Source organism: Vibrio sp. Y10_XG_PY6, from assembly GCF_024181795.1.
In the GTDB taxonomy this organism is placed as follows: Bacteria; Pseudomonadota; Gammaproteobacteria; order Enterobacterales; family Vibrionaceae; genus Vibrio; species Vibrio diabolicus.
The window spans coordinates 429,100-659,785 of record NZ_JAMZAQ010000001.1; the positions used below are offsets into that span (position 1 = coordinate 429,100).

212 protein-coding genes and 2 pseudogenes (1 of these 214 cut by a window edge) are annotated in these 230,686 nt (G+C 44.9%); 108 read left to right on the forward strand and 106 right to left on the reverse strand.

Annotated features, from left to right (window positions below):
* From NL644_RS01910 to NL644_RS01930, 5 genes are all read right to left on the reverse strand, one after another.
* Positions 1–1,461, reverse strand: a 1,461-nt coding sequence (locus NL644_RS01910; protein ID WP_253657911.1) for a VWA domain-containing protein, incomplete at its 3' end; no start/stop codon positions are given.
* Positions 1,454–2,458, reverse strand: a complete 1,005-nt coding sequence (locus NL644_RS01915; protein WP_253657912.1) for a VWA domain-containing protein — start codon at positions 2,456–2,458, stop codon at positions 1,454–1,456. The genes NL644_RS01910 and NL644_RS01915, both read right to left, overlap by 8 nt.
* Positions 2,451–2,927 carry a DUF4381 domain-containing protein gene (locus NL644_RS01920; protein WP_047008481.1) on the reverse strand — a complete coding sequence of 159 codons (477 nt, stop codon included), beginning with the start codon at positions 2,925–2,927 and terminating at the stop codon, positions 2,451–2,453. Before NL644_RS01920 ends, NL644_RS01915 begins: the two co-directional genes overlap by 8 nt.
* A gap of 38 nt (positions 2,928–2,965) precedes the next feature.
* Positions 2,966–3,892, reverse strand: a complete 927-nt coding sequence (locus NL644_RS01925; protein ID WP_053808320.1) for a DUF58 domain-containing protein — start codon at positions 3,890–3,892, stop codon at positions 2,966–2,968.
* Positions 3,893–3,906: 14 nt separating this feature from the next.
* Entirely contained in the window at positions 3,907–4,863 is a 957-nt protein-coding gene (locus NL644_RS01930) for a MoxR family ATPase (RefSeq protein ID WP_005392397.1), read from the reverse strand.
* Positions 4,864–5,173: 310 nt separating this feature from the next.
* Here NL644_RS01930 and NL644_RS01935 point away from each other — a divergent pair, with 310 nt between their 5' ends.
* From NL644_RS01935 to NL644_RS01970, 8 genes are all read left to right on the forward strand, one after another.
* The gene (locus NL644_RS01935; RefSeq protein ID WP_114322806.1) at positions 5,174–7,090 is read left to right on the forward strand and encodes a methyl-accepting chemotaxis protein; all 1,917 of its coding nucleotides are present in this window, start codon (positions 5,174–5,176) and stop codon (positions 7,088–7,090) included.
* Positions 7,091–7,146: 56 nt separating this feature from the next.
* The gene (locus tag NL644_RS01940) at positions 7,147–7,347 is read left to right on the forward strand and encodes a restriction endonuclease subunit S (RefSeq protein WP_005392406.1); all 201 of its coding nucleotides are present in this window, start codon (positions 7,147–7,149) and stop codon (positions 7,345–7,347) included.
* A 248-nt stretch (positions 7,348–7,595) separates the two neighbouring features.
* On the forward strand, positions 7,596–8,264 hold the full coding sequence (locus NL644_RS01945; protein WP_048625358.1) for a LuxR C-terminal-related transcriptional regulator: 669 nt from the start codon (positions 7,596–7,598) through the stop codon (positions 8,262–8,264).
* A gap of 228 nt (positions 8,265–8,492) precedes the next feature.
* The gene (locus NL644_RS01950; protein WP_080619247.1) at positions 8,493–9,149 is read left to right on the forward strand and encodes a LuxR C-terminal-related transcriptional regulator; all 657 of its coding nucleotides are present in this window, start codon (positions 8,493–8,495) and stop codon (positions 9,147–9,149) included.
* Between the two features lie 207 nt (positions 9,150–9,356).
* The gene (locus tag NL644_RS01955; protein ID WP_005392412.1) at positions 9,357–9,947 is read left to right on the forward strand and encodes a calcium-binding protein; all 591 of its coding nucleotides are present in this window, start codon (positions 9,357–9,359) and stop codon (positions 9,945–9,947) included.
* Positions 9,948–10,100: 153 nt separating this feature from the next.
* Positions 10,101–11,819 (forward strand): type I secretion system permease/ATPase, encoded by a 1,719-nt coding sequence (locus NL644_RS01960; protein WP_114322807.1) that lies wholly within the window; start codon positions 10,101–10,103, stop codon positions 11,817–11,819.
* Positions 11,794–13,134, forward strand: coding sequence for an HlyD family type I secretion periplasmic adaptor subunit (locus tag NL644_RS01965; protein ID WP_047008476.1), 1,341 nt, complete (start codon positions 11,794–11,796; stop codon positions 13,132–13,134). Before NL644_RS01960 ends, NL644_RS01965 begins: the two co-directional genes overlap by 26 nt.
* A 96-nt stretch (positions 13,135–13,230) precedes the next feature.
* Positions 13,231–14,079: a mechanosensitive ion channel family protein gene (locus NL644_RS01970; RefSeq protein ID WP_005392418.1), complete on the forward strand. Its 849-nt coding sequence runs from the start codon at positions 13,231–13,233 to the stop codon at positions 14,077–14,079.
* A gap of 99 nt (positions 14,080–14,178) precedes the next feature.
* Here the strand turns inward: NL644_RS01970 and fhuB are convergent, their stop codons facing one another.
* The 4 genes from fhuB to NL644_RS01990 are packed head-to-tail and all read right to left on the reverse strand — an operon-like array spanning position 14,179 to position 20,006.
* Complete coding sequence (fhuB, locus tag NL644_RS01975; protein ID WP_253657913.1) at positions 14,179–16,146, reverse strand: Fe(3+)-hydroxamate ABC transporter permease FhuB; 1,968 nt, start codon at positions 16,144–16,146, stop codon at positions 14,179–14,181.
* Positions 16,143–17,072 (reverse strand): iron-siderophore ABC transporter substrate-binding protein, encoded by a 930-nt coding sequence (locus NL644_RS01980; RefSeq protein ID WP_203343508.1) that lies wholly within the window; start codon positions 17,070–17,072, stop codon positions 16,143–16,145. Before NL644_RS01980 ends, fhuB begins: the two co-directional genes overlap by 4 nt.
* Positions 17,063–17,848, reverse strand: a complete 786-nt coding sequence (locus tag NL644_RS01985) for an ABC transporter ATP-binding protein (RefSeq protein ID WP_048625354.1) — start codon at positions 17,846–17,848, stop codon at positions 17,063–17,065. The genes NL644_RS01980 and NL644_RS01985 overlap by 10 nt, the downstream gene beginning before the upstream one ends.
* Positions 17,849–17,900: 52 nt before the next feature.
* On the reverse strand, positions 17,901–20,006 hold the full coding sequence (locus tag NL644_RS01990) for a TonB-dependent siderophore receptor (RefSeq protein ID WP_114322810.1): 2,106 nt from the start codon (positions 20,004–20,006) through the stop codon (positions 17,901–17,903).
* Between the two features lie 145 nt (positions 20,007–20,151).
* Here NL644_RS01990 and NL644_RS01995 point away from each other — a divergent pair, with 145 nt between their 5' ends.
* From NL644_RS01995 to NL644_RS02020, 6 genes are all read left to right on the forward strand, one after another.
* Positions 20,152–22,005 carry an ABC transporter ATP-binding protein gene (locus tag NL644_RS01995; protein ID WP_253657914.1) on the forward strand — a complete coding sequence of 618 codons (1,854 nt, stop codon included), beginning with the start codon at positions 20,152–20,154 and terminating at the stop codon, positions 22,003–22,005.
* Positions 22,006–22,242: 237 nt separating this feature from the next.
* On the forward strand, positions 22,243–23,277 hold the full coding sequence (locus NL644_RS02000; RefSeq protein WP_253658295.1) for an ATP-binding protein: 1,035 nt from the start codon (positions 22,243–22,245) through the stop codon (positions 23,275–23,277).
* Positions 23,274–23,972, forward strand: coding sequence for a response regulator transcription factor (locus tag NL644_RS02005; protein WP_062906723.1), 699 nt, complete (start codon positions 23,274–23,276; stop codon positions 23,970–23,972). The genes NL644_RS02000 and NL644_RS02005 overlap by 4 nt, the downstream gene beginning before the upstream one ends.
* Before the next feature lie 151 nt (positions 23,973–24,123).
* On the forward strand, positions 24,124–24,777 hold the full coding sequence (locus tag NL644_RS02010; RefSeq protein WP_005375180.1) for a TrkA family potassium uptake protein: 654 nt from the start codon (positions 24,124–24,126) through the stop codon (positions 24,775–24,777).
* A 1-nt stretch (position 24,778) separates the two neighbouring features.
* Positions 24,779–26,143 (forward strand): TrkH family potassium uptake protein, encoded by a 1,365-nt coding sequence (locus NL644_RS02015; RefSeq protein ID WP_253657915.1) that lies wholly within the window; start codon positions 24,779–24,781, stop codon positions 26,141–26,143.
* 248 nt (positions 26,144–26,391) lie between these two features.
* On the forward strand, positions 26,392–27,318 hold the full coding sequence (locus NL644_RS02020; RefSeq protein ID WP_005392445.1) for a LysR substrate-binding domain-containing protein: 927 nt from the start codon (positions 26,392–26,394) through the stop codon (positions 27,316–27,318).
* 92 nt (positions 27,319–27,410) lie between these two features.
* Here the strand turns inward: NL644_RS02020 and NL644_RS02025 are convergent, their stop codons facing one another.
* Positions 27,411–29,147 carry a BCCT family transporter gene (locus tag NL644_RS02025; protein WP_044129598.1) on the reverse strand — a complete coding sequence of 579 codons (1,737 nt, stop codon included), beginning with the start codon at positions 29,145–29,147 and terminating at the stop codon, positions 27,411–27,413.
* A 319-nt stretch (positions 29,148–29,466) separates the two neighbouring features.
* Between NL644_RS02025 and NL644_RS02030 the strand changes: the two genes are divergently transcribed.
* From NL644_RS02030 to NL644_RS02060, 7 genes and pseudogenes are all read left to right on the forward strand, one after another.
* Positions 29,467–30,654 (forward strand): aromatic ring-hydroxylating dioxygenase subunit alpha, encoded by a 1,188-nt coding sequence (locus NL644_RS02030; RefSeq protein WP_167427702.1) that lies wholly within the window; start codon positions 29,467–29,469, stop codon positions 30,652–30,654.
* 1 nt (position 30,655) lies between these two features.
* The gene (locus NL644_RS02035) at positions 30,656–32,092 is read left to right on the forward strand and encodes an aldehyde dehydrogenase family protein (RefSeq protein WP_253657916.1); all 1,437 of its coding nucleotides are present in this window, start codon (positions 30,656–30,658) and stop codon (positions 32,090–32,092) included.
* Between the two features lie 142 nt (positions 32,093–32,234).
* Positions 32,235–32,396, forward strand: a pseudogene (locus NL644_RS02040) (rubredoxin); the annotation flags it as partial.
* Positions 32,385–33,668: an NAD(P)/FAD-dependent oxidoreductase gene (locus NL644_RS02045; RefSeq protein ID WP_253658296.1), complete on the forward strand. Its 1,284-nt coding sequence runs from the start codon at positions 32,385–32,387 to the stop codon at positions 33,666–33,668. The pseudogene NL644_RS02040 and the gene NL644_RS02045, both read left to right, overlap by 12 nt.
* A gap of 12 nt (positions 33,669–33,680) precedes the next feature.
* Positions 33,681–34,997 carry an FAD-binding oxidoreductase gene (locus NL644_RS02050; RefSeq protein WP_005392452.1) on the forward strand — a complete coding sequence of 439 codons (1,317 nt, stop codon included), beginning with the start codon at positions 33,681–33,683 and terminating at the stop codon, positions 34,995–34,997.
* Complete coding sequence (locus tag NL644_RS02055; RefSeq protein ID WP_005392453.1) at positions 34,994–35,344, forward strand: ethanolamine utilization protein; 351 nt, start codon at positions 34,994–34,996, stop codon at positions 35,342–35,344. Before NL644_RS02050 ends, NL644_RS02055 begins: the two co-directional genes overlap by 4 nt.
* 402 nt (positions 35,345–35,746) lie before the next feature.
* Positions 35,747–37,792, forward strand: coding sequence for an EAL domain-containing protein (locus NL644_RS02060; RefSeq protein ID WP_253657917.1), 2,046 nt, complete (start codon positions 35,747–35,749; stop codon positions 37,790–37,792).
* Positions 37,793–37,859: 67 nt separating this feature from the next.
* Here the strand turns inward: NL644_RS02060 and azu are convergent, their stop codons facing one another.
* The 3 genes from azu to norR form a co-directional block, all read right to left on the reverse strand.
* Complete coding sequence (gene azu, locus NL644_RS02065) at positions 37,860–38,312, reverse strand: azurin (protein WP_005392455.1); 453 nt, start codon at positions 38,310–38,312, stop codon at positions 37,860–37,862.
* 362 nt (positions 38,313–38,674) lie between these two features.
* Positions 38,675–39,325, reverse strand: coding sequence for an HAD family phosphatase (locus NL644_RS02070; RefSeq protein WP_114322818.1), 651 nt, complete (start codon positions 39,323–39,325; stop codon positions 38,675–38,677).
* A gap of 89 nt (positions 39,326–39,414) precedes the next feature.
* The gene (gene norR, locus NL644_RS02075; RefSeq protein ID WP_114322819.1) at positions 39,415–40,947 is read right to left on the reverse strand and encodes a nitric oxide reductase transcriptional regulator NorR; all 1,533 of its coding nucleotides are present in this window, start codon (positions 40,945–40,947) and stop codon (positions 39,415–39,417) included.
* Positions 40,948–41,137: 190 nt separating this feature from the next.
* Between norR and norV the strand changes: the two genes are divergently transcribed.
* The 3 genes from norV to NL644_RS02090 are packed head-to-tail and all read left to right on the forward strand — an operon-like array spanning position 41,138 to position 44,181.
* Positions 41,138–42,640, forward strand: a complete 1,503-nt coding sequence (gene norV / locus NL644_RS02080) for an anaerobic nitric oxide reductase flavorubredoxin (protein ID WP_253657918.1) — start codon at positions 41,138–41,140, stop codon at positions 42,638–42,640.
* A gap of 9 nt (positions 42,641–42,649) precedes the next feature.
* On the forward strand, positions 42,650–43,798 hold the full coding sequence (gene norW, locus NL644_RS02085; protein ID WP_114322821.1) for an NADH:flavorubredoxin reductase NorW: 1,149 nt from the start codon (positions 42,650–42,652) through the stop codon (positions 43,796–43,798).
* 44 nt (positions 43,799–43,842) lie between these two features.
* Positions 43,843–44,181: a DUF1971 domain-containing protein gene (locus NL644_RS02090; protein ID WP_114322822.1), complete on the forward strand. Its 339-nt coding sequence runs from the start codon at positions 43,843–43,845 to the stop codon at positions 44,179–44,181.
* Between the two features lie 129 nt (positions 44,182–44,310).
* On the opposite strand, the gene manA is transcribed toward NL644_RS02090, so the two are convergent.
* Both manA and NL644_RS02100 read right to left on the reverse strand, forming a co-directional pair.
* Positions 44,311–45,543, reverse strand: coding sequence for a mannose-6-phosphate isomerase, class I (gene manA / locus NL644_RS02095; RefSeq protein WP_114322823.1), 1,233 nt, complete (start codon positions 45,541–45,543; stop codon positions 44,311–44,313).
* A gap of 74 nt (positions 45,544–45,617) precedes the next feature.
* Positions 45,618–47,525, reverse strand: a complete 1,908-nt coding sequence (locus NL644_RS02100) for a fructose-specific PTS transporter subunit EIIC (protein ID WP_114322824.1) — start codon at positions 47,523–47,525, stop codon at positions 45,618–45,620.
* A 385-nt stretch (positions 47,526–47,910) separates the two neighbouring features.
* Between NL644_RS02100 and NL644_RS02105 the strand changes: the two genes are divergently transcribed.
* Positions 47,911–48,753: a helix-turn-helix transcriptional regulator gene (locus tag NL644_RS02105; protein ID WP_005499698.1), complete on the forward strand. Its 843-nt coding sequence runs from the start codon at positions 47,911–47,913 to the stop codon at positions 48,751–48,753.
* 34 nt (positions 48,754–48,787) lie between these two features.
* Here the strand turns inward: NL644_RS02105 and NL644_RS02110 are convergent, their stop codons facing one another.
* Positions 48,788–49,564: a PTS sugar transporter subunit IIA gene (locus NL644_RS02110; protein WP_005392466.1), complete on the reverse strand. Its 777-nt coding sequence runs from the start codon at positions 49,562–49,564 to the stop codon at positions 48,788–48,790.
* Positions 49,565–49,572: 8 nt separating this feature from the next.
* Complete coding sequence (locus NL644_RS02115) at positions 49,573–49,875, reverse strand: PTS fructose transporter subunit IIB (RefSeq protein WP_005463048.1); 303 nt, start codon at positions 49,873–49,875, stop codon at positions 49,573–49,575.
* A gap of 267 nt (positions 49,876–50,142) precedes the next feature.
* Between NL644_RS02115 and NL644_RS02120 the strand changes: the two genes are divergently transcribed.
* Positions 50,143–52,014 carry a fructose-specific PTS transporter subunit EIIC gene (locus tag NL644_RS02120; RefSeq protein WP_253657919.1) on the forward strand — a complete coding sequence of 624 codons (1,872 nt, stop codon included), beginning with the start codon at positions 50,143–50,145 and terminating at the stop codon, positions 52,012–52,014.
* Positions 52,015–52,194: 180 nt separating this feature from the next.
* The gene (locus NL644_RS02125) at positions 52,195–53,073 is read left to right on the forward strand and encodes an NAD(P)-dependent oxidoreductase (RefSeq protein WP_085344112.1); all 879 of its coding nucleotides are present in this window, start codon (positions 52,195–52,197) and stop codon (positions 53,071–53,073) included.
* A 166-nt stretch (positions 53,074–53,239) separates the two neighbouring features.
* Here NL644_RS02125 and NL644_RS02130 read toward each other — a convergent pair whose 3' ends face one another.
* The 17 genes from NL644_RS02130 to malK all read right to left on the reverse strand — a co-directional run bounded on the left by NL644_RS02130 (position 53,240) and on the right by malK (position 71,376).
* Complete coding sequence (locus tag NL644_RS02130; RefSeq protein WP_253657920.1) at positions 53,240–54,679, reverse strand: catalase; 1,440 nt, start codon at positions 54,677–54,679, stop codon at positions 53,240–53,242.
* Positions 54,680–54,968: 289 nt separating this feature from the next.
* The gene (locus NL644_RS02135) at positions 54,969–55,586 is read right to left on the reverse strand and encodes a glutathione S-transferase family protein (protein ID WP_006742223.1); all 618 of its coding nucleotides are present in this window, start codon (positions 55,584–55,586) and stop codon (positions 54,969–54,971) included.
* Between the two features lie 15 nt (positions 55,587–55,601).
* Positions 55,602–56,636, reverse strand: coding sequence for an NADP-dependent oxidoreductase (locus NL644_RS02140; protein ID WP_006742222.1), 1,035 nt, complete (start codon positions 56,634–56,636; stop codon positions 55,602–55,604).
* A 149-nt stretch (positions 56,637–56,785) separates the two neighbouring features.
* Positions 56,786–57,385: a TetR/AcrR family transcriptional regulator gene (locus NL644_RS02145; RefSeq protein WP_006742221.1), complete on the reverse strand. Its 600-nt coding sequence runs from the start codon at positions 57,383–57,385 to the stop codon at positions 56,786–56,788.
* 50 nt (positions 57,386–57,435) lie between these two features.
* On the reverse strand, positions 57,436–57,756 hold the full coding sequence (yqfB, locus tag NL644_RS02150; protein WP_005392475.1) for a N(4)-acetylcytidine aminohydrolase: 321 nt from the start codon (positions 57,754–57,756) through the stop codon (positions 57,436–57,438).
* Positions 57,757–57,820: 64 nt separating this feature from the next.
* Positions 57,821–58,219 carry a VanZ family protein gene (locus NL644_RS02155; RefSeq protein WP_114322827.1) on the reverse strand — a complete coding sequence of 133 codons (399 nt, stop codon included), beginning with the start codon at positions 58,217–58,219 and terminating at the stop codon, positions 57,821–57,823.
* Positions 58,220–58,221: 2 nt separating this feature from the next.
* Positions 58,222–59,529 carry an oligosaccharide flippase family protein gene (locus NL644_RS02160; RefSeq protein ID WP_114322828.1) on the reverse strand — a complete coding sequence of 436 codons (1,308 nt, stop codon included), beginning with the start codon at positions 59,527–59,529 and terminating at the stop codon, positions 58,222–58,224.
* An 8-nt stretch (positions 59,530–59,537) separates the two neighbouring features.
* Positions 59,538–60,569, reverse strand: a complete 1,032-nt coding sequence (locus NL644_RS02165) for a glycosyltransferase family 4 protein (RefSeq protein WP_114322829.1) — start codon at positions 60,567–60,569, stop codon at positions 59,538–59,540.
* Entirely contained in the window at positions 60,566–61,399 is an 834-nt protein-coding gene (locus NL644_RS02170; RefSeq protein ID WP_114322830.1) for a putative capsular polysaccharide synthesis family protein, read from the reverse strand. Before NL644_RS02170 ends, NL644_RS02165 begins: the two co-directional genes overlap by 4 nt.
* 15 nt (positions 61,400–61,414) lie before the next feature.
* Positions 61,415–62,668 carry an O-antigen ligase gene (locus tag NL644_RS02175; protein WP_114322831.1) on the reverse strand — a complete coding sequence of 418 codons (1,254 nt, stop codon included), beginning with the start codon at positions 62,666–62,668 and terminating at the stop codon, positions 61,415–61,417.
* Positions 62,634–63,686: a glycosyltransferase gene (locus NL644_RS02180; RefSeq protein WP_168187731.1), complete on the reverse strand. Its 1,053-nt coding sequence runs from the start codon at positions 63,684–63,686 to the stop codon at positions 62,634–62,636. Before NL644_RS02180 ends, NL644_RS02175 begins: the two co-directional genes overlap by 35 nt.
* 2 nt (positions 63,687–63,688) lie before the next feature.
* Positions 63,689–64,498: a putative capsular polysaccharide synthesis family protein gene (locus tag NL644_RS02185; protein WP_253657921.1), complete on the reverse strand. Its 810-nt coding sequence runs from the start codon at positions 64,496–64,498 to the stop codon at positions 63,689–63,691.
* Complete coding sequence (locus tag NL644_RS02190; RefSeq protein WP_253657922.1) at positions 64,476–66,656, reverse strand: polysaccharide biosynthesis tyrosine autokinase; 2,181 nt, start codon at positions 66,654–66,656, stop codon at positions 64,476–64,478. The genes NL644_RS02185 and NL644_RS02190 overlap by 23 nt, the downstream gene beginning before the upstream one ends.
* A gap of 15 nt (positions 66,657–66,671) precedes the next feature.
* A complete protein-coding gene (locus NL644_RS02195; RefSeq protein WP_031780257.1) occupies positions 66,672–67,184 on the reverse strand; it encodes a polysaccharide biosynthesis/export family protein in 513 nt (170 codons plus the stop codon).
* 33 nt (positions 67,185–67,217) lie between these two features.
* Positions 67,218–68,423, reverse strand: a complete 1,206-nt coding sequence (locus tag NL644_RS02200; RefSeq protein ID WP_253657923.1) for an outer membrane beta-barrel protein — start codon at positions 68,421–68,423, stop codon at positions 67,218–67,220.
* Positions 68,424–68,433: 10 nt separating this feature from the next.
* On the reverse strand, positions 68,434–69,834 hold the full coding sequence (locus tag NL644_RS02205) for an undecaprenyl-phosphate glucose phosphotransferase (RefSeq protein ID WP_048625323.1): 1,401 nt from the start codon (positions 69,832–69,834) through the stop codon (positions 68,434–68,436).
* A gap of 423 nt (positions 69,835–70,257) precedes the next feature.
* Positions 70,258–71,376, reverse strand: a complete 1,119-nt coding sequence (malK, locus tag NL644_RS02210; RefSeq protein ID WP_005375271.1) for a maltose/maltodextrin ABC transporter ATP-binding protein MalK — start codon at positions 71,374–71,376, stop codon at positions 70,258–70,260.
* 672 nt (positions 71,377–72,048) lie between these two features.
* Here malK and malE point away from each other — a divergent pair.
* From malE to malG, 3 genes are all read left to right on the forward strand, one after another.
* Positions 72,049–73,227, forward strand: a complete 1,179-nt coding sequence (malE, locus tag NL644_RS02215) for a maltose/maltodextrin ABC transporter substrate-binding protein MalE (RefSeq protein WP_005375272.1) — start codon at positions 72,049–72,051, stop codon at positions 73,225–73,227.
* 79 nt (positions 73,228–73,306) lie between these two features.
* Complete coding sequence (malF, locus tag NL644_RS02220; RefSeq protein ID WP_031780258.1) at positions 73,307–74,881, forward strand: maltose ABC transporter permease MalF; 1,575 nt, start codon at positions 73,307–73,309, stop codon at positions 74,879–74,881.
* 12 nt (positions 74,882–74,893) lie between these two features.
* The gene (gene malG / locus NL644_RS02225; protein WP_005375275.1) at positions 74,894–75,784 is read left to right on the forward strand and encodes a maltose ABC transporter permease MalG; all 891 of its coding nucleotides are present in this window, start codon (positions 74,894–74,896) and stop codon (positions 75,782–75,784) included.
* Positions 75,785–76,146: 362 nt separating this feature from the next.
* Here malG and NL644_RS02230 read toward each other — a convergent pair whose 3' ends face one another.
* From NL644_RS02230 to NL644_RS02240, 3 genes are all read right to left on the reverse strand, one after another.
* The gene (locus NL644_RS02230) at positions 76,147–76,392 is read right to left on the reverse strand and encodes a hypothetical protein (RefSeq protein ID WP_005375277.1); all 246 of its coding nucleotides are present in this window, start codon (positions 76,390–76,392) and stop codon (positions 76,147–76,149) included.
* Between the two features lie 171 nt (positions 76,393–76,563).
* Positions 76,564–77,049, reverse strand: a complete 486-nt coding sequence (locus NL644_RS02235) for an acyl-CoA thioesterase (RefSeq protein ID WP_005392490.1) — start codon at positions 77,047–77,049, stop codon at positions 76,564–76,566.
* A 145-nt stretch (positions 77,050–77,194) separates the two neighbouring features.
* Positions 77,195–78,100: a DMT family transporter gene (locus NL644_RS02240; protein ID WP_005392491.1), complete on the reverse strand. Its 906-nt coding sequence runs from the start codon at positions 78,098–78,100 to the stop codon at positions 77,195–77,197.
* A gap of 98 nt (positions 78,101–78,198) precedes the next feature.
* On the opposite strand from NL644_RS02240, the gene NL644_RS02245 reads away from it, so the two are divergent.
* A complete protein-coding gene (locus NL644_RS02245; RefSeq protein ID WP_048625321.1) occupies positions 78,199–78,987 on the forward strand; it encodes a helix-turn-helix domain-containing protein in 789 nt (262 codons plus the stop codon).
* Here the strand turns inward: NL644_RS02245 and NL644_RS02250 are convergent.
* Entirely contained in the window at positions 78,982–79,899 is a 918-nt protein-coding gene (locus tag NL644_RS02250; RefSeq protein ID WP_253657924.1) for a M14 family metallocarboxypeptidase, read from the reverse strand. The two genes, NL644_RS02245 and NL644_RS02250, sit on opposite strands and share 6 nt — an antisense overlap.
* A gap of 172 nt (positions 79,900–80,071) precedes the next feature.
* Here NL644_RS02250 and NL644_RS02255 point away from each other — a divergent pair, with 172 nt between their 5' ends.
* Positions 80,072–80,977, forward strand: coding sequence for a DUF808 domain-containing protein (locus NL644_RS02255; protein ID WP_114322835.1), 906 nt, complete (start codon positions 80,072–80,074; stop codon positions 80,975–80,977).
* Between the two features lie 98 nt (positions 80,978–81,075).
* Here NL644_RS02255 and pyrC read toward each other — a convergent pair whose 3' ends face one another.
* Both pyrC and NL644_RS02265 read right to left on the reverse strand, forming a co-directional pair.
* Positions 81,076–82,104: a dihydroorotase gene (pyrC, locus tag NL644_RS02260; RefSeq protein WP_114322836.1), complete on the reverse strand. Its 1,029-nt coding sequence runs from the start codon at positions 82,102–82,104 to the stop codon at positions 81,076–81,078.
* Between the two features lie 155 nt (positions 82,105–82,259).
* Positions 82,260–82,424: a YqaE/Pmp3 family membrane protein gene (locus tag NL644_RS02265; RefSeq protein ID WP_005375297.1), complete on the reverse strand. Its 165-nt coding sequence runs from the start codon at positions 82,422–82,424 to the stop codon at positions 82,260–82,262.
* A 267-nt stretch (positions 82,425–82,691) separates the two neighbouring features.
* On the opposite strand from NL644_RS02265, the gene NL644_RS02270 reads away from it, so the two are divergent.
* A complete protein-coding gene (locus NL644_RS02270) occupies positions 82,692–84,509 on the forward strand; it encodes a hybrid-cluster NAD(P)-dependent oxidoreductase (protein WP_253657925.1) in 1,818 nt (605 codons plus the stop codon).
* An 82-nt stretch (positions 84,510–84,591) separates the two neighbouring features.
* Here the strand turns inward: NL644_RS02270 and nadE are convergent, their stop codons facing one another.
* Positions 84,592–85,422: an ammonia-dependent NAD(+) synthetase gene (gene nadE, locus NL644_RS02275; protein WP_006742205.1), complete on the reverse strand. Its 831-nt coding sequence runs from the start codon at positions 85,420–85,422 to the stop codon at positions 84,592–84,594.
* A gap of 177 nt (positions 85,423–85,599) precedes the next feature.
* Between nadE and NL644_RS02280 the strand changes: the two genes are divergently transcribed.
* The gene (locus NL644_RS02280; protein ID WP_048625315.1) at positions 85,600–86,133 is read left to right on the forward strand and encodes a nicotinate-nicotinamide nucleotide adenylyltransferase; all 534 of its coding nucleotides are present in this window, start codon (positions 85,600–85,602) and stop codon (positions 86,131–86,133) included.
* A gap of 14 nt (positions 86,134–86,147) precedes the next feature.
* Positions 86,148–86,630, forward strand: coding sequence for a hypothetical protein (locus NL644_RS02285; RefSeq protein WP_006742203.1), 483 nt, complete (start codon positions 86,148–86,150; stop codon positions 86,628–86,630).
* Between the two features lie 121 nt (positions 86,631–86,751).
* On the opposite strand, the gene NL644_RS02290 is transcribed toward NL644_RS02285, so the two are convergent.
* The gene (locus NL644_RS02290) at positions 86,752–87,360 is read right to left on the reverse strand and encodes an AraC family transcriptional regulator (RefSeq protein ID WP_114322838.1); all 609 of its coding nucleotides are present in this window, start codon (positions 87,358–87,360) and stop codon (positions 86,752–86,754) included.
* A 191-nt stretch (positions 87,361–87,551) separates the two neighbouring features.
* Here NL644_RS02290 and NL644_RS02295 point away from each other — a divergent pair, with 191 nt between their 5' ends.
* On the forward strand, positions 87,552–88,661 hold the full coding sequence (locus NL644_RS02295) for a 1-acyl-sn-glycerol-3-phosphate acyltransferase (protein ID WP_006742201.1): 1,110 nt from the start codon (positions 87,552–87,554) through the stop codon (positions 88,659–88,661).
* Positions 88,662–88,733: 72 nt separating this feature from the next.
* On the opposite strand, the gene NL644_RS02300 is transcribed toward NL644_RS02295, so the two are convergent.
* On the reverse strand, positions 88,734–89,333 hold the full coding sequence (locus NL644_RS02300) for a hypothetical protein (protein WP_031780261.1): 600 nt from the start codon (positions 89,331–89,333) through the stop codon (positions 88,734–88,736).
* 317 nt (positions 89,334–89,650) lie between these two features.
* Between NL644_RS02300 and NL644_RS02305 the strand changes: the two genes are divergently transcribed.
* Positions 89,651–89,923 (forward strand): YnjH family protein, encoded by a 273-nt coding sequence (locus NL644_RS02305; RefSeq protein ID WP_182032997.1) that lies wholly within the window; start codon positions 89,651–89,653, stop codon positions 89,921–89,923.
* Between the two features lie 74 nt (positions 89,924–89,997).
* Here NL644_RS02305 and NL644_RS02310 read toward each other — a convergent pair whose 3' ends face one another.
* A complete protein-coding gene (locus NL644_RS02310) occupies positions 89,998–90,297 on the reverse strand; it encodes a YfcZ/YiiS family protein (protein WP_005375307.1) in 300 nt (99 codons plus the stop codon).
* Positions 90,298–90,904: 607 nt separating this feature from the next.
* On the opposite strand from NL644_RS02310, the gene NL644_RS02315 reads away from it, so the two are divergent.
* The gene (locus NL644_RS02315; RefSeq protein ID WP_005392508.1) at positions 90,905–91,366 is read left to right on the forward strand and encodes a TetR/AcrR family transcriptional regulator; all 462 of its coding nucleotides are present in this window, start codon (positions 90,905–90,907) and stop codon (positions 91,364–91,366) included.
* Between the two features lie 191 nt (positions 91,367–91,557).
* Here NL644_RS02315 and NL644_RS02320 read toward each other — a convergent pair whose 3' ends face one another.
* The 6 genes from NL644_RS02320 to NL644_RS02345 are packed head-to-tail and all read right to left on the reverse strand — an operon-like array spanning position 91,558 to position 96,142.
* Positions 91,558–92,340 (reverse strand): heme ABC transporter ATP-binding protein, encoded by a 783-nt coding sequence (locus NL644_RS02320; protein ID WP_006742198.1) that lies wholly within the window; start codon positions 92,338–92,340, stop codon positions 91,558–91,560.
* Positions 92,340–93,377, reverse strand: coding sequence for an iron ABC transporter permease (locus tag NL644_RS02325; RefSeq protein WP_012842435.1), 1,038 nt, complete (start codon positions 93,375–93,377; stop codon positions 92,340–92,342). The genes NL644_RS02320 and NL644_RS02325 overlap by 1 nt, the downstream gene beginning before the upstream one ends.
* A 9-nt stretch (positions 93,378–93,386) precedes the next feature.
* Positions 93,387–94,256 carry a hemin ABC transporter substrate-binding protein gene (locus NL644_RS02330; RefSeq protein ID WP_012842436.1) on the reverse strand — a complete coding sequence of 290 codons (870 nt, stop codon included), beginning with the start codon at positions 94,254–94,256 and terminating at the stop codon, positions 93,387–93,389.
* A 28-nt stretch (positions 94,257–94,284) separates the two neighbouring features.
* Positions 94,285–94,698: a biopolymer transporter ExbD gene (locus tag NL644_RS02335; RefSeq protein ID WP_243327580.1), complete on the reverse strand. Its 414-nt coding sequence runs from the start codon at positions 94,696–94,698 to the stop codon at positions 94,285–94,287.
* Complete coding sequence (locus NL644_RS02340; protein WP_005392513.1) at positions 94,695–95,393, reverse strand: MotA/TolQ/ExbB proton channel family protein; 699 nt, start codon at positions 95,391–95,393, stop codon at positions 94,695–94,697. The genes NL644_RS02335 and NL644_RS02340 overlap by 4 nt, the downstream gene beginning before the upstream one ends.
* Positions 95,393–96,142, reverse strand: a complete 750-nt coding sequence (locus NL644_RS02345; RefSeq protein ID WP_253657926.1) for an energy transducer TonB — start codon at positions 96,140–96,142, stop codon at positions 95,393–95,395. The genes NL644_RS02340 and NL644_RS02345 overlap by 1 nt, the downstream gene beginning before the upstream one ends.
* A 160-nt stretch (positions 96,143–96,302) precedes the next feature.
* On the opposite strand from NL644_RS02345, the gene hutW reads away from it, so the two are divergent.
* From hutW to NL644_RS02365, 4 genes are all read left to right on the forward strand, one after another.
* Positions 96,303–97,673, forward strand: coding sequence for a heme anaerobic degradation radical SAM methyltransferase ChuW/HutW (gene hutW / locus NL644_RS02350; protein WP_253657927.1), 1,371 nt, complete (start codon positions 96,303–96,305; stop codon positions 97,671–97,673).
* Between the two features lie 29 nt (positions 97,674–97,702).
* On the forward strand, positions 97,703–98,206 hold the full coding sequence (gene hutX, locus NL644_RS02355) for a heme utilization cystosolic carrier protein HutX (RefSeq protein ID WP_164665812.1): 504 nt from the start codon (positions 97,703–97,705) through the stop codon (positions 98,204–98,206).
* A gap of 56 nt (positions 98,207–98,262) precedes the next feature.
* The gene (gene hutZ / locus NL644_RS02360; RefSeq protein WP_006742192.1) at positions 98,263–98,793 is read left to right on the forward strand and encodes a heme utilization protein HutZ; all 531 of its coding nucleotides are present in this window, start codon (positions 98,263–98,265) and stop codon (positions 98,791–98,793) included.
* A gap of 97 nt (positions 98,794–98,890) precedes the next feature.
* Positions 98,891–99,427 (forward strand): ATP:cob(I)alamin adenosyltransferase, encoded by a 537-nt coding sequence (locus NL644_RS02365; RefSeq protein WP_253657928.1) that lies wholly within the window; start codon positions 98,891–98,893, stop codon positions 99,425–99,427.
* 100 nt (positions 99,428–99,527) lie between these two features.
* On the opposite strand, the gene NL644_RS02370 is transcribed toward NL644_RS02365, so the two are convergent.
* Positions 99,528–100,442 carry a chemotaxis protein gene (locus NL644_RS02370; protein WP_005392519.1) on the reverse strand — a complete coding sequence of 305 codons (915 nt, stop codon included), beginning with the start codon at positions 100,440–100,442 and terminating at the stop codon, positions 99,528–99,530.
* A 214-nt stretch (positions 100,443–100,656) separates the two neighbouring features.
* Between NL644_RS02370 and ppiC the strand changes: the two genes are divergently transcribed.
* Positions 100,657–100,998 (forward strand): peptidylprolyl isomerase PpiC, encoded by a 342-nt coding sequence (gene ppiC, locus NL644_RS02375; protein WP_074189873.1) that lies wholly within the window; start codon positions 100,657–100,659, stop codon positions 100,996–100,998.
* A 124-nt stretch (positions 100,999–101,122) separates the two neighbouring features.
* Here ppiC and NL644_RS02380 read toward each other — a convergent pair whose 3' ends face one another.
* From NL644_RS02380 to rcnR, 3 genes are all read right to left on the reverse strand, one after another.
* On the reverse strand, positions 101,123–101,551 hold the full coding sequence (locus NL644_RS02380; protein WP_253657929.1) for a hypothetical protein: 429 nt from the start codon (positions 101,549–101,551) through the stop codon (positions 101,123–101,125).
* A complete protein-coding gene (locus NL644_RS02385; protein WP_253657930.1) occupies positions 101,548–102,474 on the reverse strand; it encodes a zinc dependent phospholipase C family protein in 927 nt (308 codons plus the stop codon). The genes NL644_RS02380 and NL644_RS02385 overlap by 4 nt, the downstream gene beginning before the upstream one ends.
* A gap of 195 nt (positions 102,475–102,669) precedes the next feature.
* Positions 102,670–102,942 carry a Ni(II)/Co(II)-binding transcriptional repressor RcnR gene (gene rcnR / locus NL644_RS02390; RefSeq protein ID WP_031780262.1) on the reverse strand — a complete coding sequence of 91 codons (273 nt, stop codon included), beginning with the start codon at positions 102,940–102,942 and terminating at the stop codon, positions 102,670–102,672.
* Positions 102,943–103,077: 135 nt separating this feature from the next.
* Between rcnR and NL644_RS02395 the strand changes: the two genes are divergently transcribed.
* The 3 genes from NL644_RS02395 (at position 103,078) to NL644_RS02405 (ending at position 106,461) form a co-directional block, all read left to right on the forward strand.
* The gene (locus NL644_RS02395) at positions 103,078–104,154 is read left to right on the forward strand and encodes a nickel/cobalt efflux protein RcnA (RefSeq protein WP_253657931.1); all 1,077 of its coding nucleotides are present in this window, start codon (positions 103,078–103,080) and stop codon (positions 104,152–104,154) included.
* A gap of 51 nt (positions 104,155–104,205) precedes the next feature.
* Positions 104,206–104,556 (forward strand): DUF3147 family protein, encoded by a 351-nt coding sequence (locus NL644_RS02400; protein ID WP_005392525.1) that lies wholly within the window; start codon positions 104,206–104,208, stop codon positions 104,554–104,556.
* A 345-nt stretch (positions 104,557–104,901) separates the two neighbouring features.
* Complete coding sequence (locus tag NL644_RS02405) at positions 104,902–106,461, forward strand: methyl-accepting chemotaxis protein (RefSeq protein WP_046873752.1); 1,560 nt, start codon at positions 104,902–104,904, stop codon at positions 106,459–106,461.
* Positions 106,462–106,600: 139 nt separating this feature from the next.
* On the opposite strand, the gene NL644_RS02410 is transcribed toward NL644_RS02405, so the two are convergent.
* On the reverse strand, positions 106,601–107,500 hold the full coding sequence (locus NL644_RS02410; RefSeq protein WP_253657932.1) for a LysR family transcriptional regulator: 900 nt from the start codon (positions 107,498–107,500) through the stop codon (positions 106,601–106,603).
* Between the two features lie 142 nt (positions 107,501–107,642).
* Here NL644_RS02410 and accD point away from each other — a divergent pair, with 142 nt between their 5' ends.
* Positions 107,643–108,506: an acetyl-CoA carboxylase, carboxyltransferase subunit beta gene (accD, locus tag NL644_RS02415; RefSeq protein WP_048625303.1), complete on the forward strand. Its 864-nt coding sequence runs from the start codon at positions 107,643–107,645 to the stop codon at positions 108,504–108,506.
* Between the two features lie 31 nt (positions 108,507–108,537).
* On the opposite strand, the gene NL644_RS02420 is transcribed toward accD, so the two are convergent.
* Positions 108,538–109,515: a hypothetical protein gene (locus tag NL644_RS02420; protein WP_253657933.1), complete on the reverse strand. Its 978-nt coding sequence runs from the start codon at positions 109,513–109,515 to the stop codon at positions 108,538–108,540.
* Positions 109,516–109,963: 448 nt separating this feature from the next.
* Here NL644_RS02420 and NL644_RS02425 point away from each other — a divergent pair, with 448 nt between their 5' ends.
* Positions 109,964–112,390 (forward strand): M9 family metallopeptidase, encoded by a 2,427-nt coding sequence (locus NL644_RS02425; protein WP_253657934.1) that lies wholly within the window; start codon positions 109,964–109,966, stop codon positions 112,388–112,390.
* 285 nt (positions 112,391–112,675) lie between these two features.
* Entirely contained in the window at positions 112,676–112,906 is a 231-nt protein-coding gene (locus NL644_RS02430) for a PAS factor family protein (protein ID WP_005375384.1), read from the forward strand.
* Positions 112,907–112,983: 77 nt separating this feature from the next.
* Here the strand turns inward: NL644_RS02430 and NL644_RS02435 are convergent, their stop codons facing one another.
* The gene (locus NL644_RS02435) at positions 112,984–113,361 is read right to left on the reverse strand and encodes a carboxymuconolactone decarboxylase family protein (RefSeq protein WP_053809605.1); all 378 of its coding nucleotides are present in this window, start codon (positions 113,359–113,361) and stop codon (positions 112,984–112,986) included.
* A gap of 58 nt (positions 113,362–113,419) precedes the next feature.
* A complete protein-coding gene (locus NL644_RS02440; RefSeq protein WP_253657935.1) occupies positions 113,420–113,776 on the reverse strand; it encodes a MerR family transcriptional regulator in 357 nt (118 codons plus the stop codon).
* A gap of 518 nt (positions 113,777–114,294) precedes the next feature.
* Here NL644_RS02440 and NL644_RS02445 point away from each other — a divergent pair.
* Positions 114,295–115,644, forward strand: a complete 1,350-nt coding sequence (locus tag NL644_RS02445; RefSeq protein WP_182018292.1) for an alpha-amylase family protein — start codon at positions 114,295–114,297, stop codon at positions 115,642–115,644.
* 108 nt (positions 115,645–115,752) lie between these two features.
* Here the strand turns inward: NL644_RS02445 and NL644_RS02450 are convergent, their stop codons facing one another.
* A complete protein-coding gene (locus NL644_RS02450) occupies positions 115,753–116,046 on the reverse strand; it encodes a helix-turn-helix transcriptional regulator (RefSeq protein ID WP_253657936.1) in 294 nt (97 codons plus the stop codon).
* Between the two features lie 245 nt (positions 116,047–116,291).
* Here NL644_RS02450 and NL644_RS02455 point away from each other — a divergent pair, with 245 nt between their 5' ends.
* On the forward strand, positions 116,292–116,585 hold the full coding sequence (locus tag NL644_RS02455) for a hypothetical protein (RefSeq protein ID WP_253657937.1): 294 nt from the start codon (positions 116,292–116,294) through the stop codon (positions 116,583–116,585).
* A gap of 99 nt (positions 116,586–116,684) precedes the next feature.
* Here the strand turns inward: NL644_RS02455 and NL644_RS02460 are convergent.
* From NL644_RS02460 to NL644_RS02470, 3 genes and pseudogenes are all read right to left on the reverse strand, one after another.
* Positions 116,685–118,633 (reverse strand): annotated as a pseudogene (locus tag NL644_RS02460) (cation:proton antiporter).
* The gene (locus tag NL644_RS02465; protein WP_005392538.1) at positions 118,630–119,247 is read right to left on the reverse strand and encodes an NAD(P)H-dependent oxidoreductase; all 618 of its coding nucleotides are present in this window, start codon (positions 119,245–119,247) and stop codon (positions 118,630–118,632) included. Before NL644_RS02465 ends, NL644_RS02460 begins: the two are co-directional and overlap by 4 nt.
* 167 nt (positions 119,248–119,414) lie before the next feature.
* Positions 119,415–119,840, reverse strand: a complete 426-nt coding sequence (locus NL644_RS02470) for a universal stress protein (protein ID WP_005392539.1) — start codon at positions 119,838–119,840, stop codon at positions 119,415–119,417.
* Positions 119,841–120,231: 391 nt separating this feature from the next.
* Here NL644_RS02470 and NL644_RS02475 point away from each other — a divergent pair, with 391 nt between their 5' ends.
* The 7 genes from NL644_RS02475 to NL644_RS02505 all read left to right on the forward strand — a co-directional run bounded on the left by NL644_RS02475 (position 120,232) and on the right by NL644_RS02505 (position 132,074).
* Positions 120,232–121,803: an ATP-binding cassette domain-containing protein gene (locus NL644_RS02475; protein WP_253657938.1), complete on the forward strand. Its 1,572-nt coding sequence runs from the start codon at positions 120,232–120,234 to the stop codon at positions 121,801–121,803.
* Between the two features lie 206 nt (positions 121,804–122,009).
* Entirely contained in the window at positions 122,010–124,169 is a 2,160-nt protein-coding gene (locus tag NL644_RS02480; protein WP_253657939.1) for a prolyl oligopeptidase family protein, read from the forward strand.
* Positions 124,170–124,698: 529 nt separating this feature from the next.
* Positions 124,699–125,490, forward strand: coding sequence for a hypothetical protein (locus NL644_RS02485; protein ID WP_005479226.1), 792 nt, complete (start codon positions 124,699–124,701; stop codon positions 125,488–125,490).
* 90 nt (positions 125,491–125,580) lie between these two features.
* A complete protein-coding gene (vmeP, locus tag NL644_RS02490) occupies positions 125,581–126,723 on the forward strand; it encodes an efflux RND transporter periplasmic adaptor subunit VmeP (RefSeq protein WP_005391278.1) in 1,143 nt (380 codons plus the stop codon).
* Between the two features lie 10 nt (positions 126,724–126,733).
* A complete protein-coding gene (vmeQ, locus tag NL644_RS02495) occupies positions 126,734–129,880 on the forward strand; it encodes an efflux RND transporter permease subunit VmeQ (RefSeq protein WP_253657940.1) in 3,147 nt (1,048 codons plus the stop codon).
* A gap of 114 nt (positions 129,881–129,994) precedes the next feature.
* Entirely contained in the window at positions 129,995–131,101 is a 1,107-nt protein-coding gene (locus NL644_RS02500) for an OmpP1/FadL family transporter (RefSeq protein ID WP_253657941.1), read from the forward strand.
* A 175-nt stretch (positions 131,102–131,276) separates the two neighbouring features.
* Positions 131,277–132,074: a hypothetical protein gene (locus tag NL644_RS02505; RefSeq protein WP_104970180.1), complete on the forward strand. Its 798-nt coding sequence runs from the start codon at positions 131,277–131,279 to the stop codon at positions 132,072–132,074.
* 48 nt (positions 132,075–132,122) lie between these two features.
* Here the strand turns inward: NL644_RS02505 and speG are convergent, their stop codons facing one another.
* Complete coding sequence (gene speG, locus NL644_RS02510; protein ID WP_253658297.1) at positions 132,123–132,662, reverse strand: spermidine N1-acetyltransferase; 540 nt, start codon at positions 132,660–132,662, stop codon at positions 132,123–132,125.
* A gap of 245 nt (positions 132,663–132,907) precedes the next feature.
* On the opposite strand from speG, the gene NL644_RS02515 reads away from it, so the two are divergent.
* The gene (locus NL644_RS02515) at positions 132,908–133,060 is read left to right on the forward strand and encodes a hypothetical protein (protein WP_005375418.1); all 153 of its coding nucleotides are present in this window, start codon (positions 132,908–132,910) and stop codon (positions 133,058–133,060) included.
* A 118-nt stretch (positions 133,061–133,178) separates the two neighbouring features.
* Here NL644_RS02515 and NL644_RS02520 read toward each other — a convergent pair whose 3' ends face one another.
* Both NL644_RS02520 and blaCARB read right to left on the reverse strand, forming a co-directional pair.
* A complete protein-coding gene (locus tag NL644_RS02520; protein WP_048625291.1) occupies positions 133,179–134,228 on the reverse strand; it encodes a sensor domain-containing diguanylate cyclase in 1,050 nt (349 codons plus the stop codon).
* A 291-nt stretch (positions 134,229–134,519) separates the two neighbouring features.
* Positions 134,520–135,371 carry a CARB family carbenicillin-hydrolyzing class A beta-lactamase gene (gene blaCARB, locus NL644_RS02525; RefSeq protein WP_114322860.1) on the reverse strand — a complete coding sequence of 284 codons (852 nt, stop codon included), beginning with the start codon at positions 135,369–135,371 and terminating at the stop codon, positions 134,520–134,522.
* Between the two features lie 239 nt (positions 135,372–135,610).
* Here blaCARB and NL644_RS02530 point away from each other — a divergent pair, with 239 nt between their 5' ends.
* Positions 135,611–136,960 (forward strand): ferric reductase-like transmembrane domain-containing protein, encoded by a 1,350-nt coding sequence (locus tag NL644_RS02530; RefSeq protein ID WP_253657942.1) that lies wholly within the window; start codon positions 135,611–135,613, stop codon positions 136,958–136,960.
* A 98-nt stretch (positions 136,961–137,058) separates the two neighbouring features.
* Here the strand turns inward: NL644_RS02530 and NL644_RS02535 are convergent, their stop codons facing one another.
* From NL644_RS02535 to NL644_RS02555, 5 genes are all read right to left on the reverse strand, one after another.
* The gene (locus NL644_RS02535) at positions 137,059–137,640 is read right to left on the reverse strand and encodes a cupredoxin family protein (protein ID WP_253657943.1); all 582 of its coding nucleotides are present in this window, start codon (positions 137,638–137,640) and stop codon (positions 137,059–137,061) included.
* 63 nt (positions 137,641–137,703) lie between these two features.
* Positions 137,704–140,844 (reverse strand): efflux RND transporter permease subunit, encoded by a 3,141-nt coding sequence (locus tag NL644_RS02540; protein ID WP_006742108.1) that lies wholly within the window; start codon positions 140,842–140,844, stop codon positions 137,704–137,706.
* 2 nt (positions 140,845–140,846) lie between these two features.
* The gene (locus NL644_RS02545; RefSeq protein ID WP_253657944.1) at positions 140,847–142,562 is read right to left on the reverse strand and encodes an efflux RND transporter periplasmic adaptor subunit; all 1,716 of its coding nucleotides are present in this window, start codon (positions 142,560–142,562) and stop codon (positions 140,847–140,849) included.
* A 103-nt stretch (positions 142,563–142,665) separates the two neighbouring features.
* On the reverse strand, positions 142,666–144,087 hold the full coding sequence (locus NL644_RS02550; protein ID WP_168187777.1) for a TolC family protein: 1,422 nt from the start codon (positions 144,085–144,087) through the stop codon (positions 142,666–142,668).
* 218 nt (positions 144,088–144,305) lie between these two features.
* Positions 144,306–144,725, reverse strand: coding sequence for a hypothetical protein (locus NL644_RS02555; RefSeq protein WP_114322863.1), 420 nt, complete (start codon positions 144,723–144,725; stop codon positions 144,306–144,308).
* Between the two features lie 244 nt (positions 144,726–144,969).
* Between NL644_RS02555 and fdhF the strand changes: the two genes are divergently transcribed.
* The 3 genes from fdhF to NL644_RS02570 all read left to right on the forward strand — a co-directional run bounded on the left by fdhF (position 144,970) and on the right by NL644_RS02570 (position 150,806).
* Complete coding sequence (gene fdhF, locus NL644_RS02560; protein ID WP_114322864.1) at positions 144,970–149,238, forward strand: formate dehydrogenase subunit alpha; 4,269 nt, start codon at positions 144,970–144,972, stop codon at positions 149,236–149,238.
* 78 nt (positions 149,239–149,316) lie between these two features.
* The gene (locus NL644_RS02565) at positions 149,317–150,258 is read left to right on the forward strand and encodes an endonuclease/exonuclease/phosphatase family protein (protein WP_181869476.1); all 942 of its coding nucleotides are present in this window, start codon (positions 149,317–149,319) and stop codon (positions 150,256–150,258) included.
* A gap of 176 nt (positions 150,259–150,434) precedes the next feature.
* Complete coding sequence (locus NL644_RS02570) at positions 150,435–150,806, forward strand: hypothetical protein (protein ID WP_005487881.1); 372 nt, start codon at positions 150,435–150,437, stop codon at positions 150,804–150,806.
* A 110-nt stretch (positions 150,807–150,916) separates the two neighbouring features.
* Here the strand turns inward: NL644_RS02570 and NL644_RS02575 are convergent, their stop codons facing one another.
* Genes NL644_RS02575 through NL644_RS02585 form a run of 3 tightly spaced genes read right to left on the reverse strand, consistent with a single transcriptional unit; the run spans position 150,917 to position 153,892 of the window.
* Positions 150,917–152,014 carry an ABC transporter permease gene (locus tag NL644_RS02575; protein ID WP_005498311.1) on the reverse strand — a complete coding sequence of 366 codons (1,098 nt, stop codon included), beginning with the start codon at positions 152,012–152,014 and terminating at the stop codon, positions 150,917–150,919.
* On the reverse strand, positions 152,014–152,940 hold the full coding sequence (locus NL644_RS02580) for an ABC transporter ATP-binding protein (RefSeq protein WP_047725664.1): 927 nt from the start codon (positions 152,938–152,940) through the stop codon (positions 152,014–152,016). Before NL644_RS02580 ends, NL644_RS02575 begins: the two co-directional genes overlap by 1 nt.
* Before the next feature lie 4 nt (positions 152,941–152,944).
* The gene (locus NL644_RS02585) at positions 152,945–153,892 is read right to left on the reverse strand and encodes an HlyD family secretion protein (protein WP_025442935.1); all 948 of its coding nucleotides are present in this window, start codon (positions 153,890–153,892) and stop codon (positions 152,945–152,947) included.
* A 406-nt stretch (positions 153,893–154,298) separates the two neighbouring features.
* Between NL644_RS02585 and NL644_RS02590 the strand changes: the two genes are divergently transcribed.
* Complete coding sequence (locus tag NL644_RS02590) at positions 154,299–155,333, forward strand: lactonase family protein (protein WP_114322866.1); 1,035 nt, start codon at positions 154,299–154,301, stop codon at positions 155,331–155,333.
* A gap of 85 nt (positions 155,334–155,418) precedes the next feature.
* Here the strand turns inward: NL644_RS02590 and NL644_RS02595 are convergent, their stop codons facing one another.
* Positions 155,419–156,210: a PhzF family phenazine biosynthesis protein gene (locus NL644_RS02595; protein WP_114322867.1), complete on the reverse strand. Its 792-nt coding sequence runs from the start codon at positions 156,208–156,210 to the stop codon at positions 155,419–155,421.
* Positions 156,211–156,398: 188 nt separating this feature from the next.
* Here NL644_RS02595 and NL644_RS02600 point away from each other — a divergent pair, with 188 nt between their 5' ends.
* Together NL644_RS02600 and NL644_RS02605 are read left to right on the forward strand one after the other, a co-directional pair.
* On the forward strand, positions 156,399–156,932 hold the full coding sequence (locus NL644_RS02600) for a YbhB/YbcL family Raf kinase inhibitor-like protein (protein WP_025557905.1): 534 nt from the start codon (positions 156,399–156,401) through the stop codon (positions 156,930–156,932).
* Between the two features lie 21 nt (positions 156,933–156,953).
* A complete protein-coding gene (locus NL644_RS02605) occupies positions 156,954–157,733 on the forward strand; it encodes a helix-turn-helix transcriptional regulator (RefSeq protein WP_114322868.1) in 780 nt (259 codons plus the stop codon).
* A gap of 42 nt (positions 157,734–157,775) precedes the next feature.
* Here the strand turns inward: NL644_RS02605 and arsB are convergent, their stop codons facing one another.
* Both arsB and NL644_RS02615 read right to left on the reverse strand, forming a co-directional pair.
* On the reverse strand, positions 157,776–158,831 hold the full coding sequence (arsB, locus tag NL644_RS02610; RefSeq protein WP_114322869.1) for an ACR3 family arsenite efflux transporter: 1,056 nt from the start codon (positions 158,829–158,831) through the stop codon (positions 157,776–157,778).
* A gap of 84 nt (positions 158,832–158,915) precedes the next feature.
* Positions 158,916–159,257, reverse strand: coding sequence for a helix-turn-helix transcriptional regulator (locus tag NL644_RS02615; protein WP_005391232.1), 342 nt, complete (start codon positions 159,255–159,257; stop codon positions 158,916–158,918).
* A gap of 394 nt (positions 159,258–159,651) precedes the next feature.
* Here NL644_RS02615 and NL644_RS02620 point away from each other — a divergent pair, with 394 nt between their 5' ends.
* The 7 genes from NL644_RS02620 to NL644_RS02650 all read left to right on the forward strand — a co-directional run bounded on the left by NL644_RS02620 (position 159,652) and on the right by NL644_RS02650 (position 167,134).
* Entirely contained in the window at positions 159,652–161,409 is a 1,758-nt protein-coding gene (locus NL644_RS02620; RefSeq protein WP_114322870.1) for an SgrR family transcriptional regulator, read from the forward strand.
* 431 nt (positions 161,410–161,840) lie between these two features.
* Positions 161,841–162,284, forward strand: coding sequence for a PTS sugar transporter subunit IIA (locus NL644_RS02625; protein ID WP_005391226.1), 444 nt, complete (start codon positions 161,841–161,843; stop codon positions 162,282–162,284).
* A 12-nt stretch (positions 162,285–162,296) separates the two neighbouring features.
* The gene (locus tag NL644_RS02630; protein WP_114322871.1) at positions 162,297–163,721 is read left to right on the forward strand and encodes a PTS mannitol transporter subunit IICB; all 1,425 of its coding nucleotides are present in this window, start codon (positions 162,297–162,299) and stop codon (positions 163,719–163,721) included.
* A gap of 47 nt (positions 163,722–163,768) precedes the next feature.
* A complete protein-coding gene (locus tag NL644_RS02635) occupies positions 163,769–165,040 on the forward strand; it encodes a zinc-binding dehydrogenase (RefSeq protein WP_053316257.1) in 1,272 nt (423 codons plus the stop codon).
* 59 nt (positions 165,041–165,099) lie between these two features.
* Positions 165,100–165,618 carry an MltR family transcriptional regulator gene (locus NL644_RS02640; protein ID WP_031780192.1) on the forward strand — a complete coding sequence of 173 codons (519 nt, stop codon included), beginning with the start codon at positions 165,100–165,102 and terminating at the stop codon, positions 165,616–165,618.
* Between the two features lie 9 nt (positions 165,619–165,627).
* Entirely contained in the window at positions 165,628–166,362 is a 735-nt protein-coding gene (locus tag NL644_RS02645) for a nucleoside/nucleotide kinase family protein (RefSeq protein ID WP_114322872.1), read from the forward strand.
* Between the two features lie 25 nt (positions 166,363–166,387).
* Complete coding sequence (locus NL644_RS02650) at positions 166,388–167,134, forward strand: phosphatase (protein WP_114322873.1); 747 nt, start codon at positions 166,388–166,390, stop codon at positions 167,132–167,134.
* 215 nt (positions 167,135–167,349) lie between these two features.
* On the opposite strand, the gene NL644_RS02655 is transcribed toward NL644_RS02650, so the two are convergent.
* Positions 167,350–167,685: a helix-turn-helix domain-containing protein gene (locus tag NL644_RS02655; protein ID WP_005391220.1), complete on the reverse strand. Its 336-nt coding sequence runs from the start codon at positions 167,683–167,685 to the stop codon at positions 167,350–167,352.
* Between the two features lie 141 nt (positions 167,686–167,826).
* Here NL644_RS02655 and NL644_RS02660 point away from each other — a divergent pair, with 141 nt between their 5' ends.
* The 3 genes from NL644_RS02660 (at position 167,827) to NL644_RS02670 (ending at position 170,577) form a co-directional block, all read left to right on the forward strand.
* Positions 167,827–168,138: a hypothetical protein gene (locus NL644_RS02660; RefSeq protein ID WP_006742087.1), complete on the forward strand. Its 312-nt coding sequence runs from the start codon at positions 167,827–167,829 to the stop codon at positions 168,136–168,138.
* A 696-nt stretch (positions 168,139–168,834) separates the two neighbouring features.
* Positions 168,835–169,992: an amino acid permease gene (locus tag NL644_RS02665; protein WP_005391218.1), complete on the forward strand. Its 1,158-nt coding sequence runs from the start codon at positions 168,835–168,837 to the stop codon at positions 169,990–169,992.
* A gap of 237 nt (positions 169,993–170,229) precedes the next feature.
* Positions 170,230–170,577 (forward strand): hypothetical protein, encoded by a 348-nt coding sequence (locus tag NL644_RS02670; RefSeq protein ID WP_074189907.1) that lies wholly within the window; start codon positions 170,230–170,232, stop codon positions 170,575–170,577.
* 153 nt (positions 170,578–170,730) lie between these two features.
* On the opposite strand, the gene NL644_RS02675 is transcribed toward NL644_RS02670, so the two are convergent.
* The 4 genes from NL644_RS02675 to NL644_RS02690 form a co-directional block, all read right to left on the reverse strand.
* Positions 170,731–172,602, reverse strand: a complete 1,872-nt coding sequence (locus tag NL644_RS02675) for a methyl-accepting chemotaxis protein (protein WP_046873719.1) — start codon at positions 172,600–172,602, stop codon at positions 170,731–170,733.
* 447 nt (positions 172,603–173,049) lie between these two features.
* Positions 173,050–174,414: a YjiH family protein gene (locus NL644_RS02680; RefSeq protein WP_031780191.1), complete on the reverse strand. Its 1,365-nt coding sequence runs from the start codon at positions 174,412–174,414 to the stop codon at positions 173,050–173,052.
* A gap of 455 nt (positions 174,415–174,869) precedes the next feature.
* Positions 174,870–175,541 (reverse strand): YoaK family protein, encoded by a 672-nt coding sequence (locus NL644_RS02685; protein WP_005391213.1) that lies wholly within the window; start codon positions 175,539–175,541, stop codon positions 174,870–174,872.
* A gap of 152 nt (positions 175,542–175,693) precedes the next feature.
* On the reverse strand, positions 175,694–176,095 hold the full coding sequence (locus NL644_RS02690; protein ID WP_012842460.1) for a GFA family protein: 402 nt from the start codon (positions 176,093–176,095) through the stop codon (positions 175,694–175,696).
* Between the two features lie 203 nt (positions 176,096–176,298).
* Here NL644_RS02690 and NL644_RS02695 point away from each other — a divergent pair, with 203 nt between their 5' ends.
* Together NL644_RS02695 and NL644_RS02700 are read left to right on the forward strand one after the other, a co-directional pair.
* Positions 176,299–176,928 (forward strand): hypothetical protein, encoded by a 630-nt coding sequence (locus tag NL644_RS02695; protein ID WP_253657945.1) that lies wholly within the window; start codon positions 176,299–176,301, stop codon positions 176,926–176,928.
* A gap of 124 nt (positions 176,929–177,052) precedes the next feature.
* Entirely contained in the window at positions 177,053–178,336 is a 1,284-nt protein-coding gene (locus NL644_RS02700) for a peptidoglycan DD-metalloendopeptidase family protein (protein WP_338328546.1), read from the forward strand.
* Between the two features lie 106 nt (positions 178,337–178,442).
* Here the strand turns inward: NL644_RS02700 and NL644_RS02705 are convergent, their stop codons facing one another.
* Positions 178,443–180,263: a bifunctional diguanylate cyclase/phosphodiesterase gene (locus NL644_RS02705; protein WP_253657946.1), complete on the reverse strand. Its 1,821-nt coding sequence runs from the start codon at positions 180,261–180,263 to the stop codon at positions 178,443–178,445.
* A gap of 182 nt (positions 180,264–180,445) precedes the next feature.
* Positions 180,446–181,333, reverse strand: a complete 888-nt coding sequence (locus NL644_RS02710; RefSeq protein WP_005391202.1) for a LysR family transcriptional regulator — start codon at positions 181,331–181,333, stop codon at positions 180,446–180,448.
* Positions 181,334–181,438: 105 nt separating this feature from the next.
* Between NL644_RS02710 and NL644_RS02715 the strand changes: the two genes are divergently transcribed.
* The 3 genes from NL644_RS02715 (at position 181,439) to NL644_RS23040 (ending at position 183,426) form a co-directional block, all read left to right on the forward strand.
* Positions 181,439–182,632 carry a multidrug effflux MFS transporter gene (locus NL644_RS02715; RefSeq protein WP_182035775.1) on the forward strand — a complete coding sequence of 398 codons (1,194 nt, stop codon included), beginning with the start codon at positions 181,439–181,441 and terminating at the stop codon, positions 182,630–182,632.
* Between the two features lie 178 nt (positions 182,633–182,810).
* Positions 182,811–183,158 carry a hypothetical protein gene (locus NL644_RS02720; protein ID WP_005391198.1) on the forward strand — a complete coding sequence of 116 codons (348 nt, stop codon included), beginning with the start codon at positions 182,811–182,813 and terminating at the stop codon, positions 183,156–183,158.
* Between the two features lie 133 nt (positions 183,159–183,291).
* Positions 183,292–183,426 (forward strand): hypothetical protein, encoded by a 135-nt coding sequence (locus NL644_RS23040; protein WP_005391196.1) that lies wholly within the window; start codon positions 183,292–183,294, stop codon positions 183,424–183,426.
* Between the two features lie 126 nt (positions 183,427–183,552).
* Here NL644_RS23040 and NL644_RS02725 read toward each other — a convergent pair whose 3' ends face one another.
* From NL644_RS02725 to NL644_RS02735, 3 genes are all read right to left on the reverse strand, one after another.
* Positions 183,553–184,167 carry a glutaredoxin gene (locus tag NL644_RS02725; protein ID WP_253657947.1) on the reverse strand — a complete coding sequence of 205 codons (615 nt, stop codon included), beginning with the start codon at positions 184,165–184,167 and terminating at the stop codon, positions 183,553–183,555.
* Between the two features lie 44 nt (positions 184,168–184,211).
* Positions 184,212–185,069: a DMT family transporter gene (locus NL644_RS02730; protein ID WP_005391192.1), complete on the reverse strand. Its 858-nt coding sequence runs from the start codon at positions 185,067–185,069 to the stop codon at positions 184,212–184,214.
* A 465-nt stretch (positions 185,070–185,534) separates the two neighbouring features.
* The gene (locus tag NL644_RS02735; protein ID WP_253657948.1) at positions 185,535–186,506 is read right to left on the reverse strand and encodes a porin; all 972 of its coding nucleotides are present in this window, start codon (positions 186,504–186,506) and stop codon (positions 185,535–185,537) included.
* A 615-nt stretch (positions 186,507–187,121) separates the two neighbouring features.
* Between NL644_RS02735 and NL644_RS02740 the strand changes: the two genes are divergently transcribed.
* Both NL644_RS02740 and NL644_RS02745 read left to right on the forward strand, forming a co-directional pair.
* Complete coding sequence (locus NL644_RS02740) at positions 187,122–188,180, forward strand: porin (RefSeq protein ID WP_253657949.1); 1,059 nt, start codon at positions 187,122–187,124, stop codon at positions 188,178–188,180.
* 221 nt (positions 188,181–188,401) lie between these two features.
* Entirely contained in the window at positions 188,402–189,016 is a 615-nt protein-coding gene (locus NL644_RS02745) for a fumarylacetoacetate hydrolase family protein (protein ID WP_005391187.1), read from the forward strand.
* On the opposite strand, the gene NL644_RS02750 is transcribed toward NL644_RS02745, so the two are convergent.
* The 3 genes from NL644_RS02750 to NL644_RS02760 form a co-directional block, all read right to left on the reverse strand.
* The gene (locus tag NL644_RS02750) at positions 189,013–189,324 is read right to left on the reverse strand and encodes an AzlD domain-containing protein (RefSeq protein ID WP_253657950.1); all 312 of its coding nucleotides are present in this window, start codon (positions 189,322–189,324) and stop codon (positions 189,013–189,015) included. The two genes, NL644_RS02745 and NL644_RS02750, sit on opposite strands and share 4 nt — an antisense overlap.
* On the reverse strand, positions 189,324–190,034 hold the full coding sequence (locus tag NL644_RS02755) for an AzlC family ABC transporter permease (RefSeq protein WP_253657951.1): 711 nt from the start codon (positions 190,032–190,034) through the stop codon (positions 189,324–189,326). The genes NL644_RS02750 and NL644_RS02755 overlap by 1 nt, the downstream gene beginning before the upstream one ends.
* 79 nt (positions 190,035–190,113) lie before the next feature.
* The gene (locus NL644_RS02760; protein WP_253657952.1) at positions 190,114–190,941 is read right to left on the reverse strand and encodes an AraC family transcriptional regulator; all 828 of its coding nucleotides are present in this window, start codon (positions 190,939–190,941) and stop codon (positions 190,114–190,116) included.
* A gap of 230 nt (positions 190,942–191,171) precedes the next feature.
* Here NL644_RS02760 and NL644_RS02765 point away from each other — a divergent pair, with 230 nt between their 5' ends.
* The gene (locus tag NL644_RS02765) at positions 191,172–191,804 is read left to right on the forward strand and encodes a LysE family translocator (protein ID WP_253657953.1); all 633 of its coding nucleotides are present in this window, start codon (positions 191,172–191,174) and stop codon (positions 191,802–191,804) included.
* 79 nt (positions 191,805–191,883) lie between these two features.
* Positions 191,884–192,306, forward strand: a complete 423-nt coding sequence (locus tag NL644_RS02770) for a GNAT family N-acetyltransferase (protein WP_253657954.1) — start codon at positions 191,884–191,886, stop codon at positions 192,304–192,306.
* A gap of 100 nt (positions 192,307–192,406) precedes the next feature.
* Here NL644_RS02770 and NL644_RS02775 read toward each other — a convergent pair whose 3' ends face one another.
* Complete coding sequence (locus NL644_RS02775) at positions 192,407–194,101, reverse strand: phospho-sugar mutase (RefSeq protein WP_253657955.1); 1,695 nt, start codon at positions 194,099–194,101, stop codon at positions 192,407–192,409.
* 330 nt (positions 194,102–194,431) lie between these two features.
* Here NL644_RS02775 and coxB point away from each other — a divergent pair, with 330 nt between their 5' ends.
* The 4 genes from coxB to NL644_RS02795 are packed head-to-tail and all read left to right on the forward strand — an operon-like array spanning position 194,432 to position 198,719.
* Complete coding sequence (gene coxB / locus NL644_RS02780) at positions 194,432–195,595, forward strand: cytochrome c oxidase subunit II (protein WP_006742066.1); 1,164 nt, start codon at positions 194,432–194,434, stop codon at positions 195,593–195,595.
* Positions 195,592–197,223 carry a cytochrome c oxidase subunit I gene (gene ctaD / locus NL644_RS02785; protein WP_253657956.1) on the forward strand — a complete coding sequence of 544 codons (1,632 nt, stop codon included), beginning with the start codon at positions 195,592–195,594 and terminating at the stop codon, positions 197,221–197,223. Before coxB ends, ctaD begins: the two co-directional genes overlap by 4 nt.
* A gap of 20 nt (positions 197,224–197,243) precedes the next feature.
* Positions 197,244–197,783 (forward strand): cytochrome c oxidase assembly protein, encoded by a 540-nt coding sequence (locus NL644_RS02790; RefSeq protein WP_005391173.1) that lies wholly within the window; start codon positions 197,244–197,246, stop codon positions 197,781–197,783.
* A 51-nt stretch (positions 197,784–197,834) separates the two neighbouring features.
* Positions 197,835–198,719 (forward strand): cytochrome c oxidase subunit 3, encoded by an 885-nt coding sequence (locus NL644_RS02795; protein ID WP_005391171.1) that lies wholly within the window; start codon positions 197,835–197,837, stop codon positions 198,717–198,719.
* Positions 198,720–198,732: 13 nt separating this feature from the next.
* On the opposite strand, the gene NL644_RS02800 is transcribed toward NL644_RS02795, so the two are convergent.
* Positions 198,733–198,969, reverse strand: a complete 237-nt coding sequence (locus tag NL644_RS02800) for a DUF2909 family protein (protein WP_253657957.1) — start codon at positions 198,967–198,969, stop codon at positions 198,733–198,735.
* On the opposite strand from NL644_RS02800, the gene NL644_RS02805 reads away from it, so the two are divergent.
* From NL644_RS02805 to cyoE, 4 genes are read left to right on the forward strand one after another with little or no spacing between them, the layout of a single operon-like run.
* On the forward strand, positions 198,917–199,759 hold the full coding sequence (locus tag NL644_RS02805) for an SURF1 family protein (RefSeq protein WP_181869477.1): 843 nt from the start codon (positions 198,917–198,919) through the stop codon (positions 199,757–199,759). The two genes, NL644_RS02800 and NL644_RS02805, sit on opposite strands and share 53 nt — an antisense overlap.
* Positions 199,749–200,285 (forward strand): cytochrome oxidase biogenesis cluster protein, encoded by a 537-nt coding sequence (locus tag NL644_RS02810; RefSeq protein WP_114322887.1) that lies wholly within the window; start codon positions 199,749–199,751, stop codon positions 200,283–200,285. Before NL644_RS02805 ends, NL644_RS02810 begins: the two co-directional genes overlap by 11 nt.
* A gap of 12 nt (positions 200,286–200,297) precedes the next feature.
* The gene (locus NL644_RS02815) at positions 200,298–201,317 is read left to right on the forward strand and encodes a heme A synthase (RefSeq protein WP_253657958.1); all 1,020 of its coding nucleotides are present in this window, start codon (positions 200,298–200,300) and stop codon (positions 201,315–201,317) included.
* A complete protein-coding gene (gene cyoE, locus NL644_RS02820) occupies positions 201,310–202,209 on the forward strand; it encodes a heme o synthase (RefSeq protein ID WP_006742059.1) in 900 nt (299 codons plus the stop codon). The genes NL644_RS02815 and cyoE overlap by 8 nt, the downstream gene beginning before the upstream one ends.
* A gap of 81 nt (positions 202,210–202,290) precedes the next feature.
* Here the strand turns inward: cyoE and NL644_RS02825 are convergent, their stop codons facing one another.
* Together NL644_RS02825 and NL644_RS02830 are read right to left on the reverse strand one after the other, a co-directional pair.
* Positions 202,291–202,764: an FKBP-type peptidyl-prolyl cis-trans isomerase gene (locus tag NL644_RS02825; RefSeq protein ID WP_005391162.1), complete on the reverse strand. Its 474-nt coding sequence runs from the start codon at positions 202,762–202,764 to the stop codon at positions 202,291–202,293.
* A 13-nt stretch (positions 202,765–202,777) separates the two neighbouring features.
* Positions 202,778–203,410, reverse strand: a complete 633-nt coding sequence (locus NL644_RS02830) for a thiol:disulfide interchange protein DsbA/DsbL (RefSeq protein WP_253657959.1) — start codon at positions 203,408–203,410, stop codon at positions 202,778–202,780.
* A 278-nt stretch (positions 203,411–203,688) separates the two neighbouring features.
* On the opposite strand from NL644_RS02830, the gene NL644_RS02835 reads away from it, so the two are divergent.
* Complete coding sequence (locus NL644_RS02835) at positions 203,689–204,315, forward strand: OmpA family protein (protein WP_048625248.1); 627 nt, start codon at positions 203,689–203,691, stop codon at positions 204,313–204,315.
* Between the two features lie 192 nt (positions 204,316–204,507).
* On the opposite strand, the gene NL644_RS02840 is transcribed toward NL644_RS02835, so the two are convergent.
* From NL644_RS02840 to NL644_RS02855, 4 genes are all read right to left on the reverse strand, one after another.
* The gene (locus NL644_RS02840; RefSeq protein WP_046873702.1) at positions 204,508–204,867 is read right to left on the reverse strand and encodes a glutaredoxin; all 360 of its coding nucleotides are present in this window, start codon (positions 204,865–204,867) and stop codon (positions 204,508–204,510) included.
* A gap of 111 nt (positions 204,868–204,978) precedes the next feature.
* Positions 204,979–205,521: a hypothetical protein gene (locus NL644_RS02845; RefSeq protein ID WP_053809554.1), complete on the reverse strand. Its 543-nt coding sequence runs from the start codon at positions 205,519–205,521 to the stop codon at positions 204,979–204,981.
* Positions 205,508–206,053: a YaeQ family protein gene (locus tag NL644_RS02850; protein WP_182035756.1), complete on the reverse strand. Its 546-nt coding sequence runs from the start codon at positions 206,051–206,053 to the stop codon at positions 205,508–205,510. The genes NL644_RS02845 and NL644_RS02850 overlap by 14 nt, the downstream gene beginning before the upstream one ends.
* Before the next feature lie 91 nt (positions 206,054–206,144).
* Positions 206,145–206,354 (reverse strand): cold-shock protein, encoded by a 210-nt coding sequence (locus tag NL644_RS02855; RefSeq protein WP_005375625.1) that lies wholly within the window; start codon positions 206,352–206,354, stop codon positions 206,145–206,147.
* 365 nt (positions 206,355–206,719) lie between these two features.
* Between NL644_RS02855 and NL644_RS02860 the strand changes: the two genes are divergently transcribed.
* From NL644_RS02860 to NL644_RS02900, 9 genes are all read left to right on the forward strand, one after another.
* The gene (locus NL644_RS02860) at positions 206,720–207,061 is read left to right on the forward strand and encodes an alternative ribosome-rescue factor A (protein ID WP_114322892.1); all 342 of its coding nucleotides are present in this window, start codon (positions 206,720–206,722) and stop codon (positions 207,059–207,061) included.
* Positions 207,062–207,203: 142 nt separating this feature from the next.
* Positions 207,204–208,646 (forward strand): diguanylate cyclase, encoded by a 1,443-nt coding sequence (locus NL644_RS02865; protein ID WP_104972779.1) that lies wholly within the window; start codon positions 207,204–207,206, stop codon positions 208,644–208,646.
* Between the two features lie 117 nt (positions 208,647–208,763).
* Positions 208,764–209,510 (forward strand): outer membrane lipoprotein-sorting protein, encoded by a 747-nt coding sequence (locus NL644_RS02870; protein WP_046873698.1) that lies wholly within the window; start codon positions 208,764–208,766, stop codon positions 209,508–209,510.
* Positions 209,511–209,545: 35 nt separating this feature from the next.
* Positions 209,546–210,775 (forward strand): FtsX-like permease family protein, encoded by a 1,230-nt coding sequence (locus NL644_RS02875; protein ID WP_005391149.1) that lies wholly within the window; start codon positions 209,546–209,548, stop codon positions 210,773–210,775.
* Positions 210,765–212,000 carry an FtsX-like permease family protein gene (locus tag NL644_RS02880; protein WP_253657960.1) on the forward strand — a complete coding sequence of 412 codons (1,236 nt, stop codon included), beginning with the start codon at positions 210,765–210,767 and terminating at the stop codon, positions 211,998–212,000. The genes NL644_RS02875 and NL644_RS02880 overlap by 11 nt, the downstream gene beginning before the upstream one ends.
* Positions 212,000–212,716, forward strand: coding sequence for an ABC transporter ATP-binding protein (locus NL644_RS02885; protein ID WP_005391145.1), 717 nt, complete (start codon positions 212,000–212,002; stop codon positions 212,714–212,716). Before NL644_RS02880 ends, NL644_RS02885 begins: the two co-directional genes overlap by 1 nt.
* Positions 212,706–213,914 carry a hypothetical protein gene (locus NL644_RS02890; RefSeq protein WP_248380096.1) on the forward strand — a complete coding sequence of 403 codons (1,209 nt, stop codon included), beginning with the start codon at positions 212,706–212,708 and terminating at the stop codon, positions 213,912–213,914. The genes NL644_RS02885 and NL644_RS02890 overlap by 11 nt, the downstream gene beginning before the upstream one ends.
* A 144-nt stretch (positions 213,915–214,058) precedes the next feature.
* A complete protein-coding gene (locus NL644_RS02895) occupies positions 214,059–216,059 on the forward strand; it encodes a methyl-accepting chemotaxis protein (RefSeq protein WP_253657961.1) in 2,001 nt (666 codons plus the stop codon).
* A gap of 300 nt (positions 216,060–216,359) precedes the next feature.
* Positions 216,360–216,839 carry a Dps family protein gene (locus tag NL644_RS02900; protein WP_006742047.1) on the forward strand — a complete coding sequence of 160 codons (480 nt, stop codon included), beginning with the start codon at positions 216,360–216,362 and terminating at the stop codon, positions 216,837–216,839.
* 99 nt (positions 216,840–216,938) lie between these two features.
* Here the strand turns inward: NL644_RS02900 and NL644_RS02905 are convergent, their stop codons facing one another.
* From NL644_RS02905 to NL644_RS02925, 5 genes are all read right to left on the reverse strand, one after another.
* A complete protein-coding gene (locus NL644_RS02905) occupies positions 216,939–217,559 on the reverse strand; it encodes an HAD family hydrolase (protein ID WP_253657962.1) in 621 nt (206 codons plus the stop codon).
* Between the two features lie 142 nt (positions 217,560–217,701).
* Positions 217,702–218,778 (reverse strand): PQQ-dependent sugar dehydrogenase, encoded by a 1,077-nt coding sequence (locus NL644_RS02910; RefSeq protein WP_253657963.1) that lies wholly within the window; start codon positions 218,776–218,778, stop codon positions 217,702–217,704.
* A gap of 138 nt (positions 218,779–218,916) precedes the next feature.
* Positions 218,917–220,065, reverse strand: a complete 1,149-nt coding sequence (gene yiaY, locus NL644_RS02915; protein WP_253657964.1) for an L-threonine dehydrogenase — start codon at positions 220,063–220,065, stop codon at positions 218,917–218,919.
* Positions 220,066–220,397: 332 nt separating this feature from the next.
* A complete protein-coding gene (gene elbB, locus NL644_RS02920) occupies positions 220,398–221,048 on the reverse strand; it encodes an isoprenoid biosynthesis glyoxalase ElbB (protein ID WP_104972772.1) in 651 nt (216 codons plus the stop codon).
* Between the two features lie 12 nt (positions 221,049–221,060).
* Complete coding sequence (locus NL644_RS02925; RefSeq protein ID WP_006742043.1) at positions 221,061–221,210, reverse strand: hypothetical protein; 150 nt, start codon at positions 221,208–221,210, stop codon at positions 221,061–221,063.
* A gap of 120 nt (positions 221,211–221,330) precedes the next feature.
* On the opposite strand from NL644_RS02925, the gene yddG reads away from it, so the two are divergent.
* Positions 221,331–222,233, forward strand: coding sequence for an aromatic amino acid DMT transporter YddG (gene yddG / locus NL644_RS02930; RefSeq protein WP_253657965.1), 903 nt, complete (start codon positions 221,331–221,333; stop codon positions 222,231–222,233).
* Between the two features lie 89 nt (positions 222,234–222,322).
* Here the strand turns inward: yddG and NL644_RS02935 are convergent, their stop codons facing one another.
* Complete coding sequence (locus tag NL644_RS02935; protein WP_005391129.1) at positions 222,323–223,219, reverse strand: cation diffusion facilitator family transporter; 897 nt, start codon at positions 223,217–223,219, stop codon at positions 222,323–222,325.
* Between the two features lie 176 nt (positions 223,220–223,395).
* Positions 223,396–224,274: a LysR family transcriptional regulator gene (locus tag NL644_RS02940; RefSeq protein WP_054867567.1), complete on the reverse strand. Its 879-nt coding sequence runs from the start codon at positions 224,272–224,274 to the stop codon at positions 223,396–223,398.
* Positions 224,275–224,445: 171 nt separating this feature from the next.
* Here NL644_RS02940 and NL644_RS02945 point away from each other — a divergent pair, with 171 nt between their 5' ends.
* On the forward strand, positions 224,446–225,021 hold the full coding sequence (locus NL644_RS02945) for a class I SAM-dependent methyltransferase (protein WP_006742039.1): 576 nt from the start codon (positions 224,446–224,448) through the stop codon (positions 225,019–225,021).
* A gap of 155 nt (positions 225,022–225,176) precedes the next feature.
* Here the strand turns inward: NL644_RS02945 and NL644_RS02950 are convergent, their stop codons facing one another.
* On the reverse strand, positions 225,177–227,150 hold the full coding sequence (locus NL644_RS02950; RefSeq protein WP_114322901.1) for an acetoacetate--CoA ligase: 1,974 nt from the start codon (positions 227,148–227,150) through the stop codon (positions 225,177–225,179).
* Between the two features lie 222 nt (positions 227,151–227,372).
* On the opposite strand from NL644_RS02950, the gene phhA reads away from it, so the two are divergent.
* Positions 227,373–228,167, forward strand: coding sequence for a phenylalanine 4-monooxygenase (phhA, locus tag NL644_RS02955; protein WP_005391119.1), 795 nt, complete (start codon positions 227,373–227,375; stop codon positions 228,165–228,167).
* Positions 228,157–228,495: a 4a-hydroxytetrahydrobiopterin dehydratase gene (locus tag NL644_RS02960; protein ID WP_114322902.1), complete on the forward strand. Its 339-nt coding sequence runs from the start codon at positions 228,157–228,159 to the stop codon at positions 228,493–228,495. Before phhA ends, NL644_RS02960 begins: the two co-directional genes overlap by 11 nt.
* 70 nt (positions 228,496–228,565) lie before the next feature.
* On the opposite strand, the gene NL644_RS02965 is transcribed toward NL644_RS02960, so the two are convergent.
* A complete protein-coding gene (locus tag NL644_RS02965; RefSeq protein WP_114322903.1) occupies positions 228,566–230,335 on the reverse strand; it encodes a choice-of-anchor I family protein in 1,770 nt (589 codons plus the stop codon).
* A 199-nt stretch (positions 230,336–230,534) separates the two neighbouring features.
* Here NL644_RS02965 and NL644_RS02970 point away from each other — a divergent pair, with 199 nt between their 5' ends.
* Positions 230,535–230,686: the 5' portion of a HopJ type III effector protein gene (locus NL644_RS02970; protein ID WP_065646937.1), read on the forward strand. Its footprint extends 193 nt past the window's final position; the window shows 152 of its 345 coding nt (coding positions 1–152); the start codon lies at positions 230,535–230,537; the stop codon falls past the right edge of the window.

The following is a 230,686-nucleotide window of genomic DNA, read 5'->3' on the forward strand; positions in this document are numbered from 1 at the left end:
TTGCTGTTGCTGTTGCTGTTGCTGTTGCTGTTGCTGTTGCTGTTGCTGTTGCTGTTGCTGTTGCTGTTGCTGTTGCTGTTGCTGTTGCTGTTGCTGTTGCTGTTGCTGTTGCTGTTGCTGTTGCTGTTTCAGCTTCTGTTCCACAACCGACAAGTTTTTCTTTGCAGCTTCAAAGTTGGGCTTTTCTTCAAGCAGTTTTTTATAAAGCTCTGCCGCTTCTTCTAATTGACCATTTTGCGCCAGAGAGTTGGCAAGGTTATAGCGGCCGTTAGGAGAGGAGTCATGAGAAAATGCTTCGATAGCGGCTTCGTAGTCACCTTTTTGGTAACTGGCGGCTCCTTTCCAGCTTGGGTTTGTAAATAGGTTTTGCGCCTGTTCATACTCACCTTGCTTGTAGAGTTCCGCTCCTCGTTGGTCGGCATTTAAGAACGGATTTGCTTCGGCGTGTTGTGTCCAAGTCATCGGTATTATTGTTGCCACAAACACCCAAATCAGGCCGCGTCGGAACAGTAAAGCTGCAGGCAGAAGTAACAGCGGCAGCAACCAAAAGCCACCGTTTAAGCGAGAGTCAGTGCTCACTTCTTCACTCTGCTTGGCCGAAAGTTGACTGCCAACGTTGTTCGTAAAGGCTGAAATGTTCTCAACATCGCGATTGGTGTGCTGAATAGGAACAAAAATTCCACCTGTTTTCTTTGCTAGTATTTGTAAATTCTTCAGATTTGTTTTCGCTACGACTGTTGTGCCTTGTGCAGTTTTTAAAAGAGAACCATCGGGTAGGGCGATGGGAGCGCCATTAGCGGTTCCTACTGCGAGAACTGAGATGCGAATGTTTTTACCTTCGACCAAATTCAACGTCCGAGACAGTTCTGACTCATCAAGGTCATCAGCTAACACGATGATGTCGCCTTGTTGCACACCTGCTTGAGAGAACTGGTTGAGCGCTAATTCAATTGCGGAAGGCAGGTTTGCCCCTTGAAAAGGCATTAGCTCTGGTGACAAATTCTCGATAATGATGGCAAGCGTACTGGAATCAGTCGTCAGTGGACTTAAGTTATAGGCATCGCCAGCGTAAGCAATAAGACCCGTAGCCCCTTCTTTCCATTTAGGAAGTAAGTCCAGCGCCTTATAACGTGTTTGCGCGAGTCGATTAGGCTTGATGTCCGTAGCGAACATCGAGCGAGACATATCAAGCACTAAAATGCGGTTTTGGTTTAACTCAAAGCTTGGGCGAGCGTTGGATTGCCAGCTTGGTCCCGCTAGCGCAATACAGGCAATCGCCCAAGCTACGCCCCAGAGAATAAAATAGTGTTTGGACTGCGTGTTTTGTCCGAGCACTTTAGCTAGGTGAGGGGCAATCAGTGTCGATTTTTTTGCTCTAAATTTGTGATTGAGCAAGAGCGCAATAGGGATTGCGATAAGCCCCAAAAGCCAATAAGGGTTAAGGAAAATAAACTCAGCCATGTTTTCTCCTCAGTAGGAATAACAATACCGACAGTACGAATGCAGCGCTTAATGGGTATGGGAACCATTCTGACTGCGGACGCCAAGTTTGCGTGTCGCTTGACACGGGCTCGAGCTGGTTGATCGTGTCGTAGATCTTTTCGAGCTGTTCAGTATCTCGCGCCCGAAAATATTGTCCACCAGTCATCTCTGCCACTTTAGTTAGTGTTTGCTCATCCAAGTCGGCTGCGGTGTTAACCTTGCGAGTCATGAAAAACTCTTTCACCATCATTTCACCAGCACCTACGCCTACGGTGTAAATGGTCGCATTGTATTTTTTTGCTATTTCCGCTGCTTCGAGCGGTTCGAGCACACCGGCAGTGTTGCTGCCGTCACTAAGCAAAATCATGACTCGTTGCGGAGCATCACTGTCTACAAAAGTTTTCGTGCCTAGACCAATACCATCACCAATGGCGGTTCGTTGACCAACCAAGCCGATGACTGTTTGATTAATCTGCTGCATGACGGTTTTACGGTCTGCAGTGAGTGGCGTTTGCAAATACGCGTGATCGCCAAACAAAACAACCCCGAGACGGTCACCTTTTCTTTTTGCCACGAAATCCGATAGAACTTTTTTGACAGCGGTGAGGCGGTCAATGTATTCGCCGTTGAGCTCCATGTCTTCTTGCTGCATCGAGCCAGATAGGTCGACGACTAACATCAAGTCCCGGTATTTGGGTTGGAACTCAACTGGATCACCAAACCAAACTGGACGCGCACAAGCAATGATAAGAAGAACCCAGATCGCCACTGATAGTGATTTTTGCAGGGCTTGCTTAGGCTTGCTGCCATTCTCATTAGCTGGTAAGTACGCCAATTTGATCTCGGCTTGTTGAGATTCTTGTGGCAGGAACTTGTATACCAGCCAGGGGACAGGCAGCAAAAATAGTGCCCACCACCAGACAAATTCAATGTTTAGCCATTGGGCAAGATCGGTTATGAGTGTTTGCTCAGTCACGGTTATTTGCCTTTTTCTTTGGTGGCAAAGCGTGAGTTATCCAAAAGACACAATCATCGACCAAGCTTTGATGATTTTCTTGAGAGGATTTCTGATACAGCGCTTCTTGCCACTGATGTTGTTTGTCTACGAATCGAGTTTCTTTGGTATGGCTATCGAGAAATTCATACCAAGCGATTCCAGTTAATGGCGCGATTTCTTCACGCGGAAAGTAACTCAATGCCGCCTGACGCAATATTTCTAGAGCAGAGGAAGGGGTATGAGGTGTGACAGATTGAGTTAAAAGTTTTAAGGCTGCCTTTTGCGCGCGTAGGCGTTTTTTACGCCATTTCGTATAAAGATAAATGCTGAAAACGAAAAGTACGGTGGCCGCAAGCACTGCCCACCATCCCCAAGCGAGCGGAAACCAATCCGGAGCGTTTGGTAAAATCAGAGGTTCAAGGTCTAGGCTTTGGTTGTTTGTTGTCATTATTATTACTGCTTAATAAATGCTGCTTGTACAGTTTGTTAGCTTAATTGTGAAATCAAGGGCCAACCACTTGATAGCGTGTTAAATGGAATCGCCATCGAATGGCATTGCTGTTTAATGGTTTCTTGGTGTTGAGTAAAGTGTGTTTCGAGTTCCTTTCTTTGGCCCTTGGAGCCAAAGTTGAACCATTGACTACGTTGTCCATCCGAGGCTTTTACTTGACCTCTAAAGTTTGTTTCACCTCTTTCTAAAGGATCATAAAACTGAATAGCCCTCACACTGTTGTGCTGTTTTAGTCGACGTAACTGCGTCAACTCTGCTGCGCTTATGTGGGCAAAGTCGCTGAGCATAATCAGTTCGCTGCCCTTAGGTGTCAGTGTATGAAGTGTTTCTAACACCTGAGTATACGGCAGTGTACGAGCCTCGTTGTTGGCAGTACGAGCCACCTGCGCGTTATGTGTATCGACGATAGCATTAAGAATCCGCAGCCCCTGTTTTTGTAGAGAGGAAGGGCGAAACTCAAAACATTGATGTCCATCGTCAATCACCGCACCGATGCGATCCTTTTTAGCCAAAGTGAGCCAAATCAACACGCTGGCAAAGTGAGCCAATTGAACCGACTTAAGCATATACTTAGACCCAAAATGCAGGCTAGAACTCAGGTCAAGGTAAAGAATCACAGCTTGCTCTTTGTCTTCTGCAAATAACTTTGTGTGCGCTTTCCCTGTACGAGCAGTTACCCGCCAATCAATACTGCGGATATCATCGCCAGGTTGGTATTGGCGTACTTCCATAAAATCCATGCCTCGCCCTTTTTGGCGGCTGGTATGGTTACCGCTCATTTGCGACCAGATACTTTGTGCTGGTGGCAACCAACGTACAGATTGAGTGCGGTATTGCAGCAGCTCTTCAAGGGTTAATGTCACCCCATTCGCATGAGGTGGCAATGGATGCGTTGTGGACATATCACTCCCTCGTCCTATGCACTGCCAACGAGGTTTAGCAGCTTATCAATGACTTGGTTTGCCGTAATGCCTTCCGCTTGAGCGTGGTAACTCAGTAATAAACGGTGGCGCAAAACCGGATAAGCCATGGTTTGAACATCTTCTGGGGACACAAAATCACGACCTGCAAGCCAAGCGTGCGCACGGGCACAACGATCCAGAGCGATGGTGGCACGTGGACTAACGCCCATTGACAACCACTTATCCAGCTCAGTGTCATATTCGCTGGCTCGACGTGTTGCCATAACTAAACGGACGATGTACTGCTCTATCGTTTCGGCCATATGAATATCCAACACTTCTTTACGCGCAGTGAATATATCTTGTTGGCTTAACATTGGGCGCTCGACGGTAGTTTCGCCTTTTGCTTCACCGCGGTTAATACGCAAGATAGATAGCTCATGCTCCGCATCTGGGTATTCCACTTCTAAATGTAATAAAAAGCGATCTAGCTGTGCTTCAGGTAGTGGATAAGTCCCTTCTTGTTCAATCGGGTTTTGAGTCGCCATGACCAAAAACAACTCTGGCAACGGGTAAGTATGGCGACCTGCTGTGACTTGTTTCTCTGCCATTGCTTCAAGCATCGCCGCTTGTACTTTGGCCGGTGCACGGTTTATCTCATCCGCAAGGATAAGAGAATTGAAGATAGGACCAGATTGGAAAGTGAACTCTCCGGTTTCGGGGCGGAAGATATCGGTGCCGGTTAAATCGGCTGGCAGCAAGTCAGGGGTAAACTGAATTCGGTGGAAGTCGCCTTCAACACAATCTGAGAGTGATTTTACTGCACGGGTTTTTGCCAGCCCAGGAGGGCCCTCAACCAAAATATGTCCATCTGCCAAAAGGGCAACAAGCAGTTGTTTGACTAGATCTTGCTGACCAATGATCTGCGACTCTAGGTATTGCTGAAGAGTTTCGAAGTTAGATTTATGCATGCTTTGGACTCTCGATATCCATTTGATTTTTGTGTTGAGTATTGGTCATTTTCCAGATGGAAAAAGTTCCAATGCGCTTTCGCAATTTATCTTTTCAATATTGGGACGCTGCAGAGAATTGCAAGTACTTGCTATCACTGAAAGTTCTTATCTGACAGAGCGTTACATTTATTTTTCATAATATAGTGAGAAATGCCTCTAGTTTTGTATATGTGAGCCGATAAAGTTTCTGTGATGTGCGTGTCATGAGATATGCACCAGATTCCCCTTATGGGGCCAATAACAAGTGATTCTTTTAAAAGGTCCGAATATGTTGAAACTTCATTCCTTGAGCATCAAACAGAAGGTTGTACTTGGTATTACGTTTGCTGTTTTAGCATCAACAATTATCGTTGGTGTTATGGCTCAGCGTCATGCAAGAGATGTGTTGAGCCACCGTCTTATTGATATCGAACTACCTGCGATGCTGCAGCAAATCAATACAGAAATTGACCGCGAAGTTGTAGAGATGCAACAAGCCGCAAAACAGCTCGCAACAAACGAGTTTATTGTCGAAGCTCTATCTAATACAGACCGCGATCCGTCGGTAGAAGTTCAGTTAGTTCAGCAGCTCAATAACGTTAAATCCCAGTACGGACTTAATGATGCGTCGGTAGCCAATCGTCAAACGGCATATTACTGGAATCAAAACGGGTTCTTGCGTCAGCTTAATCGAACTCAAGATGCTTGGTTCTTTGGCTTTACGTCTTCTGGTCAAGAAACGTCAGTGAGCGTTTTCCAAGAGGCAAACGGCGAAGTAAAAATGTTTGCCAACTACCAAGACTTAAATGGTACATCAATGTCAGGTCTTTCAAAGTCGATGGACGACATGGTTGCGCTGCTCAATGGGTTTAAAATTGAAGATACGGGTTATGTGTTCCTCACTAACGAACAGGGTGAGATTCAAATACATCGTCAACAAGGTAAAAACCAAACTTCTATCACTAAGCTATTTGGTAGTGATGCGAGTGCACTGCTGAATAAAAACAGCTTCAATTTGATTAATGTGGACTTTGAAGGGCAGGACTCGTTTGTTTCCAGTTTGTATGTTCCTTCAATGAACTGGTTTGTCATTGGTGTAGTTCCTGTCGATGAAGTCTTCGCTGACCTAAATGCTACTGCGCAAAAAATGCTGTTTACGACCATCATTGTCGCCGTTGTATTCATTCTGATGGGCGTATGGTTGGCAAATAGTATTACTAAACCAATTCGACTGATTGCCGATCGTTTTACTGACCTTGGGCAAGGTGAAGGCGACTTGGCGCAGCGCATTGAAATTAAGGGTAATGATGAAATTGCTCAGCTTTCAAAAGGCTTCAACGGATTTATTGAGAAGATCCACGCCACAATGAAAGAAGTTGCTTTAACTAGCGGCTCATTAAGTCAAGCGGCAGAAAGTGTTTCGACGAAAGCAACATCCACACATGACAACAGCCAAGAGCAACGTGATCAAACCATTCAAGTTGTTGCGGCGATTAACCAGATGGGTGCGACCATCAGCGAAATTGCATCGAACGCGGCTACTGCTGCCGATACGGCAAATCAGGCTTCTGATAATACTCAAACGGGTCGTGAAGTGGTTATGAAAGCCAAAGAGGTGATTAGCCGCCTAGCTGATGACGTAGAAACGACCAATATTGTCGTCACGCAGCTGGCATCGACAACTAAAGATATTGGCTCGATTCTGGGCGTAATACGTGACATATCAGAACAAACCAACTTGCTTGCGTTGAACGCCGCGATTGAGGCTGCACGTGCTGGAGAGCAAGGTCGTGGTTTTGCGGTGGTTGCTGACGAGGTCAGAAACCTAGCGTCACGCACAGCTGACTCAACAGAAGAGATCCAACGGATGATCAACCAACTTCAAAGTGACGCACAAGACGCAGTAAGTGCGATGGAAGCGGGTAAAGCGGTCACTATTGAAGGGGTTGCTTCAACCGATGAAGCCGTGGAAGTGTTAGTCAATATTTCTGAGCGAATTACAGACATCTCTGATCGTAATACGCAAGTTGCGACGGCGACGGAAGAGCAATCCACTGTGGTGCATACCATTAACCAAAACATTGAAGAAATCAACGCGATCAATGAAATGACAACGGCAACGGCAGAAGAGCTGGCGGATGCAAGTCGTGATCTTCAAGCGCTCTCTTCACGTCTGGACAAGATGGTTGGTAGCTTCAAGCTATAGAGTTGGATAGAATAGCCGAAGTTTAAAAGTTCACTAACTAAATTTAGGTAAGTACTATGAATGACTTCGAAAAAGAACTAGAGCAGATTTCTCAGGAAGCCGCTCAGGAGCCAGAAGTAAAACTGCCGTCGCTAGAAGAGCAAAAAGCGATCGTCGCTGAGCTAAAAAAGCTGGAAGCAGAAGGTAAGTTGACGCCAGAAGTGTTAGAGCAACACTTTGGTAAATTTAACCAAAAAAACTCTGTTCCAGTTCACTAAGCTAGGGTGAGGTTTCGGCTCTAACGGGCGCGACAAAATCACCAACTCAAATACAAAAAAGGGAGTGTATGCTCCCTTTTTTAATGCCTGAAAAATGCTAATACCTCTTACAGACTTGCCACTTAAAAATTATTGACACTTCAATGAGTTATTAATTAGTACTAGTTATTTTCATACTTGACAATACTACTGCTCTATCTAAATCTATTGCGTATTTCAATAAAAGCGACCAAGGGAATGCGATCAGGATGGAGCAACAAAAAACAAGAAATGTCATTTTAATCACGGAGGGCAGTCTGCAGTCATCTCTGCTGAAAGATGTATTGGAGACCAAACTCGGTATTAGTGTTGCTCTAATCACACCAGATTCTCTTATTCAAGGAGCGTTAGATTCGCCTTTAGCGTCAGCCATTATTGTTGATTGCAGCGTGATCACTGATGAAATCTTTCGGCGTTATTCGGAATTTAAAGAGTCGCAACAGAAAGATACGCTCGAAATCTTAATTAATTGTGATCAATCCATTTCGACTGAAGATCTTTTTGCTTGGCGTACTCTAGCAGGTATTTTCTATACCTCTGATGATATAAAAACGCTGCAAGTTGGGATTGGTAAGGTGCTTCAGGGGGATATGTGGTTCAGCCGTAAGTTTTCTCAGCAATACATTACTCACCTTCGTCGCCACTGCAAACCGATAAATAAGAATGTTCCCGCTATTTTGACCAAACGAGAGCAACAAATAATTACCTTTCTCTCTATGGGGGCTTCCAATCAACAAATTGCTGAACAACTATTTGTGAGCGAGAATACGGTAAAGACTCATTTACACAATATTTTCAAGAAGATTGAAGTAAAAAATAGAGTCCAAGCACTTATTTGGGCGAAAGAAAATATTTCGGATAACACGTTAACAGTGTAATCTCCTTGAAATATTACGTTATTTAATTTAGTGAATTCTTAATCATTACTGTGACCTAAATGTGTTAAAAGTGTTTCTTTTATGAGAAACACTTTTTTTGATTCTCTTTTTAATAACTTTGGAATTTAAAAAAGTAGCAAATAACTTTACTCTGTGGACTAGCACTTACATATCACACTAAGTGCGGACGATTAACGACGAATTTAAGAATGTTAAGTCACTGAAAGTATGAGAAACATTATGGAACAGTATATGGAAAAGCCTGAAGTCCTAATGCTCACTCAACAAAGTTTACAGAGTGAAAACTTTAAGGAAATGCTTTCTAAAAATATAGAAACTAAAATAACGATCATAGATACTAAAAACCCTAGTTATCACGAACTCATTCCGGAACGCTACTTTTTGCTTGTTGATTTTTCAGTTGAGATTCCATCCGAAACTTTAGTTTATTTAAAAGATAGTAATAAAGTACTAGGAACCATAATGCTTAATTTAGGTTATGACTTAGACACAGAAGAACTCGCCTCATGGCCGCATGTAAAGGGTATATTCGGTCCGGGAGACTCTATGGACAAGGTGTGTCAGGGGTTAAAAGCAATAATAAAAGGAGATAATTGGCTGTCTCGAAGATTACTGGATCAGCTGGTTAATTATTATCGAGGAAAAGAAGCGAATAGCATTATTGAGCCTGCTATCGAGGTAGAGCTTACTCGGCGTGAAATTCAAGTTTTAAAAATGTTGAAAGAAGGAGGCTCAAATATGGAAATTGCTGATTCTTTATTTATCAGTGAGCATACTATTAAATCACATCTATACAATATTTTTAGAAAGTTAGAAGTAAAGAACCGTACGCAAGCAACAAGTTGGGCTAGGCGAAATCTGTAGTACTAGTATTAACTTACTGTAATAAAAAGAAAATACTCTATAAAGTACTAAGTTTTATATTTATTATTAAAATGTCAGTCTGAAATATCATCCCATATTCAAACTTATTCCTATTCGGTTGACTATTAGACTTCTCATGTCTGTTACAAATCTACTCAGACATAGAATAAAAGGTCTATTCAATTATTAAGACAAGAGGGAATAAAAATGAGCACAAGTGACAATGACACGTATCTAGGCGATGCAGGTGTAAATAACCAATTTGCTGATTTCGATGGCGGCGATGACTTGTTTATTGGTTTTGGTGGTAATGATTCGTTTGTTGGCGGTGGCGGTAACGATTATGTGATCGGCGGCGACGGTGATGATCGCCTAACTGGTGGTGCTGGTGATGACATCTTAAGGGCTGGTACAGGAAACGATTACCTCGGCGGTGGTACAGGTAATGATTTGCTTTTGGGTTTGTTGGGTGACAACAAACTAAATGGCGGCGTCGGTGAAGATATTCTTGTAGCTGGTTCTGGTGATAATGTTCTAGTTGGCGGCAGCAATGGCGATAAGTTTGTGTTCACGGATAAGTTTGGTGGCCATGGCGAAGCAAAAGTTGTGGATTTCACCATTGGTGAAGATTCTTTGCACATTATTAGCGACTCGGTCACAGACTTCGGTGATTTAAGCTTTAGCTATGATGCTGTAGGTAATGCCGTGTTTACCGATGGTGCTGATCTAACCGTGAAACTCATTGGCGTTACCGAAACTGACATCAATACTTACGGTGCGGATTTATTTGCAATCTAAATGACTTAAATCACTCAGAATGGGATTTAGTTTGTGTGGCTCTGTCACGCTGAGGTGAACTAACTCGGTCATTCTAGAGTGTATTTGAGGCTGTCTTAAGTTAGGTGCTAGCTTTTGCTGGCGCCTACATTTTCAATTTAAACGGAAATAGTCGTGCAAAAAACGGTTTTCAAAGAAGTGAGACAAAAACTATGCACGCTTGCGGGCTTGCTAATCGCTTTTAGCCTTTTTATCAACATACTAGTCCTCTCGATTCCCTTGTACATGCTTCAAGTGTACAACCGAGTGATATCCTCCTATTCAACCGATACTCTACTTTTGCTCACTATTATCGTGATTGTCGCGTTACTAACCATGTCGATTATTGATATCGCTCGCGCGCAAATGAGTAAATCATTTGGTTATTGGATGGACACCAAACTGTCCACTTTTATGCTTAAGCGCAGCATTCAATACCAATCGCACACAGGGAAGAGTTACACCTCGCAAACGCTGCGAGACATTCAGAACATCAAAAGCTTTTTGAGCAGCCAAGCACCCTATCCACTATTGGATGCGCCTTGGACACCGCTGTTTATTTTGTTCGTATATTTATTGCACCCAGTATTGGGTCACATCGCGTTACTCGGGTCTATCGTATTGTTTAGTCTCGGGCTACTCAATGAGCTAATGACGCGTAAAACCATGCAAGAAAGTGAAGTTAGGGCGATCTCTCATATCAACAACGCCGAGCTAGCCACGCAAAATGCCAATTCAATTCTTGCTATGGGGATGATGAACGCGTTTTTAGAGAAATGGCAGTCGCGCGTGAATGAAGTCAATATGCTCGAAGAGCGAGTGGCAGGTAAGTCCATTTACATGGCTAACTTTTCTAAGTTTGTACGTGGTTCACTACAGATCTTTTTGTTGGGAGGCGGAGCATGGTTAGTGATCCAACATGAGATTACTGCGGGAGCGATGATCGCGAGTTCCATTTTAATGAGTCGGGCACTCTCGCCGATGGAGCAGGCGATTGGAACATGGCGAAGTGCTATGTCTGCTAAAGGCGCGTATAAACGACTAAAAGAAATCGACGCAATCGTACGCCAAGATGAATCGAATATGCCACTGCCAAAGCCAAAAGGACACTATGAACTTACTGGACTTGCTTATCGCCATCCTGGCACAGCAGAGCCTGTACTCTCATCGATCAACTTATCTATTCCTCCCGGAGTCGCTGTCGGAGTTATTGGCCCTTCTGGTACTGGTAAATCGACGTTTGCTCGGTTGTTATTAGGTACGATCAAGCCATTAGCAGGTAAGGTTACGCTTGATGGTATGGAAGTGTCTACTTGGGCATCGGAAGACCGCGGCGCCCATTTTGGTTATCTCGCTCAAGAAGTAGAGTTGTTTCCTGGCACAATTCGGGAGAACATCGCGCGCTTCAAAGAGGAAGACCCCGCTAAAGTCATCAAGGCGGCGCAACTAGCAGGATGTCATGAATTAATACTCAAGAAAAACAAAGGCTATGATTTCGTTATTGGCGAAAATGGCCGTGGTTTATCAGGAGGAGAAAGGCAGAGAATCGCACTTGCAAGAGCCGTTTATGGCGATCCATCTATTGTGATTTTCGATGAAGCTAATGCCAACCTTGATGGTGAAGGAGAGGCTGCATATCAACGTTTGATTGCCCATTTAAAGGCGCAAGGATCAACGATTATCGTCATTGCCCATAATCCGAGTACATTACGACAAATGGATAGATTGCTGTATTTAGCTGAAGGTAGAGTCAAATTATACGGTGATAAAGATGAAGTATTAAAACGCTTGATGGGCGAAGAAAGAACAGATATTCCAAGGGTAAGAAATGAGCAATCAACTGCCAGCCGTTAATCAGCATCCGTCTGAAACCGTTTATCGTTTTAGTCCGCAAGCGAAACTAAGCTTTCGAAAGCCAATTTTACTTGGTGTGGTGACGCTAAGTGTTTTTCTTGGCGGTCTAGGCTACTGGGCTGCGACAGCGAAATTAGAGAGTGCTGCGATTGCTTATGGCGATTTGTCTGTTCTCACTAAGCGCCAAGAAATTCAACATCTAGAAGGCGGCATTATTGAAAAGCTGTACGTGCAGGAGGGGGACTTGGTTGAAAAAGGTCAATTATTAATTCAACTCTCTAAGCGACAAGCTATGGCGAAGTTGGACTCATTAAGTGGTCAGTTTATTCATACTCTAGCGAAGGAAAACCGTCTAAGTGCTGAGCTAGATGAATTGCCAACGATCGTATGGTCTGATGATCTTGAAAGTATTCCTCGCGTCGATATCGTCCAAGAAGCTCAACTGGTTCAAAACAAGATCTTTGAAGCGAGAAAGCGATTCTTTGATAGTAAGCTGAGCATCATTGAGCAGAGTATTTCTGGGGCAAATTTGGAGCTGGAAAACCTCCAGCAAACCAAAGTAATTGAGAGAGAAAGACTCAATTTTATCGCCGAAGAAATAGACAGTAACCAAGCTCTAGTTCAAAAAGGCTTTTCGGGTAAATCCACCTTACTTCAACTCAAACGTCTTGCGGCGGAAGTGCGGAGTACCTTAAGTCAGTTAGACAGACAATCACTCACAGTAAGCAAAAGGTTGGATGAAAACCAAGCGCAAATTGAAGAGTTGAAGCTTGAAAGACTGAATGAGATTGTCGAGGAGCTACGAAACACCAAAAAGGAAATCGTCGCCATTCGTGAAGAGTATCGCTCAGCACAAGATATTGTAGCGAGAACAACCATCAATGCACCTATTGCTGGCCGTGTGGTCAACATGCAGGTGTTTACCGAAAAAGGTGTGATTGGTTCGGGTGAAACGCTATTAGAGTTGGTTCCTCAAGACGATAAGTTGTTAGTCGAGGCTCGCGTGAATCCTCAGGATATCGATTTAGTTAACCCAGGTCAGCAGGCGCATGTTCGTCTGACCGCTCTGAATGCTAGAACGTTGGCACCATTAGACGGCACGGTGTTAACGATTTCTGCGGATAAGCTTTCACAAGAAAACCAAGAGGATTTTTACCTCGCTAGAATTGCAATTTCGCAAGAAGATGTAGCCAAACACCGCTTAACTTCAGGAATGAACGCGGAAGTGCTTATTTTATCTGAACCGCGAACGCCTTTAAGTTATTTAATAAAGCCAATCACTGAAAGCATGAATCGCGCCTTTAGAGAGGAGTAATCTCAAAAGTACTTGAGTGAACACGGACAACTGACAAAATAATTTGTTATGGTTACCCGTTACTAGGCCGTATTTTAATTCTAAGGGAGCCGTGGAATGGAGAAAGTGCAGTTAGTCGTCGATTTTCTTCTCACTCATAAACTGATTTTTACCGCACTGATCTTTGTGATTATGTGGTTAATTCGTCGTACCATTTTATCGATGATTCGTGGTGACCATGCCTTTCTTTCTGAAGATCAGCGCAGCTGGATGTCCAGAACTAAGAACGGCACCTTTGCCGTTACATTACTGATTTTATTTATTTTATGGCAATCAGAAATAAACGAGTTTGCTCTAAGTGTCACGGCGATAGCGGTTGCCATTGTTGTGGCATCCAAAGAGATAATTTTGTGTTTTACAGGCTCGATTCAAAGAGCAAGCTCACGTTCTTTTCGTGTCGGTGACTGGATTGAGGTCGGTAAACTGTGCGGCGAAGTGATCGAGCACAATATGATGGCGACGGTGATTCAAGAGATCGACCTGCACCATGGTCAATATCACTACACCGGAAAAACCGCGACCTTACCCAATAGTATGTTTTTTACTTACCCAGTAAAGAACCTCAATTTTATGAAGCGCTACGTCTACCACAATTTCTCTATCGTGGTGAAAGACTTCGTTAATTTGTATCCTCTGTTACCAATCTTGACCGACAAGATTGAAGAGCATTGTAGCTACTTCAGTGATGTTGCACATCGCTACAATGCGATGATTGAAAAACACGCTGGGGTCGATCTTCCCGGTGCAGAGCCACATATGCATATTTCTAGCAATATCAATGGTGAGCAGATTTTGCATGTTATGATTTTCTGCCCGACCGATAAAGCTAACCACTTGGAGCATTTGATTCGTAAAGACTTTATGGAACTTTATGAGCAGCGCTTTCCTGTGGTGAGTGAAAAATAGAGAAGTGTCGTACGCCAGTTAGAACAAACCCCGCTATCAAACATAGCGGGGTTTGTTTTTCTAACGGTATTTCCAGCTCTAACTATATTCCCTGAATACTTAGCTGAATTTACTTTTCAGCATTAAAAACAGAAAGTAAGTACTGCCTAAAATAGCGACCAATGTGCCAGCTGCGACCTGACTTGGATAAATAGCGATTTGTCCCAGCCAATCTGCCCACAACATTAGGGTTGCACCAATTAAGGCTCCGACACTTAGTTGCTCTTTCACTTTTCTTGCTCCTAACATCATCGCCATATGGGGAGCGACCAAGCCAACAAAAGATATCGGACCAACTGTAGCGGTAGAAAAGGCGCATAATAAAGCAACGATGGTGAGCATTAGCGTATTGGCTACGGTGGGGTTAAGTCCTCGTGCATTTGAGAATTGTCGTCCGATGGAAATTAATGTTAGCCAGCGAGAAATCGCGAATACAGCGGTAAGCAGAACTATTATGGCCAAACATAGCATCAGTGCGGTGTCGGCTGTGACTCGATAAATTGAACCAGTTAGCCACAATAAAATTTTGTAACTGTCACCAGAACCTTGAGCTAGCGAAAATTGAACGAGGGCTTCTAATAGTGCCGTTAGTGCGATGCCGGACAACACGAAGTTAGATGGATTAAAATGGCTTCGTTTACCGATAATCAGCAATAACATCAAGACGGACATACTTCCGAAAAAAGCGATGCCCCAGTTGAATGCGGAGAGAAGTGACCCAGCGATGACTCCGGTCGTAATAATGGCAAACGTGGCTCCGGAAGACACACCGAGAATATCTGGGCTGGCCAGAGGGTTGTAAACAATGCGTTGCAAAATGATTCCGGCAACGGATAGAGCAATACCGACAGAAAGTGCGGTTAACATTCGCGGCCAGCGCAATTGCCATTGGAACTCACCTGGCACAGACCATTGAATTCCGTTTATACCATGGGTAACGAATGAGTAAGCTAGAATCCCAACCAAACTGAATAGCGCAATGCTGCATACCACGCGTTTAGAAAGCGCCGTTTTTCCTTGGCTCATTGAAAGGTTAAGTTGATCGGTTGCCGTCAGCTTTTTACGAGTAAACCAAATTAAAGCGGGAGCGCCAATAGCTGCAGCCGCTACGCCGCTAGGAATGGTTTCCTCTAACCATAAGCTTAGCGAGATAGCGGCAGAGTCTGTGATGATTAATAGCATTGCGCCCAAAAGCATGCTGCTGATCAATTCGTCGCGCGGTGTTCTTGCCCCCATCGCTCTGGCGATATTGGGGGTCAGTAATCCGATGAAGCTGATAATGCCAACTGCGGTGATTGAGGCAGATACCAGCCAAATACCCATCACCATTAACGTACCAAAAGCAGGTAATACTGCTAACCCACGCGCTGCTGCGCCTTCTTGCCCTAGTTTCATTAGAGTCAGAATGCGTGGTGCGACGATCAAAATGACGATTGCAATAGCAGCGCGTGGCAGCAACCATTCAAACCAATCCCAGCTGTATTGTGAGAGGTCGCCTGCTCCCCACATAAAAATATTTTGCGCAAACTGAGCATTTAAAATAATGATGGCTGTGGCGATAGAACCGAGCAGGATATTAATCACCATCCCCGAAACGACCAGCGGCAAACCTGTCATATTACGCACACCAGCAATTGATACGATCAGGCCAAACGCCACTAAAGCCCCCGCCATTGCGGCTAATGCAGAGTAATCGGCTACCCAATCGACGAACCAAATGTTTACCACGACTAATGCAAGCCAAGCACCAGAAGAGGTGCCAAGAGTTAACGGCGAGGTGAGGTTATTCTGCGTTAATTGCTGCATTAAGCTGCCGGTGAGACCAAGCATGGCACCAACAAGCAGGGTCATACTTAACCTAGGAAGCTGAGCTTGCGTAAAAAATACGTCACGAAATTCGCTCGCTACCTCTGGTTTTGTTAATAATTGCCATTGTTCGAAGAGTGATAAATTAGTGTCAATTTGTAGACTAAAGACGCTAAGTAACGTAATCAGCGCCAGATAACCAATATAATGTTTCGTTCTCATTGCTTTGGTGCCAACTCTATTAGACTGTCGGTAATCGCTTCAGCGGTGTATTGCAAAGACATAGCACCGCCATACGCCCACACTGCTCTGACTGAATTTACCCGCTGCTTCTTTACAAACGGCATCGCTTGCCAAAGTGGCGAATCTTTCAGTTTGCGTTCTTCTGGGAAAGGTTGTACGTAGAGAACGTAGCTGTTTTGAAGGTTTTGAAGTCGATTAATCCGATCTTGCTTTACGCCCCACGCGCGTGGAGCCTCTTTAATTGGAGCGTGTAATCCCAGCTTTCTGGCCACGTAGTCTGTGGTGGAATTTTCGGTTGCAAGAAACACCGTATTCGGCGTTGAAAAACGCATCACCAGAACACTGAGTGGCTCAGAGTAATAGTGGCGAATTCGCTGGCGCATCTGCGCAAATGAAGCATCTAATTCTGCCAGTTTCTGTTCAGCAAGTGCCTCTTTATTGAATAGCTTGCCGAGCGTACGAAAGTGACGAATAGCAGTCTCGGCCGCAGCCTCATTTTCAGAAAAATTAGGTAAATATATAACCGGAGCAATTTGTTTGAGTAACGGAATCAAGTCTTGCTGTGGAGACGCAGCAAGGATGACATCTGGCTTCAAGCTGGCGATTTTTTCTAAGTTGGGCTCTGCTCGGGTTCCAATATCTTCAATTGACTCTGGTGCAGTTGGATTGACGACCCATTGGCGGTAGCCTGGTAAATTTGGGGCTGCGATTGGTTCTACGTTTAGCGCCAAAACTTGTTCTAAGATGTCCCAGTTTAAGGCAACAACGCGTTGTGGCGCTTGCTCAAAACTATGCTCACCATATTCATCGGTAACGGTGATGACTGCATTTGCATTAGTCATAAAAAATGCCAACAGAAAAGCAGATTGTGTAACCACAGTAAGTAAACGAGCTATTATGCGCATACAACAGCCACCTTTTGGCTCGCCAATGTGTTGGCTGGAGTTGGATGATCAATGAGCTTAATCGGTGACTCATACAACTCAGAAAGGCGCTCCTCATCTAGCAACATGTCGGCGTTGCCTTCGAACGCAATTTGACCTTTCTTGAGCGCAACAATGTGGGTTGCATAGCGCAGTGCTAAGTTCAAATCGTGCAGGATCACGATAATGCCTACGTTCTCGGTTCTATTTAGCTCTGCAAGTAGCGCCATCAGTTGAAATTGATGGTGAACATCGAGCGCGGAGGTCGGTTCATCTAGGATCAAAATTGGTGATTGTTGAGCCAACAGCATAGACACCCAAGCGCGTTGGCGCTCGCCGCCCGATAAGTCATCCGCCAAAGCTTGAGCAAAAGGTGTAACTCCTGTTCGTTCCATAGCCTGCGTGATGATCTGTTTGTCTTCAGGTTTCCAACGACCAAGTGCGCCACGCCACGGAAAGCGGCCCAAGCGCACTAGCTCTTCTACCGTTAAACCAGCCGAGGAGGGCAGCTTTTGTGGCAAATAGGCGATCTGCTTTGCCAGCTCTTTGGTTTTGAGTGACGAAAGGGAAGTGTCGTTTAGTGTTACCGTGCCTTTATCTGGTGACATTTGACCAGAAAGCAAGTTCACCAGTGTCGATTTGCCTGAACCGTTATGGCCCAAAACGACAGTTAGTTCATTCGTTGGGATGTTAAGTTGGTCGATGCCGAGGATCTGACGTCCACCTCGAACGATCTCAATATTAGACAGTTGAAACATGGATGACTCTTAGGAGAAAACTCCCCTCAAGAGAGGGGAGTAGAAAGTTCAATTACCAGCGGTAGTTTGCGTTTAGCATGACAGAGCGAGACTGGCCGTAGTAACACCAGTAATCGCAACCTGAAACAAACTCTTTATCCAGAATGTTGTTCACGTTTAGCTGTGCTTGCCACTGTGAAGTGATGTCGTAAGTGACTGACGCATCCCAAAGAGTGACTGAAGGAACAGTTAGGTTCGAGCTCTTAGGGTTATCTTTTGACTCACCTACGTAGCGCACACCAGTACCGATATTGAGGCCTGGAATCAGGCTGTAGGCGCTGTAGTCTACCCATGCTGAAGCTTGGTGTTCAGGAATAAGTGCGGCTTGTTTTTTACCTTGGCCAAAGCTCTCATCTGTTTTCGCTTTAGTGTATGTGTAGCTTGCCATTAGTTTTAGATCGTCGGTTAGCTGCGCCGTGCTTTCAAGCTCAATACCTTGAGATGTCACTTCACCTGTTTGTGTCGCAATCCATGTTGATGGGTTAGTGACCAACGCGTTCTTTTGTGTGATGTCGAACCATGCAAGGTTGATAAAGCCATCCATAAAGCTTGGCTCATACTTCACACCCACTTCTACTTGCTCGCCTTCCAGCGGTTTGTAAAGTTCATTGGTTGCCGCATCAATAGTGCTGATCACTTCAAACGACTGAGAGTAGTTTGCGTAAGGTGACAGGCCATTGTTTGCAAGGTACATCACACCCGCACTTAGAGAGAGCTGACCATCATCACGAGATTCGTTTTGATCAACGCCTGCGCCTTTGCCAGAGTTTTCTGTTTTCACCCAGTCGTAACGAGCACCGATGTTACCAATCCACTGTTCATGCAGTTTCAATTGGTATTGTGAATAGAGACTTGCTTGAGATTTCTCAATCTCACGTTTCACGTTGTTGGCAGGATCAAGCGGGGTGAAGTTGCCGTAAACTGGGTTCCACGGATTGATGGTGCCAAATGCGTAGTTGTCTTGCTCGTCGCCATCGGTTTTGTGGAATTGCAGATCCATACCGATAAGCACTGTGTGCTCTGCGTTGTCTGTCATCCAGTTGCCGACAGCATTGTTATCGAACGTGATGCTCTGGTTTTTTCCGTCACGGAATACGATGCCTTGCGTTAACTCTTCTTTCGCTGGATCGTTGTTTGAGAACGCGTAAGAGCTGCGCAAGTACAACTCATTGGAGCCGTAGTTGAGGTTTTGCGAGAATGACCACGTGTCATTGATGTCGTGCTCTAGTAAGTAACCTAGAGAAAACTGCGTGCGTTCGTATTTATCGTAGTTTAGCTGACCAAGGTTAGTCGAAGGATCGATTTTGCCAAAGTTAGAACCAATCAGAGTACCTGCTGCCGGGAAGAATGGGTTAGTTGGTACACCGTCATCATGAAGGTAAGTAGCCAAAACGGTCAGCATTGTACGGTCAGAAATGTCGAACTCGACACTTGGCGCTAGGTAGAAACGCTCGTTATTTGTGCCGTCCAGTTCACCGTCTTGGCTTGTCATCAAGCCAACCAAACGATAGCGCACGGTGCCTGCGTCGTTTGCTTCGTCAGCAATGTCAAAACCTACGGATTGGTGTTGGTTGTTGCCAACTTCGACTTTTACTTCGCCTTGAGGCGTAAACGTTGGTTTTTTCTGCACCGCATTCACGATACCGCCTGGTGCCGATTCACCAAACAGAATAGCTGATGGGCCTTTAACGATTTCTACACTTTCTAGGCCGTAAGGTTCGACTAACCATGTGTAGTAACCATCGCGGAATAGGCGGTTGCCGTTTAGGTAAGTCGCTGCATCAAATCCACGAACTTTGAACCAATCAGTGTCGTTGTCTGCGCCATAAGGTTGAGCGGTTACACCAGACGTGTAGCGTAATGCTTCGTCCAATTTTTGCGGTGCACGAACACGAAGTTCATCTTCAGAAATGATAGATACGCTGCGCGGCGTTTCTGCCGCAGGGGTTTCTACTTTAAGTGCTTGTGCGGTGACCGTAATGGTCTCCATTGCAATAATGTCATCTTGTACAACGTCTTCTTGAGCTTGTGCTGTGAATGCAACCACTGCTGCTGTTGGTGCCAAAGCACAGACCAATGCGTTACGGATCGCGATGGTCAGTAAGTTATTCTTTGTCATAAATATATTCCCGACAATTATGATTAACGCTAAGCTTAATTGTAATTATTATCATTTGAACTTTTGTTTCGGTATTTTACTGACTTTTGTATCAAAAGATAGTAAAACGTTCGCAAATTCATTCGCGGTACTTAAAGTCGTTGTTATGTTCAATTGGTTTGAAAAACTGACCCAACCCTTTCCCCAGATGGAAACCGAAAAGCCACCGAAGACACTTTTTGGCTTCTGTCGCTTTTACACTCGTGGCTTTGAAGCCCCTTTACTTGTCATGGCTGTGTTCAGTGCGCTTATTGCCATTACTGAGGTGACGCTGTTGCGTTATATGGGTGAGCTCGTCGATATTCTCTCTAATCAGGATCGCGCAACATTCTGGCAAGATCAGGGTGATCGCATGCTAATGATGCTGTTCTTAGTGGCGGTTGTGATGCCAGTTCTCGGTTTTGTCCACTCAATGGTGATGCACCAAACGTTATTGGGTAACTACCCGATGTCTATCCGTTGGTTGATTCACCGTTACTTGCTAAAACAAGCGGTTGGATTTTTCCAACGTGACTTTGCAGGCCGAGTTGCGACCAAAGTGATGCAAAGTGCGTTAGCGGTACGAGAAACGGTCATGAAGTTGGTGGATGTACTGGTTTATATCAGCGTTTATTTTCTTTCGATGCTTTGGATGATGGGCGAGGCCGATGGTTTGCTGATGTTGCCTATTGTGATTTGGATAGGAATGTACGCGGTTATCCAGTTCTACTTTATCCCTAAAATGAAACAAGTAGCGACAGATCAAGCGGACGCTCGCTCGGTCATGACCGGGCGCATTGTCGATTCTTACACCAACATTTCTACCGTAAAACTATTCGCTCATTCACAGCGAGAGTTGGAATACGCAGAAAGCAGCATGAAGCAATTTTTGGTGACGGTTTACCGCCAAATGCGCATGGTGACTTGTTTGCTGTTTAGTGTTGATGCCATCAACTATTTACTGCTGATGTCTATTAGTGCCATTTCGGTTTATCTATGGCTAGATCACGCTGTAACAATTGGTGCTATTGCGATTGCCATTAGTATTGCGTTGCGCGTACAAGGAATGTCGAAGTGGATCATGTGGGAAGTTAGCGCATTGTTTGAAAACATCGGTACGGTAGTGGACGGTATTAATACGATTTCAAACGATGTTGAAGTGAAAGACGTACCAAATGCTAAGCCTTTGCAAATCTCTCAAGGTGAGATCTGCTTTGATCACGTAGGTTTTAACTACAGTGATGAGAAGGCAGTATTTGAGAACTTGAATCTGACTATCAAACCGGGCGAAAAAGTCGGCATTGTCGGTCGCTCTGGGGCAGGTAAATCCACGTTGGTCAACTTGTTGCTGCGCTTTTACGACGTAAATAGCGGTAAGATTTGTATTGATGGACAGGACATTTCGCAAGTCGAACAAGAGTCGCTTCGCCAACACATCGGTATGATCACGCAAGACACCTCTTTGCTGCATCGTTCAATTAAAGAGAACATTCTTTACGGTGATCCAGATGCTTCAATGGATGCCGTTATCGCAGCTGCTGAGAAAGCACATGCCCATGATTTCATTCAATCTCTACGAGACGAGCAAGGTAACGTTGGCTATGACGTTGAAGTGGGTGAACGCGGTGTGAAGCTGTCTGGTGGTCAGCGTCAACGTGTGGCGATTGCTCGCGTGCTGCTGAAAAACGCGCCAATTTTGATCATGGATGAAGCAACGTCTGCACTTGATTCAGAAGTAGAATCGGCAATTCAAGAAAACCTTGAAGTTCTGATGGAAGGAAAAACTGTGATTGCGATTGCTCACCGTTTATCAACGATTGCCGCGATGGATCGTTTGATTGTAATGGATGACGGCAAAATCATTGAGCAAGGCTCGCACCACGAACTGCTGCAACTGGGTGGCGTTTACGCTCAGTTGTGGAAGCATCAAACTGGCGGCTTTTTGTCTGAGCAAGGTGATGCTCAACGGCAAGTCATCTAATATGGCGCTACACGAAAGGGGAGCAAATGCTCCTCTTTTTTGTGTCTGCCGTTTATACCGAGTGAGTAGGCGTAAATGGGCAACGTTAACTTGTGATTATTCATTGAGTTAGGCCAACTTAATGATGATTATGTTTATAACTCACTGTCGTTATTGAATTTTTTACGCTTTTTTTACGCGAACTCCGAATGGGCTTTTGCTAAAGTTTTCTACATCGAATTTTGGTTGATGTACTTTATGTTTGCTCATTGGCGAGATAACACATTTCTCTTTTCTGCCATCGTGATTGTTGGCGCGGTTGTGGCCTCATGGCTGTTAGACCAACTGTTTGGCTCTACGGCTGCCGTCCTGCTGATTTTGCAGTTAGCAGTCGTGGTGGTGGCGTTTCAATGCAACTCGCGATTCGCTTATGCGGCGGCGGTGATCGAAGCGTTGAGCTTCAACTTCTTTTTCACGACGCCTCGTTACTCTTTGCAGATGCTTCGTCCGGAAGACATTTTTAATCTAGTCGTGTTTATGGTGGTGGCATTTATCACCAGCACTTTTGCAGATCTTTATCGTCGCCAGCAGGGCGAGTTAAAACAAACCAAGCTGCAAAACAGCATCCTGCTATCGGTGTCCCATGACCTACGCACGCCGCTGGCAACCATTATTGGAACATTGACCACACTCAACGAGTACATGCCCAAGCTCAATGACTTAGAGCGTAAAGAATTGCTCGACAGTGCGACTTCAGAAAGCCACCGCTTGCATCAATATATCGAGAACCTCTTACAGGCGACTAAGCTCCAGCACGGTACATTAAAAATTACCAAAAAAGACGAGTCGATTGCAGATATTGTTCGGGATGCGGTTTCTCGTTTGCCGAATTACACCGAGAAAGTGTCCATGAATATGGATGATGCCGTTGGTTATTTATCAGTAAGTCGTTCGCTCATCGAACAAGCGTTTTTTAATGTGTTGGATAATGCCATGCGATTTTCACCAGAGAATGAACCTGTTGAGGTTTCTCTTTCTAAGCAGGGTTCGTCGTGCGTGATTGATGTTCGGGACATGGGGATTGGCATCAAAGCTGAAGATGCGGAAAAAATATTCAGCCTTTTCTATTCCGGCGCGAACAACAAATCGGCCGATTCAGGCACCGGAATGGGACTCGCGGTTGCCAAAGGCATCATCACCGCACACCAAGGAGAGATTCAATCTATGCCAGTATCAGAAGGGACGCTGATCCGCATTCGACTTCCACTCAATCAAGGAGCAGAACAGGCGTGAGTTGCAAAGTTTTAGTCGTGGACGATGAGCCTCGCATTCATACCTTTATTCGTATTTCGCTGTCTGCTGAAGGGTTTGATTACATTGGCGCGAGTACCATTGCAGAAGCCAAAGCGTGTTTCGAAGCGCATTCGCCGCATGTCATTCTGCTTGATTTAGGCTTGCCCGACGGCGATGGGACGGAGTTTCTCACTACACTTCGTCAGACGTATAAAACGCCAGTGCTAGTGCTGACAGCTCGCGATCAAGAAGAGGAAAAAATCCGCCTTTTAGAAGCGGGCGCGAATGATTACTTGAGCAAGCCTTTTGGCGTAAAAGAGCTCATCGCGCGCATCAAAGTGCTGGTTCGAGATTTGGTGGATGAGCAATCCGTCGCTGATGAGCTGGTGGCTGGCCGAGTCAAAATCATCAAAAGCACCCACCAATTTTGGTTGGATCAGAGGGAAATTCCACTCACCAAGAAAGAATTTTCTTTCATTGAACAGTTGATTCTCAAGCCGGGAAAACTCATTGAGCAAACTCATTTGCTAGCGGTGATTTGGGGGAAAAGTCATGTCGAAGATACTCATTACTTACGCGTGTTAGTGAGTCAACTACGCAAAAAACTGAACGATAGTGCTGACGAACAGCGGCTATTAAAAACCGAGCCGGGGCTGGGTTACCGTTTAGTGCTTGAGACGTCCAAGCACCACTAAATTCCAAATTTAATCAACGTTAATGCCAAGGTTTAGTGCTGGTTATCAGCACTCGAACAGGATTCGTGTTGCCTATTTTCCGCGACGGAAAATCAGTCTAGCCCTTAACGCATTAGCATTTTCTATACATAAAACACAGTTAGGTATTGATATGGCTCACTTTACAGTAATTGGTTTAGGGCGATTTGGCGTTGCCGCCAGCTTAGAACTTATTCATCTAGGACACACCGTAACGGGGGTGGATAGCGACCCGAAAATCGTCGAGAAATACGTCGAAGAGTTAACGCAAGCGGTCATATGTGACGCGACAGACGAAGGTGCACTCAGAGAATTAGCGCTAGCGAACAGTGATGTGGTGTTGGTGGCGATTGGCGAAGACATGCAAGCCAGTTTGTTGTGTACTCTGGCGCTGAAAAATCTGGGTGTGAAATCCATTTGGGTCAAAGCGAGCACCAAAGCGCACCACACCATCGTGTCTAAGCTTGGTGTACAACGCATTATTCATCCGGAAGAGGAGATGGGCGTAAGAGTCGCGCAGGCACTCAACTATCCGATGGTGAACAACTATTTGGAAATGGGGCATGGCTTGTATGTGGTGGAAATCCACGTTAAATCCAATCTGCACGATACGCCGCTTTCTAAGTTGATCAGCCGAGGCAGTTACAACATTCAGCCTATCTTGGTGAAGCGCGAAGAAGCCGTCTACACCAATATCAATGATGAGTTTGTGCTTAATGAGTTCGACACGCTGTTGCTTTGTGGTAGTCGCGCTGAGCTGAAATACGTCGCTCCAAGGTTGGTGTAACATGGTTTTGTGGCATCCCTCTATTATCCCAATCGAGCGAAAACCTAAAGCGGGTAAAAAATTGTTGGGCGCACCGCCATTGATACTTAGCCTCAGTTTTGCGTGCTTGATCATGCTCGGCACAGTTTTACTCAAACTGCCGATTGCCACCACAGAGCCCATCACTTGGATTCAAAGCCTGTTTACTGCGACATCGGCCATTACGGTGACGGGATTAGTTGTGGTAGACACGGGCACGGCGTTTACGCCTTTTGGGCAAGTGGTTATTGCTTTCCTGATTCAATGTGGTGGCCTAGGTTTAATGACGTTTGCCATCGTGACTTTGCTGGCTCTGGGCGGAAAAATAGGCTTTTTGGAGCGAGCCGTCGCGAGAGAGGCGTTCAACCAAACTGACTCGTCGACACTCATTGCCACCGCTAAATCTGTATTGATGTTCGCTCTGCTCGTTGAACTTATTGGTTTTACTATTTTGAGCGTTTATTGGAGTGAAGAGCTGGGCTGGAAAACCAGTTTGTTCCATGGTTTCTTCTACACCATCAGTGCGTTTAACAATGCAGGTTTTGCGTTGAGTGCCGATAGCTTAATGCCTTACGTGGACGACCCGGTCGTTAACTTCACCATTACCAGTTTGTTCATTATTGGTGGTTTAGGCTTCTCGGTTTGGATTGACTTAAAACGCAATCGCCGTTGGCACCGACTTACCGTTTACAGTCGAATGATGATCTTAGGCACGGTGATCATTAACGTGGTGGCACTTATCGCCATTTACCTGATTGAATATGATAACCCCAACACGCTTGCTCCTTTGAGCGAAGCAGGGAAATGGTGGGCATCGTGGTTTCAAGCGGTGACGCCAAGAACGGCGGGGTTCAATACTTTAGCTATCGATCAGTTGGAAGATGCCACAACGGCGATCATTCTAGTGTTGATGTTTATTGGCGGTGGATCATTGAGCACGGCAAGTGGCATTAAAGTTGTGACATTTATGGTGTTAGTCTTGGCAACTTACAGCTATTTGCGTCGCGATGAAGCAACCTATGCGTTTCAACGCGAGATTCCCAAAGAGACCATCAGAAAGGCATTGGCGCTGACTCTGATCTCGGTGGGTGTGACTTGGTTTGCCATATTCACGCTGTTACTGACAGAGAAAGCGTCTATGTTAGACATTATGTTCGAAGCGGTCTCGGCACTGGGTACGGTTGGTTTGTCGCGAGGCTTAACGGGCAGTTTGTCCGAACCGGGTGAGTTAGTGATCATCTTCATGATGTTTATGGGACGATTAGGGCCTCTTACTTTAGCGTACTTCTTAGCCAGCCCAAGAAAGAAAAAAGCGCGTTACGCGAGCACTAAACTGGCAATAGGGTAAATGGGCTAACTCGGAGAAAATGACCAAAAGGCTAGGCATAAGAGGAGTAACTGCTCCTCTTTTTTGTGCTCTTTGTAGCCACGAAACTGTATACGGTTGCCTCTCTCACAACAATTTATGATTCATCTCTATTTTTTATCATTTATAAATTGTCGTTTTTGAGGTGTTGTCCAGAATGGCATTATCCACGTGCAACATAAGATTGCCGGGAATAAAAATAATTACAATACTGCCTTACTGGAAGATACATGAAAATCAAACCCCTCCCACCTTTAAATAGCCTCGTTGCGTTTGAAGCGTCGGCGCGGCACTTGAGTTTTACGTTAGCCGCTGACGAGCTAAACGTGACCCAAGGTGCTATCAGTCGCCAAATTAGACAATTAGAAGAATACTTAGGCAAGGCTATGTTCACGAGAGCCAATCGAAGCATTAACTTAACGCCTACAGGTCTTCAATATTATCAAGCCGTCAGCCAATCTTTGCTCGATATTGCTCAAATCACGGGTGAAGTGAAGAAGTGGCAGGGCGAACAAAAGATCACGGTTGCGACGACAAACGCAATGGCCGCTTTGTGGTTGTTGCCTAAGGTCGCTCAATTTCAAAATGAACATGATGACATCGATATAAGGATATTGGCCTCAGATAATGTGTTGGACTTACGCCGATTAGATTGCGATATCGCCTTGTTTTATTGTCGCACTCCACCTGCGGAAATGGATGTGACAACGCTATTTTCAGAAGAAGTATTCCCTGTGTGTAGCCCGCTTTATTTAGAGAAAATAGGCCAGCCTAGTGAGCCAGAAGAAATCTTCAATAAAACGTTACTCTATCTGGAAGAGTCTCAAAGAGATTGGGTGAATTGGGAGCAGTGGTTTGCGAGTGTTGGATTGCCAAATATTTCGCCTCGTAATCGCATGAACATCAACAACTATCCAATGCTGTTACAAGCGGCAATTAATGGTCAGGGCATCGCGTTAGCTTGGGGCTCATTAGTGGACGACTATTTACAAAGCGGCGCTTTGGTTAGGCCAGTCGAACACGTGCTTTCAACACCTTCCAATTTTTCTATGCTTGAACCTAAAAATAGAGGTTTAATCCCAGCCAGCGTCAAACGTTTTAGAGAATGGCTTTTGCATCAGTTGCCAGATGAGGTGGGTGATCGAGGCTTAGCCTAAATCAATAAGCAGAGAAAAGAACAGAGTTTGGTAATGTTAAAAAAGCGGGAATATCAGTTCCCGCTTTTTTAATTGATTGATGAAACGACGCACTAACTTAGTACTGGTCCCTGATTAAGTGTGGAATCATCTTTTAGTGAGGATGTTGAAGCGATAGGCTCGGAAACCACTGTTTTGCTTTCAACAAGCGGTTCAACAGGACCATCAAGTTTCTCTTGCTCTGGGTGAACATGCTCAGGCAGCATTGCCCATGGCTTAGGTTCGCGTCGAATACTATGGAACAGCGTTAAGCTCATCACCGCGATAAAAATGGCGATAGGGAAACCGGCAATAATGGAGGCCGTTTGCATTGCTTTTAAGCCTCCTGCGTATAGAAGCACTCCCGCAATGGCGGCGATCATGATCCCCCACAATACGCGTATAGACGTAGGAGGCTCACTGTGTCCAGCGGCATCGAGGGTACATAGAACCAAGGTACCCGAGTCTGCGGAGGTAATGAAATAAGTACCGAGTAATAAACACGCAAGCACGCTAAGGAGTTTACCAAACATACCTGTATCTAGGTTGTCGAATAGCGTAAACAAAGCGCGTGTCGTATCGGCTTTAGTCGCTTCAAGAATCGGGCCGCCAGAAAAATCTGCAGGTGGTGTTTGTTTTGCTTCTTGTGCCGCAGTGACTTGCTCTTGATGAGCAACACGAGCGTCTTGCTCTACCTTCAACGCTGCGCCACCAAATACTGAAATCCATAAAAAAGTGATTAGCGTAGGTACAATTAATGCACCACCGATAAGTTCACGTATTGTGCGCCCTTTAGAGATACGAGCTACAAACATGCCAACGAAAGGTGCCCAAGTCATCCACCAAGGCCAGTAATAAGCCGTCCACCAGTTTTGCCAGCCAGAGTCATTCTGTGCATCGCTCCATAAGCTCATACCGACAATGTTTTGTGCATAAAGCCCCGTGCTTTCAAGTAGCGTATTTAAGATATAGCGAGTTGGGCCAATATAAAGTACGACCAGCACGAGTGCGAGTGAAAGCAGCATGTTCCATTCTGATAAACGGCGAATACCTTTCCCTACACCAGATAGCACCGACGCAACCGCACAAGTACAAAGGGAAACGATAATAAAGAGTTGAATCCCCAAACTAATGTCTAGACCAAAGGCTTGATTCAAACCAGAGTTTATTTGGATAACTCCCATCCCCAAGGTTTGAGAGATACCGAAAGCAGTCACCGCGACTGTTAGGATATCAACCGTGTGCCCGATAGGCCCATAAATACGATCGCCAATCAAAGGGTACAAGATAGAGCGTAGGGTAAAAGGCAGATCTTTACGGTAGGAAAAGTAGGCTAATGCGAGTGCAACAATGATAAAGACAGACCAAGGATGTAGACCCCAGTGAAAGAATGTCAGTTTCATTGATGTTGTTGCGGCTTCATTGGTCAGGCCTTGAGTAAATGGGTTGTCAGCGTAATGCCACATCGGTTCGGCGACCGACCAGAAAATTAAGCCTATCCCCATGCCTCCGGAAAAAAGCATGGATACCCAAGACAAATAACTAAACTCTGGTTTTTCGTCATCTTTACTCAAACGAATATGTCCATATCGACTAACCATAAGATAAAGAAGAAAACCGACAACGAGTGAAACAAGTCCGATGTAAAACCACTTCATATTCTGCAGCAAAATGCCGGAAATCGTTTCGAAGTATTGGCCCGCTTGGTTGGCGAGAATGGCGCAGAAAAGTACAAAACCGATAACGACGATCTTTGATGCGATAGTCACAGTCGGATTGAGTCCTTTCAATATCCCAGATGTTGCTCTCATAGGCATCCCTCACAGTGCTTTTGTTTTAGCGTTATTGTTTGTTGCGTTATTGTTAATTTTTGAAAGAGAGTAGAGAGAGGGCTTTTGTGTTTCAACTGATTAATACTCATCGGTTAATGAGTATTAATCATGACAAGAAGAACCTTGTTAATTAAAAGGTTATTTTGTTGTTCGAGATCAATGCATGAATGACAAAAACTCATCCAAACCCGGCGAAAAAGTCGTTTGTTTGTTGCTGGGTTGTTAATCAAAATCATCTCCACTAACACAACACGATGTTGTACGCACTGGATGCAACTCGACTCTCGGAGATAAGAATATGAGCAATGTCAACCAAACCATTATTCCTGTTGAACTTGTTGATAATGTACTGAACCCAATCAGTGAAGCAACAGGAATGCCGAATCAGGCCTACACCAGCGAAGAGTATTTTACTTTTGAGCGTGATCAGGTGTTTGGTAACACTTGGGTATGCATTGGTTTTGCATCAGACCTGCTTAAAAATGGCTATGTGATGCCACTTGATTTCATGAATCTTCCACTACTCATGATGAGAAATCGTCAAGGTGAAGTCCAAGTCTTCCACAACGTATGTAGTCATCGTGGTATGAAGCTGGTGCATGAGGCAGGCGAAGTTCAAGGCATGATTCGCTGTCCTTACCATTCATGGACGTACGATCTTGACGGCAATCTAAAAGGCACACCACACATCGGTGGTATCGCAAAACACAAAGATGATCGATTTAAGTGTGAAAAACACGGCCTTAAGCCACTTCGTTCAGCCGTTTGGATGGACATGGTATTCGTTAACTTATCGGGCAATGCAGAAAGCTTTGAAGATCATATCGCGCCACTAGAGCAACGTTGGCAGCAATTCTTAGGTGAAGATGGGTTAGGGCTTCTTCGCCGCGTGAACATGGGTGGCAACTTAGAGATCGAAGTGAAAAGTAACTGGAAGCTTGCCGTAGAAAACTACTGCGAGGCTTACCACTTACCTTGGGTGCATCCGAGTTTGAACAGTTATTCTCGCCTAGAGGATCACTACAACATCATGTTTGCAGAGCGCTTTGCTGGTCAAGGCAGTCTCGCGTACAACCTTTCTGATACAGCAGGAACACACTTACCTAAATTTCCAAGCTGGCCAGAAGATAAACTGCGTCATGCAGAATACGTTGCACTCTTTCCAAACGTGTTGCTTGGTATTCAAGCCGATCATGCCTTTGCAATGATGATTGAACCAATCACTGCGAATAAGAGTGTTGAGCACCTACGTGTTTTCTATGTGGGTGATGAAGCAACGAAAGATGAGTTTGCTGCGTGTCGTACTGCTACCGTTGAGTCGTGGCGAGTCGTGTTCGGCGAAGATATTGGAGCGGTCGAAGGTATGCAGGAAGGTCGTTACTCACCTGGCTTTAGTGGTGGCGTGTTCTCACCAGAAATGGATGTTCCGACGCATTTCTTCCAAACCTGGTTGGCAAAGCAAGTGAAAGCGGCACAGGAGCAGTAAGATGATGCATTACCTTAATTATATTGATGGTGAGTGGTGCGATTCAGAGCAAGCGCTGACCGTCATGAATCCTGGCACAGCCGAAGCGTATGCGACGATTGCAGAAGCCACTATCACCGATGCCGATCGCGCAATGGCAGCGGCACGCCGAGTGGTCAATCAAGGCCTTCTTTCGGACGTTCGTCCCGCCGTCAGAACCGAGTGGATGTTAAAAGCCGCCGCAGCTATTCGTGAAATGGTTGATGAAGGTGGGTTAGTTGCCTGTCGTGAAAATGGGAAATCTTTGCAAGATGCCAAAGATGAGTTTTTAGAGTCGGCACGTTACTTTGAATACTACGCAGGCATGGCCGACAAGCTGGAAGGCACGTCAATTCCGTTGGGTAAAGACTATGTCGACTTCACTCAATATGTGCCGTTTGGCGTGTCGGTGCAGATTGTGCCGTGGAATTTCCCTGTCTCTATTTGTGCACGCTCATTGGCACCTGCATTAGCCGCAGGTAACGCAGTAGTGATCAAATCGCCAGAGATTTCCCCACTTGCCATGACGCTGTTGATTCAAGCGATTGAAAAAGCGGGCTTCCCGAAAGGTACGATTAACCTTCTATGCGGTAAAGGCTCAGTCGTTGGCAGTCATTTGGTGCAGCACCAAGAGGTCGATCAAATTGTCTTTACGGGTTCCGTTCCAACCGGCCAAAGCATCCTGCAAGATTCAGCGCAACGCGCTACTCCATCGGTGATGGAGCTGGGTGGTAAATCGGCTGCTATCGCGCTGAAAGATGCGAACCTCGAAACACTTTTGAAAAGCGTTCAGGTCGGTATTTTCTTTAACGCTGGTCAAGTGTGTTCGGCAATGTCTCGTTTGCTGATTCAAAAAGAGCGTTATGAAGAAGTAAAAGCGGTGGTAGTGGAAATGGCAAAAAGCCTAACTATTGGTCAAGGCGAAAGCCAGCCGGACATCACACCGTTGGTATCGGCTGATCAACAAGCACGCGTGCTTAAAATGATAGAGCAAGCAAAAGCCGACGGCGCGAATATCCTAACCGGTGGCTACGCACCTGATTTATCGGGCTATTTTGTCGCTCCAACAGTGATTGAAGCCACGCCAGATATGCGCATTGCACAAGAAGAAGTGTTTGGTCCTGTGTTGGTGATTACACCGTTTGAAACTGAGCAAGAAGCAATCGAAATCGCGAATGGCACCGATTTTGGCCTGGTCGCTGGTGTCTTTGGTGAAAGCCTAAACCAAACATTGCGTGTGGCGCAGCAACTGCGTGGTGGGCAAGTGTTCATCAATGAATGGTTTGCTGGTGGTATCGAAACACCATTTGGTGGCGTGGGCTTGTCCGGTTTTGGGCGAGAAAAAGGACAAGAAGCGATTTATAGCTATGTCCAGACACGCAATATTGCCATTCGTTTGCAGCAAGACAGCAACGTATAGCTACCGTGTAACTTGATTTTCATCACCTCGCACCGGCTTGGATTTCAGACCACAAGCTAGGGCGAGGTTGATGGAATCGCTACAAATCTGACAGTGGTTTGTAAACACGGAAATTCTGAACAAGGTAGTTGGAGTAAAAGTGATGAGAAAGTGGCTCTGTATTATTTGCGGCTTAATCTATGATGAAGCACAAGGTTGGCCATCCGATGGCATTGCACCAGGAACAGCATGGGAAGATGTGCCGGATGATTGGTTATGCCCCGACTGTTTAGTGGGTAAGGCCGATTTTGAAATGATCGAAATCACCGACGATGAGCCAGTAGAAGAGGTCGCGGCAGTGTCTTCGGTATCGGTAGGATCGTCTGTTCAGCCAAATTCGGCTCAGCCACTTCCATCTGAAGTCACTCAACCTATATTTTCAGCTGACCCTATCGTTATCATCGGTAGTGGCCACAGTGGTTACCAGTTGGCAGCGGCACTTAGAGCGCAATCTGAAACGGTTCCGATCACTGTCTTTACCGCTGATGATGGCGCACTGTACAGCAAGCCTGCCTTGTCTAATGCACTGGCCATGAAGAAAGATGGCGACGCGCTACAAAGTGAGAGCGCGTTGGAGTGGGAAAGCCGTCTCAATGTCCGCGTTTACCCGCATACCCGCGTTGAAAAGATCGAGCGTGCCAATTCAACGCTACACACCTCTATCGGTAAATACGCCTACAGCCGTTTGGTACTGGCAACAGGTGCATCACCGATTGAAATCCCAATTGAGGGCGATCGCTCTTGTGTTATGAGTGTGAACGACTTAGTTGATTACCGCCGTTTCAGAACCCAGCTACAGAACAAAAAGCGCATCGCAATCCTCGGCGATGGCTTAATTGGCTGTGAGTTCGCGAATGACCTGATCGAAGGCGGCTATGAAGTGACAGTTATCGGGTTAGGTCAATGGCCAATGGAGCGTTTGATCCCGCAACAGTTGGGTGAATCATTACAAAGCGCACTTGCAGATCGAGGCGTGCAATGGGCTCTACAAGACAGTATCGCCAGAATCGAGCCAAGGTCCGAATCCAGTGCGGTTTTACATCTGAACAGTGGCAAGCAGATTGAAGCAGACCTAGTGCTAAGCGCGGTTGGACTCAAGCCAAATGTATCGCTGGCTGAGCAAGCAGGGCTAGAAGTAGGCCGCGGCATTAAAGTAAATCAATTTGGCCAGACGAGTGATGAGAATATTTACTCGCTAGGCGACTGTGTTGAAACGGAGCAAGGTTGGCAGCCGTATATTGCGCCGATTAATCAAATGATTCCTTCCGTAGCGAAAAGCTTGCTAGGCGATGTCGCGTCAATCTCGTTAACGCCAACTCCTGTGATTGTGAAAACGCCGATTCTTCCACTCACTATTTTCCCGGTAGCCGCTGAAGAGCAGGGACAATGGTACATCGAGAACCAAGCAAATGAATTGACCGCTGCGTTTTATTCTCCTGAGGGAACGATGCTTGGCTTTGCGTTGCTAGGAAGAAAAGTACAGTCATTACGTAGTCCTTGGCTAGATCAATTGTCATTGAAACTTTCAGCAGCGTAACGGAGAAAGAAGATGATTCATTTACCCAATGATGATGCAACATGTGGTTGGTACCATGCGTTGCCAAGTATTCCAGAAAAACCAGCGTTAAAAGGTAAACAAACTGCTGACTATGCCGTGCTAGGTGCCGGTTTCGCTGGACTAGCTATGGCAAGACGTTTAGCTGAGCTTCAGCCTAACGCACGAATTATACTGATTGATGCGCAACGTATCGGCCAAGGGGCGTCAGGGAGAAATTCGGGCTTTGTGATCGATTTGCCTCATAAGTTTTCACTTGAGCATCCCGATCCTGAGCACAAACAAAAGTTATTATCGCTCAACCGTTCTGCGATTGCTCAGCTAGACACTTTAGTGTCGAAGCACAGTATTTCTTGTCAGTGGTCAGCAAAGGGCAAATATCAAGGAGCCGTAGGGGCGCGCGGTGAAGCGTATCTCGATCACTTTGAGCACCTAATGAAAGACCTTGGCGAACCATACTTCCATGTTAATGGCAGTGAGCTGGCGAAAGTCTTAGGGACAAATTACTACAGCCGCGCAATTTACACGCCAGGTGGTTATTTAATGCAACCTGCTGCTCTGGTGCGTGGGCTAGGGGAAAGCCTTCCAGAGAACGTCGAGGTATTAGAAAACTCGCCAATCCGCAAACTCAGTAAAGAAAACGGTTACTGGGTATTACATGGAGATAGCGGTTCTGTTGAAACCACTGAACTGTTACTTGGCACCAGCATTTTTACTCGTGAGTTTGGTTACCTTAAAAACAGATTACTGCCAGTGATGACGTTTGCAAGCTGGACGCGTCCATTGACTGACGCAGAAATGCAGCGATACGGAGGAGAGCTGAATTGGGGCCTAACCCCAGCTGATCATGCGGGAACGACGTTACGTATGACCGCCGATCGACGTATTTTGATCCGCAATACTTACAAACACGTGCCGAAGTATGGCTCAAGCATGAACGATAAAGTCAGAGAGCAAATCCGAGACGATCATCGTCAAGTCTTTTTGGCGCGTTACCCCGAGCTGGCCGACGTACCATTTACTCACACATGGGGTGGGGTATATGCCATCTCTCGTAACTTTACTAACTTTTTTGGTCAATTAGATGAAGGTGTTTATGCCAGCGCTTGTGACAATGGTGTTGGTGCTGCGTGGGGAACCATTTCTGGAACGCTGTTAGCTGACTATGTCGTAGGTGCGACATCTAAATCATTGGATGACATACAGCAAGTGACAGGAATGCCTTGTTTGAATCCGCCAGAGCCTTTTTTAGGCATGGGAGTAAAAACGCGTATCCAATTAGCAAAATGGCAAAGCCGGAGTGAATTATGAAGCAAGTCAAACTCGTTGATAGTAAAAACCTAGATTTTAATGTTCGTGGTGATACGCCGGGAATGGCGTACGTAGCCCGAGCGTTAAGCCCAGAAATCTCACCAAACATTGGCGTAGGCTTTGCTAAATGGGAAGGCGCTCAAGTGGCTTGGACGGTGCTTTATGATGAGGTTATTTTTGTGATTGAAGGCTGTTTCGAGTTGACCGCAAACGGTGAAACACATCTTGTTCACCCAGGTCAAATGCTGTGGATCCCGGAAGGAACCGAGCTAGTTTATGGTGGGCATGCTCTATTCGGCTACGTGGTTCATCCAGGAAACTGGAAAGAGCTACACGGGATTGAATGATTTGTTTTACAGACGAGACAACGACTTGAAGTTCTACTAGTGCTAAATCAAAAATCGTTCACAGTGTATGTGAGCCAAATCAACTCGCTCGTCAAGGGCGTGTCACCGAAGCCTCCTTCTTGAAGTCATTAGGGTATATACATCAGTTTTAACGATAGCCATATCGAGATGCTTGGTATGGCTTTTATCGTTAAGGATAATAATCTCATTGGATCAAGGGGTATATAATCGTTAAATTGCACTTGCGACATCTTTGCGCTGTGACTGGCAATTCAAACTATTGTTTTAGCCAATAGAAACACTAAAAATTATCCACCAAATAATACGTTACTGAGTCTGGCCGTTGCATTTACGGCTGCCTATTTCGCAGCCGATGATTATTACTTAATATAAGAACTCACCATGCACACTCGTCGTGAACGCGTATTTGATCCCTTTCATCGTCCAACGGTATTTACAGATAAATGGCGACTTGGATCTAAATCTTATCTTACTGATCTCGCATCTATTGCCTTATTGCTGTTACCGCTGACGCTATCTAACGCACTTGCCATCTTTCTTGGTCACGCTTCTAGAATCCTAGGGGTGTCAGAGGTTTCTCAGTTATTGTTCCATCTTTCTGATATTTTAATCAACTTATATCCCACAGCGTTTTGCATTGTGGCTGGTTACTATTTATCGCATAAAGTGAACGTGTCGAGCGCGATTATCATCATTTATTCGTTGGTCATGTTCTATTTAATTTCAATAGAGAATGACAGCCTTTCTAGTAATTACATGTTGCCGAATAACCCGTTATTAGCACTCTTTAGTGCAACGGTGTCATACGTTTATTGTAAAAGTTTCCGAATTGAGTTGCTTGATCCTCAAGCAATGGACTTCTCTTCTCGTCTTTTTAAAGATGTCTTACATTTTTTCGTATTCGTTTTATTTGCGGTTAGCTTATCTCATGTCACCGCGGCGGTGATGGATGCTTTTACTACAACAGTGGCTGGACTTAACTTTGATCCGCTGACGTTCACAGGAGGATTATTTTATCAATCCATCTTGAGCTTATTAGGAGCGGCGGGCATTAATGGTCACAACATGTTGTTTGCTATCAAGCAGCAAATATACGCTGCGACCGAAGCCAACATGGCTGCTTGGCAAACAGGCGAAGCGTCGCTTAACGTCATTAGCCAAGGTTTTTACGACGCATTTTTATCCATGGGCGGGTCAGGGAATAGCATTAGTTTACTCCTGTGTCTGTTATTGTTCGCTAAAGAGCGCAATCATATTTTACTGGCGTTAGCGGCAGCACCATTGGTGATGTTCAACATCAATGAAGTGCTGCTATTTGGGTTGCCTATCATCTTTAATCCTATTCTGGTCGTCCCATTTGTATTAGTGCCGCTGGTAAGTTTTATCATCACCTACTGCGCAATTGCTTCCGGCTTAATTGCGCCTGTTGAAAATATTGTGAACTGGATGACACCGCCTCTGTTGAGTGGTTATGTTGCAATGGGGCATCAGGTCCAGGGGGCGATACTTCAACTGGTGGTGATTGCGATTGGTGTACTAATTTATCGACCTTTTTATCTAGCCTATGCAGGCAAATATGTGGGGCAGCTTGGTGTAAGTAATACTTACAATGGTTTAGAACAATCCCTATTTAAATCACTACTCAGTAGTGTGAAAGATGCGAACACATCGAGTATCAGCAAGTCATCCGCGCAGAAACGTTTAACTTCCATTCTTCGTGAAGGCGAGTTGGTGATGTTTTATCAAAAGCAGCACTCAACAAAGGATGCGGAACAGTATTCTTACGAAGCGCTTATTCGATATAAAGATGAAGATGGAAACTTACTTTCACCAACGTTTATTGAAGATTTTCATCGGTTAGATGCCATGCCACTGCTCGATAAACTAGTACTCGAAAAGGTGTTGTCGGATATGAAGGAAATGGGATTATCTGAGCAGCGAAGAGTGGCCATTAATGTTTCTGTTGCTACCATTCAACAAGTGGATTTTGTTCAGCATTTACAAGGCAGGTTGGTCTATTTTGGAATCCCGGCTGAATGGCTTGAAATTGAAATTACTGAAGAAGCCGTATTAGACAATGAAGTTTCTTTAACTAGCACCATGAAAGCTCTACAGAGTATGGGAGTTCGTATCACAATGGATGATTTTGGTACGGGCTACGCATCGTTTCCTCATTTGTTCAAGTATCCATTTAACAAGATTAAGCTAGACAGATCGCTGCTATTGGACGCTAACGATCATCGTGGACGGCAGCTGTATCGATTGGTTGCTAAGTTAGGACATATTGCAAATTGCGAGGTCGTAGCGGAAGGGGTGGAAACGCAGTCTGACTATGACTTTGTGCGCTCAAGTGGGGTTGATAAAGTTCAAGGGTTTTACTTAGCAAGGCCTGTACCTTTGGATGAGATTATCCATCGACGTGCTTAACTAACGTGCAATAAAAAGGGAAGCGATGGCTTCCCTATAGTGAGTCTTGTTTTGACTTAGTTAGCTCTTATTTGAACTCAAATTTACCCTGCATGATCGCCCAGTGACCAGGGAACGAGCAGAAGAATGAGTAGTCGCCGCCAGCTTTCATTTTTTCAGTGCTGAAAGTAATGCTGGTGCTTTCACCGCCGCCAATCACTTTTGTGTGAGCGTATACACGGTCGTCATTTGGCTTCACGTAATTGTTTTCTGCACCTGCTGCCATGCCGTCCGTACCTACTGCTTGTAGATTAGCCGTATCTGCGATAACGACGTTGTGACCCATTGATTGTGCAGGCATTTTACCTGTGTGGTTTAGCGTCAGTTTTACTTCTTTACAAGTGGCTGGAACGCTCAGTGTTTTAGTAGAAAACTGCATCATATCGTTAGCATCTAGGGACACTTCACACTCGGCACTGGCTTGGGCACCAAAGCTCATTCCTACTAATGCGAAGGTTGCTGCTAATAAACGTAAAGACATATAACACTCTCCATTTTATATTTTGGGCTGACTTGGATTAATCTCATCCAATAGTTCTCATTATCAGCCAATTTTCACTCGAAAAACGTGCTTCAAGCGGTATATTGACGTTTTGTTGCAAAGTTGTACTGGTTAGTTCCACTATTTGATCACTCATAGGCCCTATTTCATGCGATGGCGTGAGGTAAATCAAAAAAGAAAGGAATACGCCCCGTACAGAGATAAGGTCTATCTTATTAAGCCTTTGGAGCAGTATCTTGGCATTCATTAGAAGTAGATTAGAGAAGGTGAGAGGAGAGGCTCAAGTATAAAAAAGCTCAGCCAAATTGCTGAGCTTTAACAGTTAGAGCGGCAGTTGACGTTTAGCGATTTTGCTTCAACGCATCTAACGCTTCATGTAATGACGGCACGATGGAATGACCAAATTGTTTTACCTCTTCGCAAGGATCAACTAAATCCGGAATCTGATAAGTAACCATATTCGCTGCCACGGCTGCGCGAACACCGTTATTGGAATCTTCAAAGGCCAAACATTGGCTTGGTTCTACATCCAGACGATTCGCTGCCAGCAAATAGATTTCTGGATCGGGTTTACCGTGGTTTACCTCGCAGCCTGTGGTGAGGTTGTCGAAGTACTTACTCAAACCCGCTAATTCCAGTTTGATTTTCGCCACCTCCTTTGCCGTAGAAGTTGCTACTGCGATTGGTAAGCCTTGTGCTTTCAGCCATTCTAGCAGCTCAACAACACCATTTTTCACTGGGATGGCTTGGTGTTTGACGACAGCATTGTAACGAGTACGCCATTCATGATGCAGGCGGTCTAGGTTCTCACCGTAGGCTTTGCGGAAAATTGCTTCAATACCTGCCGCATTGCGACCAATGATCGACAGATAAACATCTTCATAAAACGGAAGGTTTTGGACTTCACATGCTTCTTGGAAAATACGCATACAGACGCGCTCAGTATCAAGGAGCAAACCATCCATATCAAAAATAGCAGCTTGGTAGTTCATTACATTACAGACTTTTCGATTGTGATGGTGCATTTTGACATAAGCGAGATAGATTTTCTTGCGGAATTCAAACCGTCCGCATCCTTTTTTTACTTTATACCTAACCGTTTGGCTAAGCGGTGTAAATTACCATTATCGAGTTCTAACTGACGTGCTGTTGCAGCCCAGTTTCCTTGATTCTGCTCTAGTGCTTTTAGAATCATGGCTTTTTGGAAGGTGTCAGTAGCTTGCTTTAAACCAGCGTCTGACAGTTCAAATGAAGAGCTAGGTATACCTGGCTCTTCAGTTATGGGCTGATTGTTCGACGCTTTGATATCGAAATCTTGTTCCACCAATTCGATATCCAGCGATTGAGTTCTAGCTTTGGCAAGCACGCCCGCTCGTTTGATGACGTGTTCCAGTTCACGCACGTTGCCCGGCCAAGAGTAATCTTTAAGTGCTTGAACTAGAGTGGGAGAGAGTCGAACACTGTTCAGCCCCAACTTGCTGCGTAGTTGCTCTGCAAAGAAACCAGCCAGTAGCACGATATCGTCTTCACGTTCACGAAGTGGGGGAACATGAAGAGGGAATACACTCAAACGGTGGTACAAATCTGCTCTGAAACGGCCAGCTTTTACTTCTTCATGCAGAACACGGTTCGTTGCCGCCACAATGCGTGTGTTGACTCGAATATGGCGGTCATCACCCACACGTTGGATGTCGCCGTATTGGAGAGCTCGAAGTAACTTAGCTTGCAGTTCTAACGACAGTTCGCCGACTTCATCCAAAAACAGTGTGCCGCCGTCGGCTTGCTCGAACTTACCCTTGCGATTACTGATAGCACCAGTAAAAGCGCCTTTGATATGACCAAAAAGCTCACTCTCTGCGACAGACTCCGGTAACGCGGCACAGTTTAAGTACACCAAGGTATTATTGGCTCGGTGAGAGCGATGATGAATTGCGTTTGCGACGAGCTCTTTACCAACCCCTGTTTCACCCATTATCAACACAGATAGCTCGGTATCTGCCACCGCATCGATTTGCTCTTGAAGTGCTTTCATCCCAGCCGATTTGCCAATGATTTCGTTGCTCAAGGTGCGTTTCTCAGTGTAAGAATCACGTGGCAAGCTTGCTTGTGTTTCTAACTGCTCCAGTAGTAGAGCAGTGTGCAAGCCCCCCGCGGCTAACGCACTGACAAAGCGTAGTTCTTGATTGAGTAAACCATCGAACTGATTCGGGTCGAAGGCATCAATAGTGATCGCGCCAATCAATTGATCGTCGATCAGCAAAGGGAGACCAATACATGAATGGACGTGCAGATTGTCGTCGTGGTTCGGAATTAATCCGTCATAGGGATCGGGTAAGTTGCTATTCGATGGAAACCGTACGATATCGCCAGCGCGTGCAATGGCTTCCAATCTCGGGTGTTGGTTTATAGAAAAACGGCGTCCCAATACTTCCTTTGCTAAGCCATTGATAGCCAGCGGCTTAAAGTGCTGATCTTCATACAAAAGAAGAGCAGAAGCATCACATTTTAATATCTCGCGAATCGTTGTTAATAAGGTATCAAATCGAGCTTGCCGAGTGAGCGCTGAATTTAGGTCTTGCGTGATGTGAAGCCATTGCGCGATTAAAGAAGTCATAGCCAATACCAATTGTGTCAATATGACCATTGTAGTGTCTTAATGACAATTTTCAACTGTGTCTAAATGACAGTTTTTAAAGTTTTATTTTAATTAAATTATTGAAATATATGGCAATTAAAAGTTGGCATGCCCAGTGCAGTACAAGAAGAAATTATTTTTGTTTATCCCGTCATTCAAGGTAGTAATTATGACAATTCACGTAAAAAACAACATCCACTGGGTAGGTCAACGCGATTGGGAAGTTCAAGATTTCCATGGTACAGAATACAAAATGACAAAAGGCACCAGTTACAACAGTTATCTAATTCGTGAAGAGAAAACCATACTGATCGATACGGTCGATCATCGATTCAGCCAGCAATTTATCCAGAACCTAGAAATGGAAATCGATCTTAAGACGATCGATTTTATCGTCGTGAACCATGCAGAGGAAGATCACTCGGGCGCATTGTCTGCATTGATGGAGAAGATTCCGAACACGCCAATTTACTGTACGGAAGCGGCGATTGATTCGATTGTTGGCCATCACCATCATCCCGAATGGAACTTTAAAACGGTAAAAACGGGTGACAGCATCGATATTGGTAACGGTAAGCAATTGGTGTTTGTGGAAGCGCCAATGCTGCATTGGCCAGACAGCATGATGACATACCTAACTGGCGATGCAGTGTTATTCAGTAACGACGCATTTGGTCAGCACTACTGCGATGAACGCTTATTCAATGATGAAGTGGATCAAAATGAGCTGATGGAACAGTGTTTGCGTTACTACTCAAACATTCTAACGCCGTTCAGCAGCTTGGTAACAGCCAAAATCAAAGAAGTACTGAGCTTCAACTTGCCTGTCGACATGATTGCAACTTCACACGGTATTGTGTGGCGCGATAACCCAGTCCAAATCATCGAACAGTATCTAGAGTGGGCGGATAACTACCAAGAAGATCGTATTACCATCTTCTACGATTCTATGTCGAACAATACCCGAATGATGGCGGACGCGATTGCACAGGGCATTCACGATGTCGACCCGGGTGTCGCGGTTAAAGTCTTCAATGTGTCTAAGCACGATAAGAATGAAATTCTCGCCAATGTGTTCCGCTCAAAAGGCATCTTGGTTGGTTCGTCTACCATGAATAACGTCATGATGCCGAAGATTGCTGGCATGCTGGAGGAGATCACAGGTCTTCGTTTTAAAGCCAAGAAAGCCGCTGCCTTTGGTAGTTATGGCTGGAATGGTGGTGCGGTAGACCGTATCCACGCACGGTTGACCGACGCGGGTTTTGAAACGGCAGTCAGCCTGAAAACTAAATGGCGACCAGATGGTAAAGCGATGCGTGAGTGTCGTGAACATGGTAAGAGCATCGCGAAACTGTGGGCGAAACATCCACTAACAAGTCCTGTTACGGCTCAGATGATGGCTGCGTCTGCACCGCAAGTTCAATCACAGCCCGTTGTACAAGTAGAAACGCAAGCAGTGGTCGAAAGGGAGCTTATTAATCCAAGCTCAGAGGCACATCCATCAGATTGCCAATGCATGATTTGCACCGTTTGTAACTGGGTGTATGACCCTGCTCAGGGTGAGCCTAACCAAGGAATTGAACCGGGTACCACGTGGTCAGACGTTCCGGATTACTTCCTTTGCCCTGAGTGTCACTTGGGTAAAGATGTATTTGTTGAGTTCAAGGGGTAAGGAGCTGTGATGCAAGCACCAATTGTAATCATAGGCAGTGGCTTTGCTGCCTATCAACTGGTTAAAACTGTGCGTCGAATGGATGCACAGGTGTCAATTCAAGTATTCACCGCTGATGACGGTGCGGAGTATAACAAGCCCGATTTGAGCCATGTGTTCAGTAGAAAACAGACCGCGAGGGATCTGGTAGTAAAAACGGGAGAAGCGTTTGCCCAAGAGCACCATATCGAGTTATTAACCCACACTAAAATTGAGAGTGTGGATACGCAAGCCCAACAAGTGGTAGCAGATGGACAAGTTTATGCGTACTCCAAACTGGTTTTTGCAACGGGTGCGAAAGCTTTTGTTCCTCCAATGCGAGGTGATGCTTCTGGCGATATCCTAACGCTCAATTCGTTACAAGAGTATCAGCTCGCAGAAGAGCGAATCAGTCAAGCAAAGCGCGTAATGGTTATCGGTGGTGGTTTGATTGGCGTTGAGATTGCAATGGATATTGCGAGCAGCGGTAAAGCCGTTACGGTGGTTGAATCAAACCAACGCTTGCTTGCCAATCTTATTCCTGAGTTTGTGGCGTTGCCTCTGGAAAGCCAACTTAAGCAGCAAGGCATTCAACTGGCGTTGGGAAATGGGGTTGTTGAGGTGAATCGTACCGCCGATTCGTTGGTTGCGACTTTGAACAGCGGTGAAGTGATCGAGACTGATGTAGTGATTTCTGCCGCTGGCTTACGTTCAAACACTCAATTAGCGAATGCTTGTGGATTAGAGGTTGGGAAAGGCATTGCTGTCGACGCTAAGCTGCAGACTTCTGCGAACAATGTATTCGCTCTGGGCGATTGCGCCGAGATACAAGGGCGTATGCTTCCATACCTTCAGCCAATCGTGTTGAGCGCTAATGTTTTAGGTAAGCAGTTGCTTGGGCAGGAAGCGCAATTGAAGTTGCCGCCAATGATAGTAAAAGTCAAAACGCCGAGTTACCCAATTCAGCTTGCCGGGGACTTCAGTGCTGTCGCTAATTGGAATGTGCAGATTTCTCAATCTGGCATCGTGGCAAAAGCTGAAAATGAACAAAGCATATTGACAGGGTTTGTTGTGACGGGCGAGCAAGTGGCTCAGGCTTTTCCGTTACTGCGTGAACTGTCTCAAGTCGCGCAATCGTAACTCGCTTCAAGCAGCACAATTTTATATTCAAAGAGGGTATAACCATGTCACATCTTCGTATTCCGAAAGACTGGACGGTTCAACGTTCGACGCCATTTTTTACCAAAGGCAGTGTGCCTCCAGCTCTTCTAACTCATCACAACACAGCCGAAGGCGTGTTTGGGCAGTTATGCGTAATGGAGGGGCAAGTCACCTACTATGGTTTTGCTGATGAATTCACGACAGAGCCTGAAATGGTCGTCGTGATCAACGCAGGTCAGTTCGCGACAAGCCCGCCACAGTATTGGCATCGTATTGAAATGAGCGATGATGCACAGTTCAATATTAACTTTTGGTCGAATAAAGATAAAAGTGGACAAGCGATGTTCCACGCTAAGCAGTAAACCTTTCTAGACAATTTGATTATTGCGTGAATTTATCGGGAAAAGCGCATATTAAGTAAAAGAGCAGAGACGTTTCTCTGCTCTTTTTTGCTTATTGGCAGTAACGACATGCAAGCTTAATCAGCGATATTAACTGTAAGCCCGCGCCACACGACCTTCGCAATTCAAACTGTATTGTTTGGCGTAAGCTGGGATGAAAACAGATTGGCCTTTATCTACTACACACGTTTCACCATTTGCGTGTGTAATCACGAGCGGGGAATCTAGCGGCAACAGGATTTCTGCGGTTCTTACATCAAGTGTTCGTTGGTTGGCCTGCTTTACAATCGCGAATTTGAAATCGTCGACGGGAATTGGGTATTCCAACATGTCGTCGTTTTCGATTGGTGCAAGCAGTAGGGTGTCGAATGGCTTTTCTTCGAAGCGTGTGCATGCAACGAGTTCTTTTACGTCCATATACTTCGGTGTTAAACCGGCACGTAGCACATTGTCTGAGTTCGCCATGATCTCAAGACCTGTACCTTTCAAGTACGCGTGTGGCGTTTCTGCATCCAAGAACATCGCTTCGCCTGGTTTCAGCGTGATAACGTTGAGTAGCAAGGGCGCAAACAAACCAATGTCGCCCGGGTATTGCGTTTCTAACTCCAAGATCAGGTTGAACAGAGGTAAGTCGGTGATGCGAGCTTGTGCCAATAGCACCGTCAACGCCATCTCTTTCTGTTCGCCTTCCAGTGACAATAGACCGGAGAAGAAGCTCGCCAAGCCTTTGGAAGTTTGATTGTCGATAAGGTCATCCACCAAGCCTTGCAGCTCAGGAATCGCCAGCTCAGAAAAGAAGCTGATGATTTCACTTGTTGGGCGGAAGCCATTCATCGCTTGGTATTCGGTTAGCGCGTAAACCAATTCTGGTTTGTGGTTTGGATCTTTGTAGTTACGGTTTGCAGCGGTTAGGGGAATGCCTTGTTTTTCTTCCAGTGCAAAACCCAGTTCTGCTTGTTGCTTGTTTGGGTGCACCTGAATCGACAGCGCTTTCTCAGCAGCAAGCACTTTAAACAGGTATGGAAGTTCACCAAAACGGTTTGCGACTTCTTCACTCAGAAAAGCATTCATGTCTTGAGCAATCAGTGAAGAGAGTTTGGTCTCCTCGCCGTTTACCATCACCACTGAGCAACCGTTTGGATGCGCGCCCATCCATACTTCGGCTTGTGGTTCGCCCGTTGGGTTTTCAATGCCAAACAGTTGGTTAACAGAAGTAGTGCTGCCCCAAGCGTAGTTTTGAATCACGTTGTTCATCAGGAAAAACATCGGATGCTTAGCTTGAGTTTGAATCGTTTGTGTATCGGACATCGTTAAATCAGACATAGAGTGTCACCATGAGAGAAAATCATGGCTTGGGCGACATTGCCCAAGCCATAGGAGCCATTTGGGGGAGGGGATTAAGCGGCTGCTTGCATCATTTTTGCTTTACGTACTTTCTTCAACGTTACACACGTTACTGCGGTAACCGTTGCGCCAGCTGCCATACAAATCAGAGCAAGGACTGGGTGGTTCATCGCGCCAAGTAGAGCGACAACTGGACCGCCGTGAGCAACGCTGTTGGTGATGCCGAATGAGAACGCCATTACTGCCGCCACCATTGATCCAAGTACGTTTGCAGGAATCACTGACATTGGATCTTGCGCTGCGAACGGAATCGCACCTTCAGAGATACCCACCAGACCCATTGCGCCTGCGGCTTTACCCGCTTCGGTTTCTGATTCTTCGAACAGGTCGAACTTACGACCAAGTGTCGTTGCCAGTGCCATACCTAGAGGTGCAACAGGAATTGCACACGCCATCGCACCCATAAACTGAGTTTGACCGCTCGCAATCATGCCAACAGAGAATAGGAACGCGACCTTGTTGAATGGACCACCCATATCGAAGCCAGCCATACCACCAAGTACGATGCCTAGTAGAACGACGTTACCTGTGCTCATGCTAGTGAGTAGCGCAGTCAGACCGTCCATTAGGCTTGCGATTGGCGCGCCGATAACGAAGATGAATAGACCTGCGATGAACAACGAACCTGTGATTGGCGCAATCATGATTGGCACCAAAGGTTGAATAAACTTGTGGTAGTTAATCGACGTAATCCACTTCACGAAGTAACCCACAAGCAGGCCTGCGATGATGGCACCGATAAAGCCTGTACCTGCGTCTGCGCCATAGAAAGAACCGTTGTTTGCTATCCAACCACCGATCAAGCCAGGAGTTAGAGCAGGGCGGTCAGCAATCGCGTAAGCAATGTAACCCGCTAGAATTGGGATCATCAGCGTAAAGGCAACCACACCAACGTTGAGGATTTGGTTCCACATGCTGCCTTCAGGGATGGCCATGCCGGCTTCACTTGGCTGACCGCCGATTGCAAGAGCAAGTGCAATCAACAGACCCCCCGTTACGACGAAGGGGATCATGTGTGATACGCCGTTCATCAAGTAGCGATATAAGTCAGAACGGGCTTGAGAAGCTTTGTTTGCAACTGACGCTTGCGTATTGCCATTGGACTCAGCTTGGTACGTCGGTGCGTTTAACGCTTCATTAATCAGTCCTTGAGCATCGCGGATTGGGGATTTTACGTTGGTTTTAACTACGCGTTTGCCCGCGAAGCGGTTCATGTCGACTTGTTTGTCACAGGCGACGATGATGGCATCTGCACGCTCGATTTCTTCTGCGGTTGGGCTGTTTTTCACACCGATTGAACCGTTCGTTTCAACCTTGATTTCGTAACCCATTGCCGCGGCGCCTTTCTCTAGCGCTTCTGCTGCTAAGTAGGTGTGCGCAACGCCCGCAGGACAACCAGTAACACCAATGATGAAACCTTGGTTTGCTGGAGCATCTGTCACTGGTTGCGGTTCTTCTTTAGCAAGAAGGAGCGCCAGTGCGTCTTGGCTGTTTGTCGCGCCTAAGAACGCATCGATGAAACCATCTTCAATCAGTTTTGAAGACAGCTCTGCAAGTACTTCGATGTGGTGGTTATCACCACCGTCTGGAGAAGCTATCATGAAGAACAGCTTTGAAGGCAAACCGTCTTCCGCGCCGTACTCGATACCTGATTTGCTTACGCCGATCACAACCGCCGGTTCAATCACAGCGGCGCTTTTCGCGTGTGGAATTGCCACGCCATCTTCAAATCCAGTATTTCCTAATTCTTCACGTGCTTTTATATCTGCAAGAAATTGTGTTTGGTCAGAAATACGACCTTGGGCATGAAGAACGGCAACCAGTTCTTTAAATACGTCTTCTTTTGAAGACGCTTTAAGATCAAGCTTAATTAAGTCTTCATTTATTAGTTTGGTGATCATTGTCGAACCCCTATAAATATAATTTTTATTTCAGGGGTATTTTTAAATTACTGATAAAAAGACTGTAGTGAAGAAAAAATGCATTTACTGGAGGATTGTAACCGACTAACTATAGTGTGATTTAGATCGTTCACTGGACAAATCTAGCTGCATATCTGTGACATGATGGATAAGAAGCTAAACGATAAGCAAAATGTGGCTTTGCTCCCATTTGAAAAGGGATTGAGTATTATTGATAGAGTTTTTGTTACTGGAAATTTGATGCGTTAACTGGATTTTTGTAACATTAAAATGGAAGTGTGATTTTGCTCAATAGCACAAAAGTCCAGTCCGGTGTATATCTATAGTAAATAGCATCATTGATGCATATATAGAGTGTGAGACAATGATTTTTCATGATTTAATTTCAGCGGTATTAAATGAAAGAGAGCCATTTCATAATATTTTGTTTGCAGGAGATTTTCATACGCCGCCTGAATTTAGCTATCAAGTTAATTTCCCTCGCCTAGAGTTAGTTCTGGATGGGGAATATATTAATGAAATGGAAAGTCATGATCGAAAAGTAACGCACATCGTTGCTAAAAAAGGCGACGCGATATTTATTCCACCTAACTGTTGGAATAAACCAGACTGGGATACCGATTGTTCAGTGTTAAGTATTTTGTTTGGGCGTCGACAACTTGGGTTGAGTTTGGTGAGCAAACGCAAAGGTGAGGCAAACTTTTACGATATTCAAAAGCATAGCATTCAAACACGCTCAGGATTTGCGATAGATAACATCTTAGAAGCGTTGAGCTCACTGGCTCGTGAGAATACTAAAAAACCAATGGATGAGCTTTTACTACAAGCATTATTGCAATACGCGAAGACGATGTTGGATGCACCAGTCGAGCAGCAGTCACATAGCCGTGTGCAAGATCTCTATCAAGGGATCTGCATCTACATTCAAGAGAACTTCCATCGCCCAATCACGCGTGACAGCATTGCGTCGAGATTCAGTATTTCCTCGAACCATTTGTCGCGCTTGTTCCGTCAGCAGGGGCACATGACCTTGGCAGACTACATTACTTGGGTACGCGTGGATCGTGCGAAGTTTATGCTCAAGAAATACAACTTCAAACTCAATGACGTGTCAGTGCGCTGCGGATTTAAAGACGTGAACTATTTCTGCCGAGTATTTAAGAACCGTACAGGCAGAACGCCGACGGAATATCGTGGCTCGATTTAAGCCTTCAGTCAGAGTGCGTAAATCATAGAAAAGTTTAGGCGAGCAGCCTCGACATGGCGTACATCAGCAGCGCCTGTAAGTCGACGCTGCTTTTTGTTAGTAGTAGGCGTTCCGCCATTTGATCGGTAAGCAGGTTTCTTGTGAGGTTAGTGGCCGCAATGATCTGTTCTCGGGTCGGCTTTTCTGGCATCACCAGTGCTATAGCCAGATGAACATCACCCATCTTCGAAGCCCAATCCATCGACTTTTCATTCGCAATAACAGCAATAGAAATATGGTCAACACCTGAAAACATCACGTGTGGTAGAGCGATCCCCGGGGTCACGCAAGTTGATGAACGTTCTTCACGTTTAATAAAAGCAAGAATCAGTTCGTCGGGATGAATGGGGTGAATGAGCTGAGCCAGTCCTTTAAGGCATTCAAACTTGGTGAGCTCGGTATGCGCTTTGGCGTACTGCCATTTGATTTCACAAGGTGGGCAAATTTGCGGTAAACGCTCGGCCAGTTGGCTAGAAAACTCATAGTTGATATGAGATCCCACCACAGTAAAGTGTTCAGCAATCATGTCTTTTATGACGAAGCAGGCCAGCTCTGCGTCAATGCCAATCGCTGTGATTTGACACAAATCACCTTGTTGTAGACCTGCTTGCAAAATCGCCACGGACTTGGTGAGTTCCGCAACACGATTTTGCGTTACATTAATGATATGTAAGGTACTTTTGAACTTCTTTGCCACTCGATTGAGTGGCTGAGCAAGGTGCGCACTGGCATTTGCATTATCGACGAAAAAGGTGATTTGGTATTCGTTCATCTGCAAATTTAGTCGCGGCAGTGGACGAGGAATACTTTGTCGACGTTCAGCAAAACCTCTTCAATGGGGATTTGAATTTTACGCGTCCCTTCGAATCGGCCAGGTTGTTCTATCTCAATATCCGACACGATCAAAACCCGATCCGCTTGAGCGATATCGTGAGGAGTGAGCTGATTTTCTATCCCCATCGCACCTTGCGTTTCTACTTTAATTTGCACGTTATGTTTTGGCGCAGCTTTCATTAGTGCATCTGCTGCCATATAAGTATGAGCGATGCCTGTAGGGCATGCTGTCACCGCTACGATTTTCATGTTCTATCCATTTTATTTTTTGTGGATATTAGCACAGCCACCGCAGATTGAATTGATTTGAGCTGGATTAACGCAAGAGCTCTATCACAGTTTGAATCTCATGTTACATTAATCCAGTTAATGCACTTTTAGTCCTATATATCAAAGGGTAGGCACTGGTTAATCTATGCCCAAGTCAAATGGGTAGGAACGCATACGAGCCAGGGGATCCTATATCTCAAACTCACTTGGGTATATATTCGAGCGTGAATATTGGAAGGTAAAACAATGGACATCACAAACCTAATTGAGCTGGAAACGATATGTTTAGATCTAAAAGCTCAAACCAAAGATGAAGCGCTCAAAGAGCTGGTCGAGATGCTAGAGGCCGCCGGCAAGCTCAATAGTCAAAGCCAGTTCTTGGCAGATATCTGGAAACGAGAAGAGATCGGTAACACAGGATTTGATGATGGTATTGCGATCCCTCATGCCAAAAGTGATGCTGTAGCGCAACCAGCTGTCGCGGTCGGGATCAGCCGTAATGGGATTGATTATGGCGCCGAAGATGGCGAGCTGTCCGATGTGTTTTTCATGCTGGCGTCCCCAGATGGTGATGATCATCATCACATTGAAGTATTGGCACAAATTTCCACCAAAATTATCGAAGACGGCTTTGTTGAAAAGCTCAAACAGGCTCAATCGCGAGAAGAAGCGCTTGAGATGCTGACTGATATTCAAACCCAATCCAATGAATTTCTCCCAACTTCTTTAGAATTTGCATCAGAACCTCTGAGCCCTTGGGCGCAAAAACTTGGCCGCATTAAAGAGCACTTGCTGTTTGGCACATCCCACATGATCCCGTTTATCGTTGCGGGCGGTGTGTTGTTGTCGTTGTCGGTGATGATCTCTGGTCACGGTGGTGTACCACAAGAGGGCATTCTGGCCGATATTGCCCAAATGGGGATTGCTGGCCTGACATTGTTTACTGCCGTTCTTGGCGGTTACATTGCTTATTCCATTGCCGACAAGCCGGGCCTTGCGCCGGGTATGATTGGATCTTGGATTGCGGTCAGTCATTACAATACGGGTTTTTTAGGTGCGATTGTGGTCGGCTTTTTTGCTGGCTTTGTCGTTTGGCTATTAAAGAAAATTCAGCTGCCAGATAGCATGAGTTCGCTTGGCTCGATTTTTATTTATCCGCTAGTGGGGACGTTTGTTACTTGTGGCTCGGTGATGTGGGTGATAGGTGCTCCGATTGCCAGCGCAATGACCACCATGAACGAAGTGCTGACGGGCATGGCGGGCTCAGGCAAAGTGATGCTCGGTACCGTGCTTGGGGCAATGACCGCGTTTGATATGGGCGGCCCAATTAACAAAGTGGCGACGTTGTTTGCTCAAACCCAAGTGAACACGCAACCATGGCTGATGGGCGGGGTCGGTATTGCGATTTGTACGCCGCCATTGGGTATGGCACTAGCCACGTTTTTGGCGCCGAGTAAATTCAAGCGAGATGAACGCGAAGCGGGGAAAGCCGCAGGTATTATGGGGATGATCGGTATTAGCGAAGGTGCGATTCCTTTTGCCGCTGGCGACCCTGCACGAGTATTACCCGCTATTGTGGCGGGGGGCATCGTCGGTAACGTGATTGGCTTTATGTTCCACGTAATGAACCATGCACCGTGGGGCGGTTGGATTGTTCTCCCTGTTGTGGATGGAAAAATTGGTTACATCATCGGCACGATTGCGGGCTCTGTTACCACGGCGTTGATCGTGATTGCACTAAAGAAAACCGTCACCGAAGATGAAAGCTACACAGGTCATTCTCAAGTATATGGTTCCGTTCAAGGCGAAGGTGAGGCGGATGTTTTGGCGGTTACATCTTGTCCATCAGGTGTGGCACATACGTTCTTAGCGGCTAAGTCATTGGAAAAAGCGGCTTGTGCACTCGGCATTAAGATTAAAGTCGAAACCCAAGGCGCGAATGGCGTCATCAACCGAATTACCGAGAAAGACATCGAGAAAGCGAAGTTTGTGATTTTTGCTCACGATGTGGCGATTAAAGAACCGGAACGTTTTCGAAAAATCCAAGTCTTGGATGTCAGTACCAAGGATGCCATGTTGAACGCCACGGCTTTGTTGCAAGCTCGTAGAGTGTCTTAACATTTAACTTCTGAGAAATGTCTCCTCGATGACCCTGATGAATGCTTTTGGTATTTACTCCAACATCGCGGTTCGCTTTTATTTGTGCCGCGAGTGAAGGATAAATTACGAGTAATGTTTTCAATTCTTTAGTAGCATGTTACAAAACATTTCAGTCAGGTGAACTAAGGGAAGCGTGCAATGGAAAAACAACGAGTAGCATTTATTGGTTTGGGTGTTATGGGTTACCCAATGGCGGGCTATTTGAGCAAAGCGGGATATGAAACCAAAGTATACAACCGCACCAAAGCCAAAGCTGATAAATGGGCTGCAGAATACAACGGCATTGCGTGTGAGACACCGCGAGAAGCGGCAGAAGGTTGCGATATCGTATTTACTTGTGTCGGTAATGACGATGACGTGCGCAGCGTTGTATACGGTGAAGAAGGCATTCTAGTCGGTCTAAAAGCAGGCGCGGTACTGGTTGATCACACCACGACTTCCGCTGATTTAGCCGTTGAATTGGCCGATGCTTGTACCAAATATGGCAATCACTTCATTGATGCTCCGGTATCTGGTGGTCAAGCAGGCGCAGAAAATGGCGTACTAACCATCATGTGTGGTGGCGAGCAGAACATTTTTGATCGTGTGTCTCCAGCGATGGACGTATATGCAAAGCAAATGACGCTTCTGGGTGAAAATGGCCAAGGTCAACGTTGTAAAATGGTAAACCAAATCTGTATTGGTGGTGTGCTTCAAGGCTTGAGCGAAGCGTTGTTACTCGCGCAGAAATCCGGTTTGGATATTGAACAAGTAGTTGAAACACTCAAGCACGGTGCTGCCGGGTCATGGCAAATGGAAAACCGCGCCAAGACGATGGCGCAAGATAAGTTTGATTTTGGCTTCGCGATTGATTGGATGCGCAAAGACTTAGGCTTCTGTCTGCAAGAAGCAGAGCGAGTGGGTCTAGAGCTCCCACTGACTAAGAAAGTGGATGAGCAATACGCAGACCTTCAACGCGATGGTTTAGGTCGCATGGATACATCTGTTCTGATTAAAGCCGTGGCTAAGAATCAGTAGTAGATAAACAGTTCTTTAGTATCAAAGAGCTTGAAGAAATTTAAGTTGATCATAATCGTTCCCCTTGAACATTAGTGTGTGACTAACGAACTTGAATGAGGAGGTGCTTTGGGCCACCTCCTTTTTTATGTCTTCTTATCACAGCATTTGCTGGCGCAGTGTCCGTTTACTTGTTTAAGCCTAGCGCAATCTCAAGGCCTTTGCCGTAAGCTTCGTCCGCTTGGTAGGCGTGGTTAACGTGACGTTCTTTGATGAAGTCTGGCACACCATCCATTGCACGAGCGGTGTTGTCGAATAGAGTTTGACGCTGTTCTTCGCTCATAAGACGGAATAGGTCACCCGCTTGGCTAAAGTAGTCTTCGTCTACACGGTGATCGTAATGATCAGCATTGCCGTTGATGCGTAGAGGTGGCTCAGAGTAATCTGGTTGCTCTGCCCATTCTTGTTTGTAGTTTGGTTCGTAATCTAGTGTTGAACCAAAGTTGCCATCAACGCGCATTGCGCCATCGCGGTGGTAGCTGTGTACCGGACAACGAGGCGCGTTAACTGGAATTTGGTGATGGTTTACACCTAGGCGGTAACGCTGCGCGTCTCCGTATGCAAACAGACGGCCTTGCAGCATTTTGTCTGGCGAGAAGCCAATTCCAGGAACGATAGCTGCCGGGTTAAACGCGGACTGCTCAACTTCCGCATAGAAGTTTTCTGGGTTACGGTTCAGTTCAAACTCGCCTACTGGGATCAATGGATAGTCTTTTTGTGACCATACTTTTGTTAGATCGAACGGGTTAAAGTTCACTTCATCCGCTTCTAGCTCAGGCATGATCTGTACGTACATTTTCCATTTAGGGAAGTCTTGATGCTCAATCGCTTCGTAAAGGTCACGGTGATGGCTTTCGCGGTCTTTACCTACAATCGCTTCTGCTTCTTGGTCAGTCAGGTTTTTGATGCCTTGCTGAGTTTTGAAGTGGAATTTCACCCAGTAACGTTCGTTTTCTGCGTTGATAAAGCTGAATGTGTGGCTACCGAAGCCGTGCATATGACGGTAAGACGCTGGAATACCACGATCACTCATAACGATCGTAACTTGGTGGAATGCTTCTGGTAGTGATGTCCAAAAATCCCAGTTGTTTGTCGAGCTGCGCATGTTGGTGCGTGGATCGCGTTTTACTGCGTGGTTTAGGTCTGGGAATTTTAGTGGATCACGGAGGAAGAACACTGGCGTGTTGTTACCAACCAAGTCCCAGTTGCCTTCTTCGGTGTAAAACTTTAGCGCAAAACCACGGATGTCGCGCTCTGCATCGGCGGCACCGCGCTCACCCGCAACGGTTGTAAAGCGAGCAAATAGCTCGGTCTCTTTACCGATCTCCGAGAAGATCTTCGCGCGCGTGTATTTGGTGATGTCGTGAGTCACAGTAAAAGTGCCGTAAGCGCCTGAGCCTTTGGCGTGCATACGACGCTCAGGAATCACTTCGCGGTCAAAGTGTGCCAGTTTTTCAAGGAACCAAACGTCTTGCAATAGTTGGGGACCACGAGGACCTGCAGTCATCACATTTTGATTATGGGCGACAGGACAGCCTGCGGCGGTGGTTAATTTCTTATTTGTCATTTTTCTTCCCCTCCAGGGATCAATACCTTAGCAACTGAAGAGAAGATTATTACGGAAAAGCTGGAAGCAAAAACTGATACTGCTTATCAATTCAATAGGTGGGAACGATGATGAAAAGTAACTTAGAATCAAATTCTTAGCTGATTTTTATGATTGGTTTATTAACGTATTGGCGAAGAGGGTAAAAAGAGCACGCAGGCATTTGCATGAATTGCGCTTTGTTGACAAGGCTAACGTCGGAAATCGCCCCTTTGATATCGCTTTATTGAGCATCAAAGGGGCGGAATGATTAGGAGTACTTCACTTCAATTTGCTCAGCTTTTTCAAACGCTGGATGCGTTGCAAGTTGTTTTCCATAACGTTCAATATTCGGGAAGTGACCAGCCAAACCGAACTTATGCACGAGCTCGACAATAAATGACATCATGATGTCTGCGCCAGTTAAACGTTCTTCTACTAGGTAAGTTTTGCCTTCTAGCGATTGCTCGAAGTAACCCAGAACGTTCATCGCTTCTTTGTCAGCATAGCCTGATAGAAATTGAGTTTCGTTTGGCTCTTTGCTAATAAAGATTTTTAACAACATTGGTAAGATTGCTGAACTTTCAGCAAAATGCATCCATTGTAGGTACTCAGTGTGCGCCTTCGTCCCACGCTCAGGAGCCAACGCACCATCACTGTACTTCTCAATCAAATATTCGGTCATCGCGCCTGATTCAATGATGAACTCGCCATCATCTTCAAGCAGGGGAGATTTACCGAGAGGATGAACGCTCTTTAGCTCAGGCGGTGCCATGAAAGTCACTTTGTCACGAACATAAGGCACGATTTCGTAATCCACATTTAGCTCTTCAAGTAACCAAATGATGCGCTTTGAGCGAGACTGATTGAGATGGTGAAGTTTAATCATTTATTTATCCCTTCCTTATAATGGGTCGTTAATCTGTACTACAAGCTTGCCGAAGTTCTTACCTTCCAACAGACCGATAAATGCTTCTGGTGCATTCTCCAGTCCTTGTACTAGATGTTCACGGTATTGGATCTTTCCTTCTGCCAACCATTGATTAATATCTTGCGCAAATTCACCGTAACGATGTCCGTAGTCATCAAAAATGATGAAGCCTTGCACCTTGATTCGTTTAGTCAGCAGCTTACCCATTAATAATGGAAGATGGTCGGTACCTTCAGGCAGTTCTGTTGCGTTGTATTGAGAAATCAAACCACAAAGTGGGATACGTGCGCTGGTATTCAGAAGTGGCATTACAGCTTCGAATACTTTGCCACCTACGTTTTCGAAGTAAACATCGATACCTTGGTCACAGGCGTTTTTCAACTGCTCTGCAAAGTCGTCAGCTTTGTGATCGATACATTCATCGAAGCCAAGGACTTCTTTGGCGTAACGGCACTTTTCTTCTCCGCCTGCAATACCAACAACACGGCAACCTTTGATTTTGCCAATTTGACCAACAGTCGCGCCCACAGGGCCCGTCGCGGCCGCTACCACAATGGTTTCACCTGGTTTTGGCTGACCGATATCGAGCAAGCCCATATACGCGGTAAAGCCTGGCATGCCAGCAACACCTAGAGCGTATGATGGGTTTTGTGGTTCTTTGCCAAGTTTAATCACCATCTCACCAGTTGAGATGGCGTAGTCTTGCCAGCCAACAGTGTATGCAAGAACCCATTCACCCGCTTCATAATCTGGGTGGTTCGATGCTTCTACCTGACAAACTGTGCCAGCGATCATTACGTCATCAACCGCAACAGGATCGGCGTATGACTCGGCATCGCTCATGCGACCGCGCATGTATGGGTCGAGAGATAAGTAAACGGTTCTCAGTAGCATCTCACCATCTTGAGGAGTCGGTTTCGCCACTTCTTCTAGACGAAAGTTTTCTTTTGTTGGTGCACCGTGGGGACGTGACGCGAGTACGATTCTGCGATTTGTTGCGTTAGTCATATTTATCTCACTTATTGATTAGACCGGTCGTCTAGTTTTGATTTCAAAATATCCCGCTCATAGAGCGGGAAGGTGTATTGTGCAATCACAGGAGTTATTACCAACTGTGAAACACATGTAGGGTGTTCATCTTACTTTTACGCTACCTACTATGGGCAAGTTCGCGTGTTTTGCAGTAGATGTTGAGTATAGGTCAGACTTTGCGTTAATGCTGCCTGATCTTGATACAGTTTGTTCAGCAAGCTTGCGCCGTTCCAAAGGTAGTATATCTGCCTTGCCAATAAAGCACTGTCACCATTTGGGATAGAGCCATCTTGAATGCCTACGTCAATGCAATCCGCCATTGCTTGAATGGTTTTGTCTGCACCTTGGCGTAACGCTAGACGCATGGACTCTGAGAGATCGGAGACTTCCGCACTTAACTTGACCAACAAACATTTGTTCGCATTACATACGTCGTCTTCTACTTTGACCATTTCTTCAAAGTAGCTCATCAGGCGTTGGTAGCCATTCAGATCGGTATTGGTAAAGCGTGCGTTTAAACGCTCAAAATACTTAGTAAAGTAGTCTTGAATCATCGCTTCACCAAATTGTTCTTTGGATTTGAAGTAATGATAAAACGAGCCTTTCGGCACCGCGGCCTTTTTTAAAAGCTCTGAAAGGCCAACACTCGTAAACCCTCGGTTTACGATTAACTCGTATCCGACGTCGAGAATATGTTGGCGTGTGTCGTTCGTCTTTGCGTTCATGAAGCGTACTATAGAATGAATTAGACCAGTCGTCTAGTGTTTGTTGTGGGTTATTTGATTAGCTCGTACTCAATCACAAATAGCGTGTCGGTGTTTGGGTAGATTTCTCGAATTAACTGCTTGAGTTTTGGCAGTTCGATGGCTTCTTGTTCAGCATGAAACTCATTGATATCTTCAAAGTTGAGTGGTTCTACAGAGCGTATTTTGATGTTGCAGACTTTACGATCCGTCTCTAGGGTAAAAACTTCGACCTCTGTATTTGGAACGTAGTGACTTTCTGATTCGTCTCGAATCGTAATCGTTTTTTTGCCTGATGTGATCAACGGGGTTAAGAATTCAAAAAAGGTAATCTTGGTTGGGTGGGATGACATGATGTACTCGTTAGTCTGATTGTTTGGCGTAATTATATACCCAAATAACCTTGAGGTGCTTATTTCAAGAGAACGAGCGAGTGCGCAGGACGCGGATCAACTTGGCACTAAAGTAACCCGAGATAATGCCTATCCAGTTGGTACTGAGATCATCAAAACTAAATGAGCGACTTGGAATAAAAAGTTGGCTTATTTCTTCCATTGAAACGATACCCAACAGCAGTAGCAAAAGGCGGATGCCAAAGACGTCGGCTTTACTTGAACTTACTAAAGAGGGGAAGGTGAAGACCGATAAAAAGCCGATCAATAAACTGAAAGTAAAGTGAAGCGTACTCGATCCACCTAAGTAGGTTTCCATTTGCAGGTAAGTGGCATGGTGTAAGTCAGAGCTTTTCCACAAAGAGAGTGAAGCCGTAAGCGCCAGAACGAAAACAAAACTTATCCGTGTCAGTATTGAAACCATAATTAACCTATTGGAAAGAAGCCTAAGTAACGTTTTACAAAGTACAACGCTGCTAGATTCTGGATTGCCATGCCAACTGCCATCGCCCATGCTGCACCAATAACACCGAACGCTTGGCAAAGCGCAATGAGCAAGCAGATAGAGATTGTGCCGGAGGAAATTGTAATGTATTTCATGGTTCTTTCGTGACCGCTCATGAGTAATAAAAATCCTACAGAGCCAGTCGCAACATTGACTAACTGCCCTAAAGACAGGACGACTAACAGTGGCGCAGCAGCAAGAAACTCTTCACCAAAAAACCGCATCACAAACTCTGGGAATAGAGTGCAAATAATCACGGGCACAATGGCCAAACCAACGTTGGCTCGGCAAGCTAAACGGCTCAGGCTTTGCAGTTTGATCATTTGGCGCTCTTTGTAGAGAGATGCAAACATAGGGGCGACCACAAAGTTAATGGTAATCAGCACAAAGCCAATCAGTAGTGATGTACGTTGAGCTGCAGCTAATAGACCGAGTTCCGCTGTTGAGATAAAAAAGCCCGCAATGACAAGGCTTCCCCATTGAAGAACGTTCGTGAAGATACTGCCAATCCAGACTTGCTTGGCAGAAGCGACCATTTTTTTGTTTGGTACGAAAGCCGATGTCTGATACTGACCTGAACCTAGCCAATTAACACTGGAAATTACCGCGACGCTCATACTCGCCAGAAGCAGTGCGGTCATCAGATTGTTGATATTTTGCTGACCGATATAGTCCAAGCCAAAGACAAAAAAGACCATCAACATACTCACGCCAAGCTGTAAAGCAAACAGTGATGACACGACCTTTCTACATGCTTGAAGCACACGACTGTTGGTCTGTGCAAGCACCAAAAATGGTATGCAGAACAAGCCTAAAGTAATCGCATACATTGGCGATTGGGTCTGGTTTAGCTGTTCAGGAAACAGATTAAATCCTACCAACAAAACGGCAATGGCTAGCAAGCAAAACGCCATACTTCGATAAAGTGCCGTTTTATAGTTGTGGCTTTGTTGAAGTGTCTCTTTGTTGTTAAAGGCGATCGCATTGTAGCGAACTAATGAGACATCAAAACCTAGCTGAGAAACGATCGCGAGTAGTGAGACTAGGTTGAATAAAAAGAAAAATTGACCGGAAGTCGAAGCGTCACTGGCCTTCGATACAATCAGTGTCAGTAAAAAAGCAAATAGCGCACTCAACACACGCGTGATTGCGGTTTTCAATCCAGTAGATAGCAAGCTTTTTTTACCGCTGGGCATCAACAGTAATTTTTGTTGAATAGTGTGAAACATAGAGGTATTTAACCGTAAATATTATTGAGTGCGAGGCGCTGTTTTTCTTCACTGAAGGCGTCGTTTAACGCTGTTGTATATTGGCAAAAATCAATTTCATCATAATGATTGACACAGTGCGCGATCTGCTTGGCCATTTCTTCAGGTGTTAGCGCTAAAAATGGGTAGTTGAGATCTTGGGTCGCGCCGATAGTTCGAATCACCATAGGAAGATGTAATTTGGCTGCTTCTAGAATAGTTAACGGCATCCCTTCCCATGCTGCAGTATGTAAGTAAAGGTCTGAACCCTTGAGCTTTTTAACCACCTCATCACGAGGCAACATGCCAGTCACATCCACATTTTCTGTACGCAATTTTTGTTCAAGTGTGTAGTCACCGCCACCTATCCAAGTGATATCTAATGGGCGGTTAAGCGCATATCGACTAAGGTGTTGCAATGTGTCGATGAGAAATTGTGGATCCTTTTGGGGCGCAACACGACCAAGCACAACAAGTCGCAGCGCTTCTTGTCTGTTTCGCCCTAAACGCTCTTCACTTTGATAAGACACGTAGTTATTGAGCAGCTCGGCACGTTTCGCACCAATGCTAATGGCTAGGTCACATTCTCGTTGGCTACAGCCTGCCACCACATCAATTTTGCTTAGTTTTACTTTCTCTAGCGCTTTATAGAGCTGGCGCGCGAATTCGGAGATATCTTCACGTTCGAAAGCATAACAGTGCGGAGTGTAAACCAAGCGCGCCTTGCCAAGTTTTAGAAATCGCCCGAGAAATCCCGCTTTACTCGAGTGCAAATGCACAACGTCAGGCGCAAGTGATGCAATCATGTGGTTTGCATCGCGAACAAATTGAAGTAAGCCGCCTTCCACCCATTTGGTCTGTGTGAAAATATGATGGTTGTTCTCATTGGTTAAGTCGTTTTCTCGAGCTCTGGCTAGCAAGAAATGTTGATAGGGCTCATCTCGAGAGGAGTGAGCATAACTATAGAGGGCTGTTTGAACGCCACCTCCGAAGGCTTCTGTAATATGGAGCACTTTTTTCATGATGATTTTGTTCCTGCTGTCTGCATCCATTTATGCTTGAAAGCATCACGTTCTTGTTCTGAATAAACGTGGCGATATAAGGGAAGATCGTACATATAGAACAGCTTTGAAAAGTCGTAGTGATGCTTAAAGTGCTGGTGGATATTGGAGTACCACTTGTTTTTCGCTTCATTGCTGTTTTTTAGCACGAAGTCTTGCAGCCCGAGAAACTCACCAATTTCTTTATCGAGAGAGCTGAGCTTTTCGCATTTGATTAGCATGACGTTGGCTTGCTCGTTCTTGAATGTGAAGAAAGGTTGAGTGTTGTCCAGTTCTTGACGCATCACATCGATATTGAAGTTACGTTTTAACTCGTTGTCGAACCAGTTCGCAAAATAGTTGAGATTGATATAGTTATCGAAACAATGTTCGAGGTGCTGATACGTGACTGCCATATCTCGGTGAATTGCATCATTCTTTTTGCCTTCGATAAATTGCAAATGGAGGTCTTGAAAGAAACGAGAAAAGACAGTTGCGATTGGATCGCGGACCAGCGTAACGATTTTAATCTGTTCGCGTTTTTGTAAGATACGTTTTCGTTGCTTGAGCACTAAGCGGTAGAGCGCACGGTTTTTGAAATCGAAAAATTTACTCACGTCTTTTTTATTGTGATACATGTGAAATTCTTCGTGATCATCAAAGGTGTGGATGTGATAGCTTGGGATATTTCTTTCTCCCAGCGTGTGCTCAATTGACGATGAGCCAACTTTGCCCATTTGGTAAACTAAAACAAAATTGTCAGCTTGGAGTTCTCGGTTCTTTTCAAATTGTCGAGAGATTGAATACTTCATCTATCCTATCCTTGATTATTCAAATTCGTGGTGATGGTTTACCGGAAAAGTATGAGCAATGGTGTTGACCGTTGACTCGCGGCTCATGCTTATCATGACGGGTAATAAGAGTATTAAAATGATGGTGGTATTTACCGCAACGAAGAACACCATGATGAGGGCGTATATCGCGAGTAAGAGGCTTTTCCTGTTGTCATTGAGACTACGGAAGCAAAAGCGAATAAAAAGAAAATAACCACCAAATAATAGGGCGATACCGAGCAACCCGTATTCAATTGCGGTATCTAACACAAAGTTGTGGGTGTAGATCGCCAGCTCATCATAGTTAAAGTAACTGATCATAAAGTTGGGCAGCATCTTCGCGCCGACACCTAAAATAGGGTGCTGAAGTAAAATGTCTAACCCATTGGCAAGTAAGAGTTTTCTATGAAGGTTCGATACCCAGCGGGCTTCACTTTGGTTGGCAAATAAGACGTCTTCTTGGGTTATTTCCAATGTGTCCGCTAGCGTTTCAAACCCAACGTAGAGTGTGGTTGTGACGGCAGTAAACACAATGAAGCTTAAGGCTAATAAAATCGTCCACGTGTACGTTTCATTAAGCGATTTTCTCATCAGTTTTTTTACGAGCAGCTGGTCAAAGAAGAAAAGCAGACAAAAACCAAGTAGTGCTTTTCTTTCTTGCGACAACACCAGTAATACCAAAGCGACGAGCATCAAAAGGTGGAAAGCGCGAATTTTATCCCGATAAAGGTATAGTAGTGAGCAAAGCACACCGAAACCGTATTTACTTACCCCGAGTAACTTAAACCCGCTTTGATATCCCTGAGCAAAGTGCCATAAGGCAACGAGCGTGCAGATCAAAAACAGCAGATAAGTGAAATAAACCATTACCCATTCATCATCAAACACGCCATAGGCGTACATTAGGCTAAGCAAGCAGAGAATCGCCAGCCATTGCACGGTTTCTATAACTAGCGGCATTAGGGGGACGCGATTTAGCAGGCCATTTAAGAACACATACCCAGTGAACAATACGAGGAACCCCATGCAGGGATGCATGAGTTTTTCAGCTTTTCCTTCCAATACCACTAACGCTGTAAAACCAATGGACAAAAGACTTACGATGTCTGAAGGTGCTAGTGCAACTCCTCCAGCACGAAACTTCATGGGAATAAAGAATAATGCCAGTAGGCATGCCGCAAACCATGAGGCTCGGTGGCTCGATGGCGCGGAGCTATTTGTTGGTGCAAAGCTGCTGGTAGATTCCATAGTAACCTTCACGAAATTTATCGATGGTGTAGAGAGAGGCCCTATTGACTGAGTATTGACTTGCAGCGTCATACCGCTCAACACTTTCACACAGCTGGAGCACTTTCTGGCTCAGCTCATTTGAGTTACCAACCTGAAATAAATATTCGGCACGTCCGGTGACGTCATCCAAACCGGGTACGTCCGATGATAATACGGGTAAGCCTGCTGCCATGGCCTCAACCGCCGCCAAGCCAAAGCCTTCGACATGCGATGATTGCACGTAAATGTCCATGTCGTTCAAAAACGCTGGAACATCAGAAACTACCCCATGAAAGTGAACACGTTGCGTGACGTTGAGCTTTGTTGCCAACGCTTGCAGTGACGATTTTTTTTCGCCATCTCCAGCAAGATGAAGCTCGTATCGTCTCGGTAAATGGACAAGTGCTTGGATAAGCGTTTCATGATCTTTATGTTGGTGAAGTCGGCCCACCATGCCAATCTTGATGATTGGTTTGTCGATTAGGTGGCTGGAGCACTTCGGCATCATAGGAAACCTTTTTAAATCAACGCCATTGTGCACCACGTGATATTTATGTTGGTAGCGAGGCATGAACTTCACCAGTTCATCTTGTACTTTTTCACTAATACTGACCGTCAAGTCGTGGCCCCAATACAAGACATATTCCATGAACTTAAACAACGGATAGTCACGTCGACGGTTGTAAGAGCAGTGCTCAGTCTGGATTCGTTTTTTACCTACCGCCAATAGCGCTAGATAAATGGAAGGGTAGAGGTGCCCGTGAACGACATGCGGCCAACGTAGCAAACAGTATTTCTCACTCAATGACAAAGTGCGCCAGTTAAAACACTCTATCCCTTGGGCGGATAGCGTTGGTAAGTAATCATTTTCATCACACAAGACCAAAATTTTGATTTCGTATTCAGGCTTATGTTCTAAAACAAGGTCGACTAAGAACTTCTGAGCACCGCCGTTCTGAGAAAGATCATTAATAATATGTAGAATCTTGGTTTTCATGATTAATTGGTCAGATATTGCTGTTTAAGGTCGGTGATTTCTGCATTTGAGAAAAAGTGCTTCGTCAATTTAGAATTCAGCATTTCTTCAACGTACTCGGGTGTAGGTTGAAATTGCGTTTTGAATTCTTTCATTAGTGGCGAGTACCATTTGTTGTCTGACTGATTTTCATAAACGACATCCACGGGGTAACCTAAAAAGCCTTCGACTGCGGAGTTAGCCTGCTTTAGCTTGTCACTTCGAATGACCAACAGTGAAAAGTTATTGTTATGGTATGTCTGATAGCCTACTTCGTGATTAAAAGGTTCGTTAAACACATCAATCCCTGTTAGTTGTTTGATTTCGTTGTCAAACCACTGCAGCGCATATTGATGATTCATGTGCTTATCAAATGCCTCTTGGAGTAACTGCGGACGTTCGGTACGTATTGCGCTGTCATCCTTTAGATATTTGTCCGCCATCCAAAAAGGAAGTGCTTGAAAGAACATTGAGACATTTCGTCCGATCGGTTCACGCACCAGCGAGATGATTCGAACTTTTTTCTTGCGCTTTAACATGTGGCTCATCGTTATACGCTTTAGTTGTCGCTTTAACGCATTGATCTGAGGCTTATGCAATTGCGCTCTAACGGGAGATATTTGTTTTTGCGCATCGACGGTCATAAGGTCGTGCAAGTGAATCGAGTTGGGAATGGAATGCTCTAATGCACTCGAACCTACTTTGCCCATTTGATAGATCAATACCGGCTGTTCTTCGCTTTTCAAGGTTTGGTACCAAGATAGGTTTACGTTAGTAGGCGTATTTCTGGACATAAAGCGTCTCTCCTTCCTTGGCCTTGGCTTGTGTGATTAAGACGCCAAGAGATGGAACTGAGTGTTGTATTTGTTTAGATAACGCAAGGTTAACCAGTGATGATTTTGTTGATTCTGAGCGAATGACGGTAATCAGACCATTGGCATATTGACCAAGAATAAGTGCGTCACTCACTGACAGTAGGGGCGGTGTATCGATAATGATCCGGTCATACTTATTTTGAAAATGTTCGAGCAACTTTTTAAAGCGATCAGAAGCCAGTAATTCCTGTGGGTTTGGCGGAATTAGGCCGGCCGATAATACATCTAAGTTGGCTTCTTTTATATGTGTAACACAATCTTTGATTGGCGTATCCATCGTCAGGATATGCGTTAAGCCAGGGCTTGATTCAGCAATACCGAATCGCTTTGCGATGGAAGGTCGACGTAAATCGCAGTCGATGATCAATACCTTTTCCATTTTTGAAAACGACACCGCCATATTGATACTGGTTGATGTTTTTCCTTCTTCTGGAATAGCAGAGGTAAAGGGCAATATCTTTTGCTTCGTGTTGGTTAATCTGAGCAGAAGCGAGGTTCTGACCGAGCGGCAAGCTTCACTAAATAGCTTTTCTTCATCATCTAAATACGCGGTATAACTGACGCCGTTTTTACGCAAATTGCGTTTTTTGACCATAGGAATCACACCTAAACACGTAACACCAAGTTTTTCCTGCACATCGGCTGTGCTTCGGATAACTTCTCGCATCGTTTCTAAGATGATGACCAGAGCGCAAGCAATGGCAAAGCCAAAAAAGGTGGCAATCAGTACCAGTTTGATTCGTTGTGGTGCCACCGGGAATAGAGGAATGATGGCTTTATCAGTAAAGCGAGCCGTGACATTCTTGTAGTCGCTGGTGGCGTTGGTCTCTTTCTCACGATTTAAGAACGCTTCATAGAGTGCCTTATTGGATTCAACCTCGCGTTTTAACTGTTCGTAACGCGCTTTTTGTGACCCTAACGATTGGAAGTCTGACTTTTTGTTATCGAGTTCTGCTCGAAGCATGTCCTCTTGCGCTTTTGCAGCAAGAAGGTCTTGTTGCTTACTGAAGGAAATGTCACGGATGAGTTGCTGGGTTCTTGATTGAATTTCAGCAAGCTGTGCTTTCGCCTGAATCATTCGATCATGCTTAGGTCCGTAGCGCTGTGCCAGTTCAGAGAGATTTTTGGCTGCCTGTGCTTCCGACAATTTTAGATCGCGGATTTGCGCTTGATTAGCGAATTCATCAATTGACAGCAAGCTGTCTAAACTTTGTGAGGATTTACGTCTTAACAGTTGGATTAACGTCTGTGCTTCAATACGCTTATTAACAGCGACATTTAGCTTTCGAGTGAGTTCTTCTAGCTCATTTGCGTAAATTTCATCAATACCGTTTATATCGATCAACCCTTCTTTTAACAAGAACTCTTGCAGCGCTTGCTCAGAGTTACGTAATCGCTCCTCCAATTTTTGTGAGTTGTTTGTCAACCAAGTAGCCGCATTTTTTGTAACGACCAATTTGGCTTCAAAATTTGCGTCAATGTAGGCTTGGCCGACCGCGTTAGCGATTGTCGTAGCAAGCTTAGGATCGGTAGAACGAAAGCGAATTCTGACTAATTGGGTGTTACGTACTGGCTCAATATCGAGTTTACTTCTGAAAGCTTGAAGTGCCTGATAATAGGACTCTGAAAACTGGGCAGTTTCTTTTGGGCTTGGAGCCACATTCAGTAGGTCTTGAACAAAAGGGATCGACTTTATTTGGTCGATCTTTTGATTTAATCCACCTGAGCGTGTGAACTCCGGTAGTTGAGTTAGGTTCAGCTCTCTAATGACCTTATCTGCAATATGATTCGATTTTAAAATAGCGATTTGCGTTTGAAAGTACTCTTTTTTTGTTGTGTCGACACCATATACTTCCTCGATTGAAAGGGCACTTTTTTGCTCTTCTTGGATGAGTAGCGTTGCTGTAGCTTGGTATATCGATGCTTTGGAGTAGATATACCAAGTACAAGTTAATGAAAACAGAAGCGTGAAAGCTGCGATGCTTAGCCAATTCTTTTTAATCGCTTTAAAGTGATGACCAAAACGAATCAGTTCTACTTTTTTCATCTGGAGATTATTTGGATGAGTCCCGTTCATTTGATTCCCTGTCACTTAAAAGAAGCTCTGGTCAATAAATACAATGTCACCAGGTTCAACGTTGCGGTGCATACTGACACCCTCTATCGTTTGACCCGTTTTATGTTTGGTGAGGTTAATGCCTTTGCGTGAGGCTCGGTCGGTCAAGCCACCCGCTAAAGCGATGGCCTTCTCTATGGTTAACCCTGGACGGTACTCAAATCCACCTGGTTTCCTGACTTCGCCATTAACGTAAAACAGACGAAAGTTATTGATAGTGACCATCACTTTTGGGTTGATGAGATAATCGCCTTTTAAGCCCGTTTCTATTTCGTACTTGAGTTGTTTCGGTGTTTTTTTGATTGCTTTGATTCGGCCAAGGTAGGGGTAATCAAAATAGCCATCTGACGTTATTAGAATATTTTTAATCGTAAGATCTTCTTCACCATAGACCTGCACGGAAATGGTATCGCCAGTATCGAGTAAGTAATCTTCCTCGTTTGAGTCAGCGTTTACCAAGGTGCTAAATAGCAATAACGCGACGCTCATGAATGTGATGAATGACTTCATTAATAATCCTTGTTACAGAGAAAACTGTGCGCTTAAAGTCCAAATGTTCTGTTCGAAGCTATAACCTGGTCGGTTAGAGGTTTTATCTTGGTATTGCCAGTCGGCTTGCAGCTGTATCCAGCGTTTAATTTGATAATCGATACCAAAAGATAGGGTGTAGCGATCGTCGTTTCTGGAGATTCCCGTGTAATCATCTTGTTGATAAATAGCACCTAAGCGAGTTGCAAGGTAACTATTCCAATCGTGCTTGAGGTTCAGTCGATAACGAGTTTGTAGGTTGTAATCACCATCTTGATCTGGGTTAACTGCCGCTTGAGTGGTTTTCACGCTGACTAGAGTTTGTTCTTGAGGCAGCCATTCAAAGCCGATATCCCAACTGAAGCCTTTAAATGTCTCTCGTTGAGCGCTGTCAAAATCTTTGATTTGATAACCGAGTCGAGCGATGCCTTTGGTTTTTCCCGTTACTTCCCATTCGGCACCGGTGTAATAGAAACTGGTGTTGTTATCTTTGGATGGTTGCGCAGAATTTCGGTGCTGATAGTCGGTTACTATTTGTTTTGTCCCAACCAACCAATAGGTTCTTGGCGTCGCCCTTAAATAGAATTCCAAGTGTGCATTGGGAGCTCGAAAATCGTTGTATTTCGTTTTAGCATTTGGGCGCCCAGGTAATCCGTCACGGTAGTTTTGATAGGTTTTATCACTGTAGCCTAAACCGAATTCGAGTCTGCCTTTTGCACCGTTAGAGCCAAAGACATAATTGGTTTTGATATCGTTACGGTTGAACTCAATTGGTGAGTCTATTGCGCTACCATTACCTTCGGTAATGTCTTCCCCTCTAATTTCATGCTGGGCGCGAAAACGATAATCAACCACTAAACGATGACGATGATTGAACTCAAAAAAGTTGGAAAACTGAAAGGTATGATCGTCGAAGTCGTTGCGGTCATCGGATGAAAAACCTGCTTTCAACTTGTACAAAATATCTGCGCGATAGCGATTCCTTTCTATACGTGCTAATAAGCTTGGCTCTATACCCCAAATATTGACCGATTCTACATTGCCGGATTCCTCCGCTTTGTTGATGTTGTCATCGCCCTCGTAGAAAGTTCTTACGAGGGGAATAAACTCAATGCCAGACTCGGTTTGGTAAGCCATCGGTTCTGCGAGTAAGCCAGTTGAAAACAGACTCAATGCTATTGCCATTGTCAGTTTCTTCATAGTCTCAACCTTAGTAAGCGTTAGCACCAGTGAACCCTTTGAAAACGGTCATGAAGATGATTTTGATATCCATCCAAACAGACCAGTGGTGGATGTAATCCAAATCAAACTCGACTCTCTTTTCCATTTTTTCTAAGGTGTCTGTTTCGCCGCGATAGCCATTAATTTGCGCCCAGCCAGTAATGCCCGGTTTTACTTTGTGACGTAGCATGTAGCGGTCAACAATCTGGCGATACTCTTCATTGTGCGCCACGGCATGAGGGCGTGGACCAACAATAGACATGGTCCCTTGCAGTACATTGATAAATTGAGGCAGTTCGTCCAAAGAGGTGCGACGCAGAAAACCACCAAAAGGCGTAATGCGTGGGTCGTTCTTTGTCGCCTGTTTCACGTGAGGGCCTTGATCCATAGTGGTCATTGAACGGAATTTCCATACTTCAATCTTGCGTCCATCGAGACCGTAACGATGCTGTTTAAAAATGACCGGACCTTTAGAGGTCAGCTTAATGCCAATCGCAATGGCGAGCAGGACTGGAGAGATCAAGGCTAAAATAATGCTCGAAAACAAAATGTCTTCAAACCGTTTTACCCAGGAAGAAATTCCAGCAAATGGCGTATCAAATACGCTGAGCGTTTGAACTTGGCCGATTTGCGCCCAACGAGAATGCAAAAGGTTATAGGTAAAGAAGTCGGGAATCAGATACGTATTTGCGGTGGTGTCTGAGAATTGGTTAAGAAGCGATGCAATACGTTCTTTTGCGTGCATTGGCATTGCGATGTAGACGTAATCCACTTCCCCTTTCTTGGCTCGCTCAAGAGCGTGGTCAACTGCCCCTTTAATAGGGTAAGCAGAATTTGGCAATCTGTCGGAAGAACGCTCATCGTAAAAGCCATCAAAAAGTACACCGTGTTCAGTGTGGTTTTGAATTTCGTTAGCAAGGGTAATGCCGTGAGGAGTTTGGCCGATGATTATTGCAGTACGAGTGTTGAATCCTTTTTTTCTTAAATAGGCTAATCCGGTACGGAATGTCACTCGCCATGCCAAAAGTAGAGCGGGCGTAATCGCAAACCACAATGCCAGAATAGTGTTATCAAATAAGTCATAGACTTCCGAAAAATACAGAACAATAAAGATAAGCGCGGAAGTTACTGCCCAGGCCACACAGACAATAATCATCTGCTCTTTAAACGAACTGGTTCGCCAAGAGCGGTACAGGTTGCCGCTTTCTGCCATAAATAGAAAGGAGATGCCTCCAACAAAAGCCAGTATGACGTAATCTTTCCCCATCGCAGTATTCATGTCTTTGAACACTAAAAGCAGCATAAAAGAGACGATGACAGCAAGATCTGAGATGCGATATAAAAAAGCGAACTCCATCTCGTGAGAGCGGATAAGTCCTTTTTGTTTCATGACTCAGTTTCCCTTCTTACACGCTACCGCCCTTGGGTGTCTCCCCCAATTGCCGTGTCGTGAGCGTTATTAGTAGTTGGTGAACAGAGCATTCTGTTGAATGCTTCTGAGTTTTTTGTCACGTGTAATTTCGTTGATAAGTGTAAAAATTTGCGTTGTTGAGGTAAGTGGAAATAAGAATGAAATTTAGACCTTTGGCTAAGTTTGGCGGGTTAGGAAAAAGCTGGTACTTACTCATGAGGGATGAGGAAAAGTATTAAAAATGAAGTATCAGTACAAAGACAATGGTTTATGTAAAGGTAGAAGAAACGGGTGATCTTATTCGTTAACGATTAATGATTTAGTATCGAATTACTTATATTTATTAGGATAAAAAAATCCCTCTCAAGTGAGAGGGATTTATTGTGAATCAGGACGAAAGAATTATTCGACTTCTACGCCGTTTTCTTTGTATAGGCGGCGGCATGCACGACCATCACTGTGGAACAGGTGACAACGGTGTGCTGGAATACCAATCTCGATTTTATCGCCGGTATCGACTGCGAGCGTGTCAGGCTGACGGAAAATAACGTCCGCGTCCGCACCTTCTAGGTTTAGGTATACTTGAGTTTCGTTACCTAGCTTCTCAACAATCATCACTTCACCGTGAATGCTTGCATCAGCTTCAGAAGCGGATAATAGGTGCTCAGGGCGAATGCCTAAAGACATACGGTCGCCACGGTTAACCGTCGTGCCATCCACTGGAATCCAGAAAGATACGCCATTAGATAGTTGAACTTTGACGCGCTCTGCTTCTACTTCATCAATGAATACGCTCATGAAGTTCATTTTCGGAGAGCCGATAAAGCCTGCTACAAAGCGGTTTTGTGGGTAATGGTAAAGCTCAAGCGGCTTACCAACTTGCGATACATAACCGCCGTCTAGTACAACGATTTTATCTGCCATTGTCATTGCTTCTACCTGATCGTGCGTTACGTAGATCATGGTACAACCAAGTTGACGTTGTAGCTTAGTGATTTGCGCACGCATGTTTACACGCAGTGCGGCATCCAAGTTTGATAGTGGTTCATCCAGAAGGAATACATTAGGTTGCGATACCAGTGTTCGACCGATAGCCACACGTTGACGCTGACCACCTGAAAGCGCTTTTGGTTGGCGTTCAAGTAAGTGGCCCAATTGTAGAATTTCTGCAGCTTGCTCAACACGTTTGTCGATTTCTGCTTTGTCTGCTTTTGCTAATTTTAAGCCAAATGACATGTTGTCATATAAGTTAAGGTGTGGGTAAAGAGCGTAAGACTGGAATACCATACCAACACCACGTTTGGATGGTTCGACGTCATTCATGCGCTGGTCACCAATATACAAATCACCTGAAGTAATGTCTTCAAGACCGGCAATACAACGTAAAAGGGTAGATTTACCACAACCTGATGGACCTACGAAAACAACAAATTCACCTTCGTTGATTGTTAGGTCTACGTTCTTAGAAATCAGTACGTCGCCATACGCTTTACAAACATTTTTTAACGTGACACTCGCCATGTAGCTCGTCCTCGATCAATTTTTTATTATTCACCGCTCATCATTATATGAATTATCTAGCGAGCAGTAACAGTAGGAATCGGTAAGTTATTGCGGTTGGTAAGAAAAGTAGGGTAGCACTTCAATAAAATGTCCTGAATAGAAGTGCTACCCATCATAGCCAAGTACGAGTTTCTCTCCCCCACATTATTCGTGTTGTCTCCCCCGTGAAATAATTACCACAAACAACACCAATAATGACATTCCACTCGTCTGGCAATGCAAAACCAGCAAATCTTTTTCCTAATACGTAGGCACTGCTGGGAAAGGGTTCTTACCATCCACTCTTGGATGACTGAAGTTTGTAAGATTGTGCGAGGTGCGACATCCTCCTAATAGAAATAATTGTAGGGGGAGTAGGTAGGGAGGAGTAAAAAAGGAGGAGGAATAAAGCAGTTGGTCGGAAATCACATTATTGCACCACCTAAAGTTGAAACCGATCACAGGAAGTGTCCGTTTTGTGATTTGAGTCTCTTACCCTTGGCGATTTAGATCACGAAAATACGTCATAATTGTAAGGGCGTAGGGATTAGGAGGATGAGACATATTGGATTATTTCAGATGATATATGTCGAAATACGGCTGAACCTCAATGGACTAGCCCTACATCAAAAATATAAAAAGGATACGAACATGAAAAAGTTAAGCGCTGTAGCACTAGGTACTCTTGTTGCTTTGGGTTCTTTTGGTGCTAATGCTGCCATCGAAGAAGGACAACTTACTATCTGGATCAACGGCGACAAAGGTTACAACGGCCTTGCTGAAGTTGGTAAAAAATTCGAAGAAGACACTGGCATTAAAGTGACAGTGGCTCACCCAGATGGCCTTCAAGATAAATTCCCTCAAACTGCAGCGACTGGTGACGGTCCTGACATCGTATTCTGGGCTCACGACCGTTTCGGTGGTTACGCAGAAGCTGGCCTGCTAGCAGAAATTAAACCTTCTAAGAACATTCAAGAAGGTATTGTTGATTTCGCTTGGGATGCAGTACGTTACGACGGCAAATTGATCGGCTACCCAGTTGCGGTTGAGTCTCTATCTCTAATCTACAACAAAGACCTAGTTCCAAACCCACCGAAGTCTTGGGAAGAAGTTGCAGCGCTAGATGCAAAACTTAAAAAAGACGGCAAGTCTGCAATCATGTGGAACCTAAAAGAACCGTACTTCACTTGGCCACTAATGGCTGCTGATGGCGGCTACGCGTTCAAATACACTTCTGAAGGTTACGATGTTAAAGACGCTGGTATCGCGAAAGAAGGCGTTAAAGACGCAATGAGCTTCGTAAAAGGCTTGGTAGACAAAGGCGTAATTTCTGCAGATATGGACTACTCAGTATCTGAGTCTGCATTCAACCAAGGCAAGACAGCGATGACGATCAACGGTCCATGGTCTTGGGGCAACATCGAGAAGTCTGGCGTTAACTACGGCGTGACTACGCTACCTAAGTTCCAAGGTCAATCTTCTAAGCCATTCGTTGGTGTTCTAACGGCTGGTATCAGCACTGCGTCTCCAAACAAAGACCTAGCGGTTGAGTTCATTGAGAACTACCTACTAACAAACGACGGCCTACGTATGGTTAACAACGATAAGCCTCTAGGTGCGGTAGCGCTTAACTCGTTCCAACGTGAACTAGATTCAGATACTCGTATCGCTGCGACTATGGATAACGCGATGAACGGCGAAATTATGCCAAACATTCCTCAAATGAACGCATTCTGGGGCGCGGCTAAGAACGCAATCATCAACGTAGTTGATGGTCGTCAAACTGTCGATGCAGCATTGGCAGACGCAGAAAAACAAATGACTAAATAATTAAGTAAGACCTTTTTAAGGAGGGGGCAACTCCTCCTTACTTTTCTATATTTATTCTATATTCGCTAGCAGGTTCCCTATGCAGTCAGTTCAAGGTACAAATGCTATGACAGCACCAGAAGCCAGCCTTCCGAGCAGCAAAAAAGTGTTCATGAAATGGTCACTTTTAGGCACAGTCGGCATTATCAATGGCTACGCAACAATCCTTATGTATTCACGCGGTGAGATTGCGTTTGCACTACTTACGATCATTCTTACCGCTTTAGCGTTGTTCATCTTTGGTAGTAAAAAGACGTACGCACACCGTTACATCTACCCTGGTATCGCAGGGATGATCCTTTTCATTCTTTTCCCTCTGGCGTACACCATAGGTTTGGCGTTTACCAACTACAGCGCGAAAAACCAACTCTCTTTTGATCGTGCGCAGAGCGTACTTTTGGACAGAACTTATCAAAGTGGTGATAGCTACCCGTTCACTTTATATAAAACGGATCAAGGACATCAGCTTGTGGTTGAAAAAGATGGTGAGCTACTTGCTACGCCCACTTTTCAACTAGATAGCCTTTCAGCATCGGATCTTGACCTATCGCCAATTGAAGAAGCTACGGGCGAGAAAGAATCAATCAAGACGATTGTCAAGAGCCGTAATACGTTGAGCAGTGTTGATTTACATCTGCCGAGCGGTGAAGACATCCGCATGAGCGGGTTACGTAAGTTTGCGGCAGTTGTGCCTTTGTACACGCTGCAAGAAGACGGCGAAACGCTTTACAACAATCGTACTGAAGAGACGTTACGTCCAAATATGGAAGTAGGTTACTACCAACCTGTCGATGAAAATGGTCAGTTTGTTGGTAGCACAGTGTCTCCTGGCTTTGTGGTGAACATTGGCACACACAACTTTGAGCGTGTGTGGAAAGATGATGGCATCAAAGAGCCGTTTATCAGTATCTTTATCTGGACGATTGTGTTCTCAGCACTCACCGTACTATTTACGCTTGTAATTGGTCTTGTTCTAGCAAGTGTTGTTCAGTGGGAAGCATTAAAAGGCCGCTCGGTTTACCGACTCTTACTGATTCTGCCTTATGCGGTACCGGCGTTTATTTCTATCTTGATCTTTAAAGGTTTGTTTAACCAAAGCTTTGGTGAGATCAACATGCTTCTGGAAGGTTTGTTCGGTATTAGCCCTGCTTGGTTCTCAGACCCGTTCATGGCGAAAACCATGATCCTGATTGTGAACACGTGGCTTGGTTTCCCTTACATGATGATTCTATGTATGGGTCTACTAAAAGCGATTCCTGATGATTTATATGAAGCGTCAGCAATTGATGGTGCGAACTTTATTACTAACTTTACTCGTATCACGCTACCAATGATGTTGAAGCCTTTAACACCACTGTTGATTGCGAGCTTTGCTTTCAACTTCAACAACTTCGTACTTATCCAGTTGTTGACAGGCGGTGGTCCAAACATGATTGGTACGTCAGAACCTGCGGGTTACACAGACCTATTGGTAAGTTACACCTACCGAATCGCATTCGAAGGTGCGGGCGGTCAAGACTTCGGTCTAGCAAGTGCAGTAGCAACACTTATCTTCCTATTGGTTGGCGCATTGGCACTTATCAACCTACGCGTAACTAAAGTAGCTCAGGACTAAGGAGAGATTACAATGGCAATGGTACAAGGCAAGTCATTAAAGTATCGTGTTTGGGCTACTCATATTGCGATGTGGGCATTCTTGGCACTGATTATTTTCCCTTTACTGATGATCATCGCGATTTCATTCCGTGAAGGTAACTTTGCAACGGGTAGCCTTATCCCAGACAACCCAACACTTGATCACTGGAAATTGGCATTAGGTTTCTCGGTGACTAATCCAGACGGTACAGTTACACCGCCACCATTCCCAGTCATGACATGGCTGTGGAACTCTGTAAAAGTGGGTGGTATTTCTGCAATCCTAATCGTGGCGCTATCAACCACATCGGCTTACGCGTTTGCTCGTATGAAGTTCAAAGGTAAGAACACCATTCTTAAAGCGATGATGATCTTCCAGATGTTCCCTGCGGTGTTGGCATTGGTTGCTCTGTACGCGTTGTTCGACAAACTGGGTCAGTACATTCCTTTCCTTGGCCTGAACACGCATGGCGGTCTGATCTTCGCGTACTTAGGTGGTATCGCACTGCACGTTTGGACCATTAAAGGCTACTTCGAAAGTATTGACTCGTCTCTAGAAGAAGCGGCGGCTCTTGATGGTGCGACACCATGGCAAGCATTCCGTTTGGTATTGCTGCCACTGTCTGTGCCAATCCTAGCGGTAGTATTCATCTTGTCGTTCATCATGGTAATTGGTGAAGTTCCTGTAGCATCACTACTACTTTCTGATGTAGACTCGTACACACTTGCAGTGGGTATGCAGCAATACCTATATCCACAAAACTACTTGTGGGGTGACTTTGCTGCAGCTGCTGTACTTTCAGCAGTGCCAATCACTGCCGTATTCTTACTTGCTCAACGCTGGTTGGTTGGTGGTCTAACCGCTGGTGGTGTGAAAGGATAATCTCTTGTGGTCTGAGATTGATAAGAATAACTAGAAAAGGGCGACCACATGGTTGCCCTTATACGTAGCACGGATATTACAATTTTGGTTTGGCCGCCGATCAGTAATATCTTGGCTTTTATTGGCGTTACGCATAGCTGGCTGTTAGCTTAGTTCCTTACGATTCAATCACTAACAGTTTTTGTAACCATAACCTGAGTTTAGACTCAGGTTTTTTTATACCTGTTAAATACAGTTGTTCAATAAGCGGATAAAGATTAGCGGCTTTGCAATGGATTACACAGGGCTTGAATAATGCCCTGCGTAGCACTTCACATAAATAACCTGAGTTCAGGTATCAGTAAAATTGAGGTAGGTAAGGATTAAAACTCTCGACTGGAGGGGGCACATCCAACGTATTGAAGCAGCGTGTATAAGCTTTCTTGCTGTAGTGCGACGCGACGAAATAAATTTGCAAAGGTGACATCACCGCCAAAGCAGGTTTGAATGTAATGGTTAATTTCTGTTTCGTTATACCCCTCGACGTACATGGTTCTTACCCACTGGTACTCGACCGCTTTTAAATTGGTCAACGTCTCTTCACTTAAGGTCGTTTCTTTTAGTCTCAAGATCCAAACTCTATCCAACTCCAAAATAGTGGAAGGATTTAAGCAAAGCTAGGTGAAGGATTTATGACAGAGGAGGCCGAGTGTGAAGCAAATGGCAAAACCATGATGTTGCTCCACACTCTGGTTATAAGTAACGTTGAGGTAGTCAATAGCGTTCTTAACGGATGTAGGTTACTTGAGATACTTTACGTGCGCTTCCATCTCTTCCCCGATTTCTTTGCGCATGTTCATAAGGCGGATCGCGGATTGTTCCAAGGCTTTATCTTCATCAGATTCTGGAACCCATTTCGGCACGTCGGTTGGTTTTCCGTTTTCATCCACAGCAACCATAATAACGATACAGTGGGTGGTGAGTCTGTTTTTCATTTGCTTTGGGTCACTGGCTTGCACGTCAATCGCGATGTGCATTGAGCTTCGTCCGGTATAAATGACTTTCGCGCTAACTTCGACTAAGTTGCCGACATGAATCGGCGCAACAAAACGAATACCACCTGCGTATGCAGTAATGCAATACTTGCCACTCCACGCTGCAGAGCAGGCGTAGGCTGCTAAGTCGATCCATTTCATTACGGCGCCACCGTGCACTTTTCCGCCGAAATTGACGTCACTGGGTTCTGCTAAAAAGCGAAGGGTAATGTCTCTTTGACCACTGCTCATCTGTCTTTCCTTGATGGGTTATTGTTTTCCCAATTTAGCAGTAAGATGAATTTTCGGGAATAGAGAATGAAACAAAATATTAACTTTTATTCGAACGATGAAAACAAAAAGCCACAGCGCAGTTCTGTGGCTTTGGGAACTGGGATTAATTGGCGGTGGAGGCAATCTCAGAATTGGGCAATGGCTTTCTGTGTCGTATTTTTATTTGCGACAGGATAACGCCAGAGATGACTAACAGCCCACCAATAATGTGGTAAGCGTAAATTTTCTCACCAATCAACGTTGAAGCAAGTACGACAGAAACGACGGGCATTAAGTTCATGAACATGGCACTTGAATCAGCGCCAATTGAATCGATCGCTTTCACCCACATTAACGGCGCAAAAATGGAAGCCGCAATGCCAGCATAGGCGATTAATGGTAGCGCGCCTTGGCTTGGTAACAGTTGCTCACTAGAGAGCCAAAGTGGTGTAAGCATCACAACCGAGAAGAAGCCTTGCATGTAAACCAGAGTCAAACTACTGAAAGGCATCTTCCAGCGTTTTAGCAGCACGCAATAAGCCGCGTATACCATGGCTGCAATCAGCATAAGGCTATCACCTTGGGTCATGTCTTGATGTAAAAAGTAGGTGATATCACCATGACCAAGCATAAACGCCAAGCCGCCGAGCGAAATCACACCACCGACGATACTTAACATTGATACAGACTTGCCTAACAGAGGAACACTTAAAAACACACTGATCAAAGGAACCAAAGAGGTAATCAGTGCCATGTTGGAAGCCGTTGTCGTTAAACCAGCGTAGTAGCCAAGTGATTGGTTGAGCACCATGCCAAGTAACGCAAGAAATGCCAGCTTAGTTAAGTAAGGTCGAATAATGTGTCGTTGTTTGATGATCGCAGGTAGACAAAATGGAGTTAGAAGTACCATTGCGACAAACCAACGATAGAAACTCATCGCACTTGGTTCAATGGCGCTTGCTGCCATCTTATTCACAATTGAGTTACCACCCCAAATCATAACGGTGAAAAACGGAAGTAAATAAATCATGAGAACCCTATAGCACAATTATTGATGGCGCTAGTCTGGCAGGTCTTTATAATAAAAAGTATCTCTTAAAAGACATCGTAAGCGATAGGAAGACAATTTTGAAAAAGAGCGCCAGAAATCTTCATCCCTCATTATCAATCGACCGCGCACCATCGGATGTATTTATGAATTTTGAAGCCTTTCTCTCTAATACAGAAACACGAATTCATAGCCATCCTTGGGGGCAAGTGCAGCTGATCAGCGGTGGGATCCTAGAGATGGATGCAGAAGATACAAGATTTCTAGCGCCTCCGCATCTTGCAATTTGGGTTCCCGCTGGTATCCGTCATACTAGTTACAACCGTAAACCGATCGAATATTGTTCTTTGAACATTGCCCCTGAATTGACGGCGCACTTTCCTACCAAAACGAGTCTGATCAAAGTGACTCCAATCGTGTCGTCCATTATTGAGGACTTTCGCCAACGAGACATTAACGTGGCGCAAAGTGATGAAGACAAGCGCTTGGTCCAGGTGTTATTGGACCAGCTCGCAAAGCAAGAAGTGGAACACCACTTTTTACCAACGACCGATAATAAGTATCTTGAACCGATTTTAAAAGCAGTAGAAGAATCGCCGACGGATGAGATCAGTTTGGCGGAGTGGGCGGAAAAAGTGCATACCACAGAACGCACGTTAGCGAGACATTGCCAGAGTGAGTTGGGCATGAGCTTTACTGAGTGGCGCTTACGTGTGCGATATTTACATTCTATGGAGTTGCTGCGTAAAGGGCAGACCGTAAAGGAAGTCGCGTTGACGTTAGGTTATAACCAAGCTAGCCCTTTTATCGCAATGTTCAAGAAATACTCCGGCATGACACCGGAGCAATATAAGAACCGCTTATTATAACTGAGCCAGAACGTAATTCAGACCACCGACCACGGCTGCAACTTGCGCATCGTTGCACTCTTCGTCGGTCACCGTTGGGCTGTCTGGGTACACTTCCGTTGTCGTGCCGTAAACGCAATTTGTTACGCCGCCACACAGACCCAGCTTCACCATTGGGTAGTTGATAACGCCAAACTGTACGACTGGTGAACCAATGATTTCGCCATTTTCATCTGCAGGTGCAATGTGAGTCACTTTCGCAACCGATTCAATCACCGCTTTTTGAAACTCGGGTTGAGGGTTTTCACTATCTCCAACTGTGTAAAAACCGTCTGGGATCATGCCCTCGATGTACTCAATGCCATCACGAGCGGCAAGCGCAGGACGGAACTCTGTTTCATCGGAGTCTGTCGTTTCATGTAGATCAAAGTGCATTAACACATCGCCTAAAGTTGCAACGAGCTTCATGAGGTTAGCGGACTCTTCGGCAGGGCTGTCTTCATAGAAAGAGCGGTTTGGATCAATCGCGTTTGGATTCCAGCGGTTGATCACCTCGTAACCCCAAGGGCTCACGCAAGGTGCAACGACAATATTGATATGCTCTGCGTAGCGCTCTGCTTCTGTTTCTACAAACTTTAAAGCGCCATGTATACCGCTGGTTTCGTAACCGTGCACGCCGCCTGTGACCAATACAATAGGCTTCGTTGAATCCCAATTGCATGTTTTGATACAAAACAGAGGGAAACGTGCCTCGTTGTATGAGAGCGCACCATATTGTTCAACATCAAAACGCTCGCGTAGGGCATCGATTTTACTGACGACTTCATCTTGGTAGCTACGTTTTACTTCTTGCGTTGCTAACCAAGCTTTACGTTCCTCTTCGCTCCAAGGTTGGCCAGGGGTACCGATTGGGTAAATGTATCCACTTTTCATCTATACTTTTTCTTTTGACTGCTGAAAGGTACCACAAGACTAGACCTGTCTTATCTTAACGGCAATATAAAACACCATTTGGCATAGTATTCTTTGCAAAATCATCACTTTGATGAGTTATTTATTGGTGTTACATTTTGTTACTTACTCAATTTCATATAAGAGACAAAAAATGGCTGGAGCAAGTTTACTCACACTGTTGGATGATATTGCCACGGTACTCGACGATGTCGCCTTAATGTCGAAAATGGCGGCAAAGAAAACCGCAGGTGTGTTGGGTGATGACCTAGCGTTAAACGCTCAACAAGTGTCTGGTGTTGCATCTGAGCGAGAAATTCCAGTGGTTTGGGCGGTTGCGAAAGGCTCGTTCAAAAACAAATTGATTTTAGTTCCTTCAGCATTGCTAATTAGCGCGATTATTCCATGGCTTATCATGCCACTATTGCTAATTGGCGGCTTGTTTCTCTGCTTTGAAGGGGCAGAAAAGGTGCTTGAGAAAGTATTCCCTCACTCCCATCCGCACGAAGAAAAAGAAGAGTTAGTTAATACTGGCGAGTCGATAGAAGAGTATGAAAAACGCAAAGTTGCTGGTGCGATTCGAACGGACTTTATTCTTTCAGCGGAAATCATTGTGATTGCGTTGGGTACCGTGACTGGGGCGAGCCTTGTGACGCAAATCTTAGTGGTGAGCTTAATTGCAGTCATCATGACCATTGGTGTTTATGGCTTAGTAGCAGGCATCGTGAAATTGGATGACTTGGGCTTCTACCTTGAAATTCGCTCAAAAGGTAAGGGCTGGTTGGCGAAAGTCGGCAGTGCTTTAGTTGCTTTTGCACCAAAGCTGATGAAGTTGTTAACGATTGTGGGTACTGCCGCGATGTTTTTAGTCGGCGGGGGGATTGTAGTGCACAACGTACCTGCCATTCATTACTTTGTAGAGCCGATTATTATGAACTTTAGTGGTCATTCGGTTGCTACAGCGATTCTGCCTATTTTGCTTAACGGTATTATCGGTTTTGTGGCGGGTTTGATTGTGGTTGCTGTGTGGACAGCTGTAGAAAAAATTCGCGGCCACTAATAATCACAGCTCAAAACAAGAAAAGAACAACAAGGGTCATGACTTCTTTTCACAGAAAGGCATGACCCTCTTTTATGGATGGAACGTCAGTAAAGTACTTACTTCACTTTCCATTCGATCTGTTCATTTGCTCGAATAGGCACAACGATATCATTGCCAAATGGCATCGTTTCCGGCACATCCCAAGCGGATTTTTCTAACGTTACCGTATCTGTGTTGCGCGCAATGCCGTAAAAATCAGGACCATTGAAGCTTGCAAACGCTTCCAAGTTTTCCAGCTTGCCTTCATTCTCGAATACTTCTGCATAAAGCTCTAGCGCTGCGTGTGCGGTGTAAGAACCAGCACAACCGCAAGCTGACTCTTTTGCCCCTTTCGCATGTGGCGCAGAGTCAGTACCTAGGAAGAACTTCTTGCTACCACTGGTTGCAGCTTCGATCAGCGCTTGCTGGTGGGTGCTGCGCTTAAGAATTGGCAAACAGTAGAAATGAGGCTTAATACCACCCACAAGCATATGGTTACGGTTGAAAAGAAGGTGGTGAGCAGTGATGGTAGCAGCTACGTTATCTGAGGCGTTATTAACGAAGTTTGCTGCGTCGGCAGTGGTGATGTGTTCTAGAACGATTTTAAGATTAGGGAAGTCATTGACGATAGGAGCGAGGACAGTATCAAGGAATTCTTTCTCTCGGTCGAAGATATCAACATCGTGATGTGTTACTTCGCCATGAACCAGAAGTAACATTCCGACTTCTTCCATTGCTTCGAGAACGTGGTAAATGTTCTTCGCATTGGTCACACCGGAATCTGAGTTTGTGGTAGCGCCTGCAGGATAAAGCTTGGCAGCAACAATGTTTCCGGTGGCTTTAGCCTTACGTATTTCATCTGGTGTGGTGTTGTCTGTGAGGTAAAGCGCCATCAAAGGTTCAAACTGTTCGCCATGTTGCTCTTTTAGAATTCGGTCACGGTAGGCTAGGGCGAGCTCAGTTGTAGTAACTGGTGGGACGGTATTTGGCATGATCAGCGCACGGCCATTGTAGCGGCTGATGTCGCGAACGGTGTCTTTAAGAACTTCCCCATCGCGTAAGTGAACGTGCCAGTCGTCAGGACGAGTGATTATCAGTGTTGTCATTAATTGCTCCCACCATTGAAAAGTTGTCTGATTGGAGCCTAAGCGCCGTATTTGCTTTTGAGCAAACGCTTGCGCTTAGGCGACAGGATGATAGAGGAATTGCCCTCACATTTCATCCCATTTTTCACTTTTCTACAGAGTGAGAGTGTAAGTGGTTACTTCATTGTTAACCAAAGCGCGTGGATCGTACCTGGTAGAAAGAAGAAACACGTCAATATTAGGTTAATCAAAAAGTCTTTATTTAGACCTTTCTCCATAAACACCGCGACAGGCGGAAGAAAGATACATAACAAAATCAGAACCAGTTTTCTTGTATCCATAATTAAGCTCCAAATCGATAAATGGGAGTAGTGATAACTTGGGTGAATTATGTGTGTCGTATCACACTTTATCAAACGGTATTTGGTCAGAACGGTGTTAAAAAACGCGAATATTGAGTGTAGTAAATACTTGTCACTAAAACCAAATTTATAAGAATATGGTTTCGAGAAAGTTGCGATGGATGAAGAGGCAGTAGACTCTGCAACTTAATGTGATTTGAGTATACAATACCGCAACAAATAAAAAACACCCGTAGGAAGAAGGCCATGTCGCAACCCGTTTTATCCCAAATTAATGTTTTTCCGGTTAAGTCAGTTGGCGGATTATCGCTGTCATCCGTATGGGTTGAGAAGCAAGGATTGAGCTTCGATCGTCGCTTTATGATTGCGAAAGCTGATGGCTCGATGATCACTGCGCGAAAGTATCCGCAAATGGTAACCATTAAGTCAGCCTTATTGTCCGATGGAGTGGTGTTTAGTAGTTTGGGTATGGAGCCACTTAAAATCCGTTACCAAGATTTCAAAATGCAGGAGACACCTGCAACGGTTTGGAAAGATACGTTTACTGCCTATACCACGACAGATAATGCAGATGACTGGTTTAGTCGTGTGTTGGGGCAGCGCGTTGAGTTGTTGTTTAGTGGTGAGCAATCGAATCGTGTCCGCGAAAAGCTAGGTCAAAACGTCAGTTTTGCTGATGGTTATCCGGTTTTAGTGATCAGCCAAGCTTCCCTTGATGAGCTGAACCGAAGAAGCTCTGAGCAACACTCTATGGATCAGTTTCGTACTAACTTAGTTGTCTCTGATACTAAGCCGTTTGAAGAAGATTCATGGAAGCGCATACGAATCGGTGAGGTAGAGTTTGAGTCTCTCAAACCTTGCGAGCGCTGTATCCTGACTACGGTGAATACCCAAAGAGGCACATTCCGTGAGAGCAAAGAGCCGCTCAAGACCTTGCAACAGTTCCGTGCAAACGATGTCGGTGGAGTGTTCTTTGGTCAGAATCTTGTCGCGCGAAATGAGGGCATTATTCGTCAAGGCGATAAAGTTGAGGTGCTGGAATACAAAGAACCGGAGTTTTACGCGGATAACTCGCCAGTGCGCATGACGTTAACATGTGTTGAGCGTGAGGAAATCGCCCAAGACTTTGTGACCTTATGGTTAGAACCAAACAAAGGTTCTTTGCCTAATTACTTGCCAGGACAACACCTGCCAATAGAGGTGAATATTGATGGTAAGAAAGTGGGTCGACGCTATACGCTATCATCCAGTCCGTCTCGTCCGGGTCGCTATGCTATTTCTGTTAAGCGTATTGCAGGTGGAAGAGTCTCTAATTCGCTCTTAGACAATTTACAAGTCGGTGATGTTTTAGAGGCAGAACAACCTGATGGCCAGTTCCACCTAAAAACTCATGAAGCGCAGCCTCTATTGTTACTCTCTGCAGGCAGTGGAGTAACACCAATGCTATCGATGGTACGTTACTTAGCGGATCACAATCAGTTGGAGAACGTGGTTTTCTACCATCAATGTTGTACCGAAAATGATATTCCTTGTCGCTCTGAGTTGGAGCAGTTAAAGCGTAAGCACCCGGGGTTAGAAGTGAAAATCTGCTTGACGCAGCCTGCCGTTGATTGGTTTGGGTTAAAAGGGCGTTTAAGTTTGTCACACATTAAGCAAATCAAAGATATTGAACAGCGCCAAGTGTTTGTGTGTGGTCCTGATGGTTTTATGGAGAAAGCGAAAAATCTCCTACTAAGAAAAGGGCTGCCAGAAGAAAACTACCATCAAGAAGCGTTTGGCGTATCTTCAGTCACTTCAAGACCAGAGAAGAGCATAGCGATCGATTTTAATGGGACGAAAGTTGTAGGGAATAATCAGAAAACGTTGTTAGATCAGCTTGAAGACGCAGGGAAGGTTGTTAGCAATAGCTGCCGTGCTGGCTTATGCGGAGCGTGTAAGGTTCAGCTTACGTCGGGTCAAGTACATCATCCGGACGTGCCTGCGTTGACAGATGAGGAACGTGCGATGGGAACCGTATTGGCGTGTTGTGCTGTTCCAGAGACGGACGTGACGGTAACAAACTAAGCGAGAAGGCTCCCCGGTTCTCAATAAAAACGCTGCTAACTTTAGCAGCGTTTTGAGTTTAAAAGTGAACGGAAAATATCGCTTAGTCGTAAATCGTCGGGATTGGCTGACGTTTGTGCTGCGTTGCTTTGTAAATCGCTACCAGACGATCACTCACTTGCTGTGGAACGGGTTTGCCTTCTAAGAAGTCATCGATCTGTTCATAAGTTAAGTTCAGAGCATCTTCATCTGCTTTTTGCGGCTCTAGTTCTTCTAGATCTGCCGTTGGTACTTTCTTAACAAGCAGCTCTGGTGCGCCTAATGTTGCAGCTAACTCGCGGACTTGACGCTTGCTTAAACCAAATAGAGGGGCAAGGTCGCACGCGCCGTCACCAAACTTAGTGTAAAAACCGGTGATGTTCTCTGCTGAGTGGTCTGTTCCCAATACTAAGCCGCCAACGTAACCAGCGATTTCATATTGTGCAATCATACGAGCTCGCGCTTTTACGTTACCTTTTACGAAATCAATTTTGTCGGCTTCAGTCGGAAGCAGGCCCGTCCCTTGCAATGCGGTATCAGTCGCCGCATGCAAACCGTCAACACCATCTTTAATGTTCACAGACACAGAGTGTGTTGGCTTGATGAAAGAGAGTGCCAGTTGCGCTTCATCTTCATCTTTTTGCTCACCGTAAGGCAGACGTACTGCGATAAACTGATATTTGTCAGTACCAGATTCCGCATTCAATTGTTCTACTGCAAGCTGGGCAAGGCGACCTAACGTGGTTGAGTCAACACCGCCACTAATGCCAAGCACCAGTGACTTACAACCTGCTTCTTGTAGCTTACGCTTAATAAAAGCAATACGGCGTTCAATTTCAAAATGCGGATCAATTGAAGGGAGTACACGCATTTCATCACGGATGGATTGTTCCATTTAGGGTTCCTTTTCCTGCAAATATTTCAGACACCAAAGCCCGCTTGCTCAAATGGTGATAAACCATGCAATTGAGACCGATAAACACGACTTTAGGGTCAAAAGCTGTAAAGATTAGTAGTATCATACCGAAATCATCAGATTAGAAAACTCTCTTCAACCAGGTAATCGCCGGATATGAAAAAAATCGCCATTTTTGGTAGTGCATTTAACCCACCTAGTTTAGGGCACAAAAGTGTTATTGAGTCATTGAGCCACTTTGACCTTGTGCTACTTGAACCTAGCATTGCACACGCTTGGGGCAAGAATATGCTCGATTACCCAACTCGGTGCAAAATGGTTGATGCATTCATCAAAGATATGGGGCTTTCTAATGTTCGGCGTTCTGATGCAGAGCAAGCTTTGTACCAACCCGGACAAAGTGTGACAACCTATGCGTTGTTAGAAAAAATTCAAGAAATCTACCCAACAGCCGATATAACTTTTGTCATAGGTCCTGATAATTTCTTCAAATTTGCTAAATTTAGTAGAGCAGAAGAGATTATGGAACGTTGGACTGTTATGGCGTGCCCTGAAAAAGTAAAAGTCAGAAGCACGGATATACGTAACGCATTGGTTACGGGTGAAGACATAAACGCCTACACAACCCCGTCCGTCTGTGAATTGTTGCTTAACGAAGGGTTATACAAAGAAACATTATCTGGGAACTGAGAGGTCAGATTTTCATGGTCAGATTAGCCGTATTTAGTGCATGTGCGCTGCTTGTGGTCACACAAGCTCATTCTGCGTGTAACTATTTTTCTGATCGTTCTGTTGTGTTTGAAGATAACACCCTTCCTATCTGTGAAGAAATTTTAGATTCCATTGGCGTATTAAGTACGGATGCGTTGATTTGGTATGCTGCGGAAGCGAAATTCGAAGGGCCAACAGAAAACTATTGGGAAGAGTGGGCGATTAAGCCGGAAGACACACCACTCCTAACCCAAAATCTAGAAAAGAATTATTTTGGGCTTGGTTTTTGGATGCCGGAAGAGCTCCGAGACGAAGAGAGCAAAATGGACACAGAAGAGTGGCTCCGTAGTCATGGCCTGATGTTTAGCGTGGGCTTTGGTGATAAATCCGACGGACAGCCAAGAATGCGATTTGATTATCGTTGGCACGAATATTACGACGCTGACTGGATGATGCAGATTGAAGTTCCCTTCTAGTCACCTTGAGCGAACATAAAAAGGGCGTACATCATCCATGTACGCCCTTTTTATTTGAGTCTCTATTTTCTGCGCGCGTTACTCTGCGTAATACTGAAAAGATGGCTCGTTAGAGTGCGACTTATAGCGATTCTCCAAAGACCAAAAAGCAAAGTTGCTCATATTCTTCTGTGTTACCCGCAAAAAGCGTATCGACAATCTGCTCTTCTTTCTTCCCCGACAGCTTCATTTTTCTTGCTTCACGGAGTGTGAGTACCAAGCACAGCTCTTTAGAAATGTCCATGTCACAACCAGGCGTCCACTGATTGATGGTTTTTGTTAACGTTGAGTGCACTAGTTTAGGAGAGAGAGTCAATACTTCATGTCTTACTACCGTCAGCAGATCGGTTTGCAGATCTGAGCGCTCGGCTGTTGTTGCTAGTTTCTCGACGAGGGCTTTTAGCAGCGGTGAAGGTTTCACAAACCCTGCTTGTTGTGAGAAGTCATCATTTAAACGCACAGAAAAATCACAACGATATACACGAGAATTAGGTAAAAAGGTGAGGGAGCTCAAACATCCTTGAGGAATCCAAAAATATTGGCCTGGTTCAATGGCATACTCCTGCTTACCCAATTTAATGACGGCTAACCCTTCGACGACAGACAGCAGACTGTGCTTCAGTGCTTTTTTGCGCGCAGCTACTTCAAGAAAGGGGTATTTAGCGTCGTGAAATTCAATTGCGTAGTTCATTATGAGTACCAGTGTTTTTTGGCGCTAAGGGTAACGTTAAACCTATACGATTCCAACCAGCTGAGAGAATTTTTTAGCATGAGAAATTGTAGCCTAACTGGTATGACCATGTTAAAAGTATGGGTTGAAATGCTGCTTGTCAGCAAAACTATGCGTAAAATGTGCCAGCTTTTTTTGATATGTAATGAACAATGACTGCCAATACCGATCCTTATATTGAAATTCGTCCTTACAATGACGAAGAAATTCCAGCAGCGCTGGATCGTCTAATCCAAGATGATGAATTTATCACTGCTATTCTCGATCATCGCTTTGCTAATAAAGCAGCGTGGTTTAAAACGCTAATGAGCCCGATCCTGCGCATCTATCTGAAAGCTAAATGGAGCAAGCTTGATTCAGTAGAAGCGATTCAGATTGAAGTGAAGAAGTATCTGAAAGATACATTGAATAAGACAACGGATGGCGTCACTTTTTCTGGTTTGGATAAGCTGGATAAAAACACGTCGTACTTATTCGTTTCTAACCACCGTGATATTGCGATGGACCCTGCGCTAGTAAACTATGGCTTGTACCAAAGTGGGCACCGTACGGTTCGTATTGCGATTGGTGACAACCTGCTGAAGAAGCCATGTGCGACAGAATTGATGCGACTCAATAAAAGCTTCATCGTTAAGCGCTCTGCTAAGGCGCCTAGAGAAATGATGAAAGCATTAGGACAACTGTCGAGCTACATTAAACACTCGCTTGATACCGGTAATTCAATTTGGATTGCCCAAAAGGAAGGTCGTGCCAAAGATGGAAACGACTTTACTGATCCTGCGATTTTAAAAATGTTCCATGTTGAAGGCCGCAAGCAGAAGATCAGCTTTGGTGAATACACGCGTTCTTTGAAAATCGTTCCTGTCTCGATTGCCTATGAAAATGATCCATGTGACATTGCCAAAGCAAAAGAGCTGTACGAAAAAGCAGAAAATGGCCGTTATGAAAAAGGTGAATTTGAAGATATCGAAAGCATCATTCAGGGCATCATTGGTTATAAAGGTCGTGTGCATGTCGCGTTTGGTGATGTGATTGATCAAGAGTTTGAAACGCCAGAATCTCTTGCCGGTGAAATCGACCGCCAAATTCACAATAACTACAAGTTGTACCCAATCAACTTGTTAGCTGCTGGACGCGAAGATTCGAGCATCATCACAGAGGCGGTGAAACGTCATCTTGCGGATAAATTGGAGCAGTTACCTGAAGGGGCAAGACCTTATTTGGTGGCGAGCTATGCCAACCCAGTGAACAACCAAGAGTAATATTCATCACTGAATTGATGGATTATGAACGCCTTAAAGCCTCGGTTTTCCGGGGCTTTTTTTGTCTACTTTTTAAGGAGCAACGGCCCCGCCAAGGGTTAAATTGCTAGGCCACTTGGTAATCTTGTTGCCACCTAAAAAGATATTCCCTTTCACCGTCATCGTGTCTGGAAATACTTGTAGCGCTGATCCTCCTATATAAAGGTTACCATCAACCACCAATCCTTCAGGAAGAGCAGAGATAGGAGTGCGAATAACACTTAAATCGCCTTTGACTCGAAGTTTAGCTGGGAGCGTTTTTAATGGTGTATCCGTCAAGTTCAGATAACCGCCGAGTTTGATGCCCCTAGGCCAGCTTTCGATCTTACTACCCAGTAGATTCGCATAACCTTTTATCTTTGTACCTGAGCGAATGGTTTTGAGTGCGCTGTTGGTTGCTTCCAAACTGCCTCCAACATCAAGCCCCTTAGGCAGCTTTTTGATCGGGGTTTGCGAGATATTTAAGTTGCCTTTGACCACTAACCCAGAAGGTAATTGGGTGTAAGGTTTGTTTCGTAGATCAAGATTACCGTAATTATCGGTGTGACCAAACTTAGAGTAGTAATCTAGCTCATATGCGAAAGATGGGAAGCAGAGCAGCATCAAGGTAAGGAAAAGGGAAACAAAACGCATAGCCAGAGACTTAGTTAAACATAGAGATCTTAAGTGCTCATCTTATACTTAAATAGACTCATTATGCATACTTTGTTAACAGTTTTTGATTTTTAGCCCAAGAACTTCAAATTAGGGCTTTATCTGAAAGCATACACGCTCTCACGATGCCGAGTTGCTTCAGTGTGCAAGTTAGGGAATGATTAAGTGATTGATTATATAGTTTATTTAAAAGTAAATGTGAGAAAAATATCAGTAGAGATATGAAGAATATGAGGTTCTGCCAAGAACTGAACAAGCGTCCTTGTTAGTATCATGAGCGTCTGAGGGAGATTTTCATGAAGTTAAAAAGAGTGTCTATTTTTTCCGCTGGTGTTGTAGCAGTACTACTATCTGGGGCCGCTTTTGCTAAATCATACAGTACGCCAGAAAGCAAAGCGCTGGTGGTCGCTGACGGCAAGGTAGGTCAGCGTATCTGTTACTACGATGATAAAGCCTACACCACCGGAGCCGTGATTAATGTTGAGGGTGTATTACTGATGTGTACAGCTGAGAACGATTTTGAAACGAATGGTTCGTTAAAGTGGGTGGTATTCAAAAAAGATAAATAAACGCCAAAAAACGGTCTGTTTAATATTAGGATAACGGAAAAATAAAAAAGCGAGCACAGAGCTCGCTTTTTCCATTAACGCGCGAGTGAGCGAGTTTTTAATTCAAAGATAAGCTTTTCAGCACTTACTTCAAATTTGAATCGAGCCGTCGCTTGGTTTGACTCTTCTGTTATTTCAGAAACATTGTATTCAACATCAGCACATACTGATTTAGCGAGCTCAATGTATTTTTGTAGTTCAGACTCTAGCTCTGTTTTTGTCTGTGCGAAAACCGTTACGTCGGCAACTTCGTCACCTTCTTTGATGATGAAGCCAATCTCGCCTGCGCAGCCGCAAGCTTCACATACTTGGTTTTTTTCTAATTCGACACTCATAACGAATCCTCTTGTAAATACTAAGGGTATTCTATCAGGTATTTGATCTGTATCTACAAAAATGACGAGTTTTGAATAAAAAAAGAACAGAATAGGCGCTTGTTAAGTAAGGGTTAAAGATTGGATTACTAAATCATCAAGAACGTTAATGTGATATATATCAACATTTAAAATCAATTAACGAACATAGTGACGAGATTTCGCTCAGCCCAGTTGAACTAATGGACAATTTATAAGACTATTTCTTGATTGATTATTTTTAATAATTATCATTCTTGGTCTTTGAATAGTTTCGATGAATAATTGGCGCAAGGTTTTGATGAGACTAACTTTTCGCCTTATTTTGAGTAGCATGTATTGACAAAAACATAACTGCAAATTGCACATTACGCACTGTAAAGACGTTATGATTTGGAACTTAACTTTATATTAAGTAGTCGCAGTACATATATCCAAATGGCCTTAATGCGCAGGTGTTAGCGGTTCAATTTTTAGGTTTCGCTTAACGAAGTGCCTTGGGCAATTTGGGTATAATGCTAAGAATGATTTCATTCTGGCCTCATTTAATAGTGAGTTAGATGGATTTACAAAGAGAAGAGCTTAAAATATGCCAAAGCGTAGTAAAGAAGATACCGAAATCACTATCCAAAAGATCATGGATGCCGTTGTTGATCAGCTACTAAGACTAGGTTACGACAAAATGTCGTACACGACTCTAAGTCAGCAGACAGGTATATCTCGTACCGGTATTAGCCATCACTTCCCTAAGAAAACGGACTTCACCGCCGCACTGGATGGCCGTATCTTTAAAATGTTTATTGAACACCTAGAGTTTGATAAAGGGCTAAGTGCATTTTCACAAAGTTGGATTAAAGCACTGGAAGATGCTGAGTTCCTCGCGATTTTACGACTGCTATTCCATCACATTGTTACGGCCGAAAATGCGCAAGAATTTGCTGCTAACGGTATTGACCGTTTATACAAAATGGTTGAAAGCCAGTTTGGCGCAGGTGGTGACAAAGAGCTCGAATGGTTGATTGGTCGTTCATTGATCCAAATGAGCAAGTAATAACAATTGAGAGCGCTAGATGAACACTTGTTTGCTGCTTTGGTTATAAAGCCAAGGCAGAACACAGTAATTTTCTCGCCGCTCTTTTGAGCCCAAGATTCGATTAAATATCAAAGCAAAGGCCCGCAATATGATTATTGCGGGCCTTTGTCGTTTGGAAAGCAGAATAGACGGCTCAGAAGAGATACACGCTAAGCGGCGGCGTGAACTTGAGGAAAGTCTAAAGTTGGATGTTTTGTCACGATGGAGCGGTAGCCATAAACGAGCTCAATGCGTTCTGGCGTCAGTGCATTCCATGGTGTGTCATCACAAACCAGTTTGCCGTTATGTAAAAGTACAAGTCGGTCTGCGTACTGGGAGGCTAAATTCAAGTCATGCAACACGACTACGACCGCGGCGTTCTGTGTTTTCGCGGCCTCACGAGCAATCTTTAACGTGTTGTGTTGGTGGGCGAGATCTAACGCAGAGGTTGGCTCATCAAGCATCAAGATTCGTTTCTCGCCAGATTGGTGTAGCTGTGTCATCACGCGTGCTAGATGTAATCGTTGCTTTTCGCCACCAGATAAAGATGGGTAGAGGCTTTCTGCCAAATGTATTACACCGGTTTGTTCCATGTAATGTAAAGCTAACTTAGTGGTTTCTTTATTGGACAGCGATAGCGGAATCGCGCCTAATTCGACCACTTCTCTGGCTAGAAATGGGAAGGTCAACGTACTGTGCTGTGGAAGCATCGCAATGTGTTTTGCGCTTTTTTCAGGCTCCCAATCATGCTTTTGTTTACCGAAGTAGGCGATGTCATGATTTGAAGAGATTTCACCACACAGAAGCTTGAGCAAAGTACTTTTGCCCGCACCGTTGGGGCCGAGTAGGGCGGTCACTTCACCAGCTCGGATATCAATATTGATGTCATCGAGAACAACGCGCTTGCCAAATTTCATCGAAATGTTTTTACCCGATAAAACGATCTGGTTCATTACAAAATCTTCCCTTTCTGCTGGAACAATAAGTAGATGAAGAAGGGCGCACCGATCAAGGCGGTCACGATACCGACGGGTAATTCTGCTGGTGCCACGGCAATACGAGCAAACATATCAGCAGCGGTAAGAAGCAGCGCTCCCATGAGTGCAGAGATTGGCAGTAGCGTTCTATGGTCGGGGCCTGCTAGCATGCGTCCTAAGTGAGGAATCACGAGCCCAATAAAACCAATTGCACCACTAATACTCACCGTAATACCAACCCCCAATGCAGAGAGCAAAATAAGCTGTCTTTTGAGTTTTTGGACTGGAACTCCCAAGTGTCTTGCTTCTGATTCCCCTAGCAGCAGAGCATTTAGCGCCATCGATTTTTTCTGGAACCAGAATAATAGGACGACCAGCGTGACAGCGGATAGGCCTATCCCCGACCAATTTGCGCCAGCTAATGAGCCCATCGACCAAAGTGTTAGATCTCGTAGCATCTGATCATCAGCGATAAAGTTCATGTAACCGATCGCCGCTCCTGAAAGCGCGCTGATGGCGACACCAGCTAACAACATAATCGTAACTGAGGTACCAAATTTACTTGTGCCGAGTTTATAAACGAGAATGGTCGTCAACGCACCACCTAGGAAAGCAAAAAGAGGCAGCGCAGCTAAGTTCATTAGCTGCGGATAGTTTTGGCTAAACTCAGCAAATACAACAATAGCGAATGCACCACCAAGAGCAGCGCCAGCAGACACGCCAATGATGCCGGGCTCGGCCAACGGGTTACGGAATAAGCCCTGCATAACCACACCACAAATTGCCAAAATGGCGCCGATGAACATACACAAAATGGTGCGAGGTAATCGGATCTCGTTAATCACCAACTGAATGTGAGGAGCGAGATCAGAACTGCTTCCTGTTAGGCTTCGCAAACTGTCAGTGAAACTAATGCTCATTGGACCTACTGTAATAGAGGCGATAGCAACAAATGCTAAAAAGCCGCTAAGTACGGATAACGTCGTTGAAAGGGAGATACGTCTTAACAACATGTCATGTCTCTATGGGTAAAGCAGCGCATTCAAACGTTCGGCTTCTACAAGGCTTTTAAGACCCAAACCACCAACAAGGGCGTGACCGTCAATCGTGATGATATTTTTATTCATTCCCGCAGGTGTTGCGGCGAGAAGTGGCATTGCTTTTAAAATCGCATCGGCACCGCCCAGCGTTTCATAGCTGCGACCGCTAACGAGAATAACGTCAGGCTGCATCTCTACCATGGCTTCTGTGGATAAAGGCTTGTAAGAAGACAGCTGGTCAGCAGCTGGGTTTAGTCCGCCTGCTAGCTGGATAATTGCATCGGGGGTGGTTTCTGATCCTGCAACGTTCGCAGGTCGACCTTCATGGATGAGTAGAAACAGTACTTTCTTTTTCTGAGCTTGAGCAGGTTGATTTGCATTGAGTGCTTGAACTTGCGCTTTCACATCTTGCTTTAAATCTTCCGCTTTAGCCTGGCGATTCATAAGGTTCGCAATTTGATCGATACGTTGGTAAAGGCCCTCAACGTTGGCATCGGTATTGACGATTTCTACATCTACCCCCGCCGCTTTTAATTGGTTCAATGCTGTTTTCGGTCCCATCTCATCAGAGCCAATGACTTTTGTCGGACGTAAGGCGAGCAACCCTTCTGCTGAAAGGCGGCGATGGTAGCCTACTTTAGGCAGTTCCATGCCTTTTGGTAACTGACTGGTTACGTCGATAGCAACCAAGCTATCTTTGGCGTCGAGTTCAAGCAACAGTTCAGTGACGGCACTGCCTGCACTAACAACACGCTCTGATGATGGTGTTTCATTGGCAAAAAGTTGGCTACTCGCAAGTAGGGAAATGGCTGCCGTAACAACAGCATGAATGGTGGCACGTGTGTTCTTCATTTTGAAAGGATCTCTATCTTATTTATTTTTATGACGGCTCTTCAGTGAGTAACTGAGTTGCCTGAATTCCGTTTTCTTGTAAAAAGCCGAGAAGTTGAACTAGCGACTGAATGTTCGCGGTTTTTTCTGCTCCAATCACAATCGGTTTATCGCTTGAATTACTCTCTTCTAGCAGCGCGAGGGTAAAGTTGTCCCAATTGATGTATGTCTTGCCGTTAATGGCCCAGTAAGGCTCGTCTTTAAGAATGTTTACCGTGATGGATTGCTTATCGACATCTGCAACGGCCTGAGATTCTGTACTCGGTAAATTGACATCTAATGAATCGAGCTTGACCGCTGCAGTTAACATCAGGAAAACCATTACGATAAAAATGATGTCCAACAGCGGTGTTAAATCAGGAGTTAAGTCGTTACGAGTGTTGTCTTGTGGCGTTTTAATCATTGTGCTTCTGCCTCGACCTTTGCAGAAGAGCGCACTGCTAATGTTGAATTGTCTGGCGACACGTGTTGCAGAGAGATACCTTCAAGCCATAAGTTGACATAGTTTAATGTGTGTTCGAGTTTGGCGATCACACGATCCGCCCACAAACCAATGATTTGTGCTCCTGAAATCGCAGGAAGGGCGATAATAAGACCTGCTGCAGTAGTGCGCATGGCCAAACCTAGACCGTCTGCCAAATCATTCGGGGTGATATTCCCCGTTGAGACAGCGATGCCTTTGAACATCTCAATTAAGCCAAGTACCGTACCAAGCAAACCAATCAAAGGGCTAATGACGCCAATCAACGTCAGTAAGCGAAGGCCAGAATGCAGCTGATGACGTTTTTCTTGTAGCCAAATGCCTGCGGCATCTTCTCTTAGAGACTTTGAGAAAGAGTGATGGGCAAGCAACATGGCAACGCCACGATAAAGGAGCGGTCGCTTATGCGACAATTCTTCTGCAAGCGTCTCAAGATCGTTTCCATTCGTTGGGTCTAACCCAATGAGTTTTTGGCGAATGGCTCGTTTCCCTACGCCAAGGCTAATCAAAACGTGGAATAACCGCTCGGTAATGATCATGACGGTGAGGGCTGAGCAAATGATCAAAGGCCATGTCATTAGGCCAAGTTGAGTTTGTAATTCTTGTAGTTGTTCCATTATCCATCCAACTTAAAACGAACAGGTACTTGTACTCGGTGAGCCACTTTTAGCCCGCCCGAAATATGTGGTGTAAATTGCCACTGTTTGATGGCACGAAGCGCTGAGGCGTCCAGCGATTTTGTGCCGGAAGACTCAATCAAAACCTGTTTAATTTGATTGCCATTTTCATCGAGCCATATTTCATATAAGGCTACGCCTTCGATACCGCGTCTTTGTGCAGATCTTGGGTAGCGAGGCTGAGTTGGTTGATTCACAAACGTAGGTTTGTCGACCAAAATAGGTTGAGACGTTGCCCCTTTGGATTGGCTCGCTGGCGCGGTTTGCTGAGCGACCATCTCTTTCTTCGCCGGTTCCGTTTTTTTCTTCGGTTTGGCTTCGGGCTGATTCTCTTGTTTTGTTACGGCTTTGGCTGGTTCCACCGTCTTAGGCTTGGATTGTTTAATCGGCTCTGTTTTTTTCTTCACTACCTTTTTCTTAACAGCGTCTTTCTTAACGACCTGTTTCTTTACGATCTTCTTTTCTGGCTCAGGCTGCTCCTGAGGCTGCGGCTCTTTTGGTGGCGCCACATTTTCTGGCGTGGATTTTTCGACGGTAGGTGGTGGTGCCGATACAAGGTTTAAACTTACCGAACTTGCTGGATTTCCAGCAGGCATCGCGAACACTTTCGTTTCTTGAGAAACAAAAAGAAGTGCGGCATGGATGGCAAGGGAAGCACCTCCTGCAATGACATATCTTTGTACGTTCACGGAATATCTCGGGAAACTATGAAAACTTGAGCAGATTATTACTCACAACCGAAATAAGATCAATTATCAATTGCATTATCATTACGCTCAAATTATGATTCTTGCAGATTTTTAAAGACCAGCCTCCATCCCTTATATGGTGGGAGCTAAGCGAGTATATATGAGCGTCGATATCGATAAATTTGACGAATCAGTGTTGGGAAGCGATAGCCCTGACCCATTGCGATTTGCCTTTGTTAAGAAACATTCGGCACACGCTGGCGGAGCGAGCGTGCCTGTACCTCCACCTCAGCAACAGGCAATTTTTTCAAGCGTTACCGCTAACTCGGTTAAAGCGACCAATAAACGTTGTCTTTATATTCACGTTCCATTTTGTCGCGTACGTTGCACCTTTTGTAACTTCTTTCAAAATGCTGCGAGCCGCGCACTGGTTGATGAGTACTTTGACGCACTGATGCAGGAGCTCAAGGAGAAAGCTGCATTGCCTTGGACACAAAACGGTATTTTCCATGCTGTGTATATCGGTGGTGGAACGCCAACGGATCTGTCTCCAGCACAGGTTCGCGTGTTAGGTCAGGCGATTCATGAGCACTTTCCTTTGGCTGCGGATTGTGAAATCACCTTAGAAGGTCGCATCAACCGTTTTTCTGATGAGCTATACCAAGGCGCTCTCGACGGTGGATTTAATCGTTTCTCTTTTGGTGTACAAAGTTTTAATACACAAGTGCGTCGCAGCGCGAAACGGTTAGATGATAGAGAAGATGTGCTAAAGCGAGTTAGCGAGATTGCCAACGATGACAAAATTCCTGTCATTATCGATTTACTCTACGGCTTGCCTTATCAAACCAAAGAAGTGTTAGAGCAAGATTTAAATGATTTTCTCTCGACTGGCGCACACGGACTGGATTTGTATCAGTTGGTGGTTGGTGGGTCAGCTCCCATGCTCAACCTTGTAGAAAAAGGAAAAATCCCCCCACCAGCTACCACGCCAGAAAAAGCAGGCATGTATGAGCTCGGTGTGAACTTTATGGCCAAACACCATATGAAGCAACTGAGTGTGAACCATTGGGCAATCGATAACCGTGAACGTAGTTTATACAACAGTTTAGCCAAGACATATGCAGAGGTACTGCCAATTGGCTGTGGCGCTGGAGGTAATATCGGTGGTTACGGAATGATGCAACATCGCACATTGGCGACCTATATTAAAGCCATCAAAGAAGGGCAAAGCACCATCGCTATGATGATGAAGCAAAGCCCTCTAGAGCCACTATTTGCTGCACTCAAATCCGGGTTTGATCGCGGTATCGTTCAGGCAAACCAACTGCCATCGTTTATGGGGGAGGACACGTTCGGATTTTTAATGCCTCTATTTAAAGTGTGGCAGCAAAAAGGTTTAGTGGAACTGCATGAACGCAGCCTAGTTCTTACTCTTGCTGGTAGTTTCTGGGCAGTTTCGTTGGCTCAAGGTTGTATTCAGGTACTTACGTCAGAGACGAATGAAACCGTACCGAAAGTATCCAATAATTAATGAAAAAGTTGAACAAAGACGGAAAACATATGGAATCAATCAAACAACAAGTTGAAGCATTACTAGAGCAAGAACCGCAATTATTGCCAGCAGCGATGGCAGAACGTCTCAGCATTTCTGAATTTGAGGTTGTTGCGGCTTTGCCGCAGGAAATGGTGGCCATCGCTCCAGGAGCGCAAGCACAAAACATTCTAGAAGGTTTGGTTGGTTTCGGCCCGGTGACGACTATTGTTCACTCTTTTGGCTCTATTTTTGAAGTCAAAGCACCATTCCCAAAAGGAAAAGTGGCGCGTGGCTATTACAATTTAATGGGCAGAGAAGGTGAGCTACACGGTCACTTGAAGCTAGATAATGTTAAAAATGTAGCGTTGGTCAGCAAACCGTTTATGGGTAGAGAGAGTCACTATTTTGGCTTTTTCTCTGAGTGCGGAAGCAATATTTTCAAAGTTTATTTAGGCCGTAACGAAAAGCGCGAGCTACTTGAAGATCAAGTCACCGCATTCCGCGCCCTACAAGCCGAATTGAAAAAGTAATCACAAACATAATCGAGGCTCAACTCGAATACTAATTAGTAAAGTCAGGTATCAATATGGATCAACAAGTTAAACAAGAGCGTTTGCAAGGTCGTTTAGGGCCAGAGATCAAAGAGTTTCGTCAGGAGCGTCGTACGCTTCAGCTTGCAACTGTCGATGCAGAAGGTCGCCCTAATGTAAGCTACGCGCCTTATGTCCAAAATCAGGAAGGCTACTTCGTACTCATTTCTAAAATCGCTCGTCATGCTCGTAACCTTCTAGAAAATCCTAACGTTTCTTTGATGATGATCGAAGATGAAGAATCTTCAAAGCAGTTGTTTGCTCGTAAGCGTTTAACTTTTGATGCTGTGGCAAATGTGGTTGAGCGTGACACGGAGATGTGGCACCAAGTTGTTGGACAAATGAAAGAACGTTTTGGGGAGATAATTGATGGTCTCAGCCAACTAGAGGATTTCGTGTTGTTTAACTTAAAGCCAGAATCGGGGCTATTTGTTAAAGGCTTTGGTCAGGCGTATCAAGTGTCTGGTGATGATTTAGTAGATTTTGTTCACCTTCAAGAAGGTCACAAGAAAATCGAAAGTGCTTGATTGTAAATCGGTCATGTAAATATCGATCATTCGGAATAATGAACGCATAAGGGGAGTTAGGTTATACTGGCTCCCTTTTTTATATTGGAACAAAAGCATGAAGCCTGTGAGCAAGGAATTGAGCGAGATTTGCTATCCGTTTATTTACGAGGACAGTCCAGTTTGTGACTTTGAAATCACGGCAGATGAACTTTGTAGTCGTATTGGCCTTGTTCTCGCTATGGAGTTGGACGAGTTTAGCCGCGATATACTGACAAGAATGCAGCCTAATGTTTATCATCTAAATGGTTCGGTTCGCGGAAAATTAGCGATTACAGAGGCGGAAGTTGAAGAGTTAAAGGCCGATTATGCTTTGCTCAAACAACGCATTGATGGCGGCTTCAAAGGTTTTGTTCTACCCGGAGGGCACCCGGCAGCCAGTCAATTGCATTTGTGCCGTTGCCAAGCTAAAAAAACGGTACGAGCATTAGTTGCCGTTGAACATACAGGTAAGAAACAACCTGCCCCCATTCTATTTCGTTACGCGAACTTATTAGCGAATGTACTTTATAGCTTGGCTTCTTATATTAATCACATCAATCAAGTCGAAGAGACAGAGTTTGTATCTCGTAGTTACTCGATGCCAAAGAAGTGACCTGAGAAACTAGCAGCTGCAAACATCAAAGCTTCTGCGCGAAAAAATGGCCGCAAAACACCATATTCGACAATTTGCTTCTTGGCTGTTTAGTTTAGAGTTAAGAAGCCATAGCTTTGGCTTCTAGTTCTTTTGCACCGCGCAGCATGGCTTCAATCAGCTCACCAGCATTGAACTTCTCAAGCGCCTCGTGTGCGCCAACTTGGTGAGCTCTGTCTACACAGATTTCGCTCGATAACGACGTATGCAAAATGCGGTATGAGTGATTAAGAGCGGAGTCATTTTGCACTTCGAATGCTAACTCGTAGCCGTCAAGCCCTGGCATTTCAATATCACTGACCAAAATATCGATTGGTCGATGAGCCTCAGCCTCGCTTTTCATCAGCTCTAATGCGTCTAAACCATTTTTACAAATTTGGTATCCGATATTGATACTATCAAGAGCATCACACAGCTGTTTACGAGCGATGGAAGAGTCATCCACCAAAAGAATGCTTAATGCTTTTAGGCGCTCACGTTCAACATCTGTCAGCATCGGGATCTTTGAGTTTTCGTATTGCGGATAAATTTTGGAAAGCAGCAGTTCGACATCCAGCATCTGAACCGTTTTGTCTTCGTAGCGAGTAATACCCGTTACGAAAATATTTTTCCCAGCGCTCGCTGGTGGGGTTTCAATGGCTTTCCAATCGCATTCAATGATCTTCTCAATACTACGAACCATAAAGGCGACCACGGTTCGCAAACAGTCTGTCACGATCAAGTAGCAATTCTTGTATTCTTCTTCACTGATAGGACGAAAGCCGACAGCCGCTGACATGTCGATCACAGGCACTGTTAAGTTACGTATTGTAACGGTGCCAATGACGTGATGATGCGAGTAAGGGATCTTCGTGGTTGGCATATACGGAACGATTTCACGGACTTTTAGCGTGCCTATCGCGAAACTCTGTTGCAGGGTGAGTTTGAACATCAACATGCCCTGAGATTGATTCGCTTTACTAACGACTTTTGCCATGAAATAACCTTATAAATACCACCGAATTGTGTCTAATCTAATCTTATCAGACGAAGGCTTCAACCATCGGAGAGACAAATGTGAGCTTTTTAGACAATCTCTTAAAGAATAGTGATTAACTGAGCAAAACTTGGTTGTATTTTAATCTTGTCATGCCGAAAGTTTGATAGCCCCATGTATTTGAGCCTTGAAGCCGCCTAGGTATAAACAAGAAATGTTTGGCGTGTTAAAAGGGATTGGGTACACTTGCGCGACCAGAATAGTGAGAGATAGATCAATGGCAAATACAGCAGCCGCATTACATATTCTTGTGAAGCACAAAGAGCAAGCAGAAGACATTATCAAGCAACTGAAAAAAGGCGCAAAGTTTCAGACACTAGCGAAGAAGTATTCCACTTGCCCGTCAGGTAAGCGCGGTGGTGATCTTGGTGAGTTCCGCCGTGGTCAAATGGTACCTCAGTTCGACAAAGTGTGCTTTTCTGGCGAGGTTCTGACGCCACATCTAGTCAAAACCAAGTTCGGCTGGCATGTTGTAAAAGTGCTTTACAGAACGTAGTGATTTCTTACAGGTAAGCTTGAGCTTTTTAAATATTACCTGTTTCTGCATATTGTGAGTAATACATGACAGGCATAAGTTAAAGCCATGTATTACTCATAAATTTCCTCTATTTTCCCTACTGTTAATCAGTACAAAGAGCTGCCTCATCAAGTTTGATTTGGCATGAGTAAGGTTTTGGAGAGTCCCAATAGATCTTATCAAATTCTGAGTTGCAACCTGCATCTTCCATTAATGCTATATCTCCGTCACATATCAACATAACTGCATTATTACCTTGAAACTCTGAAAGAATTCGATAATTAGAAATGTTTCCATCGATAGCTAACTGTGAGAGTTTGGTGATTTGAGCTGGATTAGCTGACATCGCATTTTCGAAGATTTCTTTTTCTGTTAGTCCTGCTGTTTCTCCAAACTTGAGCTCACCGTCAACAGCTTGGGCTACATCTTTTAAAATCGAGGCCATATCAAACATGACTTCTTCAGAATATTGAGATTTGTTAGCGCAAGAAGTCAATGAGAGAAGAAGGGTGATAACGATGATTAGCTTCATAGATTTCTCCAAGCACTAAGCTGTCCGTTTTCATTTCGACCAGTGTCTAAATTCCAATTTTCAAAAAAGCCAGTATCTTGGTTTTCATAAATGGAAGCTGCCAGCTTTTCCCAAAATATTTGGATTGTCTTAATCGCCTTATCAAAAATTTCATCGTAGTGCTTAATACCATCTGGCGTTTCTAAATCTTGAATATAAGTAGAGTCAACTTCGTTTGGAAGCGGGTAAGTTAACCCTAGCTTGGAAGCCACATGCCTCGCCCAAGGAAATAAGCGATGCGACTCCTCAGCATTATCCACAATGGATTGAAATCCTTCGTGCCAGACGTTTACGTCAGGTTCGCATTCTTTAGCATATTCAGGGTAAGTAGCTGAAAGGGCACTAGACCAAATAGTACGAATAACTGGATCTATTAGGTTGTTGTTACTCTGGTCCACACAACTGCCGATGTTTTCTCTGACTCTATCTGCAAGGCCAATACTTCCGAGTTGCATCCTGGATGGCCAAATATAAGCATCTTGGTGCATTTCGCAAATTCTGTGGTGCTGGGCGTTCTCTGCGTAAGGGCCCACTTTTAATTCAACAACAGGATGAAGAGTAATATCGGTTGCTACATGTGCTACAAAGCCACATAACCATGAGAAGGCTTTTTCAAAGTGTTCGTTATCTTCGGCTTTTACCTGTTGAATAAGAGCATCAATTAGCTTACCAACGTGGTTGTAATGCATTTTATCTGCCCACTTATTTTGCGCAGAATTCATTAGAGCAAGGTAAGGATAGTCGGGGCTTACACAACCGAGCTCTAAATACCGTTTATTTTGAGCTAAAGCCTTTTTTGCTTCTTGAGGTATGTTTAACTTCATCAATGCATTATTAGCAGAAGCTTCATTTACCGCAGTGATATGTGCGAAAGCACCAGGCATAGTAACCTCCATGTACAGTTTAAATGCATGGAGTTTACTATGCAGGCAATATGTTCGCTGCGACTCGAGTCTTAGAAAATAAATGTTTATGTGTTGGATATCGAGCGAGGCATTTGCAAATTATCGCCTTAGGACGTGCGTTATCTATTTTAATGAAATTCGATAATGGCACTTCAAAAAATTCATGAAATCGTGTTATTTGATATAGGAGTCCAACACTTTTAGTACAACTTCCATATCAGCTTCACGCTTTTCTAATTCTTCCTCCAATACGACGTGCTCAAGTAAGTGACCTTTAATTACTTCTCGCATCAAACCATTTACTGCCCCCCGAATAGCGGCAATCTGCTGCAACACATCTTGGCATTCATGCTCTTCTTCCAGCATTTTTTTAAGTCCATTCACCTGACCCTGTATTTTACTGACTCGAGTGTTGAGCTTCTTTTGATCTCTGGTTGTATGCGACATGTCTTATCTTCTTTAAGTTACGGGCCGAGTTATTCTAACTGATAATGTAGCACTCAATTTATACTGGGGGGTAGTATTTAATACTAGGGGGGAGTATGGTTTGCGATAAATTAGAATCAACAACAGAGAACAACAATGGATTTTGTCGCGTTACTACAACAAGGTAATGGGTGGTTCTTTATTCCCAGCGCCATTTTATTAGGAGCGTTACATGGATTAGAGCCAGGACATTCAAAAACGATGATGGCGGCGTTTATTGTGGCCGTAAAAGGAACAGTGAAGCAGGCGGTGATGTTGGGGCTGGCTGCAACGCTTTCCCATACGGCGATCGTATGGATAATTGCTGCGGGTGGGATGTATATAAGCCAAAGATTTACTGCAGAAGCTGCGGAGCCATGGATGCAGCTTATCTCTGGGGTGATTATCGTTTCGACGGGTTTATGGATGTTCTGGAGAACGTGGAGCGATGAGCGAGCTTGGCACAAAGCTCATAAGCAAGCTCGAGACTGGAGAACGCAAGTTGTCGATACTGGTCATGGGCATCTATCGCTTTCTATCGTAGATGAAGGGCATCACTGCCGTTTTCAGTTACGCACACTTAACGGTAAGCCTTTAACGGCTGAAAACGTTAAACTAGTGCTACCCAACGCAATCAGACAGCCTTCTGATATTTATCACTTTATTTATCGCGATGGCTATTTGGAATCCGCCTCCTGTGTTGAAGCCTCTGATGATTTTTTCGTCACGTTGATGGTCGGGCACCATGATCACACCCACGATTTCGAGGTGCATTTTCATGCGGATTCCCACTCGGAAGGTGGGAATAAAGAGTACCAAGACGCTCATGAGCGTGCTCACGCTCTAGATATTCAAAAGCGCTTTGGCGATCGAGATGTTACCAATGGACAAATACTTCTGTTTGGTTTGACTGGTGGGTTAATACCATGCCCGGCGGCGGTCACTGTTTTACTCATTTGTTTGCAACTTAAGGCCATGACACTTGGTGCAACCTTGGTGGTGTCGTTCAGTATTGGTCTAGCGTTAACTTTAGTTGCGGTTGGTGTTGTCGCGGCAGTGGGCGTTCAAAAAGCAACATCGAAGTGGAGTGGTTTGAACGATGTGGCTCGTCGTGCACCTTATCTATCGGGGATCTTGATTAGTGCCGTTGGTGTATATATGGGCATGCACGGGTTTACGACGTTAATGAGCTAAGCTCTGTTGTAATTATTACGTCGCTTTTTGTTTATTAAAGGTAGCTCTTTCATGTTGTGGATGATTACTAAGTACGCGTTAACCGCAGGAATAGTGGTGCTGATATCTGAAGTTGCCAAGAGAAGTGATAAAGCGGGAGCGCTGATTGCAGCGCTCCCGACGGTCACTATTTTAGCTTTGATTTGGATGTATATTGAAGGGCAAGGTCAGGAAAAGCTCGCGAACCACGCGTTTTATACTTTTTGGTATGTACTGCCTACATTGCCGATGTTTCTAGTTTTTCCTTTCTTACTGAGCCGATATTCGTTTTGGTTCTCTTTGGGAATTTGCGCCATTATTTCAATCGTTTGTTTCTTTATTGTGACCATCGTTATTAAAGAGTTTGGAATAGAATTAACTTAATTGAGCAAAGGAGAATTGTAAGAATATAGGTCGAAGCGTTCGCTTATTTATATTTTCAAGGCTCTAACTAGAACTCTTTCTTTAACGCTCGATGACAGTGTGGCCGCTTACTTGAAGTTAGCGATTGCTCTCTTGTCTTTCAGCCAAACCTCGTAGAAATGTGACGTTTTGAAGACTTTTCTTCCTTCATTCTAAAGTTATCGGTAATCAGGCAGATACAGTGGCTACAAAGTTACGTCTAGCTTTGCCAAACAGGCTAAAAATACAGTTTGTATTGGTTATAAGAGGCGAAAGGCTTAACGCTCTGTCGTGAGCATCACATTGAATTGTACCGAGACAATTAAAATGAAAAGAATCATCTTATTAGCCGTTTGCGCCATGTTTGGTATTGCTGTCGTGGCAAGTATGGCATCAACGTACCTAATTTCGAGTCAGAAAATCGATGACATCATCTTAAACAAATCCCAAGTTCAAGCTGAGTTTTTAGCAGGAAATGCAAGTTATATTTTGGAGAACTCAGCCAATCCAATGCAAGACTTACAATCGCTCGTTGAGGATTTGAAACAACGTTCAGACGTAAGCTATGCAGTCGTAATTGATCGCAATGTGACGGCGGTTGCTCACAGTGATAAGCAAAAGCTAAATAAAACCTACAATGATAACTACACCGTTGAAGGTGCAACCAAGGGGGTACAACAGTATTCAAAGTGGTATGCCGATGTCCAGAAAGTGTGGGTGTTTGATATCATGGCGCCGATCTACGTGAATGGTCAGTTGTACGGCACGTTTGATATTGGTATTCCTATTACAGAGGTAAGCCAAGCGACGAATGGAATTATTACTTCCCAACTGATTTCCATGGTGGTGATCTTCGTTCTGTGTGTTTTGGCTCTATCGCTGCTACTCAACAAGCTGATGCGACCGCTCTCTGCGCTTAAGGAGGCGTTGCAAGACATCTCGAAAGGTGACGGAGACTTAACGGTTCGTTTGCCAGCAAAAGGTAATGATGAAGTCGCACAAATTTCTTCGGCGTTCAACGTGTTTGTTGGCAAGGTACATGAAATCATTACACAAGTTGTAAATACTGGTATAGAGCTGAATGGTTCCGCTGTCGCACTGCGTGGACAATCTCAACAAGCGCTTGCAAGAGGGCAGGAGCAGAATGAGCAAACCATGCTGGTTGTCACGTCTATGAACGAAATGATCGCGACCGTCAACGAAATCGCGTCAAATGCTGCTGGTGCAGCAAGTGCTGCGAGCACGGCAAGTAATGAGACTCAAGATGGCTACAAGACGCTAGAACGCACTAAGACGGCGATGACGAATCTTGAAAACGAGATGAACAGTACTTCCAATATTATCGTAAGTCTTGCGGACAACACTCAGTCGATTGGTAGTATTCTCGAAGTCATTAGAGGGATCTCTGAGCAAACGAATCTATTGGCGTTAAATGCCGCTATTGAAGCAGCGCGCGCCGGTGATGCCGGACGAGGTTTCGCCGTAGTGGCAGACGAGGTTCGTAATCTTGCAACTAAAACGGCTCAGTCCACTGATGAAATTGACAACATGATCCATCAGTTGCAAACCGAAGCCCAAAGTGCGGTTAATTCAATGAGTAATAGTAGAACCCTAATTGAAGAAGGCACTGCAGAAACGGAGCTCGCTCGACAAGCACTAGAGGCTATTGCAGATCAAGTGACCACCATTTTGGATATCAATACTCAGGTGGCAACGGCAACAGAACAGCAATCGACGGTAGCAAATGAAATTAACATGAATATGGATACCGTCAGTCACTCCGTGAAAAACGCGCTAACGGCGAGTGAGCAATTGGAAGAATCAAGTCAACAACTTGCGGAATTATCGAGAACTCTCGATCGTCACGTAGGAGCGTTTAGAATTTAAACGCCAACGGAAATCCTTTTGCAAAAGCCAGTAAATCTCGATTGCTGGCTTTTTGGCTTTTTTATTTGAGAAAATCTCATGTCGAATTGCTCTACTATGCCAGTTTTTATAGTTATTGGGATAAATGATTAGTGATTAACTAGGCGTTAAGTTTCGCGAGTTGTTTTAAGTGCTCAACAAACATAGAGATTTTCTTGGCTAAGTGCTTTCTAGAAGAGTAAAACGCATAAAGCACTAAATCTTCAGGTTCGTATTCTAGAGGGATGACTTCAAGCTTGCCGCTCTCGATCTCACCTTTGCATGATTCTATTGGAAGTATTGCGTATCCAAGCCCTGATAACGCGCCAGATTTAGCGAGATGGCCACTGTTTACTTTGAACGAGGATTGTACTGTTTGCGTAATATGACCTCCGTCAGGGTTTTTAAACACCCAGGGAGCACCATTTACTGCAGTAAGTGTCGTGATACAGGGAACATGATTTAAATCCGTAATTTTGTAAGGGCTGGCGTACTTATTAAGCAGTTGAGGTGCTGCCAAAATAGCACTGGGCCAGCGTTTTACTTCCCTTGCTACCCAGTTGCTGTCAGACAAAGTCCCTCTATGAAAACTCAAAATGACATCAAAGCTGTCAATAACCTCATCTTTAGGGTTTAGCGTTGTATCGCAAGACAAAGAGATTGAAGGGTATTGCGTGCAAAAGGTGACAACCGCTTTGGCCAGTACAGGTGTGTCTGGCATAAGAATACGTAGCTCTCCCGTTACTGTGTGCGAGTGGCGAGTCACGGTTTCTAGAGCGTTGTTGAGTTGTTCTAATAATGGACGAGTGCTGCTATAGAGTTCTTCTCCTGCCTCGGTAGGTGTCATTCGCCTTGTCGTTCTATTGAACAACCTGATGTTTAACTTTTCTTCAAGCAGGGCAATATGTCGGCTGACATTCGATGTTGGTATATTCAAACACTCAGCGGCTCGCTTAAAGCTGTTGTTCTCATAAACACAGTGAAAACTTTTTAACCAGGTTTGGTCGACGTTATCAAACATTCTATTGTCCCACTTTATTGGATTATCAAGCCAGCATATTGCACTTTATCCTCAGACTGAGTTGCATACAATTTTATTTAAAAGTCAGAGCGGGCAAACGATGCAGATGTCCTGCTACGAGGTGATAAATAATGAGGTACACATGAGTTGGCTAGAAAGGTTATTTGAGAATAAGAATATAATAGGTTCGCGCAAAGCGTCTATTCCTGAGGGCGTTTGGACAAAATGCCCCGAATGTGAACAAATACTTTATCGCGCGGCATTAAAAGAGAATTTGGAAGTATGTCCTAGGTGCTCTCATCACATGAGAATGGCGGCACGTCAAAGGTTGAACACTTTTCTGGATCATGGAACACAGCAAGAGTTGGCAAGTGAGTTGGAACCGCAGGATATTTTGGGTTTTAAAGACTTAAAGCGATATAAAGAGCGAATTGCCATCGCGCAGAAAACGACTGGAGAAAAAGATGCCTTGGTTGTGATGCAGGGGAAGTTGCTAGGCTTGCCTATTGTAGCTTGTGCGTTTGAATTCTCTTTCATGGCTGGCTCGATGGGGGCGGTGGTTGGCGAGAAATTTGTCCGCGCCGTTGAAACTGCGATTAATACAAAATCTGGGCTAGTGTGTTTTTCTGCTTGCGGAGGGGCGCGCATGCAAGAGTCTTTGGTAGCACTAATGCAAATGTCAAAAACCAGCGCCGCGTTAAACCACTTATCTGAGCACAGATTACCCTATATCTCAGTATTGACGGACCAAACTTATGGTGGCGTCTCGGCGAGTTTAGCCATGTTGGGAGACATCAATATTGGTGAGCCTAAAGCAAGCATCGGCTTTGCGGGAAGGCGTGTTATTGAACAAACGGTACGTGAAAAGTTACCAGACGAGTTTCAAAGAAGTGAGTTTTTATTGGCACATGGTGCATTAGATATGATTGTAGACAGACGTGAAATGCGTGATCGCGTTGGCGGCTTATTGGCTAAGTTAACCAACGCGAGGGTGGTCTCAGAATAGGTTGTATTAAAGTTAGACTTAGTACTTGCGTTTATTGAGCCGTAATCATTACAAACCGTTCATTTTGGCCCCATCTTGGTTCCGCATTCATTAGGCTGAGATCCAACGCCGTTTGGTATGGGTCAACAGCAAAATGGTCGCTTACTAAACCCCAGAGCATCCAGTTGATTGCGGTTTCATTCTCGGTAAGCTCTTCGAGTGGCGCTTGGAGGAAAAAGTACTCATCTTCGCCATCGTAACCGAGCCGATCATAAATAATGTTGCGTAGCTCTCGATCCAAATCATGTTGGAGGTTGATTGAGTCGTACAGTTGCTCTTCTGTTGAGCCATTCTCATGGTGATAAACATTGCGTTTTGACTCTTTGCGTAAAGTACCTGCGCCAGTTTCAATGCTTACTTTCTTTTGCGAGTGTTGCTCAAGAACTTGAATGATTTCATCCTCTAGTTGATCGAGTTTACTCAGCAAAACTTGATTGTTTATGTCACCAGCGGGGGAGGCCATCGTTTGGAAGGCTTTCACTCTCTCGTAGACTGCTTTCCCGTGAGGAAGGGCTGCAAAACACTGTTCTCGGAGCGCTTCATTGGCTTGCCAAATGCCCGAGTAGAGCTCGTAATCATGTGTATATGGTGGAAGATCTTCAGTATCTTCCCCTAATAATTCTCGCCAGCGCTTTTGCCACTGTTCTTCTTTTGCGTGTTTTACACGCGCGTATTGCTTAACCCAGCGGTTACGAAGTTTTACCCCAAAAATGGCAAGTCCCCATGGAGCGAGCAAATAAAAATAATAGTGAGAAGAGTTATCCCAAAAGTAACCGTAAACGTAAACACCAAAAGCAAGCACCCAAGTTCCAATAGTACAAGCAATAATCCCGGACATTATTGATGACTGGCGCTTTGTTTCTCTTAATGTATTACCTTCAGCACACAACCAAAAAATGCCGCCAAAAACAAAGGCAAACGTTGTCATGAAGTAGGCAATCCCCGCTCCCAAAAATCCCCAAAGTGACATGTATTATCCCTAGCCAAATATCTGCTTTATTCACTCATCAATGGCTCGAGGAGTAAATGTGTTTGATTTGGCGGAGAATTTACCATTAATGCCAACCTTTTGATATGCACTCGATGACTTATTGGGAATGAGTCACAAATAAAAATAGATGGTATCAAGCATCAAAATTTAATTTAGAACCTTTGATTGTCGTGAACTCCATCTGGAAGAGTTAAGGGGGGCGTTTAAGGGCAATTTTCCTCATAAAGTCGTTATTTAGAAAAAGGTAAATTAATGTTTTTATTGATAATTGTGAGAAATCTTGGGTTGGGATTGATCCCATAAATTTAGAGTAAAAAGCCTATTTTTGGGAGCAATTTCATAAATTTTATGACACTGATTTCACTGTTTGAGCTGTAAAGAATATAAACCCCCACTCAATGTATGTTAATAATCAATGAGTGTTGTTATGTCTCATATCCGTTTTTTCCCGCGCCATCGATTGGCGCTTGCTTGTATGCTAGCGAGTGTGTCTAGCTTCTCTTTTGCACAAAACCAGTGCGCTGTTGCTGATTTACAACAATCGAGAGACTTGGCTGCTGCCGTTTCTGGTGCAGAGTATGATTGCTACCACGCTTGGTTTTCAGCTCCTTCCGCAACGCTGAAAGATATTTACAGCGAAGCGAGCTTAAGCCGTATCCAAGTCGCGTTGGATCAAGAAATTGCCCGCTATCGTGGAGAAGCAGAGCAAGCTCGTGTTCTAGAAAATCTGGGCGAGTTTATTCGTGCTGCATACTACGTTCGTTACAATGCTGGCACAGGTACACCTGAGTTTTCAGAAGCGTTGAGTCAGCGTTTTGCTCAGTCGACGAACCTATTCCTTAACAACCCTCATGCTTTGGATCAAGGCCGTGAACAAGTTGGCGCAATGAAGAGCTTGACTTTGATGGTTGATAACGTGAAGCAGTTGCCGCTGACCATGGATAGCATGATGGCCGCGTTGATGCACTTTAACCGTGAAACCGCGCAGGACACGCAATGGGTCGATGGTTTAAACAACCTGTTCCGTTCTATGGCAGGTCATGTAGCAAACGATGAGTTCTACCGCTACATGGCAAACAATACTCACCATATTGATACATTAGCGAGATTCGCATCTGATAACGCTTGGGCATTGGATACGGATGCGAGCTTTATTGTTTTCAATGCATTACGTGAAACTGGTCGTTTGCTCGCGAGCCCAGATCAGGAGACCAAACGCAAATCCTTGGCTGTGATGCAACAAGTGATGCAGCGTTACCCATTAGGTAGTGAGCATGACAAACTGTGGCTTGCTGCCGTAGAGATGATGAGCTACTACGCACCTGAAGGCTTAAACGGTCTGGACCTAGACCAAGCGAAGCAAGATCTAGCAGCGCGCGTGATGCCAAATCGTTTTGAGTGTCAGGGACCTGCCATCATTCGCTCTGAAGATCTAACCGATGCTCAAGCTGCGAAAGCGTGTGAAGTACTGGCTGCGAAAGAAGCCGACTTCCATCAAGTGGCGAATACGGGCAATCAACCTGTCGCTGATGACTTGAATGATCGTGTTGAGGTGGCGGTGTTTGCTAGCAACGACAGCTACGTTGATTATTCTTCGTTCCTGTTTGGTAATACAACGGACAACGGTGGTCAGTACCTTGAAGGGAATCCATCAAAAGCGGACAATACCGCCCGTTTCGTGGCTTATCGCTATGCGAATGGCGAAGATTTATCGATTTTGAATCTAGAGCATGAGTACACGCACTATTTGGACGCGCGATTTAACCAGTACGGCTCATTCAGTGATAACTTAGCCCACGGTCATATCGTGTGGTGGCTGGAAGGTTTTGCTGAATACATGCATTACAAACAAGGCTACCAAGCTGCGATCGAACTGATTGCAGGCGGTAAATTGAGCCTTTCAACTGTGTTTGATACCACATATTCTCACGATACTAATCGTATCTATCGTTGGGGTTACTTGGCCGTTCGATTCATGTTAGAAAATCATCCGCAAGACGTAGAAAGCTTGTTGGCGTTGTCGCGCACTGGTCAGTTTGAACAGTGGGCGCAACAGGTGACGACATTAGGTCAACAATATGACGCAGAGTTTGAACGCTGGTTGGATACGTTAGAAGTGGAGCCAGAGCAACCAGTTACTGACCCAGAAGAGCCAATAGAACCAACAGAACCTGAAGCACAAGTGACCGAATTGACGGCGAACCAAAGCCTTCAACTCAGGGGCGAAGCATACAGTGAAAAACTGTTCTACGTTGACGTACCAGCCAACACCGTTCGCTTTAATGTATCTATTGAAGGTGCGGGGGATGCGGATCTTTACATGAGCTACAACAAAGTTGCGCATTACTACGACTTTGAAATGAGCCAGTATGGCGATGGCAGCAATGAAGAGATTGTATTTGAGCCAGAGCAGGATGGTTACGTGAAAGCAGGTCGTTACTACATCAGTTTAACTGGCCGTGATAGCTATGACTCTGTGAATCTTGTGGCTGCTTTAGACGTTGAAGCGCAAACACCGCCAACACAAGTGCAAGACGATTTGGCACCGCTGGTACTAGAGTCTGGTGAAGCAAAAATGCTGACCGTTCACAAGCAGCGTTATGCTGCAGTGTATGTACCTGAAGGTGTTGAAGAGATTCGTGTATGGCTAACGGCCCACTCTCAAACTGGTAATGTCGATCTATACGCCAGCAGAGAGCATTGGCCTACGGTTGAGCAACACGAGTACGTGTCCAACTATGCAGGTAGCAACGAATACCTTGCGATTCCTGTTACTGAAGCGGGTTATGTGCACTTCTCTCTTCAAGCACCAGAACAAGGTGATGACGTTGAAATGTTAGTGCACTTCAACTAAAACATGCTCGATTAGCTGAAATTGAGATAAAAAACGTCGCTCATAGAGCGGCGTTTTTGTTTGTATCGGATGCCATTGTGATCAAACAGCGGCGAATGCCAGTTAATCGGCTGATTTATCGAGTTATCCTTTGCTCTTTTTCTAAACGGCTTTAGGTTTGTATTACAATTTACCGCGCACATAAACTTTTTTAGCGACGCGTTCTGTGACCTAGCTTCTGATTTGTGCTTCCCAAACGGATACAATATATATGCACCCCGTGCAATAAAGTGAAAAGGGAATGACATGAAAACGCTTATTTATGAAACGTTGATTAGCCTTGCTAACCAAGAACCAGAACAACATGCAAGAATCCGACAAAATCTATATGAACAGTTGGATCTGCCGTTCGATAAGCAGCTGGCTTTGTATTCTTGTGCCCTTGGTCCTGCAAGTTCAGGCAAGTTGGAGAGTAGTCAAGGCATTAACAACGCGGTAGATTGCGCGGTTAAACTGCTTGAAACCCCTGAACGCTAATTCACTCGTTGTTTAAATCATGGCCCGATCCCCAAGGGCCGTTTTTAATTGCCTTTAAATTGATTTCAACGTCGTGATTACTCTGCTCTTTCCGCCAGCACTTCTTTGAAGGCAAACATGCCGTTTAATGCCGCTGGAAACCCTGCGTAGACGGACATCTGTAAGATGACTTCTTTAATTTCAGCCTCGCTGCAGCCTACATTCAGTGCTGCATTGAGATGTACTTTCAGTTGTGGCGAACAATTCCCCATTGCCGTTAGCGCGGCGACGGTTGCGATTTCTCTCGATTTTAGGTCTAAGCCTGGACGAGCATAAATATCGCCAAACGGATACTCAATGGTGTACTGAGCTAAATCTGGGCAAATATCTTGTAAGCTTTCGATGACGTTATGACCAGCGTCGCCATCAATGTGAGAGAGTAGTTCTAATCCTTTGTTAAAGCGTGATTGTTCCATTGATATGTTCCTAGTGAATAAATGCAAACATACCTTAATCCTTAGAGTTAACTCTAAGTCAACGAACTTTTCCGCTTTTATACAAGGCAATTTTTTCTTCTAGAGCCGTTAAGCGCTTCTGCTGCTGTTCAATGTGGATCTTGAGGTTTTCTTGATGTTGCTCTAGCAAGGCTTGGCGTTGTCGTACAGACTCTGAGCCGACTTCCCTTAATTTTGCATATTCCAGAATCTCTTCAAGCGGCATTGCAGTTTCTTTTAATCGCTTTACGAAGCTAATCCAGCTTAGATCTTTCGCACTATACACTCGATGCCCACTCGCGTTTCTATGGACATGTTTAAGTAAGCCAATTTTTTCATAGTATCGAAGTGTATGAGCAGACAATCCGACGAGGCTAGAAAACTCTTTGATATTCATGATTACCCTCCAAGGTAATTCATACCAATAGGCATAAGCTAAGTTCCGCATTTTGAAGTCATTTCGGGATAGATACAAACGGTAATCTTCCATGTTTTAAGGTTGGATACGCAGAAGGGGGCTGTTTTGAATACGCGCCAAACGTGATCCACCTGCCAGTTTCACTTTATTAAAAATTAGTTACTCAATAGAGTGGTTTGGCTGTTTTTAGTCTTTGGCCTCCTTTAGGGCGTACCCGGGCATTTTCTATCATATATTTTGAATGCAATTTTTTGCAATACAAAACAATGGTTTAGTGTGTTTTATGTGCGGTGTGCTTGAATGTCATCTACTCGTTTACGTCCAGAATCGTTTCTACTTATGCAATGGAGGAGTCACTACGCCTTCATTTTCAGCCTTGAGTTAGGGCGAAAAGGGTGAGGGCGTCTGATGAATAGCTCTTATAATTTCGACTATTGAATTCACTCACAAAAAAATGCAAACAAGTAATCGTGAGTGAAAACGAGTAGGAGAACAACATGAGTGGCTCACAGGAAATACAATCATTCGGTGCGAATGTTATCTTACATGCGTTTGATTGGAAGTATGCTGACATTGCCCAACGAGCAAAAGAAATCCACGAGCTAGGTTACGGCTCCGTGTTGGTTTCGCCACCAATGAAAAGCGCCCACGATGATCGCTGGTGGCAGCGCTATCAACCTCAAGATTACCGTGTCATCGACAATGCGTTGGGTGATACCAAAGACTTTATCCGTATGGTTCGTGAACTGGAGCAAGTTGGCGTGTGGGTTTACGCTGACGTGGTGTTTAACCATATGGCAAATGAGGCCCACCTTCGCCGAGACCTCCAATACCCAAGGCAAGAGGTCTTGGAGGAATACCAACAAAACAAACAGAAATATCAGTCGCTAACGTTATTTGGCGACTTATCTCAACCGCTTTTTGATGAAGAGGACTTTGTTGAAGCGTTCGGTATTAAAGACTGGAAAGATAAATGGCAGGTACAAAATGGACGCATCACAGGTGGACCAACCGATCCTGGCTTGCCAACCCTCCGTGTTTGTGACCATGTCGTTGAGCAGCAACGCGCTTACCTAAAAGCACTGAAAGCCATTGGTGTGAAAGGTTTTCGTATTGATGCCGCGAAACACATGACGTTAGAGCATCTTAAACGTGTTTGGACAGACGACATCACACGCGATGTGCATATATTTGGCGAAATTATTACTGATGGCGGTGCGACAGAAGAAGAGTATCAGTTGTTTCTTGAGCCGTATTTACAGGAAACACGCTTAGGCGCTTACGATTTCCCGTTGTTCTCGACCATTTTTAAGGCGTTTGCTAAAAAGGGCAGTTTCAAGTCGTTGATTGACCCATACTGTTTCGGTCAGGCCCTTTCGCCTGGTCGCGCGATTACATTTGTTGTCACGCATGACATTCCTAACAATGACGTTTTTCTTGATCTGATCATGGATGAGGAAAATGAATGGTTAGCTTATGCCTACATTCTAGGCCGCGATGGTGGTGTGCCATTGGTTTATACCGACTTAAACACTAGCGGTATTACAGATAAAAATGGCAAGCCAAGATGGCAAGGCGCATGGAACGATCCGCGAATGGCGAAAATGATCCAATTCCATAATATGACGCATGGCGAGTCGATGAGTGTTCTTGAAGGTAACGATGATATGCTGGTATTTAAGCGAGGGAGCAAAGGCATTGTCGTGCTTAATAAATCGCAGCGTCAGCAGTCTTTGGCATTGAAAATGGATGGTGACTGGGTGGATTTGATGACGGATCAGGACGTTCCATCTGACGGTAAGTTAATTGTGCCACCTAAAGCCTCAATGTTGCTCGTCGAAAACTAAAAAATAAAACACCGAGCTTAGCGAGCTCGGTGTTTATATTTATCGGCGGTCATTCAAGAACGGGTAAAGTCTAATGTAAAACCGAAGTCTTTCGCCTCTGCTATGAGGTTATGAGCACTCATTAACGCAACATTCAGCCTTTAAAAAGCCGATCACATCATCTAAACATTGGTACTCTGCAACGCAAAAAAGGGTTCGCCCCTCACGACGTTGGGTGAGAAGCCCGGCTGAGGCTAGACTAGAAATATGATGAGAGAGAGTGGATGCAGGAATGCCAAGCCTTTCTTGTACGCCGCCTACCGCGATACCTTTGTATCCCGCTTTGACAACTTCTTTGTAAATACTTAAACGAGTAGGATGACCTAACTCTTTTAGTGCTTTAGCGACGGCTTCAAGCTCCATACTGACCTCTAAAGAATGACTACAGTAAATTTGTTTCGATAATAGGGAAAGTCTCGGTAAATGCCAACTCTTGTGATCTAGGAACGATTTAAATCAGATGAGATTCATACCGGCTCATACCAGCACAACAATAATGGTCTACTCCAATGAGACAGATCAATCTTCATTATTATTTCACCCCACGTTCAAACTCCCTCGTCTACACTCATGGGTGAGTTGTTAGTTGGCAGACCAAGGAGGCGGCCATGATTGCGGTTCATAGAGATTATTGTTTGTCTAACAGTTCAGATTTACATGCTCACGTTAAAGTTAACCCTGTCGGTAAATTAGAAGTTGAGATTGTAGAACTTCAAGAGCGTCATACCACAGAGTTTGATGATTTGTCTTTTGAGAGCCGTGGGTGTGAAACTCGAATCTGTGGTAAAGAAGACAAAACTCCGTGGCAGTTCAATCTTGCAGTTACTGATGCGTTAGAGCTTTCTCACTTAGTGGAAGAAGCAAACGAAGAGTATGAGATTTTAATGAATGATCTTATGTAATCTCGTGAGAAGATCATTTTATCCTGCACGGCATGTGGCTCTGTACTGAAAAAGAAAAACCTCCCAAACGGGAGGTTTTTAATATTGATCAAGTTACCGTCAGATCGGCTCTTCTCTCGGCGGTGTTAGTTCTTGAACGTTATCTTCATTGAAGTCATCGGCGTAACCTTTCGGCGGTGGCGTCCAACCACGTTCTGAGCGCGAGAGTTTGTCATGGCGATCTTTTTGCATCTCTTCCGCCATTTTTTCCTCTAACTGAATAAACAGTTGTCGGAAATTGTTGTCATAACGTTCGCCTTCAGAATCATCTTCCCAAGCTTTGTAGAGTATCTCGGACTTGCGTGCTTCAACACGCTTGTATGTCGCTTTTTGCTGCTCAACAAAGAAGGGATGAATACCAAGTGCTTTCATCGTGTGACCGCCCATCTCCAATGCGGAATGGTAGGTTTCCGATTCAATAATATCAGCCCCAGCTTGACGCAAAAGATAGCCGTGACCACGGTCAAAGGCGCGTGCGATCACCATTACTTTGGGGTACGTGTGTTTGACGTACTTCACCAGTTCCACACTCGATTCTTGGTTATCAATTGCGACGACCAACGCAGCCGCATGCTCGATGCCTGCAGTGTGCAGCATATCTGGTCGAGTCGCATCGCCAAAATAAGCACGAGTGCCAATCTGGCGCATGTTATCAACTTGGTTGGCTTGGTGATCGAGCACCACTGTTGTTACACCATTAGAAACAAGCAAGCGGTTAACAATCTGACCAAAACGGCCGATACCAGCGATGATTACTGTGCCTTTTTCTTCAATCGTATCGCTTTCTCTTTCGTTTGATTGAGTTTCAAAACGCGGCAGTATTAATTTGTCAAATAGAATGAACAAGCCTGGCGTTAAGAACATTGAGATAGCAACAACCAGCGCAAGAGTTTGCGAGAGTTCAAACGGAATGACGTGGTTTTGCACAGAGAAGCTTAGCAACACAAAACCAAATTCACCCGCTTGAGCCAAGCTTAAGGTAAACAGCCAGCGGTTGCTGCCTTTCACTCTAAATATCAGCGCGAGAATAAATAGCACCAAGGCTTTCAATACCATCACGCCAATGGTCAGTGCCATGATCAACCAGAAGTCACCAAATAGAACCGAGAAATTGATCCCTGCGCCGACGGTGATGAAGAACAGACCCAGCAACAACCCTTTAAATGGTTCGATATTGGACTCTAACTCGTGGCGAAATTCGCTGTTCGCCAATACAACGCCAGCCAAGAAAGTTCCTAAAGCAGGAGATAAGCCAACCAAACTCATCAGTGCTGCGATGCCGATCACCAGCATCAATGCGGTGGCGGTAAAAATCTCACGCAGCCCAGAGCTAGCAACATAGCTCAACTTAAAAAGTGACCACCAACGACAACAATCGCTATCGATGCTGTGATGACTATTCCGTACGCCCAGCCCGGTAAATCGGCCACGAGGTTTAAATCGTCATGATGCTGCGCAGCCGTTTGAACAGCATTTTGTGCTTGTTCGACTAACTCCGGCAGGGCCAGCAATGGAATAAAGGCCAACATCGGGATAACAGCGATATCTTGGAAAAGCAAAACAGAGAACGCGTTTTGTCCGCCTTCTGTCTTCGTTAACCCTTTTTCGCTAAAAGTTTGCAAAACAATCGCGGTAGAAGAGAGGGCGAAAATCAAACCGATGGCTAAGGCAATGGTCCAAGGCTGCTCAAAGTACAGGGCAATACCCATAATCGCCGCGATGGTACCGCCAACTTGAAGACCGCCTAAGCCCATTAAACGATTTCGCATTGACCAGAGCATTTTAGGCTCTAGCTCTAACCCCACTAGGAATAGCATCATCACCACGCCAAATTCGGCAAAGTGCTGAATTGTCGTTGTTTCCTCACCGACTAAACCGATAATTGGACCAATTACCACACCAGCGATGAGGTAACCTAAAACGGAACCGAGCCCTAAACGCTTGGCAAGTGGTACCGCAATCACAGCGGCAATCAAATACACGAAGGCTTGTAAGAATATCCCTGTCATGAAGCCTCCTTGATGAGCTTCGGAAGTGCGCTGTTGAGTTTGATTAATGACGCAGCTGCTTCAACATCCAGTCTATCTTCGACTAATGCTGTTAGCAGGCTTTTGTACCGTTCGACATGACGGGGAATTCGTCCTTCTTCTTCGGCAGTACGTGCGCCGAACAAAGCAAGAGGCGCAATGTAGTGCATACCCGTGAGCGCTGACATTTGCTCAATAGGAGCGAGCAGTTCCCGAATCGTAAAATGGTTGTAGCCTTCGGCTTTATAGGCTTCTTCCTTGCCGCCGGCCGAAAGTACGCACAGCATGGTTTTACCTTGTAGTTCGGTTCCTTCAGTGCCGTAAGCAAAGCCATACTCCAAAACCAGATCTTGCCACTCTTTTAAAATTGCTGGGGTTGAATACCAATATAGTGGGAATTGAAAAACCACTACATCATGCTCACGCAAGCGTTGTTGTTCACGGTCGATATTGATATCGAAACGAGGGTATTCACCATAGAGATCAACACATGTCACGCCTTCAATTTTTTGAGCTTCTTTGAAAAGTGGAGTATTCACTTCTGAACGATGCTGGGAAGGATGAGCAAAGAGAATTAATACTTTTTTATTCGCCATAAGGATCCTTGCTATCTAAATAACCATGCCCAGTAGGAGCGCAGGTTGGTTAGAAAATGTAACTCATAAATGGCCGTCAAGCTAGCTTGGAAAAGTGCTTAAGCTGTTTCAATATCAATAAAAAACCACCAAATAAGTTGGTGGTTTTGGCAAGCGTCAAATTTTAATTAATCATGAATAGGAACGACTAAAATATCGACTGGTGACTTGTTGATAAGATGTCTTGAGTAGGAAATGATTTTGCTCCAGAAATCTTGATGATGTCCACAAATCAACAAGTCCACTTCTTGCTCTTTGATGGTAATTTCGAGCTTATCGGCTAAATCACCAGTACCCACGAAGAAGTGTTTGAGTGGATAATCCATGTACTCACTGAATGTTCTCAAACATTCCATAGAGTGCTCATTCAGCGGCCTTTGGTCTGGGTTCTCTTTAATGTCTACGAGCTCACGATAAATTTCCCCGTGAGTTCCATCAATATGGATGAATGAAATATCGGAGTCGAGATAGTTAGCCATCGCTACGGCTCTGTCGATCAGAACAGTGCTCTCATCGGACAGTTCGAGTGCAACAAGGATATGTTTGTATTTCATTACCACGCCCTTATGTGGATTAGCTTTACTGTAAGCATAGTATGGCTTGGGCAAAATTTGTGTAGATAAGATCTCGAAATCGTTCAAAGTTTTGATAAATAATGCTGCTTGCTTTTTAGTCAGAAAACCCGCTAAACTTCGCAAATCATTTCTCTAGGAGATTACGCCCACATGAAGAACTAAACCTGTTATCCATATTTTTACTTATTTTTTGGATCTGCAGGGTTAGTAGGCGTAGCTCACTTTCCGATATTTCTTTGCAACAAGACGACTTTTTGATTTGACGTTTATCGTCGAGCTGTACATAAAGCTTAATGCGTTTGTGCACGCGTTTTGTTTCAATCTCAAATCATAGCTACGGCTGTTGTCCCTGTCATACAGGAGGCAAATTATGCCAGTTTTACAAGCTTTTAATGTTAGCCATCAGTTTGATAATGGCGAGACGCTATTCCAGTCTATTTCTTGTTCCATGACTAAACGACGTGTTGGTTTGGTTGGGCGCAATGGCATCGGTAAGTCGCTTTTGGCTTCCATTTTGGCGGGCGAAACTCAACCTGCCAGCGGTGTTGTGACTTCTCCCTCTTCTTTCATGATGTATCGCCAGCAGCCGTCTGATTTGCTTTCAGGTCAGCAATCGATCGCCCAGTTTCTGGGAACAGACTCGGTCTTGCATGCTTTAAAGCAGATTGAACAAGGTGATGTTTCTGAGCATTGGTTCGAACTGGTTGGCGAACAGTGGGATATTGAACTGAAACTCAAACAGCAGCTTGCTGCGATGGGCTTGCCGCAAGACCCTGATTTCTCATGTGCTCGGCTCAGTGGTGGTCAGTTGGCGCGTTTGCAGTTATGGCAGTTGTTTGAAAACGAAACGGAACTTTTGATTCTCGATGAGCCATCCAATCACCTCGATACCGAGGCGAAACAATGGTTGATAGAGTCTATGAGGCATTTCGGTGGCGCGATTTTACTCATAAGTCACGATCGTGAGCTGCTGCGAGCAATGGAGGAAATTTGGGAAATCTCGGGCCTAGGCTTACAGGTTTTTGGTGGAAATTACGATGTGTATGCCGAGCAAAAACGCACTGAGCTACAAGCGGTCGAAAGGCAGTTAGCGCAGGTCGATAAACAGAAAAAACGGTTAGCTGAGCAAGCCCAGAAAAATCGCGAAAAAGCAGACCAACGCGCCGCGCAAGGGAACAAACTGCGCAAAGACGGCAGTCAGCCCAAAATTTTGCTTGATGGCAAAAAGGATAGCGCGACCGCCAGCGCCTCAAATCGCAATAAGAATGAGCAACTCAGACAAGTGCATTTACAAGCCAAAGAGCGGGCGTTGCAATCGCGACATGAGCAGCTCAAAGCGCAAAAGCTTTATCTTGCAGATAATCCGAACCGTTCGAGAAAAGTGTTGTCGATACAAGAAGGTATATTGCCTTTTGGGGATTCTACTCCTATCACTTTGCAGATTTTTGCGAACGATAAAGTCCATCTCAAAGGGAAAAATGGCTGCGGAAAGTCAACCTTGTTAAAGACGTTGCTTGGCGAGTTGTCGTTGCTCAGTGGTGAGCTGCAAGTGAATACTCCCTTGTATTATCTCGACCAACACTTTGGCGCAGTGAATCCAAATCTTTCGTTACTTGAGAACGTAATCGAGACCTGCCAAGAGATGACGGAAAGTGAAGCGAGAACCTTACTGGCGGGGATCGGTTTTCGTCGAGACGCTGTGTTTCGGTTGGGATGCGTACTAAGCGGTGGCGAGAAAATGAAGCTCGCAATGCTGATCGTCAGCCATCAACACTCCCAGCCTTTGCTGCTGCTTGATGAACCAGATAACCATCTCGATCTCGAGTCAAAAATAATGCTTAGTCAGGCGTTCAATGCATACAAAGGTGGATTTGTTCTGATTAGTCACGACCAAGATTTCGCTTCTGAGTCTGGGGTTTTGCGTCAAATCGAACTGAATTAAACGAAAGAGAGTAAACGCCATCGTAGCTCTTCAGCGTTGTTCCTAAGCTCTACACTTCCACTTACCGATATGTAGAATTCGCAGGAAATGAGGGAGTTAGGATGGCTTTCACAACTCGTTTAATGAAATTAGATTCATTTTGTCGATATATCGTAGAGTTCTGATGTATTGCACAAAAAGACAACAGAAAAATAAAAAGGAATTTCATGAAAAAGAACACCTTAGCACTCGCAACGGCTCTCGCACTCGGAAGTGTGTTGTCTGTGGCGCATGCAAATGAAGCGGCGCAATCGTCGGTTGAACAGGTAACCCCGAAAGCCATCACGTACCCAACCACACAAAAAGTGAATGTTGTCGATGACTACTTTGGTACAAAAGTGAGTGATCCTTATCGTTGGTTGGAAGACGATCTCAGCCCAGAAACCGCAGAATGGGTGAAGGCACAAAATGCAGTGACGTTTGATTATCTGTCGAAAATCCCTTACCGCGAGCAGATTGAAGAGCGCATCACTAAGCTCATGGACTACGAAAAGCAAAGCCAACCGTTCAAAGAGGGTAAGTTCACTTATTTCTACAAAAATGACGGTTTACAAAACCAAGATGTGCTTTATCGGCAGCTAGGTGATGGTGAAGCAGAAATTTTCCTCGATCCAAATACTTTTAGTGAGGATGGCACCACATCGTTAGCGGGAGTGAGTTTTTCACGAGACGGTTCTTTGGTCGCATACAGCATTTCGGAAGGCGGTAGCGATTGGCGCAAAGTCATTGTGTTAGACACAGAAACCAAAAAGCCAGTCGGTGAAACGCTGGTGGATATTAAGTTCAGCGGCATCAGTTGGCTCGGCAATCAAGGTTTCTATTACTCAAGTTATGACAAGCCACAGGGGAGTGAACTCTCCGCGAAGACAGATCAACACAAGCTCTACTTTCATAAACTTGAAACGAAGCAAAGTGAAGACCAGCTGATTTTCGGCGGCTTTGAGGAAGAGAAATACCGTTATGTTGGCGGCTATACGTCGGATGATGAACGCTACTTGTTTATCTCAGCCAGCGTATCGACATCGGGTAACAAACTGTTCTTTAAAGATCTGAGTAAGCCAAACAGCCCGCTTAAAACCATTTTAGATAACACCAGCTCTGATACTTGGGTAATAGACAACCAAGGCACGAAACTGTACTTGGTTACGAACCTTAATGCGCCGAACAAACGTGTCGTGACGGTGGATACGAGTCAGCCGCAGCCCAAAAACTGGAAAGATTTGATTCCTGAAACAAAGAACGTGTTACGTGTTTCTACCGCGGGTGGCAACTTGTTTGCGAGCTATATTGTTGATGCGATCTCGATGGTGAAGCAATACGACATGAACGGCAAACTCATCCGAGAAATCAAATTGCCTGATATTGGTAGTGCGTACGGTTTTTCAGGTAAAAAAGAAGAAACCGAAGTCTACTATTCTTTCACCAACTACAAGATGCCAAGCACTACGTATCGTCTGAACATCAAAGATGGTGATAGCGAGGTGTACTACAAATCTAAAGCGCCATTTGATCCAGCTTTGTATGAATCTCGTCAGGTGTTTTACACCTCAAAAGACGGAACAAAAGTGCCGATGATCATCACCTATAAAAAAGGGACACCGATGGACGGCAGTGCACCAACCATCCTATATGGTTATGGTGGTTTCAACATTAGCCTCACACCATCTTTTAGCCCGACACGTGCGGCTTGGCTGGAGCTTGGTGGTGTTTACGCGGTAGCGAACATTCGTGGCGGTGGGGAGTATGGTAAAGAGTGGCACAACGCTGGCATTCAAATGCAAAAGCAAAATGTGTTTGATGACTTTATTGCGGCGGCTGAATACCTAATTGATGAAAAGGTAACGTCATCAAACAAGTTAGCCATTAACGGTGGATCGAATGGTGGCTTGTTAGTGGGGGCAGTTATGACGCAACGTCCAGAGCTGTTTAAAGTGGCGCTGCCAGCAGTCGGCGTACTGGACATGCTGCGTTATCATACTTTTACCGCAGGTGCTGGTTGGGCGTATGACTACGGTACGGCAGAGCAAAGTAAAGAGATGTTCCAATATCTGAAAGGTTATTCGCCAGTGCACAATGTAAAAGCGGGGGTGGAATACCCAGCAACATTGATTACAACGGGTGATCATGATGATCGTGTTGTTCCTGCTCACTCTTACAAATTTGCTGCTGAGTTGCAGTCAAAACAGGCGGGTTCAAATCCGACCTTGATTCGCATCGAAACCAATGCAGGACATGGTGCTGGCACACCAGCGCGTAAAATAATTGAGACAAATGCAGATATTTATAGCTTTGCACTGTTCAATATGGGGATAGAGAAACTGCAATAGTGCGAATCGTTTGCGTTTTAGTTCACGAAATGCATCGGTGCTTTTGCACTCAAAAATAAAAGGGAATCACAGAGTGTGATTCCCTTTCAATTTATTGTGGAGTAACTATTCTAAATTGACTGCAAGGCTAATTAAATTAAGGTATTTGTAATTTATTACAACTCTCTTCTTTACCTGAAGAGTAATATAAGATACAAATAAAACTTGATCGCGATCACCTAACACCATTGCACTCCTTATTTATATGGTAAATTTAATTAATCATTTGTTCTAATGATAATTGAATTTTCATAAGTTTTAATATTCCCTTTTTCGTAAAGCTTACCAAATTTCAAGTTATATAAGATATAAGTAGCAGTGATTGAACTTTTACGACGCTTTATTTTATTTTAATTAAAACGTCTAATGTTTCGTCATTATTAAATTTGCTTTGATAATTTATATTATCCAAAGTGAGTTGTGTTGCTTGCTATTTATGATGACCTCATGACGTGAATAATTTTATAATCATTAAAATGGATACAGTTTTATGAATTTAGTGAAACCGTCTGTTGTTATCATGGCTGCAGCCCTTCAACTCGCGTCTTCTGCTTATGCTCAGACAAATAATGACGAAGAACTACAAGATATGTCTGACCCACTTGCGGTTTACACCCAAGCGGGCTTTGGTATTACTGACAAAGGCGCGAACATCAAAATCGGTCAAACTTACCAATCTAGCCAGCCTGGCACCATGGCGATGAACATCATCGAAATGAAAGGCATTGGTGGTGAGCTATTTGGCATTCGCGACAATGACGATCCAATGTATGCCAATGTTGATGACAGCATTGACTCTTTCCGACTACGTAATTTCCAAGTAGAAGTCGCAAAAGGTCTAGGCCGTCAATTGGATGTAAACTACGATGTTGATAACGATAAATTAGATGCATCTTATAGCTTTATTCAAGGTCTACCTAAGTTTGGTATGTTGCAGCTATTTCCTTTAGCTGGTGCGGGTGTCACTATTGCTAATGATTTTAGTGGTGATGACAAAGGTTACGAAATTCCAGGTACTTTCACCGTTGTCGGTATGTACTCAAAAATTGAATTAACCGATAAAATCTGGATTAACTACAACCCAATGTATATGCATACATTGTCAGGGTCTAGTCAATATAAAGATACTTATTACGCGGGTGAAGATAATATCTTAACTCATGAGTTTGCGTTGTCTTATCAAATTAATCCTCGCGCAAATATTCGTTACTTTGCAAACTGGAATGAGCACGTTAATTTCGGTGATGGTGATCACCGTATCGAATTTAACTACCAATTCTAACTCACTCGTTTATTTCCAGAATAGAAAGTGTGTTTATCCATATATTTAAATGTTTAGGCCAAAGCACTTTCTACATAAAGTAGGTTTATCATGAAAGCCAAATATAAATTTGCGTTGGTATCTATTGCTATATCTTCTGCATTACTATCAGGATGCAAAACTGGCGATATCGCAACGAAAACTGCCCAAGCACCCTCTGTTGAAACCGTTACCCTAACCGAAACAAAAATCACTCCTTATCATACTTTTATCGGTCGAACTGAAGCGGTAAATGACGTTGATATTATGCCTCGAGTCGGTGGCGAATTAACCGCGATTCATTTTAAAGATGGCGATATGGTCGAAAAAGGCCAATTGCTGTTTGAAATCGACGACCGTCCTTACAAAGCGGCACTGGCGTATGCAAAAGCGTCGTTGCAAAAAGCAAAAGCGCAACTCGTTCAAACTACGCGTGATGCAGAACGTGTGAAGAAACTCATCAAAGATAAAAGCATCAGTGAGCAGCAATACGATGACGCCATTGCCGCGCACGCTGCAGCGATTGCTTCTGTAGAAGAGGCGAAAGCGACGCTGGTTTCAGCAAGGCTCGATCTTGAGTTTAGCTCTGTGCGTGCTCCTTTCTCTGGCCGCGTGGGTTTCAGCAACTTCCGAGTGGGTGACCGTATTTCGAAAATTCAACTCGTTCCTCTTGTTTCGATCACTCAAATCGACCCAATTCGCTTTGGCTTTGATGTGGATGAGAAGCTCTACCGCCGCGTAAGAAGTGCCATTGATGTGGCTCATCGTAACGATGACAAACTGGATGTTGATTTAACACTGACGCTTTCAGACGGTTCATTGTATCCACTTGATGGCAAGATCTACGCCGTTGGCAACAAGATCGATTTAGAAACAGGCTCAATTCGAGCAGAAGCACAATTCGATAACCCAACTTACGCGCTTATGCCGGGTGAATATGGCAACTTGACCATCAAGCTGCGCAACAAAACCATTGATGGTTTGCTTATCCCATCGGCGGCTGTTCAGCAAGACCAAGCGGGTGACTACGTCATGGTGGTTGGTGATGATCACGTGGTGTCACGTCGTAACGTTGAACTCGGTCAGACCTACGGTGTGAAACGTGCTGTGCTGACTGGCTTGGCGGCTAACGAAAAAGTCATCGTCAATGGTCTACAAAAAGTGCGTCCGGGTGCAACAGTGAAAGACGTTGAACTACAGAGTGAACAAGGCTGAGTGAGTACTGATGTTAAGTAAATTTTTCATTCACCGGCCGAAGTTTGCTTTGGTGATCTCACTGGCGATGACATTGATGGGTATGATCGCCCTGAAAGTCTTGCCAATTTCTGAGTATCCTCAAATCTCTCCAACGGTAATTACGGTGAGCACCATGTATCCGGGTGCAAACGCGGACGTGGTTAAAAAGACGGTAGCACAACCGATAGAAGCCAAAGTCAACGGCGTTGAAGACATGATTTACATGTCTTCTGTGATTGGTAACGATGGCTCATACACATTGCGTATTTACTTCCGAGTGGGCGCAGATGGCGATATGGCGCAGGTTCGTGTGAACAACTTGGTGGCACAGGCGACGTCGTCTCTACCACAAGAAGTAAACCAAATCGGTGTGACGGTTAAGAAGAAATCTTCCGACATGCTAGGCGTTATCACACTGCGTTCCCCGAAACAGTCTTACGACAGTATCTACCTTTCTAACTACGCGGATCTCAATATCGTTGAGCGTCTAAAACGTATCGAAGGTATGAGTGACATTACGCTGCTGGGTAAGAAAGACTACTCAATGCGTATTTGGTTGAACCCAAATAAACTGGCCACCTTGAAGCTTTCTGCTAGCGATGTTATTGGTGCAATTAAAACGCAAAACATCCAAGTGGCGGCGGGTAAGATCGGTGGTATGCCAGCTCCGGGTGACCAGCAATATCAATATGTTTTGCAAACCAAAGGCCGCCTTACTTCTGCGGAAGAGTTCGAGAACATCATCATCCGCGCGAGCAAGAAAGGTTCTTTGATTCGCTTGAAAGATGTGGCTCGTGTGGAAGTTGGCGCACAAGGTTACGAAGCTGATGGTCGTATGAATAACGAACCAGCCGCCGTTCTGGCCTTGTACCAGTTGCCGACAGCGAACGCGCTAGACGTGATGGAACGCGTGAAAGAGGCCATGAAAGAGTACGAGAAATCGTTCCCAGATGATTTGGTCTACGACATCGCGTATGACTCTACCGAATACGTAGAGACATCGATTGATGAAGTGTACGAGACGCTGGTGATTGCGGTACTTCTTGTAACCTTCGTTGTGTACGTTTTCTTGCAGAACTGGCGAGCGACCATCATTCCAACCTTAGCGATTCCGGTTTCCATCATTGCGACGTTCGCAATCATGGGCGTGATGGGCATGACCATTAACACCATCTCGTTGTTTGGCTTGATCCTCGCCATCGGTATCGTGGTGGACGATGCGAACATCGTGGTGGAGAACGTGGAGCGGGTTATCCATGAAGAGCATTTAGACCCGATTCCGGCCACGATCCAAGCTATGAAGGAAGTGACGGGGCCAGTATTGGCAACAACGCTTATTTTGTTGGCGGTATTCGTACCGGTTGCGCTATTGCCGGGTATTTCTGGTCGGATGTTCAACCAGTTCGCGGTCACCATCTGTGTGTCGGTGCTGATCTCTGCGATCAACGCATTAACGTTAACGCCAGCGCTTTGTGCGTTGATGTTGAAATCAACTCACTCACAACCTATTGCGCCTTTGCGTGCGTTTAACCGAGGTTTTGAAGCAATAACGCGCAAATACCAAGGTTTAGTTGGCTTCTTGAGCCGCCGCATTGTGCTGAGTATCGGTGTTTATGGCGCGCTTATTGCGGTGCTGGCATTTGCGTTCATGACCGTACCTTCTTCTTTCGTACCAAACGAAGATAAAGGCGTGTTCATGGTCGAAATGCGTTTGCCAGACGCAGCAGCATTGCAGCGTACTGCACCATTAATGAAGAAGTACGTTGATGAGCTAAAACAGATGGAAGGTGTGGAGAACGTGGTTTCGGTTGCGGGCTTCTCGGTAATTAACATGGCGTCGATTCCAAACTCGGGCATGTTGATCATCAAACTGGATAACTGGAGCAAACGTAAAGACCCTGAGCTACACCAACGCGCATTGATGAATAAAGTTAACCAAATGCTGAACTCAACGCCAGATGCCGCTTCGTTCGTTTTCGCGACGCCGGCAATCAAAGGTATGGGTGCGGTGGATGGTTTCAACCTTGTGCTGCAGGACAACTTGGGCCGTTCTCCACAAGAGTTGGCAAAAACAACCGCTGATTTTGTTGGCCAAATCAATCAACTGCCTGAAGTGGCGCGTGCGTTCTCGATTTTCCGTGCGAATATTCCGCAACGTTACATCGATATTGACCGCGATAAAGCGATTTCGATGGGCGTACCGTTGAATGAAATCTTCAGCACACTGCAAGCACAGTTGGGTGGCGCCTACATTTCTGACTTCAACTTGTTTGGTCGTTCGTACCAAGTCAAAGTGCAAGCAGAAGAGCAATACCGTGACAACATCGACGACATCGACCATCTGTTTGCTCGTTCAAGCTCTGGAAAAATGGTGTCACTGGCAACGCTAGTGAAAGTGAAGCCGATCTTCGGCCCTGATACCTTATCGAACTACAACATGTTCAGTTCTGCAACTGTGAACGGTGCGCCAGCGCCAGGTTACAGTTCGGGTGATGTTGTAAAAGCCATTGAAAAACTGGCTGCAGAATCTTTGCCAAGTGGTTACTCGTACGAGTGGTCAGGCATGACTTACCAAGAGATGAAAGCAGGCAACATGGCGCCAATCGCGTTCGCATTGTCTTTGCTGTTCACCTACTTGTTCTTAGTGGCTCAGTACGAAAGTTGGACCATTCCAGCTGCGGTAATGATGGCGGTTCCAGTCGCGATTCTCGGCGCAATGGGCACGCTACTGCTGGTGGGACAACCGTTCGATTTGTACGTGCAGATTGGTGTGGTCATCTTGATCGGTATGTCCGCCAAAGTGGCGATTCTTATCGTGGAATTTGCCAAAGTTCTGCGAGAAGAAAAGGGCTTATCCATCATTGATGCTGCCAAAGAAGCTGCTCGAATCCGTTTCCGAGCAGTACAGATGACTGCGTTCGCCTTCATCTGGGGGGTATTCCCGTTGGTGATTGCATCGGGTGCTGGTGCGGCATCTCGTCACTCACTGGGCTTTGCGGTATTCGGCGGCATGATTCTCTCTACGTTTGTAGGCACGTTGCTGACGCCGGTGTTCTTCGTGATGATGCAATCTCTGCGCGAGAAGTTTAAGCGAAAGAAACCCACTGAACTTGAGGTGAGCGAGCAATTACGCTGATTTCAACTGACTGACTCTACAACACCCCCACGCTGTATGCGATTGGCCAATGCCTTTCATTGATATACAACCACCGTCGCAGCGTGGGTTCCCCAAACAATAATAGGTTTTAGCATGAAAAATCTTTCAAAAATCGTCGTTGCGAGCTCTCTACTGACGTGTGCTGCTGCGCAAGCGGGTGGGTTATACCTTTACGAAACTACAGCATCGGATATTGGTTTGGCATCCGCTGGTATGGCGGCTCGTGCGCAAGATGCCTCAGTAATGGCAGCAAACCCGGCTGGTCTGGCGAATGTTTCTGGTAAATCTTTCTCTGGTAACCTGATTGGCCTTTACGGTGACGCGCAACTAGACACGATGACTGGCGATGCTGGCAACGTGATTGGTTTTGTTCCTATGGCGTCGGCATTTTACAGCCAACAAGTGAACGACAAATGGACGCTGGGTATTGGTTTATATGGCAACTACGGCCTTGGTCTCGAGTACGAAGGTCTTTTGGGTAATCATTTAGATATTCCTACAGCAACGACACAAGCCTTGACCATTCAACCTTCCGCTTCTTACCGCATCAATGATCACTGGTCTGTGGGTGCGGCGCTTGGCATTCAGTACGGTATGTATGAAGTAGAAGCTGAAGGGACGTTGGCTAGCTCTGGCTTGCATAAAAAATACTTAGACGAAGACCAAGATACTCAAGTCAACGGCCGAGTAGGTGTGCTTTATGAGGCAACACCAGGCACTCGTCTTGGTCTGTCTTACTCTTCTGAAACCGAATTTGAATTCGACAATAGCAACTCCATTGCTCCGCAACAACTGATCTTCAGTGCTTACCACGAAGTGAATGATGACCTAGCGGTGATGTGGAACGTGAACTGGCAAGACTGGAGCGAATACACAACCACGCTGAACGTAGAGACACAAGACACTTACCAAATCGCATTGGGTACTCAGTACAAACTGAATGAAAAAATGATGTGGAATGCAGGTTTTGCATTCGATACCAGCATGTATGAGAGCCAATCAAACGGTGATATTACCGTTCCTACTGGCAAGGCGTACCGCATTGGTACAGGCATTGATTACACATTGGATTCAGAAAACTCAATTGGTTTCGCGTTTGAAGCGGTCTTGATGGAATCGTCAGAAACGCCAAGCTTACAAGCTGGCTTTGATGAGCCTGCTCTGTACTTCATGAGCATGAGCTACAACTGGAAAAACTAATCATTCCTAATCGCTAAAACGCCTTCCTTACAGGCCATTCTACCCTAACTACCTGCACTGGATGCTGTCACGCTATCTAAGGTAGTTAGGGCGCTTCTGTCACACCCAGTGAGTGATGATTTAAAAAGTATCTGCGCGGCTAAGTGCGGGTATTCAACATCTCAAAGGACTAAAAATGAAAAATAAACTAGCGTTAGTGTGTACGACTTTGTTGGTCAGTACGCTGGCTCATGGTGCCGAGCACCGAGTAAAAGACAATAAAAACAAGTTGGCGGATGACCCAACAAAAGTCATTACGAAATTTGGCGCGTCGTACGCAAACAACTACGATTTTGATGATCAAAACATCTCATTCTCGGGCTCACTTGCGCTTGACCAAGCGCGCAAAATTAACCTGCGTATCAATGATGATGCGAGCGAGTGGCGTATTGGTGGCTCGTGGTTGTTTCCGGTCGGTATCGTGAACTTCAACTTCGGTAAAAATGAATACGTAAACGGCGCGGATCAAACCAACTACAGCGTTGGTACCTTTATGCCGCTAAGTTATTTCGGGATTGAGCCAGCAGGCTTCCAAATTTTCCCAATGGCAGGCTACACGTACAACACTGGTGATGTTCCTGTTTGTGACGGTGCAGAAAGTAGCCACTGTAGCGAGCCTAACTTTACGGGCACTCCAAGTGCAGAGAATGGCTTCAATATGATGAGCTCTTCTGGCAGCAGCGGTTACGTTGGTGCATTTGCGCTGAAATCGTTTACCAAAGAGCTGACGTTAATCAGCTTCGCAGCAGGCACTTACGGCTCAGAAAACAGTGAAGGGGAGAACTACAAAGGCTTCTTTGGTGGTATCGGCCTTGGTTATCTCGTGAATAAACGTCACTCGTTTAACGTAATGACGTTTGTCATGGACAACAACACGTATTTAGATGAGGCAGATAGGCGCGTCGCATTATCTTACCAATATCAATTTGAGTAAATTGAAAACGCAGCAACGATGGCTGCGTTTTTACTTTGATGGAATAAATTAGTGAATCGCGTTCTTTTCTTCGATCTTTTTCTGATATTGGTGTTTTAATATATACATACGCTTAACATCGCTATAGGCTCCGTTAATAAAGTATTCTTCTACTAAATGGCCTTCTTCAATAAAACCACATTTCTTATATAAATGAATAGCGACTTCATTATACACTGCGACCAATAAGTATATTTTACGTAGATTAAGAATCGAGAAGGAGTAATCCAATGCACGATTAATCATCTCTGTCGCATAACCTCGTCCTTGATGCTCTGGGGCGATGATTATCTGAAACTCAGCGCTTCGGTGAATGTAGTTGATCTCAATAAGTTCGACCAATCCAATCACTATGCCGTCTTCATCTTCAACCACAAAGCGTCTTTCTGCGTCATCATGTATATGTTTTCGGTACAGTTCTTCGAGCTCATCATAAGATTCATAGGGCTCTTCGAACCAGTAGGCCATGATATTTCGGTTGTTATTTAGTTCGTGAATAAAGCGCAAATCAGAGCGTTCTAGTGCACGCATTTTTAGGCCTTTCTTCATCATTTATCTCCAATGAGGCGGAGTAAACCTCCGCAATTGATGCTAGAAAATCTTAACGTATTTAACAAGAATAGCGCATCTGTTTTTGGGAAATATTGTGGTTTTTTCAATATGGAAACTTAGAGTTCACGCCAAATAAAAATTAATCTTTACGATAAAAAATTCGATTAGGTGGTTTGCCTAATATCATATTAAATACCGCGCAACGACTTAGTGTCTTAATCTAAATAAACAAGGTATTCAATATGTTTTCAATCGGTGACGTAGTAGTAGCGACTAAAGGTATCGATCTTGGCGAAATGGTTGTTACAGGTTTAAGCAGTGGCGGTTTTTACACACACGTAAAAGCAGGCGAGAAAACGCTAACTTACCCAGCTAAAGATCTTAAGAAAGCATAATTAAATTTGCTCACTCTTATTTCTAAACTGGCTTAAAGTTCGTATTACTTATTTTAGGCGGGTTAGAATTTATAAAAGGTAGCGCAACAAGTCGCTACCTTTTTTATCACTCTCTTTTCTAGTTTTCTTCTGTTTTATGAACCTCAACACGGTTTCTACCGGTTTCTTTGGCTTTGTAAAGGGCTAAGTCGGCGCGTTTTACGAGTGGTTCAAACGAGTCATCCAAGCTACAGACTTGAGTTACACCAATACTAGCGGTAAAGCTCATATCACGACCTGAGTGTTGAATCGTCGTAGTTTCTAACGCATTGCGAATCGTTTCTAATGTGTTTAGGGCTTCTTGCGATGAGCGGCTTCTTAGTACGATGGCAAACTCTTCACCGCCAACTCTGGCAAGTAAGTCACAGTCAAGTAGATGACTTTGAATGGTGTTGACTGCATGGATCAGCGATTTATCGCCAGCATCATGACCAAACCGATCATTAAGGCTTTTAAAGTTGTCTAAATCTAGAATAGCAACATGGAAGTCAATGCCTTGGGTGCGGTATTCATTCAGGCGGCTTTCGATTTGTCGCATGAATTCTCTGCGGTTTGGAATGCCAGTCAGATCATCCGTTGTGGCAAGATGCTCCATTTTCATAATTTGTATATGAAGAGCAATGTTTAAAGCAATCCAGTTAGCAATGCACTGAAGCTGTGCCGCTTGTTCGTTTGTATAAGTGTGCGTTTGATGATGTGCAACATTAAGCGTGCCCAAACAGACTTTACCGTGCATTAAAGGTGCATCCATACACGTCCCCATGCCATTGGATGCCAGCATCACACAATCGACCTCATCAGATTGAGTGACATCGTCACAGATCATCAGTTGTTGCTTTTTGAACACTCGGCCAACAAAAGCTCGGTGAATAGGTACCAAGAATTCAGCCGGAATCGCTTTATTACCAGAGAAAGAGTAGACCTTTAGATGATCATCATTTTCATAAAGCGTGATACTCGCGCGGTCGGAATTGAATATACGATTTATCCATTCTGCGACCGTATCAAGCACCTGCTGCAATGTTTCCGATTGAGCTAAAAAGTGAACAAACCCTATCGGCATACAGATCGGACTTTCCATATTCTGCATCGATAAGTCATCAGGGTTAAAAGTTCTTTCAAGTCTCAATAGACATCTCCTTGCGATGTTGCAAATACCAACAATAAGTTACACGAAGCTATTTTCAAGAAAAATGCGTTTCTACGTAAGATTATGGTTTATTTATCGCTATCTATGTGTGTTCAATTGCTTAATGTGGGCGTTAACTCACGCCTAAATGAATAAATGTTATACCTATTTATAAGTAAGTCATTACTCAATAAGGGGTGTTTTTGAGGTAGAACCAAAGAATGAAAAGCCCTTCAGGGAAGAGAAGGGCAAAGAGGGTGAACTTAGGAAAGTAAATACGTAAGCAGTGAATTAATTATCTTTGTATTTCTGTAAAATCAACTGACTGATTTGCGCGATGAGCTGGTCTCTGGCTTGAAGTGATAGCTCGGTTTCCGTGACATAGATACTAATGTAAACAGGACGATGGTTTTCCTTCCATATGATTGCGTTAATACCGCGCGAACCGTGACCACCCGCACCAGAGCGGTCGGCGATAGACCAACCTGTTGGTAATACTGAACGCATTAACGAGTCTGAAACCTTGTTGTCCTGCATCCAGATTTTTAATTGCACGCGAGACTCGTAAGACAACGTTTCTCCTTCAATCAGGGTTCGCAGAGTGTTTACTATGGCGTTAGGTGTGGTTGTGTCGCGGTTGTCTCCCGGTGTCGCTTCGTTTAAACGTGGTTCTAATCTATCTAGGCGCGTCGCTTTATCACCAATAGTTCGCAGAAACATTGTCACGGCCTTAGGACCGCCGATTTCATTCAATACTAAGTTGGCAGCAGTATTATCACTCATCAACATCGCGGCTTCACAAGCGTGTTCTACGCGTGTGTTTTGGCCTGCGAGTTTGTCCATCACTGGAGACCACACAACGATGCTGCGCTCATCGACTTTCGCGGTCGCATTTTTACTTAGCTTACCGCTGTCCATATCGCTTAGCATTGTGGCGCAAGCCAAGGTTTTGAATGTGCTCATGAGTGGGAAGCGTTCATCGCCACGGTAATCCCAGCGCTCATCGGTTTGCGTATCCCAAACCGAGACCCCAACTCTGCTTGAGGTTTGTTGTTCGATGAGAGAAATGTCTTCATTCAGTTGGGAAGCGTAACTTAGGGTTGAGCAAACCATTAGCCCAGCCAACAAAAATAACTTTTTCATGCGTCGTGTTCTTCATTTTGGTTTTGGTTCGCACTGTGGCGATGTTACGCAAACTATAACGAGCGAATACTCTAACCACTGTTAAATCCATGTCGATTTTTTGTAGGATTCTGCGCAATACCTCCAAGCTTGTTATTGACCTTAGGTATATGGTGGGTTTACTCAACTTTACGAATATTGACGTTGCATTACGCTAGAAAAACTAAACTAGAGTTGTCGTCAATTTGAGAGTGATGCTCATGAAAACTATACGAAATTTTGTATGGATGATAATTGCCGCCGTGTCTGTGTTGTGGTGGATGAGTGAACCGCAACTGCTGTCCTCGACCCAATTCTTCCAATGGCGCTCCGCGCTTATTCAATATTCTGGTGTTTTGTCGTTAGCTTTGATGTCTATTGCGATGGTGCTGGCGCTGCGCTTACCTGTGATAGAGCAATGGGTTCATGGTATGGACAAGGCATATCGAGTGCACAAGTGGCTAGGCATAACAGGTGTCAGTTTGGGGGTGATCCATTGGCTTATGTATAAAGTGCCGAAGTGGCTCGTTGCTGCTGGTTGGTTGGAAAAACCACTAAAACACACTGGAGCAGGGCCATCGGGCAATAACTTCGTTGGTTTGGAGTTATGGGTTAAAGAACTGCGTGATGTAGGTTTGGATTTAGGTGAGTGGGGCTTTTATTTGTTATTGGCATTGCTGGTAGTGTCACTCTGGACTGTTGTTAAATACAAACCGTTTAAGTTATCCCATCGCTTAATGGCTGTGGTGTATTTGATGGTTGCCTTGCATTCGGTCTTATTGATAAAGCATGCATACTGGGGCGATCCCATTCATTTTGTCGCTTTAGGTTTTGCATTGATGGGCTCTGCGGCTGCCACTTACAGCTTGTTCGGTTTTGTCGGGCGAGCGAACCGCTATCCAGCCAAAGTGGTGTCGACTCGCTACTTCCCTCAAGCGCGCGTGATGGAGCTGGTTTTGGCGCCAAGCAATAACGGTCAAGGAAAACCTTGGCAAGGGCACAAAGCAGGACAGTTTGCTTACGTTCGTTTTGGTAATGAAGATCCACATCCGTTTACGATTGTTTCAGGTGAGCACGATCCAGAGGTCCGTTTTTTGATCAAAGAGCTAGGCGATTTCACGACCAATTTGTACCAGCGCGTGAAAGCGGGTAATGAGGTTGTTGTTGAAGGGCCATATGGACGTTTAGAGTTTGATGTCAACAAGCCGCAAGTTTGGATTGCTGGTGGTGTCGGAATAGCGTCGTTCTTTGCCATCTTATCTTCATTGAAAACGCTAAAAAGACATCCGCCAGTACATTTGTTTTATTGCACACGTGGCTTAGATAGTCATTTAGTGGATGAACTGTGGAATGCCGCGCGTCAGGCACAAGTGAAACTGAACGTGATAGATACTGCGGTTTCACCTCGACTTAATGTTGAACGAATTGCGAGGGAATGCGGCGACTTATCGCGTTATGAGTTGTATTTCTGTGGACCGGAGGTATTCTCTCGAACCCTGAAAAAAGAGTTAGAGGCATATCGTTTTGATACAGAACATCACTATCATGAAGAGCTGTTTGTGATGCGATAATCTAGCATTTGGGGCGAAATAAAAAGGAGCTGATATTAGCTCCTTTTGTATTTACATTTAACGTCTATGAACCGTGTTAATGCGTTAATCCGGTCTCACTACAGTTCCACTTTTTTGACCATGCCGGCCTCTGCATGTCCGGGGATATTACACGCGAACTCTACATTTTTATCGCCATGGAAGTGCCACAGGAGTTGTTTCGCTTTGCCTGGTTCAACAGTGACCGCATTGCCGGAGTCATGCATGTGATCGCCAGACATGGTTTTCATCATTTCACGGTGTTTAAGCTGTTCTTCTGCTGAGCCAATGGTAAATTCGTGATTGATTTTGCCAGTATTCATTACCACAAATTGAACCACATCATCCGGTTCAATTGTCACGTCTTTTTTGAATGTAATTTGCATATCATCCGTTAAGAGTACATGAACGACTTTGTCTGGTTTTGCGCCATTTGCAGGCATACCAACCGCTGACATGCCCGGCATGCCGCTCATACCAGAATGATCCATTTTACCGTGGTCCATTTTTCCATGATCCATCGGCATATTATCCATGTTCATGGAACCGTGATCCATTTGACCATGCTCCATGTTGTCGTGGTTCATGTTTGAGTTATCCATTTGAGCAAATACGCCACCCGATACCATGGTTAGAGCAAGAGTGATAAGAGTCTTTTTCATGTTGATTTCCTTTACTATCAATGAGCTATCGCGCCATTACTCTCTGAATAATGGCGCTCGTTGTTATTTATCTTGGTGTTGAGTTGATTTCACTTCACGCTGTTTCCACAGCTTGAAGATGGCAGGTAACACAAGCAGCGTTAACAGCAGGGCAGAGGCCATGCCACCAATCATCGGTGCAGCGATGCGTTGCATCACTTCAGAGCCTGTCCCCTCGCCGTACATGATTGGAATAAGACCAATGATTACCGTTAATACGGTCATCATGACAGGTCGCACACGCAAGCCAGCGCCTTCGCGAATTGCGTCTGTAAGATCCCGTGCTTGAAGCGGTCGTTGTTTCTCTTCTGCATCCAGTTTTCGGTGGTGCCACGCTTGGTTGAGATACACCAGCATGATGACGCCTATCTCCACCGCAACGCCGGCGAGGGCGATAAACCCAACCCCCACGGCAATAGAGAAGTTGTAGTTCAGATAATGCATCAGCCATAAGCCACCAACCATTGCTAAAGGCAGCGTCAGCATGATGATCAGCACCTCACCTACACGGCGAAAGCTGAAGTAAAGTAGCATCATGATGATCGCAATAGTGATTGGTACTACGACACTTAAGCGGTCTTTGGCGCGTTCCATGTATTCGTACTGACCTGACCAAGCCAGCGAATAACCCGCAGGTAATTCAAGTTGATCTGCTACTACTTGTTGTGCTTCCACGACGTATGAGCCTAGGTCACGACCTTCGATATCCACGAAAACCCAACCGTTTGGACGCGCGTTTTCGGTTTTGATCATCGGTGGGCCATCTTCATAACGAATATCTGCCACGTCTGCGAGTGCGATGCGTGCGCCGTTGGGGGTTACCAGTGGTAGGTTTTGCAGTTTAACAACCGAGTCACGGTAGTCTTGCGGGTAGCGAACGTTAATCGGGTAGCGTTCCAAGCCTTCAATGGTTTCTCCAACATTCATACCCCCAACAGCGGTTGAGATGACTTGCTGAACGTCTTTGATGCTTAAGCCATATCTCGCAGCAGCGCGGCGTTTAATGTCGATTGTTACGTAACGGCCACCCGCGACACGCTCGGCATATACAGATGAGGTGCCGTGAACGCTATTAAGAATAGGTTCCAGCTGAGCACCAATTTTTTCGATCTCTTTCAGGTCTGGGCCTGCAATCTTGATCCCAATTGGCGTTTTAATACCGGTCGCTAGCATGTCGATACGCGTTTTGATTGGCATTACCCAAGCGTTGGTGAGTCCCGGAAACTGAATCAGTTCATCGAACTCTTTGCGTAACGACTCTGTCGTCACGCCTTCACGCCATTGATCGTGGGGTTTTAGCTGAATAACAGTTTCAATCATAGTGAGTGGCGCAGGGTCGGTAGCCGTTTCTGCACGGCCAATCTTGCCCCAAACCGTTTTGACTTCCGGTACGGTTTTGATCAGCTTGTTGGTTTGCTGAACTAGTTCACGTGCTTTACCAATCGAGATTCCCGGATACGTAGTCGGCATGTACATCAAGTCGCCTTCATCCAATGGTGGGATGAACTCGCTACCCAGTTGACTGGTTGGATAGTAAGCTGACGCCATTAGACCTAAAGCGATAACGATCATACTCTTAGGATACTTGAGGCTGGTATTCAGCAACGGGCGATACAGCGCAATTAAGCCTCTATTTACTGGATTCTTATGCTCTGGTAATACGTTGCCACGGATGAAATAACCCATGAGCACAGGTACGAGGGTAATTGCCAAACCTGCCGCTGCGGCCATTGCATAAGTTTTAGTAAAGGCGAGAGGGGAGAACATCTTGCCTTCTTGACCTTCCAGTGCAAATACTGGCACAAAGCTTAACGTGATGATAAGCAGTGAGAAGAACAGGGGCGCGCCCACTTCTTCAGCGGCTTTGCCAATCACTTGCCAGCGGTTCTTATCCGTGAGAGGCGTTCGTTCAATATGCTTGTGGACGTTTTCTATCATTACGATGGCACCATCCACCATTGCACCGATGGCGATGGCAATCCCCCCGAGCGACATGATGTTGGCATTAATGCCTTGAGAGTGCATGACGATAAACGCGGATAAAATACCGACGGGCAAACTCAGCGCTATAACCAAAGATGAACGGATGTGAAATAGGAAGAGGGCACAAACAATCGCCACGACGATGAATTCTTCCGCCAATTTCTTCCATAAGTTTTCTACGGCAGCGTTAATCAGCGTGGAGCGATCGTAAGTAGGAACGATTTCTACACCATCCGGTAAGCTACGCTGTAAATCTTCAAGTTTGTCTTTTACTTTGCTGATGACTTCACTCGCGTTTTCGCCGAATCGCATGACAATAACGCCACCAACCGCTTCACCTTCGCCGTTAAGCTCAGAGATGCCGCGACGCATTTGCGGACCTAAGTTGATGTCAGCAATGTCGCCCAATAAGAGCGGTGTACCTTTCTCTGTCACTTTGAGCGGGAGTGATTCAATATCCTCAATACTCGTTAGGTAACCTGTAGTGCGAACCATATGTTCCGCTTCTGCTACTTCAACAACAGAGGCGCCCGTTTCCTGATTGCCGTTTTGGATCGCCATGTTCACTTGTTGCAGTGTCAGGTTGTAAGCACGTAGCTTAGCTGGGTCAATCTGAACTTGATATTGCTTCACCATACCGCCAACGGTTGCGACTTCAGAGACGCCATCGACGGTTTGCAGCTCATATTTCAAGAACCAGTCTTGCATACTGCGTAGATCAGCAAGATCATGGTTGCCAGTTTTATCTTGCAGTACATAGCTGTAGACCCAGCCCACACCCGTTGCATCTGGTCCTAATGTCGGTTTTGCACTCGGTGGTAATTTAGGTGCTACTTGGCTTAGGTACTCTAAAACGCGCGAACGTGCCCAATACATGTCGGTATCATCGTTAAAAATGATATAAACATATGAGTCACCAAAGAATGAATAACCACGAACGGTTTCTGCACCCGGTACGGCGAGCATCGCGGTGGTTAGCGGATAAGTAACTTGATCTTCCACCACTTGAGGTGCTTGGCCTGGGTAGCTTGTTTTGATGATCACTTGAACATCAGAAAGATCCGGAATGGCGTCTACAGGTGTATTCTTTACACTGTAAAGTCCGGTTAAAACAAGCGCTAAGGTAGCGATCAAAACCATGAAACGGTTTTTGATCGACCAGCGGATTATTGCTCCAATCATAGTTAGCCCTCAACCGCTTCAAGTTGCTTCAAGACGTAGTCAGCTCCTTGTTTTTCAACTAGAAATCGGACTTTCTGACCTTCTTTGAATCCGGATAGATCCACTTCATCACCCACAGAGAAGTTCATCTCTCCTGCCTCCCAGTTCCATTCTGCAACTGGGAGGTGGTTGAGAGTTATCATCCCAAAATCCGCCATCAACATGCTGATATCTCCGGTAATCCATACGTCAGTCACGACAACGCTGTCATCGGCTTTGTAGTCAACGACTTCATATTGACCGGACTCTGTTTTCTGAATTTCAAACTCGATAGCTTGGCCTTTTTGCAGAGTGCCCACATCAACGTCATCTGCGAGGGTAAAGTTCATGACCATACCCGGCCAATCCCACTCTGCTACGGGCTGATGATTAATGGTCAACATACGGTGATCTTTCATCACATCGGTGATTTCACCCTTAGCCCAAACTGTTTCTACTTTGGCTTCAGTAGGTGATGAAATACGGGATAGATCAGCCGTTTGGCTCGATTCCGAATCCAACATAAAGTGTGCAGAGGTTACGATGCGATCATCTTGAGACAGACCTTGTAGCACCTCGATTTTGTCGTCGGCTTCACGCCCAACTTTGATGCGCGTTGAGCGGTATTTACCATCGCCTTCAGACAACACGACTCGGGTCATACCGCCGGATCGAATAACGGAAGACTTAGGAATCGTCATAACTGCGTTATCAGTGACTGGTTGAAGGGCAATGTTGGCAAACATATTAGGTTTAAGATCGCCATTCGGGTTAGGGAACTTGAGGCGTACACGCAAGGTACGAGTTTTAGGATCCAGAATAGGGTATACGTAGTCGACAACCCCCTTCCATTCATTGCCTGGAATAGCATCAAGCGTCATAGTGGCGCTACTTCCTGCTTTCATCCAGTGAGCTTGGCGCTCAAATACTTCGGCATCCACCCATACGTTTTCAAGTGGGCCCGCGCTGATTACCGCTTGAGCAGGGGATAGGTAACCACCTTCACGAACGTTCAAACTCGCGATGACGCCATCTTCCGGAGCTTTAATTTCAATAGTTTGCGATGCTTTCCCGCGTTGAGTGATGGCTCTGATTTGAGAACGATCAACACCCAGTGTCACTAAACGTTCTGTCGCGCCTTTCACCAGGCCATTACGCCCAGTTCGGTAGGCGTTCAGCAGCTCTTCTTGTGCTTTGACTAGCTCAGGCGAGTACAGCGTGAACAGCACATCGCCTTTTTTGACCTTTTCACCCACGGCATTGATGTAAAGCTTTTCAACCCAGCCGGCCACGCGAACGTTGGTTTGCCACAAATGACTTTCGTCAAACGCGATATAGCCGACAGTTTCAATCCGAGGTGAAAGTTGCTCTAAAGAGACTTGAGCAGTTTTTACACCTAAGTTGTTTTCAACTGATGGGTCAATTTTTACCGTGCCGGGTTTGTCTTGTTCACCCGCGAGATCTTCAGCGTACACTGGGATCAAGTCCATGCCCATTGGCGATTTGCCCGGTTTGTCGCGCTTATAATTTGGATCCATTGGAGCAACCCAATAGAGTGGCTCGTTTGAGCTGCTCGCCGCGCTACCGCCTGTGCCGCTCATGTCGTGGTTTGCACCAGATAGGTACTGATTAACGCCAAACCCTAGTGCCCCGCCAACAAGCAGAGCGATGGTTGCTATCTTGATTGAATTTGAACTCATTCCTAATTCCTTATTTTCCCCATGAGGCATGACAGCGATGTTGATTGCTTATTGGTGTGCATTCGCCATCGTCCCCAAACTTGGGTTCTCTCATGTTTTTGTTTTAGTTCGCGCTTGCTTCAGGCGTGATGTTGGGGGTGGATACTTGATATTCGAAACCACCCAATAAAGCCGCTAAGTTGCTGTTTACGATGTTTAAATCGGTAATAAGACGTTGCTGTTCGAGCTTTAGCGCCAGCTCGTCTGTGCTTGCCATGATCACATCGTTAAACTGTGCGGTGTTGTTTTGATAGCCCCTTTCTACCGCGTGAATACGAGCTTGAACTTGGGGAAGTAAGGTGGATTGATAACGCTCTAAACGCTGACTCAAGTTAGCGCGATCAACCAGCAATGTGTTGACCTTCGCGTTCATCTGAGTCAGTAACGTATCTTTTTGTGAGCGAGCAGCACCCACTTGATACTGCGCGGCGGCTAAGTTGCGGTCTTGGCGATTACCAGTGAACAGGGGAATGTCCATTGTTAGATACGCGCTCACCAAATCCGATGCAGGTTCGCCTTTCATATTGTTGGCTTGACGATAGGCATACATCACTTCCACACCGAATTGAGGTGTGTAAGCTTGCTCTGCAATGTCCACTTGAGTTTCATTGGCAGAAATACTTACGTCTGCCATTTTTACCATCGGGTGCTCACTCAACTGTTGGTAGTGCTTGGTCGTTTCGTTATTTGCAGACAACTTTTGGTTTAATGACGCCCAAGTCAGTGTGTTGCTGGCTTGAAGTGTTGAGCGTCCGTTTTGGGTATAGGTATTGAGCCAGTCAGAGCCCAGCCATTCTGAGAGTTGCGAGACCAAACGGCGCTGCATTTGTGCGTTGGCTTGCAGCTTTTCATCCAACTTACTCACTTGAAGCTGTGCATTCAGTAAATCTTGCGCTTCGCTTTTGCCGATTGAGTAATTGGTTTGAATGAAGTTTTCCATCTCCGTCATGAGCCGACGGTTTTCTAGCAAAATTTGCTCTGCTTTCTGCTGATAGCCCAACTCCAACCAAAGCTGAGTCATGCTGTTTGCCACTTCAAGCTCCCGTGCGTGAACTTGCAACGACAAACCATCGGCTTGTTGATTGGCTTTCTTTTGTTGAAGATCGAGCGTCGAGCCACGTTCGAACTGTTGCATCAAACCGACGGAGATATTGGTCATCGGATCCTCGTCAAATTTGAAGCTATCGACAGGCAAACCACCAAAACCGACTTTCAATTTCGGGTCCATCAAGGTTGCGCTGGCTACGCCTGTTTCACGCATGGCTTCCGATTGAGCATAGAACTGCTTACGGTTGCCATCGTTACTCAACGCAACGCTAATGAGGTTTGCTAGCTCATTGGTTGACTGAGCTTGGATTGATTGAGCTTGCGCTTCTTGTTGTGCTTTCGTATTGGCTGGCGATTGTGCCACCACATTGAAAGCAGGTAGGGCAACCAGAGCCAGTGAGCATACTGGTGCCACTAAGCGATTTGGGTTGAATTCCATAATTTACATCCAAATTGATACCAAGCTCTTTTGCGTTTCGGGATCGATTGAACCGAGCGGGAGAGCGTTGGTATTTGCCAAACGGATGACGCACTTTTTTATCGCTAAATAGCAGGTAACAAATGGAGTTACGAGCGAATAGCTGAGGTGAGCACGCTATCAGTTGGGCGCAAAGAAACTGCCTGCAAAGCGATGCAGGGTCGAATGCTTTGTATGGATTAAACTATCGGAGGCCGATACAAATCATGGGTGACTTGTACCACTGGTGCGGTAATTTCTGAGGCAATGGATGCGCGACAAGCCAATGGGGAGAGCTGGCTGTCAGTGACTGGTAATGGGACAAAAACGAATGAGCAAGATGCTGTACAGCAATTGTGGATCATACCGGAGCCATCAACACAGCTCATGGTAATCTCTGCAGAGTCGGAGCTCAACGATGAGGCCATCTCCATGCTCATACTCGGTGAGCCGCAGTGATCGTTCTCGCTTGCCATTTCCGTCATGTGAGCTGACATCATGACATCACTCGACATCATTTTGATATTCATTAAAGGCGCGCTGTTAACCACGCTAGATACCAGTAGTATCAGCGTTGTACATAACGTTAGCCAAATTGTATGCAATGATTTCAGACGCATACGGTTTCCAGTCAAAATGAGCTTATATATCGAGTAACCCCTAAATAATAAAGGTTACCCTAAGGGTAAAGTCAAGGATTATACCGAACCCACTTCGAGATAATGAGTTCTACATCTTAAAGTCAATTGGACATATTAATCGCTAAGAAATATCTCGCTAGTGAGTTTTTTGTCACACAAATTTTCCATGGTAGGGTTTATCCTTATAGAATGTAAGGTTTAGTATGCCTGCTTCGGGGGTTGTATGATAGAAATTGTCATCGATGGAAAATATAGAATTGTAGAAGAGGGGCTAACCCTTCTGGAAGCAGCCAAAGTGTGTGGGGTCGAAATCCCTTCACTGTGCGGAATGAACAAAAGTAACGAGAAAATTCCGTGTGATTTGTGTGTTGTCGAAGTGGAAAGTGGCGGAACTAAGCGCGCCTGTGATCTCAAAGTGTACCGCGGTCTCAATGTCGTCACACAATCAGAACAACTTAGTGAGCACCGCAGAAAAGCGCTCAACCGAATCATGACGGACCACTACGCAGACTGTGAAGCTCCATGCAAAACGGCGTGTCCTGCTGGGGTAGACATCCAATCTTATCTCTACCATATCTCGCAAAACGATCATCAAAAAGCGATTGAAGTTATTAAACGCACACTACCAATGCCGTTATCGATTGGGCGTGTGTGTCCGGCATTCTGCGAAAGTGAGTGTCGCCGTTCTTTGGTGGATGAGCCGATTGCCATTCGCCAACTCAAACGCCATGCCGCAGACGCAGATTTAGCGGCGCATGAAGCGTATGTCCCAGAGAAAAAACCAGCGAAGCATCGCAAGATCGCCGTTGTTGGTAGTGGCCCCGGTGGCTTAACGGCAGGTTATTACTTGTCGAATGAAGGTTATGACGTCACCGTATTTGAGTCCATGCCAAAAGCAGGCGGTTGGCTACGCTATGGCATTCCTGAATATCGCCTACCTAAAGACATTCTAGACAAAGAAATCGAACTGATGTGCCGCAACGGCATGCAAGTTGAAACCAACAAAAAGCTTGGTGTTGATTTCACGCTGTCTCAATTGAGTGAAGACTACGATGCCGTCTGTTTGGCTGTGGGGGCGTCTCAAGCGGTAGAAATGAATTATCCTGGTAGCGAGTTGGACGGTTGCTACCTCGGTGTTGATTACCTGAAAGATTACGTTACAGAGCAAAACTACGTTACGGGCAAAAAAGTTGCCGTGATTGGTGGTGGTAACACTGCGATCGACTGTGCGCGTACGGCGCGTCGTGCGGGTGCCGATACCACTTTGATCTATCGTCGAACTCGTGACGAAATGCCAGCCGAAGACTACGAAATCGTCGAAGCTGAACATGAGGGCGTGAAGTTCCATTTCTTAACGAATCCGGCGGAAAACATCGCGGATGAAAACGGCCGCGTGAAGGCAATTCGATTAGAACGAATGGCGTTAGGTGAGCCAGATGCGTCTGGTCGTCGTAGTCCGAAACCAACGGGTGAGTTCTTTACTGTAGCATTTGATACCGTGATTGCAGCGGTATCGCAAAAGCCGGATCTCAGCTTCTTAGAAAACGATGATCTGTCTATTCCACTCACGCGTTGGGACACATCTGAGTCCGACTCGCAAACCATGCACACGGGTACGGGCAATATCTTCAGTATCGGTGATTTTCGTCGTGGTCCTGCAACAGCGGTTGAAGCAGTGGGAGATGGGCGAGTTGCGGCAAAAGCGATTGATCTGTTCCTCGATGGCGATATGGCGGACATGCCGAAACCAGCGTTCAACTCTCGTAAAGAGAAAAAACTGGCGCAGGTTGACCCACTTCATTTCGAAAATATCCAAAAAGTTGCTCGTTCAATCATGCCGGAATTGACGCCAGCACAGCGTGAGCAGAGTTTTGCTGAAGTGGAACTGGGCTTTGATAACGAAGAGGCCATGAAAGAAGCGGCGCGCTGCTTAGAGTGTGGTTGCCAAGCGAATACCGACTGTGCCTTGCGAGATTACTCAACGGAATATCATGCCGAGCAACATTTCGATGTTTCCGTGGACGTTTCCTCTGCTAACGTGATTGGTCATCAAGATTGGCTCGATTTACGTGCGAAAGATCTTCGTCATAAATACGAAGTAGACCGCAGTTCTGAGTTCATTGAATTTGATGCTAACCGCTGCATCAGTTGTGGTCAGTGTATTCAAGCATGCCGCGAGCAAGCGGTACATGGTGTGTTGAGTTTTGTGTCGGATAAAAATGGCCGACCAGCTTTAAGACCAGATGATCGTCCACGATTCCGCTCCGATGAAAAAGGCGTAGGTTGCAGCGGTTTGACGCTCATGGGCGATTCAAAATGCGTGCAATGTGGGGCGTGTGTTCAGGCATGTCCAACGGGCGCGATGGTGGACAGCCGTGACCGCTCTCAAGGCAGAACCGAACAGCTAAAAGCCGTCGATACCATTTGTACCTATTGTGGTGTGGGTTGTAAGTTGACCATGTTTGTCGATGAGCAACAAAACAAAATCCGCTATGTAAAAGGGGCGGATTCGCCGGTTAACCAAGGTATGCTGTGCGTGAAAGGCCGTTTCGGTTTTGATTTCATTAGCAGCGAAGAGCGTTTAACGACACCACTGATTCGTAAAGATGGTTGGTTGCAGCCAGCAAGTTGGGACGAAGCGATTCAGCTCGTGGCTTCGAAGCTTTCGACGATCAAGCAAGATTTTGGTAGCAACGCACTGGCCGGATTCTCTTCAGCGAAAACCACTAACGAAGATAACTACGCATTTCAAAAATTCATCCGTCGTGAACTTGGTACGAACAACGTTGATCACTGCGCACGTTTGTGTCACGCATCAAGTGTGACAGGGCTTGAAGCATCGTTGGGGAGTGGTGCGATGACCAACGACATTCCAAGCATTAAGCATTCCGATGTGATCTTTATTATCGGTTCTGACACCACATCTGCGCACCCGATCATCGCTTCGCACATCAAGCAGGCGATTCGTCATCACGGGGCACGCTTGATTGTGGCAGACCCGAAACGAGTGGACATGGCCGAACATGCAGAGCTGTACTTAGCGCATCGACCGGGCACGGATGTTATGTTGCTCAACGGTGTGATGCAGCAAATCATCAAAAATGGTTGGTATGATCAAGAATACATCGAAGAGCGCGTCGACGGCTTTGATACCTTGCTTCAAGAGGTGATGTCGCCAGCGTACAACCTAGACAAAGTTGAGTTAGTGACGGGCGTAAAAGCGGACGATATTTTCGCGATGGCGCGAATGATCGGTACGGCAAAACGCACGGCGGTGTATTACTCAATGGGTATTACCCAGCATACAACAGGGCACGATAACGTTCGTTCGATTGCAAACCTGCAATTGTTGTGTGGCAACATCGGTATTGAGGGGGGGGGTATTAACCCACTGCGCGGTCAATCAAACGTACAAGGTGCGTGTGATATGGGCGCTTTACCGAACTGTTATCCGGGATATCAAAAAGTGTATAACCCGATTGTTCGTCAGAAATTCGCGATTGAGTGGGATGCGCCGAACTTACCTTCTGAGCAAGGGCTTACCCTAACGGAAATCATCGATGCGGCGTGCAAACGAGAAGTTCGCGGGATGTACATCATGGGCGAAAACCCAGTACTGAGCGATCCAAACCAAGCACACGTGATTGAAGGGTTGGAAGCACTCGACTTCTTGGTCGTGCAAGACATCTTCCTCACCGAGACGGCGCAGTACGCCGATGTGGTATTGCCTTCTTGTTCATTTGCGGAAAAATCCGGTCACTTCACCAATACTGAGCGCCGCGTGCAGCGCGTTAATGCGGCAGTGAAAGCGCCGGATGAGGCGAAAGAAGATTGGTGGATCATTCAAGCCATCGCAAACGCGATGGGCAGCGATTGGCATTACCAGTGCGTTTCTGAAATCACTAGCGAGATCGCGCGTGTAACGCCGCAATATGCAGGATTACGTTGGGACGCGATCACGCCGAACGGTGTTCAATGGCCAAGTAACAAGAACAATCCAAACGGTACTCGTATTATGCACCAAACCCAATTTACCCGAGGGAAAGGGCAAATGGTGGGCGTGCCGTTCCGTTATGCAGCCGAGTTGCCTGATGAAGAGTATCCTTTGGTGCTTACAACAGGGCGTGTGCTAGAACAGTTCCATACCGGTACGATGACACGCAAAACGAAAGGGTTGGATAACCTTGCTGGGCCAAGAGCGATGATCAGTGTTGAAGATGCCGAAGCAATTGGTATCCATAATGGTCAGCGCCTAAAAGTGTCGACTCGTCGTGGCAGCATCGAAATTGATGCGTTTGTGACCAAGCGAATGCAAAAAGGCGTCGTGTTTATCCCGTTCCATTTCGTTGAGTCGCCAGTCAACCGCTTGACGACTACGGCTACGGACCCGCATGCGAAAATTCCTGAATTCAAAGTCGCAGCGGTGAAGATTGAAATCAGTGAAACGGCCGCTCAACCAGAGCCTGTCGAGGAGGCGGTACACCACGTCTAACATCAACGCTTCACGCACTGGCGAGTTGAGAAATTGCATTTAAGCTTATGATATGTAATAGCGAAACGAGCAGTGCGTGTGTCGAGCGTTTTTAAGTGGGTCATATTGCTTCTACCCGCTCTTATTTGGCTGGCGGTCAGGCAAATTGAACATATTTGGTGGGCGGAGAATCTTACCTCGATTCCCGCCCTCATTGTGTTCACTTACGTTGTGTTAGCCTCGGCGTTTTTCATCACTCGTCGATGGTTGCAAAGTGCATTTTCTGCCTTTGTCGCTATTTTGTTTGTCTCGCTCCTTGTTCCGTCGCAGCGCAGCCATGTGGCGTCTTGCCCGCAGTCTTTGAGCGTCATTCAATTCAATCTTTTTTACGAAAACTCAGACATCAATCAGTTCATCAACTATCTGTTGAGGCATCCTGCTGATTTGGTGGTGATGCAAGAGCTGACGCCGCATGTTGGCAGCGTCTTGCACATGTTGGATGATATCTATCCGCATTATTATGGTGGCCAACGTGACGTAGGGTACCCATCAAATTTGATGATTCTTAGCCGACACCCGATCACGGAGGTTTCGGTTTATCGTGCGCCAAATGGACAAGAAGTCATCAGAGCGGTTTGGTTGCCTAAAGGTCAAGCACCGATCACTTTGTTTGCGGCTCATCCACCGTCACCAAGAACCAGCGAGCTTTGGCATCAAAGAAATGCGCTGGTGCGAACTATAGAAATGCTGACCGCGCTTTATCCCGAGCCAGAGGTGTTGGTTGTGGGGGATTTCAATCTCTCCTCGGTTAGCCCTCGTTTTGCTACGCTGTTCCTGAGTTTTCAAACCGCGCCAGTGACGAGCTGGCCAACTAACATCAAAGGCATCAACGTGCCAGAGCCGATGATGATAGGTATTGATCATTTGTGGCTAAAATCTGAGCAAGGACAGCGAATCATCTGCTCTCGTGAATCCTCTGCTTTACCACAAGGCTCAGATCACCGCATGGTGACAACCCAGATCGGTGTGCATATTCCATAGTTAAAGCCCTTAGAATTTGTTGTGTTGCATAAGTTAAACCTGTGCTGAGCTTGTCATAGAATTGACTGTCTCTGACGATCCTCTGTTATTTGAGCAAGTTCTATAACCTAAACTTTGCTCGCTTCCTATACTGAATTAACGAAGCAGAGTTTTTATAACAACAAGAGGCAGCTTGCATGACAAGAACAACCTCATTTGCACTCGTTCTATTACTGATGTGCGCATACTTTGGTTACAACCGTTATTACGTGTATCCGCAGCAGTTGGAAACACAGGCCAAATCCATGTTGATACAAATGGCAAATCGCGAAGAGTGGATGGATGTGTTTGAAATGATGAACCGCGTAGAGGCTCACAAAGGGCATTTAGAGCTTGCTGCGCATGTTAAATCCTCTGATGGCAAACGTGCTTACAGTGAAGGGTTCATCACCTATACCGACCGAGACGGGATGGTGTGTAAAGAAGTGGTTTTTAACTTCAAAATTAACTCGTTGAAGAATTACAGCATTTCTGACTTACGCGATTGTTCTTTTGGTGAATATTACTAAACCGAATCGTGCCATTGAGCATTGTCGGTAAGACATTCAAATTTCCAAACAAAAATAGCCTCATTGTCGAGGCTATTTTTGTTTCTGCGAAAGAGAAAAAATGGGCAACTTTAATCGAGCGATTTCTTAAACCTTAATGACGCGACGACCAATCCAAATACGGTAAACCCGAGCAACCAAAGGGTATCTCGCCATAAGTCCATCAGATCCGCTCCTCGCAACACTATGCCTCGAATCATGCGCATAAAGTGAGTGGCGGGCAGGGCTTCTGAAATCCACTGTGCTGCGACTGGCATGCCCTCGTAAGGGAACATAAATCCAGACAGCAGAATTGAAGGCAGAAGAATGAACACTGTCATTTGCATCGCTTGAAGCTGTGTTGTGGCGATGGTGGATATGACCAATCCTAAAGTTAAGCTGGCGGCGATAAACAACAAGGTTCCAAACAGAATTTGGCTGATTGCACCATTAATTGGTACGCCGAAAATCCAATGTCCCAACCCTAGAATGATGAAAACCTGAATTAAGCCGACAAAGATATACGGCACGATTTTCGCCACCATTAGCTCTATCGAGTGGATGGGCGTGGTGATCAATAGCTCCAAATTTCCCCGTTCACGTTCTCGTACAATCGCGGCACTGGTGAACAAAATCATCGTCATGGTGAGAATCACACCGAGTAAGCCGGGTACGATGTTGACCGCAGAACGCCGACTTGGGTTGTAGTAGAGTGCGACTTCGAATGTTTTGCTTGGCGCTGGGCGAATCTCGAAATCAAAATCGGTCAATGGCATGGTTTGCAACGACAATATTGCCGAGCTGATCATGGTATCTGACCCATCCACAATCCACTGCCCAAGCTCCCGACCTTGCATCATGCGTTGCGTGAGATCGCTTGGCAAAATCAGCACGGCGCGCACAATACCATCTTGAATCGCTTGTTCAGCCTCTTGCGCGGTGGCATAGGTTTCTTTGATATCCACCACTTGAGTGACTTTGACGGACTGGGTAATGATCCGTCCGGCGGTGCTGCCACTTTGGTCGACAACACCTACCGGAATGTTGCGAATGTCCGTATTGATTGCAAAGCCGAACAACAAAAGCTGGATAAGCGGGATCATCACCACCATGCCAAATGTGATTCGGTCACGGGAAAGTTGGCGAATCTCTTTGATCATGACGGCTTTCATGCGGGCGATAGGTTTCATCATTGGCGGCCTTTCCCTGTCACGCTGACAAAAACATCTTCTAAGCTTGGGCGAGCGTGGTTCATTTCAGTGTTTTGAAGTTCGGGAAACGTCTGCTTTAACCATTCAATCGGTTGCTCGACATGCTGGTGGATAAGGATGCGTAAACGAATCCCCAACTGCGCCGCAGAGCGAACTTCGTCACGTTGAATCAGCTTTTCTTTGAGTTCACGAAGTTTGTCGGCTTTCACCTCAATGATATTAACGCCCATCTGTTCCATTAACTGTTCGGGCTCGCCATCGGCACGAATTTCGCCCGATTCCATGATCGCCAGACGGTGGCAGCGTTCCGCTTCGTCCATGTAATGCGTGGTGACCAAAATCGTCGTACCTTGATCGCACAAGTCGAACAACTGCTCCCAAAAATCGCGTCGATTTTCGGGGTCAACGGCGGATGTCGGCTCATCCAAAAATAGCAGTTCGGGTTTATGCATGGTCGCGGCGGCGAGTGAAAGACGCTGCTTTTGTCCGCCACTCATGCCGCTTACGCGCTGTTTGCGCAATTGATCCAACCCGTAAGTGGTGAGCTGCTCTTCTATCCGCTCTTTCAGCGACTTGCTGCTTAAACCAAAAATTTGCCCAATAAATTCGAGGTTCTCTTGAACGGATAGGTCATCGTACAACGAGAACTTTTGTGTCATGTAACCAATTTTGAGCCGCAGTTGTTCGGATTGTTTTGGGATTTCTAATCCAAGCACATCCACACTGCCTTCGCTTGGACTGAGAAGACCGGTGAGCACACGAATGGTGGTCGACTTACCGCAACCATTTGGCCCCAAAAATCCGTAAATGCTGCCTTTGGGCACGTTGAGTGTGATGTTATTGATAGCAGTAAAGTCGCCGAACTTTTTGACTACATTTTGAGCTTGAATTGCATACTCGGTCATTGGCTTACTCCACCAAATCTACTTGGGCAGGCACACCGGACGGCAACGTTTTTGCAGACTCAGGTAAATCAACTTCTGCTAGATACATCAATCGTGAACGTTCTTCTTCGGTTAGTGCGAAGTAGGGCGTGAATGACGGCTCACTAGCCACCCAACGAACGGTGCCTTGTAATGGACTCTCCAGGCCATCGACATTTACCGTCACGGTTTTCCCAGGAATAAACCCTATTCGATAATCGGCAGGAACATACACTCGCGCATACGGCACGCGGTTGGCTTGAATCACGGCAACCACACCGTTCACTGGTACGCGTTCGCCAAGGTTGTAAGGCAAATTATCGAGCGTACCGTCACGCGTGGCCGTGATGGTGAGTTCTGCCAGTTTTTGCTCTTGCAACGCCACTTCGGCTTTTGCCGCCATTAAAGCGGCTTTAGCTTGTTCGATGTCTTCTAGGCGAGAACCTGCGGTGAGCTTACTGAACTCTTCTTTTGCTGAGTCTAATTCCGCTCTCGCAGAGTCCCTTGCCGCAAGAGCGGAATCTTTTTCGGATTGGCTGATGAGCTTTTTACGCACCAGTTCTGCTTTGCGTTGATAGTTTTTCTGCGCTTCGGTGAGCTGCGCTTCCGCTCGGGCTACGCGTGCCGATGCGGCAGCAATGTCTTCTGGACGTTCACCATTGGTCAATTTAAGCAAATACGCTCCCGCTTTGGCTTGCTCGGCAACGGCGTGTGCAAGAACGGCTTGTTGATTCTTGGTATCGAGCTGAACCAACACTTCCCCTTCACTGACCAAGCTGCCTTCTTTGACAGGAAGGGCTCTAATTATCTCATTAGATGTTGCAGTGAACGTTACGCGGTCACGTTCTAAAGTGCCAAGCGCTTGGTGCGTGTTATCTTTTGAACAGGCACTTAAAAGGGCAATAACCAATGTGCCAAAAATGATTCGCTTCATAGTGCGGTGCTTCCTTTGAAGAAGTAATGCATGAATAGATAACTTGTGAACGGGAGCGTGTTGATTGAGCCTGCCAACCCGTCGCTAACTGCCATCCATAACGATTTCTTTTTAGAGCTTAGCATTTTATCTACAAGCGATTCTTTTTAAATAGAGAGGCTTAGCGTTGGAACAAGCTTGTCGCGAGGTGGAATGAAAAAACCTTGAACGAGGTCAGGTTTTTCCTGATAAGTAAAATTAAATGCCCAGCGATAAACACTAGGCTAGTTGAGGCTGCAAGTTGTCAATTGATTCTGAATTAGAAATCACTTCACATTTTAAGTGGTTGATTCGTAAAATGGATTGCGGTCGGCCATGACAATAGGCAAGGTGTTGAATAATACGAATCACTCATATAAGGCCATCCATGACAACAACTGGTCACGTGCATTTTTATATTGGCACTTACACCAACCCACCGAGTACGAGCACGGGCATTGCGCGTGTATCGCTGAACACTGAAACGGGTGAACTGACTCGGCTTGACGATGTTGCTGTTCAACGTAATCCGTCCTATCTCACGATCACCGAACACGGGCTGTATACGTTTAGCGAAATGGATAGAAATGAAGGTGCAGAGCTCGCGTTTTTTCGCGGTAGTGAATCCGTCTCTTTGCCGATTAATGGCGATTATCCGTGTCATTTGGATATCAAAGAACCGTTGTTGGCGGTTGCTAATTATGGCTCTGGAAATGTTAGCGTATTTCAATTGGATCGCGATGGTAAACCGCTTGGTTTGTTGACGGATTTATACGTTGATGGATGCGGGCCGAATTTAGAGCGCCAAACTTCTCCTCACGCTCATCAAGTCACGTTTTTAAAGCACAGTGATCAATTGGTTGTCGTAGACTTAGGCAGCGATAGCGTCCTTATTTATGATTACGAGGCTCAACAGTCGGATTTTTCACTGTCGCAAGTGATTCATTTACCCGCAGGTTCGGGACCGCGCCATGTGGTGTTTAACCAACAAGAGTCGACAGCGTATGTGGTTTGCGAACTGTCAGAAACCTTGATTGTTCTGGTTAAGCACCAAGATAAGTGGCTTATCTCGAATCAAACAGAATTATTAGAAGGGGAAGAGAATCAGCAAGCGGCGGCGGCGATTCGTCTTTCGCAAGATGAAACGTTTTTGTATGTCTCTTGCCGAGCTCAGAACAAAATCAGTGTGTTTAATGTGTCTGGCGATACGCCAAAAAGGCGAGCAGCCATTCACTGTGAAGGGGCTTTTCCACGAGATTTTGTGTTGTCTCGTGATCAAAAGTGGTTGCTGGTTGCCAATCAACATTCCAACAATGTGGTGAGCTTTCGTCGAAATCCTCAAACAGGGGAAATTACTGCAACGGGTTATGACTGTGAGATAGGCTCTCCAGTGTGTATTGTCGAACACCTTTGTAACGATTAACGCTGAAACAACAGGAAATAGAAAAGCCTAGCGGGCGGCTAGGCTTTCAGGATAAAAACAGTTAACGCCAATCTTCAACGTACAGTTAGACGTAAATTTTGCCTTTCATATACAACACACCATCTCCAGATACATTGACGCAATCCTCCTTGACTTCGCAGTACAGAACGCCACCACGCGCTGATGCTTGATACGCCACTAAAGATGCTTTGCCGAGCTCTTGCGCCCAATATGGTGCTAAGCCTGCGTGGATTGATCCTGTGACAGGGTCTTCATCTCCGCCGTTTGCTGGCCAAAAGTAGCGAGATACAAAGTCGTATTGACTGCTTTTTGATGTGACGACGACATCGTAAGGGGCGAGTTGTTTCAGTTGGTCGGATCGATATTGAACATCGAAAACGGTTTGCTCATCTTCCACGATGACGAAGTAAGCTTGCGGGCTAAGCAGTACGTGTGTTACTTCGCAGTTTAATCCCTCAATTAATTGCGTAGGAATGGCGTTGACGGGGTGTGGCGCTCTTGTCGGAAATGTCATTTCAATCTTGCCAAGTGCGTTCTTAATTACGGTTAAGGTGCCCACTTTTAATGTATGAAACTCAATACTTCCTGTAACGCCTAGTTGGTCGAACAACACCATAGCAGCGGCGAGCGTTGCATGTCCACAAAAGTCGATTTCTGTGAGTGGCGAAAACCAGCGTACTTCATATTGATTCGTACCAATCGCTTTAACAAACGCGGTTTCAGAGAGGTTGTTTTCCGCTGCAATGTTTTGCATTAGATCTGGTTCTAACCACTCTTGCAAGGGTACAACTGCGGCTGAGTTGCCTTTAAATTGCGTGTCTGTAAATGCGTCAACGACGAAGATATCCAGTTCCATTTTGTCTTCCTTGTTCTATAAGTGGTTAGTTAGCATAAACCAGATGCAACTCAGAAAATAAGAAATTTATGTTAGAATCTTAAAGTTTCAAAATGGACGATGATTTTATGTTTTATGATACTTATTGGTGTGCCCTGGCTTGGGTTGATGAATAGACTTGAATTGAACTCATTGAAAGGAAGAAACACATGAAAGCGATTCACAAGTCTGTTTTGGCCCTTAGCGTTTTGGTTATCGGCTCTGCCCATGCTTTTGAACTAACGAGCAAAGATATTCAAGAAGGTCATCCAATGGCGAAGACATTTGAATATTCAGGTTGGGGATGTGATGGTGCGAACCAGTCTCCACAACTGATGTGGAAAGACGTTCCAAAGGGTACAAAAAGTTTTGCGATTACCGCGTACGATCCTGATGCACCAACAGGCAGTGGTTTTTGGCATTGGATAGCGTTTGATATTCCAGCCTCGGTTAACGAGCTGCCTCGTGGCGTTGATATCAGTAAGCTCGGCGGTAAGGAGTCTCGTATCGATTACGGTACTACTGGTTTTGGCGGCGCATGTCCTCCAGAAAAAGATGGTATGCACCGCTACCAGTTTACCGTTTGGGCGCTGCCGAGTGATAAGTTGAACTTGGATGAGAACACGCCAGCGGCGGTTGTGGGATTTACGTTGAATAGTGTCGCATTGGACAACGCGCAGTTAACCGCGACTTACACGCGATAAACAAATACTTAAGGGGAGAAGATGGGGCATCAATATCAAGTGACGCTGTTTCGTGCGGAGCAGCAGCAAAAGCTGCGTAACGTCAGGATTCACTCCCCGAGTATTATCCAGATCATTAAAGGGAGTAAGCGTCTGTTTTGGAAAGACGAAGCGTTTGATATTCTTCATCCTAACATCATGCTTTGTGAAGCAAACGCTTCGCTGAATTTTGAAAACCTTCCTCAACAAGGGCGTTTTCTCTCACGAATGTTCAGTTTTCACTGTGTACCTAGCGTTGAAATGTTAGAGCTGAGTATGAGTAATGCATTGGGAAATTATGTCCCAGCGGTGGAGACAGACAAAGCACTGCAAGCGACATTAAATGCCTTGTTTTCTTTTGAACGGGAAAGTTTAAGTGAAGCGACGCAACGTTATTGGATGATGGGGTTGTATCAGCAGCTAGCAGAGCGAGGACTATTGCATCGGCTTTTCTCGAGTTCCAATACCTCGTTCAGTCAGAAACTCAGCCGCTATCTGTCACGCTCTCCGGGCGATGACCACCCTTTGGAATTTGTTGCTGAGCGCTTTGCTATGAGCCGAGCAACGTTGATACGCAAACTCAAGCAAGAGGGCACTCAGTATCGCGAAGTGCTGGCAGAAGTGCGCTTAAATCACGCACTCTACCTGATGCAAAATGGTTCATACAACGTTGCGTTACTCGCGCAGTTGTGTGGCTATCAATCGGAAGGGCGTTTTAGCCAACGATTTAAAGGCAAGTTTGGTTTAACGCCCAGCGAGTACATAAAAACTGTCGTCAGTTAGTACTTAATATTGCGGTTTGGCTCGATCTTTATGTTTCCAATTTTAGCTCTGGTATTTGGTTTTCATCCGCAGCGCGATGTTAACCAAAGCAATCAGAACAGGAACCTCGATTAGCGGACCAATCACGCCAGCGAATGCTTGATCGGAGTTCAGGCCAAATACAGCAATGGAAACCGCGATCGCCAGCTCGAAGTTGTTGCCCGTCGCCGTAAAAGCGATGGAGGCATTTTTATCGTAGGGGATGCCCATTCTCTTCCCGATAAAGAAGCTGGTAAAAAACATCAATACGAAGTAGATCGCTAGTGGGACTGCCACGCGGAACACATCCATTGGTAGCTGTAAAATCATCTCTCCTTTGAGGCTGAACATCAGCACGATGGTGGCGAGCAAAGCGATCAAAGTAATGGGTGAAATTCGAGGAATAAACACATCGTTGTACCACTTCTCACCCTTTGCAGCGACTAACCATTTACGACTGAGAAAACCAGCGAGGAACGGAATGCCTAAGTAAATCAATACGCTTTCCGCAATGTCTCCCATGGAAATATCAACCACAAAACCTTCATAGCCAAAGAACGGTGGAAGTACGGTGATGAATAGCCAAGCCATAACGCTGTAAGTCAGAATTTGAAATGCGCTATTTAATGCCACCAAGGCCGCGCCATATTCTTTGTTGCCGCCGCCAATATCATTCCACACTAAAACCATAGCGATGCAGCGTGCAAGGCCAATCAAAATAATACCGACCATGTAACCTGGATGATCACCAAGAAAGGTTAAAGCAAGAACGAACATCAGGATTGGGCCGATGATCCAGTTCATAACCAGAGACAGCGTGATGGCTTTTTTATCTCTCGTTACCGTTCCTAATAGACCGTAGTTCACCTTGGCGAGTGGTGGGTACATCATCAAAATCAAACCAATGGCGAGTGGTACGTTCGTACTACCAACGGACATTGCTTCGTTCCATTCTGCTACTTGCGGGTAGGCTGCGCCTATCCCCACGCCGATGGCCATTGCGACAAAGATCCAAACCGTTAAGTAGCGGTCAAGAAAGCTCATTTTTTCGCTGGCACTATTTAAAACTTCAGTCGTCATAGTGATCTCTATTCGTTTATCGTCGAAAGGCGATATATAAGGTTATAGTTTATCTTTGCGCGCATGGAAAGCGCGTAATGTGTCTTAGCTAAATAAACCGGAAAATTGAGCGTTAAACGCGTTCAGTTTTTCACGTTGAATGCGGTAACAAACCTTTGGCGGGTTAGGTTCTGCACTGATAAACCCTGCCTGTTTTAGAATACGTAAGTGTTCTGATACAGTCGATTGCGCTAAACCTAACTCAGAGACTAAATCGCTATTTAAGCAGCCGCCCATAGTGTCTAAAGTGTGAAGAATATGCAGAATGCGTAAGCGAGCAGGATGAGACAGCGCTTTTGCTTGAGCGGCGAGTGCTTGCTCTTTATCCAGTTGTTTTTGCGTGGCTTCAAAAGCAATTTCGCATGTTTCGCTGCATTTGTTGCTCATGAGCAGACCTTTATAGTTAATCGTCGAATTACGATTAAGTGTACGTGTGCTTTTTCTAAGGCGCAACTGTTGGCAGTAAAAAAGCAGAACTTAAAGATACGACGAATTGGGGGTGTGGTATCAGGAGCTAAGTTCTGCTTGGGGGTTAGGTTATGAACAATTTTCTATATTTCCTGCTCGCTAAATCAGTATGGTGAAAAAAGGGGAGGCGAAAAAGAGAGTAGATTTCTTCGCTTTATTCCTGATAAAACCGAATTGGTGGGGTTTTCCTACAATATAAGCACGAAATGTTAGTAAAAGGGGAACAAAGTGTTTGGAAGTTTTCTTATTTTATTGCCGCCAAGTTCAGTAAAATACGCCTATTGAATGGCCTCCTAGAGTTAAGGTGCGTGCGGTGTCTGATCTCAACTTATTTCGTTATTACCAACGCTTGCTCTCTTTTGGTGTTGGTAATGAAGCAAAAACCACGCTGCAAGAAATCGCCGATTTGTTGTTTACTTCGCCTCGTCATGCGCGCAGTTTGCTGGCGCAGATGCAAGAGATAGCGTGGTTAAGTTGGCGACCAAAACCGGGACGGAACCAGCGTTCAACATTGTTGTTAAACGTTGAACTCAGCGCGCTAAAAGAAAGCCTTGCACTAGAGCGAATCAAGCTTGGTAAGTACGAGAAAGCGCTGTCGATTCTGGATGAAGATGAAGCTGCATTTGGGCGACTCCTCAAAACAACGTCGGGCGCATCGGTAAAAGAGGGGCGGCTCAATATTCAGCTGACCTACAAACGCATGTTCGAGCGTGTGGTTCCGCATCAACTGCAGCGAAGTAGTGAACGTTTTTTGCTTCGCCAAATTTATTGTTGTTTGGTTTCGAGCGATTACAACGGGCAGGTGCAGCCAGAGCTGGCTCATCATTGGCGTTATGATGACAGCTTGTACGAATGGACATTTTATCTTCGTCCGGGGCTGACTTTTCATAATGGCAACCCAATCGATGCCGACACGGTGGTGAGTTTGTTCGCCAAATTAAGCTCTTTGGAATACTACGAAAAAGAGCTGGCGCATGTTGCCAACATTACGGCACTTAATCCATTGAAGGTTGTTTTTAAGCTTAACCGACCTGACTTGGGTTTTGCTGGACTTATTTCTGGCGTGAAATATGGCATTCAGCCCGTGAGTCAGGTGAACGTTGCTAACAACAAGTTGGTGGTGGGGAGTGGTCCATTTTCCGTCGTTGAGCACAGTGAAAACCGTTTGAAACTGCAAGCGTTTGATGGCTATTACGCGTGTCGAGTATTAACGGATTTTGTGACGATATGGATCGTCAACGATGAACAGATGGAAAATCCATCGCTTGCCGCAAACACATTGCAACCAGAACCTGATTCTGCTGATGACATGTGCAGCCACTATATGTCGACGCCAAACAGTGAAGTATCACCAGCGAGTAAACGCAGTCGAACGGAAGACGGTTGTTTGTTCGCACTGTTTAACCATCATGCAAAGCACGCTTTGTCTCAGGCCCAGCGCCGATACATCAGTGAATTGATTCAACCTGAACTGCTAGCTGACGTGATGCGTAATGAAAACATTATATTTGGGAGCATACCTGCTTATAACTTATTGCCTAACTGGAAGCCAGTGTTGCGCCCCTTTGGAGATGCGGTCAAGTTGCCAAAGCTGATCACCATCGCAGGGTACAATTACACGGCGCTACGCCGGTGCGCACGAGCGATTTCTTCGCGTTTAGAGCGTGCGGGCAGCCGAGTGGAGATCGTTATGTACTCCTACCGTGAACTGAGCGAGAAAGCCAAAAACGGCACGCTAGATGAGACTCTGGTTGTCACCAATATCAACTTGGACGATAACCGTCATGCGTCTGCGTTTAGCAACTTCTTTAGCAATGCCGTGCTTTACCACACCTTGGGGGGGCAAAATGCGGCGTGGTTGGATGCTCAAATGGAAAATGTCCGTGCATTCTCACCGCTTGAAGATTACCTGAGCGCGTTAGAGCCGATTGCGTCCACTTTGATTAGCGAGTATTGGATTGCACCGATGTTCCACCATACTCAGACGCTACGTTTTCAAGGGGTCTTGGAAGATGTCGCACTCACAAACTGGGGATGGCCAGACATACGATCCGTTTGGTCTGCGGACTGATCAAAACCGCCTGAATGGCGGTTTTTTGTGTCTGCAATTTGGTGAAAGCCAGTGACGTTTTTATTTTTTCTAGCCAACAAGTGTGATGCTTATCTACGTTTGAGCGCGAGTGATCAAGAAACGGTCCGAAATGAACTTTGAAATTAATCACGAATTATATCGAGTCAATAGGTCTAATGTGATCTGATTTAAATAATGTAACTTTAAGAATATTTTCGAGAAGGTGATTGTATTCAAAATTCGTCTATTGACTTGTTGCTCAAATAAAATTTGTAGATTTTTTACGTGTGGGATTTTTGAGCTCTGTCCATTTAAACAAATTGACAGGCTTTAAAGTGTGACTCGAAGCGCAAAAGTAGCTCGGTTGCGCGGTTGGGACTCTGTTATTGATAATTAACCCATCAGATGACGAACTGTTGATAGGGTTAAATATGTTGTACGAGTTAATCGACCACGAACTAGTAGATGTAATTAATGATCGCGCTTACCAATGGCAAGATGCGGTTAAAAAGACCACTCAATACCTAGAAAATAAAGGTTACGTCTCCCAGCATTATGCTGATGCAATCATCCGTTCAACGGAAGAAAACGGTCCTTACTATGTGTTATGCCCTGGATTGGCAATGCCTCATGCCCGACCTGAAACTGGTGTTTTAAAAACAGGCTTAGGCATCCATATTTTCCCGTCACCTGTTGATTTTGGATCGGATCTCGGTCCGGCCAATATTCTTATTACCTTAGCTGCGAAAGACTCTGATACCCACATTGAGGTGATTCAAGCGTTGAGCGAGATGTTTGTGGATGAAGAGAACATTGCAAAACTGGCACAAGCCTCTTCCAAAGAACAAGTGCTAGACATAATAAAAGCATACTAAAAGGAACATAACGTGAAAGCAAACATGCGAGCTAATGTGCAAGCCTTCGGAGGTCATTTGACCGCCATGGTGCTGCCAAATATCGGAGCCTTTATCGCTTGGGGCTTTATTACTGCACTCTTTATTCCCACGGGTTGGATGCCAAACGAAGCCTTTGGCGAACTCGTGGGGCCAATGATCACTTACTTGCTGCCACTTTTGATTGGTTACACCGGTGGTCAGATTGTTGGTGAAAAACGCGGCGCGGTAGCGGGGGCTATCGGTACGATGGGCGTGATTGTCGGGGCTGATATACCGATGTTTGTTGGCGCAATGATCATGGGTCCACTGAGCGCTTGGATTGTGGTGCAAGTGGATAAACGTATTCAACACCGCATACCTTCTGGTTTTGAGATGGTCGTGAACAACTTCTCACTAGGTATTGTGGGCATGATTCTGTGTCTGTTCGCCTACGAGATTGTTGGTCCTGCGGTAACAGCGGCAAACTTGTTTGTGAAATCAGGCATCGAAGCCTTGGTGGCAACGGGATTCCTTCCTCTGCTTGCGATTATCAACGAACCTGCGAAAGTGCTGTTCCTAAACAATGCTATCGACCAAGGCATTTATTACCCACTAGGCCTGCAAGCGGCCGCAGAAACGGGCAAGTCCATCTTCTTTATGGTGGCGTCTAACCCAGGCCCTGGTCTTGGTATGCTGCTGGCCTACGCGAAGTTTGGTCAGGGTTTGTCTAAACGTTCTGCGCCAAGTGCCATCATCATTCACTTCTTTGGTGGTATTCATGAGTTGTATTTCCCATACGTACTCATGAAACCAATCATGATTGTGGCAATGATTGCTGGTGCGGCGACAGGCATCGCAACCTTCAACCTATTCGATGCCGGTTTGGTCGCGGGTCCAAGTCCAGGCTCTATCTTCTCTTACCTTGCTCTTACTCCGAAAGGTAGCTTCATCGCGACCATCGCAGGTGTGACAAGTGCAACGATTGTCTCTTTCTTGGTAGCAAGTGCGATTCTGAAGGTGAGCAAATCAGAAGAAAAAGAAAGCGAGTTTGAGAAGTCAGTTTCTGACATGAAAGAGATGAAAGCAGAAGGCGCAGTTAAGCCAGTTGCAGCTGCGACGACGCAAGAGCCGAGCAAGACAATTTCATTTGTCGCATTCGCATGTGATGCGGGTATGGGCTCTAGTGCAATGGGCGCTTCGACCTTCAAACGCAAGCTAGTACAAGCTGGGATAGAGATTGAAGTGAAGAACTTTGCCATCGAGAAAGTCCCGAGTGAAGCCGATATCGTCGTGACACATGAGAGCTTAGAAAGCCGCGCAGTCAACGCGACAGGTTTACCAGTCGTAACGATCAAGAACTTCCTCAACGACCCAGCGCTTGACGAGCTGATGGATAAGATTAAGCAACAAACGGTCGCGACTGAGCAACCAGCCTAACAATGCAGTTTGGGGCGGCAGGTATCGCCCCAATTAGGAGAGAAATCATGGTACAAACAACGGCAGCGGTTATCTGTGGTGAGAAAAACGTTCAATTAAGAACCTTTGATTTACCAAACATTTCAGCCGACGAACTTCTGGTTAAAAACATTTCAAACAGCATTTGTCTATCCACTTACAAAGCAGCATTGTTAGGTAGCAAACACAAACGCGTTCCTGAAAACATTGACGAAGTGCCAGTAATGACAGGTCATGAATATGCAGGTGTGATTGTTGAAGTCGGTGAGAATCTAAAAGATCAATTCAAAGCTGGTGACTACTTTGTTTTGCAACCTGCCATGGGCTTGCCAACAGGCTACTCGGCGGGCTACAGCTATGAGACATTTGGCGGTAACGCGACGTATTCCATTATTCCTAAAATCGCTATCGACCTAGGCTGCGTGCTGCCTTACCACGGCGATTACTTTGCTGATGCGTCGCTGGCTGAGCCAATGTCTTGCATTATCGGTGCGTACCATGCGAGCTACCACACCACGCAATACGTGTACGAGCACGATATGGGCATTAAAGAAGGTGGTGCGTTAGCGCTTTTGGCGTGTGCTGGCCCAATGGGGATTGGTGCAATTGACTACGCGATTAACGGCCCTGTAAAGCCAAAACTGATCGTGGTGACGGACATCGACGCTGCGCGTTTAGACCGAGCTGAAAGCCTCATTCCGGTTGCAAAAGCTAAAGAGCAGGGCGTAGAACTGCACTACGTGAATACCGCTCAAATAGACGATCCGGTCGCGTATCTCAAAGCACTCAACGGTGGCAAAGGCTACGACGATGTAATGGTCTACGCGGCGGTTGCTCAAGTGCTAGAACAAGCCGATGAGCTACTTGGCAATGATGGCTGCCTCAACTTCTTTGCTGGCCCAACGGATAAGAATTTTAAAGTGCCGTTTAACTTCTACAACGTGCATTACGAATCAACCCATATTGTAGGGACGTCCGGTGGTTCAAAGGGTGACATGGTGGAATCTATTGAGCTTTCCTCGCAAGGCAAGATCAATCCATCGTTCATGATCACACATGTTGGTGGTTTACAAGCTGCGCCACATACGATTCTGAATCAGTTGGATATTCCGGGCGGTAAGAAGTTGATTTACCCACATATTGACCTGCCATTGACGGCGATTGATGACTTTTTATCGTTGGCAGACCAAGACCCGTTCTTTGCGGAACTCGATGCGATTTTGTGCGCGAACAACTATGTGTGGAACGCACATGCAGAAAAAGCGTTACTTGAGTTTTATGACGTGAGCTTAACGGTTTAGTTGCAACGAACATGTGTGGTAGCCTTTGCGCTGCCACACAATGGAGAGGTCATAATACGTTGTCACGTGAAGATGAATTACTGGAGAAACTGGACGAGTGCGAAAATGCCACTGCGTTTCTTCAGGTTTCTAACAAAATAATTAACCTCAAGTTAAAAGCACTGCTTCCGAAAGTGTTCGTTCAAGACGACCTTGTGAAGGAGTATGCTGTGGATCCTTTATTGAAAGAAGATGGTCCGTTAGCAACAACCGATGTGGTATCGAAGCTGATGTTTGCGATGGGGAAAATCTCTTTGGAAACTTACGCCGATATCGGGTTGTACGATCAGGTGTTGGAGTATGTGGTTAGCCAACCGGAGAAAGTCGAATTCGCGGATGACGTGATTTATGACTTCATCAAAAACCAAGCGGTACTCTCTTCTCAGCAAGACAGCTTTTATCTTGAGTCGATCAATCAGCTTAAGTTCTCTTCGTTTGAGTCCTTTTCGCAAATGAGATACGAATCTCTCATCAAAACAGTGTTGAAGCTGTCGTGTGAAATGTTGATAGAAAGAATCGAAGGGGAGATCAATCAATAAGGGTGCACCATGAAAGTGAATTTAAACGTCAGTGGCTTCGAAACCGAAGCAACCTTTCCCGATGCCGACGTAAAACGAATCCATCAGCCTCTTATCGAAAAATTTACTCGCCTCTACCATGAGAAGCAGGAACGCATAGTGGTGTTCTTGTGTGCCCCTCCGGGCAGCGGTAAGTCGACACTCGCTGCGTTCTGGGAATACCTGTCGGAACAAGATGAAAGCCAAGAGCCTTTACAAGTGCTGCCGTTTGATGGTTTCCATTATCCAAATGAGATCCTCGACAACAATACGATTGAACGAGATGGCGAGCTCGTGTCTCTGCGCAGTATTAAGGGGGCCTATCAAACATTTAATCTGACGGAGCTTATCGACAAGCTCAAACAGCTCAAAGTGAAAGATCCGAAATGGCCTTACTACGACCGCAATTTGCATGATCCAGTCGACGACGCCATTTTGGTAAATCGGAATGTGGTTGTCGTTGAGGGGAATTGGTTACTGCTTAATGAACCGGTGTGGAATGAACTGCATCGTTTGGCCGATTTTACCGTCTTTGTAGATACACAGCCTGAGTTTCTACAAGAGCGTTTAGTCAATCGTAAGATTCGTGGTGGTACAGAGCCAGAAGCTGCATTGGAGTTTTATTTCAACTCAGATGCCGTAAATGTAGATAAGGTTTTAAATCACTCAATTCCAGCGGATCTCACGCTGTTTCTCAATCAAAACGGTTCGTTCGAAATTCGATAATTCGTCCACAATTTAGGAGGTCACCATGGATATCGTCGTTGATAGCCACACCCATACTATTGCCAGTGGACATGCCTATAGCACCATTTTAGAGAACGCATTGGCAGCCAAGAATAAGGGGCTAAAACTTCTTTGTACCACCGATCATGCTCCCGAAATGCCAGGAGCCCCTCACTACTGGCATTTCAATAATCAAAGAATTTTGCCCCGCTTTTTACACGATGTAGGTATTCTCCGTGGTGTCGAAGCCAACACGCTGAATGTGAAAGGGGAGATAGACTTACCATCGTCTTCTGACCAACATCTTGACTGGGTGATTGCGAGTTTCCATGAACCCGTATTCAAGCCCGCAACCGAAGCTGAGCATACTGCCGCTCTGATAAATGCGATTAAAAGCGGCAGGGTGGATGTTCTCGGTCACTTAGGTAACCCAAATTACCCATTCGATATGGAACAGGTGCTGCGCTGTGCTAAAGAGAACAATGTTGCGGTTGAAGTTAACAATACATCTTTGACAGGCAAAAGCCGTAAGGGCAGTGATTCTCGTTGTGATCGCATTGTCGAGCTGGGCAAAGAGATTGGCGTTTACTTCAGTACCGGATCTGATGCGCACTTCTGTGAAGAGATCTCTAAGTTAGATTTGGCGATTGCTTTGCTGGAAAAACACGGTGTGGAAAAAGAGAAGATACTCACTACGTCGACGAGCCGATTCTTGAACTTCTTATTGCTGAGAGGTAAGGCGAGGATTCCAGAGTTTAAGGATTTTTACTAAGTAAAATCCCAAACACATTAAACGAAGTATTTTCTTATACAGCCCTAAAACCCGCCAAGCTGCGGGTTTTATTCGTTTTGGGGAGGCGTAGAACAGACAACGCGACTGTCATATAAAGCGTGAAAAGAGGAATCAATGAAAAAGGGAACGAAGGCCATAATTCGAGAATATTATAGGCCGAGCGGGAATTTTATTGCTCTTAATCAGTCATAAGGTTATGAGCCGCTTTTTGTGTTCCGCTGTTCAATAACGAGCGATAACAGGCGAACAAGTAGGGACTGAGCTTCAGGAGACAGCAAGCGTGCAACGGCCATTAGATCATCTGCTGTTACGTGTTGAACGTCTCTTATATCCAATGCGATGTCGAGATCGGTCAAATGCAGAGAGCGCAGTATGGAGCGATATTGGGAAAGTTTCAGGTCGGATTCTCCACGCTCTATCCGTTGATACGTTTTCACGCTCATCCCTGCGATGTTTGCCATTTGTTCACGGGAGAGGCCACTCGCTTTCCTTCTCGCAATCAGTGCTTCAATAATAGGATCGACCTGCATGTGCTCTCCTGAAAGGACAGTTTTGACCTAAATAAAGCAAGAAGTGGACCAGTTTAACCATCTCATATTTACCTGTTTTGCAATCAGTATAAGAATAGCTATCTAATAAAAATGTACATATTTTAGTCAGTTATAAACTCAATGGAAAAGTATCAATCATACAAATCAATCGAGACAAAATCCTCAATTCGCAAAATGCAACGCATTTTAGATCAATTATTTAGCGAGCTTAATGAGCAGCATCGTGTCACTAAAGAAAATGTTGTCGCTCTGACTCGACAGTCTCAACAGAGGTTGATGAACTACAAAGAGCTTTATCTTCATAAAGAATCGATAGGTGAGGTAGAGTTGCAGATTGCGTATGAAAATATGAGTGTGACTGAGAAGCAGGTCGCGGATATGGGCGTTTCAGCATTAACTTATATCATCGGAGCGTTAGATAAAGCGTATTAATAGAATGGGCAAGCTAGCTTAGATTTAGACAGTTTGGATAACACCAAAAAGAAAAGATGCAAATGCTGGGGAACCACACCCAGCATTCGGACACTCATTTACCTATAGTTTCGAACCGTAAATCAGTGTTTAGAGGTATGTGAACCGAACAGTGTCGGTACGCAGCGAATAATAGCGATATTGTCCGATCTAGGCTACGCCCCTGGAATCTAACACCTTTACTTGAACTGTAAATTAATTTGTACACCCATCCAAAATTGAGCGGTTGAGCACGTTCTTACTCTCATTAGGCGATAAAAGACTGATTAGTGATGAAAATAACAACACATCTTAGGTGAATGAGGAGAGTTGTTAAAATATATCGCTATAAGATTGACCTTTTGCTTTTCAATCGTCCTGCTTATGCCTTACAATCTTTTCGAACCAAATCCATTCACAACGAATGGGGTTGATGAATTAAGATGAACAATTTTGCTTCGAACCCAAAGTTGTGCGCATTTCATCAACGATGACATCGCCCAAAACGACTCTCAAGTGTTCATGTGCAATTGATTTAACCACCTTTTGCTGCATGTTTTCTTAGCCATATAGGGTTCTTGTAACCAAATTTTGGTTGAGTAGAGCGTTTTGTTGGGTGTGCTTTGGATGTAGCACAACTGGCGAGAAATAAACGGATTGAATTTAGAGGTATTAACCGTGAACCTAAAACTTGTCGGCAGCTCCCTGATCGTTGCAGGTACTGCTCTTGGCGCTGGTATGCTTGCTATACCAATGGTGCTTGCTCAATTTGGCCTCCTCTGGGGCACTCTTCTTATGTTATTCATCTGGGCTGGGACGACTTACGCTGCGCTGCTCCTTCTTGAGGCCAGTTGCAAAGTAGGCGGCGGCGTGAGCATGAATGCAATTGCTCGCGAAACGCTAGGTAAAGGTGGCCAGTTGGTAACCAACAGCTTGCTTTACGCCCTGTTAGTTTGTCTATTGATGGCTTATATCATTGGTGCGGGTGATCTCGTACAAAAAGTAACAGCCTCAATTGGGCTGCCAACATCTACGATCGCAAGCCAAGTCGGTTTTACTCTTTTAGTCGGTATCATTGTTTCGGCAGGTACAGGGGTTGTAGATAAGCTTAATCGCGGTTTGTTCCTTGGCATGATCGTGGCGCTGATTCTGACACTTTTTGCGCTTGCACCAAGCGTCTCGTTTGAGGGACTTGATGAAGTCGTGAGTGACGATAAGATGGCGCTAATTAAGACAAGCTCGGTGCTTTTCACCAGTTTCGGTTTTATGGTCGTGATCCCATCGCTTGTAACTTACAACAAAGAAGCGAGCAAAACACAACTGCGTAATATGATTATCGTGGGTTCAACTATTCCGCTTGTTTGTTACTTATTATGGTTGTTAGCAGTTGTCGGTAACCTACCACCTCATGAGCTTGTTCAATACTCCAACGTAACGGAGTTGATCTCGGTATTAGGTCAGCAATACGAGGGTTTGGAGTTTATCCTATCCATGTTCACTGGGTTAGCACTGTTAACATCGTTCTTAGGTGTGGCAATGGCGCTATACGATCAAAATGCAGACCTACTGAAAGCAAGCAAGCCGGTGATTTTTGTTACCACGTTTGTGCTACCACTACTAGGTGCTGTATTTGCGCCAGAACACTTCTTGGCTATTCTTAGCTACGCGGGGATTATTCTTGTGTTTCTCGCGGTCTTTGTTCCATTATCAATGACAATGAAAGTGCGTCGAGTACCAGTAGAAGATGACAATATTTATGAAGCTGGTGGCGGCGTAATGGGAATGAGCATGATCTTCCTGTTCGGCTGTTTCTTGCTGTTTGCCCAAGCAGTATAAAATCACGCTAGCTTATTTGAAAACTGAGCCGCCCGTTGTGTATAACGGGCGGCTTTTTTGTGTTTATAACCCAAACACAGAAGACTTAAAAAGTTATCAATATCAGTGATACTTTACCTTTCTCTGATAATCACGATAAGCTTTGACCTTGTAGTAAAACTCCTTGGCGAAAGACTGACATGTGCAGTGATTCACCTACCTATTATGTTGCTATTGATATTAATAAGAGGCTCTGTTGTGTCAAAGCAATTATCTTTTGCCATGGTTGGCGTTATATTGTCTTTAGGTGTGTTTAGTACAGAAGTGATGGCTGACCCGAAACATAGGCATGGTCATCGATATGATCACCATCATGAGCATCACCATCATCATAAACGCAAGCACAAGCATAAACATAAGCATAAGTATAAACATCGTGACGTTATTTATGTGGAGTCTCGACGACCAAGACGCAGTTACTACTACCACGACCGAATTCCTCGTAATAGTACCTACATAAAGATTGGAGATTTCACCTATTTAAAAGTGGATGATCGTTTCTATCGTCGCTCCAATGACCGCTATATCCATGTTGAATTCAACTAGAGTGGGAAAGGCAGCATAGCAAGCGTGATAACAGTTTTGAGCCGAGTGGCAACAACACTAAAAACTAGGCGTTCTAAGTCTAGATACCACTGCGATAGAGGTCTAAAAACAAAAACAGCGAGCATTGGCTCGCTGTTTTTGTTTAGGTGAAGACTAGACTGTAAATCGGTTTAATATTTGATCTTGTTTATGTACATCTTCTTGCTGTGCCTGCATAGCATCGTTAGTTCGATTTGCAGATTCGGCGACTTGAGTCGATAGGTCTTTAATATTCACCGTATTGTTGTTGATCTCTTCCGCAACTAAGCTTTGTTCTTCCGCCGCTGAGGCGATTTGTAAGTTCATATCAGAAATACGCTGAATCGCATCACGAATACGTTGTAGCGCGTTGTTTGCCAAGTCTGCTTTTTCTACGGCTTCTACAGCGCTACCCTTGCTTTGATGCATAGCATTTGCCACAGATGATGCGCCAGATTGCAACTGCTCAATCATAGTACGAATTTCTGTTGTTGATTCTTGAGTTCGTTGCGCCAGTGTACGAACTTCATCAGCAACGACGGCGAAGCCTCGGCCAGATTCTCCCGCACGTGCAGCCTCAATCGCGGCATTCAACGCGAGTAAGTTCGTTTGGTCCGCAATATCGTTGATGACTTTTAGAATCGTTTCGATGTTGGCGGTTGCCGATTCAAGCACTTGCACTTCTTCGACAGCAAGGTCAATGCTATCGGAAAGCATGTTGATCGTTTGTGTCGATTCACCGACCACAGAAGAGCCCTCAACCGTTGCTTGATCAGCTTCTTTGGCTGCACTTGCTGCGCCTTGCGCATTATTGGCAACTTCAGTCGCGGTAACAGACATCTCGTGCATCGCGGTGGCTAATTGTTCTAGCTCTTGTAGCTGAGTTTGAATAGCACCAGCCGAATCTTTTGCACCCTCAGCGGTGATTTGAGTGCCATTCAAAATTTGATCAGAAATACTCTTCGACTCAATAATTTGCTGTTGCAAGTTTTCCATGAACGTATTGAAGTTTGTAGCAAGCTCTGAGAATTCTTGGTCAGTATCAGTTTCAAGGCGCTGTGTAAGATCGCCTTTCCCTGACGCAACATCTTTAATCGCGTTGTTTAAAGTGTCCAGCGGACGCATGAGCGTGCGAATGAGTAGAGTCAGTGCAATAACAGAAGCGATCACGGCAATGATTGAATAAATAATAGCGCTGTTGCGAAGCTCTCCTACGGCAGAGTAGGCGATAGCTTCATCAATAACTGAACCCACGTACCAGTTCTCGCCAGGGATGTGAGTCAAGTTAATCATATAACGATCGCCATCGATCTCAATGTGTTGCGTTGATTGTGTAAGATCAACCTGTGGCAGGTAGCTACCAACTTTTTCACCGTTGTACTTACTTTGAGGGTGGGCAATGGTTGTCCCATCAGCGGTGACCAAAAATAAGTAACCAGCGTCAAACAGATTAACTTGGTTGACGAGGTCAGAAAGGGTAGTTAGTTCGAGGTCATAAAACATACCAGCTAAGAACTGGCCGTTTTCTTTTACAGGTGTACCAACAGAGATGATAACGTTTTTTGAAGACGCATCGACGTATGGGTCTGTTACGACCAAATCGCCTTTGTTTTTAGCTGCGATGAACCAAGGACGTTGACGCGGATCGTAGTCTGGTCCTGCTTCCCAGCCGTCGTCATTTTCAATCACGAAGCCATTGCTTTCATAACCAAAGCCAATCGCAAGAAAGCTGGCTTTTGGTGTTGGTCGCTCAAGAATGTTCTGAACGTAGTTGTGTGAACTTGGATTAAGTTCGATAACTTCAGTAATAGAACGAGCGAGATCCTTTTTAGCATTCATTTCTGATTGCACGGTATTGCCAACACTGGTCAATATCTCGTTCACACTCGAGTCAATGTGCTCCTGCGTTTGGGAGCGGATCGTCATAACTTGTTGCGTCGACAGTAGTGACACGGTAATTAGCAGCAAAAATGACGAGGCTGTGACAACCTTATGTCTAAATTTCATGAGCTTTCCTCTGATTCTCCCGGTTGGCTTCACTATGCTTTCACCTCTTTTTGAACGGGCGAATTCGGCATCAAGAGAAACCTATTGTGTTTGGTTATCTTTTTTATCGACATCTTTGTCAAAAACATGAGTCTATTTGTTATCTTTTTTAACCAAATTTAAACAAAGCGGTAAGTTACGACAAAAACCGTGAGTTTGATCAGATTTGTGCGCTCTGTTAATGAAAGCGTCATAATGAAAAGAATTGCGTAAAGCATAGTGATTCAGGTTGGCGTTATTGGTGAGATGAGAGCGACTTAACTGTCGTAAAAGGGGGCGTGATTGGAGCTGTTCGTTGTAAGTTATGAGCGTTTGCTAATTAAGTGATCTGAATAGAGCTGTAGATAGAGTTTTAGACATAAAAAAGGCCCCGACAATGCGGAGCCTTTGTTGATTGATGCTTTGATTTTAGAAAATCAGATGAGCAACACCAGCAATCACAGGTAATGTGATTAGCGTACGCAGAATGAAAATAACGAACAGTTCTACAATGTTTACTGGAATTTTGCTGCCTAGTAGTAGGGCGCCAACTTCTGACATGTAGATAAGCTGAGTTACTGACATTGCTGCAATAACAAAACGTGTCATTTCATTATCAATTGATGCCGCTAAAATTGCCGGGATAAACATATCCGCAAAGCCAACAACAATAGTCTGTGATGCGGCGACAGCTTCTGGAATTTGCAGTAGCTCTAGGTATGGAATGAATGGCTGACCTAGAATTTCAAATACAGGAGTGTACTCTGCAATCACTAATGCCACGGTACCCAGACCCATAACCACAGGCAGTACACCAAACACCATGTCGATTGCGTTATGTACGCCTTCTTTAAATACCGACTGAACAGATGTTACCTGACCAGCACGCTTAAGTGCTAGATCCATACCCCATGAGAATGTGGTGTGGCCTTCTGGTACGGCGTCAGCATCTTTATCTGGGTTGCTGCCATCAATGTAGCGATCTTTCTTCAGGCTTAGCGGCGGTAAGCGAGGAATGATAACCGCAGCGACAATACCTGCTAAACAGATTGCGCCGTAGAAAGGTAGGAACAGATGCTCTAACTGTACCTGAGCGATAACCACTAAGCTAAACGTGATCGATACTGCTGAGAACGTTGTCCCGACAACAGCGGCTTCACGCTGAGTATAGAATTTATTTTCGTACTGTTTGCTGGTTAGCAAGATACCAACACTGCCGTCGCCTAACCAAGACGCCATACAGTCAATTGCGCTACGTCCAGGCAGGTTGAATACCGGGCGCATGATTTTACTCAGTAATGCGCCAAACAGCTCAAGAAGACCAAAGTTCAGAAGAAGCGGAAGGAGTAGGCCCGCAAAAATGAACACCGCAAACAAAGTTGGTAGAAGACCGGTAAGAACAAGGCCACCTGTGTTTTCTTCCCAAATCGCTTTTGGACCCACTTGGAAGAATGTCATTAATACGGCTGCACCACCGATTAAGCGAACAATAAGCCAAAGTGGCGATGGATTGAAAAGACCGTTTAAAAATCCATTACGTAAAATCGCTGCAGGCTTGAAAATTTTGCAAAGAACAGAAGCGACTGCCATGAAAGCGATGATACTGGTGACGATAGCGATCAAGGTATCGCCTAATACTGCCGGGATGACTTTTGCCATAACCGCAACAGGGATAGTTAGGCCGCCATCGTATGAGATCGGAGCCATAAAGAGTAGAAGACCGATTAGGGAAGGGATGAAAAACATCCAAAAGTTGCCCTTAGGAGCTTCAGTAGCATTAGTGGTGTTATGCATAGTTGTCTCGTGTTACTACTAGTCAATACTTGCCATTTCCATGACATAAATATTCACTAAACATCCGTATTTAATCACAGTTTTGCGGAGGGTACCCGCAAACTGCATCCATTGCAATACTATTCATTAAATACATCTAGTTATTCAGCCGATTTGTCGGGTAATTGGTCAAATAACGTATAAGTGTATACGAATATGTTGCTTGTGTTAGAAAATTGTAGCACGGAGCGCGGGCAGCGCAGAGAATTATGGGGCGCATTGTGACTGGAATAATAAAACGCTAAACAAATGTGACTTTGATCTAACTAACTTTTTGCCGGAAGCCCTGTTAGCCCTAGCTGTTATAAGGTTTTTTAGCTGCGTTACAACACGATAAAACGTTTATTATGATGTGCAGCGGTGAGAGAGTTGAGCTACAACCGATTGAAGCATTCGGCCTCAATCGGTTCGAGATTTTATGCTTTTTGTTGGCGACTAAGCACGTAAAGGTAACTCCAGTAGATCAGAGCCGTAGCGAAAGCCAATATTGCAGGGAAAACGAGCGTATATAATCCATACACCACGAATAGTGCGGCTCCTGCGACCCCGCCAAGCAAGAATCCGAAGAAAATGAATAGGAATAGCTTTGCTTTACGTCGATCAAATTGACGACCTCTTAAGCTTTCTCCAATCATAATCCCCAGATCGGTGATGATCCCAGTCATATGTGTGGTTCTGACTACTGCGCCGCTGAATGTAGTGATCATTGCGTTTTGTAATCCACATGCTGCTGACGCTAGATATTGGCCGTACAAATCCCCTTGCACCAAAAAGCCCAAACTGAGTAGGAGCAAGCTCCCTTCTATGCACAGTGCAACACCATATCTTCGCCCTAGTTTTAACGCACTGCTCTCAATAAAAAAGCCGCTAAAGGCAGCACCGATCAAAAAGCTAAATACGATGAAGAGCAGGTGAATGGAGCTATCCACACCTGTTAGCAAGCTGTTCCCTAGCTGAGTTACGGTTCCCGAAAGATGTGTTATCGCTTGATGTTGAAAGCCGAGAAGACCAACGGCATTGACGCAGCCCGCGAGAAGGGCAAGTAGAAACGCGCCATATTCCACCCAACGAGGAAGTCTGGAAATCACAATAAAACCCCACCAAATGTTAGGAGCCGATTATAACGCTCACACCGCGTTACGAAACCCCTTACAGTAAAACTCGGTTGATCATTCTCAAAAAAATCTCATTTATAGAGCTTTTGCGTTGACCGTGATAACGACATAGAGGGGGATTTCCCCTACCTGATGTGTTCCATTGTACATTCGAAACTCACCCATCCATGTTTCCTCTGCTCATAGATGGAAACCGTTGGTTGGTGGAACTCTTTATCAGTAAAAAGACCGACGGGAATGATCATGATTTCAGGAAATGTAGAGACCAATAAGCGCATTGTCGTGCCGCAAGAAGGGCAAAACTCATACTGAACCTCGCTGCCATCATCCCCCATTCGGGTATAGCAGGTGACTTCACCGTTTAAGGTTACGTGCTCTTTATCAAAGCGAGCCTGTACCCCAAACACACTGCCTGTCCGCTTTTGGCATTCAAAACAATGGCAGACAGATGTACGGATGGGTTCTCCCTTACAACGGAGCTCAACTAAACCGCAAGCGCATTCGCATGTATGAATGGTTGTTGTCATCGTGATTACCTATTCTTCCCAATACACCAATGAATTTGGAACACTGAGAGCAGTGTCAGTGGCCAGTTATGAAATCTGGGCTTGAAAATCATTTGGATACAGTCAGTTTAGTTTAATTTTGAAACACTTGAAGGGATGAAATCATTTGGGTATACAATGCTATACTCGCTTTTTCATTTATACCTTTAAACAAGGAAGTCTTCATGGCTCACAAAAGAATCCTGCCGATACCACTTATTCTTCTTATTCCGATCGTATTATTGGTCGTGGTTGTGATCGCGGGTGTTTATCGCTTTAGTTTGTCTGAAGAAGAGATCATGGCTAAGTTTCCTCAAACGGAAGTAGAAACCAATGTTATTGTGCAAGAGACGCTGGGAATTACTTCACGCAACCCATGGACTATTCAAGTACCAGAGCAGGGAGCGGTCACTTTTCTTGATGAGTGGGATAAAGAAAACGGCTATTTGATAGGTGATTATGACGCAGGTGCGACAAAAGGTCAGGTACTCGTTCCAACTGCGTTTATTAGTCAGCGTGAAATTGAGGGTGTTTCATGGATTACTGCACCGATGATTGTAACGACACAAGGTAGCGGTTCGTTTAACTATGTTGGCTTGTTCAAGTTTGACCCCGTGCCGAGCAGAGTTGTCCTTTTAGACAGTATTTTTGTCGGTGATCGCGTTAAATTTACCCAAATCACATGGGAAAGTGATGCCATTATCACGCTTTCATATTTAGCGCATGGTGACGATCAAGCAATGGCAGATACGCCGAATCAATTAAATTCATCCACATTAAAGCGTGTAGGGAATAACTTACATATGCAACAGTGATGAATTTTTTTTGAGTTCTGTAAAAATTCAGTGTTTTCTGCGCTAGATCTCGAAATTTCATAGTGATTTCTTATACGGGAATGCATAAGCTATGAGCCTTGTTTGAAAGGAGATAGTAATTCCCGTGTCTACAAATGAAATTACAAGACGGTTGCCGAATCTGACAAGTCGTAGAGCGCTGCTGTTATACTCCTTGCCAGTTTTAGTTGCGATTGGTGTTTCTCACTCTCTCAAAGAGTCATCTTTAACCAAAACCATCGCATTGAACCTGCCTGAATCTCAGGTCGTTGAAAAAATTCTTGATGCGACAACTGCCGAAGTTGTCACTCCCCCGAACTTCGAATATCAAATCCAAGCTGGTGACAACCTAAGCACTATTTTTAGCCAGCTCGGTTTCGGTTACAGCTCGTTAATGAAAGTAATGGAAACGGATTTGAACTACCTTGCACTTGATACACTAAAGCCGGGCAATACGCTCCGTTTTTGGCGTGATGATGCGACAGGCGAGTTAGAGAAAATGGAACTGCAATTTTCTATTGCAGATAAAGTGGTCTACCAACTAAATAGTGATGGTAGCTATGACTTTACCGATATCTCGATTCCTGGCGTGTGGAGCCAAGAACCATTGGTTGGTGTTATTCAAGGCAGTTTCTCTTCTTCTGCAAGTCGATTAGGTCTAACGTCGGCAGAAGTGAGTCAAGTTGTGAGCTTACTCAAAGAGCAACTCAACTTTGGGCGTGATCTTCGTGCAGGTGATCGATTTGAAGTTGTTCGTCGTTCGCAAAGCATCAATGGTGTGCCAACGGGCAAGAACGAAATTGAGGCGATTAAGATCTACAATCGCGGACGTGAAATCACGGCTTACCTTCATTCCGATGGTCAATTCTACAATGCCAAAGGCGAAAGCTTGCAGCGCGCATTCCAGCGTTATCCTGTAAGTAGCCGTTGGCGTATCAGTTCTGGCTTCAATCCCAATCGTTTACATCCAGTAACGGGGCGTGTCGCGCCGCACAACGGTACTGACTTTGCCGTACCAACCGGTACTCCAGTCGTTTCTACTGGTGACGGTACAGTGATCATGACTCGTAAACACCCTTATGCGGGTAACTACGTGGTTGTTGAGCACGGCAGCAAATACAAAACCCGTTACTTACACCTAAGTAAGATTCTGGTGAAGAAAGGGCAAAAGGTTTCTCGAGGCCAGCGTATCGGTCTTTCCGGTAAAACAGGTCGAGTGACAGGGCCACACCTTCACTATGAATTGATTGAATACGGCCGTCCAGTTAACGCTATGCGAGCAAACATCCCAATGGCGAGCTCTGTTCCTAAGAAAGAGATGGCAACCTTTGTCGCGAACAGAGATGAAATGGATAAGCTATTACGCGATAAAGAGAAAGCAGTGCTGTAACAAAGTACTTCGCTCAAAAAATAAAAAGAGACTAAGCATAGCTTGGTCTCTTTTACTTTGTGCATTAACTAGATTTACATTCCATGACCATCGCTTGTTTAGGCTCTTAGGCGCTCCGCACTTCACGTTCATTTATCAGGCGTACGATTTCATCAACACTGTGTGGGCGAGAGTAGAAATAGCCTTGAATGTAGTGGCAGCCCATTTCAATTAATTTTTGTAATGCTCTATCGTCTTCTACGCCTTCGGCAATCAAATCCACATCAAGCAGTTCTGCTAATTGTGCTATCAAAAACACCACTTGTTCAGAGGTTGTATTTGAGAGCATGTTTTGAACGAAGGTTGCATCGATTTTAATGCTATCAATCGGATAATTGTGTATATAGTTCAAGCTTGAGTAGCCAGTACCAAAATCATCCAACGCGACCTTAAAACCTAAGTACCGCAATGAGTTAAGTACCATCTGTTCACGGCCACTTTGCGAGAGTAAAACGGTCTCGGTGAGCTCTATAACAAAGTCTTTTGCTTCATGCTGATACTTTTCAACCATGTTAGTTAAGTGGTTAATATAGCGGTTAGAGTCAACCAGCTCATACGCAGAGCAATTGATAGAGAGTTTGACTTTGTATCCTAAGTTGGCTTCGAGCTCTTGTTTTGCGATACATGCGAGTTCAATAATACGTTCACCCAACTCGATAATCAGGCCTGATTGTTCGGCAGCTTCAATGAATTCCGCAGGGGAGATGTTTCCGTAAACATTGCTGTTCCAGCGGGCTAGGATTTCAAAGTAATTCCAGCGATCGCTTGTGATATCTACGATTGGCTGAACAACGACATACAACTCTTCGCTATCATGTATGTCAGCGCTAAGTTGAATGCGCATAGCTTCAATAAGCTGCGTTCTACGGTGATAAAGGGCGCTAAGGTGTGTGTCGTAATGCTGAATTCGTGTATCGCGATGTTTTTTACAGTCTTTGAGAGCGAGACTGGCATTCAGAATTAGCTCATCGCTGTTCAACATATGTACTGGTGCGCGCGCGATACCAATACTAACAGTGAAAGAAATTCGGTTAGATTTGTCGCTGTAGCCGCTTTCAATTTTGTCGAGTACTTCCTGACACACGGCGACAGGATCTTCGTCGTAAGTAATGAAGGCGAATTCATCTCCAGCGACACGAAAAGCGTTGTTTGGCGATGACAAGCTCTGTTGAATGGCGTTTGCCGTAAACTTAATGATTTGGTCGCCGATGTAGTTTCCGTTGATATCATTGATCGATTTAAAGTTATCGATGTCTAGGTAAGCCAAACTGAATGGACGAGTGGCCTGTTGCGTCAATGTCTCCAAGGTATCAGCTAAGCAGCTACGGTTGAGCAGTCCAGTTAGGTTATCATGCGATACTTCATAGCTAAGCTGATTGAGAAGCTTATCTGAACGTTCACTGACCCACTTTTCACGTAAGCTGTGAATAATGACATTGGCATAAAAGCGGTGGAAGTCGAGGATATCTTGCGCTTCCTTAGCGTGGATGCTTCGGGTAAAGGTGGACAATAAAATTCCCAGAACCTCGCCATTTTGTGTCTTTAATGGCAGACCAATGTAAGCTTGAATACCATCCTCTTGAAACATCTGATCTTCAGGAAAGCGTTTGTAAACTTGGTCCTGATAGAAAATATGTTCACCAATGTCTTTTGCCACTTTTTCACAGGGGGTGCCTGAAAGGTGGTAGCTTAGATTGTCTGTAATTTTTCCATTGCTGGCGAAGGAGATGGTATGAGCCGAATGCTGAAGATGCGCAACTTCTACAACGCAAGTGCAATGGCTCTGCAATTGTTGATGAATATCTAACGTGACTCGGTTTAGCTGAGCCGTGCCATTTAGCTTCAATATTTCATCAATTTTGTGGAAACTGATTTGTACCTGACCCATTGAGCATTTCACCTAGCGTTGTGATTACCATATCGTGTGAGACACGAAGAATTATTATTTGATATGCATCAAATAAACTATCGGTTACTAAGGCGAATTTTTCAAATTTTGTGAACGAACAAATCATTATTTTCATGTTTTTATGCTTGAACCTCATCGATATATAGCGCTAGAAATTCAAGCTAAGCACGCTTCTCCTCTTCTAATCGCGATTTGAGATAATCGAGGAACAGCTTAGTCCGGGTATGTTGATAATCCAGCTTTGGATAGTAGGCATATACAGTGGCTTTATCCGCCGTGATATCGGGCAAGATAGGCACTAACGCTCCGGATTTGAGATCATCTTTGATCATGACGTTATTCGTCATCAGAATACCCATGCCTCTTTTGGCACCATGAAATAGTGCTTCTGGATTGGTCGTGGCAAAGTTACCGGACAAGCTGATACGTTTGCCTCGATTGGTTTTGATTTCTCGTGAGGGCTTTTCACCCCAAATCAGGACATTATGCTCTGTCAGATCCTCAACGCATTGTGGTGTCCCGTATTTTTTTAGGTAACTAGGTGCAGCGTAAAACTGGGCTTTATGTTCGAAAAGTGCGGTGGCTTTGAAACTTAGTGAATTAAGTTGCTCTAATTCCCGGCTAATAAACAGGTCTAAGCTTAGCTCTGGCAATTGGCCTGGTAGCGTTGTCGTTAATTGAAGCGTGATGTCTGGATATTTCTCAAGAAAATCATCTAGGTAATGCACCAAAAACTTAGAACCAACCGCCAGTGTCGCGCCAATTTTCAATAACCCCGCTGGTGATTGATTGACTGAGCGAGTTTCATCTAATACTGATTGCCATGAATCCAACTGATTTTTTGCTCGTTGATAAAACAGCGCACCAGCTTCGGTTTGGCTAATAGAGCGGGTCGTGCGTTTAAGTAGCTGAACGCCAATTTTATCTTCTAGCCATTGAACTCGTTTACTGATAGCTGAGCTGGTGGTATTGAGTTTCCGCGCTGCGGCATTAAAGCTACCTTCTTCGACCACACGAATATAACTCTTCACGCTTTGAATCCAGTCCATTGTGTCTCCTTGGGAATTAATTCCTTTCCAACTTAGCTGATTATCATCTTTGAGTATCAAATATACACTGTTTGCCATCAATCTGTCACAAAGTAGGAGGAACGTTTGCGTAAAACACCATTGTTATTAGCGATGATGATCATTGCCACAGGCCAAGTTGGCGTTAGTATTTATCTTCCTTCTTTACCATTGATTGGTCATGACTTGAATTTGCCGCAACATTCGATTCAGAATCTCGTCACACTATTTCTCGTTGGTTTCGGTATCTCTCAGCTTTTTTATGGCCCATTGTCTGATGCGATTGGTCGTCGACCAGTATTTATTCTGGGCCAAAGTGTGTACCTAGTTGGTACGGTTATGTGTATCGCCTTTTCGGACAACATTATTGCTCTTGAAGCGGGGCGGTTACTTCAAGGTTTGGGAGCGGGCAGTGCCTCGGTGCTTGGTCGCTCCGTATTGCGTGACAGTTATGACGGTATGCAATTAACCAAAGCGCTATCTTATATTTCAGTAACTGCTTCTGTGATGCCAATTATTGCTCCACTGTTTGGTGGCTGGATTGCTTTTCACCTGAGTTGGCATGCTGTCTTCGTGTTTGTGCTGATTTACTTAATGGCAATTTTTACACTTGGTTTATTGGTGTTGCCAGAAACGCTGCCTTACCCGAAGCGAAAATTTAAAGTAGGCCAAGTCAGCGCGAACTATTTGCGTCTGTTAACGAATACACAAGTGATTGGTAGTGCGAGCTACAACTGGCTTAGTTATTTATCGGCTCTGGTTACGCTCTCCTTGTATCCATTTTTAATGCAACAAGAGTTAGGATTAACGGCGGCAGATTACGGTTCTTTGATGATTATACCGTCAGTTGGTTTGCTGACGGGTAGCTTGGTGCTTAATTTGATCAACGCTCGTTACAAAGCTCAGCAAATCTTGCTGATGAGTTTCGCGATTGTTGCTATTGCTGGCTTCATGTTGTTGGTTACACCCTTCAGTGTATTTTCATTACTAGTGGCATTTACGTGTTTAAGTTTTGCCCAAGGCATGTCGTTTCCAGTATCGATTAGTTTGTTGCTGTCGCCACATAAGCAACAGGCCGGAGCGGTTTCTGCGCTATCTGGATCAATTCAAATGTGTTTAGCCGGGTTGTTTGGTGGATACTTGGTAGATTCTTGGGTCACGAATCAAAGCCAACTCGGGGTGTTTTATTTGTTTATTGCGTTACTTTCTTGTTGTGTGCTTGCATTGAGTCAATTTCGTAAAGTACCCAAAGGGACGATTCAAGCAGAAACTTCCACCTGAATATACTTGCAACGAAAGAGGCAGCTTTCTAAAATGCGCTGCTAAATTAAGTCAGGATCATTGTGTATATTGAATGACTCAGTTTGAGAGGAAGAGGGCAATGCCTGATGCTCCTCTCAAGCTTGGGGATACATTTCTGCCCAAATGACTATCCGATCTCTAATCGTTAGGTGAAAGAATGCAACAAAACGAATTTGAAACACTGGTAAAAGAAATTACTCAGCAAGAAAGCATGCCAAAGGCACTCGAAGTCTTGAAGGCGTGTGAGGAAGAAGAAGTTGCACAAGCGGCACAATCCCTAACGGGTCAGTTTGGTCTTGCAGAAGTTGATGGCGAGAAACGTATTTACCATATTACCACTCAAGAAGACGAGTCCGGAGAAGAGCAAGAATACGTGGAGCACGTCATGAATGAAGGCGATCACTTGATCAAATTTGCTGCGTGGTTCTTTGAAACATTCTTTGAAATCAAACAAAAAGATACGTACGTCGCAGCGGGTAAAACATACCAGCAACCTAAGCGATAGGCGCCCGTTTCGAAAAAGTAATCAGAACCAGCCTGAAAGTTAATTACAAAATAAATGTGACATCAGTCTTGTTTTTATTCAATTGTGGTGTAAAATTACAACATAGTTAAGTCAATACATTCAGGAGAAGGTCATGGGTAACGAACTTGGTGGTGCTTATATTGGCCAGATGATTGCAAAAGACGCGATGCACAAAGCGCTTTACGGTAAAGCGAAGAAGAAAAAAGCTTCTGTTTTTGCTCGTGTTATGAAAAAACTGGCGAAATAATTTAAAAAGCCCTGATTGAAGAATCAGGGCTTTTTGCTTTTATCTGTCTTGTTTTTAGTGGCAGCCTACATATTGAACAACATTGGTAAACCACTACTCAAAGACGGATGGCATTTGAATCAAACGCTAAGCGGATTGGCTTGGTATCTCCACGACATTGTTAGGCACTTTATCTAGCCCCTTTGCTGCTAACCACTTTTCTAAATCGTCAGCGCCTCCAACATACTTTCCATCCAACCAGATCTGCGGCACTGTTACCGGCGTTTTCTCTCCAATGATGGCCTTTACTTCGGGGATCATGCGATACAAAGCGGCGCTGTCTTTAACCACGTCATGATACTCGTATTGAACGCCAGCATCGTCAAGTAGTTGTTTAGCTTTGACACAGTAAGGGCAGGTGGCTTTACCATAAACAATGTTGCCTTTTAGCTCATCGCGTTGGACCCATTCAGCGATAACTGATTGCACAAGCACGCCCCGGTTTAACGCTTCTCCTTGGCTGACCACTTTTCCTTCGACAAGAAGAATCGGTGCATGCCAGGCCCCTGCTTTTAATGGTTCCCACCAATGTGATAACCAATCTTTTACTTCCAGTTCAACGGGGACATCAGCGAGTTCGTTTTTAAAAGTATCCGTCAAAATATCTTTAGTTAACGTACATTCACCACAAGGAATATTGACTTTGAATGGACCCCAACTACCAGCCCAGCGGTACAGTGTAATTTTGATTGGTTGACTCATATGGTGTTCCTCATTTCCTTTCCTGAAAATATAGAACCTTGAAATTAGACTTTTCTTTCAACTAGCTTTGTCTTTTTCGCTTCCCAGTGCGTAATAAACGCAATGGAGGCAATAATAATCGCGGCGCCTAGCCATAAACGACCAGGTGGTACCCAGCCAAACACCAACCAGCCAGCAACGACATTCAAAGGCAGTTTTGCGTGATCAAATGGTTGCACAAACGAGGCGTCTGCTACTGCATATGCTTTAACGATAGCCCATTGAGCGAGTGCAGTAAGCGCGCCTGCGGCTAAAAGTACGCCCCATATCGTCCAGGTATTTGGCATAGTAAATGTCGGTATTGCCAATAAGATATTAAACGGCGTTATCAGCAGTAATAAATAGACAACCATGGTTGAGGGCGGATCGTTGACCGACATTTTCTTTACCATCAGAGAATACGCTGCCCAGAAAAATGCGGCGCCAACAGGAAGCAGGGTCGCCCATGTAAATGAATCTGCCCACGGCTCAAGAATGATCATAGCACCAACGAACCCTGTTAATGTCGCTAACCAGCGTGCAGTACCTACTTTCTCTTTGAGTAACAAGCCAGAGCCAACCGTTGCAAATAACGGAGAGGTCATCAGCAGCGCAATGCCTTGCCAAATCGGAACTGGATAAGCGAGTGCCCAAAGCCAAAGCTGAATCCCGATAACAGAGAGAAAAATACGGAAGGCATGCCAACCAAAGTGTTGGGTTCTTAGTGAGCGTCTAATTCCAAGTGTACGCAGATAGGGCAGAATGACAAATAAGGCAATAGCGTATTGGAATAACGCGAATGTGGTGGAAGAGACACCAAAGTTGATGCTAGCAATTTGGGCGAAGCTGTTCACTATGGCGAATGCCAAGCCAGCTGTTAGCATCCAGGACGCACCTTGAACAGGATGATGATTCAATTGAAAAATTCCAGCTTGATAGAGGTGGCGGGATCATACGTCCTATTGTTTTTCGCGCCAATAAAAAAATGCCTCCCAGAGGGAGGCGACATTACCAATTCAAAGGACGTGCCTGTTATAACAGGTACAAAGAACGAGAAGCACAAACGCTGCCATGCATTTGCATCATTGGTATTGCAGAACGCGTGCCAATTTTTATTTATTTGATTTTAATAGGATTTTTTGTTTTAGTTCGGTTGGCTATTAGGAGAAATGCACTAACTTAGTGACAAATCGCATTAAAAGAGGGCAGAGGCAGGAGTCACTACGCTCGTTTTTCATTGCAGAGCGACGTTTGGATAGTGTGAAAACTTATTGAGTTATGTTGGGTTACACAAAAAATGGCCAGCAAAGGTGCTGGCCAAGTGGACTCGCTCTTAGGACAAGAGTGAATTAGAAATCGTAACGTACGCCTAGGCGCAGTGTATCTTCGCCTTCTGTTACTAGACCTGTTGTTGCATCTTTTGCTTCATCAAGTTGGTTGATGTAGTAAGACAGGTAAGTACGGAAGTTGCTGTTTAGTTTGTAGTAACCAACAAGCTCGATACCTTCAACGGTGTCGTACTTTGAACCGTTGTCTGGATCATTCTCTTGAGCTGTGTATAGCGCAGCAAGTGTCACTTTGCTCGCTACTTTGTAGCTTGCGACTAGCTCGTAAGCCGTAAAGTCTTCAGCGTCAGTCAATGAACCTTGAGAGTAAGTACCTGCTAGGTAAAGGTTATCCATCGAGTAAGCGATACCACCTAGAATTTGATCTTCAGAGTTGTCTTTATCTACGTCGCCACCAGAATATGCAAGACCGAGGTCTAGGCCCATTGGCAGTGAGTACATTCCAGAGATGCCGTATTTATCTTCGTTATCACTAGAGTTTGCTTGGTAGGTTGCTTGTAGTTGTAGCGCATCAAACGCACCACGGTATGCGAAAACGCTGTCTTGCTTATCAGAAGAGGAATCGATAACTTGCTGAACACCAGAGAACTCAGTGATATCGGTCATGTCAGAGATGATGACTGCAGCCATGTCTTGACGACCTACAGAGAAAGCACCGATATCAGAGTCGACACCTGCATACATGTAGCGGTTTTTGAATTCACTCTTGCCCGTTTTTTGCTCGGCTTCGTAAACACCGACTGCAGAAAGGCCATTGCCGATGTCCGTTTTACCTTTTAGATTAAGACGAGCGCGGCTTTTATCTTCCATAGAGCCTTCAACTTCAGCACCACCTGAACCGATGAAGTCACCACGGAACTCAACGCGGCCGCCAACTTTTAATTCAGTACCGTCGTTTTTGTATACTGTTGCTGCGAATGATGGTGCTGATACCAATGCTGTAAGAATTGCAGTAGTTAGTGCTGCCTTTTTCATTTTCTTATTACCCTAGTTGTAATCGATGGGCTTTCTTGCCCGATGTGTTGATGACGCTAAGGTAAACGCTGAAAATGAAAGATAGATTTCTGTTAAGTTATGATTTGATTGCACTTTTATTGCTGGCGAGAATAAGTGCCCCTTCTTATATCTCTTATAAAAAGAAAGGTTTTATCTTTTTTGAGGTTTTTCTGCCTTCTATTGGAGACCGTGCTTTTTTCAAAAAGTTCCTGAACCTATTTTTGTTCCAAAATGTAAGTAAACATTTCATTTTGACGGGAAAGTTATTTTCAAAAGTTGGGGTTCATCAAGTATTTGTGAGCACTATCTCGTTAAAGCATTTCTTTTTGTAAGGTTTTTACGCCTGGATTTTTTTTCGGATAAGTAAACGTTTGCTTTTTAGTTTTTTGCTGAGAATTTTTCACTCGGTTATCAGGAACTAATCAAATAAAGTTTCGGCAGTTGTTACACAAAGGTAAATCCATTCTGGCGGAAAAGATGCCCCAGAGGGCCTTTGTATTCCTTTCTGTTCTGTGTTCATCATTTCGTTTTACGAAAGTGAATCAGAGCTGGGTCTAAAACTGACTAACCAACTAATAAGTAATGGATTTAGAAATGAATAAAAAATTATTAGCAGCGGCAATCGCAGCAGCAACTTTCGGCACTCAAGCAGTGGCAGTGGAACTTTATAATAACGATGGCACAACATTTTCGATGGGCGGCCACGTTTCTGTTAACTTAAATGGTTCAGAGCAAGGTGACACGGATGTTGGTACTAACTCTCCTCGTATCAATATCTCTGCGACACAAGATTTAGGCAATGGCTTCACCGCAGACGCACGTGGTGAATGGGCTCTAAACTACTTAGATGGCGGTGAAGAGTCGTTTAAAACTCGTCTAGGTTACTTAGGTTTAACACATGAGGTTTACGGTCGTGCAGTAGGTGGTACGCAATGGTCACCTTACTATGATGTAGCAGGCATCGCGGATATGCCAATTGCGTTTGCGAATGACTTCATTTACGACGATCACGGAAACCTAGGCACAGGTCGTGCGGATAAAATGCTGTCTTATCGCAATGGCTTTGATTTAGGCGAAGCAGGTGTGATTAACGTTGGTATTGGATGGCAAGGCGCAAATGATGAATACACGCGTAACGATTCAGATACTATCATTGGTGGTCTTAAATACGATGACCGCATGCAAGTTGCGCTTTCTTACGCAATCATGGGCGCGAAAATTGGCTACTCATACAACGGTGGTGACTTCCAACACCCTGCTTACACAGGTAAACACACCGCGGAATCACATGTTGTGTCTGCATCTTACGGCGCTTACGGCCAAGGTCTGTTCCTTGCCGCGGTATATGGTTCAAATGAAAATATGAACTTCAGTGTAAATGGCGACCGTTTGGCGGAAAGTGATGCGTACGAAGCGATCATCGCATACGCTCTAGCGAACAGCTTAAACTTGAGCGTTAACTACGAGATGGTTGAAGGTAAAGAGTTCAAAAACTCTAAAACAGAAACCGCTCGTGAGGAAATGGCACTGCAGGCAGAGTACAACTTCACGCCTAAATTTGTTGGTTACGCGGGTTACCAGTTTGACCTAAATGATGACCATGATCGTGAAACTGATGACAAATGGGCGATAGGTGCTCGTTACTACCTATAATAGGATTTAGCGAGAACAATCATTCACCCTTATTGATTTAAAGCCAGCCTCGTGCTGGCTTTTTTGTCTATTTGTTTTGTAAATACCGTGATGTTTCAATTAGATGATACAAAACTCAAAACGGGGTGAATGTCTTATTTTTCACACTAGAGGATGGGATTTAGTGTCGTTAAGTCAATAGGTTAGATTATGATGAGGTTTTTGTTTTGCAGGGAAGAGCGATGAGCGTTATTCAAGTTGAAGAAAAGAAAGTAGAAGTGGGTAAAGTGCTTTGTGTTGGGCGAAATTACGTTGAACATATTCATGAGCTTGATAATGCGATCCCTGAGCAAATGGTGGTATTTAATAAACCCGCGACTTCCGTATCGACGACTCTGCGTTCATTTCATCAAGAGCCTCTTCATTACGAGGCTGAAATCTGTTTTCTGATCAAAGATGGACGCTATTCAGCGGTCGGTTTGGGATTGGATCTGACCAAGCGCGGTTTGCAGTCTTCACTTAAACAACAAGGGTTGCCCTGGGAGCGTGCTAAAGCGTTTGATGGCTCCGCAGTGTTTAGTCGATTTGTCTCTTTGGATAACATTGATATTAATGATCTTAACCTAGAGCTCTTGATTAACTGCGTTCGTGTACAAAAAGGTCACGTTAACCAGATGCTCTATCCGCCGCTAACCATTTTGGATGAATTAACGAGTTACACAACACTTCAAGATGGCGATGTGGTAATGACCGGCACTCCAAAAGGAGTTGGTGAGGTGCATCAAGGTGACATCTTCCTTGGACGATTAAAGTGTGGTGATGTCACCTTGTTGGAGATTGAGTGGGTGGCGAATTAAAGCCAAATTCGCAGAACGAGAAATACCACCATGCTGATCACCATCGTTAAAAGAACATTTTTAGTAAAGTACGCGATTAATGCAGCCAGCAAGGCAGCCAATAAAAATGGGTTGTGCACATTCACGCTGAGTGCTCCATCGGGAATAAAAACGATAGGCGCCCAGATCGCAGTGAGTACCGCAGGGCTGGCGTAGTTGAGCACTTTTTGTGTACGTGTCCCTAATCGCAGTGGTAGCTTGGGTTCTAAAAACAAGTAGCGGCTGGTGAAAACAAGTCCCGTCATCAGTAAAATAGACAACATGATCATTAGTGTTTCTCCTGTACTTGTTCCACAAAGTAGCCTGTAAGCATGGCTAAAATGCTCGAAATCATCAAACTTCCTTCCACTTGGTAATAGGTTAGGGCGACCGAGCTCAATAATGCCACGACAACACTCGCGAGCACCGCCATATTTTTAATAGTCGGAACTACAATTGCGATAAAAGTCGCGGCCACAGCAAATTCCAATCCCATTTCGTTCAGTTCAGGGATCAGGCTTCCCGCAATAATGCCCGTCAATGTCGCGATATTCCAAAACAGGTAAAAACTCAAACCAGCCCCAAGCGCATACCAGCGATTAAATTGTTTATCGGAATGATGACCTACAATCGCAAACAGCTCATCAGTGAGTAAGAATCCGAGTGATAACCGCCATGTAAGAGGAAGTGGTGCAATTTTACTGCGCATCGATACACTGTAGAGGAAGTGTCGAGAGGTGATAAAAAACGTTGTTAGTAACATGGTTACTAGACCTGCCCCCGATTTAATCATCCCCATCGCGACGAGCTGCGCGGAACCTGCGAACAGAATGGCGGATAGTGCTTGTCCTTCCAAAGGGTGAAGCCCAGTATCAATCGCGAATGAGCCTGCGAGCAAACCCCAAGGTAACACCGCGATACTTAGTGGCATCATCGCAAGTGTGCCTTGCCAAAATAACGCAGCTTTTGATTCTTCTTGTAACGACAAAGTGTGGTCCATAGTTTCTTCTTAGTTATTCCTAAATCAGGCTACCAAGATAGCTCGGTAGTCGCATAACGCCTTGTACAATATTGCTGCTTTAGCTGTGACGGACGTATTGGCCGGGAGTGACGCCCATGGCTTTTTTAAAGTGTCGATGCAGATGGCTTTGATCATGGAAGCCACATTCTTGTGCCACATCTGAAATTTTTTGTCCCATTTTTAGTAGCTTCTTCGCCATACGTAAACGTTGCTGAATTTGATAAGCATGGGGAGGGAAGCCAAACTGTTTTTGAAACTCTCTTAGCAAATGAAAAGGGCTTAACCCAGCCAGTTTTGCGAGCTCTTCTAGCGAGACGTCCGTTTGCGGGAAGTCTTCCAAAAACTCTTTGACCAACTGTATTTGTCGCTGAGCTCTGGTTGATTCTTTGAGCGGTGCCCGGTGGGTGCTGTGTTTGCTGGCTAGTTTGATCAACGTGCCGTAAATCAAAGTTTCTCGTAGTAGTCGGTTGTCTGATTTTTCTAGCGTTTCAAACACCAATCGCAACTGACTAGCCAGCTCAGGATCGTAAACCACAGGTTGAGGAAAATAGGGCAGAGCTACATTTGGTGAACCAAGCTCTTGCCCCAAGGTCTGAAACTGCTGTGGTACGGGGTACATTGCTTTGTATTCCCAACCGCCTTCTGAGGCCGAATGCCCGTTGTGTACTTCATCTGCATTTACAAGGATGATGCTGTCCTGTGGCGCGATATGATTTCCGCCTGTTCGAAAGAACTGCTGTGCTCCCTTCTCGATGACGCCAATAGTGTAACCTTCGTGGCTATGGCGTGAAAAATTCTGCTTCTCATACTTTGCATCGAGAAGTGCTAAACCGCCGAGCTCTTGAGCTATCTTGAAGGTAGCGATTTCCTTATTCTTTTCTTTCATCTTTATCCGGTCTGCTCAAGAAAATCATCTTAGAAGTGTAACGGATCCATCGTGCTTATTTTTGTACAAAATTGCTATTCGATTTTTATAAATAGGCGAATTGATTGTTATTTTTCGTCCTAGCAAACTATGATTTTTATTTTCTGAATTATCTTGGTGATTTTGGGCTGGCTGTTGTCATTTTGTTGGTATAACATTCGCCGCTTTGTTGTAGAAAAAGCGGTTCCATCATGATTGATTTATCTGTACTTCCTGTTTATCTCACCGCAGTAGTGGCTTTGTTGCTGTTACCAGGGCCCGATATGTTGCTTATCGCGAGCTCTAGTATGAGTTACGGTAAGAAGGTCGGTCTGTTTGCTAGCTTAGGCAATGCGACGTCTGGTGTTATTCTTACTTTGCTTGCTGCAATGGGAGTATCTACCCTGATTGCAATGAGCCCAATCGCCCTTAAAGTCCTTCATCTCTTAGGTGGCGCTTACTTGTTAAAAATGGGTTGGGACTGCTTACGAGCTGAGGCATCTTCGGCTCCAGAACTTGATGATCAAAACAAAATGGCGTCAACTTATTATCAACGTGCTTTGATGAGTAATTTGCTTAACCCTAAAGCGTTGGTATTTTTTGTGATGTTTTTGCCGCAGTTTGTCTCAAGCAATATTACAGCGTCTTCTGGTGAGCAGATGCTAGCACTAGGGTTATTGTTAAACGTCCTTGGCTTGTCATTCAATTTATTACTTGTTGGGCTGGCAGGCACATTGGGTAAGGGGCTGCTCGAGAACGAAAAATTCCGCACGTATCAACATAAACTAATGGGTTTAGTGTTCGTTATTCTCGCGTTGTGGATGCTGAGCAGTTTCGCCTTATAAAGTTATCATATTCCATCAGAAAGCCAGCAATTGCTGGCTTTTTGTTTTAGGATATTGGTGTTTCCTAAGGAGAGGATGTATGAAGCTTGAATTTTGTTTAAATCCAGATCAAACAGACCTTGATTCTGTTCGTGAAGGTATTCGATCTTATAACCGAATGCACTTGCCTGAAGGGGAGGTGCATGCTGTGGGATGTTTTGCTAAAGATGAGAATGGCAAGATCATGGGTGGTCTGACTGGCGAAATGTTTAAAAACACGGTGTTTGTTGAGTTTTTGTGGGTAAATGCTGAAAGTCGAACCTCCGGTCTCGGTAGCCAGTTAATGGCGATGTTAGAACAAAAAGTAAAGCCTCACGGGGTTACCCATGTTTATTTGGACACTTACAGTTTCCAAGCTCTTGATTTTTATCTTAAATTAGGTTTTGAAAAAGTAGGGCAGTACTCAGGCTATCCTGCAGAGGGCATCCACAAGTACTTTCTGCAAAAAGAAATTGTAGGCTAGAGATAAATCGCATTTAACTTGTATTGCTCTAGTAAAAAATCAAAAAAGAGGCGCGAATTTGCGCCTCTTATTGTATCAGGTGTCTCTACTTCTCTTTGACTTACAAACTTGTCTGATGCGCGTCAATAAGTTCGTTCATCTTCGCCTCTGCCGCTTGCTGTGCTTGTGCGTAGCTCATATCCGCAGGGAAGAGGTTGATGACTTCGTAGTAACATTTTAGTTTTGGCTCAGTACCAGATGGACGAACAATCACGCGAGATTGATCTTCTAGGTGATAAATCAATACGTCACTTGCTGGTAAGTCAATGGATTCTTCAGAGCCGTCGTCAAACATGCGAACCGATGTTTTTAGATCTTCGGTTACTGCAACTTTTTTACCAGCAATCTCTGTTGGTGGATTTGCTCGGAGTTTGTCGCCGATTGGTGGAGAGTTCGGGTCGAGAGCGATGCTGCGCTGCGCGTTAAAGTAGAAACCGTGCTCGCGGTACAGTTCTTCCAGTTTATCCCATAGTGTTTTGTCTTGAGCTTTAAGTTTACCTGTTAGCTGAGCAAATGCGACGATTGCAGATAAACCATCCTTATCCCACACCTTGTTACCCACGGTATAACCGAGCGCTTCTTCATAAGCAAACAAGAATGGATTGGCTTCTGTCTCTTGCTCCATTGCAACGTTCGTGAGCCATTTGAAGCCTGTTAACGTTTGGTAGTATTGGGCGCCATGCGCTTTGGCAATGCTACTCAGCATTCTTGATGATACGATGGTGTTGCCAACCAGAGCGTTAGGTTGCTGTTCTAGCAAGTAATCGCCAAACAGTGACCCCACTTGGTCGCCGGTTAACATTTGGTATTCGCCATCTGGGCGTTTGACCGCCACTGCAAAACGGTCGGCATCTGGATCGTTAGCACAAGCGATATCAGCATCTACGGACTTACCTAACGCCATCACCATATCCATTGCACCGGCTTCTTCAGGGTTTGGGAAGTTGACGGTTGGGAAGCTGCCATCAGGTTCGCGCTGTTCCTTAACACTTGCCACTTTTTTGAAGCCAGCGTCTGCGAGGAGCGTTTCCGCCATATTCGCCCCAACGCCATGCATCGCAGTGTAAGCGATAGAAATATCGGTGTTGTTGTCAGGAGTAAGCAGTGCGTTTTCGTTCATCGTTTTACGGTAAGTTTGGTAGTAGTCGTCTTCCAACCAAACTAACAAACCGTGCTGTTTTGCATCATCGAGAGACATTAAAGGTAATGGCTTCGTTGTTGCGTCATCAATTTTCGCTGCGATTCCAGAGTCGTGTGGAGGAATGATTTGTGCGCCATTCTCCCAATATACTTTAAAGCCATTGTACTCTGGTGGATTGTGGCTAGCGGTAACAACAACAGCGGCTGCAGCATTCAATGTACGGACACCAAATGCAACAATTGGGGTTGCTGCAACGTCATACGTTAGGTAAACCTTGATGCCAAGGGCAGTCAGTACGGAAGCGGTATCATGCGCGAATTGTTTCGAATCAGGACGACCGTCGTAGCCAATAACGACACCACGACTTGCGGCATCTTTGACTTGCTCTAGCAAATAGTTTCCTAGGCCAGTGGCTGTCTCTTGGATCACCAAACGGTTCATTCGGTTTGGACCTGCGCCCACTTTGCCGCGTAACCCTGCTGTACCAAAGGCAAGGCGCGATCCAAAGCGATCAGTAAGCTCTTGTTCATTATTTGTATCGACGAGGTGTTGTAGCTCTTCGCGAGTCTTAGGATCAGGGTCTCGTTCTAGCCATTGAGTAATTAGTGCTGTCATATCAATCATTCCTTAGTAGGGGGCGCCTACTTTCTTGGACACTTCGTTTTGTAAGTATCTCAATGTTTTCTTTTAAATTAATGTAAATGGTTCTCAATTACATTTCAAAGAGGGCAATCGATAAACCGAATTAATTTTTCTTATCCGAACAAAATTTAATCATATTTAATTTCTTGAAGAACCTTGGAACTATAACTAGCCTTTTAACATAAATATAACAAACCGTGTCGAAATCGTAGTTTTTGTGATTTTTCGTAAAGTTGTTCGATATTTGCATCGGGACGCAAGGAAGCTCGCGCAAGCGTAGCGGCTGAGCAGAGGAGAGATCTTTTGAAAAGATTAACGACTACTCTAGCCTTATCACTGAATGTGATTTTAATCACATTCTCCTCTTTCAGTTGGTCAAAGGAAAGTGACTACAACATGACCAAAGGGGTCACAGCGATAAGTGGACAAGTGTATGAATTACATATGCTGATTTTCTATATCTGCTGCGTAATTGCTTTGATTGTGTTTGGTGTCATGTTCTATTCCATCTTTCGTCATCGCAAGTCAAAAGGAGCAGTTGCCGCACATTTCCACGAAAGTACAAAAGTGGAAATTATTTGGACAGTCATACCTATCATCATTCTTGTCGCCATGGCGATTCCCGCAACGAAAACTTTAGTCGCAATGGAAGACACAAGCCAATCAGATATCACGGTCAAGATCACAGGCTCGCAATGGAAATGGCATTACAGCTATTTTGGTGAAGATGTTGAGTTCTTCAGTTTGCTTGCCACCAGCCAAAAGCAAATTGATGGTATCGAGACAAAAGGCGCGCATTATCTATTGGAAGTAGACAACCCCTTGGTGTTGCCTGTGAATCGTAAAGTACGTTTTTTGATGACTTCTGATGATGTCATTCACTCATGGTGGGTGCCGGATTTTGCTGTCAAGAAAGACACCATCCCTGGTTTTATTAATGAAGCATGGACAAGAATTGATGAGCCAGGCGTATATCGCGGTCAATGTGCGGAGCTATGTGGTCGTGCACACGGGTTCATGCCGGTGGTGGTGCATGCGATGGAAGAAGAAAAGTTTGATGAATGGTTAGCGAGTAAGAAGGAAGAAATCGCACTTCAAAAAGCGGCGGCACAAGAGGCGCTCTCTCAAGACTTATCCATGGATGAGTTGATGTCGCAGGGCGAATCGATATACACGGCGCGTTGTGCTGTGTGCCATCAGGCTAATGGTGAGGGGATTCCGGGTGCATTTCCCGCGATTAAGGGCAGCCCTATCGCAACAGGCCCAATTTCAGAGCACATTGATGTGATTGTGAATGGCCGTCCGGGCACTGCAATGCAGTCTTTTTCGAACCAGTTAAGTGACAAAGAAATTGCTGCGGTCATCACATACCAGCGAAACGCATGGGGCAACGACACTGGTGATAGGGTGCAAGCATCCGATGTGAATGCCTTTAAGGCACAAGGCAGTGCTAAGGAGGAAATATGAGTAAGCCAATAGAAAAGGCAGTGAAGTCTGCTCCAGCGGAAGCCAGTGCAAACAGTACCATTGCGATTGATGATGGCCATGATCATCATGCTCCTCAAGGTATTGCTCGTTGGCTGTATTCCACAAACCATAAAGATATTGGCACCCTGTACCTTTGGTTTAGTTTTGCGATGTTTCTGACTGGTGGTGCGATGGCGATGGTCATTCGTGCCGAATTATTCCAGCCTGGACTTCAGCTGGTTGATCCACAGTTTTTTAATCAAATGACTACGGTACACGGTTTGGTGATGGTGTTTGGTGCTGTGATGCCAGCATTTACGGGCCTTGCTAACTGGATGATTCCAATGATGATCGGTGCTCCAGATATGGCGCTACCTCGCATGAACAACTTGAGCTTTTGGATTCTACCTTTTGCATTTCTTATTTTATTGAGCTCGTTGTTTTTACCTGGCGGCGGCCCCGATTTTGGCTGGACGTTCTATGCTCCGTTGTCCACGACTTATGGCCCAGATAGCACCGCGCTGTTTGTATTCTCTGTTCACATCATGGGTATCAGCTCCATCATGGGCGCGATAAACGTTATCGTGACGATAGTAAATATGCGAGCTCCGGGAATGACTTGGTTCAAGTTACCAATGTTTGTTTGGACTTGGTTAATCACCGCTTTCTTATTGATCGCGGTTATGCCGGTATTAGCGGGTGCGGTGACGATGGTTCTTACTGACAAATATTTCGGGACTAGCTTCTTTGATGCAGCTGGTGGCGGCGATCCGGTGATGTTTCAACACATCTTTTGGTTCTTTGGTCACCCAGAAGTGTACATCATGATTTTACCGTCGTTTGGCATCATTTCTGCCATCCTTCCTGCTTTCAGTGGCAAGAAGCTGTTTGGTTATCATTCGATGGTTTACGCGACGTGCAGCATTGCGTTGTTGTCTTTCCTTGTGTGGGCGCATCACATGTTTACAACGGGGATGCCAGTTTTTGCAGAGCTTTTCTTTATGTATTGCACCATGCTGATTGCGGTACCAACCGGGGTGAAAGTCTTTAACTGGGTCGCCACCATGTGGCGTGGGGCTCTGACATTTGAAACGCCAATGTTGTTTGCCGTTGCCTTTATTGTACTCTTTACGATTGGCGGTTTCTCAGGGTTGATGCTGGCGATTGTGCCGGCGGATTTCCAATATCATGACACTTACTTCGTGGTTGCGCATTTCCACTATGTGTTGGTATCTGGTGCTGTATTCTCGATTATGGCGGCTGCGTACTATTGGCTACCTAAGTGGACAGGCAATATGTACGACCACAAGCTGAGTTTGTGGCATTTCTGGTGCTCGATTATTTCAGTTAATGTTTTGTTTTTCCCGATGCACTTTCTAGGTTTAGCGGGTATGCCAAGACGTATCCCGGATTACGCTATTCAGTTTGCTGATGTCAATCAAATTGTCTCCATTGGTGGATTTGCGTTTGGGGGGTCACAATTGATCTTTTTATGGGTGGTGATTAAGTGTATTCGTGGCGGTGAAAAGGCTGCTGCAAAACCGTGGGAACGTGCGGAGGGCTTAGAATGGACGGTGCCAAGCCCGGCGCCCCATCATACGTTTACTACGCCGCCTAAAGTCGATTAGAAACGAATAGGGTGAGTGAGATGAAACCGAATCCATCAAACAAAAAGCTCACAGTGAAGTTGCTTTTAGCGACCCTTTTGATGTTCGGGTTTGGCTACGCACTTGTCCCATTGTATGACGTAATGTGCGACGCACTGGGTATCAATGGAAAAACAAGTGAAGTGGCCGCCATTCAACCAACTGGTATGCAGCCAGATATGAGTCGAACCATTCGCGTGGAGTTTATGGCGCATGTAAGCCCCGATATGCCTTGGGAGTTTAAACCCAAAGTGATTTCGATGGACGTTCATCCCGGTGAAGTCGTGCAAACCGAATACCTTGCATTTAATGAAAGCGGGCAGAAGTTGGTAGGGCAAGCCGTTCCCTCTGTTTCTCCCGGGAATGGTGCCGCTTATTTCAATAAGATTGAGTGTTTTTGTTTTAACCAACAGCCTTTGGATGGCAAACAACAAGCTCAAATGCCGTTGATTTTTTATATCGAACCGGACTTACCGGAGTCGATACACACGTTAACGCTGTCTTACACACTCTATAAACTTCCCCCTCCTACAGGTTCTTAGCCACTCAAGGAGAGAGATACAGACCAAGGCTGGTCAGTAAGGAGAGAAATTATGAGTAACAAGCCAGGAACATATTATGTTCCCGCTCAAAGTAGCTGGCCGATCATCGGTGCGTTTGCTCTATTTTTAGTTGCCGTTGGTGCAGGAATGACCGTTCAGGGGACACAAAGTGAAGGGGCTGTGGGAACCATTGGCAGTATTGTGCTAGCGGTAGGTTTTCTGTTCTTGCTTTACATGTTGGCGGGCTGGTTTAGTAATGTGATTACTGAGTCACTGAGTGGAAAGTACAGCTCGCAAATTACTCGTTCTTTTCGCCAAGGGATGAGCTGGTTCATCTTCTCTGAAGTGATGTTTTTTGGTGCCTTTTTTGGTGCGTTATTCTACGCCAGGATGATTTCTGTGCCTTGGTTAGGTGGGGCAGATAACAACTTCATGACCAACGAGGTTTTGTGGCCAACCTTCGAAGCGATGTGGCCACTCACACTGACTCCGGGTGGAGAAACAACACAAGCTATGCCGTGGCAGGGCATTCCCCTTACTAATACTATTTTGCTGCTATTGTCGTCGATTACGCTACATATGGCGCACATAAGCCTTGAAAAGGACAAAAGAACGGCACTGATTGTTTGGTTGGAAATCACCATCGTGCTTGCGGGCTTTTTCCTATATTACCAAGCGGTCGAGTACGCTCATGCTTATCAAGAAATGGGGCTCACGTTGCAATCTGGTATCTACGGAAACACCTTTTTTATGTTGACGGGTTTTCACGGTTTGCACGTTTGTCTTGGGACGATTTTCTTAATCGTATTATTGCTCCGAATCGCTAAAGATCATTTTTCGTCTAAGAACCATTTTGCCTTCCAAGCAGGTAGTTGGTATTGGCACTTTGTGGATGTGGTTTGGTTATGTCTGTTTGTGTTTGTGTACGTGCTGTAGGTGCATTGGGCGATTAGTAAGGACGGGAATTCGGAGCTAGCCAGCCTGAACTGAGCGCAATAAGTAGAAGGATAACAACTAAAGCGGAGAACATGACTCGACGGCCTAAGTAATGACTCATAGGTTTGTCTCTTTTTTCGGGATTATCTGGGTCTTCACGAACCATTTCGATAAGCGCTTTTGCGAGGTTGAAGATAATGAAAAGCAGCAAAAGGACAAGCGTCAGTTTGAATAGAAATACGGTGGACATAGAACCTCCGGTTTCATCGTTGTTGTTATCAAGACAATTATGGCTATCGAAACGGTTTTGGGTTGCAGTTGGTTTAACTGTGGTTGTGTTTTCTCTTTTGGTCAAACTGGGTTTTTGGCAGCTTGAAAGAGGGCAAGAGAAACAGGCTTTGGAACAAGCTATTCTTGCGCGAGCGGATAGTGCGTACCAAACATTAGGCGAAGTTCTTGAAGAAAACGATTGGAGAGAAGGCAGCATCCTCGGGAAAAAAGTGGAAGCTAATGTTGTTCCTCAGGCGTTTCCCGTGATTTTACTGGATAACCAAACGCATCAGGGCAATGTGGGCTATTTAGCATTTCAGATTGTCTCTATGAGTGATGAATCAGGAACCTATGCATTATTAGAGCTTGGTTTTGTGGAGGGAATAGCAGATCGTTCAGTATTACCAACCGTCACAACACTCGAAGTGTCGACCTTTATCTCGGGACGTCTGTACCGAAAATCTGCTAACCCGTTGAGCTCTGAATTAATGCCAGAAGTTGGCGATGTCATTCGTGTGCAGAACCTGAATATCGTGCAACTGAATCAGCTACTTAATATTGAACTTATGCCCGCAGTCTTGCAGCCAGACAATCTAAAAAATTGGCCTTACGACTTTCCTTGGAACCCATTGCCGCTCAACAGCGCCAAGCATTTCGGTTATTCGATTCAGTGGTTTTCGATGGCGGGCGTTTTCTTATTATTGACCTTAATTGTTTTTGTTCGTTGGCAAAGAAAGTTGCGTCACATGGAGGTGAAGCATGACATCTAAAGTAACCAAAGGGCGGCTAATGTTGATTGCGTTGGTGTGTACGTTTGCGCTTCCTGCCGTCATCGCTAAGGTCATTCTCACCCAAGGGTGGTATCAAAGCGGTGTGACCAATAGAGGTGTGTTAGTTGAACCATACACAACGTTAGAGCTACTTGGTCAAGAGTCCCCACTCAAGGAGCACAGGTGGCAACTCGCTTATGTTTTACCTAATGAGTGCACAGAACAATGCAGGCAGCAGCTTTACCTGCTTCAGCAAAGCCATGTCGCTTTAGGAAAATATCAAGAGCGTGTGGTGCCGGTGCTTTGGCAGACAGAGTTGTCCGGTATCGTAGATATATCGATGACGACAATGCAAATGAATCAATCGGTTACCGCCAAAGTGAAACCCGGACAAATGTTAATCGTTGATCCTCTGGGGCAATTGGTGATGTCTTACTCGCCAAAACCGAATGAAGATTTAGTCTCGTTCAACAAAGGTATGTTGGCGGATTTACGCAAGCTCTTAAAATTGTCACGAGTTGGTTAGAAAGGGGCGTATATGAAGTTAATTCAGTTGGTTAAATTCAGTTTGCTCCTAACTTTCGTGGTGATCATGTTAGGCGCGTATACTCGCCTTTCTGATGCAGGGTTAGGTTGCCCTGATTGGCCCGGCTGCTATGGGCACTTTGGTGTGCCTCATCAAGAAGAAGACGTAATACGTGCCAATCTTAATTTCCCTGAACGGGCAGTCGAGCATGAGAAAGCATGGCTTGAAATGATTCATCGCTATTTTGCAGGAACGTTGGGTTTGGTCATTTTTGCCATGACAGTGATATCAATAAGGTCTGAGCGCGTGAATCCTACTATTCCGATGCTGCTCAGTGTACTGGTGGTCGGGCAAGCACTTTTGGGGATGTGGACCGTGACGCTCAAATTAATGCCAGTCATCGTAATGCTTCATCTGCTTGGTGGATTTACTTTACTGGTTCTGCAGGCGATTTTTTACTGCCAGTTAAAAGCGCAAAATAATCTCTATTTTTCTCCATCTTCCAGCTCGCTACGAGGCTTCTCATTATTGGTTTTTCTGGTTGTTTTTATGCAGGTGCTGCTCGGAGGGTGGACTTCGTCAAACTATGCCGCGCTCATGTGCACCTCACTGCCTATTTGTGAGGGAGATTGGATGAATCATCTCTCATGGAAAGAGGCGTTTTCTTTCTGGCAAACCGGATTCGAGAATTACGAGTTTGGTGTATTGGAGTATCCGGCAAGAATGACCATACATGTTACGCATCGCCTTGGTGCGATGGTCACCGCTACCGTCGTATTGGCTTATAGCATTATGCTCATGAGGCAAGATTCCCATCATTCACAGCGCATTGGAGGATGGTTACTACTCACTTTAGCGAGTCAAATTATGTTGGGCGTGAGCAACGTCGTATTCCAACTTCCTATTTATGTCGCCGTGGCACATAACTTGGGTGCCGCCATTATGTTGAGTCTTGTTTGTGTGAGTCAGTTTTATTTGTGGCAGGGCAAAAAAGCTTGGAGTTACACCGCGAAAGGAGTTCGCTATGAGTAAAGAAATCGCACTGTCGTTAAATGAGCGAAAGCGACTAAGTTCCGTTTATTTGAAGTTAACGAAGCCTAAAGTAGTCGCATTAATGCTGGTGACGGCCGTTGTCGGGATGAGTTTAGCGCCTGTTACTGAGTTTCCTTGGTTGCAGGCGGCAGTTGGCCTAACAGGCATTGGTTTGATGGCAGGCTCCGCGGCAGCGTTTAATCACCTGATTGACCGCCGCATTGATGCGAGAATGGCTCGCACACACAAACGTCCGTTGCCATCGGGTGAAGCTAAGCCGTTATCGGTGATAACCTTTGCGACGGCTTTAGGCGTCATAGGGTTTGTTCTTTTATATGCGCTGGTTAACCCACTGACGGCATGGCTGACTTTGATGAGTTTACTCGGCTATGCGATGGTGTACACCATGTACCTCAAACGCGCTACGCCCCAAAATATCGTAATTGCAGGTATTGCGGGTGCGATGCCGCCTCTTCTCGGTTGGACTGCCGTAACAGGGCAGTTGCATGCGAATGCTTGGCTGCTTGTGATGATCATTTTTATCTGGACGCCACCACACTTTTGGGCACTCGCAATTCATCGCGTAGAGGACTATCGCAAGGTGGATATTCCAATGTTGCCAGTGACACATGGTATCGAGTACACCAAAACTTCCATTCTGTTGTATACAGTATTGTTGACGTTGGTTTGTGTGCTGCCGGTGTTGGTTGGAATGGTCGGCGTAGTTTATCTTTTTGCCTCGTTACTACTTAACGCTGGCTTTATGTACCATGCATGGAAGCTAAAATACGCGCCAGAGCCCAATACCGCGATGGAGGCGTTTAAATTTTCTATCTATCACCTTTTTGCGTTGTTCATTGCATTGCTTTCGGATCACTATATTGGTTTGTAGCCTCTCTTTAAACAGAAAACGCCGCGTGGTTCGCGGCGTTTTTTGTTTTGATACTTTGGCTTTAATGCAAAGTTTCTAGAGTTATTGAATCTCTAACAATTCAACATCAAAGATCAAAACACTTGCTGGTGGAATTGGGCCTGAGCCACTTTTGCCATAACCGAGCGTGCTTGGTACGAAAAGGCGGATTTTTTCACCTTCGACCATGTATTGTAGGCCTTCTTGCCAGCCTTTAATGACTTGGTTAAGACCAAACGAAATTGGCTCACCGCGATTAACGGAGCTATCAAACACAGTGCCATCAATCAACGTGCCGTGGTAGTGCACTTTGACTTTGCTTGTCGCGGTTGGGTGAACCTCACCTTCGCCTTTTTCAAGAACAATATATTGAAGACCACTTTCTGTTGTAATGACGCCTTCTTTCTTTGCATTCTCGAGCAAGAATGCTTGGCCTTTCGCAAAGTTTTCATCCGCTACTTTATGGTTTGTCCAAGTACGGTAAATGAAAAAGCCCGCCAGAATGAAAATAATGAGAGGGAACAAAAATTTAGACACGTAAGCTCCTTGTCTATTTAGGTTGTTTTAGCAAATAGTTAATGGTTTCTGCCATGGCTTCGACGCTGTCATGACCACCAGTAATGACTTGGTATTTTCCATTAACGATAAAGGCTGGAACGGAGTTAATTTGGCCGCGAGTTGTGATCGCTTCTGCCTTAGTGATGTACTCAAACAGCGTTTTTTGCTGTGCTTCATCTAAATGGTAAGGGCTGATAAGGTTGCGAGACTCAAAGGCTTTCTCTACGGCGATTTGACGTTCCTCAGCAGTCGTATCAGAACCCACTTGTACGGCAGCAAAAAGATCTGCCATAAATGCTTTGTCAGGTGTCGACTCTAGCTGCATGACTGCAGTGTAGAAGATGATGGCGCTTACTTGTGCACTTTCATTGAAAGTTACATGCATTTTTTCAACGCTTTGCTCAGTTAGCGATTCGATTTGAGGGACAAACTCTTCCATTGAACGGCAGTGGCCGCAAGTTAGGGCAAAAGCTTCTGTCAATGGCGCCAAATCATATTCTTGAAGAGATACAGGCAAAACTTCGTATTGTTTGCCTTGCTGAGGCTGAGTGTTGCCGCTATCGCATGCCGACAAAGCCATCATGGCGGCAATCACAGCAAAGCCTTTCGATATGGTTTTTAACATAATAATGCTCTAAGTAAGAAATTTGCGTTAGTTTATCGGTTAACGATAGTGACTAAAACCATTAAGTAACAATAAAGTGAGACGATTGGTAACAGACTTTTCCTGATGTGTAGGCTGCAGGGGGGTATTTGGGCATCGCTTTTTATTTGAGAGATACTTGATATTGATTCCAGTGGCATGAACGCTGCATATACAAACCAATCGGTGGATAAAAGCGCTAAAGATTTGGCGTGTTTTGTCGACACAATGGACAAGAGTTTTTCTACGTTGGTAATGGTATGAAGCAGTGGTTTTTAATTGTTTGCGGCATTCTGACTGGGTGCAGTAGCCTTGATCAAGACATGGTTCCTGGCGGGAACATTTTAGATACAGCTCCTAAAACAAACACCGAGCTGAGACATCCTGAGTGGGGCTATCCGAGCGCCTCCAGTGTGGCTTCTTCACCTCGCACGTATCAGACTGAGAGGGCATCAGTAAAAAAATCGCAAAATGTGACCTCTCTGGAAATGTTTCTGAACAGGCACAATATTCCTCATGAGACACTCAGTGGCGGTCACTTAATGATACGTTTGAAAGAGCAAGTGCATTTTCAAACTGGCTCTGCTCAGTTATCAGCGCAATCTCAAGACTGGATTCGAAACATTGGTCACTATCTAGCAGGAAGAACGGATGTGGATGTCGTGATCGATGGCCATGCCGATAGCACAGGAGCTGCCAGCTTTAATGACACGTTGTCAGAAAAGCGAGCTCGTGAAGTGGAAAAGCAACTACTGGCGACGAGTATTCCTCGTCAACGCGTATTTTCTAGAGGTTTTGGCGAGTATGTGCCGCAGTGCAGTAATTCGACAGCCAGTGGCAAAGCTTGTAATCGACGCGTAGAGCTAACGCTGATCGTTGATGAGTAAGGCGATGGCTGGTCGATAAACTACGTCGTGTCGTTTTCACTGAGCCCTTATGTGTTTACTGGCGTTTCCGTCTGGGAATGAGCAAGAAGAGTGAACCCAAAGGCTAGGCATAGCAACGAGCAGCTAGACTGAATAGAAAAGAGGCACCTGTATGGTGCCTCTTTTACATCCGCCAATGTTCATAGGGGGAACTTAGGCAAATTCTTTTTCAACGTAAGCGACGATGTCAGATGACTCGTATAGCCACTGTGTTTCGCCATCTTTTTCGATACGTAGGCAAGGGACTTTAATTCGTCCACCACCTTGCTCTAGTTCAGTTCGATGAGTCGGGTTATTTTTTGCATCACGTAGCTCAATGTTCACTGACTGACGCTTCATTGCACGGCGGACTTTTACGCAAAAAGGGCAAGCTTCAAATTGGTAAAGTGCGTATTGCTTTGCTTTTTCATCAATACGTTGTTGTTCTTCTGCACTGCGTTTAACACCACGAGGTGAGAACACGGCGTTCAGCAATAAGATAACCTTGCCTAAAATCCAACGGATAAACTTCATAATGATCCCTTGATGTTCATTGGGTAATTGTCCTTTAAAAATGCAATCATGATGCTTGTTGCATTGAGCGTGAAGTCTATCAGTTGTTTGAAATGGATAAAACCATGTATTTTATGCGGAAAATAAGCGTTTTAACTTGCCCCAAAAGCCGCTAGTCGAAACTGGACTGGCTTCTCTACCTAGATAAAAGCTTTGCATCAGTTCGGTTCTGAATGCATCAACATCCATGCGTTTTACAACAAGTTCGTGTTGCAATGTATTTTGAGTTTGCTCGGCATGATCGTGCGCCAAGCTAAAGTCCATATTCAAATAGCCTTGAGTATAAAGCCAAAGGTGGGTTATCAAGATAAGGTCTTCTGCGGACTGGTTAGTGAACTTATCCGCGTGCTCATCACCCAAGGAGTCAGTCAGCACTTGCTGCATTTGCTGGGCAGAATGCGCATGTTGCTCATAGTTAGCGCTGGCTTCAATATGCGACTTAGTCAAAAGACCAAGCAGGTGAAGAGTAGGAGCCGTGGTGGGTTTGTTCTCACAAACTTTTGTAAACAGTTGTGACTGTTCTTTTAACCAACGTCGCTTTGCCGCTTTATGTTCTTTAACGAAGGGAATTTCTTTGAATCCCATCTCTTGACTCAGTTCACTAAGAGACGTCATGGCTTTTTAGTTCCTTCACCGTTACTTCGACGTGTTGATCGTTGATATCAACAAAAATAGAGCTGCCGGTAATCATAACAGAAAGGCTAGTGCCTCGGTCAAGGTGCTGACAAATCAAGTCGATAGCGTCGTAGTCAAAGCTTTCTACATTGACGGGAAGCATTGAGAACTTTCCTGACATTTTATCCCACCATACCGTCGCTTTAGTGTTATAAGTGTAAACTTTCACATGCTTTGCTAGGCGAGAGGCTTTCTTGATTCTTTCTGGTTCTGGTTCGCCAATTTCAATCCAGTGAGTAATGCTTTGATCATCGCCAACATGCCATAAATCAGGCTCTTCAATTGTAGAAAGCCCTTTCGTAAACTCTAAATTACGTTGAGCGTTTAAGCAGTAAGCTAAAACACGAGCCAGCATTCGTTGAGGTTTTTCTGAAGGGTGAAGGGCGATAGTTAGATTTTTAGAATCGTAATAGTCGTTATTCATATCGGAAATGGCGATACGAAATTTATAAATAGTCGGTTTAAGAGCCATGGATTTATATCGTTTTTGTTGGCAAAAATAAGTTATAGACAAAAAAATAGCCAGCTTTAGAAGCTGGCTATCGTATCAAATTCTTTAAGAATTAAAGTACTTTGATTTGCTCTGCTTGAGGGCCTTTTTGACCTTGAGAGATAACAAATTCTACTTTCTGGCCTTCAACTAGAGTACGGAAGCCGTCACCAGTGATTGCAGAGAAGTGAGCAAATACGTCAGGACCGTTTTCTTGTTGAATGAAACCGAAGCCTTTAGTTTCGTTGAACCACTTAACTGTGCCAGTAGCTGTGTTAGACATGTCTATTTCCTAAATATCTAAATAATGTAATCTTTCGCCTCAACGGCGCTTATAGCGTGGAAAAATAAATTGCTATTGCGTACCACAGGACGACGGGTTACAAGTAATCCAACGAAATGTGAAAACAAAGAACTTTCTTTCTAGCCGTGTTTGAGTCTAGGTTAATTCCACGAAGAGTCAACATATATTAGTGCTTTATGGACAAATATTTGTATTTAGTCACTATTTAACCAGCATGTTTTTGATTAAATTTCAAATAAATGACGGTGATGTGAAGTTTTTCAGCATAAAATTCAACTAAATCTATAAATTTGACTTATTTATATAATTATTGTCCAATCTGGTTCGACCATTAAGGAGGATTTATGGCAAAACCTAAAACCAGTCCTCAGCCGAATGAGTTACAACACAAGACTGATTTCGGCAGAGGTGAAATCAAGGACAATGCGTTAAAAGCGGTTGTCACCAGTCAATTGTTCAGAACACGAGTAGTAAAAGCGAAAAAAGGTAAAGGCAGCTTCAGTCGGAAAATGAAGCATAGAGGCAAAGAGCCCTATTCAAAGTTCTCCCCGATGTGGATTTTGAATAGGGCTTTTTTATTGATGCTGCTTTTTATCAACCTATTCAAATTCAATGGTTTAGTGTTAGTTAAATCACTCTTATCTCACCTTATACTGGCTAGCTTTCTTCTTAAAACTAGACGCTGAAAAGTACCAAATAAGTACTAAAACCTACTAAGTTAGATTCATATCAATAGGAGCCACTTCCTGTCCGACACCGCTCTGCTATATCTTTAGATCAGACAAAACAGCCGAGATTATGGTTTAAAAAGACTGGTGAGAAGTAGGTATGTCATCGACGAGTTATGGTACTTATGGTTGCAAGTGTACAAAAGCGTGTGCTTCTTTGTTACTACTATGGCTGTCTATTTGCCCGATGACGTATGCGCACAAGTCAGAGTCTCATTCTTTAATAGTTGCTAACTCCAAAGCTTGGAAGCCATTCTCTTACCTTAGCCCAGACGGTGAACCCAAAGGCATTTTGATCGACTTCTGGAAAGCGTATGCGGCGGACAACCAAATTGATGTTCAGTTTCTGCTTCTTGATTGGGAGGCTTCTTTACAGGCCGTAAAAGAGGGGCGTGCTGACTTTCACGCGGGATTGGTTTACTCATCGGAAAGAGCCGATTACTTGGATTTTGGCGCAGTTATCATGCCCATTCAAACTAAATTATATGTCAATCAAGACGTGCTTTCGATTGATGTCAAAAGTGTTTTAGCTGGTGAAATGACGTTGCCAATTGGTGTCGTTAAAGGAAGTTACGAGTCTGAGTTTATTAAGACGAATTATCCTAATGCGCCTATCGCGGAATACATCAATAACGACACGATGATACAGGCTGCTGTCGATAAGAAGGTGCTGTATTTTGTCGCGGACCTTCAAGTTGCTAACTTTTATATGGCAACTATGCCGGGAGCAGGCATGTTTGTTCCTGTAATAAATTTATATAGTAAAGACCTTCGGATTGCAGCAGGGTTGCATAGTTCTGCTTCCATTTTGGATGTCTCTCGAGCGTTTGAAAAAGTTATCGATACAGATCGAGAAAGGATCCTCAATCGCTGGAGTGTGGTGAAAACGGTCTATCCTCTTTATCTCCTACCTATTGCGATTTTCGTTATGGCGGTAGCGACGCTGTATCATATCTTCGCACTCAAACGCATGGTTGCGCTGCGCACAAGACAATTGACGATTGCCAACCAGCAATTGCTGGAGATGACGTTAACGGACTCCCTAACAAAACTCTACAACCGTAGACACTTGATTGAACAATTGGCGCTCTTGAATCACTTGCAGCGAAGCTTGACGGTAATGGTATTTGATATTGATGATTTTAAATCAATTAATGACCAATACGGTCATCTTGTCGGAGATAGAGCGATAGTGGCCGTGGCTGAAACAGCAAAATCAATGACTGATGAACGAATGACATTGGCGAGAATTGGCGGAGAAGAGTTCGCACTCGTGACAGCATCGCTCTCTGAACGAGAGGCGCGCGACTTTGCCCAAATGCTCTGCAAAGCCGTGTACGAACAACCTATTATCCTTGGCGGGCAAGCGATTCATTTGAGCATTAGCTTAGGCTGCGCATACTACCCTGAATTTACTCACATCGTGAATTTACAAGACGCTGATCAACTGATGTATCAAGGTAAGTCTGAAGGTAAAAATCGCTCGGTGTTTCAAGTCATAACAGACAGCCAGGTTCAACCTGAGCTTCGTCAAGTCCCTTAGCGTTTTTGAGTCACCAATCGCTATTTCTAAATCCTCACTTGCTATACTCAATTGAATTTAAAATTATTATACCCGTTTCGATTCAAATTCTAGGTCGCGTCGGTACAAAGGGAAGGTATGTATAAAACGTTTTGTGTTCTCGCTTGTGTACTTCTCTCTTCTTTTTCTTACGCTGAGAGCGCTTTCGATATAGTCCAAAAGTCTGATCAAGCGATGCGCGGAAAATCCAGTTATAGCGAAGCCACCATGAAAATTGTTCGCCCTGACTGGTCACGTTCAATGACCATGAAGAGTTGGACGAAAGGTACGGAATTATCTTTGGTCTTGGTGACTGCTCCGGCGAAAGATAAAGGTAGCGCCTCGTTAAAACGTCATAGAGAAATGTGGAATTGGGTGCCGAGTATAGAGCGAGTGATTAAAATTGCGCCATCCATGCTCAGTCAGTCTTGGATGGGATCAGACTTCACGAATGATGATTTAATTAACCAATCTTCTATTGTTGTCGATTATCAACATCAACTGCTTCAAAGTGAAACCTTTGATGGCGACAAAGTTTGGGTAGTTGATGCACTTGCCAAGCCTGACGCCCCAGTGGTTTGGAGCAAAGTCAGACTGTGGATTTCTCAAACGAGCTTGTTACAGCGCAAAGTCGAGTTTTACGATGAATTTGATGAACTGGTAAATGTTTTGACGACTTACGATGTGAAAACGTTGGGTGGGCGAGACGTTGCGACTCGCATGGAGATGCAGCCGATAGATAAACCAGGAAATAAAACGGTTTTGATTACGCACGAAGCGCAATTTGATTTTGATATCGATGATGACTTTTTCTCCCAGCAGCAAATGAAGGCTCTGCGAGATTAGGGTGGATTTTGGTTTAGATAAGAGGTGAGAATCGGATGCTCATCAAGCTCGCATGGCGAAATCTATGGCGGCAAAAACGGCGGACATTGTTAACCGCTTCTGCGTTAGCTCTTGTTCTGTTTCTCTCCTTACTGACTCGAGCGTTCCAAGAAGGAAGTTACTCCTCAAATATTAAAAACGCTGCGAAGTTCTATACGGGATTAATTCAGCTACAACATCCCGATTTTGGGGACTCCTCTAGCATTGATGATGTCCTTCCTCAAACGCCTGCGTTCATTGCATCTGCCAAAAATAATCCTGATATCGACATCGTTCTGCCGAGAATTGAGTCATTTGCGCTTGCCGCCAAAGACGAACGATCCAAAGGCGTGATGGTGCTCGGCGTTGAGCCTGACGCTGAAGATAGCTACTCCAGCATTAGTGACAAAATCGTACAAGGGCGCTTTATTGCATCTGGACAAAACTCGGTGCTTGTTGGTGAGGGCTTGGCAAACTACCTTCATTTGAACGTTGGTGATGAACTGGTGTTGTATGGTTCGGGTTATCGTGGTCAAACGGCGGCTGGACTGTATCAGGTGTCCGGTATTTTGCACTTTCCTCTGCAGCAGTTAGATTCTCAGTTGGTCTACATGCCTCTTGATACCGCACAAGCGTTGTATTCGCTTGATAACCAAGTCACCGCATGGGTCCTTAACACTCAAAGTTTACGCGTGTTGCCTGACATTGTTAAACAACTAAAGCGCCACTACGGGAATGGCGTCGCAGTAAAAAGCTGGCAGGAGCTGTCGCCAGAACTTTCTCAACAGATAGCCTTGGACAAAGCGGGTGGGATCTTTTTGATCTATATCTTGTACGGCATTGTTGGTTTTGGCCTGTTTGCCACGATTTTGATGATGACGTTAGAGCGCCAGCGTGAATTTGCGGTGATGCTCGCGACGGGTATGTTGCGCAGCAAGCTTATGGGGCTCGTCGCCATTGAATCGATGTTTATCTCCGTTATTGGTCTTGTGCTCGGTGTCTTGATCAGCGCGCCTGTGCTTGCGTATTTCTATATCAATCCGATTGAGATTACTGGCGATGCTGCACAAGTGATGCTGGAGAGTGGCTTTGAACCAATCGTACCTGTTTCGCTAGACCCTTATTTGTTAATGGATCAAATTCTTGTCGTTCTCGTTATTTTATCGTTATGTCTGATGTATCCGATGGCTAGACTTCTTCGCTTGCCCATTGCTAGTGGGCTAAAAGGAGGCGCGCATGTTGATTAAATTGGCGTGGCGTAATTTATGGCGGAACAAGCTCAGAACTTCCATTATGCTGGGAGCGATGGTGTTCGGCTTAATGGGCGTTGTTGCCATGATTGGATTCATGAACGGTTTGGTCGACAGCATGATCAAAAACTCGATTGCGTGGCAAACCAGTCATCTACAAGTGCATCAGAAATCCTACCTTAATAATCCTGACCTTAGTGACACAATAGCGAATTATCAAACGATAACGGCCGCTTTGGCTGCACATCAAGATGTTAAAGCGGTATCGGCGCGATTTCTTGCTGATGGCATGATTGCTTCTGCGCGTAGTACGAGAGGCGTTCGGATCAATGGCATCAATATTGAACAAGAGCAAAGTATCACACCGCTTACAAGCCATGTGATAGACGGAGAATGGTTAAACGAAGTGGGAAGAAACCCCATTCTTGTTTCGCAAAAAACCGCAAATCGGTTGAAGCTGCGTGTTGGATCGAAAGTGGTTTTAACATTATCTGACATCAAGGGTGATGTATCTGGCGCAGCTTTTCGCGTTCGAGGTATTTTTAAAACGCCATCCACCACGTTTGATGACGGTAATGTCTACGTCCGTAAAGTCGATCTCGAAACAATCGCAGGCTTGTCGGGTGCGCATGAAATTGGCGTTTTGTTGAACTCCAACGAGACTAAACAGCTAGAAAGTGCAGAGGCATTTACGTTATCAATATTGCCACAAGCCAACCGTGAACAATTGGTCGTGAGAAAATGGCAAGAAATACAGCCTTTACTCGCAACAATGATGAGCTCAATGGATATCTCTAACCAAATTATGTTGGTCGTTTTCGTACTTGCCATGACTCTCGGAATCATCAACATCATGCTGATGTCAGTTTTTGAAAGAACGAGAGAGTTTGGGGTGTTAATGGCGGTTGGCATGCAGCAGCATAAAATTCGCACACTGATTATTTTGGAAACGCTATTCCTTGGTTTGAGTGGTTGCGCGTTAGGGTTATTAGGAAGCGCAGTCATGCTGAAAATACTGAGTATTACTGGCTTATCGCTTGGCGCACTTGCTGATGGATTAGGTGCTTATGGCGTCGATACCTTGCTTTATCCAAGAGTGTCGTTTTATGAATATCAATTGATTATTGTGGCTATTTTTGTCGCGAGCTTATTTGCGGCTTTGTATCCAGCAAGGCAAATTCTCAAGCATCGACCTGCGGATGCCATGGCGGAGAAAACGTAATGACGATTAAATTGGAAGGCTTATCCAAGACGTACAACCCAAAGAGTGACTTCCCGGTACATGCGGTTCAGAGCGTAGATTTGGAGATCAAGCAAGGTGAGTTTGTCGCTATTATGGGACCTTCTGGTTCAGGGAAAACGACGCTACTAAACATGTTGGGCGGGATCGATTCGCCTACATCAGGACGCGTGGAAATTGATGGATGCTTAATCTCTGATATGTCAGAAAAAGAGTTGATCGCTTATCGGCGCGATAACATTGGCTTTATCTTCCAAGATTATAGCCTGCTCCCCGTACTGACAGCTCTTGAAAACGTCGAGTTTGTTATGCAATTGCAAGGGAAAACAGAAAGGGAATGTCGTGAACGCGCCAGCGCGCTACTGCAACAGGTTGGATTATCACAGCAGATGCATAAACGTCCGAGTAAAATGTCTGGAGGCCAACAACAGAGAGTTGCGGTTGCAAGAGCATTGGCACCAAAACCAAGGTTTGTAATGGCAGATGAGCCTACCGCCAACTTAGACGCAAAAAGTACAGCCGAGCTGCTTGATATAATGGAACAACTCAGCGAAAAAGAAGGCACGACATTTATCTTTTCTACCCATGATCCTAGAGTTATTAAGCGCGCGCATCGAATCATAGTATTTGAGGACGGGCGTTTGGCACGAGATTTTGCCAACATTGATAACACCATAGAGAAGAGCCATGCGTGGTAGAGTAGAAGGCGTAAGCTTACTATCCAAGTTATTGCGGCTTTTTTTTGCGTTAAGTCCTGCGGTAATTTGCATTAAAACTAATGCCAGCATACCGGGTTTGGAGCCTGAAAAAGCATGGGATATCAATGGCTATGTGAAATACATGGCGACCTATAGTATGCCTGACGAGCAGGGTAATACCCTTGACCATCTACTCCATAACCGGATTAACGTTGAATATCGCTTTTCTCCTGAATGGCGAATAAATCTTGGTATCAGGAATAGAGCATTGTGGGGCGATGCGCTTGAGATTCCTCAATATGCGGAACTCGTGGCGCTTGATAATGGGTATTTTGATCTAAGCAAAAACTGGCGAGAAGATAATGTAATCCTCAATACCCAACTGGATCGACTCTACGTCTCTTGGAGTGACCAAGATTGGGGGGCAAGGTTAGGGCGGTTCCGGGTCAACTGGTCAATGAACACCATTTGGAACCCAAACGACATCTACAACGCCTATTCTATTTACGACTTTGATTACGAAGAGCGGGCGGGCACCGACGCTGTCATGGTGAGTAAAAAACTTGGGTTTGCCGATGGGTTAGATCTCGTTTTCTCTCCGTCAAAGCAGTCTAAAGAAAACAGCACGTCACTACGATATTTCTCCAACGTTTCTGGTTGGGACTATCAAATCATTGCCGGTCGATCTCGGCAAGACTATGTTCTTGGAGCAGGGTTTGCGACTGATATCTATCAAGCCGGGTTTCGAGGCGAGTTAAGCTGGTTTGATCCTATTGATACAAAGCATCAAGGTCAGCCTACTGAGGATACGACAGTCGCTAGTTTGGAATCAGACTACAGTTTTGGTGGTGTGCGTAACTGGATGGTGAGAGGTGCTTGGTTGTTTATTTCTGAACCAAAGCCAGCGAGCAGCGCATTAACTTACCTAAACCTCCCTCTCTCTGCGAAAACCTTGAGCTTCACGGAGCATACTGTTTATGCCGATGCTAGCTTCGACTTAACGGCGCTCAACCGCGTCACCTTATCGGCTAGTTACTATGATGATGGCTCTTACTTTGCTGGATTATCCAGCAGCTATTCACTCAGTAATAATTGGCAACTGCTAACTGTAGTTCAACATTTTAACGGTACGGACGGCAGCTTATTTGGAGAAACACCTGCAACTTTGGTGTTTGCTAATATCCGGTATAGTTACTAGAGACGCCTTTCATTTAGCTGCTATCCCTAAATAATGCAATCAATCACAAATAATGCCTTGTTCTGAAGTTGTTTTTGATACAAGCATTTAACATTTTTGTAAACATCGTTATATTTAAGGCTCATCGTTGTCAGGAGTTTATGGATGAACCTTACGATATCAGGGAAGTTGCAGCTCAGTTTTGTGCTGCTAGCCGTACTTTTTATGGCATCAGCGGTATTCACGTATCGCAACGTCACCACCGTAGAGCAATACGCCTCTTCGCTACTTAAATCCGATTTACCGACCGTCGACACCAGTCGCGGTATCCAACAGTCCGTTCAAGCGTCGTTGTCTTCTATTCGAGCCTACATGTTGCTAGGTGGCGATGAAGAGGCGAGCGCACGTTTGAGTGAGGACGTACGCAATATCATGGCGTCAACAGACGAGTCGCTTCCAAGGTTGCAGGCTTTGATCTCTGAACAGGATTTTCAAGCGATTCAAAGTCAGTGGGATGCGGTAAAAGTCTCTCTAAACAAGTTGATTGAGCTCAGTCACAGTGATGAGAACTTACCCGCGCATAACCTCTTTATTAACGAAGCGGCACCCATTGCAGAAGTAGCACTTGATCAGCTTCAAAGCTTAATCAACGAAGAGTCAGGAAATCCATTTGGTGGAGACAGAAAGCGTTTGTTTAAAGTCTACGCCGACAGTTATACCTCGCTCGCAAATGCACTGTCTGCACTGCGAGATTTCCTGTTGTACGGGCAACAAGATCATCTAGACAAATACCACGACTTGATTAAGTACCACAATCAGTCTGTGGCGGAAATCGACAGTAAACTCGACAGACTGACTGATAACGACCAATCATTGTGGTCACTGTTTAAAGAAATGCAGCAACTGTACTTTCCTTTAGCAGAGCAGGTAATTGCATTGCGTCAATCGCCAGAGTGGAACGAATCAAACTTGCTGATGGCGAACGAACTGTTGCCAGCAGCGGATGCCCTAGACCAAAGCTTAGAAACGATCGTATTGGCTCAACAAAGTCGTGCTGATCAAAGCGGACAGGGCATTAATCAGTCGATCAAGAGCGTACTCACCACCATGCTGATTGCGGCGGCATTGGTTTTGTTTGCCGCAGTAGCGATTTCAAAATACATGGGCAACACCATTGGTCGCCGATTGAAAAACTTATCGGAGCGAGCCAAGACGATCGCTTCAGGGGACGTTTCTCAGCCTCCGCTCACCGTTGTTGGGAAAGATGAATTGGCAGACCTTACCGATTCGATTAACCGCATGAACCAATCGTTAGCGAGCATCGTGGCAGGGGTGAGTGAGAAAGCGCACCAAGTGGATACCAGTATGGGGGCTTTGTTGGAATCGGCGCAAGTCACCTCATCGAATGTAGAACAGCAACAAACCAGCATTGTTGAAATGGGAAGCCAATTGGATGAAATCGCTTTAGCCGCGCGTAACACCCTAGATCAAGCCAATCAATCGGTGCAGAAGCTTTCTGATTCAAAAGGCGAGATTGAACAAGGTCGCGATGCGCTAGAGCAAAACAAAGTCACGATGGAAAGCTTACATGGCAGCATTGAAACCGCGAGTACGCAAGTGACGCAGTTAAGCAAAGAGAGCGAAGCCATTGGCCGAGTGACGGAAGTAATTGAAGGCTTGGCAGAGCAAACTAACTTACTGGCATTGAATGCCGCGATAGAAGCAGCGCGTGCGGGTGATCAAGGGCGAGGCTTTGCGGTTGTGGCGGACGAAGTACGTATGTTAGCGACTCGCACTACTCAGTCGACGACAGAAATCAACGGCATCATTAATGCGATTCAACGCTCGACTAATTCGGTAGTTGAGGAAATTGAACACAGCCAATCACTTGCGGAGCAGGGCGCGGAGCACATTGAAAAAGCGGTAACTCGTTTGCTTGTTACTACTGAACAAATTGGTTCATTGAATGAACAAATGGCAGAGCTTGCGGCAGCGGCAGAGCAGCAATCTCATGCGACCAGCTCGATCACTGGATTGATGTCCGGTATTACTCAATCAGTGGATGAGGTTTCGAATAACAGCCAACGTGCATCAGAGACGTCATTGCAAGTAAAAGAGCAAGTTACTGAGCTGAATCAACAGATGGCAACTTTCAAAACGGCGTAGATAAGGTTTACATTTGTTCATCGACTTTTGAACGTTAACCAAATAGTAAAAAAGCCCCAATCCTTTTTACACAAAAAGGGTTGGGGCTTTTTGTTGGATGATACGCCGATATTCGTCTACTTGCTCATTGGATTTAGCTATTTAAATCATAGCTAAAACCAAATTTTCTTCACCGAGGTGGAATCGTAATATGACTCCATCGGCAGCAAATACTGCAAAAGAATTTTTAAACTTTATACCAATCCCGGTAAGAGAATCGTTCGTTACTACGATTGGTATCATCCTTCTAGGAGCAAGATTATGAACAAACAAGTAAGCCTAATTGGTCTAGACAGCGAACAATCAGCACAACTAGCTCAACAGCTAAATCAACTGCTAGCACATTACCAAGTGTTGTACATGAACTCACGCGGTTACCACTGGAACATCAAAGGTGCGCAATTCTTCGAACTGCACGTAAAATTTGAAGAGATCTACACTGATCTGCAAACAAAAATCGATGAGCTTGCAGAGCGTATTCTAACTTTGGGTCATACGCCAGCGCACGCATTCAGCAACTACTTGGAAGCAAGTGAAATTAAAGAACATCAAAACGCGACTTCTGGTGAGGAGTGTATACAAGGTCTGGTTCAAGGCTTTAGCGTTCTACTTCTAAAACAGCGTGAGATTCTACAAAACGCGGGTGAAGCAGGCGACGAAGGTACCGCGGCATTGATGGGTGACTACATCCGTGAGCAAGAAAAATTAATGTGGATGCTTAACGCTTACCTACAAGGCTAAGCGACGCATCACCCGAGCACTCACTTGGGGGCGCATAAATAAATCGGGAATAAGTCAAAGGAGCACGCGAGTGCTCCTTTTGTTTATGAAAGTGCCTAGTTAGTCGTGAATGTGCTTAAAAGACTGAAAATGTTCGAGTAAATCGGTCAGTTCTGTTACAGCAAGAGAGGCGGAGTCGTGGAATTGTGCAGTCGTATCGTGGTGAACAAGGCAGGATGGCATTTGGGCGTTGTATGCGGCTTGTAGGTCATAAAGGAAATCGCCCACATAAAGTACTTCATCTGGCATTAATCGCCACTCTTTGGCTAGGACTTGGAGTGATAAAGGATCAGGTTTTGCTGGATAGCATTCACGAGTGAGGACATGTTCAACATTGATTCGGTTATGTTCTAACTTACGCTGCGTAGCGATCAAACAGTTGCGCGTTACTATCGCGGTTTTAACTTTATGCTGATGTAAGTATGCCAAAAGCTCGTGGCAACCCAGCATCGGAGATGATTGCTCTGCATCAGAAATTTCATGATCAAAGATGACATTATGGGCATGCTCTCTCTGATGTGGATGGTCAAGCTTATCAACAAAATCCAATAAATCTTCGTTTTGTGGACAGCCTAGTTGCTGACGAAGATCTTTAAAGTTCATATCGGAGCTGACGAGCGTATTGTCTAAGTCGAAAATAACGGCTTTGACTCTTTCAAGTTTTAATGGAAAAGGAACCATGATGACCTCGTACGACTTAAACCAAGCTATCTTTCTAAAAACAAAAGGTTATTGTTAATTTTAGATTCAAAAGTGTTACTTGTACGAAAATAAATCACTGATACGTCACAAATTAAATAGTCTCAATGATGTTGGTGTTTGATTACTTCTCTTCAAGACGGAAAATTTTGCCTGTATCTGTTGAAAAATAGACATAGCCATCCGGACTGATGGTGATATCTCTTACTCGCTCGCCGAGGTCTTCCATTAATCGTGCTGATTCTTTTAGTTTGCCATTTTGAATGGATACCACGTTGATGTGCGCCAGCTTCAAGGCACCGGCGAGGATTTTTCCATCCAACTCTGGGTACTTATCACCACGATACACCACCATATTGCTTGGCGCGATAGACGGAATATAAACCAACTTTGGGTCTTCCATATTCGGTAAGCTTTTCGCTTCTCCAACGTCTAACGGTCCCCAATACTCTTTACCCTGAGAGACTTTTGCCCAGCCGTAGTTTGCACCTTTCCTAATCAGGTTGATTTCATCACCACCACGAGGGCCATGTTCAATCGACCAAAGCTGTTTTGTTGCTTCGTCGTAAAACATGCCTTGTGGGTTACGGTGCCCGTAACTCCATATTTCAGGGCGAGCCTCAGAAGTCTTGAATGGATTATCTTGTGGTACCGAGCCATCAAGGTTGAGGCGAAGGATAGTGCCTGCATGGGTTTGAGTGTCTTGCCCATTATCACGTTCGCCACGGTCCCCAATTGAGAAGTAAACCTTGTCATCGACAAACGCAATACGGCTGCCGTAATGACGACTGGTGTCCGTGATGGCGTCGGCGACAAAGACGTCTTTCCAATCCACAAGTTGATTGTTTTTCAATTGTGCGGTCGCTAAGGCCACAGTATTTCCTTTATCGGTACGTTTGCTGTAAGTAAAGAAAAGTTGTGGATTTTGTGGAGCGGTATTCGGCACTAGAGCTACATCTAATAAACCAGCTTGCCCACTGGTGTTCACATTCGGTACTTTGAAGAGGGTTTGCTGTTTTCCCGAAGCAATATTAAGTAATGAAACGGTGCCGTTTTTTTCATTCACGATCATTTGTTGCTTATCGAGAAATTCAATTCCCCATGGGATTTGAAACCCATTGGCAACCTCATTGGCACGATATTCCGCAGCATCAATAGAAAAAGCTAGGCAAGCGAGTAGGGTCGCAGTGATAGTTCTCATGGTTCCTTCCAATATGAATCCAAGATACTTAAAAACTAACACTAAAAGAGGACGTTTGGCAGGGTATGCGAACATAAAAAATCCCCAATACGAGATCGGGGATTGAATTAAGACTAGAGAATTGTTTACTTAGCGAGCCTACATCGCTTCTTCGAAGATCTTAGAGATCTCTTCGTGCGTTGCTTGTTTCGGGTTAGTGAAACCACAAGCGTCTTTTAGCGCGTTGTCCGCTAAGGTTGGGATGTCTTCTAGCTTCGCACCAAGCTCTTTAATGCCTGATGGGATGCCGACATCTTTAGCGAGCTCAACGATAGCATCAATGGCCGCCGCAGCACCTTGCTCTGCTGACATACCTTCAACATCAACACCCATTGCTTTAGCAACGTCACGTAAACGCTCTGGACATACTTGCGCATTGTAACGTTGTACGTGAGGTAGAAGAATCGCGTTACATACACCGTGTGGCAGGTCGTAGAAGCCGCCTAGTTGGTGCGCCATTGCGTGAACGTAACCAAGAGATGCGTTGTTGAATGCCATACCTGCCATGAACTGTGCGTATGCCATTTGCTCGCGAGCTTCAAGGTTTTCACCGTTTTTCACTGCTGTGCGAAGGTGATCTTGAATCAGTTCAATTGCTTTGATTGCTACCGCGTCAGTGATTGGTGTCGCAGCGATAGATACGTAAGCTTCAATCGCGTGTGTTAGCGCATCCATACCTGTTGCGGCAGTAAGAGACGCAGGTTTAGCAAGCATCAATTCAGGATCATTCACTGACATCAATGGTGTTGTGTGTTTGTCCACAATCGCCATCTTAATGTGGCGCTCTTCATCTGTGATGATGCAGAAACGCGTCATTTCAGAAGCAGTACCAGCCGTTGTGTTGATTGATACGAGAGGCAGCATTGGTTTTGCTGATTGGTCAACGCCTTCGTAATCGCCGATCTTGCCGCCGTTTGACGCCACTAAAGCGATACCTTTTGCACAATCGTGCGGTGAGCCGCCTCCGAGTGAGATAACGAAGTCACATTCGTTTTCTTTTAGTAAAGCTAAGCCATCATTAACGTTGGTGATAGTAGGGTTTGGTTGAGTGCCATCGTACACAACGGTTGCTACGTCGCGTTCAGTGAGAAGGTCTTGAACTTGTTTGACTACACCGATTTGGTTAAGGATCTTATCCGTAACGATCAAACCTTTTTTAAAGCCTTGAGATTGGATGCTGTCTGCTGCGTCTTTTAAACAACCAGCGCCCATTAGGTTTACCGTAGGGATAAAAAATGCACTTGTCATATTGGATAGCTCCGTCGTTATTTTTAATAATCTTTCTTAATTTGCCATTTACTGTCGCACACTCGTTTCCAGATTGAAGTTGATCTGAAGCAAGTTTACCTATTTAGAGGTATTTGCAAGAGAAAAACTGTGACAGTGATCTTGTTGCACAGCATGTAGGTGCAACACAGATATAAAGTAGAACAAATATGAAACCAGTGACGCAATCGATTGGCAAAAATTGATATCTAATACGGATATATCTCTAAATTAGACTAAAGTATAAAAATCCCCATTAATAACTTAACTATCAATGGGGATGGGAGGTAGGTTTATAAGTTATCTATCAATAATTAGGCAATTTCAATCAGCTTTGATACTAACTTTTCGATACCTGATGCCGCTTGAGAGATATTCTCTGCCAACATATAAGCTGGGGTTGATAGAACGAGGTGTGTTTCATCAAAAACGATATCCTCGACAGAGCAAGTGATGTGTTCACCGCCCATTTGATTAAATGCTATCGAGATCGCTTCATCGTTGCCTACGGTGCCTTTCACGCCATGCTCATAAATCATCGGAATAATGACAGGAGAAATACACAGATAACCTGCTGGCTTTTTCGCATGAGCGAATGCGCGACATGCTTGAGCTACGTGTGTATTAATCGAGCACTCAGCCCCTGATACTGCGAAGTCAGTGAGATTTTTAGCGGCACCAAAACCGCCAGGTAAGAGTAGGGCATCAAACTCATCTGGATTCAATCTTGCAACATCATCAATATTGCCACGTGCAAGGCGTGCAGATTCCACCAACACATTTCGTGTTTCGTCCATCTCTTCGCCAGTTAGATGATTAATCACGTGTAATTGATCGATGTTAGGAGCAAAGCAATGCCATGATGCGCCTTCTTTTTCAATGGCATGGAGTGCTAATACGGCTTCATGCAGTTCTGTGCCATCGTAAACACCTGAACCACTGAAGATAACTGCGACTTTTTTCATTTGAGAATTCCTTTAGTCTGAGGTTTCCGTTTGTTGCTCTGTTTCTTTTAGATGCTGAGTGCTCGAATCAGTTTCGGCGATTTCGCTATCGTCGTCTTCTTCATCATAGTAGCGCACAACAAAAGGTGTAAGCATAACACTCGAGGGCAGAAAATGTTTCATATCGACTCCAACTGCGTAATGGAGTGATTTTTATACTGATTTTTATAAAACAGTACGTTGAACCTGATCATTTTTGAGTTAAGCTGATGTTTCCTTTGGCATTCGTGAGTGGTAGGTCACATGAAATCAGTGCAATTTCGTTTCACACTTTATGGTTGTATTGCCATCCTCTCTTGGAGTTGCTTACTTGGCATTGCCAGGTTGGTTACCGAGAGCCTAGGTCCCGTGGGCGGGGCGGCCATGTTGTACTCTCTCAGTTCTATTTTCCTTCTTATCGTAGTTGGCATTCCGAAGTTATCGTACTTTTCTCCAAAGTATCTCATGCTTGGTGGCGCGATGTTCGTTTGCTATGAAATATTTCTCGCTTTATCTCTGGGATATTCCAACTCGCGTGCGCAGGCTATTGAAGTGTCGATTGTCAATTACCTTTGGCCAGCACTCACCGTTTTGTTTGCGGTTTTAGGCAGTAACAAAAAAACAAACTTGCTGCTTTATCCAGCGGTTGCGCTGGCGTTTATCGGAGTCGCGTGGACGGTGAGTGGTGAGAATGGCTTATCCGTTACTCAGATTATGTCCAATGTCAGTAGTAACCCTTTGGTGTACTTTATGGCTTTCGCAGGAGCAGTTATATGGGCCTTTTATTGTAATTTAACCCAGAGGCAGCAATCCAAGCATAACGCGATTACGTTGTTTTTCATTGCTACTGCTGTTTCGTTATGGGTGAAATATGCGTTTGCTGATGAGCCAGAGATGACTTTTTCATTGGAAGCAATGGGCTACCTTTTTGCTTCTGCGGCGTTGATGGCTGGTGGTTATGGTTTGTGGAACATCGCGATTGTTGGCGGAAACATGGTCTTTCTTGCGACACTTTCTTACTTTACACCCATTTTCTCTGCGCTATTTTCTTCCATTATTCTTGGTGTGACGTTGAGCCCGAGCTTTTGGCAGGGGGTTGTGATGGTTACGGTGGGCTCTTTGCTTTGTTGGGTAGTCACCAAGGAGAAGCGTGAAGCAGCAGGTTAAACCAAAATTATCTGATTTTGTTTTTGCGCTGTATGCTCAAATGACAGAAAGAAAAAGCTCCCTCGGTCGGGAGCTTTTTCTTTCGTGTTCTAACAGTTTGCGACGTTTAAATGGAGTTGCAGTTTGAATCTGTGCTTCGACAGACGTTTCGTTAACTGAGTGCGAGTTTGTTCCAACTTATCTAATGCGATGGTGTCGTCATCGACGTGCAAATCGATGTTAATACGAAGCTCTTGGCCCACTTTAGTGATACCTGCTAACTTCAGCTGGTGGTCAGATGTTTTTTCTATCTCTAGTACATCATTGCCAACGACCTGACATAGCTCTTTGCTTGGTGTCATCATTAGTAGCTCACGTAGTGCACCAACCAACATATCAAAAGGAACTTTCAGAAAGTAGAAGCCCATTAGCACCATCATCATAGGATCGGCATAAACCGCATATTCAGCGAATGGCGTTAGTGATACAACCCAAGCAGCAACAAATCCTACCGTCACCGCTACACTTAATAGCGTATCCATCTGCCACTGTTTTTTCTCTGCTTCAATCAAGCCTGATGAGAAGCGACGGCTGCGTTTAGCCATAAACCACCAAGCGTAACCACAACCGATGACGTTTACGATGCCGAATAGAGTGGCAATAGAAGCATCGACTTCACGGCCTCCGGACATCAATGCTGAAATTGCAGAGTAAAGAGAAAAGCTTACAACCACTAAAATAACAGCCGCTTTTATCGCAATAACGATTGGCTCTAAGACCGCTTTTCCAAATGGGAATACAGATTTTGAGGGCTTGTTAATATAGTAGGAAGCGGCCAGTGACAATAAAGTTAACAGTAAGCTGACCAAAGAGTAAACACCGTCAAAAACGATGACAATTGATCCTACAAGCAAGCCAAGTACCATACCACCAGCAGCGAACCCAGATGCTAAAAGGGCTGAAATGGTTAGAATACGGTTTTCGTTTTTGCTTGTCCTGTCACACATAAAAGATGCCTTTAAATTTTAATACCTTACTATTCTTCTCGCATAAGGTAATTTAGGCAACCACTAAGTGAGCAGGTTCTAATCTAAAAAGTTGCGTTTTTGTTTATGTTCTTATAAAACAATAACTTGCCGCATGATCTCGGTGCCAATAAAATTGGCGCTCACTGATAAAATGTTTAGAAGTCAAATAAATACTCGCTCAATTTATCCGCTAACCATGTCATTGCTGGGTGCTCAGTTTGACCGTTAGGTGAAAACATACAGTAGTCTTCTTGTGTCAATCCGTATGTATGCTTGATAACGGCGAGCTTTTGCTGGCGAAGGTAATGGCGGATTAATGGTTCTGGCAGTACACCCCAAGCGTCTTCTTCTAAGATGGTGTTGAGCATGTAGTCAAAACTCGAAAAGCCAATGTATCGAGTCGAGAAAGGCTGCAGTTCAGGGTTATCTTTCTCATTTAGGTACACCATCAACGCTTGCATCTGACTGCGTAGATCTTCGTCTGAGACTCGGCGCATCTTACTTAGGCGATGTTCTGCACTGCATACTGACATCATACGTATCTTGCCTAGCGGGTTATACACGATACGAGGATCGTCGACGCGCTCATAATCAACACCAAAGGCAAAATCCACTTGGTGGGTACTGACTAAGTTGGCCAAGTCGCCACTGGATGCCAGGATTAAGTTGAAGGTAGTGGAAGGGAAGCGGTTATTCAATGTATGAGAAAGCTCTTGCCAGAGATCATCAGGTAAGGAGTCGTCACGTGCTACCCAAACTTCCGCGTTAAAACCTTCAGAGATTTGAGCACAGGTTTTTCTTATCCGCTGTGCGATGATAAGTAGGTGTTCGCAATCTTTGTAAATGGCTTTCCCAGCTTCAGAGAGGGTGAGCTGGTTGCCAGTTCGGGCAAACAACTCAACGTTGAGATCTTTCTCTAAAGCCTTAATCGACATACTGAGTTTGGTGCGATTACAATCGAGTTGCCTTGCTGCTTCAGAAACAGAACCACACTCAGCGATGGTGCAGAAGGTTTCTACTTGAGTTAAGTTCATGATTTGACACAACCAATAAATGAATTCAAATAATTTGGGTATTATGCAGATGTGCTCCCAAAGCCGTGAAAGATTATCGAAAAAAACGCGAATCCGCCAGATAAGTCTATGGTCTTTTAACGGTTTTGCGGTAATCTATGTGGGTTACAAAAAGTGAACATGGAGGCCACGATGGCACAAGATTGGGACGGCTTAGCAAAAAACTGGGAATCAAATCCAGCAACAGAGCAATTTGCGCAGTCGGTGTTTGAGCAGTTACAACAGCTAACTCAGCTTGATGGCATTAAAGTACTAGATTTTGGATGCGGAACAGGGCAGTTAAGTCAACGATTGTCACCGATGGTTAAAGACATCGTAGCATTAGACGCATCGGAAGCCATGATTGAAGAACTCGATAAAAAAGAGCTTGCCAATGTAGAACCTGTCGTAGATGCATTGTCTCGCGGCTTGGTCGCTCAGCATCCAGCGTTTCGTGGACAGTTTGACCTAGTAGTTGCATCGTCAGTTTTAGCGTTTGTGGAAGACTTAGATGCGTCATTAAAAATCTCGCATTCTTTACTTAACCACGGCGGTTACTTTGTTCATTTTGATTGGATTGCAGAATCTGAACAAGACGGTTTTACCCTTGCGAAGTCTAAACGTGCTTTGAAAGATGCAGGTTTTACTGAGGTTGAATCGCAACACGTTTTTGACATTACATCTGACGGTAAAACGATGTCGGTATTAATGGGGCTTGGTCGCCGTTAAGACTTAATAAAGAACACCACATGATAAAAGCGAGCTACCTAGCTCGCTTTTTTCTTATCGGTTGAGGGTATGTACCCAAGTTAATCTGACTTGTTCTTCAACCTGTCGCTGCGGGTGTAAGCAAAGTGGCTCTCTAACAACCAAGTGTTCTGAGGTTATTTTTGGGCGACTATCCTGCGGATCTCCTCCAACACTTCAGGATTGGCTATTGCGCCTAAATTTTCTACGCTCCGATTGTTAACGACTTGCTTAACGGCTAACTCAACCAATTTTCCCGAACGGGTCTTAGGTATATCGCTTATTGCGTAAATTGCACTAGGTACATGTCTTGGAGAACATGCAGATTTTAGTTGTGCTTTGATAGAGGCGATCATCTCGTCGTTGAGCTCTATCCCTTTCATTAATTGGACAAATAGCCATATTTGTTCGTTGCGATCGACTTCTTTTCCTACTGCGATGGAATCTAGAATACCGTCTATACTGTTCACTTGCTGATAGATTTCGGCCGTGCCGATTCTTACGCCACCGGGATTCAACGTGGTATCACTTCGACCATAAAACACGTATCCACCAACGCTGGTTTGTTCAACATCGTCGCCGTGGTGCCAAATATTGTCGAACTTATCCCAATAAGCACGATGGTATCTCTCCCCGGTGTCGTTCCAAAAGCCAGCGGGGAAGTTGGGCAATGAATTGGCACAAACCAACTCACCGCGCTCTCCAATTACGCTATTACCTTGTGGGTTAAAGACTCTGACATCGACCCCTAATCCCGCTGATTGGCACTCTCCTCGATAAACGGGAGAAATAGGGTTGCCTAACACAAAGCAGCCACAAATGTCTGTCCCGCCTGAGATCGATGCGAGGTGGACATCTTCTTTAATGTGCTGATAGACATAATCAAACTGTTCTGGATACAGAACTGAGCCCGTTGAGCAAATGGTTTTCAGACTTGGAAATGCATCACTTTTCGGCGGAGAAAAAGAAACTTTTTCCAATGCCTCTAGGTATTTCGCCGAAGTTCCAAACAGCGTCACTTCGGCTTGTTCAGCGAGGTCCCAAAGCACGTTATGAGCGGGATAAACAGGGCTACCATCAAAAATTACTAAACATGCGCCGCTCGCGAGTGAAGAAATGTGCCAGTTCCACATCATCCAGCCGCAGGTCGTGTAATAAAACACTCTGTCGTTAGGTTGGATGTCGCAATGCAGTTGGTGCTCTTTCAAATGGTTAAGCACTGTTCCGCCGACGGAATGAACGATGCATTTCGGTTTGCCTGTCGTGCCTGAAGAATAGAGCACAAATAGCGGATCGTTAAAATTAACACGAGTAAAAGTCAGCGCTTCGGGTGTGTATTGATTCAGGACGTTTTGCCAATCTTGAGTGCAGACGTCGCATTCAAAAATGTGTGGTTTAAGGTAGCTAATTTGGCAAACCTGTTTAAGACCATCAAGATGATCCGCAATATGCTGGTTTTTCTCAGACATATCGAAAGTTTTGCCATTGAATGTATAGCCATCACAAGTAAACAGGATTTTAGGTTTCACTTGACCAAAGCGCTCCAAAACGCTTTCAACGCCAAAATCAGGTGAGGTAGAAGTCCAGGTTGCCCCTAAACTGGTGGTTGCTAACATGGCTATCACCGTTTGAGGTAGGTGAGGTAAATAACCAGCGACGACATCACCTTGCTTGATTCCACATTCTTTCAACCATTGCTGGACACTCGAAACTTCTTCACACAATTGTTTCCATGTGTAGGTTTGCTTTTCTTCACGTTCATTTTCAAACCAAATCGCGAGATCATCGGGTTGGTGGCACGCGTAGGTTAGCAAGTTTTCTGCGTAGTTAATTTGTGCGTTTGGGAACCATTTCATGTCCCTATTTTCGACGGGTTGCTGCCAGCGACTTTCTGCTTGCTCCTTTACAGTCTCTCCTTGAGTACCAATGACGTCGCAGAATAACCAGACTTCTTGCCAAAATTTTTCCACATGATCGAGCGACCATTGATGCAGATCGGCGAAGTTTTCAATGGTATTTCCTTGTCGATTAATGTGTTCAATAAACTGTGTGATGTTGGCTTCTTCGATACGACTTTCGCTCGGTTGCCATACTTTGCTGCTCTCGCGCATAGGTCCCTCTATAACAAAGTGGTAACAGATTTTAGTTTGAGAGGAATACACGATAAAGTCAAACAAGCTAGATATTATATCGTGTCATAAAAATCATGCAGTTACGACGTATTGTAAACAATATGTTACATCGGATTGATACTGAGAAAATCGTGTAGGGATTGGAAGCTTTCAAGACTGAAGATAGGCTTAATGTAAAGGATTTGTTAATGGAGATGTGCCATGACTCAGTATCGTTCTAAACCCGTAAACCAGGAAGGCAGGGTTGAATGGAGCCGTGAAGAAGACGCCATTTGGCGAGATTTGGTAACACGACAAATGGGTGTGATCCAAAACAGAGCTTGTAAGGCTTATTTACACGGTTTAACGCTGCTTGATTTACCTCAAGACCGCGTTCCTCAATTGCCAGAAATTAATCGTGTCCTGATGGAGACAACAGGTTGGCAAGTGGAGCCCGTTCCTGCGCTTATTGACTTCGACCGTTTTTTTAATCTGCTCGGTAATAAGCGCTTTCCCGTCGCCACATTCTTGCGTACCAGAGAAGAGTTCGATTACTTGCAAGAGCCGGATTTCTTCCATGAAATATTTGGTCATTGTGCGATGTTAACCAACCCAGATTTTGCTGCATTTACCGAACATTATGGTCAACTAGGGCAAGCCGCTACACCAAAACAAAGAGCGTATCTCGCTCGTCTCTACTGGTTTACCGTAGAGTTTGGCTTGGTGAAAGAAGGGGACAAAACCAAAATTTACGGTGGTGGTATTCTCTCATCTCCTGGCGAAACCCTCTACGCATTAGAGAGTGATGTAGCAATTCGCGACCCATTTGAATTACAAACTGTGCTGAGAACGCCTTATCGTATCGACATCATGCAACCGAAGTACTACGTGATTGATGACTTTTCTCAGCTCTTTAAAATCAGTCAGTTAAATTTATTGAAACAAGCCGATCTAGCGATTGAAGCTGGACTGCTTCCTCCACTTTTTGAACCAAAGGAACCTGCTCATGTTGAATGAACAAAAATGCGAAGCTTGTAGTATCGATGCCATTGCACTAAGCAAAGAAGAACTACAATCTCTGTTGCTGCAATTGTCTGATTGGCAGATCATTGAAAGAGAAGACATACCTCAACTAGAAAAGGTGTATAAATTTAAGAACTTCAAACAAGCATGGGCTTTCAGTAACAAAATCGCGGAACTGGCAGAAGATGAGTTCCACCATCCTTCTATTTTGTTGGAGTGGGGTAAGGTCACCGTAACTTGGTGGAGTCACTCGATCAAAGGTCTGCATAAGAACGATTTTATCTGCGCATCAAAATGTGACGCGCTAGCATCGGCAGAGTAGGACATTACCTCATACAAAAAACGCCCGGCTTACGTCGGGCGTTTTGGTTCTAAATGACTTTTACATTACTTTATAGATTGATTCGGAAGACGGATGTCGTGCCCGATACCTCATTGCCAACAGCGATAAAATGACTAGCATTACGGGTAAAGTAATTGATGGATTCTGGGCCTAAATCGCCTGCTTTTGGATTGTATGTGTCGTTGGTGCATTCTCCATCTTCCACTTGTGTACACACTGGCTGATTGTAATCACGACGGTTTACGTAATGTAGGAACTGCACTTGTTTCGGATCGGTAATGTCATAAATCATAATACCGCCTTGGCGCTCTAAGCCGATGAACACGTAATGGCGACCGTTAATTTGTGCTACTTCAATCGCCTCTGGCTCAATGCCTTTATCATCACTTCGGTCATCGCCACTGTGATTGTTATCGTTGGTACTGTTGAAGTTTTTACCTTCATTCAGCAGCGCGATGGTCGCGAAATCGTCACCACTATCGAAGACCAACTTGCCGTTTTCATCCCAAATCGAGAATGAACGCGCGCCAAATGCTTGAACATTCTCTTGTGCAGAAAGCGTTTGTTCCGGCTTAATCACTTTTAAACGCGCGAGTTGTTTGTTGTCTTTTAGTGCTTCTGCCAGTGGGTGCTCTGCTGCTACTTTCAGCTTCTTACCGCGCACTTCATCAACATGGCTTAGACAGGTCCCTTGCTCAGATGTGTATTCATCTGTACCAAGGAAATCGTCTTCATCCCACATCAAGCCTGCTTTGTCGCAGTGTTCTTGAGTGGTTTTGAATCCGTACTCACGCCCGTCGCCTTCATTTGCAGATACGATGTAAGTACTCCCATCCACTGAGTAGCTGTCGATGGTGTCAGGCATAAATAATCCAACCAGTTGTGGGTAGCTTTTCAAGTTTCCAATAATTTTGTCTTTGTTAGATGCATCGAGTTTAGCGTCCGACCAAGACTTCTCACCTAAGCCAACAATTTTTTCTACCGATTTGCTCACTGGATTGACGATTGCCATGGCGTTATTTTCTTGTAGCGCGACATAGATTTTACCGTTATCTGCAAAAGTGAGGTATTCAGGCTCTAGATCTTGAGCGATAGTGGCGTTTGGCCCCGAAATACGCACATTCATTGGGAGCTCTGCTTTTCGTGAACCATCAAACTCATTAAAGCCAATTTGTGTCACTTCTGCTTGAGTAACGCCAAGGTTCAGATCGATCAAAGTGACGCTACCTTCAGGATCGACGCTGTAATCGCTGTTTGGTTCGCCCTCATTAGCGGTTGCGATATATCGGCCACCTTTCGAGAAGCCTACCATGTCTGGCAATGCGCCTGTTGGGAAAGTCGTGACTAATGACAAATCGTCGGAGCGGTACAAACCAACAATACCATTCGCTTGTTTATTACTGTTTTCAATCGCAACCGCGACCAAGCCATTGAATACAGCGACACCGTTTGCTGAGCCAATTTCAATGCCCGCTGCTTCGCCAGCGCTGTTGAGATCAATGAATGCGGTTTGCGTTGGTACGCCGTTGTCATCCATAGAAAGTACATCGACACGTTTTGCTTCAGCATTGACCACATAGAGCTTATCCGTACAGGCGTCATAACTGACGATTTCAGCTGCCGATGTGTCGAATGGGGCATCAGCAACGGATGTCCCGATAAACGTTAACCCTTGAATTGAAGTTTCCCCAGCAACGAGCGCAGTGGTAGGTTTGCATTGTGTAGCGAATGAAGCCACGGTATCTTCGGGTTGTGATGAACACGCGATGGCAAGTGATGACAATGCGAGTGCACCGATTGCCTTTAAAGGGGTGATCATGATATCTCCTTATCAATCCGATACGTTGTCAATCAGCATGGGGTTTATGCTTCTGTCCATTTCCGCAATTGGAATGATGGAACGCTGAATGACGTGTGATTTGGTAAGGCTCTGAATATATGTATGATTGATGACTCTTATATTGGCTTTTTATGAAACTAATATGTCATCAAAATGATGAAGTAGGGATAGAGGAATAATGGAATTAAAATCGTTTTTAGATTTATTGGCAGCTTCACCAGAGCAGGTCGAGTTTGAAGCAACGATGGCGGTGATCGAAGATAACTATACGTTTGAGCCAACCGCTTTTGTTAATGGTGAGACGCAAAACAATGCAGGTGAGAACAACGG

What these genes read in the sequence shown, in the direction of transcription:
- NL644_RS02300 (WP_031780261.1), bottom strand. Translation starts at nt 89,333, where the DNA reads ATGCGTTTTGTTTCCCTTTTCCTTACCTTGATGCTGCTCTGCTTCCCA.
- norR (WP_114322819.1), bottom strand. Translation starts at nt 40,947, where the DNA reads ATGACTTCTTTAATCGCGCAATGGCTTCACATCACGCAAGACCTAAAT.
- NL644_RS02055 (WP_005392453.1), top strand. Translation starts at nt 34,994, where the DNA reads ATGAAGCAAGTCAAACTCGTTGATAGTAAAAACCTAGATTTTAATGTT.
- NL644_RS02295 (WP_006742201.1), top strand. Translation starts at nt 87,552, where the DNA reads ATGACTGCCAATACCGATCCTTATATTGAAATTCGTCCTTACAATGAC.
- NL644_RS23040 (WP_005391196.1), top strand. Translation starts at nt 183,292, where the DNA reads ATGGGTAACGAACTTGGTGGTGCTTATATTGGCCAGATGATTGCAAAA.
- NL644_RS02770 (WP_253657954.1), top strand. Translation starts at nt 191,884, where the DNA reads ATGAAGCTTGAATTTTGTTTAAATCCAGATCAAACAGACCTTGATTCT.
- NL644_RS02580 (WP_047725664.1), bottom strand. Translation starts at nt 152,940, where the DNA reads ATGACCGAGTATGCAATTCAAGCTCAAAATGTAGTCAAAAAGTTCGGC.
- NL644_RS02845 (WP_053809554.1), bottom strand. Translation starts at nt 205,521, where the DNA reads ATGACGTCTCTTAGTGAACTGAGTCAAGAGATGGGATTCAAAGAAATT.
- NL644_RS02110 (WP_005392466.1), bottom strand. Translation starts at nt 49,564, where the DNA reads ATGAACGAATACCAAATCACCTTTTTCGTCGATAATGCAAATGCCAGT.
- NL644_RS02190 (WP_253657922.1), bottom strand. Translation starts at nt 66,656, where the DNA reads ATGAACGGGACTCATCCAAATAATCTCCAGATGAAAAAAGTAGAACTG.
- NL644_RS01950 (WP_080619247.1), top strand. Translation starts at nt 8,493, where the DNA reads ATGAGAAACATTATGGAACAGTATATGGAAAAGCCTGAAGTCCTAATG.
- NL644_RS01920 (WP_047008481.1), bottom strand. Translation starts at nt 2,927, where the DNA reads ATGACAACAAACAACCAAAGCCTAGACCTTGAACCTCTGATTTTACCA.
- NL644_RS02590 (WP_114322866.1), top strand. Translation starts at nt 154,299, where the DNA reads ATGACAACAACTGGTCACGTGCATTTTTATATTGGCACTTACACCAAC.
- NL644_RS02720 (WP_005391198.1), top strand. Translation starts at nt 182,811, where the DNA reads ATGCAACAAAACGAATTTGAAACACTGGTAAAAGAAATTACTCAGCAA.
- NL644_RS02405 (WP_046873752.1), top strand. Translation starts at nt 104,902, where the DNA reads ATGAAAAGAATCATCTTATTAGCCGTTTGCGCCATGTTTGGTATTGCT.
- NL644_RS01925 (WP_053808320.1), bottom strand. Translation starts at nt 3,892, where the DNA reads ATGTCCACAACGCATCCATTGCCACCTCATGCGAATGGGGTGACATTA.
- NL644_RS02935 (WP_005391129.1), bottom strand. Translation starts at nt 223,219, where the DNA reads ATGTGTGACAGGACAAGCAAAAACGAAAACCGTATTCTAACCATTTCA.
- NL644_RS02800 (WP_253657957.1), bottom strand. Translation starts at nt 198,969, where the DNA reads ATGTCCACCGTATTTCTATTCAAACTGACGCTTGTCCTTTTGCTGCTT.
- NL644_RS02010 (WP_005375180.1), top strand. Translation starts at nt 24,124, where the DNA reads ATGGCTCACTTTACAGTAATTGGTTTAGGGCGATTTGGCGTTGCCGCC.
- vmeP (WP_005391278.1), top strand. Translation starts at nt 125,581, where the DNA reads ATGAAAGCCAAATATAAATTTGCGTTGGTATCTATTGCTATATCTTCT.
- hutX (WP_164665812.1), top strand. Translation starts at nt 97,703, where the DNA reads ATGGAATCAATCAAACAACAAGTTGAAGCATTACTAGAGCAAGAACCG.
- rcnR (WP_031780262.1), bottom strand. Translation starts at nt 102,942, where the DNA reads ATGTCGCATACAACCAGAGATCAAAAGAAGCTCAACACTCGAGTCAGT.
- NL644_RS02605 (WP_114322868.1), top strand. Translation starts at nt 156,954, where the DNA reads ATGGGGCATCAATATCAAGTGACGCTGTTTCGTGCGGAGCAGCAGCAA.
- NL644_RS02195 (WP_031780257.1), bottom strand. Translation starts at nt 67,184, where the DNA reads ATGAGCGTCGCGTTATTGCTATTTAGCACCTTGGTAAACGCTGACTCA.
- yqfB (WP_005392475.1), bottom strand. Translation starts at nt 57,756, where the DNA reads ATGTCATCCCACCCAACCAAGATTACCTTTTTTGAATTCTTAACCCCG.
- fhuB (WP_253657913.1), bottom strand. Translation starts at nt 16,146, where the DNA reads ATGAGAACGAAACATTATATTGGTTATCTGGCGCTGATTACGTTACTT.
- NL644_RS02740 (WP_253657949.1), top strand. Translation starts at nt 187,122, where the DNA reads ATGAATAAAAAATTATTAGCAGCGGCAATCGCAGCAGCAACTTTCGGC.
- NL644_RS02675 (WP_046873719.1), bottom strand. Translation starts at nt 172,602, where the DNA reads ATGAAATTTAGACATAAGGTTGTCACAGCCTCGTCATTTTTGCTGCTA.
- NL644_RS02535 (WP_253657943.1), bottom strand. Translation starts at nt 137,640, where the DNA reads ATGAAAAAGACTCTTATCACTCTTGCTCTAACCATGGTATCGGGTGGC.
- NL644_RS01980 (WP_203343508.1), bottom strand. Translation starts at nt 17,072, where the DNA reads ATGCGCATAATAGCTCGTTTACTTACTGTGGTTACACAATCTGCTTTT.
- NL644_RS02130 (WP_253657920.1), bottom strand. Translation starts at nt 54,679, where the DNA reads ATGACAAATAAGAAATTAACCACCGCCGCAGGCTGTCCTGTCGCCCAT.
- NL644_RS02035 (WP_253657916.1), top strand. Translation starts at nt 30,656, where the DNA reads ATGATGCATTACCTTAATTATATTGATGGTGAGTGGTGCGATTCAGAG.
- NL644_RS02015 (WP_253657915.1), top strand. Translation starts at nt 24,779, where the DNA reads ATGGTTTTGTGGCATCCCTCTATTATCCCAATCGAGCGAAAACCTAAA.
- NL644_RS02660 (WP_006742087.1), top strand. Translation starts at nt 167,827, where the DNA reads ATGGAAAAGTATCAATCATACAAATCAATCGAGACAAAATCCTCAATT.
- NL644_RS02735 (WP_253657948.1), bottom strand. Translation starts at nt 186,506, where the DNA reads ATGAAAAAGGCAGCACTAACTACTGCAATTCTTACAGCATTGGTATCA.
- NL644_RS02625 (WP_005391226.1), top strand. Translation starts at nt 161,841, where the DNA reads ATGTTGTACGAGTTAATCGACCACGAACTAGTAGATGTAATTAATGAT.
- NL644_RS02265 (WP_005375297.1), bottom strand. Translation starts at nt 82,424, where the DNA reads ATGGATACAAGAAAACTGGTTCTGATTTTGTTATGTATCTTTCTTCCG.
- NL644_RS02200 (WP_253657923.1), bottom strand. Translation starts at nt 68,423, where the DNA reads ATGAAGAAACTGACAATGGCAATAGCATTGAGTCTGTTTTCAACTGGC.
- NL644_RS02290 (WP_114322838.1), bottom strand. Translation starts at nt 87,360, where the DNA reads ATGAACTACGCAATTGAATTTCACGACGCTAAATACCCCTTTCTTGAA.
- NL644_RS02475 (WP_253657938.1), top strand. Translation starts at nt 120,232, where the DNA reads ATGCCAGTTTTACAAGCTTTTAATGTTAGCCATCAGTTTGATAATGGC.
- NL644_RS02530 (WP_253657942.1), top strand. Translation starts at nt 135,611, where the DNA reads ATGAAAACTATACGAAATTTTGTATGGATGATAATTGCCGCCGTGTCT.
- NL644_RS02515 (WP_005375418.1), top strand. Translation starts at nt 132,908, where the DNA reads ATGTTTTCAATCGGTGACGTAGTAGTAGCGACTAAAGGTATCGATCTT.
- accD (WP_048625303.1), top strand. Translation starts at nt 107,643, where the DNA reads ATGAGTTGGCTAGAAAGGTTATTTGAGAATAAGAATATAATAGGTTCG.
- NL644_RS02615 (WP_005391232.1), bottom strand. Translation starts at nt 159,257, where the DNA reads ATGAGCAACAAATGCAGCGAAACATGCGAAATTGCTTTTGAAGCCACG.
- NL644_RS02600 (WP_025557905.1), top strand. Translation starts at nt 156,399, where the DNA reads ATGAAAGCGATTCACAAGTCTGTTTTGGCCCTTAGCGTTTTGGTTATC.
- NL644_RS02030 (WP_167427702.1), top strand. Translation starts at nt 29,467, where the DNA reads ATGAGCAATGTCAACCAAACCATTATTCCTGTTGAACTTGTTGATAAT.
- malK (WP_005375271.1), bottom strand. Translation starts at nt 71,376, where the DNA reads ATGGCGAGTGTCACGTTAAAAAATGTTTGTAAAGCGTATGGCGACGTA.
- NL644_RS02635 (WP_053316257.1), top strand. Translation starts at nt 163,769, where the DNA reads ATGGTACAAACAACGGCAGCGGTTATCTGTGGTGAGAAAAACGTTCAA.
- NL644_RS02900 (WP_006742047.1), top strand. Translation starts at nt 216,360, where the DNA reads ATGAACAAACAAGTAAGCCTAATTGGTCTAGACAGCGAACAATCAGCA.
- NL644_RS02240 (WP_005392491.1), bottom strand. Translation starts at nt 78,100, where the DNA reads ATGATTTATTTACTTCCGTTTTTCACCGTTATGATTTGGGGTGGTAAC.
- NL644_RS02365 (WP_253657928.1), top strand. Translation starts at nt 98,891, where the DNA reads ATGAAGCCTGTGAGCAAGGAATTGAGCGAGATTTGCTATCCGTTTATT.
- NL644_RS02060 (WP_253657917.1), top strand. Translation starts at nt 35,747, where the DNA reads ATGCACACTCGTCGTGAACGCGTATTTGATCCCTTTCATCGTCCAACG.
- NL644_RS02795 (WP_005391171.1), top strand. Translation starts at nt 197,835, where the DNA reads ATGAGTAACAAGCCAGGAACATATTATGTTCCCGCTCAAAGTAGCTGG.
- NL644_RS02545 (WP_253657944.1), bottom strand. Translation starts at nt 142,562, where the DNA reads ATGAGTTCAAATTCAATCAAGATAGCAACCATCGCTCTGCTTGTTGGC.
- NL644_RS02370 (WP_005392519.1), bottom strand. Translation starts at nt 100,442, where the DNA reads ATGGCAAAAGTCGTTAGTAAAGCGAATCAATCTCAGGGCATGTTGATG.
- NL644_RS02705 (WP_253657946.1), bottom strand. Translation starts at nt 180,263, where the DNA reads ATGGGTCAGGTACAAATCAGTTTCCACAAAATTGATGAAATATTGAAG.
- NL644_RS02855 (WP_005375625.1), bottom strand. Translation starts at nt 206,354, where the DNA reads ATGTCTAACACAGCTACTGGCACAGTTAAGTGGTTCAACGAAACTAAA.
- yddG (WP_253657965.1), top strand. Translation starts at nt 221,331, where the DNA reads ATGAAATCAGTGCAATTTCGTTTCACACTTTATGGTTGTATTGCCATC.
- NL644_RS02760 (WP_253657952.1), bottom strand. Translation starts at nt 190,941, where the DNA reads ATGAAAGAAAAGAATAAGGAAATCGCTACCTTCAAGATAGCTCAAGAG.
- NL644_RS02165 (WP_114322829.1), bottom strand. Translation starts at nt 60,569, where the DNA reads ATGAAAAAAGTGCTCCATATTACAGAAGCCTTCGGAGGTGGCGTTCAA.
- NL644_RS02340 (WP_005392513.1), bottom strand. Translation starts at nt 95,393, where the DNA reads ATGGAACAACTACAAGAATTACAAACTCAACTTGGCCTAATGACATGG.
- blaCARB (WP_114322860.1), bottom strand. Translation starts at nt 135,371, where the DNA reads ATGAAAAAGTTATTTTTGTTGGCTGGGCTAATGGTTTGCTCAACCCTA.
- NL644_RS02585 (WP_025442935.1), bottom strand. Translation starts at nt 153,892, where the DNA reads ATGAAGCGAATCATTTTTGGCACATTGGTTATTGCCCTTTTAAGTGCC.
- NL644_RS02160 (WP_114322828.1), bottom strand. Translation starts at nt 59,529, where the DNA reads ATGTTTCACACTATTCAACAAAAATTACTGTTGATGCCCAGCGGTAAA.
- NL644_RS02435 (WP_053809605.1), bottom strand. Translation starts at nt 113,361, where the DNA reads ATGGAACAATCACGCTTTAACAAAGGATTAGAACTACTCTCTCACATT.
- NL644_RS02765 (WP_253657953.1), top strand. Translation starts at nt 191,172, where the DNA reads ATGATTGATTTATCTGTACTTCCTGTTTATCTCACCGCAGTAGTGGCT.
- NL644_RS02865 (WP_104972779.1), top strand. Translation starts at nt 207,204, where the DNA reads ATGTCATCGACGAGTTATGGTACTTATGGTTGCAAGTGTACAAAAGCG.
- NL644_RS02575 (WP_005498311.1), bottom strand. Translation starts at nt 152,014, where the DNA reads ATGAAACCTATCGCCCGCATGAAAGCCGTCATGATCAAAGAGATTCGC.
- NL644_RS02250 (WP_253657924.1), bottom strand. Translation starts at nt 79,899, where the DNA reads ATGAAAAGTGGATACATTTACCCAATCGGTACCCCTGGCCAACCTTGG.
- NL644_RS02310 (WP_005375307.1), bottom strand. Translation starts at nt 90,297, where the DNA reads ATGAGTGTCGAATTAGAAAAAAACCAAGTATGTGAAGCTTGCGGCTGC.
- NL644_RS02305 (WP_182032997.1), top strand. Translation starts at nt 89,651, where the DNA reads ATGAAGTTAAAAAGAGTGTCTATTTTTTCCGCTGGTGTTGTAGCAGTA.
- NL644_RS02395 (WP_253657931.1), top strand. Translation starts at nt 103,078, where the DNA reads ATGGATTTTGTCGCGTTACTACAACAAGGTAATGGGTGGTTCTTTATT.
- malF (WP_031780258.1), top strand. Translation starts at nt 73,307, where the DNA reads ATGCAGTCAGTTCAAGGTACAAATGCTATGACAGCACCAGAAGCCAGC.
- hutW (WP_253657927.1), top strand. Translation starts at nt 96,303, where the DNA reads ATGAGCGTCGATATCGATAAATTTGACGAATCAGTGTTGGGAAGCGAT.
- NL644_RS02315 (WP_005392508.1), top strand. Translation starts at nt 90,905, where the DNA reads ATGCCAAAGCGTAGTAAAGAAGATACCGAAATCACTATCCAAAAGATC.
- malE (WP_005375272.1), top strand. Translation starts at nt 72,049, where the DNA reads ATGAAAAAGTTAAGCGCTGTAGCACTAGGTACTCTTGTTGCTTTGGGT.
- NL644_RS01935 (WP_114322806.1), top strand. Translation starts at nt 5,174, where the DNA reads ATGTTGAAACTTCATTCCTTGAGCATCAAACAGAAGGTTGTACTTGGT.
- NL644_RS02135 (WP_006742223.1), bottom strand. Translation starts at nt 55,586, where the DNA reads ATGATTAAACTTCACCATCTCAATCAGTCTCGCTCAAAGCGCATCATT.
- NL644_RS01995 (WP_253657914.1), top strand. Translation starts at nt 20,152, where the DNA reads ATGTTCAATTGGTTTGAAAAACTGACCCAACCCTTTCCCCAGATGGAA.
- NL644_RS02255 (WP_114322835.1), top strand. Translation starts at nt 80,072, where the DNA reads ATGGCTGGAGCAAGTTTACTCACACTGTTGGATGATATTGCCACGGTA.
- NL644_RS02120 (WP_253657919.1), top strand. Translation starts at nt 50,143, where the DNA reads ATGGACATCACAAACCTAATTGAGCTGGAAACGATATGTTTAGATCTA.
- NL644_RS02725 (WP_253657947.1), bottom strand. Translation starts at nt 184,167, where the DNA reads ATGAGTCAACCAATCAAAATTACACTGTACCGCTGGGCTGGTAGTTGG.
- NL644_RS02870 (WP_046873698.1), top strand. Translation starts at nt 208,764, where the DNA reads ATGTATAAAACGTTTTGTGTTCTCGCTTGTGTACTTCTCTCTTCTTTT.
- malG (WP_005375275.1), top strand. Translation starts at nt 74,894, where the DNA reads ATGGCAATGGTACAAGGCAAGTCATTAAAGTATCGTGTTTGGGCTACT.
- NL644_RS02945 (WP_006742039.1), top strand. Translation starts at nt 224,446, where the DNA reads ATGGCACAAGATTGGGACGGCTTAGCAAAAAACTGGGAATCAAATCCA.
- NL644_RS02285 (WP_006742203.1), top strand. Translation starts at nt 86,148, where the DNA reads ATGGTCAGATTAGCCGTATTTAGTGCATGTGCGCTGCTTGTGGTCACA.
- NL644_RS02960 (WP_114322902.1), top strand. Translation starts at nt 228,157, where the DNA reads ATGTTGAATGAACAAAAATGCGAAGCTTGTAGTATCGATGCCATTGCA.
- NL644_RS02320 (WP_006742198.1), bottom strand. Translation starts at nt 92,340, where the DNA reads ATGAACCAGATCGTTTTATCGGGTAAAAACATTTCGATGAAATTTGGC.
- NL644_RS02480 (WP_253657939.1), top strand. Translation starts at nt 122,010, where the DNA reads ATGAAAAAGAACACCTTAGCACTCGCAACGGCTCTCGCACTCGGAAGT.
- NL644_RS02570 (WP_005487881.1), top strand. Translation starts at nt 150,435, where the DNA reads ATGACAAGAACAACCTCATTTGCACTCGTTCTATTACTGATGTGCGCA.
- NL644_RS02450 (WP_253657936.1), bottom strand. Translation starts at nt 116,046, where the DNA reads ATGGAGCTTGAAGCCGTCGCTAAAGCACTAAAAGAGTTAGGTCATCCT.
- NL644_RS01990 (WP_114322810.1), bottom strand. Translation starts at nt 20,006, where the DNA reads ATGACAAAGAATAACTTACTGACCATCGCGATCCGTAACGCATTGGTC.
- NL644_RS01965 (WP_047008476.1), top strand. Translation starts at nt 11,794, where the DNA reads ATGAGCAATCAACTGCCAGCCGTTAATCAGCATCCGTCTGAAACCGTT.
- NL644_RS02730 (WP_005391192.1), bottom strand. Translation starts at nt 185,069, where the DNA reads ATGCTAACAGCTGGCTTGGCATTCGCCATAGTGAACAGCTTCGCCCAA.
- pyrC (WP_114322836.1), bottom strand. Translation starts at nt 82,104, where the DNA reads ATGACAACACTGATAATCACTCGTCCTGACGACTGGCACGTTCACTTA.
- NL644_RS02550 (WP_168187777.1), bottom strand. Translation starts at nt 144,087, where the DNA reads ATGGAATTCAACCCAAATCGCTTAGTGGCACCAGTATGCTCACTGGCT.
- NL644_RS02380 (WP_253657929.1), bottom strand. Translation starts at nt 101,551, where the DNA reads ATGAAGCTAATCATCGTTATCACCCTTCTTCTCTCATTGACTTCTTGC.
- nadE (WP_006742205.1), bottom strand. Translation starts at nt 85,422, where the DNA reads ATGGAACAATCCATCCGTGATGAAATGCGTGTACTCCCTTCAATTGAT.
- NL644_RS02840 (WP_046873702.1), bottom strand. Translation starts at nt 204,867, where the DNA reads ATGAAGTTTATCCGTTGGATTTTAGGCAAGGTTATCTTATTGCTGAAC.
- NL644_RS02650 (WP_114322873.1), top strand. Translation starts at nt 166,388, where the DNA reads ATGGATATCGTCGTTGATAGCCACACCCATACTATTGCCAGTGGACAT.
- NL644_RS02885 (WP_005391145.1), top strand. Translation starts at nt 212,000, where the DNA reads ATGACGATTAAATTGGAAGGCTTATCCAAGACGTACAACCCAAAGAGT.
- ctaD (WP_253657956.1), top strand. Translation starts at nt 195,592, where the DNA reads ATGAGTAAGCCAATAGAAAAGGCAGTGAAGTCTGCTCCAGCGGAAGCC.
- NL644_RS02440 (WP_253657935.1), bottom strand. Translation starts at nt 113,776, where the DNA reads ATGAATATCAAAGAGTTTTCTAGCCTCGTCGGATTGTCTGCTCATACA.
- NL644_RS02330 (WP_012842436.1), bottom strand. Translation starts at nt 94,256, where the DNA reads ATGAAGAACACACGTGCCACCATTCATGCTGTTGTTACGGCAGCCATT.
- NL644_RS02445 (WP_182018292.1), top strand. Translation starts at nt 114,295, where the DNA reads ATGAGTGGCTCACAGGAAATACAATCATTCGGTGCGAATGTTATCTTA.
- NL644_RS02940 (WP_054867567.1), bottom strand. Translation starts at nt 224,274, where the DNA reads ATGAACTTAACTCAAGTAGAAACCTTCTGCACCATCGCTGAGTGTGGT.
- NL644_RS02140 (WP_006742222.1), bottom strand. Translation starts at nt 56,636, where the DNA reads ATGACTAACGCAACAAATCGCAGAATCGTACTCGCGTCACGTCCCCAC.
- NL644_RS02745 (WP_005391187.1), top strand. Translation starts at nt 188,402, where the DNA reads ATGAGCGTTATTCAAGTTGAAGAAAAGAAAGTAGAAGTGGGTAAAGTG.
- norW (WP_114322821.1), top strand. Translation starts at nt 42,650, where the DNA reads ATGCAAGCACCAATTGTAATCATAGGCAGTGGCTTTGCTGCCTATCAA.
- phhA (WP_005391119.1), top strand. Translation starts at nt 227,373, where the DNA reads ATGACTCAGTATCGTTCTAAACCCGTAAACCAGGAAGGCAGGGTTGAA.
- NL644_RS02270 (WP_253657925.1), top strand. Translation starts at nt 82,692, where the DNA reads ATGTCGCAACCCGTTTTATCCCAAATTAATGTTTTTCCGGTTAAGTCA.
- NL644_RS02860 (WP_114322892.1), top strand. Translation starts at nt 206,720, where the DNA reads ATGGCAAAACCTAAAACCAGTCCTCAGCCGAATGAGTTACAACACAAG.
- azu (WP_005392455.1), bottom strand. Translation starts at nt 38,312, where the DNA reads ATGTCTTTACGTTTATTAGCAGCAACCTTCGCATTAGTAGGAATGAGC.
- NL644_RS02805 (WP_181869477.1), top strand. Translation starts at nt 198,917, where the DNA reads ATGAAAAGCAGCAAAAGGACAAGCGTCAGTTTGAATAGAAATACGGTG.
- NL644_RS02090 (WP_114322822.1), top strand. Translation starts at nt 43,843, where the DNA reads ATGTCACATCTTCGTATTCCGAAAGACTGGACGGTTCAACGTTCGACG.
- NL644_RS02170 (WP_114322830.1), bottom strand. Translation starts at nt 61,399, where the DNA reads ATGAAGTATTCAATCTCTCGACAATTTGAAAAGAACCGAGAACTCCAA.
- NL644_RS02410 (WP_253657932.1), bottom strand. Translation starts at nt 107,500, where the DNA reads ATGTTTGATAACGTCGACCAAACCTGGTTAAAAAGTTTTCACTGTGTT.
- NL644_RS02755 (WP_253657951.1), bottom strand. Translation starts at nt 190,034, where the DNA reads ATGGACCACACTTTGTCGTTACAAGAAGAATCAAAAGCTGCGTTATTT.
- NL644_RS02020 (WP_005392445.1), top strand. Translation starts at nt 26,392, where the DNA reads ATGAAAATCAAACCCCTCCCACCTTTAAATAGCCTCGTTGCGTTTGAA.
- NL644_RS01940 (WP_005392406.1), top strand. Translation starts at nt 7,147, where the DNA reads ATGAATGACTTCGAAAAAGAACTAGAGCAGATTTCTCAGGAAGCCGCT.
- NL644_RS02485 (WP_005479226.1), top strand. Translation starts at nt 124,699, where the DNA reads ATGAATTTAGTGAAACCGTCTGTTGTTATCATGGCTGCAGCCCTTCAA.
- NL644_RS02810 (WP_114322887.1), top strand. Translation starts at nt 199,749, where the DNA reads ATGACATCTAAAGTAACCAAAGGGCGGCTAATGTTGATTGCGTTGGTG.
- NL644_RS02470 (WP_005392539.1), bottom strand. Translation starts at nt 119,840, where the DNA reads ATGAAATACAAACATATCCTTGTTGCACTCGAACTGTCCGATGAGAGC.
- NL644_RS02905 (WP_253657962.1), bottom strand. Translation starts at nt 217,559, where the DNA reads ATGGTTCCTTTTCCATTAAAACTTGAAAGAGTCAAAGCCGTTATTTTC.
- NL644_RS01945 (WP_048625358.1), top strand. Translation starts at nt 7,596, where the DNA reads ATGGAGCAACAAAAAACAAGAAATGTCATTTTAATCACGGAGGGCAGT.
- ppiC (WP_074189873.1), top strand. Translation starts at nt 100,657, where the DNA reads ATGTTTGGCGTGTTAAAAGGGATTGGGTACACTTGCGCGACCAGAATA.
- yiaY (WP_253657964.1), bottom strand. Translation starts at nt 220,065, where the DNA reads ATGACAAGTGCATTTTTTATCCCTACGGTAAACCTAATGGGCGCTGGT.
- NL644_RS02205 (WP_048625323.1), bottom strand. Translation starts at nt 69,834, where the DNA reads ATGAAACAAAAAGGACTTATCCGCTCTCACGAGATGGAGTTCGCTTTT.
- NL644_RS02105 (WP_005499698.1), top strand. Translation starts at nt 47,911, where the DNA reads ATGATTTTTCATGATTTAATTTCAGCGGTATTAAATGAAAGAGAGCCA.
- NL644_RS02555 (WP_114322863.1), bottom strand. Translation starts at nt 144,725, where the DNA reads ATGCGTCTGAAATCATTGCATACAATTTGGCTAACGTTATGTACAACG.
- NL644_RS02880 (WP_253657960.1), top strand. Translation starts at nt 210,765, where the DNA reads ATGTTGATTAAATTGGCGTGGCGTAATTTATGGCGGAACAAGCTCAGA.
- NL644_RS02280 (WP_048625315.1), top strand. Translation starts at nt 85,600, where the DNA reads ATGAAAAAAATCGCCATTTTTGGTAGTGCATTTAACCCACCTAGTTTA.
- manA (WP_114322823.1), bottom strand. Translation starts at nt 45,543, where the DNA reads ATGTCTGATTTAACGATGTCCGATACACAAACGATTCAAACTCAAGCT.
- NL644_RS02680 (WP_031780191.1), bottom strand. Translation starts at nt 174,414, where the DNA reads ATGCATAACACCACTAATGCTACTGAAGCTCCTAAGGGCAACTTTTGG.
- NL644_RS02025 (WP_044129598.1), bottom strand. Translation starts at nt 29,147, where the DNA reads ATGAGAGCAACATCTGGGATATTGAAAGGACTCAATCCGACTGTGACT.
- NL644_RS02175 (WP_114322831.1), bottom strand. Translation starts at nt 62,668, where the DNA reads ATGGAATCTACCAGCAGCTTTGCACCAACAAATAGCTCCGCGCCATCG.
- NL644_RS01930 (WP_005392397.1), bottom strand. Translation starts at nt 4,863, where the DNA reads ATGCATAAATCTAACTTCGAAACTCTTCAGCAATACCTAGAGTCGCAG.
- NL644_RS02185 (WP_253657921.1), bottom strand. Translation starts at nt 64,498, where the DNA reads ATGTCCAGAAATACGCCTACTAACGTAAACCTATCTTGGTACCAAACC.
- NL644_RS02850 (WP_182035756.1), bottom strand. Translation starts at nt 206,053, where the DNA reads ATGGCTCTTAAACCGACTATTTATAAATTTCGTATCGCCATTTCCGAT.
- NL644_RS02875 (WP_005391149.1), top strand. Translation starts at nt 209,546, where the DNA reads ATGCTCATCAAGCTCGCATGGCGAAATCTATGGCGGCAAAAACGGCGG.
- NL644_RS02400 (WP_005392525.1), top strand. Translation starts at nt 104,206, where the DNA reads ATGTTGTGGATGATTACTAAGTACGCGTTAACCGCAGGAATAGTGGTG.
- NL644_RS02100 (WP_114322824.1), bottom strand. Translation starts at nt 47,525, where the DNA reads ATGATCACCAAACTAATAAATGAAGACTTAATTAAGCTTGATCTTAAA.
- NL644_RS02385 (WP_253657930.1), bottom strand. Translation starts at nt 102,474, where the DNA reads ATGCCTGGTGCTTTCGCACATATCACTGCGGTAAATGAAGCTTCTGCT.
- NL644_RS02925 (WP_006742043.1), bottom strand. Translation starts at nt 221,210, where the DNA reads ATGAAACATTTTCTGCCCTCGAGTGTTATGCTTACACCTTTTGTTGTG.
- hutZ (WP_006742192.1), top strand. Translation starts at nt 98,263, where the DNA reads ATGGATCAACAAGTTAAACAAGAGCGTTTGCAAGGTCGTTTAGGGCCA.
- NL644_RS02830 (WP_253657959.1), bottom strand. Translation starts at nt 203,410, where the DNA reads ATGTTAAAAACCATATCGAAAGGCTTTGCTGTGATTGCCGCCATGATG.
- NL644_RS02835 (WP_048625248.1), top strand. Translation starts at nt 203,689, where the DNA reads ATGAAGCAGTGGTTTTTAATTGTTTGCGGCATTCTGACTGGGTGCAGT.
- NL644_RS02540 (WP_006742108.1), bottom strand. Translation starts at nt 140,844, where the DNA reads ATGATTGGAGCAATAATCCGCTGGTCGATCAAAAACCGTTTCATGGTT.
- NL644_RS02335 (WP_243327580.1), bottom strand. Translation starts at nt 94,698, where the DNA reads ATGATTAAAACGCCACAAGACAACACTCGTAACGACTTAACTCCTGAT.
- NL644_RS02420 (WP_253657933.1), bottom strand. Translation starts at nt 109,515, where the DNA reads ATGTCACTTTGGGGATTTTTGGGAGCGGGGATTGCCTACTTCATGACA.
- NL644_RS02775 (WP_253657955.1), bottom strand. Translation starts at nt 194,101, where the DNA reads ATGACAGCACTAATTACTCAATGGCTAGAACGAGACCCTGATCCTAAG.
- cyoE (WP_006742059.1), top strand. Translation starts at nt 201,310, where the DNA reads ATGAGTAAAGAAATCGCACTGTCGTTAAATGAGCGAAAGCGACTAAGT.
- NL644_RS02325 (WP_012842435.1), bottom strand. Translation starts at nt 93,377, where the DNA reads ATGTTGTTAAGACGTATCTCCCTTTCAACGACGTTATCCGTACTTAGC.
- NL644_RS02500 (WP_253657941.1), top strand. Translation starts at nt 129,995, where the DNA reads ATGAAAAATCTTTCAAAAATCGTCGTTGCGAGCTCTCTACTGACGTGT.
- NL644_RS02895 (WP_253657961.1), top strand. Translation starts at nt 214,059, where the DNA reads ATGAACCTTACGATATCAGGGAAGTTGCAGCTCAGTTTTGTGCTGCTA.
- NL644_RS02050 (WP_005392452.1), top strand. Translation starts at nt 33,681, where the DNA reads ATGATTCATTTACCCAATGATGATGCAACATGTGGTTGGTACCATGCG.
- NL644_RS02950 (WP_114322901.1), bottom strand. Translation starts at nt 227,150, where the DNA reads ATGCGCGAGAGCAGCAAAGTATGGCAACCGAGCGAAAGTCGTATCGAA.
- NL644_RS02455 (WP_253657937.1), top strand. Translation starts at nt 116,292, where the DNA reads ATGATTGCGGTTCATAGAGATTATTGTTTGTCTAACAGTTCAGATTTA.
- NL644_RS02910 (WP_253657963.1), bottom strand. Translation starts at nt 218,778, where the DNA reads ATGAGAACTATCACTGCGACCCTACTCGCTTGCCTAGCTTTTTCTATT.
- NL644_RS02425 (WP_253657934.1), top strand. Translation starts at nt 109,964, where the DNA reads ATGTCTCATATCCGTTTTTTCCCGCGCCATCGATTGGCGCTTGCTTGT.
- NL644_RS02465 (WP_005392538.1), bottom strand. Translation starts at nt 119,247, where the DNA reads ATGGCGAATAAAAAAGTATTAATTCTCTTTGCTCATCCTTCCCAGCAT.
- fdhF (WP_114322864.1), top strand. Translation starts at nt 144,970, where the DNA reads ATGATAGAAATTGTCATCGATGGAAAATATAGAATTGTAGAAGAGGGG.
- NL644_RS02070 (WP_114322818.1), bottom strand. Translation starts at nt 39,325, where the DNA reads ATGAACTACCAAGCTGCTATTTTTGATATGGATGGTTTGCTCCTTGAT.
- NL644_RS02155 (WP_114322827.1), bottom strand. Translation starts at nt 58,219, where the DNA reads ATGGTTTCAATACTGACACGGATAAGTTTTGTTTTCGTTCTGGCGCTT.
- NL644_RS02235 (WP_005392490.1), bottom strand. Translation starts at nt 77,049, where the DNA reads ATGAGCAGTGGTCAAAGAGACATTACCCTTCGCTTTTTAGCAGAACCC.
- NL644_RS02115 (WP_005463048.1), bottom strand. Translation starts at nt 49,875, where the DNA reads ATGAAAATCGTAGCGGTGACAGCATGCCCTACAGGCATCGCTCATACT.
- NL644_RS01970 (WP_005392418.1), top strand. Translation starts at nt 13,231, where the DNA reads ATGGAGAAAGTGCAGTTAGTCGTCGATTTTCTTCTCACTCATAAACTG.
- elbB (WP_104972772.1), bottom strand. Translation starts at nt 221,048, where the DNA reads ATGAAAAAAGTCGCAGTTATCTTCAGTGGTTCAGGTGTTTACGATGGC.
- NL644_RS02645 (WP_114322872.1), top strand. Translation starts at nt 165,628, where the DNA reads ATGAAAGTGAATTTAAACGTCAGTGGCTTCGAAACCGAAGCAACCTTT.
- NL644_RS02815 (WP_253657958.1), top strand. Translation starts at nt 200,298, where the DNA reads ATGAAGTTAATTCAGTTGGTTAAATTCAGTTTGCTCCTAACTTTCGTG.
- NL644_RS02750 (WP_253657950.1), bottom strand. Translation starts at nt 189,324, where the DNA reads ATGATCATGTTGTCTATTTTACTGATGACGGGACTTGTTTTCACCAGC.
- NL644_RS02145 (WP_006742221.1), bottom strand. Translation starts at nt 57,385, where the DNA reads ATGAACGCAAAGACGAACGACACACGCCAACATATTCTCGACGTCGGA.
- NL644_RS02890 (WP_248380096.1), top strand. Translation starts at nt 212,706, where the DNA reads ATGCGTGGTAGAGTAGAAGGCGTAAGCTTACTATCCAAGTTATTGCGG.
- NL644_RS02125 (WP_085344112.1), top strand. Translation starts at nt 52,195, where the DNA reads ATGGAAAAACAACGAGTAGCATTTATTGGTTTGGGTGTTATGGGTTAC.
- NL644_RS02965 (WP_114322903.1), bottom strand. Translation starts at nt 230,335, where the DNA reads ATGATCACCCCTTTAAAGGCAATCGGTGCACTCGCATTGTCATCACTT.
- NL644_RS02695 (WP_253657945.1), top strand. Translation starts at nt 176,299, where the DNA reads ATGGCTCACAAAAGAATCCTGCCGATACCACTTATTCTTCTTATTCCG.
- NL644_RS02000 (WP_253658295.1), top strand. Translation starts at nt 22,243, where the DNA reads ATGTTTGCTCATTGGCGAGATAACACATTTCTCTTTTCTGCCATCGTG.
- norV (WP_253657918.1), top strand. Translation starts at nt 41,138, where the DNA reads ATGACAATTCACGTAAAAAACAACATCCACTGGGTAGGTCAACGCGAT.
- NL644_RS02595 (WP_114322867.1), bottom strand. Translation starts at nt 156,210, where the DNA reads ATGGAACTGGATATCTTCGTCGTTGACGCATTTACAGACACGCAATTT.
- arsB (WP_114322869.1), bottom strand. Translation starts at nt 158,831, where the DNA reads ATGACGACTGAAGTTTTAAATAGTGCCAGCGAAAAAATGAGCTTTCTT.
- NL644_RS02655 (WP_005391220.1), bottom strand. Translation starts at nt 167,685, where the DNA reads ATGCAGGTCGATCCTATTATTGAAGCACTGATTGCGAGAAGGAAAGCG.
- NL644_RS01955 (WP_005392412.1), top strand. Translation starts at nt 9,357, where the DNA reads ATGAGCACAAGTGACAATGACACGTATCTAGGCGATGCAGGTGTAAAT.
- speG (WP_253658297.1), bottom strand. Translation starts at nt 132,662, where the DNA reads ATGAAGAAAGGCCTAAAAATGCGTGCACTAGAACGCTCTGATTTGCGC.
- NL644_RS01985 (WP_048625354.1), bottom strand. Translation starts at nt 17,848, where the DNA reads ATGTTTCAACTGTCTAATATTGAGATCGTTCGAGGTGGACGTCAGATC.
- NL644_RS02045 (WP_253658296.1), top strand. Translation starts at nt 32,385, where the DNA reads ATGATCGAAATCACCGACGATGAGCCAGTAGAAGAGGTCGCGGCAGTG.
- NL644_RS02180 (WP_168187731.1), bottom strand. Translation starts at nt 63,686, where the DNA reads ATGAAAACCAAGATTCTACATATTATTAATGATCTTTCTCAGAACGGC.
- vmeQ (WP_253657940.1), top strand. Translation starts at nt 126,734, where the DNA reads ATGTTAAGTAAATTTTTCATTCACCGGCCGAAGTTTGCTTTGGTGATC.
- NL644_RS02710 (WP_005391202.1), bottom strand. Translation starts at nt 181,333, where the DNA reads ATGGACTGGATTCAAAGCGTGAAGAGTTATATTCGTGTGGTCGAAGAA.
- NL644_RS02690 (WP_012842460.1), bottom strand. Translation starts at nt 176,095, where the DNA reads ATGACAACAACCATTCATACATGCGAATGCGCTTGCGGTTTAGTTGAG.
- NL644_RS02430 (WP_005375384.1), top strand. Translation starts at nt 112,676, where the DNA reads ATGAAAACGCTTATTTATGAAACGTTGATTAGCCTTGCTAACCAAGAA.
- NL644_RS02505 (WP_104970180.1), top strand. Translation starts at nt 131,277, where the DNA reads ATGAAAAATAAACTAGCGTTAGTGTGTACGACTTTGTTGGTCAGTACG.
- NL644_RS02790 (WP_005391173.1), top strand. Translation starts at nt 197,244, where the DNA reads ATGAAACCGAATCCATCAAACAAAAAGCTCACAGTGAAGTTGCTTTTA.